Source organism: Paenarthrobacter sp. NPDC090522, from assembly GCF_044769225.1.
Taxonomy (GTDB): Bacteria; Actinomycetota; Actinomycetes; order Actinomycetales; family Micrococcaceae; genus Arthrobacter.
In genome coordinates this window covers 68,535-299,220 of record NZ_JBIVXL010000002.1, presented here as the reverse complement: position 1 = coordinate 299,220, position 230,686 = coordinate 68,535, and the positions used below count along the sequence as shown (strand labels likewise).

The following is a 230,686-nucleotide window of genomic DNA, read 5'->3' as shown; positions in this document are numbered from 1 at the left end:
TGCAGCGAGTTCGCCCCGCCGCCGGGGGACCAGCGTGACGGTCATCCGTCGTCGCTCGCCCGCCGGAACCACCAGGTTCTGGACGGCGTTGACAGCGCCGGCGGAGGGTTGCCATGCATCACGGACCAGCGCGCGGAGCTTTCGGTGACCTGGGTTGGTGATAACCACCACGGATTCCACGTGGTTCTCCAGGGTGACGTTCGCCGGTTGTATACGCTCGAGCGTGGTTTTGGCGGGGGAAGCTGCCAAGGCCACGTCAACAACGACGAGCAGGAGCAGGGCTGCGATGACCACCAGCACCGTTGACCAGGCCGGGAACAACACAAGGGGGGCCAACGCAGCGAAGGCAAGAAGGACGAAGCGACCCGTTACGGCCATTCGGCACTCCTTGGTGGCACCACAGCGGGCTTGCGCCGGGCCGGAAGCCGGATCACCGCGGAACCGGAACGGAAGCCAGGATGCTGCCCAGGACGTCGTCCACGTTGATTCCGTCCATCTGGGCCTCGGGGCGCAGGCCCACACGGTGCCGGAGGCATGGGAGGGACAGTGCCTTGACGTCGTCCGGAGTCACGAACGAACGCCCGGACAACCAGGCCCACGCTTTTGAGGTGTTGAGCAAAGCGGTGGCCCCGCGAGGGGAAACGCCGAGCTGGAACGAGGGGGCAGACCGCGTTGCCCGGACCACATCCACGATGTAGGCAAGGACTTCCGGTGCAGCGGAAACCTGGGCCACAGCGTGGCGTGCCTGCGAGAGTTCAGCGACGCCGGCAACAGGCCGCACGCCCGCGGCGGCGAGGTTCCGGGGATCGAAACCTGCGGCGTGGCGGCGAATCACCTCGATCTCTTCGGCCCTGCCAGGCAAAGGCATGGTGAGCTTCAGGAGGAAACGGTCCAGTTGGGCCTCGGGCAACGGATACGTGCCCTCGTACTCCACAGGGTTCTGGGTTGCTGCCACAATGAAGGGTTCAGGAAGGGGCCGCGACTCACCGTCAACGGAGACCTGCCGCTCCTCCATCGCTTCCAGCAGCGAGGCCTGGGTCTTGGGCGGCGTCCGGTTGATCTCATCAGCCAGCAGGATATTGGTAAAGACAGGACCTTCCCGGAAAGAGAATTCCGAGGAATGGGCGTCATAGACCAAGGAACCTGTGACGTCGCCAGGCATGAGGTCCGGGGTGAACTGCACACGCTTGGTATCCAGGCTCAAGGCGGTGGACAATGCCCGCACCAGCAGCGTCTTCGCTACACCCGGGACTCCTTCAAGGAGGACATGGCCGCCACACAACAGGGCGATGAGCATTCCCGTCACCGTGGGATCCTGGCCCACCACGGCCTTGCCTACCTCGTTCCTGACGTTCAGGAGCGACTGCCGGGCCGGGTCTCCGGCGCCACTGGCCGCCGCGTGGCCACCGTGATGATTGGCGGACGCGGCATCCCTTCCAGTGTGGCCGGCTTCCGGCGCCGCAGTGCCGGAGTATCGCTCGGCGCTTTCCGTGTAGCTGCCTGGCTGGTTGCTCATTGGGCTGTCGCCTCCCGTTCGATTCGTTCCATGTGTTGTGCCCATTGCACAAGGTGTCCTTCAGTTTGGGGCTCTGCGTCGAGCAAGGTGAAACGAAGCTCCGGAACGGGTCTTCCGAAGCGTCGCTCCAGAGCCTCAACGACGGCTTCGGGTGTGGCTTCGGCACCGAGGTTGAAGTGCCTGGCCAACCTCCACAGTGTCCCGGCCCGGATATTGTCCGCGGCCCGCTGCACGGCCCGGGAGTCCTGGTAGAGCCGCGCCCGGCCTTCCGCGGTTTCAGCCGCTTTCACCACCACGGGCAGCGGCTCGTGGACCAGGGGCCCCAGCCGGCGTCCCCGCCAGGCGATGGCCAGTACCGCCACGAGGGCAAGCCAGGGACCCCCGACTGCCAGCCACGGCGGCGCCAAATCATTGAGGGTGGGGGTGGAAGCGTCGGATTCCAGGTCGGCGACGCCAGGCAGGTACCAGACAACGTGACCAGTGGTGCCCAGCGTGCGGAGCGAGAGCGCGGCGTGGCCCTCCTCGGCGAGGTGTGCGTTGTTCAGCAGGTCCTTGCTTCCGAGCACCACCACCTTGCCCGTGGCGGAGGCTGCGTAGAGTCCGGGACCCCCGGCCTTGGTGGTGTAGCACGTGACCGGGCCCGTGTAGACAGTGCCCTTGGCGGCAACGTTGCCGGCCGCTGTGGCATCGGCCTGCCTGCAGGAGGGAGCCAGCACGCCGCTCGAATCGGGAACCACGCCGCTGGCCTGGATCTGGGCATCGAGACCGCGCACGGACCCCAGCCGTGGTGACACCGCAACCACCTTGGCGGCGTCTGAGTCCCGCAACTCCGTGAGCTGTTCCCGGCCCAGGAAACCCCGCGGGTCGTAGACCAGCACAGTGGACTCCGGGTTGTCCTCAACGGCGTCCAACGTTGTGGCAAGGGAGTCGGTGCTGGTGACGCGAACTCCGTGCTGGCCCAGGAGTTCGGCCAAGGCCATGGCGCCTTCCGGTCCAGGGTTGTTGGCCGACAAAGGCCGCGAGTCCGCTGTGGGCGCTTGACGCTGCACCACGAGGAACGTCACCAGCGCGGCAAAAAGGACAGCGAGCGCCACCCACTTCGCGTTCTTCCGCAACCACTTGCCTTGGATGGTGCCGGACCTCCCGGTGGTGGGGACTTTCGGCGACGGCGCGTTGGCGGACGTCTCGGTGAGCGTCATCGCGGCACAGCCAATCCACTGCCGGCAGGCCCAGCGTAGGTGGGGGACATGCCCTGCATGTCCGCGTCCAGTTGCCGAAGGGCCTCGAAGTCCTGCTCCCGCGCCGCTTGGTCGCCATACAGGACTGCGTCAAAAACGCTTGCGGCGTCGGCCAGGCTATGGCGGATGGCTGCGAATGCCCCGCCCAGGTGGGCGGCAGCTTCATCGGCAGTCCTGCCTGCCCGCGACTCGAGGACGTCGCGTTCTTCCGCCGAGCGCACCAGGGCGCGGAATTGATCGACGACGGCGGCCCGCCAGTTGCCGTCCCTTGCGGCAGTTGCGGCGCGTTGCCTGTACGCGGACGAGCCAACGACCGGCTCATTGCCGAACACCCCGGAAGCGGGCGCCTTGCGGTGTGCGTTCAAGCGTGGACGGACCAACATAACGGCCACCACAATGAGCACCACGGCGAGGGTGATGATGAGGGGGACGGCCACACCATTCCCACCCGGGGTGCCGTCGCCTCCCAGGGAGTTGAGCCAGTCAAGGAAGTCGCGCCATGCTTGGTCCAGCCAGCTGGGACGCGCTTCTGCATACTTGCTCTTGCTGAGCTCTTCTGCAGCCCATCGCCGGGCTTCGTCCCGGTCCGGCGCCACGGGCGGTTCTTGCGTGACGGCCAGCGTCAGGAGTCCGGTCATACCGGAGGCCGTGGCCCATAGGGGGCATCCGGCGCCGGTGAACCGGGAACCGGCCACGAACCACTGTGTGGGGGCCATTGCGTACCGGCATGACGGGCCAGCGGCTCACCCGGTACGCCGTCAGGGTCCGCGCCAGTCTCCATCAAGCGCATCAGTTCCACATCCAGGCCCTCGCGCCGCATCCGGAGATCCACATAGATCAGCGCGGTGACCGACGTCTGGAAGGCGAAGGTCACCGATCCGACAAGGACCGCGATGATGGTGGAAATGATGGTGGCCACCAGGAAACCCGAACTCGTGGAGGAAGCATCCGGGTGTGGGGAGAACACCGTTCCAACGCCTTCGGTTGCCAGGTTCACCGGGATCTGGACCACGTTGCCAATGACACCGACCATGATGGCCACCACAAGGGTGATGCCGAAGATGCGCCACCAACTGTTCTTGGTCAATCGCCATGACCGCAGCAGGCCGTCATAGACGCCCACCCGTTCCACCACGATGGCGGCAGGAGCGAACATCAGCTTCAAGCCAATCCAGACGAACAGGACCAGTGCGCCGATCCACAACGGGATAACCAAGGCGATTCCTGCAGGTCCCATGGCCATCACCAGGAGCACGGCTACTCCCACCACTGCGGCAACAGCCAAGAGGCCTACAAAGGTAAGAAGTGCCGCCACGCCTAGCAGCGGCCAGATGCGCCGCGCCGCAAGTTTCCACATCTGACGGAAGCCGGTCCGCCGGTTCAACACTGAGCGCAGGACCGGCACGGCGAAGACTCCTTGCAATACCGAGCCGAGGAGGGCGGCGAGGATGGCAACGCCAATAATGGCGGCAATGAAGCCGATGACCGGGCCCAGGAAGTCATCGAGGTCTGCGCGCCGGTTCACGGATTGCAGGGACTCCATGGCCGGCAGCACTGCCACGGTCAGGACGCCGGTAAGGATCCCGCTGGCTGCCTGCACAATCAGGGCCGAGCCCACCATCGACGCGGCATTCCGGCGGATGGTCTGGAAGGCACCGTCAAGGAACTCGCCGAACTGCAGGGGCCTCAGGGGAATGACCCCGGGTTTGGGCGGAGCGACGTACAGTGGCTGGCCGTAAGGCTGGCCAGGGTGCTGACCGTATGGCTGGCCGTGCTGTGGACCGTACGGCGGGGTCTGTCCGCCGGGCATTCCATTGGGTGCCTGGCCCTGCCAGGGACCGTGCCCGGGAGGCATCGGCCACTGCGGTTGACCGCCCCATTGCGGTTGGCTTCCCCACCCCGCCTGCCCGCCCGCCTGCGGCGGCTGGCCATGCTCTGGTTGTGTCACGAGTTCCTCCCCATGAGGCCCCGACCGCCGACCATCGACGTCCCCCAAACGGACCTGGAACCCAGCCTATAATCCCTTTGCCATCACTCCTAGCATTCGCATGATTCCCCGCCGGAACGAGGTGTTCCGGCCAGTGCAGTACGGTGGAAGTGCTCCTGGGGGACGCCATGCCGTGCGCCCCCGCCAACAGGACAAAGGGTTGTCGATAAGGGAACATATAACTATGAAGGCACGCATTCTGGTAGTAGACGACGACGAAGCGCTCGCAGAAATGATTGGCATCGTCCTGCGAAATGACGGCTTCGAGCCCGTATTCTGCGCAGACGGCGGCCAAGCCCTTGACGTCTTCCGTTCGTCCAAGCCGGACCTTGTCCTCCTCGACCTCATGCTTCCCGGTTCGGACGGAATCGAAGTGTGCCGTCAGATCCGTGGCGAGTCGGATGTTCCCATCGTGATGCTCACCGCGAAGTCTGACACATCGGATGTTGTCCGTGGTTTGGAATCGGGCGCAGACGACTACGTGCCCAAACCCTTCAAGCCTGCTGAGCTCGTTGCCCGCGTCCGTGCCCGCCTTCGTCCGGGAGAGCAGAAGGCGCCGGAGACCTTGCGCATCGCCGACGTCACGATTGACGTCGCGGGCCACTTGGTAACCCGTGGTGGGGAGCGCATCTCGCTGACCCCTCTCGAATTCGACCTTCTGGTGGCCCTGGCCCGTAAACCGTGGCAGGTCTTCACCCGGGAGTTGCTCCTTGAACAGGTGTGGGGATACCGGCACGCTGCCGACACCCGATTGGTGAATGTCCATGTCCAGCGTTTGCGTTCCAAGATCGAGCGTGATCCGGAAGCGCCCGAGGTCGTCTTGACGGTGCGTGGTGTCGGATATAAAGCAGGTTCCTGACTCACCCGCCGGCGAGGCCGAAAAGGCCGGGGCCAAGCGCGGACCCTCAGCTCCGGATACCACCGGTGCACCTTTGGCGAGCCCTGGGGAAACGCCTGGAGAACCAACGGTCCCCGGCTCCCGCCGCAGCCGTGGAACCGTGAAATGGTTGGCCGGCAGGGCCAGGATCTGGACGCGGCGTGGACTGATCCTGGTACTTCGGGTATCCCGTCTCGTGGCGATCGGCATACGCCAGATCCGGCCGGGAGTCCGGTTCCTGTGGCGGTCGCTGTTGCGGCGCTGGCGTCGGTCCCTCGAATTCAGGACAGTGCTTACCACACTGCTGCTGGCCGTCACGTCCTTCGCGATCGTTGGTGCCTACCTCTCCAACCAGATCGCCAACAACCTCTTCCAGGAGCGCCTGGCCCAGGCGGAATCGGAATCGCGCTACAACGTCAAACAGGTCCAGGACACGTTCGACGGCGCGCAGGTCACGGACCAGTCAAGCGTCATCACCTTGGTTTACGACACCCTGACGGCAGTCGAGGGCCGGGGCTCCGTTATTCAACGGCGGTACGTTTTCGAAGCAGTTCCCGAGCAAACCAAGCCACGCAACCGGTGGGTGGAGTCCCGGGCGTCCGACCAACTGACCGTGCGGGTTATTCCCCCCGAACTGCGGAAGGCCGTCCAGGACGGCGGTAAGCAGCAGTTCTGGGCATCGATGGAGTTTCCCGTGGGGAACGAGGACCGGCCGGGCATTGCCGTGGGAAACAAGGTCACCTTCAACGGGACCATGTATGAGCTCTATTTGATCTACGACCTCAACACCGCCCAGAAAACCCTGGACGAAATCCAGAACGTCCTCTGGGCCGGCGGTGCCGCGTTGGTCCTCATGATTGGTGCCATCGCCTGGTACGTGACGCGAAATGTCGTGAGCCCTGTCAGCCACGCTGCAGTAGTGTCGGAAAAATTGGCGGCAGGACAACTCCAGGAACGCATGGTGGTCAAGGGCGAGGACGAGGTGGCACGCCTTGGAGCCTCGTTCAACCACATGGCCGCAAGCCTGCAGGAGCAGATTACACAGCTGGCCACGTTGTCCCAGATGCAGCAGAGATTTGTTTCCGACGTCTCCCACGAACTCCGGACGCCACTGACCACTGTCCGCATGGCGGCAGAAGTCCTTTTCGATGCCCGCGAAGATTTCGACCCCATGAACAAGAGGTCGGCGGAACTGCTGTACAACCAGGTGGAGAGGTTCCAGTCACTGCTGTCCGATTTGCTGGAGATTTCCCGCTTCGACGCAGGGGCGGCCATCCTGGATGCCGAGCCGCAGGATATTTTCCAGGTCCTGGGACACGTCATGGAGGGCGCCGCGCCGGTGGCAGCCGAGTATGGCTCCGACGTCCGCCTGAACGCCAGGGACAAGGCCATCGTCGTGGAAATGGACTCCCGCCGGATCGACCGTATTCTCCGCAATCTCCTGCTCAACGCTTTGGAACACGGTGAAGGCCGGCCGGTCCACATCTCGGTTGCGGCCAACCAGGATGCCGTTGCCGTGGCTGTCCGTGACCACGGAATCGGGATGAGCCAGGCCGAGGCCGCCCGCGTCTTCGACCGGTTCTGGCGGGCGGATCCAGCCCGTGCCCGAACCACCGGCGGCAGCGGCCTGGGGCTCTCGATCGCGGCGGAGGACACCAAACTCCACAACGGCTGGTTGCAGGCCTGGGGACGCAAGGGGGCCGGTTCCAACTTCCGGCTGACGCTGCCCCTTCGCCAAGGCGGAACCATCCTCAAATCGCCGCTCCAGTTGGAGCCGGCGGACATAGACCTCCCGGACACCGGCATCGAGCACCAGTTGCTCGTCCTGGATCCTGGCCCGGGGTCGGACACCTCCGGAACACACGGCTACTCCGCCGATCCTGAGCTCCCGCCCAGCACGCCGGGAGGCAAGGAATGAGTGCTGCAAAGTCCCTCCGGCGGGCAGCCATTGCGGTGATGGCGGTCTTGGTGGTCCTCCTGGCGTCCTGCGCCCAGATTCCGCGGTCCGGGCCCGTGGGCAAGAGCAAGGACGAGAGCGCCGGAAATTCGAACGCCCCGGTTTTCTTCCCGGCCGCGCCGCGGGCCGGTGCCAGCCCGGAAGCCGTGATCGAGGACTTCTACATGGCCGGCAGCGGTTATGAAGACGACTACCCTGTGGCACGGCAGTACCTGACGCAGGCGCAGTCCGTGACCTGGAAGCCGGACAAGCGGGCTTTGGTGTTCCGTGAAGCCCAGGTGGTCAAAACCGCGGTCGAAAACGAATACGTCTACGAACTCGACCTCGCCTATTCCGTGGATGCCGACGGCATCGCCACCCAGTACCCGCCGGGGACCAAGGAATCCATACCTGTCACGCTCGACCAGGTGGAGGGGGAGTGGCGCATCTCCAAAGTGCCCGATGGCACGGCCATCCCCGAGGAGACCTTCAAAGTGATCTACGGGGCGTATCCCATCTACTTCTATGACCCCACGTTCACCTATGCGGTGCCCGACTACCGCTGGTTCATCAAGAAGAAGACCGTCAAGTCGATGACCAGCGCTTTGCTGGCCGGTCCGGCACCCTACCTGCGCGGCGCCGTCGTGAGTGCCTTCCCGTCGGGAATCAAACTCGCACGGGAATCGGTTCCCGTGGTTTCCGGTGCTGCCCAGGTGGACTTGTCCGCCAAGGAGCTCTTCGATGCCTCGGCCGAAGACCGGCAGCGCATGCAGAACCAGCTGGCGCTGACGTTCAGGAGCCAGCCGGATGTCATTAACGTCCAGCTCCGCGCGGACCAGGATTTGGTACGGGTGGACGACGACGGTTCGGTCCTGCCGCCGGTGGTGGACAAGAGTGTTCCGGCGCGGCAGATCGCCGTCAACAACGGAGACCTGGTCCGCTACGAGAACAACAGGGTCTCGCCCCTTCCTGACATCCAATCGGTGGCGGGGCTGGGACCCCATTCGCCGGCGGAGTCACCCGTTTCGCAAACGGCGGCCTTCCTCAATGGAGACCGGACAACCCTCTACTCGATCGAGCCAGGCCAACCGGCACGTCAGCTGACAACACGGAGTACCCTCACCGGTCCATCGTTCAGTCCACAGGATTGGGTGTGGACGTCGGGTCCCGGGGCCAACGGGGCTACCGAAATCGTGGCGTTCAAACCGACGGGCGTAGCGCCGGGGATGGCCATCCCTTCCACCACGATCACACCTGCCTGGCTTTCCGGACGGACCGTCAAGGAATTCAGGGTTTCACGCGAGGGCGCCAGGGCGCTGATCATTTCGGTGGCCAACGGCAAGACGGCGGTCCAAGTCGCCGGCATCGTCCGGAACCCCGATGGGACGCCCAAGGACCTTACGGCTCCGGTTACCCTCTTCACCAATTCGTCTCCGGACCAAGGGGCATGGGTCAACGGGTCCACGGTGGTGGTGATGGCGGCGTCAGCGACGGGAACGGTTGTACCCGAACTGCTTTCGCTCGCCTCGGGGGATCCGCAGCAACTGGCGCCGTGGGACGGGCTCACCAGCCTGAGCGCCGGAAACGGTTCTGAGCAGATCTATGGCCAGTCGGCGGCCGGGGTCTTCCAACGCGTCGGCAACGGTTGGGAACTGCAGCTGAAGGGTCCGACGGAACCCGCCTTCCCGGGCTAAGCGCTTGTTTTCCACATAGTGGCCGGGCGTCGGTGCCGGGTTTGTCCTGCGCAGGCAAGCTTGGAGCATGTCCTCCCAACGCCTTCGCCCATGGAACTCCGGCGTTGACGTGCACAACCGCCGGACGGCAAGGGTGGATCCGGACCTTGAAGGAAGGCTCCCCGTCATGGCGGCCAGGCGGGGTTCCCATGCCCGCCCGGTTGCCCGTATGGTCTCGGCGTTCCAGCTGGGCCTCTGCGAGGTCCTCAACGTCCTGGTTCCGGTGGAATGCGTTTGCTGCGGGGTCGAAGACACCGTGCTGTGCGGCGTTTGCTCCAAGCGCATCCGGTTGCTGTGCAGGAATCCATTCCGCGCCGAGCAGGAATCGCCCTTCCTGATGGAGCTCGACGGAACCGCGAAACTCGGAGTGGTTGCTGCGGGGCCATACCGCGACGAGCTTGCCGTGGCCATTCTGTCGTTCAAGCAGGCCGGTCAGGGACGCATGGCTGCGGTCTTGGGACCTTGCCTGGGCAGGGCGGTCAAAGCTGCCGTCGGCCGGGAGCAGGGGCTCATCCTGATTCCGGTGCCCAGCAGCGGAAAAGCGTTCCGCAAGCGTGGATTCAGTCCCGTCAGCGTCCTGCTGGCCGCGGTGCGGCGTCGACGTCTCCTGGAGAATTGCCCCACGTGGGATGCCCTGCGAAAGAAGGGCGTCGTTCCACGTTCTGGATTCCAGCTGCATGAGGCCACTTTGCTCGTCGCCAAGGCCATGGATGCGGTTGCAGGCCAGGCCACGCGGCAAAGCACCGGTGGCCAGAAAGGACTCGGACGTGGGGAACGGGCGCGGCGGGTGGCCGGATCCATGGTTGTGAAGCCGGGCTTCCGGTCCAAAGTCCGTGGGCGGAAGTGCATCATTGTTGACGATGTCCTGACCACAGGGGCGACGCTGGCTGAAGCAAACAGGGCCTTGCAAGCGGCAGGGGCGACAGTTTGCGGTGCCATTGTCCTGGCGGCCACGAGGCCACCAGCCTACGCCTCTTTCGCTGCTGGAGACGAGCCCTCCACAGTGAAGAAGACGCAAACAAAAAATAAGTGGCCAAAGGATGAATAACTCGTGCCGATGAACTAACGTCGATTATGGGTACCAAGAACAGATGTACCTGTCGATAGCGGCTCGGAAAGGGGCTCGACTGTCCGTCAGACCGGCCCCAAACAGAGTCGTTGTCGTGTCACCTGAGTTATTTGGAGGGCACCATGGAGTTCATGATCAGCGGACGAAACCTGACCGTTTCCGATCGCTTTCGCGAATACGCCGGCGAGAAAATCTCAAAGATTGAGTCGCTTGGGGATAAAGTCCAGCGGGTAGACGCCAAGGTTTCCAAGGAAACCAACCCGCGCCAGATACCTGGCCAGCTCACCGTTGAAGTGACCGTCCTGGGCCGCGGCCCCGTTATCCGCGCAGAGGCCACAGCCGCTGACAAATTTGCTGCCTTCGATCTCGCCTACAACAAACTCCTTGAGCGGCTGCGTCGTGCCAAGGACAGGAAGAAGGTGCACCACGGGCGGCACACGCCCAAGGCAGTCCGGGAAGCAACGGCATCCCTTGAGCCCGCCAGCGCCAGTGAGCCGATCTACGCCGAAGCAGGCAACCACCAGGCTCCCGTGCTGCAGGCCGAAGAAGCGTCGCCGTACGACATCGAGAACGACATTCCGGCCGGCGACTCACCGGTCCTCATCCGGCGGAAGGTCTTCCCCGCAGCGTCACTGACTCTCGACGACGCCGTGGACAACATGGAACTCGTGGGACACAACTTCTACCTGTTCCTGGACAAGGAAACCAACGCACCATCCGTGGTTTACCGGCGAAGCGGCTGGACCTATGGTGTGATTACCCTTGACTCAACGTGCGAACCCGGCGAGGACGCTGTTGAGGAAAAGATCCACGCTTACCGTTCCGATGATCAGGCGGCCACAGCCAAGTAGGGCACAGCCGCCTCCATGAAAGGACTTCAATGACCGCTTCGCTGAGCCTGTCCCAGGCACGGCGGATGGCATTGGCAGCCCAAGGATTAGCAAAAGCCCGGCCCACCGGACCTGTCACAAGACGGGCGGTGGGCCGGACTTTTGCCCAACTTCACTTGGTCCAAATCGACTCAGTCAACGTTCTGGCGAGGAGCCACTACCTGCCTTTCTTCTCCAGGCTGGGCAGCTATGACCCCGCAATCCTGGAGGCCATGGCGGGGCGACCACCCCGAAAGATGATGGAGTACTGGGCGCACGAGGCCAGCTTCATCAGGCCGGCGCATTTCCGGGACCTGCTGCTGTGGCAGAAACGCGCCTGGGTTGGCGCCCACCGCATGGACCCGGCTATCCGAGGGGACATGGAGGCACGGATCATGGCCGTACTGGCAGCAAGCCGGCCAATGACGGCCGCTGAGTTGACCGCCACCTTGGGACATGACGAGGAGCCGGGACGGGATAACTGGGGTTGGAACTGGAACGTCGTCAAACGGGTGCTTGAACACCTGTTTGAGGAAGGGCGCATCTCGGCCGCGTCCAGGACCACCCAATTCGAACGGCGCTACACGCTGACGTCAAGGGTGTACCCCGGGGAACCTGCCGCGTCCACGGACCTGGAAGAATCCATGGACCGGTTGATCGAGGCCGCAGCCCAGGCCCACGGAATCGGGACAGTGCGGTGTTTCGCGGACTACTTCCGGACGCCCGTGAAAGCCGGTGCGGCGTCCGTCCAGCGGCTGGTCGAGGCGGGACGCCTGGAGAAAGTATCGGTGCAGGGCTGGGCACGGGATACCTACCGGCATGTCGAAGCGAGGGTCCCGCGCAAGGCCGAGGGCCGGGCCTTGTTGAGTCCTTTCGACTCCCTGGTATTTGAGCGGCGCCGCCTCGAGGAACTGTTCGGGTTCCATTACCGCATTGAGATCTACACTCCGGCGGCCAAACGACGCTTCGGCTACTACGTCCTGCCGTTCCTGCTTCGAGAGGAAATGGTTGCCAGGGTGGACCTTAAAGCGGACAGGGCTACCGGACGCCTCATGGTCCGTTCGGCGTTCGGCGAGCCGGGCGCCCCGGCGGACACCGCCGTCGAGCTTTCTGCCGAACTCAACCTCATGGCCGAATGGTTGGGACTGCAGGACATCGTGGTGGAGCCCGTTGGCGACCTTGCCGCCGGGCTCGCCGACGCGGTGTCCGCAAGGCCTTCCCGGCTGGTCGCCGCAGACAATCCGCTGACAGGGAAAACCGACAACGTGGCCTTGGTCTCTCCCGTAGACTGAAACAGCCAGAATTCGGCAGCATGAGACTGGGAGCAATTTCACGTGGCATCACTAATCGAAAAACTTCTCCGTACGGGTGATAAAAAAACCCTCAAGCAACTGCGGAACTATGCCGATTCCATCAATGCCCTTGAAGAGTCGTTCAAGACGTTCTCCGATGCCGAACTCCGCGAGGAAACCGATCGCCTGCGCTCCAGGCATGAAGACGGCGAGGCCCTGAACGACCTCCTCCCCGAAGCGTTTGCCGCCGTCCGCGAGGCGTCGTCGCGCACCCTGGGAATGCGGCACTTCGACGTCCAGCTCATGGGTGGCGCCGCGTTGCACCTGGGCAACATCGCTGAGATGAAAACCGGTGAGGGTAAAACGCTCGTGGCCACCGCGCCCGCTTACCTGAACGCACTCACTGGCAAGGGCGTGCACGTTGTCACCGTGAACGACTACCTCGCGGAATACCAGTCCGAACTCATGGGACGTGTCTACCGCTTCCTGGGACTTAGCAGCGGCTGCATCCTGGCCAACCAGGACCCCGCTGTTCGCCGCGCGCAGTACGCCGCGGACATCACGTACGGTACCAACAACGAATTCGGCTTCGACTACCTGCGCGACAACATGGCGTGGGACTCAAGTGAACTCGTCCAGCGTGGCCACAATTTCGCAATCGTGGATGAAGTGGACTCGATCCTGATCGACGAGGCCCGTACACCGCTGATCATCTCCGGTCCGGCCCAAGGGGACACCAACCGCTGGTACAGCGAGTTCGCCAAGGTGGTCCTGCGCCTCCAGCCAGAGGTGGACTACGAGGTGGACGAAAAGAAGCGCACCGTTGGCGTCCTGGAAGCCGGCATCGAGAAGGTGGAAGATTACCTGGGCATCCAGAACCTCTACGAGTCCGCCAACACTCCGCTGATTGGGTTCCTCAACAACGCCATCAAGGCAAAGGAACTCTTCAAGCGGGACAAGGACTATGTCATCCTCGACGGCGAGGTCCTGATCGTTGACGAACACACAGGCCGTATCCTGGCTGGACGCCGCTACAACGAGGGCATGCACCAGGCCATCGAGGCCAAGGAAAACGTTGAGATCAAGGCCGAAAACCAGACCCTGGCCACGGTCACGCTGCAGAACTACTTCCGAATGTACTCGAAGCTTTCCGGCATGACCGGTACGGCCGAGACAGAGGCGGCCGAGTTCATGAGCACCTACAAGCTGGGTGTGGTGCCTATTCCCACCAACCGTGACATGCAGCGCATCGACCAGTCGGACCTCGTGTACAAGAACGAGATCGTCAAGTTCGACGCCGTGGTCAAGGACATCGCGGAGCGGCACGAAAACGGCCAGCCGGTCCTGGTAGGCACCACCAGCGTCGAAAAGAGCGAATACCTCTCCAAGCTGCTGGCCAAGGAGGGCATTCGCCATGAGGTCCTCAATGCGAAAAACCACGCGCGGGAAGCCTCCATTGTGGCGCAGGCGGGTCGCAAGGGCGCCGTCACCGTGGCGACCAACATGGCCGGCCGCGGTACTGACATCATGCTGGGCGGCAACGCGGAATTCACCGCCATCGCCGAACTGGCCAAACGGGGCCTCGACCCGGAGGAAAACTCGGAAGCCTACGAGGCCGCCTGGCCTGAGGCGCTGTCTGCCGCCAAGCAGGCTGTCAAGGACGAGCACGAGGAAGTCCTGGACCTCGGAGGCCTGTACGTCCTGGGCACGGAACGCCATGAGTCCCGGCGCATCGACAACCAGCTGCGTGGACGCTCCGGCCGGCAGGGCGACCCCGGCGAGTCCCGCTTCTACCTCTCCCTCACGGACGACCTCATGCGGTTGTTCAACTCCGGCGCCGCTGAGAGGCTGATGAACAGTTCGGTTCCGGACGACGTCGCGTTGGAGTCCAAACTGGTGTCCCGTGCCATTGCGTCGGCCCAGGGCCAGGTGGAAGCCCGCAATGCTGAACAGCGCAAGAACGTCCTCAAATACGACGATGTCCTGAACCGCCAGCGTGAGGCAATCTACGGGGACCGCCGCAGGATCCTTGAAGGTGACGACCTGCACGAGAAGGTCCAGTATTTCCTGGAAGACACCATCAATTCCCTCATCGACGCTGCCACAGCAGAGGGAACGGGCGACGATTGGGACTTCAACCAGCTGTGGTCCAACCTGAAGACGCTGTACCCGGCAACGGTCACTGCACAGGAAATCATTGAGGAGGCCGGTGGCAAGTCAAAGGTCACGCCTGAGTTCCTTCGTGAGGAGATCCTTTCTGACGCACGGCTGGTCTATCAGGGACGCGAAGAGACCATCGGCGCCGAGAGCATGCGTGAGCTGGAACGTCGCGTGGTGCTTTCCGTGTTGGGCCGCAAATGGCAGGAACACCTCTACGAGATGGATTACCTCAAGGAGGGCATCGGCTTGAGGGCGATGGCACAGCGCGATCCGTTGGTGGAGTACCAGCGCGAGGGCTTCACCATGTTCCAAGCCATGATGGAAGCCATCCGCGAGGAGAGCATTGGATTCCTGTACAACCTGGAGGTGGAAGTTACCCCGGCCGAAGACGTCGTTGTGGCGGACGACACGGCTGCAGGCGCCCACACGGAACACCACGATCCTCAGATCCGCGCGGCTGGACTGCAAGCGCCCGAACGCCCCGCGCAGCTGCAGTACACCGCTCCCGGTGAAGACGGGGCTACCCAGACCCGCATCGAAGCCAGGTCCTCCGGGCGTTCTGGAAATCCTGCCAAGGCAGCTGCCCAGGAGCAGCGAAAGCCTGCCAGGAAGAAGCGCCGGTAACTGTTTACCAACTGCTTGCGTGAAAAGCAGAAGGCCCGTGACCGTCCACGTTGGACGGTCACGGGCCTTCCTTTTTATCCCCCACGCGTAGCTCAGCCGATCTCCAGCGCTGTAACCTGCCAAGTACCGGCGGAGAGTTCCAGCCTCATGGCTATGGCCCGGCACCGGAGATCCTCTGCAACCACGATTGTGGCCTCGTGGATCTCGTCCGATATGTGGCAAACACGGACGGAACGGACCATTGGACTGAGGTGGACCCGTTGCTGTGCCCGAGACCGGACGACGAAGTCCCTTGTCAGGCCAGCCCTGTGCTGGAGCGCCAGATAGCAGTCGGCGTCCAGGAATCGTGCGAGTTGTTGCACAGGCCGGGTGCCGGCCAGGACTTCGACCGCTGCTTGTGCGATGCTGCGTGCCACCAGGCGGACATCGACATTCGCCGCACCGGCGCCCTGCGTGGCGGGCGTTCGTGTCGGTGTCGGGACATCCGTGGGACGGCGAGCCGTGGTTGCAGTCATGGTCAATCCTCAGGAGTAGGCATTCAGAGCCCGGCGTGGGGATTGCCTGGCTCAAGTGGTTTCTTCTGGGATTGGCTTTGGGTGAGTGAACGGTGTCCCTGAGCGGACAGTCTTCAGCTGATGATGGTGGTTCAGTCCATTGGCGGTGGCTGCAGCACTTGACCCGGATGGAGGACGGCGGGATCATCGCCGATGGTGGACCGGTTGGCTGCATACCAGCGCGGCCACTCCCTTGCGACGTCCACGTCAGTGGCCAACGGTCCGGAGCGGCGGGCCGCGATTGTCCAGAGGGTATCGCCATCCTTGACAACGACGCCTGCCTTCCCGGGAGTGCCTGAAGCGTCCCGGGAAGCCGAGCGGCTCAGGAGCCCGGGTTCGACAACTGGCGGACGTGGCATCCACTGCGGGGCGGTCTGACCTCCGGAACATTGCCATTCGGCCGCCCCGTGTGCTGTTGTCCTTGAGGAGCCGGGCTGCCAGCCTGGATCCGGTGGTGTGGCGGAGTGCGCTGCTGCCACGCCCAGCAGGTTGACGCTCAGCAAAGCAAACGTGAGGCGCAGCATGAACCCCGGGCTGTACTTCGCTACGACCCTGGCCCTGGATCTCCGACCCGACCTTTGCAATGCTGCGGCCAGGAAAGCGAGCACGAAGGTCAAGAGCCACCAGGCAACAATGACCAGGCCGAGGACGTTGGCCGTGAAGCCGAGAAGCTGTTCGACGTCGAGGGCTGGCGGTCCGCCGGCATGGCCCCGGTCCGTCAGGAACTGCCCCGCAAGTACCAGGAGGACGCCCAAGGCGAGAATCGTCCCGGCGACAGCAACGTCGTTCCGTTGTGGAGCTTTATCCCGGCCCATTCCGTCCCTGCCCGCATCATGCGTTTTGATGTTGTTTGATAAATTTAGGCCATTCTTGGCATGTTTAGCGCGGTTTGTCCAATCGTCATCTCAGGCTTTGGACGTCGCCTTGGTGCAGTCCTGTTGTAGAGCCTACTCTGGACAGATGAGATGGGACTCTCTATTTGAGGACTTGGAAGCACAATTTTCCGGGGAACGCACGCGGGTGCAGGAAGCGGAAATCTCGGAACGTGCCCGCGTTGAAGTGGCACAGATCGCCCTCGGAGACCGGCTGCGGGGTGCCATTGGCCACGAACTGGTGCTGGTACTTCACGGTGGCGGGCGCATCGCCGGAGTCCTCAGCCACGTGGGCAAGGACTGGTTGCTCATGTCCCAGGGCGCCCGGCAATGGCTGCTGCCTTGGTGGTCCGTCAGCTTTCTCGAAGGCTTGGGTCGGTTGGTCCGGAAGCCGTCTCCGGGTGTCGGAGGAAGCCTGGGTATGGCGGGTGCCCTCAGGGGCTTGGCCAGGAACCGGGCCGGGGTTGCCGTGCACGTAGCTTCGGCGGGGCAGGCCGGCCGCGTCTTCGAGGGTGTCATCGACAGGGTGGGGCCAGACCATCTTGATGTGGCCGTGACCAGGGGCGAGGCGCGGCGGGCAGGGGCTGTGGTCTCGGTTGTCACCGTGCCTTTTACGGCTTTGGCGGCGGTCTGTTCCCTGGGTGGACAGGATTACTAGGGCTGCCTTCCAGCTGTCAGGCAGCCCCGCGCCGTGAGTGGCTAAGCGCTTTTGGTCCTGGATCTTTCGATCATCCGGCTGGCTTCGGCGTATCGCTCCTCAATGTATTGCTCGAGCATCTTCTCTTCGATGCGCCATTGGCCGCGGCCTCCCACTTGGATGGCCTTCAATTCTCCGCTGCGCACCAGCGCATACGCCTGGGGTGAGTTGATCTGCAATTGTTCGGCGACATCCGCCAGGGTCAAGAAACGGGGCATGGGTATATTTTGCCACTGGCTGGCCAATTTGGTGCACTTATCCACAGTTTCGCGCACTTTGCAGCCATTGGCTTTGGCGCTCCCGATCGGCCCGGCAAGAATAGATAGGCCCGACGACATCCTGCATGAGCTGACTGGGGGAGCGCCACGAATGGACCAAAACAACACGAGTTCCGGTGGAAGGCTGAAGAAGCCCTCGTGGAAAGATCCGCGCCTTCTCATTGGACTCCTGCTGGTTCTCGTGTCGGTATCGGGCGTCATTGCGGTTGTCGGTTCGGCGGACAAGACCACACCGATGTTTTCCGCCAGGGAACCAATCGCCGTGGGCCAGCAGATCACCCGTGATGACCTCAAGGTGGTCAACGTGCGCCTGGACGAGGTGGAACCGGAGTACATGGCCGTGGCGGATGGATTGACGGAAGGCAAGGTAGCGCTTCAGCGGATAGAGAAAGACCAACTCGTTCCGCGCCGGAGCCTTGGGCAAACGGAGTCCCTCAACCGCAAGCCGGTAGCCATTTCCGTGGAGGAGCCGCTGCCTGTGCAGGTGGTCGCGGGGGCCCGGGTGGACGTCTGGGTGGCGATGCCGGGTTCCAAGCGGGCTTACGACCAGCCAACCCTGTTGCTGCCTGGGGCCGAGATATCGCAGGTAACGCCGGGCTCTACTACTCTGGGCGGTTCAAAGGCCACTGTTGTGCTGGTGCTCGTGACGGACCAGCAGATGCCGGCGTTGCTCGGGGCCCAGGCCAATGCTGCCAAGGTGTCGGTGGTCTGGAACCCCTCCGGCGTAGGCCGATGAGTATTGCAGTTGTCACTTTCGGCCAGGCGACCGAAGCCCTGGTGGGCGGACTTGAACGCTTGCACGGACCGGTCACGGTTGTCAGGCGTTGCTCCGAATTGGCTGAGCTCCTGGCGGCCTGCCAGAGCGGGCTGGCCCAGGCGGCCGTGTTGTCGGAAAGCTCGGGCGATCTGACTGCTTCCTTGGTGGCCCGGCTGGATATTGTCGGGGTTTCCCTTGTTGCCCTGACTGACGATCCGACCGAGGCCGCGCGCCTGCAATCCTTTGGCGTCACTCCGGCCGCGGTGGGTATCGGACCCAGCGAGTTGGCCGGGAAGATATCCGAAGCCGTGGAGATGCACCGGGAGCGGGGCTGGCAGAAGTCCGTCATGGATGCGGGATTCGCCGAACTGTCTGTCCACTCGTCGGATCCGGTGGAGCCGGCCCCTCCGGAGGATACGCCGGAGCCTGGTCGCGTCATCGCGGTGTGGGGGCCTGCGGGAGCGCCGGGGCGGACCACGGTTGCCGTCAACATCGCTGCCGAACTTGCTGCTGCAGGAGACACCGTGATCCTGATGGATGCTGACAGCTACGGAGCCAGCGCCGCAGCAATGCTTGGCCTGCTCGACGAATCGGCAGGACTTGCCCAGGCCTGTCGATTGGCGGACCAGGGAGTCCTGGATGGGGCCGCCTTTGATCGCGCGGCCACCCATGTGAACACCTCGGCCGGGAGCTTCCGGATCCTCAGTGGCATTACCCGCTCGGACCGCTGGACGGAACTGAGGGCCCCGGCCTTGTCCGTAGTCCTTGAACGGGCAAGGCACGCGGCAAGCGTGGTGGTGGTGGACGTGGGATTCTGCCTTGAAGCCGACGAGGAGTTGAGCTTTGACACGATGGCTCCACGCAGGAATGGAGCGACCCTCCGGTGCCTGGAATTGGCCGACGAGGTGATAGCTGTTGGTGCGGCCGACGCTGTTGGCGTCCCCAGGCTGGTCCGTGGCCTTGCCGATCTGGAGATTGCCGCTCCGCACGTCTCACCGAGGATTGTCCTGAACAAAGTCCGGCAGGCATCCGTGGGGAGGTCGCCCCGACGTCAATTGGCTGAGGCGTGGCAGCGCTTTGGGCCGCTGCGAAGCATAGAGGCATACCTCCCGGCGGACTTTCCGGCCTGTGATGCTGCCATGCTCTCCGGGACTGTCCTGCTGGAGTCTGCTCCCGGTTCCGCCCTGAGATTGGCCATCGCCGGATTGGTCTGTGCACCCAACCAGCAAAATCGCGAATCTGCTGGACGATCTACCAGAGCTATGCGCCTGCTTAAGCGCTAGGCTCACCATGTGGGCTGCAGAGTCGCAGCAATCGACAGGTAATGGAGGCGTTTGTAGATGTCGTCAGGGTCCAGCGTGGAGGATCGGTCCGATGCAGCAGTTGTCCGGGAGGGGTTCTTCGGTGACTACTACGAGCACCTCGCCGAAGATGACTCCCGGGGTTACTCCCCGGAACTGCTGATTGCCCGGGCCAACAAGCATAAGAAGATCGCGGAGTCCCGCCGGCCCGGCAGTCCGATTGTCGAAGTGGACAGCGAAGCCGACCGAAGTGTCGTCTACATCGTGACCGACGACATGCCCTTCCTTGTGGACTCGGTCAACGCCGAACTGGTACGTCAGAACTGCGCCATCCGCCTGGTGATGCACCCCCTCTTCGTGGTGACGCGCGACCGCGTGTCCGGCGCCTTGAGCAAGGTCTCACGGGTTCCGTCCAACATTGGTATTTCCAGTGGCGACACGGCCGCCCTGCCCAGCGTTGCCCACCTGCTTGGCGACGGTGACAACGCTTCCCACATGGAGTCGTGGATTGCAGTGGAAGTTGACCGCGTCAGCGACGATGCCCGCGGTGAGCTGGTTGCCGGACTGGTGAGGGTCCTGGGAGACGTCAGGGCCGCCGTCGAGGATTGGCCCAAGATGCGGAGCAAGGCCCGTGAGTTGGCTGAAGCGTTGGGGACGGTCTCCCATCCCGAGCAAATCGCGGAACTCCGGCAGGCGCAGGACCTGCTGCGGTGGTTGGACAACGGGAACTTCACCTTCCTCGGCTACCGGGAATATGACCTCATTGATGACAATGGCGAGGATGTCCTGGAACTTCGCGAAGACAGCGGCCTTGGCCTGCTCCGCGCGGGCGACAACACCCGTCAAATCCAACACCTGACCGATGCCGGCCGCAAACGGGCACGTGAAAAGCGTGCCCTGGTCATCACCAAGGCAAACTCGCGGTCAACTGTTCATCGCCCGGCCTACCTTGACTACATTGGCGTTAAGAGCTTTGATGCCGCGGGCAACGTGAACGGCGAACGCCGGTTCATTGGTTTGTTCGCCACCAGTGCCTACACCGGATCTGTCCGAAGCATCCCTATTGTCCGGGACAAGGTGGACGCCGTGCTTCGCAATGCCGGGTTCCCTACCGATTCGCACTCGGGCAAAGACCTCCTGGGCATCCTGGAAACGTACCCCCGCGACGAGTTGTTCCAAATCGAGATCCCCGACCTCGCGGCGACCGCCACGGGAATCCAGAGGCTCCAGGAACGGCGCCGGACCAAGCTCTTCCTCCGGCCGGACATCTACGGTCGGTTCATGTCCGCCGTCGTGTACCTCCCACGTGACAGGTACACCACCAGCGTTCGGCTCAGGATCGAGCAGGAGCTTCGGGAGACTTTCCACGCAGAAAGCATCGACTACGAGGCCAGGATTACGGAATCAGCCCTCGCCCGCGTGTTCTTCCGAATCCGGCTGCCCCGCACCGCTGAACTCGCCGACGTCAACGTCCAGGAGCTGGAGCACAGGCTGATGCGTGCATCCCGTTCCTGGAGCGAGGGCATTGCCGAGGTCCTCCGGGAAAACCGGCCCGGCGACGATGCTGAGGTGTTGTCAACATTGTGGGCCGAAGCTTTCCCGGCGGGTTACCGCGTGGACTACGAGGTGGAAGACGCTCTTGAGGATATTGAGCGTTTCGAAAACTATGGAGCCCAGGCCGAACGTACGGGCGGGGCTGACGCCGGGATCCGTCCGGGTGTGCACGTCTACCTCCCGGAAGGGGCAGGGGAGTCCCTGGAGGAAGACGCCCGGGTAAAGCTCTACCTCATGGAGCCCAAGAGCCTGAGCCAGATACTTCCGTACTTCCACAACCTGGGCTTGGAAGTCCTGGACGAGCGTCCGTTTGAGATCGAAACCGCCGACCACCGCGACTTCTTCCTTTACGACCTAGGTTTGAAGTACCCCTCGGGGATCGATCCGCTCGCAACTGGTGACCTCCTTGCTGATTCCTTCGGTGCTGCCGTGACGGGCTCTGTCGAATCGGACAACTTTGACCGGCTGGTGCTTCGCGAAGGCATTCACTGGCGGCAGGTGACAGTGCTGCGTGCCTACGCCAAATACATGCGGCAGATGGGCAACACCAACTCGTTTGGGTTCATCGCCGACACGCTCTTGGCCAATCCGGACGTTGCCCGCGGGTTGATGGCGTTGTTCGCGGCCCGGTTCGACCCGACGGTGGAAGACGGGCAGCGCCCCGCCCGGCAGGCCGCCGCCCGCTTGGCGCTCACCGAGGCAATCGACCAAGTCGCCACGCTTGACGCCGACCGGGTGCTGCGCACGTTCGTCAACCTGATCGAATCGACGCTGCGGACCAACTACTTCCAGGACAAGGGGTACCTGAGCTTCAAGCTCGATCCCACCACTATTGATGGGCTGCCCTTCCCGCGTCCGATGTACGAGATCTGGGTCTACTCACCCCGTGTCGAGGGCGTCCACCTTCGTTTTGGCAAGGTGGCCCGTGGCGGCCTGCGCTGGTCGGACCGCCGGGAGGACTTCCGCACCGAAATCCTGGGCCTCGTCAAGGCGCAGACCGTGAAGAACGCAGTGATTGTCCCGACAGGAGCGAAGGGCGGATTCTTCGCCAAGAAGCTGCCGAACCCGGCCGTCGACCGTTCGGCCTGGATGGCTGAGGGCATCGAAAGCTACAAGACGTTCATCCGTGGGCTGCTGGACATTACAGACAACCTGGTGACTTCCTCCGACGGCGAGCGGCTTGTCCCGCCGTCGGACGTTGTCCGTCACGACGGCGACGATTCCTACCTGGTGGTCGCGGCGGACAAGGGAACGGCAACGTTCTCCGACACAGCCAACGGGCTGGCCGCCGAATACGGTTTCTGGCTTGGTGACGCTTTTGCGTCCGGCGGTTCAGTGGGTTACGACCACAAGGCCATGGGCATCACTGCCCGTGGCGCGTGGGAATCCGTCAAGCGACACTTCAGCGAACTCGACCTCGATACCCAGACCGAAGAATTCACTGTGGTGGGCGTCGGCGACATGTCAGGCGATGTCTTCGGCAACGGCATGCTGTTGTCGCGCCATATCAGGCTCGTGGCTGCCTTCGATCACCGGCACATCTTCCTCGACCCTGCACCTGACGCAGCCTCCTCGTTTACTGAGCGGCAGCGCTTGTTCGAACTGCCGCGCTCGTCATGGGATGACTACGACCGCTCGCTCATCAGCGAGGGCGGCGGTGTCTACGCGCGCCAGGCCAAGACCATCCCCGTCTCCGGGCAGGTCCGCCAGGCGCTGGGATTGCCTGAAGGCACCACCCAACTCAGCCCGCCGGAGTTGCTCCGGGCGATCCTCCTGGCGCCGGCAGACCTGCTGTACAACGGCGGGATCGGCACCTACGTCAAGGCCAGCACGGAAACCAATGCCGTGGTGGGCGACAAGGCCAACGACTCCATCCGCGTGGACGGCAAGGACCTGCGGGTCAAGGTTGTCGGCGAGGGCGGAAACCTTGGCCTGACCCAGCGAGGCCGCATCGAGGCCGCCTTGCAGGGCGTCATCCTCAACACCGATGCGATCGACAACTCAGCCGGAGTGGACTGCTCGGACCACGAGGTCAACATCAAGATCTTCGTGGACCGCATGGTTTCGGCCGGCAAGCTGGACGCGTCCGAACGGGCTGCGTTCCTGGCCGACATGACTGACGAGGTGGGACGCCTGGTCCTGCAGGACAACATCGACCAGAACATCCTGTTGCTCAACGACCGGACCCGTGTTGCCGAATGGAGCCCCAGCTATGAACGACTCATGGACTGGCTCGAGAAGTCGGCCGACCTCAAACGCGACCTTGAGGCACTGCCGTCCACCGAGACGCTGCGGCAGCGGCTCGAACAAGGCCAAGGACTGACGTCGCCGGAGTTGTCCGTCCTGGCGGCCTACGCCAAGATCGAACTCGGAGCGGCGCTCCGCGACAGCAACCTCGCGGATGATCCTTGGTTCAAGGACACCATCCGCTCGTACTTCCCCAAGCAGCTTCGCGACAAATTCGACGCCGAACTGGACACCCACCCGCTGCGTCGGGAGATCATCGCAACGGTGGTGGCGAACGACATCATCAACCTGGGCGGCATTACCTTCGCTTTCCGGGCCATCGAGGAGACCTCGGCCAACGAGGTGGCTGTTGCCAAGGCGTTCGTGGCCTTGCGTGAGATCTACGACCTCGATTCGATGATTGACGAACTGAATGCCCTCCCGGCCTCGTTCCCCACTGAGCACTGGAGCGAAGTCCACCTGGACATCCGGCGCCTCCTGGACCGCGCCGTCCGCTGGGTACTGGGCCAGAGCATCGCTTCGCAGCCGATTGCCGAGGTGGTGGAATCCTTCAAACCGATGATGGCACCGTTGCGCGGCCGATTGCTTGACTACCTGCGCGGTGAGGACAAGGAACGCATTTCCGGTTGGCTGGACAAGGCCCGTGGCTGGGAACTTCCGGATCACCTGGCACACAGGTGGGCGGAGCTCTTCGAAAGCTATGCGCTTTTGGACATCGCACGGATTGCACAGGCCCGCGACACCAGCGTCGAGGACGTGTCACAGGTCTACTACACCGTGTTCAACCGGTTCCACGCTGATTCGCTGCTGGAACGCATCAGCGCATTGCCCCGTGATGACCGGTGGCAGGCGTTGGCCCGCGCTGCCTTGCGCGATGACCTCTACTCCACCGTGGCGGATATGACGACGTCGGTCCTTGAGTCGAGCGACGCGGGAACCGCCGCCGAGGATCGCCTCAAGGCGTGGGAAGGACAGAACGCCGAGCAACTCGGACGCGCGAAGACCATGTTCGACGAGGTGAATGCCCTCGAAGCCGACGACATGGCCTCACTGTCGGTAGCATTAAGGCTCTTGAGGTCAATCGTCCGACGCTAGCGTGGTGCCCGCGTCGTAACTGGAGGTGCAGTGGCAATCTTTACGGACCCCATCAGGGAACATGCTGATTTCGGGCCGGGAGATGCTGAATGGCTGCACCTCCTGGTCGGCGACTGGCAAATGGTCGCCGACTTGGCGTTCGCGGACCTCGCTTTGTGGTTTCCGCATCCCGAGCTCGGTTACATAGCCCTCGCCCACGTCCGTCCGTCGACATCCCACACGGTGTTCCACGCGGACTTCGTTGGCGAGGGCATCCGCTCCGACCTGCGTCCCTTGGTGGACAAGGCTTGGAACAGCCGCTCGATCGAGCGCTCCAGCGAAACAAGCTGGAGCAGCGAAATGGCCTTGCGTGTTGAGGCCGTTCCGATGGTCCGCAACGGCCGGACCCTCGCTGTAGTGACCTCGCACATGGATTTGTCGAGTTCCCGTATGCCGTCGCGGCTTGAACTGACGTATCGCCAGTGCGCCTATGACCTCCTCCGCATGGGAACCCTTGGGCTCTGGCCGGACTTCGCGTCGCCAACGGGTTCCCGCCGCGGCGCTCCGCGTGTGGGTGACGGCTTGATTCGGCTCGATGCCGACGGCGTGGTGCAGTACGCGAGCCCTAATGGAGTCTCCGCTTTCCGCCGGCTTGGCGAAGTGGAATCCCTCGAGGGCAGGTCACTGGCCGAGGTCACGGCCGGGCTGCTGAAGGACCGCCGGATGGTCGATGAGACGCTGCCTTTGGTGGTCACCGGACGCATGCCCTGGCGCAGCGAAATTGAGTCCCGCGGCGTCAGCCTCTCACTGAGGGCCATTCCCTTGCGGGACGAACAGCATCGCTTTGGCGCCCTGGTCTTGTGCCGCGACGTCTCGGAACTTCGGCGGCGGGAAATGGAGCTGGTGACCAAGGACGCCACGATCCGCGAAATCCATCACCGGGTGAAGAACAACCTCCAGACGGTGGCGGCACTCCTCCGGATGCAATCCCGACGCATGGTCAGCGACGAGGCAAAGCAGGGTTTGGAGCAAGCGATGCGCCGCGTGGCGACCATTGCGCTGGTTCACGAGACGCTGTCCCAGGGGTTGACGCAGAGTGTGGACTTCGATGAACTCATTGGACGCCAATTCAGGCTCTCGGCGGAGGTCGCGTCGCCATCGCAACACGTCCGCACCGAAAGGTCAGGGATGTTCGGTGAGCTGCCCAGCGACTTCGCCACACCCCTGGCCCTGGTGATCAACGAGTTGGTGACCAACGCCGTCGAGCATGGCTTGGAAGGGCGGACCGGGACTGTTTGGCTGTTGGCCGACCGCGCGGCGGGCGACGGAAACGACGAATTCCTGACCGTAACCGTCGCCGACGACGGCGTGGGGCTTCCGGATGGACAGTACGCCGAAGGCCTGGGTCTCCAGATCGTGCGGACGCTCGTGACAAGCGAACTGGGGGGAACCATCCAATGGAGCCCGCGTGACGGTGGGGGTACCGCCGTCGACATCGTCCTCAACCTGGCCCGCGGCTAAGCCGGGTGTCGATGCTTAAGCCGAAAGACCGCGGACCAGATTGGTCCGCGGTCTTTCGCTTTGTGTGTCGCGCGCCTAGGAAGCTCGACGTGCGCGGGCTGCGCGGCGCTTGAGGGCGCGTCGCTCGTCCTCGCTCATGCCGCCCCAGACGCCGGCATCCTGGCCGGACTCAAGGGCCCACTGCAAGCAGGTGTCCACAACGGGGCAGCGGCGGCAAACACTTTTGGCTTCTTCTATCTGGAGAAGTGCAGGTCCCGTGTTTCCGACTGGGAAGAAGAGCTCCGGGTCCTTGTCGAGGCAGGCTGCGCGATTACGCCAATCCATGCTGATCAGTCACTCCATTCGTGTGAGAACTAGGTGAGAGCCTCTTGTGAAAACATTCACGAGAGGCCCCAAAGGAAAGGGGCCCGCACGGGCCCCCTTGGTCATCTGAGTCAAGCGTTTCATGTTAACGCCTTGTAAACAAGGGGTTTTAGTTGGTGAAATGCCCGGAATCCGTGAGCGATGCATCACATCAGCTGCCAGTGCCCTCACTGCTCAATGACTATCTCGGGTAGTGTGCCAGTGTGTCAAGACCTCCCGCCAACCCTGCCCAGCCATCCTCAGGCCACGATGGAAACGACGATTCAACCCGCCTTCCGGCCACGGCGAAATCCGCTGGTCCAGAACAGGACCGGGCCGGCCGGCCGACAGGCATCGTGGTCATCTCCATAGTCGTGGTGCTTGAGGCACTTGCCCTCCTGGGAGCTGCGGCTTGGTATGCCTTTGAACTGCTGAGTGGTGCGCCCGTCCTTACCTTCTGGGGGGCTGTCTTCACTTTGGGGCTGCTGCTGGCGTTCTCAGCCTGGTTGTTCGCGGTGGGACACTTCCTCTTCCGCGGGTACAGGTGGACCAGGGCAGCTGCGCTGGTTGCGCAGCTGTTCGTCCTGACCATTGGATTCCCGACGATGTCCGGCGGGTTGATCCTTCCTGGCCTGGCCATGATTGTTCCGGCACTTGCCGCGCTGGTGTTCCTGTTCCAGCGTCCAGTGATTTCCTACGCGTCACGGACCGGTGGTTCGCAGGGCGCCATTTAGCACTGCCGGCTCTGGTCGAAGACCGCTTGGAAGGGCACCAGTTCCTTGCCGCTGATCCGCAGACCGCGGCCGGGGATGGCCTGGCCATCCACGGGCAATCGGACGCCGAGGATATCGGCGTCCAGGGGAGACCCGGGTGCCAGGACAATCCCCATGCGGCTGGCTTGCACGTCGTCAATAAGGGGTAACTTACGGTGCAAAGCCGGGCTTGTGGTTGCGGTCATGATGATGCCGCGCGTCTTTCCCACGAGGCTGGCCAGTGCTTGGCGTGCCTCCGGATCCAGTGTGTCCGCGTCGTCAACCAGCAACAGGCACTCCGGATCGCAACTTCCGGACAGGAAACCCAAGGCTGCCTTGGCCCAGAACGGTCCGGGTTGTTCTCCTGGCCCGGGGCGGATCCACTGAGCGCGGGGGTTGAGGGCCTGAAGCGTGTTGAGGATGGATGTCTTTCCTGAGCCGGGTGTGCCGAGCACAAGGCTCAGGCCCTGCGGCCTGAGGGGCAGTGCCACCGGAACTGCCTCGTCTCCGCCCAGCCCGATCCAGAGGTTCGGCGAATCAAGGGAAGCAGCGCCGCGAACCCTGAGCTCAAACAGTTCCCGATCGAGCCGGCGTGGAAGGGCCCGGATGCGGAACGGTGGTTCTGATGTGCTGGTCCGTCGTTGAAATGGCTCTGTGGGTCCCGCCGGAGCGTCGCGGAATTGGGCGGTGGAGGGTTCACCATGCGCGATGGTACCGAAGACCACGGCCCTTCCCGGGACCGGCTGTGTCTCCGGGAGCCGGGGCCAATGAAACCGTGATTCGTCTGTTGATGCCGTGGGAAAGAAAGCACGGTTTGGAATGGCGGCAAAGAAGCGTGAGCCGAGCAGTTCGCGCTCGCCACAGACCAACACGGTAACGCCGAGCGCTGTGCCATCCCTGACGATATCGCGGAAAAGGTCTTCCGCCCCGGCCCACTGGCTGGCCCTGAAGGCGGCTTGCCACGCGCACCAGCCCGCCACAACAAGGACCAAGGGCGACTGTTGCCTCTTGGAATGCGCGGAACTGCGTCGTTCGGCCATCTCTTGGGACAGCCGCTCCAGGACCCGTACTGCCAACGGCAGTTCGTGGAGGCCGGCGGCAGCGCCAAACTGGCGTGACTCTCCGGCCGGCCCGAGCATGCCAACGGCGTCGAGGATGTAGAGATGGGGACTGCCCGGGTGGGTTTCAAGAGCGGCTGTTACTGCCTGAAAGCTCTGGTGCATGCCGCTGGCTCCACTGCCGATCATGGCCAGATGGCCTTCGGACTGCGGTGCCCATTGAAGGATCTGAACCGTCTGGCATTCAGGCCTGTCCAACAGGCCGAGATCGACCAGCAGCGCGGAGTCCTGGGGCAACGACGCGTCGCCCTGGCTTTCCGGACCACGCGGTGGGGCAAGTGCAGACAAGTCCGTGTCCCAGGGAATGCCGGACGGGAGCGGAACATGTATGGGAGGGCGCGGGGTACCCCCGCCATGAGCTTGCCATGCCGTCCCTATGGCGGACACCACCGTGGCAAGGCCAGTGCGCGCGGCCTGGCCAGGTCCATCAGGACGTGCCGAGGGTAGGTGTCCCGTGTTCAGGGCGTTGCGCGCAGACTTCACCAATGACGCGTCGCCGGCAGTGCCGGGGGAGTCCCCTCCGCTGACATCCAGGCAGGCTGATTGGAATTCCTCCGGGGCTCCGGACGCCCGGACCAGGAAGGCGCGGCCTGGGATACGGACGGGGATGGCCGCTGCGGCCTTGGAATTGATGATGTCCATGGATTCGCCGTCAGACTGGACGCGAAGTGCGATGCTGGACGTTACGTTTGCGCGGATATCGGAGGTCAAGGCGCCTTGGGGTCTCTGCGTGGCCATGACCAGGTGGATGCCCAACGACCGGCCGATCGTGGCGATGCGCATAAGTTCGCTCAGGGCCGCAGGGGCCTCGTCCACCAGCATCCGGAATTCGTCGACAACGAGCATCAGGTGGGGGATGGGCAAGGCATCCGCGTGCTGCGAGCGCAGGTACCCGGCAAGATCCGCAGCTCCGGCTGCGGACAGGCGTTCCTCGCGGTACCTGATTTCAGCCCGCAGGGAAGTCAACGCCCGCTCCAGCTCATAACTGGCGAGGTCCGTGAAGATGCCGACGCAGTGTGGCAGTGATGTCAATGGCCCCAGCCCTGAGCCGCCCTTGAAGTCGATGAAAATGAAGACGACGTGCTCCGGAGTGTATTTGAGCGCCAATGAGGCTACGAGTGTCCGAAGCAATTCCGACTTGCCGGAGCCCGTGGTACCGGCGATCAACAGATGCGGTCCGTCAACGTGGAAGTCGAACGTCAGGGGACGGTGCGCGTCCCTGCCGAGGATTGCCTCCAGGTTCTTGTTCCGGCTTTCCGATGTCCAGCGCCGGATCACGCTCCGGGGCCTCGTTGATGCAAGTTCTTCGAGTGAACACTGTGCGGGTATGACGGGGTTTTGCCCGGTGGTTTCCCGCGCTTCCCTGCCTGCGAGATGCCGGCATGCCCGATCGAAAGTGAGTTCCGAAACCAAATCGGGAACGAATGGCAGCGCCGTTCCACCGGCCTTGATTCTGGCTGACACACCGGAGGCATCGAGTTGGACGACGTTGCCTGGTTCATCGTCCGCCCCGCTGGCATGGATGATGAGCTGCCAGGAGGCAGCTTTCGCCGCAGAGATCAGGGCCTCGTAGTCGTCGAACAGAGGGAAGGGGTCCAGGATGATCAGTTTCCCGGCACGCCTGCCCTCAAACCCGCGGAGGGCGTTCAATGCCGAGGAATTGTCTGAGACTAGAACAAATCCGTCCAGGAACCGGGCGGACAAGGGTAGCCGGTGGGCTTTGCCGAGCAGGATCGCGGGGATGCCCGAGGCCAGGGGAAAGCTGGCCAGTTGCACCACCATGAAGCGGACCAGACCGTCTATGTGGCGGCGTGGTCCAAGGAGGGTCACTGTTGATAGGGACGGATCCAACGTCACGGGAGCGGCTTCAAGTGCGGGCGGACTGAAAGAGGGGTCCTGCGGTACCACCCGGACGTTGGACAGCACCCTTCCCACACCAAGCCGGAGCCAGACGGGGACGTCCAAGGTGCCGAGGCAAGGGTCTGCCACGCCGGTCTCCGGCGCGGAGGAGGATACGGCAAGGGGAAAGGGGGTAACTTTCCAGCCGGGGCCTTCTCCCACCTGGCCAGCAGCGATGCTGATCTCTCCCGCGGAGGGCGAGCACCGCCGTCGTCGATCTGCGTCTTCGCGGACGGCCCGCTCCAGGGCTGTCCGGAATTCCTGGTGCCCCTTCCTGCCCGCGATAGCCGGAACCAGCAGACTGGCAGCGGAGATGGCCGTAAAGCCGAGGAACATCCACATGCCGGTTGCCACTGCGAGCCCCACTCCAACAAAGAGGGGGAGCAAGGCGCCGATGGCAGTCGCCCAACGGTTTCGCGGGGGAGTCTTTCGGTTGACATCGAGCGGTTCCTGCACGGATCTGCCGGCTTCGGGCGGTAGGCCCGGGCTGCCCCCGGTGGACGCGTGGATCGAGAATTCCGAGTTGCCGCAGCGCACCTTCGACGATGAAGTTAAAACGGAGCGGCGGGCACGCCTACCGTCTACATGTACTAAGCCGGACGTCTCCTTCAGACGGAGCGCGGTTGCCGAAACTTCCAACAGGGCATGATCACGCGACATACCAGGATCCGGGAGCGAGACATCGCACCTTCCCCGGCCGATGGCGTACCGTCCACGCTCCAGGACGAACACGGCACCGGCGTCCGGCCCCGAGTGCGCCAGCAGCATCAACGCCGACGCCTGAGCCATATCTGCTTGGGCACCTGTCCCACGCTTGCTGACAGCGCCGTCCACCAACACCGAGCCATTCACCAACGGGGGCTTTCCCACTGTCAACGTCGCCACGTCCACTCCCGCAACGGAGATCACGCCGGCGTCGCGCGCCACTGTCAGCAGATTCTGCAGCCGGTCACCCGGGGTGCCGTCGGCGACATCGATGGAAAGCTCCTCGGACTGCGATTGAAACGCCGCTGCAGGGCCGCGAACAAGAGTGCACTCAAGGGGCATCGGCTGTTCCTTTCGATTGCGCCGGGGAGGGAGCGGGACCTTTGCCTTCGACGCTACGCAGGCAATGCCCTTGTATTCCCGTACTGGGAGCGGCTATGTGGACAACTTTGCTGTGTCTTGCCGCGCAAAGCCGGCTTGACGCGGGTGCATGGTGTCTCGGCTAAGATGAAACTCGTTGTCGCGTGTGCTCAATGAGGAAGGACCTTCACCGGTGATAGTGGTTGCAGAGAGCGCCGATGTTTCAGACGAGGCCGTAATTGGTGAGGGATCCAAGATCTGGCACCTCGCACAAGTCCGCGAAAAGGCCGAATTGGGCACCAATTGCATTGTCGGTCGCGGTGCCTATATCGGCACCGGAGTAAAAATGGGAGACAACTGCAAGGTCCAGAATTACGCGCTCGTTTATGAGCCCGCCGAGCTTGAAGCCGGCGTCTTCATTGGTCCGGCCGTGGTCTTGACGAACGATACCTACCCCCGTGCAGTTGGCCCCGACGGGAGCCTGAAGAGTGCCCACGATTGGGAACCTGTGGGGGTGACCATCCGCGAGGGTGCGTCCATCGGCGCCCGCGCTGTCTGCGTGGCACCGGTAACCATCGGCCGGTGGGCCACCGTTGCCGCGGGAGCAGTCGTGGCCAAGGACGTGCCCGACTTTGCCTTGATGGTTGGCGTTCCCGCGAAGCGGCATGGTTGGGTTGGCAAGGCAGGTTTCCCGTTGAAGCGCAGTGGTGAGCACTGGGTATGTCCAGAAACGGGCGCCACATATGTTGAACAGAACGAGACTCTTCGAGAGGTAGAGGCATGAGCCCCGAATTCATTCCCCCCGCCAAGCCCATCATCGGCGACGACGAGGCAAAAGCCGTCACGGCTGTCATGGCCACCGGGCAGCTCGCCCAGGGCACCGAGGTTGCGGCGTTCGAGCAGGAGTTTTCCCAGGTCCTCCTGGATGGCCGGGCAGCAGTTGCCGTCAACTCGGGCACCTCGGGGCTCCACCTTGGCCTGCTTGCTGCCGGCATTGGTCCGGGCGACGAAGTGATCGTTCCCTCCTTTACTTTCGCGGCCACTGCGAACTCCGTCGCTCTCACGGGAGCAACACCCGTTTTCGCGGACGTCGATCCCGATTACTACACGCTTGACCCTGCTTCGGTTGAGTCCAGGATCACTGACCGCACCGCGGCTATCATGCCGGTCCACCTCTATGGACACCCCTTCGATGTCGACGCGATCGGCGCTTTGGCTGCCAAGCACGGCGTCAAGGTTTTCGAGGACGCAGCACAGGCCCACGGGGCGGCTGTCAACGGCCGCAAGGTTGGTACCTTCGGTGACTTCGCCATGTTCAGCCTCTACCCGACGAAGAACATGACCTCCGGCGAGGGTGGCATGGTGAGCACCGGTTTGGCCGACGTCGAACGACGCCTCCGCCTCCTCCGGAACCAGGGCATGGAGCGCCAGTACGAAAACGAACTGGTTGGCTTCAACTGCCGCATGACCAACATCCATGCGGCAATCGGGCGCGTCCAGCTGACCAAGGTGGAAGCCTGGACCAAGACCCGTCAGGAAAACGCAGCCTTCTTCGACGCCAACATCGAAGGCGTTGTGACCCCGAAGGTCGCTGAAGGCTACGAGCACGTGTACCACCAGTACACCATCCGCATTGCTGACGACCGGGACGGCTTCGCCAAGGCGCTGCGCGAGGAGTACCAGGTGGGCTGCGGTGTCTACTACCCGATCCCCAACCACCAGCTCGCCCCGTTCCGGACATCGGACGATCTCCCCGTCACCGAGGAAGCCGCCACCCACGTGCTGTCGATTCCGGTCCACCCTTCGCTGAGCCAGGATGACCTCGAGCGCATCGTCGCGGCGGTCAATGCTGTTGCGAAGGCAGGTAGCTAGTGGCGAACCTTCGCGCGGGGCTCATCGGGCTGGGCATGATGGGCCGCCATCACGCCCGCGTTATTCGGGAGCTCGAAGGCGTTGACCTCGTTGCCGTGGCGGATTCATTTGGTGATCCGCACAATGTTGCCGATGGCCTCACCGTATACAACACGGTGGAGGAGCTCATTGCGCAGGGGATCGACATGGCAGTTGCAGCCGTTCCCACCATTCTGCACGAGGAAGTGGCGCTCCAGTTGGCTGACGCGGGCATCCACTGCCTGGTGGAGAAACCCATTGCGAACGACTCCGAGTCGGGCCGGCGCATTGCCGAGGCGTTCGAGTCCAAGGGCCTCATTGGCGCAGTGGGTCACATCGAACGCTTCAACCCCTCCCTGCAGAGCCTCCGCGACAGGCTGGGAAACGGAGACCTCGGCGAGGTCTACCAGATCAGCACCCGTCGCCAGGGACCGTTCCCGGCACGCATCGCGGACGTTGGCGTGGTCAAGGATCTTGCCACGCACGATATCGACCTCACCGCCTGGCTTGCCCAGAGCAACTTCGTCAACGTTGTGGCCCACACGACCTCCCGGAGCGGCCGCGAGCACGAGGACATGGTTACCGCCATCGGCCACCTCAAGAGCGGCGTCGTCACCAACCACATCGTGAACTGGTTGTCGCCCATGAAGGAGCGCACCACGGTGGTCCTCGGCGAGCGTGGAGCCTTCATCGCAGACACCATCTCGGCAGACCTCACGTTTGTGGAGAATGGGACCTTCCAGACTGACTGGGATTCCATCGCGGCATTCCGCGGTGTCTCCGAGGGATCGTCCACGCGCTTCGCCCTGGCCAAGCGGGAGCCCCTCAAGATGGAACACGAGGCTTTCCGCGACGCCGTGCTTGGCAAGTCGCTGAATATTGTCACCATGGCCGAAGGACTGGAAACCCTGCGGGTTGCGGAGGCCGTCCTGGACTCGGCAAAGTCGGGTTCCGTCATCGCTCTTTGAGCTGCCAACCCGGCTGAGGGTTGTGGGGGAGGCTGGCTTTTGCCAGCCTCCCTTTGCTGTTCAGGGACCTCCCAGGTCCCTGCCCGGCAGTCCCCCGGATACGGGGAACCCGCGTCTCGTCGGGTAGCCTTGACCAGTAGACGTGGGCACTTCTGTGCCCGCACGCCAATACACAGGAGAGTTTGTGAACGCTGATCTCGTCGTCGTCGGCTCGGGTTTCTTTGGCCTGACCATTGCAGAACGCGCCGCTACCGAGTTGGGGCTGAAGGTCGCGGTGCTTGATCGCCGCCACCATATTGGAGGAAACGCCTACAGCGAGAATGAAGAGAAGACGGGAATCGAGGTCCACCGCTACGGCGCGCACCTCTTCCACACGTCCAACGAACGTGTTTGGGACTACGTGAACAACTTCACCAAGTTCACCAGCTACCAGCACAAGGTGTACACCAGCCATAAGGGCGAGGTGTACCCCATGCCCATCAACCTGGGCACCATCAACCAGTTCTTCCGTTCCGCGATGAGCCCGGCGGAGGCCCGTGCCCTGATCAACGAACAGGCCGGCGAGCTTGCCGGAACGGACCCGCAGAACCTCAACGACAAAGGCATCCAGCTTATTGGGCGACCGCTGTATGAGGCATTCATCAAGCACTACACGGGCAAGCAGTGGCAGACGGATCCCAAGGACCTGCCCGCAGAGATCATCTCCCGGCTCCCCGTCCGCTACAACTACGACAACCGGTACTTCAACGACACCTACGAGGGCCTTCCGGTTGACGGCTACACGGCATGGATCGAGCGGATGGCGGACCACCCGAACATCGAGGTCATCCTGAACACCGATTTCTTCGACGACGGCGAATTTGGCCGCTCCTCCGTCCTGGGCCAGGTTCCGGTCATCTATACGGGACCCGTGGACCGGTACTTCGACTACGCGGAGGGCGATTTGTCCTGGCGGACCATCGACCTTGAAGAAGAAGTTCTTCCCATTGAGGACTTCCAGGGCTGCGCCGTCATGAACTATCCGGACGAAGATGCCTCCTTCACCCGCATCCACGAGTTCCGTCACTTCCACCCCGAGCGGGACTACACGAAGGACGCCACAGTCATCATGCGGGAATTCTCGCGCTTTGCGGAGAAGGGCGACGAACCCTACTACCCCGTGAACACTTCCGATGACCGCAGCAAGCTGCTTGCCTACCGCGACCTGGCACGCGGCGAGAAGTCGGTGCTGTTCGGCGGCCGGCTCGGAACCTACAAATACCTGGACATGCACATGGCCATTGGCTCTGCGCTGTCCATGTTCGACAACAAGATCAAGCCGCACTTCACGGGCGGCGCCAAGCTGGAAAGCGGTGGAGTGGACGCATGACCGCCACGACTAACGAAAGTCAGGAGACTTCCATGACCGTTGCCCAAGCCGAGGCCGGCGACCAGGACCTTCGGATCGTCCAGCGCGTGGTCTTCCCCGCCAACCGGGACCTCGACACACTGCCTCTGTACGTTGACCCCGACACGAACAAGGTCCGCAAACAGGACGAGAACGGCACAGCGGTCATCCAGGCCGTCGGCATGGCCCGCAAGCTTCACCCGGAAGACATCCTGGACCGTGGCTCCGTTCAGGTCCGGAGGGGCGAGCGACTCTCCTTTGGCTCGTACTTCAATGCTTTCCCGGCCAGCTACTGGCGCAAATGGACCATTGCCACCAAGACGGTCCTGCACATCGAAACCGAAGGCGAAGGCACGGTCATCGTCTATCGCTCCAACGCCAGGGGAGCCTCGCAGCGCGTGGACTCCATCCTGGTGGAGGGCCAGGCGTCCAACGACGTTGAACTGACCCTGGCGCCCTTCGGAGACGGCGGCTGGTACTGGTTCGACCTGATCGCCGGCGGCGACGGAATGACGCTGAAGACTGCCCACTGGGCCGTTCCGTCCGAGGGCCGTCCGCAGGGCAAGGTGACCCTTGGTGTCACCACCTTCAACCGTGCGGACTACTGCCTCGAGACCATCAAGTCGATCGACGCCGACGCCGGACTCCGCCAGATCCTGGCCGAGCTGATCATCGTGGACCAGGGCAACAAGAAAGTCGCCGACGAGGACGGGTTTGATGCCGTAGCAGCCTCCATGGGAGACCAGCTGCGCATCATCAACCAGGGAAACCTCGGCGGTTCCGGCGGTTTCGCCCGGAACATGTACGAGACCCTGGTCACCGACAAGAGCGACTACGTCATGTTGCTCGACGACGACATCGAACTGGAAACCGAGGGCGTACTCCGTGCAGTTGCCTTCGCCGACCTCTGCCGCAAGCCAACGATCGTTGGCGGCCACATGTTCGACATGTACAACAAGTCGGTGCTCCACGCCTACGCCGAAGTCGTCAACTTCTACCGGTTCCTCTGGGGTCCGGTCGAGGGCCTTGGCAACCACGACTTCTCGGCTGAGGGGCTGCGTTCCACGCCGCTCCTGCACCGTCGCTGGGATGCAGACTACAACGGCTGGTGGATGTGCCTGATTCCGAAGGCGGTCATTGAGAAGATCGGCCTTTCGCTGCCCGTCTTCATCAAGTGGGACGATGCTGAGTACTCCCTGCGTGCCCGTGCCGCCGGGTTCCCGACAGTCACCCTTCCCGGTGCAGCCGTTTGGCACGTTTCCTGGGCTGACAAGGACGACTCCGTGGACTGGCAGGCCTACTACCACGAGCGCAACCGCCTCATCGCGACGCTCCTGCATTCCCCGTTCCCCAAGGGCGGACGCATCTTCCGGGAAAGCCTGAACACCGATATCAAGCACCTCGTGTCCATGCAGTATTACCCGGAGCAAGCGCGCATCATGGCCCTCAAGGACGTCCTTGAGGGACCGGGCAAGCTCCACGAGCAGTTGCCCACAACCATGCCCAAGCTCCGGGCCATGCGCGAGGACTTCGTCGACTCACAGGTTAAGACCGATCCGGGAGCGTTCCCGGAGGTGTTCCGGAAGCGTCCCCCGAAGAAGCCCCAGACGTACAAGCAGCCGGGTGCCCTGGGCCTCCTTCCGTGGGCAGTTAAGACTGTCCTGAAGCAGACCATCGCACCGGTCCGCGAATCGGCCGGAACCAACCCCGAAGCCCACGTGGCGCACCAGGACGGCAAATGGTGGAGCCTTGCGCACCTTGACAGTGCCGTCGTGTCGAACGCTGACGGCACGGGTGCTTCCTGGTACCGGCGTGATCCGAAGCTTGTCCGCCGCATGCTTGTGGAAAGCGCCCAACTCCACGCTCAGCTCTTCTCGAACTGGGAGGCCCTGCGCGCAGAGTACCGCGAGGCCTTGCATGAGATCACTTCGATGGATTCATGGCGCGAAACCTTCGACGCTTCGGAGCCCAAACAGTAGCGATGGCCGAGTCGACTGATACATATGCTGTTCCCGGGGTTGGTGCCGGGCTGCTGGATGTCTTCCGGCGCCGGTATCTCCTCAAACTGATCGTCCGCAAGGAACTGCGGGTCCGCTACCGGGGTTCCGTGCTGGGACTGGCCTGGTCCTACGTCAAACCCCTGGTCCAGTACTTGGTCCTGTTCCTGGCCCTGGGCATTGTCCTTCGGGTGGGGGACCAGATCCCCAACTACGCCCTGTACATGTTCTCGGGTGTGATCGTGGTGAATTTCTTCACCGAAGCGTTCTCCAACGCCACGCGTTCCATTGTGTGGAATGCCGCCTTGGTGAAGAAGATCTACCTCCCGCGGGAACTGTTCCCGGTGGCTTCGGTCTGGGTTGCCGCGGTGCACTTCCTGCCGCAGCTGGTGGTCCTGTTGGCGGCAGCGCTGCTCAACGGGTGGCACCCGGACGCCCTCCAGCTTTTCGGAGCGTTGCTCGGCTTCATCATCGTCGCCGTCACGGCCACCGGCCTGGGGCTGCTCGCCGGTGCCATCAACGTGTTTTTCCGTGATGCCGAGAACATCGTGGACATGCTCATGATGGTTGTTACCTGGACGTCCCCGGTCCTTTATGACTGGACCATGATCCGCCGCCTTGCTCCCGATTGGGCGCTGACGATCTACCAGCTGAACCCGGTGACCGTTGCCGTGGAATTGTTCCACTGGGCCTTTTGGTACCCGACCGTCACGAAGCCGGTTGAATTGCCGCCGCATCTCCTCATGACTGGTTTCGCCGGGCTGGGGATGGCCGCTGTGTTCCTTATCATTGGCCAGCTGGTGTTCCGCCGGCTTGAGGGCCACTTTGCGCAGGAGGTCTGAGTGGGCGCCGCAATCATTGTCAAGAACCTGAAGAAGACCTTCAACCTCCGCCATTCACACTCCTTGAAGGAGACGCTGGTTTGGCTGGTCAAGGGTCGCAAGGGCGAGCTGACCAAGAAATTCGACGCCCTGCATGACGTGAGCTTCGAGATCCAGCCGGGCGAGACGGTTGCTTTGCTGGGCTTCAACGGCTCGGGCAAGTCAACGTTGCTGAAGCTGATTTCGGGCGTGATCCTGCCGGACAAAGGGACGGTCCGTACCAAGGGCCGGGTTGCCGGCCTGATCGAAGTTGGCGCCGGGTTCCACCCGGATCTCTCGGGACGCGAGAACGTCTTCCTGAATGCTGCGATCCTTGGGATGACCGAGGAAGAAATCAATGCGAAATTCGACGAGATCGTCGCATTTTCGGAGATCGAGCAGTTCATCGACACGGAAGTGAAGTTCTACTCTTCGGGCATGTTCCTGCGCCTGGCCTTTGCCGTGGCGGTGCACACCCAGCCGGATATCTTCCTTGTGGACGAGATCCTTGCGGTGGGCGACGAACCGTTCCAGCGCAAATGCCTGGCGAAAATCAAGCAATTGTCCGATGAGGGCCGCACCCTTGTGGTGGTCAGCCACGACCTGGACATGATCGCCCGCATTTGTGACAGGGGAGTAGTCCTTTCGTCCGGTACCGTGCAATTCGAAGGTCCAGCAGACCAAGCCGTGGCTTGGTTGAGGGAACGCAACTAGTCCGGCCTCCAACTGCATAAGTCGTCTGTCACCGGATGGCTGGTGGAAGCATCTAAGAAAGGCGACCGTAGGAATGGCTATCGGCCCTCTGCTGTTGTGTGTACTCCTGATCGTTGTGCTGTGGTGGGGTCCCGGCTGGCTGCTCGGGGAGGCACTGGGAGTCCGTCGGACCATCTTGCCGGTGGTTGCGCCGTTGTTGGGAATGGGTGCCCTGACGGTCATCGGCGTCATGGGCCATGGGCTTGGCATGAGCTGGCAACTGCTGCCTGTCGCTGGCGTGCTGGTGATTCTGGCCGGAGTTCTTTTGGCCTTGCGCCTGACGCTGCAGCATCGGTTCCCCGCCAGGTTCGGGTTGCCGGTCCCGGCCGGTCCCGGAATTTTCGGCAAGCACCACATTTCGGGAGCTTGGTGGATCCTGCTTGCCGGCCTGGTGGCCGGCGGGGCTGTGGCGGCAGTGTCCTGGACTGTTGGTACCGAGGGGCTCCTTGGCATCAACCAGGACTGGGACATTCCCTGGCACGCCAACATGATCCGCTTGATCTCGGTCAACCATGAGTGGGATCCGGGCATCGCGGGTAACTTTGCCTACTACGACACGTCCATTGCCGATGCGCCGATCCGCAGCTATCCCATAGCGTTCCATGCTTTGCTGTCCCTGGTATGGCCCCTGACCGGCGTGAGCATCCCTGTTTTCCTGAACGTCTTCGTTTTGGTCATGATGGCGGTCCAGTTGCCGCTGAGCACCATGGCCTTGACCATGGTGGTAACGCGCCGTCCGATTGCCGTTGCCGCTGCGGGAGCCGTGTCCGGTTGGTTTACGGTCTATCCCTACGACCTCCTGTGGCGTGGTCCACTGATTCCGTTCTTCGCCGGCATGCTGCTGGTGGGTCCCTTCGCTTTCCTTGCCATCAAAGGGGCACTGGAGGGCCGGAAGTTCTGGATCCCCGGGATCGCCTTCGGTGCCGTGGGCCTGATTGCCGTCCACCCCTCCCTTGCATTCGTCGTCCTGCCGTTGCTGGTCTTTTGGTTCCTTTCGGCAGCGATCAGGCGAAGGGGCCGGATCGTTGGCATCACGGTCTACCTGGCAGTTGCCGGAGTGCTCGCCGTCGTGCTTGGCCTGCCGATCATCCAGCAGATGCTCAAGGAGTCCGAGCGCGTCTCCAAGATGATGTGGGCGCCGGATACCGACCGCAACGGGGCCATCCAGAACATTATCTTCCTGCACCATGGATCCATTGCCATGCCGATCCTCACCGTCCTGGTGGCCTTGGGCTGCCTGGCCGTGGTGCTCCGTATCCGCATGTGGTGGTATTTCGGGCCGGTCCTGGCGTTCGCTTTCCTTTCGGTTTACACCATGGGCAGTGAGAGTCCCCGGTTCCTTAACCTGACGGCCCCCTTCTACGATGACCAGTGGCGGATCTTCGGTATCCTCGTGATGCTGCTGGTGCCGTTGGCGGGTCTGGGCGTTGCCCAGGCCGCCGAGACAGTCGAATGGCTGGCAGGCAGGATCCGTGCGCGGCGGTCGTCGCCGTCGGAGGACGGCAGTGACGCTCGACGGCGGCCCAGTCGCCTGGTGACGGTGGCGGCGGCGTTCGTCGTGCTGCTGGCCGCAGGAATCGGGGCCACGCCGTACTTCAAGCAGAACGCCGAGCGGATCAACATCAACACCAAAGTGGATGGCGCCACGCTGAGTGCTGCGGAGGTGGACCTCCTCAGCAAAATGGACCAGTACGTCCCGCAGGACGCCACCGTACTCAACGATTCGTGTGACGGTTCTGTGTGGATGTACGCGCTGGGCAACCGCATGCCCATGATCCGGCACTTCGAGGTCCTTCCCACCAACAGGCAGCTTCTGGTCCTGCAAAAACTTCCGGAACTGGCCACTGATGCCCAAGCGCGTGCGGCCGCTTCCGAGCTCGGCATCGAGTGGGTTTACGTCGCTGACGGACGCATCCGCGCCTGGGATGAACCGAAGCCCGGCCTGACCCAGCCGGATTCCATCCCGTACCTGAAGCTGGTCACGCGCGAAGGCAACGCCGCGCTCTACCAGATCGACTGGTCCCAGTTGCCCGGCGGCAAGGAAGCCTTTGACGCCGACGCCAAGGACAGGGTCCAGCTTGACGGCGTGCCGGGCATCCTCGAAAACCGGAACCCTGACGGCATCGCCCCGCTCGGAAGGATTTGCTGACCATGAAGGCATTCATCGCTAAGTTCCTGGCGTCGAGCCTTTTCAGGTTCCTTTTGATCGGCGGCCTGAGTTTCCTGGTTGACCTGGGACTGCTCGCATTGTGTTTCCAGGTCTTTGGCTGGCCGCTCTGGCTCGCCACGGGCGCCGGATTCTGGGGGAGCTTCTTCTTCAATTACTTCCTTCAGCGGCATTTCGCTTTCGGCGGCGGAGGCACGGCCATTGGCGGCGTGCTCCGTTATTCGGGGCTCCTGGTTTTCAACACCCTGGCGGTCATGGGAATCGTGGAGCTCTTCCAGTTCCTGGGCGCGGGCTACGTTGCCGGTAAAGTGGTGGCGACCGCGGTGACCATGGCCTGGAACTACTTCATTTACAAGCACTGGGTCTTCCCGCAGAAGAAGCACGCGAAGGACACCAGCCACAAGACCGATGGCGCGACAGACACCGACGCGCCACCACAGAACCTCACACCAAAGAGCAGCGAAGGATAAGCGATGTATCGAGGCGTTCGAATTGCCGCGGTAGTACCGGCCTACAAAGAAGAGAACCATATCGCGCAGGTCATCCAGACCATGCCGGAGTTTGTCGATCACATCGTCATCGTCGATGACTGCAGCCCCGACGACACCTCCGGCGCTGCCCGGCGCGCCGACGACGGCAGGGTCACCCTGATCCGTCACGAAGTCAATCAGGGAGTCGGCGGTGCTGTCCTGACCGCGCACAAGGCTGCAATGGAGCTCGGTGCCGACATCAATGTGGTCATGGCCGGTGACGCCCAGATGGACCCGGAGTACCTTCCCCAGTTGCTTGATCCCGTGGTGGACGGTTACGGTTTCGCGAAGGCCAACAGGTTCTTCTCCGGTGAATCCTTCGCAGGAATGCCCGGCTACCGGATCTTCGGCAACATCGTCTTGTCCTTCATGACCAAGCTTGCCTCCGGTTACTGGCACATCTTCGATCCCCAGAACGGTTACACCGCGATCCGGACAGAGGTTCTTCGCCGCCTGCCGATGAACAAGGTGGCGGCCCGTTACAGCTTCGAGAACGACCTCCTGATCCACTTGAACATCCTGGATGTGCCGATCGTCGACGTTCCGATTCCGGCTGTTTACGGAAACGAAGTCTCCAGCATCAAGCTGCGCAAGGTCATTCCGGAACTGTTGGCCATGTTGTTCGGTGGCTTCTGGCGCCGGGTCTGGTGGAAATACATGGTGTGGTCCTTCTCCGCCGTGGCCTTGCTCCTGATCGCCGGACTCGTCCTGATCGTCATGGGGCTCGGCGTTGGTGCCTGGGTCCTCGCTGCCAGTGTCGGGTCGCCGACGGCGGGGTCGGTGATGCTTGCTGTGGTGCCCTTTGTGCTGGGTGTTCAGATGCTGCTGGTCTCGCTCCAGCTGGACATCCAGGCCAGCCCTGACAGGCCAACCATGCATCCCATGAAGGAACGTGCCTGATAACGCACCAAAAACGGCCCGGACGCAGTGACTGCGTCCGGGCCGTTTTCTTATGAGCCACAGGGCAGGTAGCCCCGTCCTGCCCTATGTGGCTCTGGTCAGGGGAGCGATGTGAAGCCTCCCCATCCCCATCCGACCTGGCTGCGGGACAGCCAGCCGGACGTTCCATTGCCCGGATAGAGGAACAGGTTGCCACCGGCGTCCCGGGCCAGGACGTCGTTCTTTCCGTCCCCGTTGAAATCACCGGGGCCCAGGATGGCAGTCATCGAGGACCAGCCACTGCCCACTTGCACCCTGCTGAGCCAGCCGCCGGTACCGTTGCCCGGGTACAGCCAGAGGATGCCGGAGGTGTCCCTGGCCAGCACATCTGTTTTCCCGTCACCGTTGAAGTCGCCCGTGCTCAGGATGGCGTTCATGGCGTTCCAGCCCGAGCCGACTTGTGTCACAGTGCCGAAGCCGCCAGTCCCGTTCCCGCGGTAGAGCCAGAGGGCGCCGGCGGAGTCCCGTGCGAGGAGGTCTGCTTTGCCGTCGCCGCTGAAGTCGCCCGGCGCCAGGATGAGCGTCATGGCGTTCCAGCCTGTTCCGGCCTGGATCCGCGGTTGGAGTCCACCGGCACCGTTTCCGGGGTACAGCCAGAGGACACCGTTGGCGTCCCGGGCCAAGACGTCGCTGCGGCCATCACCGTTGAAGTCCTTGGTGGGAACGATCGCGGTGAGCGAGTTCCACCCCGTTCCGAGGGACTTCTGGGTCAACCATCCGCCGGCCCCGTTGCCCGGGTAGAGCCAGAGCGTGCCGCCGTTATCGCGGGCAATCACATCGTTCTTGGCGTCCCCGGTGTAGTCCTTCCAGGTGTTGGCCGGTGGCGCTGCAACCGTGTACGACTGGCTGACGATTGCCGAACTGTTGTTGGCCGGATCCACCGCAAAGTACTTCAGCGTCATGGCCGTCGTCAGCGTGATCGGCGCGGAGTACTTGTTCGCAGCCGTAGCAGTCGGGGTGGTGCCATTGGTGGTGAAGTAGATGCTGGAGCCGGCTTCATTGGCCGTCAGCGTGATCTGCTGGTTCGCGGGGTAACTCCCCGCGGCCGGATTGGCTGTGACCACCGGTGGCGTTGTATCCAGCACTGTGTAGGTGGTGGACTGGACAGCTGAGGTGTTGCCGTAGGCGTCCACGGCGAGGGATTTCACGGTAGTGTTTCCCGTCAGCGCGAACGGCGCGGCGTACGCCTTGGTGCTTCCAGCGGCTGCCGTACCAGGCGTGGTGCCGTCGGTGGTGTAGAAGATGCTGCCGGCCTCGCTGGATGTCATCGTCACGAGTTGGCCGGAGGGATAGCCGCCGGCCGCCGGGGACACCGTCAGCACAGGGGCGGTGTTGTCCACCGTGTAGGCCTGCGTGGCGACGGCTGAGGAGTTGCCGGCCGTGTCCTTGGCGAAGTACTTCAGGGACATGGTCTGCAATGGCAGGGGTGCCGAGTACACGGAGCTTGTCGCGGTGGGGGTGCTTCCATCAGTGGTGTAGTAGATGGTTGCGGCCTCATTGACGGACAACGTCACGGTCTTGTTGGGACCATAGGTGCCGCCCGCTGGATTGACCGAAACCACCGGGGCCGTGGTGTCCGCAGCGGACACCGTGACCGTCCGGGTGGCAGTGGACGTATTTCCCGCTGCGTCCCTGGCCTCCACCGTGAACGTTGCCGTTCCATTGGGCAAGTTGGTGTACGCCTTGGGCGACGTGCATTCAGTGAAGGCATTGTTGCCGAGCTTGCAGCGGTAGCCTGCGATGTCGCTTGACGTCGACGTAAAGACGAACGACGGCGAGGCGCCCACCGTTGCTCCCTGCGCCGGTGAGGTGATGCTCACCTGGGGGGCGGTCAGGTCTGCCGTCACTGTCACCGAGGCGACGGTGCTGACGTTTCCGGCCATGTCTGTTGCCCGGACCCGGACCACATGCTGGCCTGCCGTGGCAAGGTTCAGTGTCTGCGCATTGGTGCAGGCCGTAAACGCGGTAGTGGAATCAATGGAGCAGGAAAGTACGGAGTCCGGATCCGACGTCACCCCCAGAACTGGAGAGCCGTTGACCGTTGACCCGTCGGCCGGTGCGGTGATGACCGGCGCCTTCGGAGCCGTCAGGTCGATGGTGAAGGAACGGGAAACCGGAACGCCGGATGGTGCCGCCCTGACGGAGAAGGTGTAAGCACCTGCCGCCAACGCGGTGGCGGGCGTAAAGCTTCCGTTGGTGCAGCCGGTCCAAACCGGTGCGGCCGTGCTCAGTTGCAGGCTGCAGTCGAGGGCGCCGCCCGGAGGCGTCGACGCCACAGTGAAGGTGGGCGTGGAGTCATTGGTGAAAGCGGGGTTGGCGGCCTGGGTGCCGTTTGCCGCCGTCGGGCCGCTGACGATGGACGGCACGATGCCGCCGAGGCTCTGCAGCCTGCCCTGTCCGCTCGGCTTGGCCGGGTCCAGTTGTCCGGGATCGTCCATGACCAGGACCTTGCCGTCCCGCATGGTGATTCCGCCGACCTTGCTGAAGCCAAGCGCCCACTGGTTGTCCACTGAGTCGTTGCTCAGGTCGATCCGGGAAATGGTGTCCTTGCCGGCACCGGCAATGCCGGTGCCGCCGCCGGTTCCGGTGTAGAGCACCAGTGGCGTCTGCCAGTCGTAGTAGATGGCCGTGGGCTTACCGACGTTGTACAGGGCTGAAGGTACGTAGTTGGTCAAGACGCCGTCGTCCGGTGCAGTGAAGACCGTCAGGCCCGATGTTTCCGCGACATACACTACGACGTTGCCGCCGCTGTTGCGGTGCGTTGCCGCGATCCCCAGCGAGCTGGAATTGACCGAGGCAATGGACTCGATGCTGGGGTGGAGCGCCGTTGGATCGACGATCTTGACGATGGACCTGGCATTGGCAAAGGACAAGTAGATGTTGCCGTCAGGGCCGTCGCTGGCAGCGTTCGGCCGGAGGTCACCGTCGAAAATGGTCAGCTGGCTCTCGTAGTTGAAGACGCTGCTCCCTGCGTTCCACACGGCACGGTATACCTCGGAACTTCCGACGGCGGCATCCGGAATGAACGCGATTTCGTCACCGCTGCCCGGGTTGCCCGGCGTTGGATCGATGATTGCCGGGGTGCCGGCGAGGGCGGGTCCAGTCTTATGGCCGGTAAGGGTTCCGCCGAGGCACGTGCTGGTTTCGAGGCCGCCATTGGTTGCACCGGACGTCTCGGTGACACGGCAGAAGCCGGCCCTGGAATCGGATACCCAGATCCGGCCCTTCGGGTCGACAACTGCGCCGGCAGCCTTGGTCAGGCCGACGGCCACGGTTTGGCGGGCCTGGTCAGCTGCGGCGGGACCAGCCGACAGCATTCCCGTCAGTGCCGCCGTGGCAAGGCTTGCGGCCGCAATGACGGCGGTCGTTTTGCGTCGCCGCAGCCGTTCACCCTTGGTGCCCAGGGCAGGATGGCGGGAGGTTTCATGAGAGGTTCTTGAGCGACCGGAGAGGGCAAGGCATGCCAAACCAAGCTGAAGAACACTGCGATTGCGCGTGTCCACCGAGGGATCCCCACTTCATTCGGATGCTCCCCAGCTCCGCATGCATTGGTTATTCGCCCCACGCCGTTTCCGGCTGCGTCTTAGTACATCTTCCCCCAATTTTCACATTTGTCACTAGTGGGTTTTTTTCGGCACCGTACCCGAACCCCGTCCGCCGGCCTTGACCACATCTTGTCTTGACCGCCGTTTGCGTGCCACGGACGATTGAGGTGGAGGTAGCGATGCGCAGAATGATCCCTTTGGCAGTGTTCCTGGTGATGCTCGTGGGCGGATGCACCGCCCCTGCGCCGCAGCCTTCTGCCAGTTCCGGCCCGTCAGCTTCCACGGGCGGCACCGTGACCGCGGCACCCAGCCCATCGCCGTCGTCCGTTCCGTTGAGTGACCCACCCAGCCAAGGTGACGTCGGCCCCGGTGACGACGAACCCGGGCGGTACTCCTTCCGTTGCACCAGCCTGGACGCATCGCCGGAGGTGCAACTGTCCAGCCTTGCCGAGGTCTGGGCCGCAACCAACTACACCCGCATGGGTTCCTGCGAAGTCGGCTACGAGGGCCAGCAGCCGTTCGAAGCGACACCCCGAGAAGCCGAAGCGGTTTCTGCCGCCGGCCAGCAGGACGCGGGAGACGGTGGATTGGCCGTCATGTTGGACATCCTCCGGCTGTGCACCAGGATCAGCGACGAGGCGGGGCCGGACGGGTTTGCAGGAAGTGCCCGGGCAACCCTCCTTGCTGCGGCCCTGTACTGCCCCGACGCCCCGCAGGGCAAGATCCTCGCCGGCTGGGCCAACGGGACGCGCGTCGGCGATGGTACCCATGCCGTTGGGGAACAGATGGAGCCGGGCAGCTACCAGCTGGTCAAGCAAGGGACCTCCACCGACGGATGCGCCTGGTCGGTCGCGGCGCCAGGCGGAAGCGTCGTAGCCAGCGGTGGCCTTCCCGAGGCCGCCAAAACGGTGGACCTGGCGGCCGGCCAAAACTTTACTAGTGACAAATGCGGAATTTGGGGGAAGATGTACTAAGACGCAGCCGGAAACGGCGTGGGGCGAATAACCAATGCATGCGGAGCTGGGGAGCATCCGAATGAAGTGGGGATCCCTCGGTGGACATGCGCAGGCGCAGTGTTCTTCAGCTTGGTGTGGCAACAATTGCCCTGGCCGGTTGCTCAGGAACCAAAGTAGAAACGTCCCAAACCTCCGCCCTTGACGTGGCGCCGGCCGTCGCGAAGGACGACCATGTGGCCAGGGAAAAGCCCGAGCCGTTGGTGAGGTACCAATTCACGTGCCTGTCCGCAGACGGCAGCCTCATTGGCAAGTTCTCAAGCCTGGAAGAGGTGTGGGCATCCACCCGCTACATGCACATCACGGACTGCCAGGTGGCCTATGTCGGTTCGGGGCCGCACGTGCTGACATCCGAAGAGACCGCCGCCGTCAACGCAGCGGTGGCCGCGGGAGCCCCGGGTGGACAGGCCTCCGCGCTCTGCCTCCGGATCATCCGTGCCTCTACCCGCACCGATCCGCGGAACCTGGCCGCCTCCCTGGCCGCCTATGGCGTTCCCGTGGTGAAGGGGGCGTTGACCCTGGCGCCCTCGGCGCCACAGGCGGCCATTTTTACGAGGTGGCTGAAGACCGCCGTGGTTTCCTAGCAATTATTCCTGGTGCACAAACAATGGCGCGGACCCTTTCGGGTCCGCGCCATTGCCGCTGCCTGAATTCTAGGCCAGCAGTGAATTCATGGCATTGATCAGCGTGGTTTCCACCCCATTTGCGCCGGCCTTGAAATGGGCAATGTGGCCATAGACGGTCATGGAGCCGCCAGCAATTCCCGGATAATCCGGCTCCCAGCCACCCTCGTAGCTGCCCAGGGGCATTGATGGCGGAAAGAATTCATTGCTGGGAATGTAGCAGCAGGACTCGTTGGCATATCCACCAACAATGATTCCGTTGGTCCCTCCGTTCCTGTTGCGGAAGTAGGCGGCATAGCCGCTCACAAGTTCGCCACCGATCATGGCGATCTTCAATTGGGGACTGCCGTTGAACTTCCAGACCTGGAAGGGGGACGGCACGGATGTGGCGTAGCTGTTGCTGTCGATCCGCCCGATCATCACCTGTGCATGCCGTTGGTACCACTGCGGCTGCCCGTTAGGGTTCGGAAGGCGTGAGACGTAGGCTGCCCGCACGGCTGCGAGGTTTGCCGCCGTTGGAGTGATGTCCAGTGGCAATTGGACCTCTTGGTACCTGGTGACCATGGGGCCGGCCAAGGCACGGCCTGCGGACTGCATATTGTTGTTGACCGTGGCTCCCAGTGCATCGCCATGCTGGTCCCGCAGTTCCCAACTGCGGACGCCGCCGGGATCCTGGTCGCCGGCGGGTCCCTGGATGAACATCGCGAAGCAATTCGGATTGCGGTTCTCGATATAGTTGCAGGCGCCGGCGGCGAAGTCCCCGTCGAAAAGCGTCCGCAACCCCGCGCTGATGGGGTGGCAGCCATAGCTGAAGATCACGGCTGCCGGGGTGCCGTTACCCCGCCTGGCTACCAGGATCGGCACTGCCGTCTCGGTATACGGCAGGCCCACGCGGTTGGCCGAGAAATTCTGGGTGGAGACCTTGTAGTCGAAGGTCACGGCTGTCTCGTCAGCGTCCAGGGCTTCCTGGGCGAGATTCACGATGGTGTCCTCAAGGTCCGCGCTGTAGGACCGGACCAAGCCCAGGTCCGCGAGCCCATAGGCCATGAAAGGATGCAACGTGTCGATCAAGGCAGGGCCGTTGTGGGTGTGCGTGGCCTGGATGAGGATGTCACTGGTGGACCAGTCCGCGAGATCAAGGATCCGGTCCCTGATGCGTTGGTGCATGGCCCGCGGCAAGGCCAGTACATCCAGGCTGATGATGATGTGGGGACTGGCGTCTTCCCAGATGAGGATGGCCCGGGCGTAGAGGGGCTCGAACGGGGAACTGCTGGTGGCTTCGCGCCCGCCATCGGTAGTCCCATATCCCGCCATATACGGATTGGTGCTCAGGGACGGCGTAATGTCAGCGATGGCAGTTCCAACTCTAAACGCCATAAAAGATCACTCCTTGATTGCGCGCTGCGGGACGTTCTTCGTTTGCCCCCAAACAAAGTCCGTTTCCCGAATGCGCTGAACAGCCAATACGTGAGACCACCTTCATTAGAACATGTGATGGAGGAAATTAGGCCGGTTGAGGCCGGATTAATATCGCGTGCGGCCACCGTCTTGTAGGACAAACGCACGAGGGCCCGTCCACGCGGAGAATTACCGTGGACGGGCCCTTCATGACGTGCCGCCGGGTGGTTACCTGGCCGCGGGGGTGAGGATCGTCAGGCCGTTCCATCCGGTTCCGACCCTTGACGGGGTACCCCAGGTGCTGTTGGAACCAACCGGGTAATAGCGGAGCTCGCCGCCAGTGGTGCGGCCCATGATCCCGGTGGACCCTGCCCCGGCAAAACTGCGTATCGCACCGAAACTGGAAATGACATCCCAGCCTGTGCCCACCACGCGCGGGGTTTCGGCGATGAAATTGCCGGTTCCGTTACTTCGGTACAGTCTGAGGTCACCCGTGGTGGTCTTGGCCACGAGGTCGGCGTTCGAATCCTTGTCGAAGTCCATTTGGGCGATGTCCAGTCCGGACCAACCGACGCCGATGGAGACTCCGGTGGAAACCGTCTTGCCACTGGGGTTGGCGAAGTAGTAAAGGCGGCCGGTGGCGTCATAGCCCACGATGGCCGGATTCGCATCGGCCTTTTTCCATGTGCCGACCGTCAATGTCCAGTTCTTCCAGTTGCTTCCAAGGGAGATGGGGGCGCCAAAACCGCTGCCGTTCCTGCCCGGGTAGACGTTGAGGCGTCCGTCGGACCACTGGGCCACAATGTCCAGCGCGCCGTCGCCGTTCCAGTCGGTAACGAAGCCTGCTTGCAGCCCGGCCCACCCGGTTCCCAGGAGGTCCTGGGGCAGCAGTGCAGTTGTTCCCGTTCCGGGGTAGCGGTAAAGGTTGGCGTCCGGGCGGACGGCCAGGATGTCCTCTTCATCGATGCCCAGCGTGGTCTCCACATCGAGGGGTGCCCCGCTGATGAGGCTGGCGTCGTTCCATCCGAGGCCAATAAGGCTGCGGTTGCCCCAGGAACCGGACATGGCCGGATAGTAGTAGAGGTCGCCGTTGGCTGCCCGTGCCTGGAGGCCCTGGGAAGCTGCGCCGCTGAAGTTGATGGCGGAGCTGACCGCGCTCATGCCGGACCATCCGGTACCGATGGTCCTCGCGGGCTCGTTGATGAAGCTGCCCACACCATTGGACCTGTAGAGGCGCAACGTCCCGTCTGCGGTTCGTGTGACCAAGTCCTGGTTGCCGTCGCCGTCGAAGTCGATCTGGTTCAGCTGGTGCCCGCTGAACCCGGTGCCGATCCTGACACCGCTGCCCAGGGCCCCGCCGCCGGAATTCGGATACCGGTAAAGGTTGCCAAGGTAGTCCTGCCCGATCACGCCGGGATACGGATCCTTCGAGTTCCACCAGCCGACGGTGAGGGACATTTCCTGCCAGCCGGAACCCACTTGGATGGGGGCGTAGAAACCCCCGCCGGGAGCGCCCCTGAACACTTTCAACGTGCCGTCGGACCATTGCGAAAGGATGTCCTGGACGCCGTCCTGGTTCCAGTCGACCACGTAGGCCGCCTTCGCTCCGGACCAGCCCGAACCTATGGTGACCGGGCCGGTGATCCTGCCGCTGCCATCTGCCGGGAAATTGTCGAGCCTGCCCGCCGCGCTGGTGGTGAGGATGTCGGCGCCGGACTTGATGGATGGATTTGAGGGGTAGGAAACGCCGCGGGCGAAGGTCCGCAGCTGGTCATAGCTGCCGTTGAAGATGTTCGAGTCGCCCTGGAAGGGGCCCGTGCTGCTGTACTGCCACATGGTGTAGTTGCCCCAGCTTGCCGGCATGGTGCCGGGGGAGTTGGTGGGGTTGGACCAGTAGGAGGCGATCCATAGGGGGTAGCTGCCGAAGGTCGTGTTCCCGACGCAGGTATTCCACCAGTCGGTGGTGCTGTAGATGACGGGGAAGCGTCCTGTCAGGGCCTTGACCGTGTTGCCGAAGTCTGCGGCCCATTGACCCAGCTGGGCCTTGGACATGTCGTAGCACGTGTTGCCGAAGTAGAAGCCGTTGATGGTTCGGCCGGCGTAGGGGTTGTATTCGATGTCCAGCACAGGAGGCAGCGTGTAGCCGTCAGCTGTCCATCCACCACCGTTGGCAACGAAATAGCGTGCCTGGTCCGCGCCGGAAGACCAATTGGGGATTGCAAAATGGTAGGCGCCGCGGACCATGCCCACGTTGCGGGAGCCGTTGTACTGCTGCGCGTAGTTTTCGTTGACGTAGTAATTGCCCTCCGAGGCCTTGACGTACGCCCAACGGGAACCTTGGTTCCACTGGCTTTGCCAGTCCACGTTGCCTTGGTGGGCGCTGACGTCCTGCCCCTGGACGCCCACTGTCGGCTGCCAGTGGCCGGGATCGGGAGCCATGGGCACCACGCTGCCAACGCCGCGCGCTCCAGCGGGGCCTGCAGTTCCGGCTTGCTGCTTCGAAGAAGCAACACGTGGCGACCGTTGGCCCATTTCGGCACCGCCGGCCGGAATGGCCGCCCTCATGGCGGCCTTCAGGGCCTCCGCATCCGGGGCTGCGCCAGGCTTCGCGCGCTCGGCCAAGGGAGTGGGCGCGGTATCGGAAGAAGGTGGCGCAGCTGCCGGGCTCCCGGCCGTTGAAGGTTCGACGGCGGTATTCGCGGCGGGCGAGTTACCCGCCGGCGTCTTCGCGGACTGCGGGGCGTCCACGGTCGGCGACGAACCGATGGGAGGATACTCCGCCTTCGGAACTGTCGGTTGCCCACTCACCGATGGCGGAACCGGGCGCGGGCCGGAGTCGTCAGCCCAGGCCGGCGTCACCAGGAAGGTACCGGCCGCGAGGGCAAGTGAAAGGGCAAACCCCGCTTTGGCCAGGGGAATGCGACGGATCGACCGTACTGGGTTGCTTGTCATATCCACATTTCCGGCCCTGTGCCGCGGCTCAGCGGCGCATGGTGATGGCTTGCGGACAAGCTCCGGGGCGGGCGCCTGCGCATGAGACCAAAGGCCAGCTCCTAACGGGCATTACCCTAACACCTTCGAAACTGGAGTGACTAGTGGTGCTGGAGCTGCCAAAGGGGTAAATGATGCGGACTTATCCACAGCTTCCACCGGGCTGCTTGGAAGGGCGGTCGTGCTCGCCTAGCGTAAGTAACTCGAGATGCGCCTCTCGTTTACAGGTTATTGGGCTATTGGGGGACTGATGGAAGCACTGCGGATCGTCGAGGGAGAGGTCCGTGAGCTCATCAGGCGAAGCGGTCTGGATCCTTTGGACAAGGGGTCGGATATACGGCAACTGGTCGATGCGGCAGTTCGCGACTACGACGACAGGTCCCTCCTGGGATCGTTGCCTCCGCTTGGCCCATTGGAAGAGGCGCGTCGGCACGTTTTTGACGCCGTCGCTGGATTCGGCCCCTTACAGCCATTGCTTGACGATCCCGGCATCGAGGAAATCTGGATTAATGCACCCAGCCAGATCTTCGTGGCCCGCAACGGTGAGTCCGAACTGACAGCCATCACCTTGAACGGTCAACAGATCAGCGATCTGGTGGAGCGCATGCTCAAGAGCTCCGGGCGCAGGCTGGATTTGTCCACCCCCTTTGTCGACGCCTCCCTGCCCGACGGGTCCCGCCTGCACGTGGCCATTCCGGATGTCACACGAGAGCATTGGGCCGTCAATATCCGGAAGTTCATTGCACGGGCCAGCAAGTTGGACCATTTAGTGGATATGGGAAGCCTGACGCCACAATCGGCGAGGTTCCTTTCCGCAGCGGTGGCCAGCGGGCTGAACATCCTTGTCTCCGGGGCAACCCAAGCAGGAAAGACGACGCTCTTGAACTGCTTGGCTGCGGCCATCGGTTCCCGGGAACGGGTCATCACTGTGGAAGAGATCTTCGAGCTGCAGTTGCCGCTGAGGGATGTAGTGGGGCTGCAGTGCCGGCAGCCTAACCTCGAAGGGGAGGGTGAAATACCCATGAGGCGGCTGGTCAAGGAGGCCTTGCGCATGCGGCCGGACCGGCTGGTGGTGGGGGAAGTCCGGGAAGCCGAAAGCCTGGACATGCTCATTGCCTTGAACTCGGGACTCCCTGGCATGTGCACTGTGCACGCGAACTCCGCCCATGATGCCGTGACCAAGATCTGTACCCTGCCACTCCTTGCGGGAGCAAACATCTCCAATGCCTTTGTTGTGCCCACCGTCGCTTCGTGCCTTGACCTCGTAGTGCATTGCAGCCGGCATTCCACCGGCCGCAGGCAGGTAACTGAAATCCTGGCCCTTGGCCGCCGGGTGGAGAACGGCGTGATCGAATCGTCGCCGGTGTTCCAGATGGCCGAGGGCCGGTTGGTGCCCAACGGCACCTCGTTGCCCGCCATCGACAAGTTCGCGCGCTCGGGATTCGACGTCGCGGCCCTGCTGGAATTGAACTGATGGCTCCCTTGCTGGGTGCTGTGGGTGGCGTAGGGATGTTCCTGGTGTGGTGGTCTGCCTGGGAGAAGCCCGACACGCAGGCGCGTCGAAACCACGTTCCGCGGAAGCTGGAACTCCTGCTGCTCTCCGCGGGAATCGAAAAGGTTTCCAGTGCTGGCCTGCTGTTTTGTTGCGCGGGCGTTGGCCTGGCGGCGTTCCTGGTCTTCTTCCTGGTCACGGGATCGCTGCCCGTATCCGCCTGCTTCAGTGTCTTTGGTGCCTGGCTGCCCCTGGCTGTTGTCCGCAGGCGGGCGCGGAGACGACGCGCTGTGCTGCGGCAGTTGTGGCCGGATGTTGTGGACCACCTTCGTTCGGCTATCCGCGCAGGACTTTCCCTTCCTGATGCCTTGATCCAGCTTGGCACCAAGGGCCCGGAAGAACTGCGCCACGTCTTCACGGACTTCGGCTCCGACTACAGATCCGGTGGACGGTTCGATGCTGCTTTGACCACTGTCAAAGCGAGACTGGCGGATCCCGTTGCTGACCGCATCATCGAAGCCCTGCGGATGACACGCGAGGTTGGCGGATCCGACCTCGGCCGCATGCTGGGAACCCTGGCCGACTTCCTCAGGGAAAGTGCCCGGACCCGCAATGAATTGGAAGCGCGGCAGTCCTGGACCGTCAACGGGGCAAGGCTGGCGGTGGCTGCGCCATGGATAGTCCTGGTGGTCATGGCCGGAAGGCCTGAAGCCATGCTCGCGTACAACACGGCGACCGGGGCCATGGTCCTCCTGGGCGGCCTTGTTGTTTCCGCAGTCTGCTATACCGCCATGATGCGTATTGGTGCCCTTCCCGAGGACGAAAGGGTGCTCGGATGAACGCTTCCACAACCACCGCTGTCCTCCTGGGCCTGCTGTTGGGAACCGGAGCATGGTTGGTGGTTGCCCGACTGCCATTCATGCGCCCTATGACGTTTTCGGACAGGGTGGAACCGCAGCTTAGGACGGTCAACCTCGAATCGAGATTACTTCGGGCCACGACCACCGCTGGTAGCCCCTTTGGTGCGCTGGAGCGGATTCTTCGCCCCGTGATCGGCGATGGATTGGCTTTCGTCAGCCGTTTCAACCCGGGTGGGGCTGCCTTGGCCAAGCGGTTGGCGCGGGCTGGTTCCGCAAAGTCCGTTCTGGATTTCAGGGCCGAACAGCTGGTGTGGGCGGCCGCGGGATTCATAGTCGCACTGATCGGTGTTGCTGTGAACGCTGCCGCAGGCCGATTCAATCCGGTGGGTGGCGTCGCCTTGATCTGGGGAGCCGCCCTGGGCGGCTACTTGCTCCGGGACCACGTGTTGGGCCAGGCCATCAAACGGCGCGATGCAGCACTGTTGTCCCAGTTCCCCGGCCTTGCAGAACTCATGGCGCTCGCGGTGGCCGCAGGGGAGAGCGCCGCAGGGGCGTTGGACAGGATCTGCCGCACCTCACGGGGCGCCCTGGCGGAGGAGTTTGCCGCCGTCCTGGCGGATACCCGTGCGGGCAAACCACTGGCTGAGGCACTCCAGGCACTTTCTGCCCGGACGGACCTTCCTCCGCTGGTCAGGTTCGTGGATGGTTTGGTGGTGGCGGTAGAGCGCGGTACGCCCTTGGCAGACGTGCTGAGGGCGCAGGCAGCTGATGTCCGGGACGCCGCAAAACGCGAGCTCATGGAATCGGCGGGCCGCAAGGAAATCGGAATGATGGTCCCTCTTGTCTTCGGCATTCTGCCCCTGACAGTCATCTTTGCTGCCTTCCCGGCAGTCACGGCTTTGGACTTGAGTTTCTAGGGAGCGCTGCCCACAAACAGCGGACACGACAGTTTTCATTTCACTCACAACCATGAAGAATCGGGGATCCCTTGACCACCCACTTTTCCACCCGCGCCGCAGGAACCTCCGGCACGCGGAAGCTCTCCGCCTGGGCCATGGCACTTGTGCTGCGGGCCACCCCTATGGACGACGAAACCGAGCGGGGCGACGTGCCCGGGTGGGTAATGATCACCTTAATGTCCGCGATCCTCGTGGCGGGTCTCCTTGCCATCGCATCGCCTGCCTTGGAAAACCTCTTCAACCAGGCGATGTCCAAGGTGGGCAACTAGTGCCGGAAAGCTGCGCGAAAGCCGGAACGGGAGTCCACAGAAGGGAGGTCACGCGGGGACCCGCCGACCAGAGCTCGGCGGGCGAGCGCGGGGCTGCCGTGGTGGACTTCGTCCTGGTGGGTTCGGTGATGACGGCCCTGTTCGTTGCCGTGGTCCAACTGATGCTGGTCCTCCACGTTCGCAACACGCTCATTGACGCTGCTGCTTCCGGCGCCCGCTACGGGGCCATGGCAGACCGTACGGCGGCCGACGCCGAGGAGAGGACCACCGAACTGATCACCGGTGTCCTCAACGAACGGTTCGCGGAGGACATCACGACGGCAGTGGTCGAAGCAGGGGGCATCCGAACCCTGGAAGTGAGGGTCACTGCGCCGCTGCCCGTGGTTGGACTCCTGGGCGCCGGAGGCTCGTTGAAAGTGGTCGGGCATGCCGTGGTGCCTTGAGGCCGAACGGGGAAACGCCTCCGTGGAATTCATACTTCTTGGGCTGTTGCTCATGGTTCCGCTCATCTACTTCGTCGTGACCATCGGCCAGATCCAAGGGGGAATGTTTGCCGTGGTTGGAGCGGCCGACCAGGCCGCGAAAGCCTACGTGCAACAGGCCGAACCCGGCGCGGCCCGGGCTGCAGCCGAGCAAGCCGCCCTGGTTGCGGCGAAGGACTACGGCTTCCTGCCGGACGCCGTTGCCTTGGATGTCTCATGCGATCGTCACGACTGCCTGTCCGCGGGTGCCGCTGTTACGGTCTCCATCCAGGTCACTGTTCCGTTGCCCATGGCGCCTTTTGGGGATGCCTTACACCTGGATGCCGCCCGCCTTCATGCTTCAGCAACCCAAAAAGTCGGGCGTTTCCGTTGAGCTCGGTACCGGCTTTGAACGAGGCAGCGCCTGCCTGCAGAAGCCTCTCTTTCCGCAAAGAACGCGAAGTAGGGCAGATCACGGTCCTGACGATCGGATTCATCCTGCTGGCGTTGCTCCTTGCGAGCGTTGTCATGGCCGTTTCCGCCGTTTACGTGGAACATCAACGGCTGCTCTCGATGGCCGATGGTGCCGCGCTCGCGGCGGCGGACACGTTCAGGCCCGAAGACATCGGCGCCCAGGAGGTGCCGGGTGCATTCCTGGTGGACGAACGCGTGGTGGCCGCGGCAGGGGCGTACCTGATCGACATCGACGCCTATGCCAGCCATGATCGGCTGTCCGTTGCGCCGGGAACCGGCAGCCTTGCCGGCGGTACCGCGGTGGTGGTTCTCACCGCCGTCGCGCATCCTCCGGTGGTCAGTTTTCTTCTGCCGGAGGGAATACGCGTTGAGGCGCGGTCCACGTCGAGGTCCCGCCTGACGCAATAGCGGCGCCCAACCGGGTGAGCGGCGCCGATAGCGTACGCTGGAAAGATCATGGCTGAGATCGACTTTCCCGCAGAAATCCGTGCGCTTCGCGCTACCTACAGTTCCATCGAGAACGTCAGTGATGTCGATGCCTTGAAGGCCGAGATCGCCGAGCTGAGCGAACAGGCCGGAGCACCGGACCTGTGGGACGACCCCGCTTCCGCGCAGGTGGTCACGTCCCGGTTGTCGCACCGGCAGTCGGAACTTGAACGCCTCACCAAGCTCTCTGCACGGATTGATGACGTGGAGGTGCTGGTTGAACTCGGCCAGGACGAAGGCGACGAAGCCTCCTTGGCGGAAGCCGCAAAGGAACTGGCCTCGATCGGCAAGGCCTTGGCGGACCTCGAAGTGGTCACCCTGCTCTCCGGTGAGTATGACGAACGCGAAGCCGTGGTGACCATCCGGGCCGGCGCGGGTGGCGTCGATGCCGCAGACTTCGCGGAAATGCTGCTCCGCATGTACCTTCGGTGGGCCGAACGCCACGGCTATCCCACCACGGTGATGGATACGTCCTATGCCGAAGAGGCCGGGCTGAAGTCCGCCACCTTTGAAGTCAAGGCTCCGTATGCCTTCGGGACGCTCAGCGTGGAGGCAGGAACACACCGCCTGGTCAGGATCAGTCCGTTCGACAACCAAGGCCGGCGCCAGACGTCGTTCGCGGCGGTGGAAGTCATCCCGCTGATCGAGCAGACCGACTCCATCGAGATCCCGGACAACGAGATCCGCGTGGATGTCTTCAGGTCCTCCGGGCCGGGCGGGCAATCCGTTAACACCACGGACTCCGCCGTCCGGCTGACGCACATTCCCACGGGGATCGTGGTGTCCATGCAGAACGAAAAGTCGCAGCTGCAGAACCGGGCAGCCGCGCTCCGCGTCCTTCAATCCCGGCTCCTGTTGCTGAAGAAGGAGCAGGAAGATGCAGAAAAGAAGGCGCTGGCGGGAGACGTCAAGGCATCATGGGGCGACCAGATGCGTTCGTACGTGCTCAATCCCTACCAGATGGTCAAGGATTTGCGAACCGAGCACGAAGTAGGCAACACCTCAGCAGTGCTCGACGGGGATATCGACGACTTCATCGACGCCGGGATCCGCTGGCGGACCAGCAACCGCAACGCCGCCGACTAAGCACAGGTTCCGGGGTTGGCCCCGTTTTGGCGACACGCCCCCTAAAGCCCCGAAATCACCGTGGGGTCGTGCGTATAGTCGGAAGGCCGGTGCTCTCACTTCCCCCACCGAAAGCCCGCGCTCCGGCTGTTGGACTGGGCCAATCAGTCATGTCCGGCGGGGTCAAAAGGGCCATGATCAGATTTGAGAATGTCACCAAGGTCTATGAGCAGAATGCCCGACCGGCGCTCGACTCTGTGAGCCTTGAGATAAACCGCGGCGAATTCACCTTCCTGGTGGGGGCGTCGGGATCCGGCAAATCCACTTTCCTTCGCCTGATCCTTAAAGAGGACAAGGCCTCCTCGGGTTCCGTCTATGTCGCCGGCCAGAACGTGGCCAACATTTCCAGTTGGCGCGTGCCCAAACTGCGGCGCGGCATTGGTGTGGTTTTCCAGGACTTCCGCTTGCTGCCCCAGAAGAATGTCTTCGCCAACGTGGCGTTCGCCATGCAGGTGATCGGCAAAAGCCGGTCCATCATCAGGGAAACCGTTCCCGAGGTCCTGAAGACGGTGGGCTTGGAAGGCAAGGAACGACGGATGCCACATGAACTGTCCGGCGGTGAGCAGCAGCGTGTGGCGATCGCCCGGGCAGTGGTGAACCGTCCGGGAATCCTCCTGGCGGACGAACCGACCGGAAACCTGGACCCGATCACTTCCATGGGCATCATGGGTGTCCTGGACAAGATCAACCAGAATGGGACCACTGTGGTCATGGCAACCCACGACGACGACATCGTTAATGAGATGCGTCGCCGCGTTGTGGAACTCAAGGACGGCAAAGTGATCCGGGACGAAGCCAAGGCGCTGTATACCTCGATGATTCCCGTGGTGGGTGAATCGCGACGCCTGCGCGATGCCAGCGACGAGGAAATCACCCGCGCCCAGGGGGCCCAGCTGTGAGGTTCCTGTTTATCCTGGGGGAAATCGGCAGCGGCCTGCGCCGAAACCTGTCCATGGTGATCTCCGTGGTGCTGGTGACGTTCGTGTCGCTGACGTTCGTGGGTGCTGCCGGCATGCTCCAGATGCAAATCAACCAGATGAAGGGCTACTGGTACGACAAGGTCCAGGTGGCCGTCTTCCTGTGCAACGATGGCTCAACCACAGTGGGCTGCGCATCGGGTCCGGCTACGAAGGAACAACAGGCCAACATTCAGGCCATGCTGGAATCGCCGGCGGTCAAGCAGTACATCAACGACTTCCAATTCGAATCCCAGGCAGAGGCCTACAAACACTTCAAGGAGCAGTTCTCCAATTCGCCGATCGTTGACTCGGTATCCGAGGACCAACTGCCTGCCTCCTTCCGGATCAACATGAAGAACCCGGAGAAGTACCAGATCATCAGCGAAACGTTCTCTTCGCAGCCGGGCGTGGAAACGGTCAGCGACCAGCGCCAGGTCCTTGAAAGAATCTTCTCCTGGATGAACGGCGCTTCCGTGGTGGCCGTGGGCATCGCCGCCGTGATGATCTTCTGCGCCGTGCTTCTGATAACCACCACCATCCGGCTCTCCGCCTTCAGCCGTCGTCGCGAGACGGGCATCATGCGGTTGGTCGGGGCGTCGAAGGCGGTCATCCAGCTGCCGTTTATCCTCGAAGGCGTCATTGCCGCCGTGGTCGGTGCGTTGCTGGCCTCTGCGACGTTGTGGCTCATGGCCCATTTCTGGCTCAACGGTGATCTTTCCAGGCAGTTCCTCAACACGCCTTTCATCTCTTCCACCCAGGTCCTGGTGATCGCTCCCGTGCTCATCGCCCTGGGCGGTGGCCTGGCCGGGATATCCTCGTTGTTAACCCTCCGCCGCTACTTGAAGGTTTAGTATGGCCAACGGACGGAACAGCACAGACGATGCCGGTGAATGCAAAGGACTCATGATGACCACGTTGGACCGGATTTCACTTCGTCGGCACCTGGCAGGCGGAAAAGCCCGGATTCTCGGCGCAGTCCTGGCCGTGGGCCTGGCTGCCAGCATCCTTTCAGGTGCTCCTGCGGCCCAGGCCGACAACCTGGACGACCAGCAGGCAGCGCTTGAGGCGGAGGCTGCACGGGTCCAGGCATCCCTCGAGTTCGTGGACGCCAAGATCGCCAAGGCAGCTGCTGACCTGGTGGTCTACCAGGGGCGGCTTCCCGGTGCCCAGCAGGCGCTGCTGGAGGCACAGGGCCGGGTCGCGAGCGCGGTCAAGGAAGTTGAAGCCCTGGCGGCAAGGGTGGAGCTGGCCCAGCAGAACAAGGCGAAGATCACCGAGCAGCTGGAAAGCGACAAGCAGAAGATCACCGATACCAAGAAATTGATCGGCCAGATCGCGTCGCAGGCCTACAAGTCCGGCGGCGTCCCCACCAACATCGCGCTGTTGTTCGGCTCGAACGAGTCCGGCAGCCTTACTGAGTCCATGGACCTCGCCGACCAGGCCATGCGGAGCCAGAACGCCGCCATGACCAAGCTGACGCAGCAGAACGCCACCAACGTGAACTCCCAGGCGCGCCTTGCGGCTGTCGAGGCCGAGATCCAGGACCTCAAGGCGAAAGCGGACGAGGCCTTGAACCGGGAGAAGGCGGCCCGCGATGAAGCCGCCAGCAAAAAGGCCGAGGTGGATAAACTCATTGAGGACACCACCCGGCTGAACGGGCAGCTTCAAGCCGCCAAGCCCGGAATTGAAGCCGACTTGGCCCGCGTGAAGTCGGAACAGGATTCGGTCGCGGCGGAGATCGCTGAGCGAGACCGCAAACTCCGCGAAGCATGGGAAGCGGAACAGCGCAGGCTCGCTGCCGAGGCGGCAGCCGCCGCGGCCGCTGCCGCAGCTGCGCAAGGCAAGCCTGCACCGCCGGAAACCCCGTTCGTCCCGCCGGTGGGCTCGCCGTCGTCCTTTGGCCTGCGGCACCCCTTCGCCAGTTACGTTCCCATCACCTCAGGATTCGGATGGCGTGCGACGCCGCCCGGAACCATCGATTTCTACGGCACCGGTGGCTACATGCACACGGGTATCGACTTTGGAGCGCCTTGTGGAACTCCGGTCTACGCTGCTGCGGCCGGTGAAGTCTTCAACTCCGGGTGGAACTCGGCGGACGGCGGCGGCTGGCGCGTCAAGCTGTCCCACGGTGTGGTGCAAGGCAACTCATTGACCACCATCTACTACCACAACAGCAGCATCGTGGTGGCGAACGGACAACGGGTCTCACAGGGCCAGCTCATTGCCTACTCGGGAAGCACGGGTAACTCCACTGGTTGCCACGCCCACTTTGAGACGTGGCTCAATGGAGTTGCCGTGGACCCCATGACGCTGCTGTAAAGGCTTTCCCCGTCAGCGAAACTGTTTCCCCATGGCGCGGGGCCTTGCTGGCCCTGGCGTACACTAAGGGAAATCCGCATCAAACAAGGAGTTCTACCGTGCCCAAGGAAAGTGGCCGTAAGGTAGTGGCCACCAATCGGAAGGCCCGGCATAACTACCATGTCCTGGATACCTACGAGGCAGGCATTGCCCTGATGGGTACCGAGGTGAAGTCCCTCCGGGAGGGGCACGCCTCGATGGTGGATGGGTTCTGTACGTTCTACAACGACGAATTGTGGATGGAAGGTATCCACATCCCCGAGTACAACCAGGGGAGCTGGACCAACCACGCCGCCCGCCGCCGTCGTAAGCTCTTGCTGCACCGCGAGGAACTGGACAAAATCTCGCACAAAATCCGTGAGTCCGGATTCACCGTGGTGCCTTTGCAACTGTACTTCCTTGACGGCCGCGCGAAAGTGGAGATCGCCATAGCCCGCGGTAAGAAGGATTACGACAAGCGCCAGACGCTGCGTGAGCAGCAGGACAAACGCGAGTCGTTGCGGGAACTACGGGAGCGCAACAGGCGCTGACCGGTCACGGCGTGTCCAGGGAATGAACGTTCCGGTAGATGCGTTATGATGGATAGTCCGGCGGAGCTTGGTGAGGCCGCCGGTTTGGTAACAAAATACGGGGATGATCGGTTTCGACGATGTTAGTCGCGACAGGTGAAGCGGGCCGAGGATGCAGAATTATCTCGTAAACGCTGTCTGCAAACCAATAAGTGCCGAATCTAAGCGCACTGACTTCGCTCTCGCTGCCTAAGCAGTAAGACAGTCCGTCAGCCCGAGGTTGCTATCGCCCCGGTTCCTGGCGTCATTTAGATAGCCACTGCTGTTTGCCTTTGTCATTGGGGTAAACGGGACTTTTAGATGACTGGGCCCGGATCAGCCACCTGTTTGCAGGATGGCTGGGGCCGAGAAAATCCGACGCAAACTGCGCCCGGAGAAGCCCTGACAACACGACATCGGACGGGGGTTCAATTCCCCCCATCTCCACCTGCGAAAGCCCTCGGACATTGTCCGGGGGCTTTTTGCTGCCATGCCCCAGGCGGCGGGCCGGGAAGCCCCGTTCACCCACGGCGTATCCAAACGTGGACTACCAGTCCCTTCCTGCTGGTTGTAGTGGATAAGCACGGTGGGTGGCAGGAGGCATGTGATGGGCACCGAGCCGGAAGAACTCTTCCCGGAGGAGCAGCAGGACGATGACCGGATCCTTGGCGCCTACTCGGAGACGGTGGTCCGTGTAGCGGACACCGTCACGCCCCACGTTGCCGCCATTGAGATGACCAGCAAGAGCCGCACCGGCCGGGTGCGGATGGGCAGTGGCTCGGCCGTGGTTTTCACTGACGATGGCTACATGCTGACGAACGCCCACGTGGTGGCCGGGATCCAATCCGGCAGGGCTGTGTTTGCCAACGGAAAGCACAGCGACGTCGAACTGGTGGGAGCTGATCCGTTGTCCGACCTGGCCGTTGTGCGTGGGCTGAAGGCAACGCCGCCGCCAGCGGCGCTGGGCAACGCGGACTCCCTGAGGGTGGGCCAGTTGGTGATTGCGGTTGGCAACCCCCTGGGCCTGGCGGGCTCGGTGACTGCGGGCGTGGTGAGCGGCCTTGGCCGTTCCATCCCTGTCCGTGCGGGAGAACACCGGCGGCTGATCGAGGATGTGATCCAGACGGACGCTGCCTTGAATCCCGGCAATTCCGGAGGTGCCTTGGCGGATACAAGGGGTCGGATCGTGGGGATCAACACCGCGGTTGCGGGATTGGGGCTGGGGCTCGCGGTACCCATTAACGCGACGACGCGGCGCATCATCGCCTCCTTGCTAAAGGACGGGCGGGTGCGGCGGGCCTACCTCGGATTGGTCAGTACGCCCATTCCGCTCGATGCCAGTGCAGTGGTCCGCACAGGCCAAAAGGAAGGCCTTCGCGTAGTGGAGGTCATGGCAGGCTCTCCGGCCGAGCAGTCCGGGCTGGAACCGGGGGACCTGGTGCTTCAGGCGCAAGGCCGGGCGGTATCGAGCGCCGAGAGCCTCCAGAAACTGCTCTTCGCCGATGCTATCGGCCAGCCCTTCCCGTTGACAGTGCTTCGCGACGGCAGGGTGGTCCAGCTCCTCGCGATCCCGTCCGAGATGGGGGAGTTCGGCTAACGGTCCTCGCGGACGTCCACGACGCCGACAAAGCGGCTGCCGATGCCCTCGTATTCGCTCCGGACATCACCCAGGAACAGTTCCGGAAGTTCGGAGTTCCGGTGGTGCCCGCAGTAGACGAAGGAGAAGTCGGGCCACCACTTCTTGGGCCGGGCGGCCTCGGAAAAACCACAGACAGCGCAGGTGAGCTGTACCCAGACCGGACGCTTCCCGGTTCGGTTGGCACGGGACTGCACCAGCCATGGCGGCGGGTTGTCCTGGAGATCCCGGAGGCCTGCCTCGGGCAAGCGCGACGGGATGCCGTGGCGCTGGGCCATTTCCATGGAGATATCGAGGGCAACGGCCACATCACGTCTGCTGATCACCACTCAACGATACGGCAAGCGTAGGCTGTGCTCATGACTGAACCGGAGGCCATACAGCCGAGCACGCCCCTGCAGAAGAAGGTGCTGCTGGTGGCTATTGTGGCTTCCTTCATCGCCATCCTCGACGGTTTCGTGGTCAATCTCGCTTTGCCGGCCATCGGGCGTGAACTGGGCGGCGGGCTGGTGATCCAGCAGTGGGTGGTGGATGCGTACCTCCTCACCCTGGGTGCCCTCATCCTGGTGGCCGGTTCCCTGTCCGACCATTTTGGCCGCGCCCGGATCCTGCAGTGGGGCCTGGCTGGTTTTGCACTGACCTCGGTGATGTGTGGACTTGCCTGGAACGGCGAGGTGTTGGTGGTCTCCCGGGCATTGCAGGGCATTGCCGGGGCACTGCTGGTGCCCAGCTCCCTTGCCATGATCGTCACGTCTTTTTCCGGTCCGGCGCAGTCCAAGGCAATCGGCCAGTGGTCCGGGTGGACCAGTGCCGCGGCGATCGTGGCACCGTTGATCGGTGGAGTGTCTGTAGACCTCTTGTCCTGGCGGGTGATCTTCTTTATCAACGTGGTTCCGGCCGCCGCAATCTGGCCTATGTTGGCTGGCCTGCGGGCATCGGACGCGGCCCGGGACAAGAGCAAGAGGATCGACTACCCGGGCGCCTTGCTGGCCATGATCGGCTTAGGCGGCCCGGTCTTCGCGTTCATCGAACAGGGCAGGCTGGGGTGGACCAGCCCCTTCGTGTGGGTTCCGTTGCTGCTGGGCGGTGTGGCTTTGGGGTTCTTCCTGTTCCACGAGGGCAGGACCTCCGAGCCCATGCTTCCCCTGGGGCTCTTCGCCATCCGGAACTTTGGCTGGGGCAATCTCGCTACCTTGGCCATCTACGGAGGCATTTCGCTGGGCTTCTTTGTCCTGGGCATCTACCTGCAACAGGTGGGCGGCATGGGTGCTACGGCGGCGGGAATCGCGTTGCTGCCGGGGACGGTGATCCTGATGCTCGCCGCTTCCTACTTTGGCGGCCTTGCCGGAAAGTATGGTCCGCGGTGGTTCATGACCGCGGGACCCCTGTTGTGCGGGACAGGTTTCCTGATGTCCTTATCCGTCCAGGAGCCACTCAATTACTGGACACAGGTGTTCCCCGGCCAAGTGGTCTTCGGGCTGGGGCTTGCGACGCTCGTGGCCCCGCTCACCGCTGCCATCCTGGGTGCCGTTCCACCTGAAGAGGCGGGGATCGGTTCCGCGGTCAACAACGCAGTAGCCCGCATCGCCGGCTTGATCTGCATCGCCTTCGCCGGCTTGATCGTGGGCCCGGTCTTTACCCGGGATGGCCTGTACAACGCGTTGCTGGTCACGGCGGGACTGTTCGTCCTGGGGGCGGTGGCGTCCGCCGTCGGAATCCGCAACCCGGAGCGCGATGAGGCAGGTGCCGCTGTTCCGGACCAAACGTCCGACGACGGCGGGCCGCTGGGGGCGGCGTCCTGACCTGGGGCGGTGCCCGGCTCAGACGTCAGCGAGGACGCAGCCTTCGTGCACCTCGGTGCTCTGCACCCACAAGGCCGAAGTAATTTCATCGGCGAGGTCGAAGTCGCGCCGCTGGGCACCGCTGCCGATCCTTACCACCAGGGCGCCACCGAAGGGCTTGCGGCCTACAATCTCGATGCGGGCGTCCAAGGCAATGTCTTCGGCGGCCAGATAGCGGAGCAGGTCAGGGTTTTCGTCGCTGATGCGCGTGATGCGGCCCGCGTGTCCCTGGTCCAGTTCGATCATGCGGTAGGCGTGCGGTAGCTCCACGGAGCCATCGGATGAGGGAATGGGGTCTCCGTGCGGGTCCCGGACAGGGTGGCCCAGCTTGGCGGACATGCGTTCAATGAAGGTGTCAGAGACTGCGTGTTCCAACATTTCCGCTTCGTCGTGGACCTCGTCCCAGCGGTAGCCGAGTTCCTCCACAAGGTACGTCTCGATGAGCCGGTGCCTCCGCACCATGGCCAAGGCCAGTCGCATGCCGTCGGGCGTCAGGCGGATGGCGCTGTAGGGCTGGTGGTCCACCAGGCCCTGGTCCTTGAGCTTGCGCACCATTTCGGACACCGAGGAATTGGCTACGCCCAGCCGTTGGGCCAGCTGGGAGGACGTGATGGGCTTGTCCTGCCACTCAGTGAAGGAGTAGATGACCTTGACGTAGTCCTCGATCGAGGAGGAGGGCGTACTGGTCTTCACGTTCCAAGCCTACCGTGGGAGGGCGGCTCAGGCCTTGCGGGCCCGCCACGTCTGCGTCACGTACGGCAGGGCCAGGGTTTGGCCAGGGGCGTGGCCGAGGTGTTCGTAGAGGTACCACTCCAGGTTTCCCATGACCTTGGCACGGGTAGCCTCGTTTGCTCGAAGGTAATAGCTGCGCGACTTGGTCAATTCCATGATGTCCCCGGGGGACACAGCATCCTCCCAATGGGTGACATGGCATTCCAAGCCGGTGAACTCCGGACCGATGGCCGGCCGGAAACCCGGTTTGTGTACGTCGCCGGCATGCATGATGCGTGAAAGGCGGTGCACCCAGGGGACGGAAGTATCCAATTGGTTCCAGATCAGGCCCAGGACGCCATGCGGACGGAGCACCCTGGCGATTTCCGTGCTGGCTTTGTCGGGATCGCACCAATGCCAGGCCTGGGCAACACTGACGACGTCGAAAGCTGAGTCCGCCAGTCCGCTCGCCTCGGCGGTGCCCTCCAACGCATGGACCTGCGGGCACGACAGGCGGAGTTGCGCCAGCATGTCCGTGGAAGGATCGACGGCGGTAACCTCAAGACCTCGGTCCACGAGCAGCGTGGTGAATTTTCCCGTGCCCGCGCCGATGTCGGCCGCGGACTTCGCGCCGGCAGGAAGAAGCCAATCCACGGAGTCTGCAGGGTAGCCGGGACGCACCACATGGTAGTGCTCGCCGCCATCCTGGAAGCTCTGCCCCAGTTCCTTGCGCCGGACCGCGTGCAGCTTGGGACCGCTGGGTTGATGCGAACCCTTGGAAGGGTCTTGGGACCGCATGGTGTGTACAGACTCCTCTACCGCGAACGCCGGAAGTACCCTACGAATTTACAGCAAGGCAGGGCTGGCCGGGTCACGGCAAAGTGCGGTCAGTCCACGGTGCAGGGAGCAGCGCCTGCGGTACCGGGCGTGTTGGGGGCCCATTCGGGATAGCTGCGGTGGTCGTTCGCCGGAACCCAGCGGCCCTCGTCCACCACGTAGTCCCAGCCCAGCCCGGTGCCCTTCAGTTCCTGGATTCCCTTAAGCAGCCGGGCGGCGTCCTCCAGCCGGGAACCCACGCCGAAGCTGGCGCGCAGGGAACCGGACGGCAGGCCCAGGCGCTTGAGGAGCGGGTGTGCGCAGAAACGACCATCGCGAAGGCCCACTCCGTGTTCCGCGGACAGGTAGGCGGCTACCAGACCGGCGTCGAATCCCTCCACCGAGAAGTTGACCACACCGATGGTGTCCGTGGAATCACTGAAGATCTGGTGGACGGTGACCCCCTCGATGGCCTGCAGGCCCTCCACAAGGTAGGAGCGGATGGCGGCCTCGTGGTCGTGCCAGGCCTGCTGGTCAAGGCCGGCCAGGACCTGCGTGGCGCGGGCCAGGGTGGCGGCGCCAAGGACGTTGGGGGATCCGCCTTCATGGCGGGCCGGACCTGTCGCCCAGCTGACGGAGTCGAGGCGGGCTTCACGGACTGCGCCACCGCCGGCAAGGTGCGGCGTTCCGGCGTCGAGCCAATCGGGGCGGCCTACCACTACGCCGGCACCGAAGGGTGCATACAGCTTGTGGCCGGAGAAGACCACGTAGTCGACGTCCGCTTCGGCGATGTTGATCCGGCGGTGCGGGGCGAGCTGGGCAGCGTCCACCACGATGCGGGCACCGAATTCGTGGGCAAGGGAGGCCAGTTCCGCGATGGGCAGGATTTCACCTGTCACGTTGGAGGCGCCGGTGACCGCGAGCAGGGAGACTCCGCCTTGGGCCAGTTCGTGGCGCAGGTTGGCGAGGGTCGCAGCAAGCGTGGAAGCGGCTACGACGCTGCGGTGCGGTACGCCCTGCCACGGCAGCAGGTTGGCGTGGTGTTCGATGTCCAGGTACAGGACTTCGCCGGTTGGCGTACCGTCGATCTGCGGAAGGCAGCCGGCCAGCAGGTTGAGGGAGTCGGTGGTGTTACGGGTGAAGATGACGGAGTCATCGGGGCGCCCGCCCACGAAGTCGCGCACGATCTCGCGGGAGTTTTCATAGACGGACGTGCTGATTTGGGACGCGAATCCGGCTCCGCGGTGCACGCTCGCGTAGTACGGCAGGACCTCGTTCAGGTACGCGGACACGATGGTCAGCGCCGGCGCGGAAGCTCCGTAGTCGAGGTTGGCGTAGCGGACGTGGCCGCCCTGGATCAGGGGCGCCTGCAGTTCGGCGCCAGTCACGGCGGCAAGGGGCCTGGCGGCCGCGGCTTCCTGCGTGGCAGTGGGAAGGACGGTGGATTCGAACGTAACAGTGCTCATGGGACCTCACTCAAGAGGGACCCCCTTGCGGGGGATCCGCGCTTGCCGTATCCGTTCCGGACCGGCCTGGTCGTCACCCGGGGCACCCCACCGCGAATGGAGGGTTGCCGGCCAGCAAACCGGGGTTTAGCGCTGGCACTCGTGACCTGTAGTAGACATTAAGGCACCCCGCATGCCGGATACAAAGCCGTCCACTTTGTTAAGCGCATTGTTACGCAGGATGCGGAAAGGGCGGATTTGGCGAATAAAGTGCGGCGGACACCTCCCAGGGGAGGTGTCCGCCGTCGAAAATTCAGAGGAGATCGTCGATTCCCGGATTGAGGCGTTTCAGGACCTCGGAGTGCAGGATCGAGTTGGTTGCCAGTGCGTTGCCGCCGAAGGGGCCATCCTCACCTTCAAGGGAAGTGAACCGGCCGCCCGCCTCCGTGACGATCGGCACGAGGGCCGCCATGTCATAGAGGTTCAGTTCGGGCTCGCAGGCGATGTCAACGGCGCCTTCTGCCACCAGGCAGTAGGACCAGAAGTCCCCGTAGGCGCGCGTACGCCAAATGTCCTCGGTGAGGCCGAGGAACTCGTCAAGGTTCCCGCGCTCCTTCCAGCCGGACAGGCTCGAGTAGGACATGGACGCATCCGCGAGCGTGGAAACGTTGGAAACCTTCAGCCGGGTGGCCGAGGCCAACGAGCGGCCCATGTAGGCGCCCATGCTTTTGGCCGCCCACCAGCGCTTGCCCAAGGCTGGTGCGCTGACCACGCCCACCACGGGTTCGCCTTCGTCGATCAGGGCGATGAGGGTTGCCCACACGGGGACGCCCCTGACGAAATTCTTGGTGCCGTCGATGGGGTCGATGACCCAGCGCCGTGAACCGTGGCCGCTGCTTCCGAATTCCTCACCGAGGACGGCATCACGGGGGCGTGAACGCGACAACTGTCCGCGGATGGCTTCCTCAGCGGCCTTGTCCGCATCCGTGACCGGCGTCAGGTCGGGTTTGGTTTCGATCTGCAGGTCCAGGGCCTTGAACCGGTCCATGGTCTGGGCGTCCACGGAATCGGCCAGGACGTGGGCCAATCGCAAGTCATCGTTGTAGCTGGAAACGGGTTGGGTCATGCCACCAAACTATCGTGAATCCTCCACGCCCCGGGGGAGGTGAGGCTCCGACCCTCAGTTGACGGTGCCCAATTCCTTGGTTTCCTTGGCCTCCAGGCGGGGGTCGGCACCGAGCAGGCGCCTGAGCGAAGCCAGGCGGGCCACGCCGGAAGGGCCGGCATTGCCTTGGTTGACCCACTCATCCAGCCCGCAGTTCACTGCACTCGCGTCATGTTTGCAGCCACGGTCACAGGCTTCCGTGCCGGGCTCCAGGTCGGGGAAGGAATGCAGGATGCGGCCGGCATCAACGTGGGCAAGGCCGAATGAACGGATGCCCGGGGTGTCGATGATCCAACTGCCGGAAGGAGCGTCCGCCAGTTTGAGGGCCAGGGCGGAGGAGGAAGTGTGGCGTCCGCGCCCGGTGACGGCATTGACCCCACCGGTCGCCCGTTCGGCTCCTGTGAGGGCATTGACCATGGTGGATTTGCCCACGCCGGAGTGTCCCAGCATGACGGTTACCTTGCCGTCGAGGTGGGAACGCAGGCGGGAGACGGCGTCGCTGTCCAAACGGGCGGAGAGCCCGTCGTCTGAACGTGCATCGATGCCGGAGGCCTGCGAATCCGCCGTGCGGCTGATGATGACCGGAAAGTCGAGGCTGAGGTAATTGGCCAGCAGTTCGGCAGGATCCTTGACATCCGCCTTGGTGACGAGGAGCAGCGGCTCGATGCCGGCGTCGTAGGCTGCTACCAGTGCGCGGTCGATGAAGCCGGTGCGAGGCTCCGGGTTCGCTGCAGCCACAACCACCACCAATTGGTCCGCGTTGGCCACCACGACGCGCTCGATGGGATCGGTGTCGTCCGCGCTGCGGCGCAGGAGCGTCCGGCGTTCCTCGACGCGGACCAGCCGCGCGAGCGTGTCCGGGCCACCGGAAACATCACCCACGAGTGCCACGAAATCACCCGGGACCACCGGGTTCCGGCGCAGTTCGCGGGCACGTGCGGCAATGACCACCCGCTCATTGTCGGTGTCCTCACCAACCACTGCGGTATATCGGCCGCGGTCCACCGTGATGATCCTGCCGATCACGGCGTCGTCATGGCTGGGCCGATCCTTGGTGCGGGGGCGGGAACCCTTCTTGTTGGGCCGGATCCGTACGTCCGATTCGTCCCAGGAGCGTGCGTCGCGGCCCATGGTCAGCTCGTGGCCCCGCCCGATGAAGCCTCAGCCGGGGTCCGGCCGAGCATCGCTGCCCACATCTGCGGAAACTCCGGCATGGTCTTCGACGTTGTTGCGATGTCCTCCACTTGAACGCCCTCAACGGCGAGGCCCAGGATGGCCCCGGCCGTGGCCATGCGGTGGTCCGCATAGCTGTGGACTACACCGCCATGAAGGGCGGCCGGGTGGATGATGAGGCCGTCGGCCGTCTCTTCGGCGTTTCCGCCGAGTCGGTTGATTTCGGCCACCAGTGCGGCAAGGCGGTCTGTCTCATGGCCCCGGAGGTGCGCAATGCCGGTGAGGCGGGAGCGGCCCGTGGCCAGCGCGCACAATGCGGCGACGGTAGGGGCGAGCTCGCTGGTTTCGTCGAAATCGGCGCCCAGGATCTCGGGTCCGCCCTTGACCGTCAGGGTTCCGTTCTCCAGCGACACCTCAGCGCCCATGGATGCCAGGATGCTCCGCCACAGGTCACCCACCTGGGTGGTCTCGAGGGGCCAGTTGGGGATCCGGACGGTGCCGCGCGTGGCAAGTGCTGCCGCGAGGAACGGACCGGCGTTCGACAGGTCCTGTTCGATGCGCTGGTCGAAGGCCCTGATGGGACCGGGGGCCACGCGCCAGTGGTTGGGGACGGAATCGTCCACCTGGACACCGACGCTGCGCAGGACTGCGACCGTCATGTTGATGTGGTCCAGGCTGGGCACCGGCTTGCCGACGTGCTCCAGGTGCAGCCCCTCCGTGAAGCGGGCGCCAACAAGCAACAGGGCCGAGACGAACTGGGAGGAAGCGCTGGCGTCAATGACCAGGTGCCCGCCGCGGACTTCGCCCGAGCCCTCCACCGCGAACGGAAGGGCCGACGGCGTCCTGCCGCCTTCGCTGCGGACGGGCACGCCGAGTGCGACCAAAGCCTCGATGATGGTTCCCATGGGGCGTTTGCGGGCGTGGGGGTCGCCGTCGAACACCGTGACGCCGGCGCGCAGGGCCGCCAGGGGTGGGACGAAGCGCATGACCGTTCCCGCGAGTCCACAGTCGATCGCTGTTTCGCCGCCCGCGACGGACGGATCCATCGGTGTGATGTCCAGGTCCGGGCCGTAATCGCCGTCGCCGGGTACTTCGGTGACCGTCGCGCCGAGCTGGCGCAAGGCCTGGATCATCAGCACGGAGTCCCGGGAATGGAGTGGTGCCCGCAGGCGGGAGGGTCCGTCGGCCAACGCAGCCAGGACCAGGAATCGGTTGGTCAGTGATTTGGATCCCGGTACCGTCACCGTGGCATCCACCGGAACCGTGGCATAGGGTGCTGGCCACAGGGGGAGGGGTGTGCCGTTCTTCGGGCCGGCGTTTGCTGCGGTGGTACCTGTCATGCTTCCTTATGCTCCAACTGCGTTATCTACGGCCTTGCGAACTGCTTTGTCTGCGCGCTTGATCTGCTTGCCCGTTGCTTTGCGGGCGTCCGTGGCGAGGTGTTCGGCGCGCCATGCCAGGCTGGGGCGTCCCTCGGTGTCAACCGATGCCAGCAGCACGCCGCCCGTGAGGGAGATGTTCTTCAAAAGCTGGGCCCGGCGCGCGCCGCGGGCTTCCTTGGTGCTGATGTCTGCCGAACGCCACTCGACATAGGTGTTCAGTGCGGACGTCACGGCCAGGACGGTGGCTGCGAAACGTGAGAGCTTACCCAAGCCGAGCAGGGCGCCGGCGCCAAGCTGCGCGCCGCCGATCACCCGCGCGAGGACCTTCTCATCAGCCGGGAACGGCAGGGACTCGGAGGCACGGCGCAGGACCGGCGAGAGTTGCCGGGCAGTATCGTCCGCGTTCTTGAGCTTGTCCAAACCTGCGATGACAAAGCTGGACGCGAGCATGGGCCGCGCGAGAAAACGGATTACTGACATGTCTTGCCTCCTGGATGGCTTGCCACAAAAGTCACTGAGCGTTGTGTTCAAGGGGTGCAGTCTGCTCTAGTCTTGCACCTTTGCGGAATAATTACCCACCGGGACCCGTTGTGAACATCAGGCGCGGTGAAGACCGGGCTGCGGCATGGTGTTTGCCGCTTCGCGAACGGAGTTGGTTTTTTGACCCTGGTTGAGGACCGTCTGGATTTACTGGGCGCCCGGGTACCGGCGCAGCCGGATTCCCTGAAGCTGACAGTAGACTTGGCTTCGATGAGCACCATTGAACCGGCCGCAACGGCCATGGACCAGGCAGCCGGCGGGCTGGACGACGCCGGGGCGGCAGCCGACGTCGATCCTGCCAAGGAGACACCCGAACAGCGGCGGGCGCGCTTTGAGCGCGACGCCATGCAGTACGTAGACCAGTTGTACTCGGCGGCCATGCGCATGGCGCGGAACCCGTCCGATGCCGAAGACCTGGTCCAGGAGGCCTATACCAAGGCATTCTCGGCGTTCCATCAGTACAAGCCGGGTACCAACCTCAAGGCCTGGCTGTACCGGATCCTGACGAACACCTACATCAACCTCTATCGGAAGCGCCAGCGCGAGCCGCTGCAGTCCAACTCGGACACGATCGAGGACTGGCAGTTGGCCAAAGCGGAGTCCCATACCTCGTCCGGACTCCGTTCAGCTGAAGCCGAAGCCCTGGACCATCTCCCGGATTCGGATGTGAAGAACGCGTTGCAGGCCATTCCGGAGGAGTTCCGCTTGGCCGTGTATTTCGCGGACGTCGAGGGGTACGCCTACAAGCAGATATCCGAAATCATGAACACCCCCATCGGTACCGTGATGTCGCGCCTTCACCGCGGCAGGAAGATGCTGCGGGACATGCTGGCGGACTATGCCGCCGAACGGGGCTTCAGTGCCCAGACAGAAGACCAGGCCTCGGCCGGTAGCAACAATCAGGAGAAAGAGAAATGAGCGACTGCCAGGGATTGGGCGATTGCGACGATACGCGGATGCAGCGTATTTATGAGTACCTCGACGGCGCCTTGACCCGCGAGGACCTCAGCGAGATCAAGCAGCACTTGGACGGTTGCGAGGAATGCTCCGAGCAGTACGACCTCGAGTGCCTCATCCGCACCATGGTCAAGCGCTCCTGCACCGAATCGGCGCCGGAAAACCTCAAGAACTCCATTCTGGACAGGATCCATTCGATCAAGCCGGTGGACGCTTGAGTTTGGCCCCTTGATGCTGGTTGGACCTTGAACGCCAAGGGCCCCGGAAACCTGATGGTTTCCGGGGCCCTTGCGGTTAAGCCTTGACGCTAAGCCTGTGCTTAGGTGTTGGGGCGCTTGCCGTGGTTCGCGCCGCCGCGCTTACGGTCACGACGCTTACGTGCACGCTTGCTCATAGCTGGCCTCCTTCAATGATTGATACTCAATAAAGCTGCCCTCCAGTTTCGCACATCCGGGCATGGGCTAGCGAACCGGGACGGTGCTGGTCAGCCGTGCAGCGAATTTCGGATGGAGATCCGGGCCTGGTCCAGCACGGTGCGCACTGTTTCCAAGGTCACGGGGGAGAGCGGGTGCGAAGCGCCGTGCTTCCTGAGCTCCACGCGGACATCGTCCCTGAATGATTGCACCATGAGCTCGGCTTCCTTGAGGATGCGCTGGCCCTCGGGTGAGTATCCGGAGGGCCGGCCCGGCGCCGAGGTGGCCGTCCTGGCGTTGGTCCGCGCAGCTTCGGCCGTCGCCGCCAGGTCCGCCCGCAGGCCCTGCATGTTGCTTCGGATATCTGCCCGCAGATCGTCGGCGAGTCGCCTGACGGAGGCCGAGATGGTGTCTTCCACATCGGCCAGTTCCTGGCGCCGGCGGTCAAGCTCCGCGCGGCCGGCGTCGGTGATCAGGTACTTCGTGCGCCTGCCTTCGGTCTCGGTAGCCACCAGCCCTTCCTCTTCGAGTTTGGCCAGCCGGGGATAGATGGTTCCGGCGCTCGGGGAGTAGGTGCCGCCAAAGCGGTCGCCAAGGGCCTTGATGAGTTCATAGCCGTGCTTGGGCGCTGCCTCCAGCAAGGCAAGAAGGTACAGGCGGAGTGCTCCGTGGGCAAAGACCGGGGGCATCAGAGCCCCGCTTCGCCGGGGAACGGGTGCTCGCCCTCCGCTGCCGGTGCGGTGGCGTGCATGACGAACGTCTTGCCCGAGACCGTGTTGGTGCGCAACAACATGAGCTTCTCGTCGGGGCCCACGATCGTGTGGACATTGCTGCCTGGCTGGGCATAGAGCTGATCATCGATGACAACCGATCCGCTGGCCGATTTCGCCACCACATCGAGGCCTACGTCGTGGGGCAAGCGGATGGTGAGGTCGCCGGAGACAGAATTGGCGCCGAAATCGCTGGTGTAGTCCTGCAGGTCGAAGCTGAGGTCGCCGCTGACAGTCGTGGCGCGCACGTTCGAAAACCTGCCCGAGGCGGTTACTTCGCCGGAGACGCTCTTGGCGGTCAGGACGCCGTCGTGGTTGCGGGCGATGACCTCGCCGCTGACTGTATTGACGTGCAGTTCGCCGCTGGTGCCGTCGGCCATGACGGATCCCGAGACGGTGTTCAGCCGCACGCGGCCGCTGATGCCGGAGACCAGGCCGTCGCCGCTCACCGTCCCCGCCTCGACGTCGACGCCGGGTGGAAGCGCGATCCCGACGATCACCGAATTGGTGCTCGTGTTGTTCACCGTGCCCATCAGGTTGCGGAACCAGCCCTGCGGTCCCTGCAGTTGATGGCGGACTTCGAGCCGGCCGTTGACCAGCGTGACCGTCAAGGGGTCGCCACTGATCTCGCTCACCTCGATCCGGACAAAGGGCTCGTCGTGGGTCACCACGTCGAAACGGCCCTTCACGATTCCCAGTTTGAGTGAGCGGACATCGTCCACGTCGATGGTTTGCGGGCCCGTCACGGTCCAAAGCTCGTCTGACATGATCCCTCCAGAGATGCGATATATCGCGTTGATAGAAACACGATATATCGCGAATCCCGGGTTGGCAACAGTCACGTGGCTTCAAGCGGCCGGTTTGCGGACCCTGGCGTGTTCGACGCCGTGGTTATTCAGGTTGGGCGATGTTAAGCCATTGGAACCAGCCCCGGTGAAGTACCAGCCACGCAATCAGCCCGTAGCCGGCCTGTCCCGGCGTGCCCCCATTGGCTGCGAGGTCCGTCCTCCACTGCTCGTGGTTGAGCAGCGGGGAGAAAGTGTCAACATAATGGTGGTTACGCCTGGTTGTGACATCGGCGAAGGCGGTGTTGAGCTCGGCCAGCCGTTTGTTGCGGGCAGGATCCAGGGTGGGCGGCGGGCCCACGACAAAAACCTCCACACCGCTGTGCGAGGCCCCGTCAAGGATGTTCGCCAGGTTCAACCGGCTCCGGGCGGTGGACAGGCCGAACTCCAGATCACGCCCGGACAAACCGATGACCAGGCGATTCTCGTGCGTATCGCTGAAGCGCCGGCCGGCCTCGTCCTGCCACCGTGCCGCCAGGCCCTCGGTGCCTTCCATGGGGCAGGGGAGCGAAAAGCATTCCACCGAGACGGATTCCTGCGGTGTACGGGCCAGCACCCGGCCCAGCCAGCCCAAGGCACGGGGATCGCCTAGTCCGGCCAGCAGTTCATCTCCTACAGCCGCGATGCGCAGCTTCCTGTCTTCCACGGTTACCTCTTCACACTCGTTACGGTCCATGCTCGGCTTATGCGGTCAGCGCCGGTTAGCGAACCGGGTATCTGTCCCATTAAACAGAAAATGCCCGGCCCGCGGCGCGTGACAGCGCCCCGGGCCGGGCAGATTTCCTTACTTGCGTTCGAACGCCTGCTTGATCAGGGTGTCCTGTTCGGCGGCGTGGCGCTTCATGGAACCAGCCGCGGTGGAAGCAGAAGCCGGGCGCGATACCAGGCGGACCTTGCGGTCCAGCTCGGGCGCCAGGTTGAGGCCCATGAACGGCCACGGACCCTGGTTGGCCGGCTCATCCTGTGCCCACACGATGTCCGCGTTGGGGTACTTGGCAAGCTCTGCCTCGATCTCGGCCTTGGGCAGCGGGTAAAGCTGCTCAACGCGGATGATCGCGGTGGAGGTATCGCCGGACTTCTGCCGGTTGGACAGGAGGTCGTAGTACAGGCGGCCGGAGACCAGGATGACGCGGTCAACGTTGGCAGCCTGGACTTCGTTCTCGCCGATCACCGGCTTGAAGCCGCCGGTGGTGAAATCCTCGACGGCGGAAGCGGCGCCCTTGAGGCGGAGCAGCTGCTTCGGCGTGAAGATGATCAACGGCTTGCGCGGGCGGCTGTAGGCCTGGCGGCGCAGCAGGTGGAAGTGCGAGGCCGCCGTGGTCGGGTTGGCCACGATCATGTTGTCCTCGGCGCACAGCTGCAGGAAGCGCTCGATGCGTGCCGACGAATGGTCGGGTCCCTGGCCTTCGTAGCCGTGCGGCAGCATCAGGACCAAGGAGGAACGCTGGCCCCATTTCTGCTCGGCCGAGGAGATGAACTCATCGATGATGGTCTGCGCACCGTTGACGAAGTCGCCGAACTGCGCTTCCCACAGGACCAGGGCATCCGGGCGCTCTACCGAGTAGCCGTATTCGAAGCCCATGGCTGCATATTCGGACAGCAGGGAGTCGTAGATCCAAAGCTTGGCCTGGTTGTCCGAGAGGTTGCCCAAAGGGAGCCACTCGTTGCCGTTGGCGCGGTCGTGGAATACCGCGTGGCGCTGCACGAATGTACCGCGGCGGGAGTCCTGGCCGGCGAGGCGGACGGGGACGCCCTCCATGATGAGCGAGCCAAAGGCTGCGATTTCGCCGAAGCCCCAGTCGATGCCGCCCTCTCGGGACATCTGCTCGCGCTTCTCAAGGAGCTGCTTGAGCTTGGAGTGGACCGTGAAGCCGTCCGGGATTTCCAGATGGGCCTTGCCGATGCGGGCGAGGGTGTCGGTGGAAATCGCCGTGGAGGCAGGCGAGTTGGTGCCGAAGTCGGCCTGCTGCGCGATGGGGCGCTCGATGTCCGAGACCGCCGCGGAATCCGCGGTGATGATCGGGATCGGGGAGGTCTGGGCGGCATGCGTCTCCGCGAACACGCGCTCCAGGCGCTCCTGGTAGTCGCGGAGCAACTGCTCTGCTTCTTCCTCGGTGATATCGCCACGGCCGATCAGCGATTCGGTGTACAGCTTGCGGACGGAGCGCTTGGCTTCGATCAGGTTGTACATCAGCGGCTGGGTCATTGAGGGGTCGTCGCCCTCGTTGTGGCCACGGCGGCGGTAGCACACCATGTCGATGACAACATCCTTGTGGAAACGCTGGCGGAACTGGTACGCCAACTGGGCCACGCGGACCACGGCCTCGGGGTCGTCGCCGTTCACGTGGAACACCGGCGCCTGGATCATCTTGGCGACGTCCGTGGAGTACGTGGACGAGCGTGAGGAGGACGGAGCCGTGGTGAAGCCAACCTGGTTGTTGACGATGACGTGGATGGTGCCACCGGTACGGTAGCCACGCAGCTGGGACAGGTTCAGCGTTTCGGCTACCACGCCCTGGCCGGCGAACGCGGCGTCACCGTGGACCATGATGGGCAGCACGGGGAACGATTCGCCCTGGTCCAGGCGGTCCTGCTTGGCGCGGACGATGCCCTCGAGTACGGAGTCGACGGCTTCCAGGTGGGACGGGTTGGCGGCGAGGTAGACCTTGGTCTGCTTGCCGTTGTCCGAGGTGAACGTGCCTTCGGTACCCAGGTGGTACTTGACGTCACCCGAACCCTGCACGGAGCGCGGGTCCTGGGTGCCTTCGAACTCGCGGAACACCTGGGCGTAGGTCTTGCCCGCGATGTTGGTGAGGACGTTGAGGCGGCCACGGTGGGCCATGCCGATGGCGACTTCGTCCAGTCCGTCGTCGGCTGCGTCCGAAATGACTGCGTCCAGCAGCGGAATCAGCGACTCGCCACCTTCAAGGGAGAAGCGCTTCTGGCCCACGAACTTGGTCTGCAGGAAGGTCTCGAAGGCTTCTGCGGCGTTGAGCTTGGACACAATGCGCAGCTGCTCTTCGCGGCTGGGCTTGGAGTAGGGGTGCTCCAGCTCATCCTGGAACCACTTGCGCTCGGCAGGCTCCTGGATGTGCATGTATTCGATGCCCGTGGTGCGGCAGTACGCGTCGCGGAGGACGCCGAGGATGTCGCGGAACTTCAGCTGCGGCTTGCCACCGAAACCGCCCGTGGGCCATTCGCGGTCGAGGTCCCAGAGGGTCAGGCCGTAGGTGAGGACGTCCAGGTCCGGGTGCTTACGCTGCACGTACTCCAGGGGATCGGTGTCAGCCATCAGGTGGCCGCGCACGCGGTAGGAGTGGATGAGCTGCTGGATGCGGGCGACCTTGTTGATCTCGTCGGCCGGGTCGACCTGGAGGTCCGGGCTCCAACGCACGGGCTCGTACGGGATGCGCAGGGCTTCGAAGATCTCGTCGTAGAAGTTCTGCGCGCCCAGCAGGAGCTGGTGCACGAGCTTGAGGAATTCGCCGCTGCCGGCACCCTGGATGACGCGGTGGTCGTAGGTGGACGTCAGCGTCAGGATCTTGCTGATGGCGTTCTGGGCGATGATCTTCTCGCTGGCACCCTGGAACTCGGCGGGGTAGTCAAGGGCGCCGACGCCGATGATGGCTGCCTGGCCCTTGGACAGGCGCGGCACGGAGTGGACGGTGCCGATGCCGCCGGGGTTGGTCAGGGAGACTGTGGTGCCGGCGTGGTCGTCGGCCGTCAGCTTGCCGTTGCGGGCGCGCTTGATGAGGTCCTCGTAGGTGTGCCAGAACTCCGCGAAGTCCATGGTCTCGGCCTTCTTGATGTTGGGAACCATCAGGAGGCGGGTGCCATCAGGCTTGGGCATGTCGATGGCGATGCCGAAGTTGACGTGGGCGGGCTGGACGGCGCTGGGCTTGCCGTCGATCTCGTCGTAGTACACGTTCATGGACGGGAACTGGGAAAGTGCCCGGACTACGGCGTAGCCAATGATGTGCGTGAAGGAGACCTTGCCGCCGCGGGCACGGGCAAGGTTGGAGTTGATGACCACGCGGTTGTCGATCAGCAGCTTGGCTGGAACGGCGCGCACGCTGGTAGCGGTGGGAACCTCGAGGCTGGTGACCATGTTGGACGCAATGGCCTTCGCCGGTCCGCGAAGGACGGAAACGACGTCTTCCTCGGGTGCGGTGGGCGCCTTGGTGCTCTTGGGGAGCTGGGCCGGAATGGGCTGTGCTGCGTTGCCGCCGGAGGGCTTCTTTGCCCCGTCCCGGGCAACCGTGGCAGGTTCCTTCTTTGCCGGCGCGGGAGCTGCGGCAGCGGCGGGGGCTGCCGCCGGTGCGGCCGGGGGAGCGGCCGGCGCCGGTGCCGGAGCCGCTGCAGCCGGGGCTACAACCGGAAGTACTTGGGTGGGGGGATTGGCAGCTGCTGGGGCTGCGGAGGTTCCGTTGGAAGAAGTGCCGTCACCGGTGTCAAAGGATTCGAAGAGCGGCCACCACTTGGCGTCGACCGAATTCTTGTCCTGCTGATACCGCTCGTACAGTTCGTCAACGAGCCACTCGTTTCCGCCAAATTCCTCTGGTAGACGGTGGCTGGGCTGCTCTGGCACTTGAAATACGCCTCTTCCATGAGTGTTGATTTCCCGCTGGCCACGTTGCTTTTCCACAACAATGCGCCAGGGTCCGGGTCCCGCGAACTCAGACCCCTGTCAGTCTAGTTAGGATCGTTGGTTAACTGCCAATAGTGGTGACCTAAATCATGTTGCGGCTTCCGGCGGAGGATTTCAGGCCGTCACCAACCCCTGAAAATGAGTAAGGTACGGTCAGGTCGGCCTGTAAACTGGAATCCTTATGGACAGTAAATCCAGGTGCCGGCCTGGGTACTGCTGGGGGAGCCTGAAGGGCAACTCTCCACAGCGTGCCCCGCGAGCCGGCAACACCCGTTCACATGCCCATCACCCGCCGGCCCTCCATGCCGGTGGTCCGGCAGGTTCCAGGCCTGCGGGACCGGACCAGCCTCCGCCGGCCCACCGCCGCCGACGCCAGGCGGGCGCCCCAACCCACGCCCCGGCCCTGGGAGGGATCCGCTAAGTGGAATGGCTCCTCCTCCTCGCCGGCTTTGCCCTGATCCTGGGCACCGGTTTCTTTGTTGCCGTTGAGTTTTCCCTGGTTGCTTTGGACCAGGCCAGCGTCCAGCGCGCGGTGGACAACGGCGACCAGGCCGCGGCGCCCTTGCTCAAGTGCCTCAAGTCCCTCTCCACGCAACTTTCCAGTTGCCAGCTGGGCATCACCCTCACAACGCTCCTGACGGGTTTCGTTATGGAACCCTCGGTTGGCCAGCTGCTGTCCGGCCCGCTGGGGCTGCTGGGGCTGGCTCCCGAGGTGGCCCGTTCCGTGGCATTGGTGGTGGCCATGATGCTGGCAACCCTGCTGTCCATGCTCTTGGGTGAACTTGTGCCGAAGAACATGGCGATCGCCCTCGCCTTCCCCCTGGGCAAGCGCCTTGCCCGCCCCCAGCTGGTCTTCACCGCCGTCTTCAAACCTGCGATCGTGGTCCTCAATGGGTTCTCGAACAAGGTCCTGAACCTCTTTGGGCTTGAGGCCAAGGAGGAAATTTCCGGTGCCCGTACCCCGGCGGAGCTCGCCTCCCTGGTGCGGCGTTCGGCTGAATTGGGAACCCTGGACGCTGGAACTGCCAACTTCGTGGCCCGCACGTTGAACTTCTCCGGCAGGACCGCGGCCGACGTGATGACGCCCCGCATCCGCATGGAAACCATCGATGCCGACCAGCCTGTCACCGATATCCTCGATGCCGCCCGCCGCACCGGCTATTCACGTTTTCCCGTGATCGGCGACTCCGCGGATGATATCCGTGGAGTGGTCCATGTGAAGAAGGCTGTTGCCGTACCGTCCGACCGCAGGGCCAAGCTGGAAGCCGGAGCGATCATGACTGAAGTCCTCCGCGTGCCCGAGACGATCCACCTGGACTCGCTCCTGGCAGAACTGCGCGAAGGAAACCTGCAACTCGCCGTCGTCCTGGATGAATATGGCGGTACTGCGGGCATTGCCACGCTCGAGGACCTTGTGGAGGAGATCGTGGGCGAGGTGTCCGACGAACACGACAAGGTCCGCCCGGGACTGCTTCAGAGCGCGTCCGGGGATTGGTACTTCCCTGGCCTCCTGCGGCCGGACGAAGTTTCGGAGCAGATTCCCGGCCTGACTGTCCCTGATGAGGCAGCCTATGAAACCGTTGGCGGTTACGTCATGAGCAAGCTGGGCCGCATCGCCAAGACAGGCGACGTGGTGGACGCCGGCGGGGGGACATTGACGGTTACCAGGATGGATGGCCGCAGGATCGACAGGATCTGCTTCCACCACATCGAGGAGCCGGAAGAGGCCTCAGACGATGGCCGCGCACAGTCCCACGGGGCGGGGACCCTGTGAGCGACTGGGCAGGCCTGGTATGGCTGGTGATCCTCCTGGTTGGCAATGCCTTCTTTGTCGGTGCTGAGTTCGCGGTCATGTCCGCGCGGCGCAGCCAGATAGAACCCTTGGCGGAGGCGGGGTCCAAGCGCGCGCAAACCACCCTGGTGGCCATGGAAAACGTGTCCTTGATGCTTGCCTGCGCGCAGTTGGGCATCACGGTGTGTTCGCTCCTGATCCTGCAGGTTGCGGAACCGGCAATCCACCACCTGCTGGCTGAGCCACTTGAGCTGGTGGGTGTCCCGGTGGAGTTGGCCGACGTGATTGCGTTTGCCATCGCCCTCCTGTTTGTCACGTTCCTCCACGTGACGTTTGGCGAGATGGTGCCCAAGAACATCTCCGTATCCGTGGCGGACAAGGCGGCATTGCTGCTGGCGCCGCCGCTGGTGTTCATTGCCCGGGTAGTCAAACCCATCATCTGGACGCTGAACTGGTTGGCAAACCACATCCTGCGGCTCATGAGGATCGAACCGAAGGATGAGGTTTCATCCTCTTTCACCTTGGAAGAGGTGCAGTCGATCGTGCAGGAGTCCACCAGGCACGGCCTGGTGGATGACGAGGCCGGGTTGCTAACGGGTGCGTTGGAGTTCTCTGAACACACGGCCTCGCACATCATGGTGCCCCTGGACAAGTTGGTCGTCCTCAAGACGGCGGCCACTCCGGTGGAGGTGGAGAAGGCGGTCAGCCGCACCGGCTTCTCACGGTTCCCCATGGTGGACGACGACGGCGAACTCGCCGGATACCTGCACGTCAAGGACATCCTTTCCATCCCGGATGAAGGGCGCCGGCACCCCATCGCCGAAGGGCGCATCCGTTCTTTGGCCAACCTGTCCCCGGATGACGAGATTGAACGGGCCATGTCCGTGATGCAGCGGACGGGTTCACACCTGGCGCGTGTGGTGGGACCGGGTGGGAATACCCAGGGGGTGCTCTTCCTTGAAGATGTCATTGAGCAACTTGTGGGCGAAATCCGCGACGCCACCCAGGCCACCGGAATCCGCCGCTTGGGCGGTGGCGCACAGCAGTCGTAGCGGAGGGATCGCGTCAGGCGATCTGTGGAAAGCGAGGCCGACCGTTGGCCCTAAATAGGAATGATTCCTATTTAGGGCTACACTGGAGTCATCCACTTGTTGTGTTTGATTCTCATTTTGAGTAGATCCGAGGTTTTCGTGCGTCGTAACGCCGCCCGCCTGTCCATGGTCGCCGTGGCCGCTGCTGCTGCCCTGTCCTTGTCCTCCTGCGCCGGCAATGCCGGGGCGGGTTCGCCGTCGTCGTCCGGAGCGATCGAGGTGGTGACCTCCACCAATGTCTACGGGGACATCGTCAAGGCGATCGGCGGGGACAAAGTCAACGTCAATGCCATCATCACCAAGACCAGCCAGGACCCCCATTCCTACGAGGCAAACGCCCAGGACAAACTGGTGATCTCCAAGGCCAGGCTTGTGGTGGAGAACGGGGGAGGCTACGACGACTTCCTCCACAAGATCGCCGATGACACCAACATTGGCCATGACAACATGATCAGCGCTGTGGAGGTATCCGGGCTGGCTCCAGAGGAAGCCGGCCACAGCGAGGAGGCACACTCCGACGGAGCCCACAGCCACAGCCATGGGGAATTCAACGAGCACGTCTGGTACAGCCTGGACTCCATGGGCAAGCTGGCGGATGCCGTGGCGGCAAAGCTTGGGGCCCTGGACAGCGGATCGGCGGCCACGTTCAAGAGCAACGCGGACTCCCTTAAAGGCAAGCTGGCCGAACTGACCGGAAAGCTCGAAGCCCTCAAGGCAAGCAACCAGGACGCGCCCGTGGCCATCACCGAACCGGTTCCCCTCTACCTCCTTGAGGCCGCCGGACTGGTGAACAAGACGCCGGAAGCCTACAGCGCCGCCGTCGAGGAAGGCACGGATGTCCCCGCCTCCGTCCTGAAGGAAACCACCGACCTCGTCCCGGGGGTCAGGCTGCTGGCGTACAACGAGCAGACGGAGGGTCCGCAGACCGAGGCCGTCAAGAAGGCGGCGGAGGCTGCCGGCGTGCCGGTAGTGAACTTTACTGAGACGCTGCCTGAGGGCAAGGACTACGTTCAGTGGATGGCCGGCAACGTCGATGCCATCTCGGGAGCACTGGCCAAGCAGTAGGCCCCGACAACCTGCGCCGCCTTGCCGCGGAGGCCCCGCAAGCGTCCTAAGATAATCAGGATGGCTGCGGGGCCCACGCTTGCCATCACCTGCCCCGCGGACCATCGCGGCACCCAACTACCACGGCCCAGCGCCGTGCACGGATCGAGGACACCTTTTGACACCGGTAGTGAGCCTCCGCGGAGCGAGCCTGAAGTTCGGCAAGAGGACACTCTGGCAGGACCTTGACCTCGACATCCATCCGGGGGAGTTCTTCGCCGTGCTCGGGCCCAACGGCAGCGGCAAGACCAGCTTCCTCAAGGTCCTCCTGGGGCTCCAGGAATTGCACTCCGGAACCGTGGCCCTCGGTGGCCAGCCGGTGGAACGCGGAAGCAGGCGCATTGGCTACATTCCGCAGCAGAAGTCGTTTGCGCCGGACACGCCCCTTCGTGCCAGGGACCTGGTGGGTCTGGGGATCGACGGACACCGCTGGGGTCTCAGGTTGGCTTCGCGTGCCGTCAACAAGCGCGTGGATGAACTGCTGGAGCTGGTGGGCGCCGCGGATTACGCCAAGGTTCCGGTGGGCCAATTGTCCGGCGGCGAACAGCAAAGGCTCCGGGTTGCCCAGTCCTTGGCCACCGAACCGCAGGTCCTGCTCTGCGACGAGCCCCTGTTGTCATTGGACCTGCACCATCAGCAGGCCGTCAGTTCGCTTATCAACGAGCAATGCCATTCCCGCAACAGCGCCGTGGTGTTCGTGACGCATGAGATCAACCCTGTCATCGACTACGTGGACCGTGTGCTTTACCTCGCCGGCGGCCGGTTCCGGGTGGGGACCCCGCAGGAAGTGATGACCACCGAAGTCCTCTCGGATCTGTACAACAGCCATGTGGAGGTCATCCACGCCAACGGAAGGATCGTCGTCGTGGGACTTCCCGACGCCACCACGCACTTCCATGACGATGCCCACGCGGCTTCCGGGGAGGAGTTCTGATGGACTGGGGAAGCGTCCTGCAGACGATCTTCAATTTCGAGAACTACGGCGAGTTGCTGGTCCTGGTGCAGAACTCCATCTGGGCCGGCGCCGTCCTGGGCCTGCTGGGCGGGCTGGTAGGCACCTTTGTGATGAAACGGGACCTTGCCTTTGCCGTGCATGGCATCTCCGAGCTCTCCTTTGCCGGTGCCGCGTTCGCCCTGCTCATTGGTGCCGACATCATTTTCGGCTCGCTCATTGGTTCCGTGGCCGCGGCCGTCCTCCTGGGCTTCATGGGAGTCAGGGCGCGGGACAAGAACTCGATCATCGGCGTCATCATGCCCTTCGGACTGGGCCTGGGGATCCTCTTCCTGGCCCTCTACGAAGGACGCGCGGCCAACAAGTTTGGCTTGCTGACCGGACAGATCGTGTCCGTGGATACTGTCCAGCTGCAGGTCCTCGCCGGGACGGCCGTGGTGGTGATGCTTGCCATGGCCGCCATCTGGCGCCCCTTGAGTTTCGCGAGCGTGGATCCGGACATGGCCGAGGCCCGGGGCGTGCCGGTGCGTGGTATCGCCATCGGCTTCATGGTGCTCCTGGGTGTGAGCGTGGCACTGTCCATCCAGATCGTGGGCGCACTCCTGGTGCTCGCGCTCCTGATTACTCCGGCGGCGGCGGCCCTCCGGGTGACGACGTCACCGCGGTTGGTGGTGTTGTTGAGCGTCGCGTTCGCCATCACAGCCACGGTGGGCGGAATTCTCCTGGCACTCGGCAGCCGCATCCCCATCAGCCCCTACGTCACCACGTTGTCCTTCCTGATCTACGTGGTGTGCCGGGTGATCGGCCGGGTCCGGGCCAAGCGGGGACTCAACGGACGCGTGTCGCGGGACCAGCCGGCGAGGGCGCTCTAAAGCTTGCCTTCGGCCTTCCGGGCGGTGCACTCCGGGCACAGTCCAAAAATCTCCACGGTGTGGGCCACTTCCGTGAAACCGTGCTCGGCAGCCGTGCGGGCGGCCCAGGTTTCGACGGCGGGCGCCTCGACCTCCACGGCTTTGCCACAGTTGCGGCACAGCAGATGGTGGTGGTGCCCGGTGACGGCGCAACGCCGGTAGACGGCCTCGCCATCACCGTTGCGCAGGACGTCGATCAAGCCGTCGTCAGCGAGGGACTGCAGAATGCGGTAGGCCGTTGCCAGCGAAACCGAGATGCCCTTGTTCTGCAGGAGGCGATACAGCTCCTGCGTGCTGACGAAGTCGTCCAGTTCATCCAACGCAGCGCTGACCGCCAGGCGTTGCTTGGTGACGCGCTGTTCCTTGACGCCGCCGGAAGCAGGCGCAGAAGAACCACTCGTGGCGGACTGGGTGCCGTGGGGCATTGTGGAAGGCTCCGTTTCCTGGGGTGCTGGCGAGTCCCAATTTTACCAGCCGGGCTGCTTGGAAACCCTTTGCGGCGGACCATAGGCTGAGACCATGAAGCTCACCAAGTACACGCATGCCTGTGTCCGCCTGGAAAAGGACAACCACGTCCTGGTCATTGATCCGGGGACGTTTTCCGAATCGAAGGAAGCCTTGGAGGGGGCGCAGGCAGTACTTATCACCCATGAGCACGGCGACCATATAGACCAGCCTGCGGTCCTTGAGGCCATGGAAGCCAACGGCGGACTGGAGCTGTATGCCCCGGCAGGGGTGGCCAACACGGTGAAGAAGGCCGCGGAGGAGGCGTCGGCCGGAAACGTGGCAGACCGCATCCATGCCGTCGATCCCGGCTCGGCCTTCGAAGCGGCTGGATTCGACATCAGAACCTTTGGTGGGCAGCACGCGTTGATCCACGCCCAGATTCCGGTGGTCTCCAACATCGGCTACCTCGTGGACGGCAACGTGTTCCATCCGGGCGATTCCTTCGTGGTACCGGACGGAATCGATGTCAAGACACTCTTGCTACCCATCCATGCGCCGTGGTCCAAGGTGGGCGAAGTGGTGGACTTCGTGATCGCGGTCCGTGCGCCGCAGGCATTCCCCGTCCACGATGCCTTGCTCAACGACCTGGGCCGCGGCCTGGTTGAGGGCCATGTGACGCGCATCGGTGCGCGGTACGGAACCACGTACGCATCACTGGCTGCGCGCGAGAGCGTCGAGGTCTAGGACCCGGAGTTCCAGAGCCCGGTCTCGTGGAACCTGTCCAGGACGGTTTCGAACGCGGTCGGGTCCAGCCCCTTGCCGGCCAGCCATCCGGCGTCGTAATAGCTGCCCGCGTAGCGGTCGCCCGCGTCGCACATCAGCGAGACGATGCTGCCCGTCCTGCCTTCGGCCACCATCTCCGCAACCAGCTGCCAGACGCCCCACAGATTGGTGCCCGTGGACGGCCCCGCGTGCAGGCCGGTGAGTTTCTTCAGGTGCCGCATGGCGGCAACGGAGGCAGCGTCCGGGACCTGGATCATGTGGTCGATGACCGCGGGGACGAAGCTGGGCTCGGCCCTGGGGCGGCCGATGCCTTCGATGCGGGAGGGCAGGCCCGTAGCGGTTCCCGCCGTTCCGTCCCGCCAGGCCGGGTAAAAAGCTGAGTTCTCCGGATCCACCACGGCCAGCCGGGTGCTGTGCCGGTTGTAGCGCAGGTACCGGCCAATGGTGGCGCTGGTCCCGCCGGTCCCGGCGCCCACCACGATCCATTCCGGAACAGGGTGGCGTTCCAGGGCCAGCTGCTCGAAGATCGATTCTGCGATGTTGTTGTTGCCTCGCCAGTCCGTGGCCCGTTCGGCGAAGGTGAACTGGTCCATGTAGTAGCCGCCGGACGTCCGGGCGGTCTGTTCGGCAACCGCGTAGACCTCCGAGGCATGGTCAACCAACAGGCAGGCACCGCCGAACTCCTCGATCAAGGCGATCTTTTCGGCACTGGTGCTCTTGGTCATGACGGCGATGAAGGGCAGGCCGATCAGCCGGGCGAAATAGGCTTCGGAGACGGCGGTGCTGCCGCTGGACGCCTCCACGATGGTGGTGCCTTCGGTGATCCAGCCGTTAACCAGGCCGTAGAGGAAAAGGGACCGTGCCAGGCGGTGCTTGAGGCTGCCGGAGCGGTGGGTCGATTCGTCCTTGAGGTAAAGGTCCACGCCCCAGTGTTCGGGCAATGGAACCGCGTAGAGGTGCGTGTCCGCCGATCGGTTGTTCTCGGCCTCGATCTTGCGGATGGCCTCGTGGGCCCAGGCCCTGTCCTGAATGCACGAATTGCTCACCGGTCAAGCCTACCGGCGGTTCCAGCCCCGCCCGCCGGACTAGGCTGGAACCGGACATCAGCAGGGAACTGCATATCGAAGGAGAATGATGGCGATCCTGATCGACGCAGCCGGGCTGCAACACCGCCTCGAGGCGGGCGAGCGTACTGTGCTCCTGGACGTGCGGTGGGTCCTGGGCCGGACTGACGGACACAGCGAATACGTGGCCGGGCACGTGCCGGGTGCGGTTTTCGTGGATCTTCCCACCGAGCTCGCCGACCACGCGCAACCGTCCCTGGGCAGGCACCCGTTGCCCTCCGTGGCACGCTTCCAGGAGGCCGCGCGGCGTTGGGGCATCAATGACGGCGACACCGTGGTTGCTTACGACAACAGCGGCAGCATGGCGGCCGCCCGGGTCTGGTGGATGCTCCGAAACGCAGGGGTCTCCTCGGTGTACCTGCTCGACGGCGGCCTGGCCGCCTGGCGTGCGGCAGGGAACCGCGTGGAGGCAGGCGAGGTGACTCCCGACGTCGGGCAGGTCACCCTGGGTGACGGAGCAATGGCGACGATCAGCGAAGGCGAGGCTGCCCGATGGCACGGTGGCCGCTTGCTGCTCGATGCCCGTGCGGGGGAGCGGTACCGGGGCGAGGTGGAACCGATCGACCCGCGGGCCGGACACATACCGGGCGCCGTGAGTGCGCCAACCACGGCCAACGTGACCGCCGAGGGCGCGTTCCTGCCCGCCGTGGAACTCAGGGAGCGATTCGAGGAGTTGGGCGTCGGAGCGTCATCCGAGGTAGCTGTCTACTGTGGTTCGGGTGTCACGGCCGCACACCAGATTGCTGCCTTGGAAATCGCCGGCTTCGAGGCTGCGTTGTTCCCGGGATCGTTTTCGCAATGGTCGAACAACGACGCGAATCCCGTCGCGGTGGGTGACCAACCCTTCGAAGCGGAACGCCTCGACGGTCCGAGTGGTACCGGCAGTGCTGCCGGGAGTAGCGTCAAAGCATGACCCCCGGACGCCCTGTGCCCCCGCCCCTTGGAAGAACAATCACCCCTGAAGCATCGCCGTCGTTCGCCGGATCCCTGCTCGCTGCTGCCTATGGTGCCACATCGCCGGAAAGCGGATTGGTGCCGCTGACCGTTTCCCGGCGGGCGCCCAAGGAAGACGACGTGGAGATCGCGATCGAATTCTGCGGGCTCTGCCACTCCGATGTCCATGCCACCCGAGGCGAGTGGCGCATCCCCCCGTACCCCTTGGTGCCAGGCCACGAAATCGTGGGACGGATTACCCGGGTCGGTTCCGCGGTGCAGGATTTTGCGCCAGGCGACCGTGTGGGCGTTGGCTGCATGGTGGACTCCTGCCGCGAATGCGACAGTTGCCTCGAAGGCCTGGAACAGTACTGCGAGCGGGGAAATGTTGGCACGTACGGGGCCAAGGATCCCCGCAACGGCGATGCCGTTACCCAAGGCGGTTACTCGTCCTCGGTGGTGGTGGACCGCCGGTTCGTCCTGCGCATTCCGGAAGGCCTGGACCCGGCGGCCGCAGCGCCGCTCCTGTGCGCCGGAATCACCACCTACTCCCCGTTGCGCTACTTCGACGTCGAGGAAGGCGACGCAGTGGGCGTCGTTGGACTCGGCGGGCTCGGGCACATGGCCGTCAAGATCGCCAAGGCCATGGGTGCCGATGTCACGGTCTTCACCACTTCCGCTGCCAAGTTTGAGGCAGCGCGTGAGCTTGGTGCCAACCATGTGGTGCTGTCCACGGATTCCGAAGCAATGGAAGCCGCCAACAGGAGCATCGACGTGATCATCGATACCGTTGCCGCACCCCACGACCTTAACCCGTACTTCAAGACGCTCCGCCTGGACGGTGCGCTCTTCCAACTGGGCCTGCCCGCGGAGGAGATGCCGCCAGTGAGCCCGGGGCTCTTGATCCGGCGCCGTTTGGCCTATGCCGGCTCCTTGATCGGCGGCATCGCGGAGACCCAGGAAATGCTGGACTTCTGTGCCGCGCATTCGGTGGCCAGCGATATTGAAATCGTCGGAGCCGATCAACTGAACCAGGCCTACGACCGCATGGTGGCGGGCGACGTGAAATACCGGTTCGTGCTGGACACTTCAACACTCCAGGAACCTTCGGAAAGGGCAGACGCATGAGCACGCTGTTTACAAGGATCATCAACGGGGAGATTCCCGGCCGCTTCGTGTGGAAGGACGCGGAGGTGGTGGCGTTCCTGACCATCGCGCCCATCACGTCCGGGCATACCCTGGTGGTTCCACGCGAAGAAGTGGATTCATGGACCCATGCCAGCCCCGAACTGCTGGGCAAGGTCATGGACGTCGCCCAGAAGATCGGCAAGGTACAGGAAGACGTGTTCCAGGCCAAGCGTGTTGGTGTCCTCATGGAGGGCTTCGAAGTGGACCACCTTCACGTCCACGTGTGGCCGGCCTATTCGACGGCAGACTTCGAGGTGCACAACGTGGACCACAATCCTGACCCGGCCATCATGGACGCCACGGCCGTGAAGCTGCGCGCGGCACTTCGCTCCGCCGGTCACGGAGACGTGGTTCCGGAGGACTGATCCCGTACCTCTTAACCCGGTGGTGCTTTTTCGGCGCCACCGGGTTCTTTTTCAGGAGCAGGCCCGCCGGTCAGTCCCCGACGGCCGTCAGGCCGGTGCGAGGGCCTGGTTGAGGACGGTCCGGATGCGCTTTTCGGACACGGAATAGGCTGTCCCAAGCTCCACCGCGAACAGGCTCACCCTGAGTTCTTCGATCATCCAGCGCACCCGGGTTAAATCAGGGCCGATCCTGCGTCCCGGCAGGAGCGCGGAGACGGCGTCGTCGTAATCGTCTTCCAGGCCCTGGATCGCCGCCATGCTGAGGCCATCGCGTTGGACGTTGCCGGGCAGCTTTTCGAGGCGCTTTTCCATGGCCTGCAGGTAGCGCGGCACTTGGCTCAACTGGGCGTAGCCCGTCTGTGCCACGAACCCGGGAAAGACCAATTGCTCCAACTGGCTCTTCATGTCGTTCAAGGCACTGATCAGGGCGAGGCTGGTACTGCCCTTCAGCTGCTTCTGGATCCGGCGCGTGCTGGCCAGGATGCGCTCGACGACGGCAGTCACGGTGAAGACCGTATCGATCAGTTCCGCACGGACAGCCTCGTACAACGCATCGAACGCTCCCTTGTCCCAAGGAAGGTCCTGGGGCGTCAGCTTGTCGATGGCGGCCAGGGCACAATCGGCGATCAGGGCATTGACCGAGCCGTGCGGATTCTGGCTGAAGGTCAGCTTCTCCGTGTTGCTCAGGTGTTCCAGGACATACCGGTCCGGCGAAGGAATGCGGAGGGCCAGAAGCCGGATTACTCCGCCACGCATGGCGGCTTCCTGCTCCTGCCGCGTCTGGAATACCCGCAACGAAACGGATGATCCTTCGTCCACCAACGCGGGGAAGCCCGTGACGGCATGGCCCTTGACGGTTCTGGTGACCTGGCGTTCCACCGGGCCGAAATCCCAGGAAGTGATGCCGTCGCGCTCGGCAACGGCGCCGTTGGCCGGAGTGTTCGAAGCCGCGGGCGCCGGTTGGGAACCCTTGCCAGCAGGGCGGGCCGGACCCTTGTTCGAGGCCCGGGTGGTGGCCGGCGTCGCTCCGAGCGACTCTGCAATGGCGCGACGGGTGGCCGGGGCCAGGGCTTCCTGGAGGCCCGCGAGGTCCTTGCCTTCGCCCAGGACCTTGCCGCGGCTGTCCACCACTTTGAAACTCACCCGCAAATGCTGGGGGACTGCCTCCCAATTCCACGAACCCGGCGGAATGATGTGCCCCTTCAGCCGGCGCAGGACCAACTCGAGGGAAGCCTCCAGTTCATCCGTGGCAGGGTCGAAGTCCGCTTCAAGGGCAGCGGTAGCCTGCCGCGCGACGTCCGGGGCCGGAACAAAGTTCTTCCGGACCTGCTTGGGCAAGGACTTGATCAAGGCGGTGACCAGGTCCACCCTCTGGCCCGGGATCTGCCACCGGAAAGGAGCATCCTCCATCTGGTTCAGGAAAAGCACGGGTACTTCTGCCGTGACGCCATCCGAGGGGTTGGGCGCCGAACCAGGCGCCACCGGGTGGAACTCGTAGCTCAGCGGAAGCTCGAATCCCTTGTGCACCCAGACCTTGGGGTAGGCCGAGTCATCCAGGTCATCGGCGTCCTCGGTCATCAGGAAGGATTCATCGAAGTCCAACAACGTGGCGTCGGACTGGCGGGCTTCCTTCCACCACTTGTCGAAGTGCCGCTCGGACACCACATCCTTGCCCACGCGGGCATCGTAGAACTCGAAGAGCGTTTGGTCGTCCACCAGGATGTCCCGGCGCCGCATGCGGGTCTCCAGTTCCTCGACTTCCTGGAGGAGGGAGCGGTTCCGGTGGAAGAACTTGTGGTGGGTGCGCCACTCACCCTCCACCAGTGCATGCCGGATGAACAACTCCCGTGACAATTCGGGGTCGATCCTGCCGTAGTTGACGCGGCGGTTGGGAATGATCGGCACCCCGTACAGGGTGACTTTCTCGTGCGCCAGCACTGCACCCTGGCGCGATGACCAGTGCGGTTCACTGTAAGAGCGCTTGACCAGGTCCGGGGCCACTTGCTCGGCCCACAACGGATCAAACTTCGCAGCCACGCGGGCCCAGAGCCGGCTGGTCTCCACCAGTTCCGCGGCCATGACGAAGGCAGGAGACTTCTTGAACAGCGCCGAGCCGGGGAAGATCGCGAAACGGCTGCCGCGTGCGCCGGCGTACTCGCGCTTGCGTTCGTCGTAGATGCCGATGTGGCTCAACAGGCCGGACAGGAGGCTGATGTGGATGCCGTCGTGGTGCCCCACGGGATCGGCGACCCGGGTGTTGTCCAAGGTTATGCCGAGTGGCTTGGCCAATTGCCGAAGCTGGGTGAAAAGGTCCTGCCATTCCCGGATCCGGAGGTAGTTGATGAACTCCGTGCGGCATAAGCGCCGGAACTGCGTGGCGGACAACTCGCGCTGTTTTTCCTGCACGTAGTTCCACAAATTGAGGTACCCGGTGAAGTCGGAGTTTTCATCGCGGAAGCGGGCGTGCTTTTCCGAGGCAAGCTGCTGCTTGTCCGTGGGTCGTTCGCGGGGATCCTGGATGGTCAGTGCCGCGGCAAGGATCATGACCTCGCGGACACAACCGCGCTTCCCGGCCTCCACGATCATGCGGCCGAGCCTGGGGTCCACAGGCAGCTGCGCGAGTTTCTGCCCGACGGCGGTCAGCCCACTGCCGCTGCCGCCTTGGCTGCCACGGCGGTGACCGCCCCGGCCCGTGGCCGGCTGATCCTGGGCGTCTTGTTGCCGGGGCGCGCTCAAGGCGCCGAGTTCGCGGAGGAGGGTGACGCCGTCGTTAATGGCACGCGAGTCCGGCGGCTCCACGAACGGGAAGTTTTCCACGTCCTTGGGACCTCGGGCGACGCCCATGGCGGTCATTTGCAGGATGACGGCCGCGAGGTTGGTCCGCAGGATTTCCGGGTCCGTGAATTGCGGTCGTGACTCGAAGTCCTCCTCCGAGTAGAGGCGGATGGCAATGCCCTCGGAGACGCGTCCGCAGCGTCCGGAGCGCTGGTTGGCCGAGGCCTGCGAGACCCGCTCGATAGGCAGCCGCTGGACCTTGGTCCGGTGCGAATACCGCGAAATGCGGGCCGTTCCGGTGTCCACCACGTACTTGATGCCCGGAACGGTCAGGGAGGTTTCCGCAACGTTGGTGGCCAGGATGATGCGACGCTTGCCGCCCGGGTTGAACACCCGGTGCTGTTCCTGCAGGCTCAAGCGTGCATACAGCGGGAGGACCTCCGTGCCTGCCAGGCGGCGATTGCCTTGGATCCGGCTGTTGAGCGCCTCGGCGGCATCGCGGATCTCGCGTTCGCCGGAGAAGAAGACAAGGATGTTGCCGGGCGCCTCCTTGGCAAGCTCATCCACTGCGTCGCAGACGGCGTCCAGGGGATCCCGGTCCTCTTCGAGTTCGTCGTCGGTGTCATCGTCGTCACCGCTTGGCTGGGAGAGCGGGCGGTAGCGGATTTCCACGGGATAGGTCCGGCCCGAGACCTCGATGATCGGAGCCGGCGAGTCCTCGGTGCCGAAATGCTTGGCGAAGCGTTCGGGGTCGATGGTGGCCGAAGTGATGATGACCTTCAGGTCCGGGCGCTGGGGGAGAATCCGCTTCAGGTATCCGAGGATGAAGTCGATATTAAGGCTGCGCTCGTGGGCTTCGTCAATGATGATGGTGCTGTATTTGCGCAGCAGTTTGTCCCGCTGGATTTCGGCCAGCAGGATGCCGTCGGTCATGAGCTTGACCTTGGTAGCCGCGCTGACCTCGCCGGTGAAGCGGACCTGGAACCCGACTTCCGCGCCGATGTCCACGCCGAGTTCGGAGGCGATCCGTTCCGCTACCGTCCGGGCAGCGAGCCGCCGCGGCTGGGTGTGGCCGATCAGTCCCTTGTCGCCCAGTCCGAGTTCCAGGCACATCTTGGGAATTTGGGTTGTCTTCCCCGAGCCGGTCTCGCCGGCGATGATGGTCACCTGGTTCGCGGCGATGGCCGCCATCAAATCCTCGCGGCGCTCGGAGACGGGGAGCTCGGCGGGGTAGGAAATATGAAGTGTCATGGTTGATGCCAGTCTACTGCGGGGCACCAGGCGGGAACGGCGGCGCCGTCACATCCCCGCTGCCGCGACAAGCCGGCGGGACAGGTCCAGGGCAAAGGACTTGAACTCCGCCGGCCCGATGATTTCAAAATCCATGTCCAGGGCGGCCAGGTGCGCCGCCGGTGCGGCGAGGTTGTCCCAACCGGCCCGGAGAATGGTCGACTGCGGTCCCTCCGCGGTGAGGGACGCGTGCGGGCCCACGACGGCGGCAACGTCGGTGAGTGGGGCACGCAGCCGCACGACGACGTCGAAGCGGTACGGAGACCGCGTGATCGACTGCTGGACGTAGGCTGCCAAGTCCTCGGCGGGAAGGGGCCGTGGTTCGTACTTCTTTCGTTCCGTGGGCAACGACGCCATCCGGTCAGCGCGGAAAATCCGCCAGTCGCCCCGATCCACGTCCCAGGCCACCAAGTACCAGCGCCTGCCTGTGTCCACCAGGCGATAGGGCTCAACCAGGCGCCGCGCCGAATCGCCGTCGGATTTCACGTAGTCGAACGTGATGTAACGGCGATCGGAAATGGCTGCGGAGAGTGCCGTAAGTTGCTGGGGGTCCACGGATGCGGCGTTGCTGGGCAGCGTGGTTACGGCGGCCTTCAACATGGCGAACTTCGGGCGCAACCGTGCGGGCAGCACCTGTTCAAGCTTCGCCAGCGCGCGGACGGAGGCTTCGCCGATGCCTGCCACCGGTCCCGCGGCAACAGAGTTCAGCCCCAGTGCTACGGCCAGGGCCTCGTTGTCGTCCAGGAGCAGGGGTGGAAGCTGGGCGCCGGCACCCAACTGGTAGCCACCTGTGATGCCGGGGGAAGCGTGGATGGGGTAGCCAAGGTTGCGGAGTTTGTCGATGTCCCGCCGCACGGTCCGTTCAGTGACGCCCATGCGGTCCGCCAGTGCGGCGCCGGTCCATTCCCGGCGGACCTGGAGCAGGGACAGCAACTGGAGTAGCCGGGCGGAGGTTTGGATCATGGAGGAGAATCTAGCCCACGCGTCGGCGTGCCGCACAGGGCAGGGGAGGCGTAGAAGGACGCCCGTCAGTTCAAGGAGTCCTGCAGTAACTCCGTGAACGTACGGGCGTCGGATGGATGGGACAGGGAGGGGATGATTGGCAGCGTTCCGGGGCCGGCCGCTCAGTAGATCCGCGGGTTCCAGTAGGGGCTGCTGGGGGCCTCGAAGGCGCTCCACGGTTCCTTGGAGGAGATGGGCGGGTTGTGTCCGCGGCCGTCCTTCAGGAGGGCAGCGATGGTGGCTGAAACGGCGGTGATGAGGACGATGAAGAGGATGATTCCGAAGATTTCCATGCCTCCATCCTTCTCTTGCAGGCACTGGGAAAACAGTGGCAGAAATGACCCAAATGAACAATTTTCTGCCACAATAGAGAGATGTTGACATCAGTAGCCGTGATAGTGGTTCCCGACTTCTCCATCTTCGAGTTCGGCACTGCCTTTGAGGTTTTCGGCATTGACAGATCGGACAGGGGAGCCGGTGTTCCCGCCTTCGACTTCCGCGTGTGTGCGCCCGAACCCGGCGATGTCCGGATGAAGTCGGGGCTCTCCCTCCACGTCAATCGTGGCCTGGAGGCAACGGCGGACGCTGACTTGGTGATCATGGCGCCCTTTGGCAGGGACCAGGAAGTGCCGGAGTCTGTCTATGCGGCTCTCCGCGCTGCCCACGAGCGCGGGGCCTGGGTGATGTCCATCTGCTCGGGAGCCTATGCCTTGGCGCGTGCCGGCCTTCTGGAAGGGCGCCGCTGCACCACCCACTGGCATTACTCCCAGGACCTCGCCAGCCGGTACCCCGGAGTGATCGTGGACGAAAATGTCCTCTACGTCCAGGACGGCACCATCATCACCAGCGCCGGAACCGCCGCCGGCATCGACGCGTGCCTGCACCTGGTCCGGGTGGAGTTGGGGGCCAACGTGGCCGCAGCCATTGCACGCGACATGGTGGTGCCCCCGCACCGCGACGGCGGACAGGCCCAATTCATCGACAGGCCCATGCCTACCTGCGGTTCGGCGCCGATGGAGGCACTCCTGCGCTGGATGGTGGAGCATTTGGACCAAGAGCACAGCGTGAACGATCTTGCTGCCAGGCTCCACATGTCCCCGCGCACCTTCGCCCGACGCTTCCGCGCGGAAACGGGCGCAACGCCGGCCGCGTGGTTGAACTCCCAACGGGTTCTCCGCGCACAGGAACTGCTGGAAACCACGGAACTGAACATCGACGAGATTGCGCGTGAGGCCGGCTTTGGGCATTCGGTGCTGTTGCGCCACCATTTCACCAAAGTGCTGGATACGAGCCCCCAGAGCTACCGCAGGGCCTTCCGGGGGCAGTTGGCCGAGGCAATCTAGCGGCTGTCCGAGCTGGCGGCTGTCCGAGGCGGCGGGGACTAGCGCCGACCGCCCACGCGCCCACGCGTTTCGGCGCCCTCGGCCTTGGCGCATTCCACGAGGTCCTGCCACGGTCCGGTCACGGCCCTTTCGGGCAGGGTAGCCCGGCGTTGCCCTGCCCGGATGGAGTACATGAAACGGTCGGGTTCGTTCAACGCGCGGGCCTGGCTTTTGGCTTCCTCCCAAGGGCAGGCCTCCACCATGGGCAGCCAGCGCTCTTTTTGGTCGGCGGACACGGCCTCCACGCTCCAGACACGGGTCATGGCGGCGACGCCCCCGCTGCGTTGGACGGTGATCTTCATGTCCGGCTGCTTTCCCGTTAACTGGCCTGAGGCAGCCAGTCCGGGGCGGGACTGCAGGAAGTGTGCAGTCCCGCCGGCTGGCCTAAACCTTCACCTTCACAGTGTCCCACGCCTTTCGGACGGCGTCATGCTCTACCGAACCGGCGCCGAACAGCTCCTCCGCCGTGGACAGTGTGGTCCTGGCGAACTTGCCGAACGTGCAAGCAGGGGGCAGGGAGCCGCTGGTCAGCGTTCCGTACCAAATCTGGCCCGGGGCGCCCCAGGCGTTGCCGCCGAGCTCGGCTGCCACCAAGTAGAAGGCACGGTTGGGGATTCCGGAGTTGATGTGCACCCCGCCGTTGTCGGCGCTGGTGCGGACGTAGGTGTCCATGGAGTCGGGCTGCGGGTCCTTGCCCAACACGTCGTCGTCATAAGCGGTGCCGGGAGCTTTCATGGACCGCAGTGCAGCCCCCTGGACTTTCTCGGTGAACAGTCCTTCGCCGATCAGCCATGACGCTTGCGCGGTGGTCTCCTGCTTCAGGTACTGCTCCACCAGCACGCCGAAGACGTCGGACATGGACTCGTTCAGCGCGCCGGCCTGGTTGCGGTAGGCGAGTCCGGCAGTGAACTGCGTGACCCCGTGGGCGAGTTCGTGGCCAATGACGCTGACCGACTTGGTGAACCGCTGGAACACTTCACCGTCGCCGTCCCCGAAGACCATCTGCCGGCCGTCCCAGAACGCGTTGTCATAGAGATTGCCGTAGTGGACGGTGGCGTCCAACGGCAAGCCGGCGCCGTCGATCGAATCGCGGCCGAAGATGTCCGCGTAGAGGCGGTGGGTGCTGCCCAGGCCGTCATATGCTTCGTCCGCGGCGACATCGCCCGTGGCAGCAGCGCCTTCCTTGCGTACCAGCCTGCCGGGCAGGTTCTCCGACGTGTCGGCGTCGTAGATGGTCCGCTTCGGTGGCCCGGGCTGGGCCTGCCGGGCGCTCGGCGGTGCGGACGGTGCAGGAGCCGAGCGTACGGCCTGCAGTTCCTTGATATGCAGCAAGGACTCTTTGGCAGCCCTTGCGACGGCCCAGAGCCGCGGCTCACTCCGGGCGGCAAGCTTGCGCAGCATGTATGGCGGAACGATTGAACAAAACACGGCAACCCCTTTGGCTGGAAACGTCTGGCGGGCAACTTGTATCCAGCCTAGGATCGGGGGCCGACATTATGGCCGCGGGCCTCCGGCAAGCCTCGAACTGATAGCCCTGCCTTGCGTTGCCGGGCTGTGCAGCGGGCTCCGGCAGAACGCCCGTGCGGGCATGAAAATACCCCGCCAGCTTGGCTGGCGGGGTATTCACTGTGCCCTCGATAGGATTCGAACCTACGGCCTTCTGCTCCGGAGGCAGACGCTCTATCCCCTGAGCTACGAGGGCAACCGGGGTTCCCTCCGTTGCCGGTGGGACGTCCTAGAGCTTAGCAGTCCACGCGGTGCAAAGGAAAACCGGGCGCCACCTCGGCAAACACGCGGCGGACCTGAACGTCTCAGTACCCGGCGAACGAGTCCACATGCACCTTCCGTGCCCCGGCCCCGCGCGCGGCTGCCCGCAGTGAATCCACGCTCGCCGGAGACCCGGAGACGTACACCTCTCGATCCCTGACATCCGGAACCAGCTCGGCAAGGCGCGTCGCATCGATCCTTGGGCTGCCGGCGTCGTGCATGAACCCCGGAGGAGTGGAACCGTCCGCCAACCGGGCAATCACGTGGGCACCCGAGGCCTCCAGTTGTTCGCAGGCAGCCAGCTCTTCCCGGCTCTTTGCGAGGTACAACACCACAGCGTCCCTGGACGCCTCGGACGCAAGATGGGACAGGAAAGGCGTGATCCCGATGCCGGCGGCTATCAACAGGACCGGCCTGCCGGCGTCGTGGGGCAGCAGGAAGTCGCCGCCCACGGCCGTGCCGGCCACCCGGTCTCCCGGCTTCAACGCAAGCAGCGATTTCTTCGCCGAGGAGAGCGGTTCGGCAGTTCCCACTCCAAAGGTCACCTCCGGCGAGCCAGGGGCGCTGGTGATGCTGAATACCCTGCGCCGTCCTTTGCCGTCCGAACCCGAGTGGGGGAGGTTGAGTTCCATGAACTGCCCGGCCGCAAACCGTACCGGCCGACGTGGTTCGAAACGGAACTCCGTGGTTCCAGGAGTGAGCTTCCTCGAGTCCTTGAACGTCAGTTCCACGCCACCGCGCTGGCCGAGGAAGAACGCCAACGCGTTGCCCACCAGCAGGGCCAGTTCGGGGGAGTTGGCAACGAAGCCCAGGTTGTACGGAACAGCAAAGATAAGGCCCACGACGGCGGCAAGCGCCAGTTGCTGCCACCGGCGCGGAGGCAGGGTCAGCGGTTCCGAAAGCATGAAGCCCACGAAGAACAGCAGGGGGCGTTGCGCCAGCGGCTGCCACAGGGCCTGGCCTGCCGTCATGCCGCGGCTGATCAGTTCAGTGAAGATGATGCCCGTGGCCATCACCAGGAAAACCGAGGCCATCAGGAGTTTGCGCGTCCGGTAAAGCACGACGAACACTCCCGGAACCAGCAGCCACAACATGGCCGGAGTGGCCGCCCACCACGTTGCGATGTTGAGCCCGGTCAAACCGGTGATGAAGGCCCCGGCAGCAGCAGGGTTGAAGATGTGCCGGCCCCGGAAGGCCAAGGCATACTTCGATGCACTGGCGAGCACACAGGCCAAGGCAACACCGAGCATGTCCATGGCGCCGAACGCCGGCCAGAACAGGAAGTAGAGCAACAACCCGGTGATGAGCGAGGATTCTGAATGCGGCCGCGTGCGGAACAGCGGCGCCAACAAGCGGTTGGAGGCGTACGTCAGTCCCAGGCACAAGGCCAGGTGCACCAGCATTTCGGGAATGCCGAACGTCAACCAGCCCAGGACATTCAGCACCAGGCTGTACACCACCAGGATCCCCAGGACCCAGAGGATCAGGCGGTACATGGTGAAGCGGCCCAGCCACGTGTCCAGTCGCGACTTAACGGCAATCATGAGAACAGTCTCCCCTCAAAGCCGCCAGAGAACGTGGCGGCACCATTCGAAAAAACCCGGAGCCAGGAAAAGTCGAACACGGTTTCCAGCGTTTTCGGTTCAACCATGAAAAGTGCCGTCGCCAAGGCATCGGCCGCCAGGGCATTCTCCGCCATGGTCCAGGTGGCAACCGTGGTTTGGATGGGTTGCCCGGTGGTCGCATCCAGGACGTGGTGCAGGCCATCGCCCCACGCGCGCCTGTTGGCGGCAGAGGCACACAATGCGGCATTGTCCAGCTCCACTATTCCAATGGCCTGCTTGGGGTTGTAGGGATGTTCCAGCGCCACGGTCACTGCTTGGCTGCCGGAATGCAGCATGTCCCCGCTGCCATCCACCAGGAAATCCGTGTGGCCGGCCTCGCGCAGCAAGCCGCCCAACAAATCCACGAGTTGTCCCTTCCCGGCTGCGCCTATGTCCAGCACCACTGCATCACTGGCCGTGATGGTGGTGCCGTCCCAGTCAAGGACGTCCTCCCAACGCGGCGCGGGCTCGGGCGTTCCCGAGGGAACCAGCGTGTACGCCGCGTCGTAGCCCAAACGGTTCAGGCTGCTGCCCACGAGGGGCGTCATGGCACCCCGGCTGAGCCGGTACAGATCGGCGTAAACCCGGTGCAACGCCCCGGCATGCCGGGGCATCGTGATGGTTCCTGGTGCCTTGGCCAGTGCGGCGACGAGGGAGTCCGGCCTGAACCGCGAATACGTATGGTCGTAATCAGCGACCGTGCCGAGCAGTTCCTTCCGTACCTCCGGAGCGAGCTGTTCCGGCGTCGAAACGTCCCAGTGGGTACCGATGCCATCAAAGCCGAAGGTGCTCCAGCCCGGGTGCGGCATGGCTGCTACTTGGCCTGGGACTTGATCTGCTGGACGGCGTCGTTGAAGCCGCCCGAGGTCAGCGAGGAGCCGGCCACCTTGGACACATTGAGTTCATCGATGTCCTTGCCCACGATCTGGGCGGCGATGCCGCTGGCGAACTCGCCCTGGAACTTCCTGGTGTTCGGGTTGGACGGGTGCGTGGTGATGTTGACGGCCGAAACCTTGTCCCCGGCGAGGGTCAGTTCGACGCCGACTGTTTCCTGGCCGTTCGGAGACGTATAGGTTCCGTCGGCGCTGTACGTGCCGTCCTTGTAGGTGGAGCCGGTGGTGGTGCCGCTGGACGCAGCCGACGACGCGCTGGGGCTGGTGGTGGATTCCTGGCCGCCGTTCTGGCTGGCAGGGGTCTGCGAGGGGGCCTGCGTGGTGGGCGCGCACGCTGCAGCCGTACCAATAATGGAGAGGCCTGCGAAGCCGGCGTAGAGGGTCTTGCGGAGTGGCGTAGTCATGGTTCTGCTCGTTTCAACTGGACAAGATTCGTCTGGACAAGATTCAACTGCTGGGATGGGGCTGGGTTCGGTTTGATCGTTGATGACTTCATGGCCACCTCTTACGTCTTCAACAACGTCGGATTCAGCGTAATGGTTCACCCTGTGCCGGCAGGCGTCCTTTCCTGTGTCCCCGCTGTGGGCAGGTTACCCACATACGGCCGTCCAAATTCCGCGTCTTTGCGGGCCCCCGGTAGGCTAGATGCGTGACTCCCGAAGAACTCTCCACTGCCATATCCACCTGCCTTAAGGACGCCGTAGCCGCCGGTGAAATTGCCCTGGCGGAATCTGCCCTTCCCAACGACGTCCGAGTGGAACGACCCAAGAACAGGGATCACGGAGACTGGGCCACCAACATCGCCCTGCAACTGGCCAAGCAGGCAGGCACCAATCCGCGGGAATTCGCCGGAATCCTCAGCAACCGCCTGCAGGAAATACCTGGAGTGACCGGCGTGGAAATCGCAGGTCCCGGCTTCCTCAACATCACGGTGGATGCCGCTGCCGCCGGGGTGCTCGCCAAGGTGATCGTGGAAGCCGGTCCGTCCTACGGAACCAACCAGGCGCTCGCAGGCCACATCATCAACATGGAATTCGTGTCCGCCAACCCCACCGGCCCGCTGCACATCGGGCATACGCGCTGGGCTGCCCTGGGTGACGCGATCGCACGGGTGCTGCGTGCTTCCGGCGCAGACGTCACAGCCGAGTACTACATCAACGACGCCGGTTCGCAGATGAACGTCTTCGCCAATTCCGTGCTGTCGCGGCTCCACGGCCGCGGGGTACCCGAGGGTGGTTACCCCGGGGAATACATCATGGAACTGGGTGACGAAGTCCTGAAGGCCCACCCGGACATCCGTGAATTGACCGACGAGGCCGCGCTTCCGGTGATCCGCGCCGCTGCCTACGAGGCCCAAATGGTGGACATCAAGAACACGCTGGGCGAGTTCGGCGTGGACTTCGACGTCTTCTTCTCGGAAAAGGAACTGCACGACGCCGGCGCGATCGAGGCTGCCGTGGCCCGCCTTCGGGAGCAGGGCCACGTGTTCGACGACGGCGGTGCGGTGTGGCTGCGCACCACAGATTTCGGTGATGACAAGGACCGGGTCATGATCCGTGCCAACGGAGAACCGACGTACTTCGCCGCAGATGCCGCCTACTACCTTTCAAAGAAGGACCGCGGCTTCATCGAGAAGATCTACCTCCTCGGCGCCGACCACCACGGCTACATCAACCGCCTCAAGGCCATTGCAGCCTGTGCGGGTGACGATCCCGAGGTGAACATCGAGGTCCTCATTGGCCAGTTGGTTTCCGTCAACGGTGCCAAACTGTCCAAGCGGGCCGGCAACATCATTGAGCTCAAGGACCTCATTTCCTGGCTGGGCAAGGATGCCGTGCGCTACTCCCTGGCACGCTTCCCCGCCGATTCGCCGCTGACGTTGGACCCGGAGCTGCTCAAGAAGAACAGCAACGAGAACCCGGTGTTTTACGTCCAGTACGCCCACGCGCGCTCACGCGGCACGGCCCGTAACGCGGCCGAGGCCGGCGTGGACCGCTCCGTCTTTGACGCGGCATTGCTGGATCACGCCACCGAGAATGAGCTGCTCTCCTATCTGGGCAGCTACCCGTCGATCGTGGCGAAGGCGGCCGAACTGCGCGAACCGCACCGTGTGGCACGCCACCTGGAGGTCATTGCCGGCGCTTACCACCGCTGGTACGACGCCTGCCGTGTGTCGCCGCAAGGCGATGAACCGGTCCAGGACGTCAACCGCACGCGCTTGTGGCTCAATGACGCCACCAGCCAGGTTTTGGCCAACGGACTTGAACTGCTGGGCGTTTCGGCGCCGGAACGGATGTAGGAACCATGACTGAACACTCCTCCCCGCTCGCCCCCGGGTGGCTCGCAGTACCGGAAAACCTCAATGCCCTGCAGGAACCCCTGTGGGCTGCAGGGGTTGAACGGAACCACGCTGGCGAGGTCACCATCGATGGCCTGTCCGTCAGCGAACTCAAGGCGCAGTTCGGCACCCCGCTGTTCGTCATGAGTGAATCGGACTTCCGGTCACGTGCCCGGGCGTTCAAAGACGCTTTCGACGCCGCCTTCGCCGACATTTGCGGGGGAGTGGACGTCTACTACGCCGGAAAGTCCTTCCTTTGCACCTCCGTGGCCAGCTGGGTTACCGACGAGGGCCTGCGCCTGGACACCTGCTCGGGCGGAGAGTTGGCCGTCGCAGCGCGTGCCGGGGTGCCGGGCGGCAACCTGAGCCTGCACGGCAACAACAAGTCCGATGCCGAAATCAACAGGGCCCTGGACATGAAGCTTGGCCGCATTGTGGTGGACAGCCTCGACGAGCTGGAACGCGTGGCCAAGATCGCGTCCAGCCGGGGCGAAACCGCCAAGGTCATGCTCCGCCTGACGCCCGGCGTGCACGCCCACACCCACGAGTTCATTGCCACCGCCCATGAGGACCAGAAATTCGGGCTGTCCATGGCCGGTGATTCAACTGAGGAAGCGGGCCTGTCCGCAGCCGAGGAGGCCGTGGCAGCAGCAACCTCGTACGCAAGCATTGAACTTCTGGGCCTGCACTGCCACATTGGATCCCAGATTTTCGAGCCCGATGGCTTCGCCCTCGCAGCCAGGAAGCTCCTTGCTTTCCAGGCGGCCATGCAGTCCAAATACGCCATCGTCATGCCTGAGCTCGATCTCGGCGGCGGCTACGGAATTGCCTACACGCCGGTGGACACTCCCCGCCCCGCAGCGGAAATCGCGGAGGCGATGGCCGCCGTCGTACGTTCCACCTGCTCGGAACTTGGTATCGAGGCCCCGCGCATCTCCATCGAACCCGGCCGGGCGATCGTGGGCAGCACCACGTTCACTCTGTACGAAGTGGGAACCCTTAAGACGCTTCGCGTGGATGCCGAAACGGGGCATGAAGGCCAGGAGAACGTTACGTATCCCCGCCGCTATGTGTCGGTGGACGGTGGCATGAGCGACAACGCCCGTCCGGTGCTTTACGACGCGGATTATTCGGCCGTTTTGGCTTCCCGCGGCTCCGAGGCGGCTGCGCAGCTGTCCCGCGTAGTGGGCAAACATTGCGAGAGCGGCGACATAGTTGTTAGAGATGTATATCTGCCCGCGGATGTGGCAGCCGGTGATTTGCTCGCAGTACCGGGTACCGGCGCCTACTGCTGGGCCCTCTCCAGCAACTACAACTACCTGGCCCGGCCCGGCGTTGTCGCTGTAAGCGACGGAGCCGCCAGGCTCATTGTCCGCGGGGAAACCGAAGAAGATCTCTTGAACCGCGACATGGGAGTGGCGAATGTCTGAAGTGCGAAACCTGAAGGTGGCCCTGCTGGGCTGTGGCAACGTTGGGGCCCAGGTCGCGCGGATTCTGATTGACGACGCCGACGCCCTCGCCGCCCGCAGTGGTGCCCGCCTGGAACTGTCCGGTATTGCCGTGCGCACCATCGACGCGCCCCGTGATGTGGAACTTCCACGCGAACTCTTCACCACCGACGCCGAGACCTTGGTCAAGGACGCCGACCTGGTGATCGAACTCATGGGTGGCATTGAGCCTGCCCGTTCCCTGATCCTCACGGCCATCCAGAACGGCGCCTGCGTTGTCACCGGCAACAAGGCCCTCCTGGCGCAGGACGGTCCCACGCTCTACGAAGAGGCGGACAAGGCCGGCGTGCAGTTGTCCTACGAAGCCGCTGTAGCCGGGGCCATCCCCATCCTGCGGCCCATCCGCGACAGCCTTTCCGGCGACCGCATCACGCGTGTGCTGGGCATCGTCAATGGCACCACCAACTTCATCCTGGACCAGATGGACAGCACGGGTGCCCAGTTCGCCGACGCCTTGGCCGAGGCCCAGCGCCTTGGCTACGCCGAGGCTGATCCCACCGCCGATGTCGAGGGCCACGACGCCGCTGCCAAGGCCGCAATCCTGGCTTCCCTGTCCTTCCACACCCGCTTCTCGCTGGATGACGTCTACTGCGAAGGCATCACCAAGGTCAGCGCCGAGGACATCGCGTCTGCCAAGGAAGCCGGTTTCGTCATCAAACTCCTGGCCATCGCGGAGAAGATCGAGGCCTCGGACAACGGCAGCGGCATCTCGGTTCGTGTCCACCCCACCCTGTTGCCGCGCGAGCACCCGCTCGCTGCAGTCCGTGGCGCGTTCAATGCCGTCTTCATCGAGGCCGAGAACGCCGGTGAGCTGATGTTCTATGGCCAGGGCGCAGGCGGAACTCCCACGGCTTCTGCCGTCCTGGGCGACCTCGTCTCCGCCGCGCGCCGGTTGGTCCTTGGCGGGCCGGGCCGCACCGAAACCACCACGGGCCATGTTCCGGCGCTCCCGGTTGATGCCTCGAACACGAGCTACTACATCGGCCTGGACGTCGCCGACCAAGCCGGTGTCCTGGCACGCATCGCCCACATTTTCGCGGAGAACGGTGTCTCCATCGAAATCATGCGACAGACGATCCACCGGGATTCCGCATCCAAGGTTGAGTCGGCTGAGCTGAAAATCGTGACGCACCGGGCATCCGAAGCTGCACTCGCAGCAACCGTCGAGGCCATGAAGGGCCTTGACGTCATCAATTCTGTGACATCCGTACTGCGGGTAGAAGGGGTCTAAGTGGCTCACCAATGGCGCGGAGTAATCCGCGAATACGCTGATCGTTTGCCGGTAACGGAAGCCACAAAGGTCATCACCCTCGGCGAGGGCGGCACTCCTCTTGTCCACGCACAGAAGCTTTCTGAGCTGACGGGCTCCCAGGTGTACCTCAAGGTCGAAGGCATGAACCCGACCGGTTCCTTCAAGGACCGCGGCATGACCATGGCAATGACGGCCGCCGTGGAGGCCGGAGCCAAAGCGGTTGTTTGCGCATCCACGGGCAACACCTCCGCCTCCGCTGCGGCCTACGCCACGGCCGCCGGCCTCAAGTGCGCCGTGCTGGTGCCCGAAGGCAAGATCTCCATGGGCAAGCTGAGCCAGGCCATCGCCCACGGCGCCACGCTGCTGCAGGTGGACGGCAACTTTGACGACTGCCTGGACATCGCCCGCAAGCTCGGCGAGTCCTACCCCGTGTTCCTGGTGAACTCCGTGAACCCGGCCCGTATCCAGGGCCAGAAGACGGGTGCGTTCGAGGTAGTGGACTCCTTGGGCGACGCCCCGGACATCCACGTGCTGCCGGTCGGCAACGCCGGAAACATCAGCGCCTACTGGAAGGGCTACAAGGAGTACTCTGCCCCCTTCGAGACAGCCAATGGCACGCTGCCTGCGGTTTCCACCAAGACTCCGGTCATGTGGGGCTTCCAGGCTGCCGGGGCTGCGCCGTTTGTTGCCGGCCACCCCATTACGGAACCGGACACCATTGCCACGGCCATCCGCATCGGCAACCCGGCTTCGTGGGAGACTGCCGTGGCAGCCCGGGACGAATCCGGCGGACTGATTGAAGCCGTGACGGACGAGGAAATCCTTGCCGCGCACCGCTGGCTTTCTTCCAAGGAAGGCGTCTTCGTCGAACCTGGTTCAGCGGCCGGCGTCGCAGGCTTGATCAAGAAGCACGCCGCGGGCGATGTGCCCACCGGGAAGACCATTGTCATCACGGTTACCGGCCACGGCCTCAAGGACCCGCAGTGGGCCCTCCGCACCGAGGACGGCAGCGATGTCCAGCCGGTCAAGGTGCCGAACGACGTCGTCACCGTTGCAGCAGAACTGGGACTGGAAGAAAAGTAAGAGTGGAAACAACGCAGCCCACCGCGACTGATCGTGCGCTCGTCGCGGCAGGCCAGCGGCTGACCGTCAAGGTCCCCGGAACGAGTGCCAACCTGGGTCCCGGCTATGACAGCCTCGGCTTGGCCCTGTCCATTTACGACACCTTGACGGTGGAAACCCTGTCCACCGGAGAGCTCGAATTCGAGCTCTCCGGTGAGGGGGCCGATACTTTGCCTCGCGACGCGTCGCACCTGGTGGTACGCGCCATCGACCTGGCCCTGGCACGCCTCGGGTACGTCCGCGGCGGCCTGAGGATCATCGCTGACAACGTGAATCCGCACGGCCGGGGCCTGGGATCGTCTGCTTCGGCAGTTGTTGCCGCAGTAACCGCCGCAAACGGGCTGGTTCCCGAAGAGGCCCGCAAGGACCGCGACTGGATCCTGCAGCTGACCAGTGAAATCGAAGGGCACCCGGACAACGTCGCACCCGCGATATTCGGCGGACTGGCGCTGTCATGGCAGGACAGCGAGCAGTACAGCAGCACCCGCGCGGACGTCGCGCCATCGGTGGTTCCCGTGGTGGCCGTTCCGGACTATGAGCTCTCCACCGAGACGGCCCGTGGCCTCCTGCCGGCCTCCGTCGGCCACCACGCCGCTGCCATGAACTCGGGCCGGGCCGCACTGCTGGTCCACGCCCTGACCACACAACCGGCGTTGTTGCTGCCGGGCACCGAGGACTACCTGCACCAGAGCTACCGCGCCGAGGCCATGCGCCCCAGCGCCAACCTGATCGCGTCCTTGCGTGCGGCAGGTTTTGCCGCGGTGGTTTCGGGCGCAGGACCCACCGTCATGGTGCTGGCCAATGGCCCGGCTGAGGCCGATGCCGTCACCGAACACATCACCGGATTCACGGTGGCCAACACACCCGAGGTTGCCTGGCGTGTGATGACGCTGGCTGTGGACGTTGAAGGTGCTAGAGTGGAAGTGCACCGGCGGTAAAGCCGCGGGCAGTTCCCTGATTTTGGATCTCGGTGGTTTCGCCGTACCTTTCGTCAACTGTGCCAACGTCTGGCGGTGCCGTCTCCTTCCGGCCTGTCTCAGGTGCCGCAGAACTCTCTCTGTTTCCTGAAAATTCAGTCGGCTGTCCGGGCAACTGGATCCAGTGAAGACGATCAGTATCCGGCCCTGTTGGCCACAATCCATCAGGCACGGCCAAAATCAACGGTTGCAGATCTGAACTGCAGCCTAGAACAAATCATCGCGTCCGGCTCTTGTTCCGGGCGCCGTCGAGGGGGAAGGATCCTTCGTGACAGAAACCACTGAGCTGGCTTCAGCTGTGGACACCACATCTTCTGCTGCCGAGTCGTCAACGGCAGCAACCACCAAGAGCAGCGGCCTTGCCGGCCTTAAGCTCGCCCAGCTCCAGGCTCTTGCCAGCCAGCTGGGCATCTCCGGGGGATCCCGTATGCGCAAGGGGGACCTGGTCAACGCCATTTCCGCCCACCGTGCCGGTACATCCACGGCAAAGGCGCCCACCAAGGCTGCTGCCGCAAAGTCGGCCGCACCCAAGGAAACCCCTGCCGCCGAAGCAAAGCCGGCTGACAGCAACGCTCCTGCAACCGAGGCCGCTCCGGAAGCAGCGGCCCAGGAGGCACCCCGCCGTGGCCGTGGCCGCAGCCGTCGTGCCACCAGCGACGGCGTCGTGGCCGCAGCAGAAGCTGCTGCAGCTACCGCCGAGGCCGCTTCTGCTCCCGCCGCTGAGGCTCCGGCAGCGCCTGAAGCAGCTGAAGCCGGAACCGAGCGCCGCCAGCCGCGGACGCGCAACCGCCGTCGTAATGACGCTCCCGCAGCCGAGACTGCAGAGGCACCCGCTGCCGAGCAGCCGGCACCGGACTCCCGCGGCACCGAGCAGCGCAGCACCGAGCAGCGTGCCACCGAACAGCGCGGAACCGAACAGCGCGAAGCCCGCACCGAACAGCCCCAGCGCGAAACCCGCGGTGAGCGTTCCGAGCAGCGCGAACAGGCCGAGAGCGGTGACCAGCAGCGTGAACGCCGTGACAATTCCCGCAACCGCCGCGAGGACAGTAACGACGCCGAAGACGGCGGCAACCGCCGGAGTCGCCGCAACCGTCGCGACCGCAATGACCAGAACGACCGGAACGATCGCGGTGATCGTCGGGGAGGGCAGGACAACCGGGACGGCAACAGCCGCAGTGACCGCTTCCGCGACCGCAACGAGCGTCGCCGCGGACGTGCGCAGGGACCCGATGTGGACGACGTCGAGGTTACCGATGACGACGTCCTTCTGCCCGTAGCCGGCATCCTGGACGTGTTGGAGAACTACGCATTCATCCGGACGTCGGGCTACCTCCCGGGTGCCAACGATGTCTACGTCTCCCTGGCGCAGGTCAAGAAGTACAACCTCCGCAAGGGCGACGCCGTTGTAGGTGCCATCCGTGCGCCGCGTGACGGTGAAGACCGCAACCAGCAGTCCTCCCGCCAAAAGTTCAACGCCCTTGTCCGCGTCACCTCGGTCAACGGCAAGACGCCTGAAGAACTGAAGGACCGCGTCGAGTTCGCAAAGCTCGTCCCGCTGTACCCGTCCGAGCGCCTGCGCCTGGAAACGGACCCCAAGAAGATCGGCCCCCGCGTCATCGACCTCGTGGCCCCGATCGGCAAGGGCCAGCGTGGCTTGATCGTCTCCCCGCCGAAGGCCGGTAAGACGCTCATCCTGCAGTCCATCGCGAACGCGATCACCACCAACAACCCTGAGGTCCACCTCATGATGGTGCTGGTTGACGAACGTCCCGAAGAAGTCACGGACATGCAGCGGACCGTCAAGGGCGAGGTCATTGCCTCTACCTTCGACCGTCCCGCCGACGACCACACCACGGTTGCCGAACTGTCGATCGAACGCGCCAAGCGCCTGGTGGAAATGGGCATGGACGTGGTGGTCCTCCTCGACTCCATGACCCGCCTGGGCCGTGCCTACAACCTGGCGGCACCGGCTTCCGGCCGTATCCTGTCCGGTGGTGTGGACTCCGCAGCCCTGTACCCGCCCAAGCGCTTCTTCGGTGCTGCCCGCAACATCGAAAACGGCGGCTCGCTCACCATCCTGGCCACCGCGCTCGTCGAGACCGGTTCCAAGATGGACGAGGTCATCTTCGAAGAGTTCAAGGGCACGGGCAACATGGAACTTCGCCTGTCCCGCCAATTGGCGGACAAGCGCATCTTCCCGGCCGTGGACGTCAACGCTTCGGGCACGCGCCGCGAAGAGAACCTGCTCTCGGCTGAAGAAGTCAAGATCATGTGGAAGCTGCGCCGCGTCCTCTCCGGCCTGGAGCAGCAGCAGAGCCTCGAGCTGCTGACCAACAAGATCCGGGAAACGCAAAGCAACGTCGAGTTCCTCATGCAGGTCCAGAAGACGACGCTTGGAGCAAAGTCGGACAACGACAAATAGCTGCTCTGGTGAGCCGCTGATTCTGCTGCCCCCGCCCCTACGCGTGGTGGCAAAGTCCTTTCGGACTTTGCCACCACGCTCCGGCAGGCCCTAAGAGAGATGACGAGGGCCCCGACCTGAGCTTGCGAAGGTTGGGAGTCATCGAACGCACTCCCGGGGCAGCAGAGTCAGCGGCTCGTTCCGCTTTCGGCCCGCCTTCGCGGGTTGGCAAAATGCTCGACGACGGCACGGGTCTCCTGAAGGATCAATGCGGGCTCCAGCCCTGTGTCATTGGCCCGACGCCGCAGTAATTAGACTTGTACGAGTCGAAAGAGGTTTGAAAAATGTTTGAGTCCGTCCAGGGATTGCTTGATGAGCACGCTGCCATCCAGGCACAGTTGAGCGATCCTGCTGTTTACGCCGACCAGTCCGTAGCCCGTAAGTTGGGGCGGCGTTCTGCCCAGCTCCAGGGCATCGTGGAGGCGTACAACAAGTGGCGCGGGCTCAACGATGACATGGAAGCCGCCAAGGAGATGGCTGCCGAGGATCCGGACTTCGCTGCCGAAGTGGAGCAGCTCGAGGAACAGATTCCCGCGGCGCAGGAGCGGCTGCGGCGGCTCCTCATTCCGCGTGACCCGGATGACGCCCGCAACGTGATCCTTGAAGTCAAGGGCGGTGAAGGCGGCGACGAGGCTGCCCTGTTCGCCGGCGACCTGCTGCGCATGTACATGCGCTACGCGGAATCCCGCGGCTGGAAGACGGAAATGATCTCTGCCACCGAGTCCGACCTGGGCGGGTACAAGGACGTTTCCGTCGCCATCAAGGGCAACTCGAACGATCCCGCCGAAGGCGTCTTTGCCCGTTTGAAGTTCGAAGGTGGTGTGCACCGCGTGCAGCGTGTTCCCGTGACCGAATCGCAGGGACGCATCCACACCTCTGCCGCCGGCGTCCTGGTGCTGCCGGAAGTCGATGAACCCGAAGAACTTGAGATCAACCAGAGCGACCTCAAGATCGACGTGTACCGTTCCTCGGGTCCTGGCGGTCAGTCCGTGAACACCACCGACTCCGCGGTCCGCATCACCCACCTGCCCACAGGCATCGTCGTGGCCATGCAGAACGAGAAGTCGCAGCTGCAGAACCGTGAAGCCGGCATGCGCGTCCTGCGGGCAAGGCTCCTTGCGCACCAGCAGGAGCAGATCGACGCAGCGAACTCCGAGCAGCGCAAGTCGCAGATCCGCACCATGGACCGCTCCGAGCGCATCCGCACGTACAACTTCCCGGAAAACCGCATCGCGGACCACCGCACCGGCTACAAGGCGTACAACCTGGACGCCGTGATGAACGGTGACCTGGAACCGGTCATCCAGTCGGCGATCGAAATGGATGAGCAATCGCGGCTTGACGCCATCGGCGAGTAAAGCCGGTAGCACAAGCCATGCCGTTCTACCCTGGCCAGAGCCTCGCGGACGCCGTCCGTGAGGCCACGGCTGTTTTGTCCGACGCCGGCGTTCCCACCCCGAGGGTCGACGCCGAGCTCCTCGCCGACCACCTCCTGAACGTGGGCCTTGGACGCTTGCGTGCGTTGCTGCTTGGCGATTCGCCGGCACCGGAGGGTTACGCCGCCTTGGTGGCCGAGCGTGCCGGACGCGTGCCGCTGCAGCACATTACCGGCGTCGCCTACTTCCGTCACCTGGAGTTGCGCGTGGGACCGGGTGTCTTTATTCCCCGGCCCGAAACCGAATCCGTGGTGCAGTTGGTGATCGACCGGCTGGCAGGGGTGTCCGCCCCCAAAGTGGTGGACCTCGGAACGGGATCGGGCGCAATCGCCGGTTCGATCGCGCATGAGATCCCGGGGGCCGACGTCTACGCCGTTGAATTCAGTGCCTTGGCCCACGCCTGGGCTGCCGGCAACCTGGAACCTTTGGGTGTGACCTTGGTGGCGGGCGATCTCCGGGATGCGTTGCCCGAGCACGACGGAACCTTTGACGCCGTCGTTTCCAACCCGCCGTACATTCCGGCCGAAGCCATCCCCAACGAACCCGAAGTCGCCCTGCACGATCCCCCCGAAGCGTTGTACGGCGGGGGAGCCGACGGGATGGAACTTCCGACGGCGGCAGCCGCCTCTGCAGCCCGCCTCCTGAAGCCCGGGGGCTACTTTGTGATGGAACACGCGGAAGTCCAGGCGGCATGGATCGCCGGCATGCTGCGGCGCGCCGGCCACTGGCAGGAAATTACGACGCACTTTGACCTCAATGGCAAGGAACGTGCCACGAGCGCAGTGCTGGCAAAGACCGCTCCCAACGAGTGAAAGAATAGCGCTGTGACCACAACCTACAATTGCACTTCCGATGACCAGCGGGCTGAAGGGCTGCAGCACGCGCAGCGTGCCATCAGCGAAAAGAAGTGCATCGTGATGCCTACGGACACCGTCTATGGCATCGCGGCAGACGCCTTCTCTCCGCTCGCGGTGACCATGCTGCTGGCATCGAAGGGCCGCAGCCGCCAAATGCCTCCTCCTGTCCTGATCCCTCGGATCAACGCCTTGGATGGACTGGCCACCGATGTTCCGGCTGATGCCCGGGCCCTGGCACAGGCTTTTTGGCCGGGTGGCCTGACGCTCATCCTCCATGCGCAGCCTTCGCTGGACTGGGACCTCGGAGATACGAAGGGCACCGTGGCCCTGCGTATGCCCGATGACGAGCTCGCCCTGGAACTGCTTGGCCTCACCGGTCCGCTCGCCGTCTCCTCGGCCAACCGCACTGGCCAGGAAGCCGCGCAAACCGCTTCCGAAGCACGCCTGCAATTGGCGGAATCGGTGGAGGTGTACCTTGAGGGTGGCTTCCGGCCGGTCCAAGGCACGGCCGCCGTCCCTTCGACGATCGTGGACGCGACCTCCACCCCCTTCAAGGTGGTGCGCCAAGGAGCCATTTCCCTGGACCGCTTGCGGGACATAGTGCCCTCCGTGTTGGGCGTGGGCGAAGTGGGGGCTCCGGAAGCATCCGGGGACCAGAACGAGGCCGACGCCGGGGGCGTCACCGATGCGGCGTCCGAAAGTGTCGCCGAAACATCATCCGCCAGCGTTGCGGAAACACCGTCCGAAAGCGTTGCGGAAACACCGTCCGAAAGCGACCTTGGGGCTCCCTCGGAAACCACGCCCACAACGGCTGCGGCTGACGGGGAAACAGGACCATCGTCCGGGGCCGCGCGCGAAGCCATCCCCGAATGATTCCCGAACGCCAGCGCGTCCCCGTCCTTGACGTCGACGCCACTCCGCTGCGCGCCGACGGGGTGGTTGCAGCGCTCGGACGCCTCATCGCCGATGGCAAAACCAGCACCGTCCTGGGGCACAACCTGCACAGCGTCACATTGTTCCATTCCCGTCCGGACTTCCGTGGGCTCTATGACAACAGCGAGATTGTGCTTCTGGATGGTGCTCCGGTAGCCATGCTGTGGGGCCTTGCCCACAGGGAGCAGTTGAAACCCCTGGGCCAGGGAACCATGGCTTTCCGGATGGGATCCATGGACTGGATTCCGGAATTGGGCGGCGTGGCAGGACTGGAACGCGTGGCAGTGATCGGCGCCGGACGTGACGCCAATACCAAGGCAGTCGCCAAGCTCCGCACGATCATCCCGGGTGCTACGGTGGACGGCATGCCCGGCGAAGGCTGGGACGGAACACTTGAGGACGCCGTGGTTGACTGGCTCGCGTCCTATCGCCCCCAACTGGTTTTGCTGGGCCTCGGCATGCCGTTGCAGGAAATGGTCTTGCAACGGAGGATCCAGCAGCTGCCACCTGCCGTCTATTGCGCTGTGGGTGGAGCGATCGAACAAGTTGCCGGTGTCCAGAAGCTTGCACCCCGCTGGCTGGGACGGCTGGGCCTCGAATGGGCCTGGCGCCTGGTGCTGCACCCGGGCCGGGTGGCCTACAGAGTATTCGTTGAACCGTGGAAGCTGGCGGGCCTTTTGATCCGCAGGCGTTTCCAGCCATCCCAGACCAAAGGGAAGTAATGTCAAAACCCGTGGTGGTCGCCGTCGTGGTGACCTACAACCGGCGCGAACTCCTTGAGACAACCTTGGCGGGCATCGCCGCCGGCACGCAGGTGCCGGACGCCGTCGTCGTTGTGGACAATGCCTCCACCGACGGAACTGCCGACTTCCTGCGCAGTTACGCGGGTCCGGTGCCTACCGATGTAGTCACCTTGAACACCAACGTGGGCGGCGCCGGTGGGTTTGTGGTGGGGATGGAACGCGCCGTTTTGGACCATGGCGCCCACCATGTGTGGATCATGGACGATGACACCGAGCCGCAACCCGGTGCCCTCCGTGAAGCCCTGGAGGTGTCCGAGGGCTACGCCCGGCAAACGGGGGAGACTCCGGCCTTCATTGCCAGCCGGGTGGTGTGGACCGATGGCCGCGACCATCCGATGAACCGCATGCGGCCGAGGATCGGTGCCGCTGAATCGGCGCGGGTTGCGGCCACGCGGGTAGGTGCGACCCAGATCCGCAGTGCCTCGTTTGTCTCCGTGCTGGTTCATGCGGAGGAGATCAGGCGCCACGGTTTGCCGATTGCCGACTATTTCATCTGGAATGACGACCTCGAGTTCACGGCCCGGGTATCCCGGCGCGGTGTGGCGCTGACAACCGACGCGTCCGTCGCCAACCACCACACGAAGGTATTCGGCGACGCCGGCGCGGATCCCGGTCCCCGCTTCTATTACGAGGTCCGCAACAAACTGTGGGTCTACACGCGGTCCAACGCTCTGGCCCCGTGGGAGAAGATTCTTTTCACTGGTGCATCGCTGCGGAATTGGACGCGGACCATTGCGTCCTCATCCAACCGGAAAGTCCTGGTGGCAGGGTTCCTCAAGGGCCTGCGCGACAGCTACAGGCCGCCGCGGTCCAATGAAAAAGTCCTGGAGGGGATCTACGCCCTGCGGGACGTCACGGGCCCGCAAAAGTAGCGGGAACGCAGCAACAGGACGGCCAAAAGCAGGCCTGCCGGCGGCTGCGTCGCGCCGCTGGTCACGGCGGTTGGCATTAGTATCGTGACAAGAGTCCACAGAAAACCAGCAACATTCGGCACGGCCGGTGCAGGCATGGCGACGGAGTAGTTCCATTTATCCACAGACAGCGTTCCACACACCAAGCTGCCCCGAACCATTCGACTTTTCAGCGGCCACCGCGCTGCGTTCCGGAGCCGCATCATGATCATGTATCTGCTGATGGCGCTCACGGCTGCCGTGGTGTCCTATGCGGGAACATGGGGTGCCCGGGTCCTGGGCAACAAGCTCCGGCTCTACCGCCCCATCCGCAGCAGGGACATGCACTCGTCCCTGATTTCCAAGCTTGGGGGCCTTGGCATCTTCGCGGGCTTTTTCGTTGCGCTCGTGGTGGCCAGCAACTCGTTCTTCGTCAAGGACATCTTCAGGCATAACGATGCCCCGTGGGGGATTCTTGCCGGCGCCGTGGTGATCGTCGCGGTGGGCGTGGCGGACGACATCCTGGACATCCGGTGGTGGATCAAGCTCCTCGGCCAGGCCGGAGCTGCCTTCATCGTGGCGATCTGGGGCGTCCGGATGTCTGTGGTTCCCTTCATCCCCGAGCCGATCTTCATCCAGTCCGAGCTGGTCCAGATCGTCCTCACGGCAGGGTTGATCGTCACCACCATGAACGCGGTGAACTTCATCGACGGCCTGGACGGCTTGGCTGCCGGCGTGGCGACCATCGGCGGGGGAGCGTTCTTCCTGACGGCGTACTGGGTGCACCGGAACAATCCCTCAACGGACAACTCGGACCTGGCTACGCTCCTGATGGCCATCCTGGTGGGTGGCTGCATCGGGTTCCTGCCGCACAACTGGTTTCCCGCCAAGATTTTCATGGGTGATTCCGGGGCCATGCTGATTGGCCTCCTCATGGCCGCGGCCGGCGTCGTGGCCACCGGACAGATTGGTTCCGGCCTCTACGACCGCGCCAACGGTATTCCCACCATCATTCCGATCCTCCTGCCCTTTGCCGTTTTGTCGCTGCCGCTGCTCGACTTCGGCATGGCCGTGGTCCGCAGGACCGCACGTGGACAGTCGCCGTGGTCAGCGGACCGCGGGCACCTCCACCACAAGCTCGTTGACCTCGGGTACTCGCACCGCACCGCCGTCGTGATGCTGTACGTGTGGACCTGCATCCTTGCCTTTGGCGGCGTCGCGTTCGCTGTCTTTCCCTGGCAGATCGTCCTGATCGTGGATGTTGCCGCGGCCCTGGTGATGGCAGCTGTCACAGCCTGGCCTTACTTCACCCGAAACACGGCGCAACAGGGGGAGTAGCCGGAAGCCCCCGGTTAGGGTCACAGTTCTATCTCGTGTAGAATTTTTGGTGCGGACAGTCACTCGCCCGTAACCCCCACTTTGAGAATATGGCTCCCCTGCCACGAGGATTGGTATCCCCATGACATCCAACGCCGAAACCGGACGTCCGTCCGGCAAACGTGGTGTTGGGGTATTCGGGAGCGTGTCATCTTTGTGGTTGAGGCTGCTCCTGCTTAGTACCTCCGTCGCGGCTATCGCCGCTGCGGTCACTTCGGTGATCTCCGCCGCGCTCGACGGCGGACCGGCTTCGCTTTCGACGGCGGCCGGCGCCCTGCTGGTCATGCTCTTCTTTGCCATCAGCCTGCTGATTGGCCATTTCGTCGGCCGGAACAATCCTTCCGGGGCTATCGGTCTCTTTGTTGCGACGTATTTCGTCAAAGTCGTCGGGTTCGCAGTCGTGCTTTTTGCGCTCGGCAGGCCTGACTGGCTCAACGGCCGGTGGTTCCTGATCGGCGCCGTGGTCAGCGTCGTGGCTTGGCAGGCAGCCGAACTCTACGGTTTCAGCAAAGCCCGCCTCCAGATCTTCAACGATCCTGCGGACCGGAAGGGGGGCCCTGGTGGCACTGCGTAAGCGCAAGTCTTCTCCGGCAACTCCCGCTTCCGGATCCACCCACGCAGCCGATGATGCCGAAGTCCGGAATGACGGCGGATACAACGCCGGCCTCGCGGTCTTCAGCTACATCATTGGCGGGATCATTGTCTGGAGTTTGATAGGCTGGGGACTGGATAATCTGTGGGGGACCCGCTGGATTGTGCTCCTTGGCGCTCTGCTGGGAGCCGCAGGAGGGTTCTATCTTTCCCTTATGCACGGCCTCACCAAGCAAAGCACTTCTGCCGGAGAGAACAACGCAGACAGCGGCCCGTCCAAGGACGGGGACAGTAATGCCAAATAATTTCACATGGAATGGGGATGCGATGAACGTGTCCGCGTTCCGCCCAATGCCCAATGATGGACACAGCAGAGAGGAAACGCGTTGATCGCGCTTGCGCTCCCAGCCCAGGATTCGGGGTCCTTCACCCCACCCGGAATCGAAGAAATGCACCTGCCGGCAATCCTGCCCTGGGGTGCTGCGGACGGCTTCTCCAAGCAAATGCTGCTGGTGATCCTGTCGGTCGTCATTATCGCCGCCTTCTTTGTGGCCGCCGCCCGGAAGCAGCAGTTGGTTCCCGGCAAGCTGCAGTTCGCCGGCGAGATGGCCTACGGCTTTGTCCGTAACAGCATCGCCAAGGACATCATCGGGGGCAAGGACTTCATCAAGTACGTCCCCCTGCTGTTCAGCCTGTTCTTCTTCATCCTGGTGAACAACATCTACGGCGCCATTCCGGTGATCCAGCTCCCGAGCTTCTCCCACGTGGGCGGCGCCTACGTGCTGGCAGGCATCGTGTACTTCACCTGGATCATCATCGGCATCAAGAAGAACGGCTTGAAGTACTTCAAGCTCGCAACCGTTCCCTCCGGTGTTCCGTGGTACATCCTCCCGATCGTCGTTCCGATCGAAATCATTTCCAACTTCCTGGTCCGCCCGGTAACGCACAGCCTCCGTCTGTTTGCGACCATGCTGGCCGGCCACTTGATCGTCATGCTCGCCGGGTCCGGCATTGAGTTCCTGGTCATGCAGGAGAACGTCCTGCTCAAGGGAACCTCCGTCCTGGTGCTGGTCGGCGCCATCGCCATGTACATGCTCGAAGCCCTGATCATGGCGCTGCAGGCTTACGTGTTCACGCTGCTGACCGCGATCTACATCGAAGGCGCCCTGCACGCCGACAGCCACTAAGGCACCCACACTTCCCCTGTAGGGGATTGAAGTAAACCAAACAACCTGCCACATGGGTGGCATCTTGAAAGGAAAAAAATGGAAGGCAATCTCAACCTCGTAGGTTACGGTCTGTCCGCAATCGGCGGTGGTATCGGTGTTGGTCTCGTGTTCGCGGCTTACATCAACGGTGTTGCTCGTCAGCCGGAAGCTCAGCGCGTGCTGCAGCCGATCGCGTTCCTTGGTCTGGCCCTGACCGAAGCTCTTGCCATCCTCGGCCTCGTCTTCGCTTTCGTTCTCTAGTTACAACTTCAGAACACAGCGAATTCCGCAACCGAGTAGATAGGACGGGTGAAACATGAATCAGCTGATCATCTCAGCCGCCACTGAAGGGGCAAACCCGCTCGTTCCCAACGTTTGGGAAATGGGCGTTGTCCTGGTCGGCTTTGCTGTCCTCCTGTTCATCGTGGTCAAGTTTGTTGTCCCGATGTTCGAGAAGACGTTCGCAGAGCGCGCCGAAGCAATTGAAGGTGGCATTGCGAAGGCCGAACAGGCCCAGGCAGAAGCTTCTGCAGCTCTTGAAGAGTACAAGCAGCAGCTCACCGATGCCCGTGCCGAGGCCAACCGCATCCGCGAAGAAGCACGTGCCGAAGGCGCCCAGATCCTCGCGGACCTGAAGGCCAAGGCAGCTGCCGAGTCTGCACGCATCACCGAGCAGGCACACGCCGCCATCGAGTCCGAGCGCCAGGCAGCTGTTGTCTCGCTCCGCTCCGAGGTTGGCACGCTTGCTACCACGCTGGCAGGCCGCATCGTCGGCGAAGCACTCAACGACGACGAGCGTTCGGCACGCGTCGTGGATCGCTTCCTGGCTGATCTGGAGACCCAGAACGCAGGTGCAGCTAAGTAATGGCAGGAATATCGAGCGAATCGCTGACCACAGCACTGGCAGACCTGGAAGCCAAGCTTCCTTTGGCCTCGCTGCAGTTGGCAAAGGACCTCTTCGGAATCCTGGGAACGGTGGACAGCTCGGCTGGCTTGCGCCGCGCCCTGACTGACCCTTCCCGCAGCGGGGACGAGAAGTCGGCGCTGGTCAAGCAGCTGGTTGGCGGAAAAGTCTCCGCTGATGCTGCTGAGATTGCAGGCGGACTGGCCAGCTCGCGCTGGGCATCCGCACGCGATATCGGCGATGCACTCGAGACGCTTGCCGCCACGGTCGTCATTGCGGTAGCTGAAAACAAGTCGGCCGTTTCTGCCTCCGGTATTACGGGGCTGGAAGAGCTGGAAAACGATCTGTTTGCCTTCAACCAGGTTGTCGCTTCCAGCCACGAAGTACAGCGGGCTTTGTCTGAGCCGCAGGCATCGGGTGCCGCCAAGACTGCCCTTGCCGAGAAGCTTGTTCCTGGCATCAGCGAGGAAGCCAAGGTTCTTATTGGCCAGGCAGTTTCGGAGCCGCGCGGTGTCAAGCCGAGCAAGCTCGTCGAATCCTTCGCCAAGCTTGCAGCCAAGCGCCAGCAGCGCTGGATTGCAACTGTCAGCGTTACCCGTCCGTTGACGGAAACGCAGGCCAGCCGACTGCAGGCCGGGCTCAACGCCCTCTACGGCCGCGAACTGAAGGTCAACATCACTGTTGATCCTGCACTGATCGGTGGAGTCCGTGTCCAGGTAGGCGACGAAGTGCTTGACGCTTCGGTCATCGCCCGCTTGACCGAACTCCGCCGTCAGCTCGCTGGCTAGTGAAGACAAAGCACAACTAACTGATATAAACCCGGTCATCGTGAGCAACGATGATCACGAAAACAGGAGAGCAGGGACTGCAGATGGCCGAATTGACCATCAACGCCGACGACGTCCGTAATGCGTTGAACGAGTTCGCGGCGTCCTACGAACCCGGTAACGCAGAGCGCGTAGAGGTTGGTCGCGTGACCACCGCAAGTGACGGCATCGCCCGTGTTGAGGGTCTTCCCTCGGTCATGGCGAACGAGCTGCTTCGCTTCGAAGATGGCACGCTGGGCCTCGCCCAGAACCTTGACGTCCGCGAAATCGGTGTCATTATCCTCGGTGACTTCACCGGAATCGAAGAAGGCCAGGAAGTTCACCGCACCGGTGAGATCCTGTCCGTGCCCGTTGGCGACGCCTTCCTGGGCCGCGTGGTTGACCCCTTGGGCCAGCCGATCGACGACCTCGGCGAGATCAAGGCCGAGGCCACCCGTGCACTGGAACTCCAGGCTCCGGGCGTGACCGAGCGCAAGTCCGTTCACGAACCCATGCAGACCGGCCTCAAGGCCATCGACGCCATGATTCCGATCGGCCGTGGCCAGCGTCAGCTGATCATTGGCGACCGCCAGACCGGCAAGACCGCCATCGCGGTTGACACCATCATCAACCAGAAGGCCAACTGGGCTTCGGGCGATGTCAGCAAGCAGGTTCGTTGCGTTTACGTTGGTGTTGGCCAGAAGGCTTCCACCATCGCAGCCGTCCGTCAGACCCTCGAGGACCACGGTGCACTGGAGTACACCACCATCGTGGCTTCCCCGGCTTCGGACCCCGCCGGCTTCAAGTACCTCGCACCGTACGCAGGCTCGGCCATCGGCCAGCACTGGATGTACGGCGGCAAGCACGTCCTGGTGATCTTCGACGACCTGTCCAAGCAGGCCGAAGCCTACCGCGCCGTGTCCCTGCTGCTCCGCCGCCCGCCGGGACGTGAAGCATACCCGGGTGACGTCTTCTACTTGCACTCCCGTCTCCTGGAGCGTTGTGCAAAGCTCTCCGACGAGCTCGGTGCGGGTTCCATGACCGGTCTGCCGATTGTCGAGACCAAGGCAAACGACGTTTCCGCCTACATCCCCACCAACGTGATCTCCATTACCGATGGCCAGATCTTCCTCCAGTCGGATCTCTTCAACGCCAACCAGCGTCCTGCTGTTGACGTTGGTGTGTCCGTCTCCCGCGTTGGTGGCGCTGCACAGGTCAAGTCCATGAAGAAGGTCTCCGGTACCTTGAAGCTGGACCTGGCCCAGTACCGCGACATGCAGGCTTTCGCCATGTTCGCCTCGGACCTGGACGCTGCTTCCCGCCAGCAGCTGACCCGTGGTGCTCGCCTTATGGAGCTCTTGAAGCAGGGCCAGTACTCGCCGTTCCCGGTTGAGAACCAGGTTGTTTCCATCTGGGCCGGTACCAACGGCTACCTGGACGACGTTCCGGTTGAGGACATCAGCCGCTTCGAGTCCGAGTTCCTGGAGCACCTGAAGCACCAGTCCTCCATCCTGACCACGCTGGCCCAGACCAACGTCCTGGATGACGACACCGCCGCAGCGCTGAAGGAAGCAGTCGTTTCCTTCAAGAAGGGCTTCTTCGGAGAGGGCGACAACCGACTGGTTGGTGCCGGACACGAAGAGCACGAAGCGATCTCGGGCGGCGACGTCGACCAGGAAAAGATCGTCAAGCAGAAGCGCTAGTTTCGATGACCTGCTCTGCCGGGGTCCGCAAGGGCCCCGGCAGGGCGGTACGTCGGGAACTTAGGAAAGGATAAGTATGGGAGCCCAGATTCGGGTCTACCGTCAGAAGATCAGCTCGACGACGTCGATGCGCAAGATCTTCAAGGCGATGGAACTGATCGCTACCTCGCGCATCGGTAAGGCCCGCGCCCGCGTAGCAGCTTCACTGCCTTACGCGAACGCCATTACCCGTGCCGTTTCTGCTGTCGCGACCCAGAGCGAAATCGACCACCCGCTGACCACCGAGCCGGAGCAGATCCGCCGCGCCGCCGTCCTGATCATCACCTCGGACCGTGGCCTTGCAGGATCGTACTCCGCAAGCGTGCTCAAGCAGGTCGAAGGCCTCACCGAGCTTCTTCGCGCAGAAGGCAAGGAAGTCAAGTCGTACCTGGTTGGCCGTAAGGCCCAGGCGTACTTCGAATTCCGTAACCGTGACTACTCCCGTGTTTGGACGGGTGGTACGGATGCTCCGGAATTTGGAACGGCCCAGGAAATCGGTGCTGCACTTCTCGAAGACTTCGCCACTGACTACGCCGAGGGTGGCGTGGACGAGATCCACGTCGTCTACACGCGCTTCAAGTCGATGGTGACGCAGGAGCCGACGGTTATCCGTTTGCTTCCGCTCGAGGTCGTCGAAGAGGAAGCAGCCTCGGAGTCCGAGCTGTTGCCGCTGTACGAATTTGAGCCGGAAACGGAGCAGGTCCTCGACGCCCTGCTCCCGCGTTACATCGAGTCCCGTATCTTCGCAGCCATGCTGCAGGCAGCAGCTTCCGAGCTCGCCGCCCGCCAGCGGGCCATGAAGTCGGCCGGTGACAACGCAACGGAACTCATCAAGAAGTACACGCGCCTTCGCAACACGGCCCGCCAGGCCGAGATTACGCAGGAGCTTTCCGAGATCGTGGCCGGCGCCGACGCCCTCGCGTCCTAGCCGGTACGGATCCGGCTCGAAGCCGCACCTGCACCAAACAGATAAACTTAACCCCACGCCATCTACTGAGTGAAGTGAGAGAGATGACTGCCACTGCTACCGAACACGTAGCAACGGCCGGTGCCACCGGCCGCATTGCCCGTGTTATTGGTCCGGTTGTCGACGTCGAATTCCCGGCTGACGCAATCCCCGAGATCTACAACGCTCTGACCACTGAGGTCACCCTCAACGGCCAGACCAAGACCATCACGTTCGAGACCTCCCAGCACCTGGGTGACAACCTCGTTCGCGCCATCTCCCTGCAGGCAACCGACGGCCTGGTCCGCGGTACCACCGTGCAGGACTCCGGCGCTCCGATCTCCGTGCCCGTCGGCGACGGCGTCAAGGGCCACATCTTCAACGTCCTCGGTAAGCCGCTTGACGTTGACGAGTCGGAGATCAAGGCTGACGCCTACTGGCCGATCCACCGCAAGGCCCCGAGCTTTGCGTCCCTTGAGGGCTCCACGGAGATGCTCGAGACCGGTATCAAGGTCATCGACCTCCTGACCCCCTACATCAAGGGTGGAAAGATTGGTCTGTTCGGTGGCGCCGGTGTTGGCAAGACCGTTCTGATCCAGGAAATGATCACCCGTGTTGCCCGTAACTTCGGTGGTACCTCGGTATTCGCCGGCGTTGGCGAGCGTACGCGTGAAGGCAACGACCTCTGGGTTGAAATGGAAGAGGCAGGCGTCCTCAAGGACACCGCCCTTGTATTCGGCCAGATGGATGAGCCGCCGGGAACGCGTCTGCGCGTGGCACTGTCCGCACTGACCATGGCGGAGTACTTCCGCGATGTCCAGAACCAGGACGTGCTGCTCTTCATCGACAACATCTTCCGCTTCACGCAGGCAGGTTCCGAAGTTTCCACGCTGCTCGGCCGCATGCCGTCCGCCGTGGGCTACCAGCCGAACCTTGCTGACGAGATGGGCCTCCTCCAGGAGCGCATCACCTCCACCAAGGGCCACTCGATCACCTCGATGCAGGCAATTTACGTGCCTGCTGACGACTACACCGACCCGGCTCCGGCAACCACGTTCGCCCACCTCGACGCGACCACGGAACTTTCCCGTGAAATCGCCTCGCGTGGTCTGTACCCGGCTGTTGATCCGCTGACGTCCACCTCCCGTATCCTGGACCCCCAGTACATCGGCAAGGACCACTACAACACGGCTGTCCGTGTGAAGCAGATCCTGCAGAAGAACAAGGAACTCCAGGACATCATCGCCATCCTCGGTGTTGACGAACTGTCCGAAGAGGACAAGATCGTCGTGTCGCGTGCACGTCGTATCCAGCAGTTCCTGTCCCAGAACACCTACACCGCCAAGCAGTTCACCGGCGTCGAAGGCTCCACCGTCTCCATCAAGGACACGGTTGAAGGCTTCACCGCCATCTGCGATGGCGAGCTGGACCACATCGCAGAGCAGGCGTTCTTCAACGTCGGTGGCCTGGATGACGTCGAGCGCAACTGGGCCAAGATCCAGGAACAGACCAAGTAGTATGGCTGAGCTTGAGGTTGAGATTGTCGCAGCGGACCACTTCGTGTGGTCCGGAGCGGCCAAGATGGTGAAGGCCCGCACCAGCGATGGTGAAATCGGAATCCTGCCGGGCCACTCGCCCCTCCTGGCCATCCTGGCCGAGGGCGAGCTGGCAATCCAGCCGGTTTCCGGTGACCGCATTGCGGTAGTGGTGGACGGCGGATTCTTCTCCGTCGACAACGACCGCGTGGTCATTGTTGCTGACAACGCCCAATTGGGCGAAGCGGCTACAGCGGGGATCCGATAGCACGACCTTGATGGACGATTCCCTTATTCCGTTCATCGCCCTGGCAACGGCGTTTGCGTTGCTGATTTTTACACTGTGCCTTTTTGGGGTGCGCCGCTTCAATCTGCGGCGCGCCCTGGGCACGGTAGACGCCTCCATTTGCATGGCTGGAAACAGCTGGCAGATGGGGGTTTGTCGTTATCAGGACAATGAACTTGAGTGGTTCCGCTTGATGTCCCTCAGCGTGATACCCAAATACCGTTTCAAACGCAGTTCCCTGGAACTCCTTGGACGGCGTAAACCCACCGAGGACGAGCTCGTCCGGGTCCAACCCGGCGTGGTGGTTGTTGAGCTTCAATACGAAGGCAAAACACTCATGCTGGCCATGAAGTTCGAAGCCTACGCCGGGCTTTCATCCTGGCTTGAAGCCGGGCCGGTCATCGGTGTTGGAACCTGGCGTTAGGCGTCATGGATTTCCTGTCCGACGTCAGCCTCGTTGACGGGCCGTTCTTCTGGTTCTCCCTTGTCTGTGGAGTGGTTGGCGCATCCTGGTTGCTTTGGCGACGCAGGCGCTGGTGGCCGTTGGTGGTGGTTGCTTCCATTGCGTTGGCTGCCGGCGTGGTGGCATTGACGCACTGGCTGCTCATCGACGTGATGGCCACGTTCTCTGAGAACCTGCCTTTCGAGACGTTGGTGTGGTCCACCGCTGCGGTGGCTGCACTTCTTCTTTGCGTTGCCCGGTTTCCCCGCGCTGCCTGGAAGGGCCGCTCCGCGAGCATCGCCGCAATGCTGGGTGTTGTCCTGCTGTCCGTGGTCCAGGTCAACTCCTACTTTGGCCTCAACAACACCGTGGCCGACCTCCTGGGCACGGCCGTAGCGCGTATCCAGCCGTTGGAAGCAGGACTGCAACGTGCTCCGGACAGTAAGCCCGGCCCGTCGCCGTCCGCCTGGAAGGCGCCCGAAACCATGCCCCGCGGCGGTACGCTGCGCCGGGCGGACATTCCCGGTACTGTTTCCGGCTTTACCGCGCGGGAAGCGTATGTCTATCTCCCGCCGGCGTACCTCACCGAAAACCGCCCCAGCCTTCCCGTGCTCATCCTGTTCTCGGGTCAACCCGGCGGTCCTGCCGATTGGCTCACGGGCGGGCAGCTCCGCTCGCAGCTGGACAAATTCGCCGAAGCACATGACGGTATTGCACCCGTCACCGTGGTGGTAGATCCCAACGGCTCGGCCAATGCAAACACCATGTGCATGGACAGCAGGATCGCTCCCGCGGACGCCTATCTCTCCCAGGATGTCCCCACGTGGATCAGCAAGACCCTGGCTGTCTCCACAGACCACCGGCAATGGGCCGTTGGAGGGTTTTCCTTTGGGGGAACGTGCGCGGTCCAGATGGGGACCACCCACCCGGAGCTGTTCCCTTCCGTGATTGGGTTCTCGGCCGAGCAGGAGCCTGCCCTCGCCAAGGACAGGAACAAGACGATCGCTGACTCGTTCGACGGCGACGTAGCGGCTTTCGAGTCAAGGACCCCTTTGGTCCTGATGCACCAGAGGCAGTATCCGGGCAGTGGCATGTACTTGACGGCCGGGGCTACGGACAATGAGTTCATCGCTTACATGCACACTTTGGCAGACGCTGCCCGGTCTGCGGGTTTCACGGTTGAGGACCACGTCATAGACCACTCCGGACACTCGTGGGACTCGGTGGTTCGCGGCATGCCCGGCGCCCTGGACTTCTTGTCGGCCAGATGGGGGTTGCCGCAGTGAGTCTCGCCCTGAAGGGTTTCATCCAGCCGGCCATGCGGCAGGCGGGGCGGCATTTGCGGGCTACGCCCTTGACGCTGGCCGTCGTCGGAGTGTTCGTCCTTGTCTCAATCGTTTCCGGAAGCATCGTCGCCGGTCCGCCCGAGTCCTGGCTGCCCGTTGCTGGTGTGACGCTGCGCGGACTGCGTGCCGGCGAATGGTGGTCCATCTGGACGTCCCTCTTTTTCACCACCAACGTGCCTGCCTTTGTCGTCGTTGTGCTGATGATCCTTTTCCTCCTGGGCCTGGCGGAGCGGCATTTCGGGTTCCTGAAAACGTCCCTGGTACTTATCGCCTGCCAGTTCGCGTGCGTCACGGCCTTCTTCCTGGTGACCCAAATAGCGCGGTATGCGGACGATGGCTGGATCTCCCGCATGGTGGACACCCGGCTCATCGGTCCCTACGGCGCCTTGCTGGCCACGGCCCTGGCTGCCAGCGCCAAGCTGCCAACGCTTTGGCAGCGGAGGTTCCGCACGGTGGCGTTGTCCATCACCTTGCTGCTGGTGCTTTTTGTTGGACACCCTGAGACGCTCATGGGCTTGTTGGGCGCCCTGATCGGGTTGGCGGCGGCGTGGTGGATGCAAAGCAACCAGGGACATCTCCACTTGCACAGGTCTACGGGCCGCGAGGTGCGGAACCTCCTGTCGCTGACCATGGCCATCTTTGCCGTAGGCCCCATCCTTACTGCCGTAGCCAAGAGCCCATCGGGGCCGCTTGCCTTGCTTCGCGATGTGATCCTCAACCCCCTGCCTACGCTCAGCCAGTTGGAGGGGAACTGCGGAGGGACTATCGATGTGGCGTGCCTGGAACTGGGCCGGCAGGGCTACACGGGGCCCTTCGGCCTGGCACTGGCCGTGGTTCCCGTGGTGCTGTTGCTCATCTGCGTTGACGGGATGCGCCGTGGACGCCGGCTGGCCCTGGGCATCGCTATCGGCGTCCAGGTTGTGGTGGTGGCCTTGTCCACGCTCTATCTCGGCCTGTTCGCAGGCATGCCGCAACTGCCGGGCCGTCCGCGGGTGGGCATGATGAACTCGGCTGTGGCGCACCTGATCCCACTGGTCATGGTTCCTCTGATACTGGCGATCCTCCTCTTCGCGTACCGGGGGCATTTCCGGGTTGAGTCTTCGACGCGGATGCGTCGCAGGGTTTTCTGGTTTGTCGGCCTCAGCGGTGTCGCCCTCGCGCTGGCTTACACCATTGTGTGGCTGGCCTCCGGTGGCATGGCGCGCGACGGCGGCCTGCTGGGTTTGGGTACCGAACTCGCCCGCCAATACCTGCCGGTTCCTTTGCCCGGCGTTTACCGCAAGGTATTCGCCGAGCGCGATGCCCTCGAAGTGTTCCTTTTCTCCTACTCCGGCACCGCCTTTTGGCTGGTGGCCCTCATCGGCGTCTGGGTGCTGCTGGTCCGCGGACACCACGCCGGTGGCCTTGACCACCAGTCCCGGGAACATGCCCGTTCGCTGGTAAAAGCCGGCGGCGACTCCTTGTCCTGGATGGCGTTGTGGGAACCCAACAAGTACTGGTTCACTTCGCAGGGGACCGGGGGAGTGGCCTACCAACAGCATGGCCACGTTGCGCTGACGTTGGCCGGACCCATTGGTGCGGCGGAGGGGCACCGGGCCACTGCCCTGGGTTTCCTGCAGCACTGTTCGCGCAACGCCCTGATCCCCTGCCTGTATTCGTGTACGGACGAGTTGTGGCCGGAGCTGCAGGCAAGGGGTTTCCGGAGGGTTGCCGTTGCGCAGGAAACCCGGCTCAGGATCCGTGGCCTGGAATTCCGTGGCAAGGAGTGGCAGAACGTCCGGACTGCCCTCAACAGGGCCAACAAGATGGGCATTACCGCCGTGTGGGGTGCCTTCGGAGAACTGCCGCACTCCTTGCGGGCAAAGGTGGGTGAGGTTTCCGAGGAATGGGCAGCGCAGAAACGCGTCCCCGAAATGGGTTTCACCTTGGGCGGCATGGATGAGCTTGAGGACCCGGATGTCCTGTGCTGCGTTGCAGTCGACGAAGCCGGCACGGTCTACGGTGTCACCAGTTGGTTGCCGGTCTACGACAACGGCACAGTTGTCAGTTGGACCCTGGACTTCATGAGGCGCAGTGGTGACGCATTCCCAGGAGTGATGGAGTTCCTGATCGCCTCGGCCGTGCTGCATCTGCGCGAGTCAGTGGAAATGATCTCGTTGTCCGGTTCACCGCTGGCCAGGGACAAGGATGAGCCGGACCAAAGGCCGGAGGGCCTGGCAGGAATTCTGGACCTCGTGGGGCAGGCCTTGGAACCGGTTTATGGCTTCCGTTCCCTGGCCTCCTTTAAATCGCGCTTCCAGCCCGACTACAGAACGCTGTACATGTATTACCAGGATCCCCTGCACCTTCCGGCAATGGGCCGGGCCTTGAGCCGCGCTTACCTCCCTGGTTTATCGGTCAGGCATTCCGCCCGGTTGTTGCGTACCTTGGTTGGTTGAATTGTCAACGCTCCATTCGGGGAGTCTTTTCGCAATTCTTCACCGTTAGTAACAGGGTTGTCAGAAATATCAGACATTTCCGTCCGCAATGAATGGCGCTTAAACAGCTTGGCCCCGGCTAAATGCCGGGGCCAAGCTGTTGGTGAATCTGCCAAGGGCAGGTTCAACGGATCAAACTAGACGACGGTGACGCCGGTAGCCTGGGGACCCTTGGCGCCCTGGCCGATCTCGAACTGAACGCGTTGGTTCTCATCGAGGGTCTTGAAGCCGCCGGTCTGGATCTCCGAGTAGTGAACGAAGACGTCGCCATCCGAGTCGTCCGGGGTGATGAAGCCGAAGCCCTTTTCAGCGTTGAACCACTTGACGGTTCCGAGTGCCATGTATTTCTCCTCAATATGGAACATCAGTCCGATACACCGCGTACCGGCTTTGTTACTCCGCGAGAAGATCCGGATTCCCTCCGGGCTGGCCCGGTTGGTTTCGCAGGAGCCTCACGCTCGCAACTCGTCTTGCGAGCATGAAAACCACCTACACAAAGACTGCTACAACACTTTCATGCGCGGTGCCGGAGGTCAACGGTCTTTTTGGTAATTCGGGAAAATTTTCGGTTAAAAGCCGGTTACGACGCCCAAAGGAATTCCACTTGGACCTTAGGCCTATGACAACCATTCACCATTTCGCATGACGCCTGTGAGTCCCAGTTCCTGGTCCGCGGTCACGACGTCCGCCCGAAGACCCCGGCGCAACCCTCCAACTTCATCCGAGAGGCCCAGGACGCCGGCCGGAACCGCCGTGGCCGAACAAATGGCGTCGGGAAGGTCGACGCCGGCCGAGACAGTCTTGCGGACCACGTCCAGCAGGGTGGCGGTGCCGCCGGCGATGGAACCGGTGGCATCAAGGGTGGCTACGCCCTTGCTGACGGTTACCGGGGAGGGGCCCAGCATGTAGTGGCCGTCGGAGAGTCCGGCGGCCGCCATGGAATCGGTGACCAAAACGATGTTGTTTGCCCCCACAAGCTGGAAGACCGTGGCCACGGTGCTCGGATCGAGGTGGGTATCGTCGGCGATCAGCTCCACCACAGCCTTGCCGGCCTGGGCGGTCCGCAAACAGGCGGCCACCGGCCCGGGCGCACGGTGGTGCAGGGGAGGCATCCCATTGAAAAGGTGCGTCACGGTCGGGAGCGAGCTGACGCCGTCGAACCCTGCCGACTCCAGCCCCTCACGTGCGGCGGCCAACGACGCTGCCGCCGTGGCGTCGTCGCAATCCGTGTGCCCCAAGGAGGGAGTTACCCCGTGGGACGTCATCAAATCCACCAGGGCGGCAGCACCCGGAAGCTCGGGTGCGTACGTCATGGTGGCAAGCTTGCCTTCCGCAGCCGCAACGAGCTCGTCCATGAGGTCCAGGTCAGGTTCCAGCAAGTAGTCAGGGTTTTGTGCGCCACACCGTGCGTGGGAGAGGAACGGGCCTTCCAGGTGGATTCCTGCGACCAGGCCTTCGTCGGCCAGCTTCACGTACAGTTCGATGCCGCGAAGCAAATCCTCCCGTGGTGCCGTGACCATGCTGGCCAGCAAAGTGGTGGTACCGGATCGGTGCAGGAAGTCCACGGCCTTGCGGGCCGAAGATTCCTCCCCGCCGGGGAAATCGCCGCCGTTGCCGCCGTGGCAGTGCACGTCCACCAGGCCGGGGAGGATGTAGTGGCCGGCCGGGACGCCATGCCGGATGGCGCTCTGGAAACCGGGAAAGTCTTCGGGGACGAAGGCCGAGGCCTGCCCGGCGTAGGCGATCCGGTCACCCTCAATGGCCAGCAGACCGTCTTCCACCACCGTTCCGTCGGTGACGAGCGTTCCCAGGAGGATCTGGTGGCTGGGCGCGGAAGGACGGACAGAAGAGTCTGCGGCAGTCATGGTTCTGATTCTAGTGGCCTGCCGCACACGCCCCGGGTACGGGGTCAGAAGAGTCGTGACTCGCTGTCATCCACGCCCCGCATTGCGTCATAATCCAGGGTCACGCAGTCGATGCCGCGGTCATTGGCCAGTACCTTGGCCTGCGGCTTGATCTGCTGCGCTGCGAAAATCCCCCGGACCGGTGCCAGGAGGGGATCGCGGTTGAGGAGTTCCAGATACCGCGTCAGTTGCTCCACGCCATCGATGTCGCCCCGCCGCTTGAGCTCAACGGCAACGGTTGCCCCGTTGGCATCCCGGGCGAGGATGTCCACGGGCCCGATCGCCGTGAAGTATTCGCGGCGGATGAGGGAGTAGCCGGTTCCCAGGGTCTCGATCTGTTCGGCGAGCAGCCGCTGCAGATCGGCCTCCACACCGTCCTTGATCAGTCCCGGATCGATGCCGAGCTCGTGGGACGTGTCATGGAGTTGCTCGTAGATGTTGATGATGAGACGGTCGTCCGTCTTGGCGGACTGGACCGTCCATTGCTCCACGACGCCCTCTTCCACGTCTGTCTCCTCGGGAGAGGTGACACGCAGCGTGGCCGGCGGACTCATCCAGTTCAGGGGCTTGTAGGAGCCACCGTCCGAATGCACCAGCACCGAGCCGTCCGCTTTGACCAGGAGGAGCCGTGTGGCGAGCGGGAGGTGGGCCTTGAGGCGGCCAACATAATCAACAGAACAACGGGCTATGACGAGTCGCACCCGCCCAACATTACCGCGTGGAGACCTGGGGCTGGGGCAGAATGGACTCATGCCCCGCTCCAACCGTCCCCGCAGAAACGCGTCCGCAGCGAGTTCCAACAAGTGGGCCGAGGCGGTCCCGGAGCTGGACCTGGAACGGTCCCGTGCCGGAATCGCCCGTCGGGAGAGCGCCCCGGACGGGGACTGGATGGTCCGCACCATGACCGCCCGGAAAGCGGAGAAGCAGTACATTTGCCCGGGGTGTTCCACGGCCATCATGCCTGGCATCGCCCACTTGGTGGTGTGGTCTGACAGCCACCTTTTCGGCGAGGCCGCGGGGCTGGCCGAACGCCGCCACTGGCACACCAACTGCTGGACATCGCGGACGTACCGTTACCGCTGAGTCGCTTAGGCTTGAAGGCATGACTTTCGATCCCGCCACGCTCGTTTTTGTGCCCCAGGACGCTCCGTCGGAGATCCGGGCCTCCACTGTGTTGCCTGCCCGTCGCGAAAACGTGGAGTTCACCACGGAGGACGGCAAGGTGCTGGTGGGCGAGTTGGCCCTTCCGGAGTCCGGTGATGTGGCGGCGACGCTCATCATGCTCCACCCACTGCCCACCCACGGCGGATTCATGGATTCACACGTCTACCGCAAGGCTTCCTACCGGCTGCCGGCGCTGGCCGGGGTGGCAGTGCTGCGATTCAATACCCGCGGGACTGAGTCGCCGCGCGGAACCAGCGAGGGCAGGTTCGAGGAAGGCATCGGCGAGCGTTACGACGTCGAGGCAGCAGTCCGGTTCGCCGTGGACCGCGGCTTGCCCAACCGGTGGCTGGTGGGCTGGTCCTTCGGCACCGAACTGGCGCTCATGTACGGGGCCGTTGAACCCGTTGTCTCGCAAGTGGAGGGAGCGGTCCTCCTCTCGCCGCCGCTGCACCGTGCCACCGACGTGCACCTGAAGGAGTGGGCTGCCTCCGGCAAACCGTTGACCGTGCTCGTCCCCGAGCACGACGACTACCTTCAGCCGGCCGAGGCAGCCGCCCGCTTCAGCCTGGTCCCGCAGGCCCGGCTGGTGGGGGTGGATGGCGCCAAGCACTTGTGGGTTGGCGAAAAATACGCCGCGCGGGTCCTGGATGAAATCGTCGACGACGTCACGGAAGCGGGAGCCGGCGTGGACGGCCTGCCGCGCGTCTGGGCGGGGCCGGTCGCCAACGGCTAGTCCGGTCGCCAACGGCTAGTCCGGTCGCCAATGGCTTGGCCGGCCGCCAGCGGCTAGTCCGGCCGCCAACGGCTAGTGCCGGTCCTGGCGGACGATAAACACTTCCTTGATCAGCAGCATGATGGCCGCTGCCGTGGGAATGGCGATGAGTGCTCCGAGGACACCCAGAAGGCTGCCGCCCGCGATCACGGAAATTACCGCCACCGCGCCCGGTACGGCCACTGCCCTCTGCATGATGCGCGGCGAAATGAAGTACGCCTCGAACTGCAGGTAGGCGAAGTAGGCGATCGCGTAGATGAGGGCTGTCTGCCAGCCTGCGGTGAGGGCCACCAGGATCACGACGATGGCTGCGATCATGCCACCCACCAGGGGGATGAAGGCGAGCAGGGCCACCACGAAGGCGAGCAGGACGCTGAACGGCACGCCCAGGATGGTCATGACGATGAAGGCGAAGACCGCGTTCAGGAGTGCAACGCAGGCCTGGCCGATCACGTAATTGCCTACCGAATCCGTAATGGCCTCGGAGAGTGCCTCGACGCGGGGCCGGCGCGAACGCGGCGCCAAGCGGTAAGCCCATTTCTTCATGGAGGGCAGGGCCGCCAGGAAGTAAAGGCTGAGTACCAGCACGATCAGTGTGCCGAACAGTCCGTTGGCCACCGAGGAGCCGAAGCCAACCACTCCGCCGAAGATGCCTCCGACGGCCTCGGAGTTCTGCCCGAACTTGTCCAGCTCCTGGGTAATCCGGTCCCGGAGGCCGAACTGGCTGTCCACGTTCCGGAAGAAATCGGAATTGAGGAAGTCCCGGATCCAGTCAGGAGCTTGCCGCACGATGTCCGTGACCTGGTTGACGATGGTGGGGATCAGCGTGGCGAAGAAGCCCGCCACGGCCAGGACCAGGACGGATACCGAAATCAGGATGCCCGCCGGTCGGGGGATTTTCCGGGACTCAAGCCAACGAACCACGGGGTCCAGGCCGAGGGCGATGAACAGTGCGGTCAGGATCCACAGCAGGAGCTGGCTGGTATTGCTGGCGATGTAGAACACCAGCAGGGCGACCCCCACTCCGGCGGTGCCCATGAAACCAACGTACAGAGGGTGCTGCGAAGACATTCTGGGGCCCGGTGATCCGAAGTCGTGGTCCTCGTCACCGGAGGCGCTCTTGACGGCCACGTCCGACTCGTCCTCAGGCGGCATTTCGAAGCGGACGCGCGTCCTGGCGCCGGGAATGGGTTGCCGAAGGCGCCTGGCCACAGCTGCGAGCCGCCCGGTGCGTACCGGAACCGTCACGGAGGTCCCGTCGGACGGGGCATCCACCGCGGGCGAGCCGGACTCGTCGTTGGTGCTGGGTTCCAAGTGGTCTTTCACGCGGTTTTGCTGCCTTCTGGTTGTTCTCGCACTGTCTCTACCGGGATGTGACACTCTGGATACAGGTGGTTTTCGCCCCCAATAGCATGATCATCGCCACACTATCAGCACCCCGTCATGGCCCTTTGGCGGCACCACGGCGGGGTTTCAGGCGTGTCATGGCCGGTCGGCCGATCTGACTCTTTGATAACAAAACGGTTACCCTTGAAGTTCAACGACCGCTGATGATAGGTGATCCTGTGCGTTTGAAGACTGCAGCCTTGCTGGTGCTGCTGGGCCTGCTGACGATGCTGGCCGGCATTGGCCAGCTGACTTTCTGGGCCCCCGCCGAGACCGTGACGGCCTCGGTGCCCAGCGACACTAAAGCTGCCCCGTTGACGGTGATCGACCAGAAGTTGATCGCCCTCCACGAGGGGCCGGTGAAGATCAAGATCCAGGGCGAAGGCAACTTCGTCGTCGCCACGGGACGCCCGGACGACGTCGACGCCTGGGTAGGCAAGACTGCCCACAATACCCTCACCGGCGTTTCCCAGGACCAGAAGGCGCTGGAGGTTTCCACCACTGACGGTGAGGCAACCGCGCCGAGTCCGGCCGGTTCCGACCTCTGGGTCAACACCGAAGACGGCAGCGGCGAGCTGGACTACACGTGGAACCCGCCCGCCAGTGGCGAGTGGTCCCTGCTGGTAGCCAGCGACGGAACCAAGCCGGCGCCGTCGTCGATCTCCATGACGTTCCCCAACAGCGCAACCACGCCGTGGGCCATTCCGCTCATTGTGCTGGGCATCATCATCATCCTGGTTGGCGCAGCCCTGCCGTTCGTCGCCAAGGCACTCGGCAACCGCCGCAAGGACGGCGGCGATGAGGGTCCGAAGGGTGGCGGAGAAACCTCTGCCCTGCCTGTGCAGCCGTCCGCCGGCGACGCCGGTCGACGCGCCCCCGGCGCCGAGGGTTCAACCTTGCGTATCTCCGCCATCGCCGCAGCCTTGGTTGCCGCGTTGGTTGGTGGCACCGCGGTCGCGGCCCAGGCCAGCCCGGCGCCGGAGTCCAACAGCGGCAACCCGAGCCCGTCCGAGTCCGCGGAGAAGGGCGGAACGCCGGTACTCCTCGAGTCCCAGCTGCAGCGTGTCCTGGAGCAGGTAGCCAGCACCGTGGATGCCGCAGACGCGGCCAAGGACGCCGCGAAGCTCGCGCCGCGCGTGGACAAGATGGAACTGCAGGTCCGTACCGCCAACTACAAGATCCGGACTGCCGTCTCTGCTTACGATGCCCGGATGCCGGTGCGAGCCACCAAGCTGCAAAGCAGCGTGATCAGCACCAAGCGTGACTGGCCGCGCACGGTGTTCGCCCTGACCCAGGGTGACGGCAACGTGGTCCCGCAGGTCCTGACGCTGGTCCAGCTCTCGCCGCGTGAGAACTACAAGCTGTGGGGCACCGCTCCGCTGCAGCCGGGCACCAACTTCCCGTCCTTCCCGGTTCCCCGTGACGGCACGGCCCCCGTGGCCGCGGACGACAAGAACGGCTTGGCCTACAGTGGCAACGAAGCGTTGAGCATCCTCGGCGAAATGCTCACCACACCGGATTCCCCGAACCGCAGCAAGCTCGCCGATGGCCAGTCCTCGCCTTACATCGCCGGCGCCCTGGCCTACCAGGCGGACACCGTCAAGAACGGCACCAGCGCCAACTTCAAGTTTGCGCACACCCCGGTGACCAACCAGACCGTGGTGCTGCACACTGCCGACGGTGGTGCGCTGGTGGTTGGCCGCCTCGATTTCGCCTTCGAGGGAACGCCCAAGGCCTCCGGTGACAAGCTGATCCTTGAAGACGATTCGGCTGTGTTTGCCGGTGGCAAGGAAACCACCACGGGCATGTCGCTCAACTTTGCCGAATCCGTGGCGGTCTACATCCCGCCGGCAGGTTCCTCTGATCCCATGAAGCTCGTGGCCGCTACCCGCGGACTGGTCGGCGCCAGCTTCAAGTAGGGCGTGGCCCTGGCAGGGCAGCGGCTAGAGTGGACGGTATGAGTTCGCCCGGATACCGACCCACTCCAGCCGCTGCCAGCCAGCTCAACCTTCGCGGCGCCGTCGACCTCTCGTCGTTGCGCCGCCCTCCGGCTCCGCCGCAGTCGCCACCGGCCGCGCCGGCTGGTGATCCGGCAGCCTCCGGTAGCCCGGAAGCGGGCAGCCCTTCGCTGCGCGTGGATGCTACGGAAAGCAACTTCCAGGACCTCGTCCAATTGTCGGCGCAGATTCCGGTCCTTTTCCTTCTCTGGTCCCGCTATGCAGCCGAGTCTCCGGGCGTCCTTGATGCTGCACAGCGGGTTGTTGAGGGCTTCGGTGGCCGCCTCGTCCTGGCCGCCGCCGACGTCGACTCGTTCCCGCAACTGGCCCAGGCCTTCCAGGTCCAGGCCGTGCCCACGGCCGTCGCCGTGGTCAAGGGCCAACCAGTGCCCCTCTTCCAAGGCCCTGCCGACGACGCGCAGATCCGCAGCCTCGTGGAGGAACTCCTCCAGGTGGCCGCTGCCAACGGAGTGACCGGAAGCATCGGCGACGCTCCGCAGGACGGCGACGCCGAACCGGCCCCGCTGCCCCCGCTTCACCAGGCAGCGATTGACGCCATCGAGTCCGGTGACTACGCCGCGGCCGCGGCCGCGTACAAGCAAGCCCTCCTGGAGCAGCCGGCTGACGCCGATGCCAAGGCAGGATTGGCGCAGGTGGAACTGATGGCCCGGCTGGAAAAACTTTCCGCACCGGAGGCCGACAGCCTGCGGCAGTTGGCTGCGCAGGAACCGGACAATGTGGAGGCCCAGCTCGGCGTGGCTGACTTGGATGTCTCCGGAGGGCACATCGAAGACGGCTTCAACCGCATCATTTCCTTCATTGGACGGAACTTCGGCCCGGAACGGGAAGCGGCCCGGGTGCGGCTCCTTGAATTGTTCGAGGTAGTGGGCACGTCCGACGAGCGTGTTGCCAAGGCCCGTCAGGGGCTCGCGAGGGTCCTCTTCTAGTGCCGTCAGCGCTGTTCAGCCCGCTTCAGCTGCGTTCGCTGACCATTCCGCACAGGGGCTGGGTGTCGCCGATGTGCCAATACAGCTGCCTCCCGGAGACCGGCGAGGGCGTGCCCAACGACTGGCATCTGATGCACCTGGGATCCTTCGCCGCCGGTGGTGCAGCCCTCATCATGACCGAGGCAGCCGCTGTTAATGCCGCCGGACGGATCAGCCCGCGGGACGCCGGCATGTATTCGGAGGCGCAGGCAGCCGGTTGGGAGCGCATGGTGGATTTTGTCCACCGCCATGGTGCGGTGGACTGCAGGATCGGTGCGCAGCTGGCCCACGCCGGACGCAAGGCATCCACCTACTGGCCGTTCTCCGGGCAGTCGGGTTCAGTTCCGGAGTCCGACGGCGGATGGCAGACCGTGGGGCCCAGCACGTCACCCTTTGACGGTTATGCCTCCCCGGTGGCCATGTCCGAAACGGAGATCCTCGCGGTGATCCAGGACTTCGCGGCGGCTGCAGGACGGGCTGTTGCGGCAGGCTTTGACGTCGTGGAGATCCACGGCGCCCACGGCTATCTGTTGCACCAGTTCCAAAGCCCGTTGATTAACACCCGCACGGACAATTGGGGCGGTGATGAAGCCGGACGCAACCGCCTCATGCTGGAAGTCGTGGATGCAGTGCGCAACGCCATTCCGGATTCCATGCCGCTGCTGCTGCGCATTTCCGCTTCCGACTGGGCGGACGGGGGAGTGGACGTTGAGGCATCGGTAAGGCTCGCGCGCGCTGCGGCGGAGCGGGGCGTGGACCTGGTGGACGTCTCGAGCGGCGGTGCCGTGGCCCACCAGGCGATCCAGGCGGCGCCTGGCTACCAGGCCGGTTTCGCCGAGCGGGTCAAGCACGACGCCGGTGTCCCCACCGGAGCTGTCGGCCTCCTGACCAGCCCGGCCCAGGCCGAGGACATTGTGGCCAATGGCCGTGCCGATGCCGTGTTCATGGCTCGGGCAGCCCTGCGCGATCCGCACTGGTGGCTCCGGGCGGCGTACGAACTGGGCCACGATATTCCCTGGGTCCCGCAGTACGAGCGGGCCGTGCCACGCCACGGCTTCTAGGGACCGCCGCGGGCGTGCCCCGGCAACGCTAGGCTGTTGCCATGACGGAACCAGACCATCAGGCCAACCCCCAGTCATCCCACCTGCCCCAGGTGCCTGTTCCGCCGGCACAACCACCGGAACCAGCGAACGGCCAGGCCATCCCGGCTTTGGCCATCCGGGGACTCGCCAAGCGTTTTGGTGAGAAAATCGCCGTCGACGGCGTGAGCCTGGATGTGCCGGCCGGTTCGTTCTACGGAATGGTTGGCCCGAACGGCGCCGGCAAGACCACCACGCTGTCCATGGCGACAGGTTTGCTGAGGCCGGACTTCGGAACCGCCACCGTGCACGGCGTGGACGTGTGGGCCCGTCCCCTCGAAGCAAAGAAACTGATGGGCGTGCTGCCCGATGGCGTTCGCTTGTTCGACAGGCTTACCGGAGAGCAACTGGTCACGTATGCCGGACTGCTCCGTGGGATGGACCGCGACGTGGTCCTGTCCCGGGTCTCGGAGTTGCTGGAGGCTTTCGACCTCCAGGCTGACGCGGGCTCGTTGGTAGTCGACTACTCAGCCGGCATGACCAAGAAGATTGCCCTGGCATCAGCGCTGATCCACGCGCCGCGCCTCCTGGTGCTGGACGAGCCGTTCGAGTCTGTGGATCCTGTTTCCGCGGCAAATATCCGGGGGATCCTCGAGGGCTACGTTTCTTCCGGGGGAACGGTGATTGTCTCCAGCCATGTCATGGACCTGGTACAACGCATGTGCAGCCACGTGGCCGTTGTGGCGGGCGGACGCGTCCTGGCTGCCGGTTCCGTGGATGAGGTCCGGGCGGGATCCACGCTCGAAGAGCGCTTTGTGCAGTTGGTGGGCGGCGGCCACCGGACAGAGGGGCTCGAATGGTTGCGCACCTTCTAAGGTTGAAGTGGCGACTGCTCCTCAACGGCTTCAAACGCAGTCCGTGGCAGTTGGTGGGCATTGGCCTGGGGCTGCTTTATGCACTCGGCATGCTCACCATGCTGGTGGGTGGGTTGGTGGCGCTCCGCTGGGCCGACCCCGGAATCGCGCATACGGTGGTGGTGCTGGGCGGGGCGGCAACCATCATCGGATGGGGGGTCATACCCCTGGTTGCCTCGGCGGGGGACATGACGCTCGATCCTGCGCGGTTCACGACGTTCGCGATCCCGCCCCGGCAACTCTTGGCCGGCCTGGCACTGGCCGGCTTCATCGGGATTCCGGGATTGGCAACCTTGCTGGCCGCCTTGGGAACGGTTGGCACGTGGTGGCGGAGTGTTCCCACGGCGACCGGTGCCTTGGTGGGGGCAGTCCTTGGTGCCATGACCTGTGTGGTGTTGTCCAAGGTTGTGACCACCGCGACGGCGGGCCTGGCTTCCTCGCGTCGATTCAAGGACGTCAGCAGCATCGTGGTGTTTGTCCCCTTGGTACTCCTGGGGCCGATCATGGTGGGCATCGTTGACGGCATCCGGGGCAGCGCCGACTATCTTCCGGTACTGGCCCGGACAGTTTCCTGGACCCCTCTTGGAGCTGCGTGGTCGCTCGGCGGCGAACTGGACGCGGGCAATCCGGGCGCTGCCGGCCTCAAGGCCCTCATCGCCGTGGCCACGATCGGCTTCCTCCTGTGGTGCTGGCACGTCCTGTTGCAGCGCGCCCTGGTGACGCCCGCGTACTCGGGCGGTCCAACCCGGAAGGGCGGCAAGCTGGGCTTGTTCGGTGTGCTGCCCGGAACTCCGGCCGGAGCCGTTGCCGCCAGGGCATTGATCTACTGGCTGAAGGATCCCCGGTACGCGGGCTCCTTGGTGATCATTCCGCTCATGCCGGTGATCCTCTTCTTCGCCGGCAACCAAAACGGCGGCCAGGGGTTGCTGATGATCCTTGGCCCACTGACCGCGTTCATGATGGCTTGGTCGATCTCGGCTGACGTCTCCTATGACAACACAGCCTTCGCCCTTCATCTCGCCTCCGGTGTCCGCGGCGTGGACGATCGCTTGGGCCGCGCGATGGCTTGCCTGGCGATTTCCTTGCCCGTGGTGTTGGTGTTCACTGCCGGCCCACTCTTCATCACGGGGGACTGGGCGTGGCTGCCGAACCTGCTGGGCCTCTCGCTGGGAACGTTGTTCACGGGGCTGGGTCTGTCCTCCGTCATTTCCGCCCGCTACAACATTGCCGTTCCGTTGCCTGGGGACAGCCCGTTCAAGAAACCGCCAGGAAACGTTGCCCAGACGCTCGCTGTCCAGGCCGTGGGCATGGGACTCCTGGCGCTCCTGCTCCTGCCCGAACTGGCCCTGGTGGTTGTGCAAATGGTCAGCGGCGGACCTGAAGCAGGCTGGATCAACCTCGTGGTGGGTCCATTGCTCGGTGCCGTGCTCCTGGTGGTGGGTGTTCGCCTGGGCGGAAAGTGGCTGGACGCCCGTGGCCCCGAGCTGTTCGCCCAGCTGAGCGTGAATAAATAACGACGTAACACCCACACCTGGTTGTGGGACATGGGATATCCTCGACTTAAACAAGCACCATCATCGTAGAAAGGCCGTGACAATGGAAGTTGTCATCCTCCCGGGCACCAAGCAGATCGGCGCCCTGGCTGCCGACGCCATCGAGGCGCTCGTCCGGCGCAAACCGAATGCCGTACTTGGATTGGCTACGGGGTCCTCGCCCTTGCCGATCTACGACGAACTGGCACGTCGCTACGAGGCAGGTGGACTGGACTTCAGCGAAGCGCACGGCTTTGCCTTGGACGAGTACGTTGGCTTGGCAGCGGACCATCCGGAGTCGTACCGCGAGGTGATCCGGCGGGAATTCACCAACAGGGTCAACATCAAGCCGGAAAATGTCCATGGTCCGGACGGGGCTGCGGCGGACCTGGAAGCCGCATGCCAGGCCTACGAGGACGCGATCAGGGGCGTCGGCGGCGTGGACCTCCAGATCCTGGGCGTGGGCACCGACGGGCACATCGGCTTCAATGAGCCTGGATCCTCGCTGGCTTCGCGCACGCGCATCAAGACGTTGATCGAGCAGACGCGCAAGGACAACGCCAGGTTCTTTGACAGCATCGACGACGTTCCCCACCACGTGGTGACGCAGGGCCTGGGCACCATCATGGACGCCAAGCACGTGATCCTGGTGGCCACAGGTGCGCAGAAGGCCCAGGCGGTCCGGGATTTCGTGGAAGGACCCGTGGCCGCCATCTGTGCGGCATCGGTGCTCCAGATGCACCCGCATGCCACCATCCTGGTGGACGAAGCGGCCGCTTCCTCACTGAAGTTGGCCGACTATTACCGCCACACGTACGACAACAAGCCGGAGTGGCAAGGCCTCTAGACGGTAGGATGGATGCCATGACTACGCTTCCTCCGGATCCATTCGAAAACGACCCCATGCGCGAGCTTTCCGGAGCCGGAACGTCCACGGCCACCATTGAGCGCGAGGAAACGCGCCAGGAAGTGGAGCCCGGCGACCGCGAGCGGTTTGCGCACTATGTCCGCAAGGAAAAGATCATGGAATCGGCAATGACCGGCGAGCCCGTCATTGCTTTGTGCGGAAAAGTCTGGACCCCGGGAAGGGATCCGCAGAAGTTCCCGGTTTGCCCGGAATGCAAGGAGATCTACGATGGCCTCCGTCCGGGGAACGACGGCGGGAACGGCGACGGCCCGGGCAACTCCAAGTAGTGAGTGGGAAGACTGCACAGGCCCACATGACGGAAACACTTTTTGGTGGCCCCTCCCTGCCTCCGGCGTACCCGGAGCGGGCGGCCTGGGGAACTGCTCCCAAGCTCCGTGCCTGGCAGCAGGAGGCCCTTGACCTCTACATGAGCCGTGGTCCCAAGGACTTCCTGGCGGTAGCCACCCCGGGAGCCGGAAAGACCACTTTTGCCCTCCGGATCGCCACCACCCTCCTGGACAGCGGCGTGGTCAACAGGGTCACCATCGTTGCGCCCACGGACCACTTGAAGCGCCAGTGGGCGGACGCCGCGGCGCGCGTGGGCATCGCGATCGACCCCAACTTCAAGAACTCCGACGGACAGCACGGCCGCGGCTTCGTCGGCGTCGCGGTGACGTATGCCCAAGTAGCGAGCAAGCCGATGCTGCACCGCGCCAAGACGGAAGCGGCCCGGACTTTGGTGATCCTTGATGAGATCCACCACGGTGGCGAGGCGCTGTCCTGGGGTGATGGCCTTCGCGAGGCCTTCGACCCGGCAGCGCGCCGCTTGTCACTCACGGGTACCCCGTTCCGCTCGGACACCTCGCCGATTCCGTTCGTCGAGTACGCCGAGGACCGGGACGGCATCCGACGCTCCAAAGCCGACTACACGTACGGCTACGGCAACGCGCTCCGAGACCACGTGGTGCGGCCGGTGCTCTTCATGGCCTATTCGGGCCAGATGCGCTGGCGGACCAGCGCAGGCGATGAGATGGCGGCTTCCCTGGGGGAAGCCGCAGTCACGAAGGACATCACGTCCCAGGCATGGCGGACGGCGCTCAATCCGGCCGGCGAATGGATTCCGGCGGTCCTGGCGGCCGCGGACAAGCGCCTGAGCGAAGTGCGTCGCACTGTCCCGGATGCCGGCGCGCTGGTTATCGCAACCGACCACGAGGACGCCCGGGCCTACGCCGGCCAGCTGAAGAAGATCACCGGGGAATCGCCCACGGTGATCCTCTCGGACGACTCGAAGGCTTCCAGCAAGATCGAGGAATTCTCGGCCGGGGATAAGCGCTGGATGGTGGCTGTCCGCATGGTTTCCGAAGGTGTGGACGTCCCCCGGCTCTCTGTGGGTGTGTACGCAACATCGACGTCCACTCCGTTGTTCTTCGCCCAGGCCGTGGGGCGCTTTGTGCGTGCCCGCAAAAGGGGAGAGACGGCGTCGGTCTTCCTGCCGTCGGTTCCACCGCTCATGGGCCTGGCAAACACCATGGAAGCCGAACGCGACCACGCCCTGGACCGCCCCGAGAAGGACGACGACGGGCTGTTCAGCCCCGAAGAGAACCTCATGGCCGAGGCGAACCGCGAGGACAAAGCCTCGGACGAGCTCACCAAAGGCAAGTTCGAAGCCTTGGATTCCCAGGCTTCCTTTGACCGCGTCCTGTTCGACGGCGGCGAGTTCGGCACGGGAGCCGACATCGGTTCCGATGACGAGCTCGACTTCCTGGGTATTCCGGGTTTGCTGGACGCCGAACAGGTGGGAACGCTGCTGCGGCAACGGCAGCATGAACAGCAGTCCCGCAAGAAGCGCCAGGCTCCCGCCGCGGAGTCGGCTCCGGCCATTCCGGACCACCGCATGCTGATGGACCTGCGCAACGAGCTGGCCAAGAATGTCTCGGCCTGGTCTGCGCGGACGGGGACACCACACGGAGTGGTGCATACCAAGCTCCGTGAAGTGTGTGGCGGCCCGGCCGTGGCGCAGGCTAACGAAGAGCAGCTCCAAGCGCGCTTGCGCAAGCTTCAGGATTGGTTCATCGGCCGCAAGTGACCGGTGGCAAACGAAGGGCGCCGCATCAGCGGCGCCCTTCGTCGTCAGTCGGGTTGTCCTGCAGCCCGGATGTACTAGCCGCGTTCCACTTCGACGCCGGCCGATTCCATGTCATCGAAGGCCTCATCGAGGTCGTCCGATATGCCCGCCGTCAATTCGGCGATCACCGTGGTGGCATAGCCTGCCTGCACTGCGTCAAGGGCGGTTGCCTTGACGCAGTAGTCGGTGGCGAGGCCCACCACCACTACTTCTTCGACGTCGTGGCTTTGCAGCCAGTCGTCGAGGCCGATCGCGTCCTCGTCGAGGACTTCCGTCACCGTGGCGCCTGCCTTCAGGTCGCCGGAAGGAACGTCGTCCTCCGGTGCCAGCACGCCTTCGAACCCGGAATAGGCGGCCGTGTACTGTCCCTTCCGGAAGTATGCCTCGATGTATTCGGGGTCCAGGTCCTGGTGCAGTTCGGCGCCCTTGGTCCGTGCCCTGCAGTGCGGCGGCCACGAGTCCACCATGTCCGGCTCGTCCGAGAAGTGGCTGCCCGGTTCGATGTGCCAGTCCTGTGTCGCCACCACGTGGTCGAAATGCTGCTGGTTGGCGTCGAGGTACTCGCTGATGGCGCCGGCCACGGCTGCCCCACCTTCGACGGCGAGTGTTCCGCCTTCGCAGAAGTCGTTCTGGACGTCGACGATGATCAGGGCCTTGGCCATCAGTTCTCCTCGTAGATGGTAGGGATCGCTGCTTCTCCGCGTTGCAGGCGGTTCACGACGGCGGGCAGCTCGGCCATGCTGGCGGCGTGGCGTTCCTTGGCGCGGATGACGCCTTCCGGGCCGGTCCAGCCGGGCAGGAGTTCGCCGTTCTTGATGAATTGCTGGAGGAGGGAGCGGTCGTTCCCGTCGTCCTCGGGCCGGTGGCCGATTCCCACTACCTCGTGGGTGGCCCTGCCTCGTTCGTTGAGCTTGCGCAGGGCGTATTTGCGTCCGCCCACGCTGGCCTTGTTCTTGGCCGCCTTGGCCACCGAAATGAACTCACCGGAATCGTTGGTCCGGCTCACCAGCTTGTAGACCATGCTGGCAGTAGGCGCGCCGGAACCGGTGACCAGCGAGGTGCCCACCCCATAGGAATCCACCGGGGCCGACTGCAGGGCAGCGATGGCGAACTCGTCGAGGTCCGAGGTCACCACGATCCGGGTGTCCACATTGCCGAGGTCATCGAGCAGTTGGCGTACCCACTGCGCCTGGGCGATGAGGTCGCCGGAGTCCAGGCGGACCGCGCCGAGCTTGTTGCCGGCGAGCTCGACGGCGGTGCGCACCGCGGTTTCGACGTCGTACGTATCCACCAGCAGCGAGGTCTCGGGTCCGAACGCGGCAATCTGTGCCTCGAAGGCCTCCCGTTCAGTGTCGTGGAGGAGGGTGAAGGAATGGGCAGCCGTGCCCACCGTCTTGATGCCGTAGCGGCGGCCGGCCTCAAGGTTGGAGGTGCTGGCAAAGCCGGCGATGACGGCGGCGCGGGCGGCCGCCGTCGCCGATTCCTCCTGGGTGCGCCGGGAGCCCATCTCGATGCACGGGCGGTTCCCGGCCGCGGACGTCATCCTCGAGGCGGCGGAGGCAATGGCGCTGTCGTGGTTCAGGACGGACAGGATGTACGTCTCAAGGATGCAGGCCTCGGCGAAGGTGGACTCGACAATGAGGATGGGGGAGTTGGGGAAGTAGGCATCGCCTTCGGCATAACCCCAGATGTCGCCGTTGAACTTGTAGTTGGCGAGGTAGTCAAGGGTTTCCTGGTTGACCACCTTGTTCCGCGCCAGGTAGTCCAGCTCGGCTTCGCCGAACGTGAAGTCGGCGATTCCCTCCAGCAGGCGGCCCGTCCCGCCCACCACGCCGTAGCGGCGCCCATCCGGCAACCTCCGGGCGAAGGCCTCGAACACGGAACGGCGGTGCGCGGCGCCCGAATGCAGGGCGGCTTGCAGCATGGTCAGTTCATAGTGGTCTGTATACAAGGAAGTTGCGGGGTGATCCCAAGACGTGGCTCTACTCACGAATTCACTCTAGTGCGAGCCGCCCTAGAATGGACAGATGACCCCTAGCGTTGCGTTTGGCACGGACATCGATGAACGGACGGAAGCTGCAGAGCTGACCTCCACCGATGTCCTGACCGCCCCGGACATCCCCTGGAACCTTGTGATCTGGAACGATCCCGTCAACCTGATGAGCTACGTCAGCTATGTGTTCCAGAGCTATTTTGGCTACTCCGAGTCCAAAGCGCACAAGCTGATGTTGGAGGTCCACCGGAAGGGCCGGTCCATCGTGGCGCACGGAAGCAAGGAGCAGGTGGAGCAGCACGCCGTGGCCATGCACGGCTTCGGGCTCTGGGCAACGGTGGAAAAGGCCGCGAGCGGCAACCAGACTCCCGGAAAGGGCGGCCGCCAGAGTGGCTAAGGCATTCAAGTACGGACTCAAGGGAATCAGCGGCTACCTGGAACCGGCGGAGCGGGACCTGCTGCGGGGGCTGCTGGCCGACGTCATCTCCATGCTTGACTCCGATGCCCGGGAGGACGAGGACCCGCTGGCGGCGATGATCGGCTTGGACATGGACGTGAAGCAGCCCACGGACCGCGCGCTTCTGCGGTTGCTGCCCAACGTCATGAAGGACGACGACGCCGGCTCGCTGGAGTTCCGGCAGCTCACCGAACGCTCTGTCCGGGAAAGCAAAATCGGCGCCTTGCGCGCAACGGCCATGGGGCTGGACAAGGACGAGCTGGTCCTCACGTCCGAGGACGCCAACCGATGGGCGATGGCCCTGAACGACGTTCGGCTGGTGCTTTCGGAACGCCTGGACATCCGAGACGAAGCCGATGCCGACCATATCCACAGCATGCAGGACTGGAGCCAGGCGGAGGACGTGGAAAGCTATCTCGCGCTGGTGTACAACTTCACCACGTGGCTGCAGGAGTCCCTGGTGCAGTCCATCATGGCGGCCCGGCAGGCGGCGAAATCCTGATCCGGCCGTCCGCAGTTGCCCCGCACCGTGTGACAAATCAGACACGATGGGGGAGACGCAGCTAATGGCCGCAACCCAAGGGAAGCCTTATTCTCGAATAATCATGACAACAGCCACGGCCAACTCAACAGGCGTCTCCAATGAGCTTATGGGCGCGCGTCCGATTGGGGTCTTCGATTCCGGCGTGGGGGGCCTCACTGTTGCCCGGTCCATCATCGACCAACTCCCCAACGAGTCCATCCTCTACGTGGGTGACACCGCCAACGGCCCCTACGGACCCCTCCCGATCGCCGAAGTGCGGGCCAACGCGCTGGGCGTCATGGACGAATTGGTTGATTCGGGCGTCAAGCTCCTCACCATCGCGTGCAACTCGGCCTCAGCGGCCGTGTTGCGGGACGCCCGCGAACGCTACACTGCCCGGTACGGCATTCCCGTGATCGAAGTGATCCAGCCTGCCGTCCGCCGCGCTGTGTCCGCCACAAGGTCCGGCCGCATCGGCGTCATTGGAACCTCGGCAACGGTTGGATCGCGTGCCTACGAGGACACGTTTGCCGCGGCTCCGGACCTCGCCATCACGTCCGTGGCCTGCCCCGCCTTCGTGAACTTCGTCGAAGCCGGCATTACCACCGGGCCGGACCTCTTGGCCGCGGCCAACGACTACCTGGAACCGCTCAAGCATGCGGGTGTGGACACCGTGGTGCTGGGCTGCACCCACTACCCGCTGCTCACCGGGGTCATCTCCTTCGTCATGGGCGAGGACGTCACGCTGGTGTCCAGTGCCGAAGAAACTGCCAAGGACGTTTACCGCGCCTTGGCCAACGGGGGCATCCAGCGCACGGATACGTCGGCCCCCAGCCACGAGTTCATCGCCACCGGCGACGCCGCACAGTTTGAAACCCTCGCCCGCCGCTTCCTGGGGCCGGAAGTCCTGTCCGTGAAGCACGTGGACCACGTTTCGGCACAGTATCCCACCGGCAGCCTCGCCCGGATCACCCCGGAGATGCTGGCGGCCGCCCGTGCCGGCGGAGGCCTTTCCCGCCGTTCCTATTTCGTCCAGCCGGAGGCCGGCACGCGGTCAGATGCGGAGCGTGGCCTGTGAAGCTGACCATCGTGGGCTGTACTGGCTCTTTTCCCGGTCCCGGCTCCCCGGCGTCGTGCTATCTGGTGACCGCGCACGATGGTGAGCGCGAGTGGAAGATCGTGATGGACCTCGGCAGCGGCGCCCTCGGGGCCATCCAGCGCTATACGGACCTTGAAGACATCGACGCGATCTTCCTCACGCACCTGCACCCGGACCATTGCATGGACCTGTGCGGCCTCCACGTTGCTGTCCGCTGGAAGCCCGGCGGGTGGGGCCGCGACCGGCTCCCGGTGTGGGGTCCCGCGGCAACGGCGGACAGGATGGCCACCGCCTACGGGCTGGACCTGGATCCGGGCATGCACGAGGAATTCGACTTCACCAACTGGGCGGAGCAGAAGCCCGTCACCGTGGGTCCGTTCACGGTGACCCCATATGGCGTCAACCACCCGGTCGAAGAGGCCTACGCCTTGCGCGTCGAGGCCACAGAGCCCGGCAAGGACGGCACACCCGTGACCCGCGTCCTGACCTACTCCGGTGACACGGACTCGTGCCAAGGACTCGAAGACGCCGCCCAGGGTGCCGACCTGTTCCTGTGTGAAGCAGCTTTCGAGGAAGGCCGCGACGACGCCATCAAGGACGTTCACCTGACCGGCAAGCGCGCGGGCGAGGCGGCCACCAATGCGGGAGCCAAACGGCTGCTCCTGACGCACATCCCGGTATGGACCTCGCAGACCAAGGTGATGTCCGAGGCGAAGCCCGTCTTCGCCGGCGACGTGGCCGTGGCGGTCGCCGGAGTCCACTACACGATTTAGCCCGGGGACGGACAAGCGGTGTTCCTCGATAAGCTGGGGGCATGACTTCAGAAGCAACCGCAACACCCGTGATCCGCGCCGACGGCCGCACCCCCGATCAACTGAGGCCCATCAGCATCACCCGCGGCTGGTCCAAGCAGGCCGAAGGGTCGGCCCTCATCGAGTTCGGCAACACCCGGGTCCTGTGCACCGCTTCCCTGACCGAGGGCGTTCCCCGCTGGCTCAAAGGCGAAGGCCGAGGCTGGGTCACAGCCGAGTACGCCATGCTGCCCCGCGCCACCAACACCCGCTCCGACCGCGAATCCGTCAAGGGCAAGATCGGCGGACGCACGCATGAGATTTCCCGACTGATCGGCCGTTCGCTGCGTTCCATCATCGACACCAAAGCACTCGGCGAGAACACGATCGTCCTGGACTGCGACGTGCTGCAGGCCGACGGCGGTACGCGCACCGCTGCCATCACCGGAGCCTACGTGGCGCTCGCCGAGGCGATCCGCTTCGCCCGGGAGAACAAGCTGATTTCCCGTAATGCGGAGCCGCTGGTGGATACCATCGCCGCGGTTTCCGTTGGCATCATTGACGGCGTTCCCATGCTGGACCTGCCGTACGTCGAGGACGTGCGGGCGGAGACGGACATGAACGTGGTGGTGACGGGTTCGGGCAAGTTCGTGGAGGTCCAGGGCACGGCCGAAGGCGCTCCCTTCGACCGCGACGAACTCAACGCGCTGCTGGATTTGGCGCTCCTCGGCACGGGCCAATTGGCAGCCATCCAGCGCGAGACACTGGCGGAGGCTCCGTGAGCGGCGGCGCTGCCGGCGTGACACCTCGCCTGGTTCTCGCTACGCACAACAAAGGCAAGTTGAAGGAGCTTCGGGAACTGCTCCGCGGCCAGGTTCCAGGGCTCGACGTCGACACCCAGGTGGTGGACGCTGCTGCGGCAGGTGCCCCGGATGTTGCGGAGACCGGAGTGACGTTCGCCGAGAACTCGCTCCTGAAGGCACGCGCCGTTGCGGAGGCAACCGGGCTGATTGCGATTGCAGATGATTCCGGACTGGCCGTGGACGTCCTTGGTGGTGCTCCCGGCATCTTTTCCGCCCGGTGGTCCGGACGGCATGGCGATGACGAGGCGAACCTGCAGTTGTTGCTGGCGCAGCTTTCCGATGTTCCGGACGCCTCGCGCGGAGCTGCCTTCGTGTGTGCTGCTGCCTTGGCCATTCCCGGCGACGGCGGCATTGCACGGGAAACGGTGGAGTACGGCGAGCTTGAAGGAACCCTGTTGCGCGAGCCGCGCGGTGAAGGCGGCTTCGGGTACGACCCCATCCTGCAGCCCAAGGGCATGGACCGCAGCTGCGCCGAGCTCAGCTTCGAGGAAAAGAACGCGATCAGCCACCGCGGCCAGGCCTTCCGAGCCTTGCTCCCGGCAGTCGTCGCGGCTCTCTCCGAGGCCGCTGCCTAGGGCCGGACAAGCAGACAAGGAAAAGGCGCCCCACGTGATCACGCGGGGGGCGCCTTTTCCTTGCCTGGATAAGCGGGAACTCAGTGTTCGCCGTGCTTTTCCGTTTCATGTTCGTCGATGAATTCTTCCACCGGGTCCGTGCCCTGGGCGGCTGCTTTCCGCTTGGCTGCCATGCCGCGCAGCACCTCGATGCCCACCGGGACCACGGAGATCAGGACGATCACAATGAAGATGATGTCCAGGTTGTCCCGGACCCACGGAACGCGGTCGCCCAGGAGGTAGCCCAGGAGCGTCACGCCGCCACCCCAGAGGACGGCCCCAATGACGTTGAAGAGGAAGAACTTCCGCTTGTCCATCTGCGCCACGCCGACAATCACGGGGACAAACGTGCGGATGATGGGCACGAAGCGGGCCAGGATCAGGGCCTTGCCTCCGTGCTTCTCGAAGAAAGCGTGGGCACTTTCAACGTTTTCCTTCTTGAAGAGCTTGGAATCGGGCCTGTTGAAGATGGCCGGGCCGGCCTTCGAGCCGATGAGATAGCCCGTCTGGTTGCCGATGATGGCCGCAATGATGATGAGTCCTGCGAGGCCCCAGACGTTGAACTTGATGGTGTCCGTGGCCACGAGGAGTCCGGCCGTGAAAAGCATGGAGTCGCCCGGCAGGAAGAAGCCCACCAACAGGCCTGTTTCGGCAAAGACGATGCCGCAGACCAGCAGGACCACCCACGGCGCCAAGGCGGGGTCGGCGAGGAAGATCTGGGGGTTCAGCCAGTCAGGCAGGAACGAGGCCATGGGCGGCCGCACCGGTCCCGCGCCCCCAAAGGTGGATACGGCAAAGTCGCTCATCGCAGAAAGGATCACCCGTTAAGCCTACTGGACCGCCGCCGTCGGAAATCCTGGGAAAAACCTTGACGCGCTGTTGATTGCTTGTATGGTTAGTTACATGAGTAATGAACCAGTGAGGCGGTGGTGCTCATGATCGACGACAGCAAGCCGATCTTCATGCAGATCGCCGAGCTCATCGAGAACGGCATCGTGGACGGCAGCATGCCTGAGGAGTCACAGGTGCCTTCCACCAACGAGTTCGCCGCTTTCCACCGGATCAACCCGGCTACCGCGGCCAAAGGGGTAAATGTCCTGGTGGATTCCGGGATTCTCTACAAACGCAGGGGGATAGGCATGTTTGTTGCCACCGGAGCGCGCGCCCACGTGGTGGCCCGCCGCACCGAGGAATTTTTTGAGCAGTACGTCAGGCCGCTGACGGCGGAGGCCCGAAAGCTGGGTATCTCCGCGCAGCAGCTCAACAGCATGATCGAACGCGGCGTGGACCTCGCTCCTGACGCCGGAACCGACAAGGAAAGGAGCGCGGCCCTGTGAACGAGATCGTCGTCGAGGCCCGTAACCTGAACAAGCGCTACAAAGACCTCAACGCCCTGGACAACGTGGACCTGAAACTGACGTCCAATCGCATCTACGGCCTGCTGGGCCGCAATGGCGCCGGCAAGACCACCCTGATGTCCATCCTGACTGCCCAGGCTTTCGCCACCTCCGGAGAAGCCCTGGTGTTCGGTGCCAGTGCCTACGAGAACGATGCCGTCCTTTCCCGGCTCTGCTTCATCCGGGAGTCGCAGAAGTACCCTGACGACTTCCAGCCGCGGCATGCCTTTCGCTCGGCGGCGCTGTTCTACAAGAACTGGGACCAGGACTTTGCCGACCGCCTGGCCGAAGATTTCCAACTGCCCGTCAAGCGGCGCATCAAGAAGCTGTCCCGTGGCCAGTTGTCCGCCGTAGGGGTCATCATCGGCCTTGCCTCGCGCGCGGAACTGACGTTCTTCGACGAACCCTACCTGGGGCTCGACGCCGTGGCGCGGCAACTCTTTTACGACCGCCTCGTGGAGGACTACGCGGAGTATCCGCGCACCATCATCCTGTCCTCCCACCTGATCGATGAGGTGGCCAATCTTCTGGAACACGTCGTGGTGATCGACCGTGGCCGGATCATCATGGACGCTGACGCCGAGGACATCCGCGGCTCTGCGGTCACCGTGTCGGGTTCCGCGGACAAGGTTGATTCCTTCCTTGCCGGACGCCGGATCCTCCACCGCGAGACCCTCGGTTCCCTGGCCTCGGTCACGGTGGACGAAGCATTGGATGCACGCGAACGGGCAGAAGCCCAGGAGCTCGGGCTGGAACTGGCGCCGGTCTCCTTGCAGCAACTGGTGGTCCGGAAGACCATGGCCGGCGCAGGCCTATCCGGCGCCGTGCCCAGCACCACAGATTTCGCCGATGGCAGCATGGAGGCAACACGATGAGCCGGGCAATTGCAGTGGCCAGGATGCAACTGATCAACAAATGGACGTTCATCGGGTGGCCCTTGACCATCCTGGCCGCCTCGTTCCTGATGTCGTTGGCGATCTTTGCCCTGATTCCCGTCAATGAGGGCAAGTATGGGGGTGGCAGCCAGGCACCGATGTGGTACTTCCTGGTTCTTGGGATCCAGAGCCTGACGTTGGTGTTCCCGTTCTCCCAAGGCCTGAGCATCAGCCGGCGCGCGTTCTACCTCGGCTCCCTCGGCCTGTTCTCGCTCATAGCCCTTGGTATGACCGGCCTCTACCTACTGGGCGGGGTGATCGAGAAAGCCACCAACGGCTGGGGCGTCTACGGATTCTTCTTCTCGATTCCGTGGGTCACCGACGGGCCCTGGTACTCAACGGCTGCGTTCTTCTTCGTGGTGATGATGTTCATGTTCATCGTCGGCTTCTGGTTCGCCACGATCTTCAAGCGCTGGGGAACCACAGGCGTGCTGGTGTCCACCTTGGGCTCGGTGGTGGTCCTGATCGGCATCGGCGCACTCTCCACCGTCCTTGAATGGTGGGGGAGCATCGGCGGATGGTTCGTGCAGCAGACGCCCCTGAGTATCAGCGGCTGGGCAGCGCTCCTGTGCGTCGCGCTCGCAGCGGGTTCCTACTCGACGCTGCGGCACGCCACGCCCTGACCTCCTGGCGTCCGAAGGCCAACTACGTAGCGTTCATCACAGTCAGGGCTGGAAGGGCCGCCCCGCCGGGTTACACGGCAAGGGGCGGCTCTTTCCGCCTGTACCCTTGACCAGTGGCATTGGACTTTACGGCGATCGACTTTGAAACAGCCAACGGCTTCAGGGGGTCGCCGTGCTCGGTGGGACTGAGCAAAGTCCGCGGTGGAGTGGTGGTGGAAGAGGCCTCCTGGCTCATGCGTCCCCCGGAAAACCACGACCACTTCGAATTCCACAACACCCGCATCCACGGCATCCGTGCCGAGGATGTTGCCGGCAAACCGCGGTTCGGTGAGCTGTTTCCGGAAATCGGTGCGTTCATTGGGAACGATGTCCTGGCCGCCCACAACGCTGCCTTCGATCTGGGTGTCATCCGTTCCGGGCTGGAAGTTTCCGGCCTCCCGGGACCGGCATACGAGTATGTCTGCACGGTCATGTTGTCACGTCGCTGCTACTCGCTGGTGTCCAACTCGCTGCCCTACGCCGCCGAAGAGGCCGGTGTACCGCTGGTCAACCACCACGACGCCACGGAAGACGCCCGGGCCTGCGCGGGAATCCTGATCGATATTGCCCGGCGCAACAATGCCAACAGCATCGCCGAACTGTATCTGTCCCTGGGATTGGCCGTGCCCAGGCAGCCAGCGTTCGATCCGTCCAAGAGCCTGTCCAAGGCCACCGTGGCCGCCCTTGCAGCCAAGGTGGCGACGCCAGGCTCCAGCCCGGCAGAGCGGGCCCTGGCAGGCGCCGCTGCCCGGAGCTGGTCGGCCTGGCCCGAGGAAGGCCCCAACCCGCTTCCCAATCCCAGCGCCGAGCCGGGACACCCGCTGTTCGGCCAGACCGTGGTGTTCACCGGCGACCTCGCCATGACCCGTCCCGAGGCCAAATCGCGGGCCGCGGACATGGGTGCCCGTCCCGAAAGCCGGGTAACCGCCCGCACCACGGTCCTGGTGGTGGGCGATGGATTCGACGCCGGCGACCTGCGGGCGGGGCGGCTGACCGGCAAGGCCAAGCGGGTGCTGGAACTGCACGCCAAGGGCCAGCAGATCGAAGTGGTCTCCGAAGGCGAATTCCTCCAGATGGTGGGCGGCCGCTAGCACCCTGCGGGTCATAGTGCGCAACAATGCTTCCGGCTGCGCCAAGCCCGCTCCTAGCCTTGGGGCATGACCAAGGAACAGTCCACGGGCATCAACTGGCGGTCCGTCTTCGCCTTCCCGAACCCTGTGAACGAGTATGCAGCCCGTATTACCGCCGGGCTGGTGGTGGTGCTCGCGGTGGTGACCTTGCTCACCGGCTCGGGCCTGGGACTGGTGGCTTTGGCCATCGGCTTTTGGCTTCGCGTGCTTTTCGGCCCCAGGATTTCCCCTTTCGCCCTGCTGTCCGTCAAGGTCCTGGCTCCGCGCATCGGCCATGCCAAGCTCGTGGCGGGTCCACCCAAGCGTTTCGCCCAAGGCATGGGCGCCGCGTTGACGAGTGCCGCCGTCGTGCTTTTCTTCACTGGCCTTCCGCTGGGAGCCTGGATCCTGCTGGGGTTGCTGATCGTGGCGGCATCGCTGGAATCGTTCCTGGGGTTTTGCCTGGGTTGCGTGATTTTCGGCTTCCTGCAGAACCGCGGCTTGATCCCCGAGGACGTGTGCGAGGCGTGCAACAACATCAGCCTCCGCCAGCCACAGGGCAGCATCAGCCGGTAGTCACCGCCAGCAGCCGTTCGGCCATGCCGCGGATGACGTCCGGCGCCTCAAGGGAATCAAGCCACTCCGGTGGGAGGCACTCTTCGCCGTAGAGGGCACCAAGGATATTGCCCGCGATGGAACCCGTGGAGTCGCTGTCGCCGCTGTGGTTGATGGCCACGGCAATGGCGGCACGGAAATGTTCGACCGGCGTGCGGCCTGCGGTTAAGAGCACCGAGTAAAGCCCGACGGCGAGGGCTTCTTCGGCGACCCAGCCCTCACCCAGCGCCGTGGTCAACTCTTCGGGACCGAGGGTGGTGCCTTCGGCGGACAGCCGCAGTGCTTCGGTGATCCGCCCGCCCAACTCGGGAGCCGTCGCCGGGAGGGCGTCGACGTACTCCAACGCCGCCGTGGTGGCCGTGCGCACACTGCTGCCGGCCACGATGTGGTGGATCAGGAGGCTGAACGCGGCAGCCCCCAACCGGGCTGCAGGGTGCCCGTGGGTCAGGGAGGCAGCGTCCATGCTGAGCTTGGCCACGGCCTCGGGAGAGATGTGCGGGATCAAGCCGAAGGGGGCTGAACGCATCACTGTGCCACAGCCCTTGGAATCGGCGTTGACCGGCCTGGCTGCCGTTCCCATTTCCCCGGAAGCGAGGCCACTCAGGCAGGCGTTGCCGGGTGCCCGGCGGTGCTTCAGGACTTCCTGTCCATCGATCCACCGGGGTTGGGGGACCGGCGCGGCCGGGGAGGCCGCAACGTCCTGGGTGGCCAGCCAGCGCAGGTACGCCAGCCAGAGGCACGCGATCTCGTCGGCGGCCACGCCGTCGTTGGCCCATTCGAGCGCTTCCACCAGGCCATCCACGGTGTAGAGGGTCATTTGGGTGTCGTCCGAAAAGTGGCTGCCGCCGTCGAGCTGGTTAAAAGAGGTGAGGCCCGCATCGCCGAACCTGGCGCGGATGGCGTGTATGGCGTCGAACTCCACGGCGTATCCGAGGGAATCGCCCAAAGCGCCTCCCAACAAGGTGGCGTGGACGCGGGATTCGAAGGAGGGGGCTTCAACACTCATGCCAGTAACTTACCGTGCCCGCCAAGCGCCGCTGATATGGTGGGGAAGCTGTGCAGGCCTAGGGAAGCTGGAGAAAGAACGTGCGTGAACCCGCTTGGCGACGGACCGGCAAAACGCCTGACTACAGATTCTCCCTTGCCAACGAGCGCACGTTCCTTGCCTGGATCAGGACCTCCCTGGCCCTGCTCGCCGGCGCCGTGGCGATCGACCAGCTTGCCCCGAACATTGCCCCGCAGCCCGTCCGCCTGGTCCTCTGCGTGGTGTTGTCCGTCATCGGTGCCGGGCTCGCCATCCTTTCCTACCGCCGCTGGGGCCAGATGGAAGCGGCCATGCGCAACGACCAGGCGCTGCCGTTCTCACGCGTGATGCTTTTCATGACGATCGTGGTTGCCGTGGCCGCCTTCGCCTTTGCCGTCTTGATCCTGGTTGCCCGGTGATTGCTGCTGCTCCCAGGGTGAAGTGGTGAGCCTGGAAACCCGCGATCCGGGCCTGCAGCCGGAACGTACCACCCTGGCGTGGCGCCGAACGCTCATTTCGCTGGTGGTGGTGGACCTGTTCATCTGGCGCCGGTGGTTGTCCGCGGCGCCGGGTCCGCATGTTCCTGGAGTCCCGGGGCTTGATTACGAGGGTATTTGTGCGCTGATGGCCGCCGCTGCGACCATCGTCTGGGGGTGTGCGGTGTGGATCCGCTCACGGGAGTTGCACGCCGGCAACACCGCCCCGCCCGCGTGGTTGATGCTGCTCAGTACCGCCGCCGTGGTGGGACTCGGCGCTTCGGCCATCGCGGCCATCGCCTTGGGCGGGTAGGCTCAAAACGGCGCCATGGCCCGGACCACCCAGCCGGGATCCAGCATCTCCCCAGACTTCATTGGCAAGATACTCAAGGTTTTTGCCCCCAACCGTAAGGAATCCTTCGCCATGTCCTCCTCCGTCCCGGCCCCCGCAGAGCATTCACCCGGATTGATTGCCCGGCTGGGTGCAGAAGCCCTGGGAAGCCTGTTCCTGGTGCTCGTGGCGGCCGGCGTAAAGATCTTCCTGAACCCGCAGTCCGGGCCCATGCCGGCCAGCTTGGCTACGGGCCTCGCGGTCGCAGCCGCGATGATTGCCTTCGGTTATGTTTCGGGCGGGCATTTCAACCCCGCCATCACCTTGGGAAACCTCATCGCCGGACGCATCCGCGCCGTCGCGGCCCTTGCCTATGTGGTGGCCCAGGTGGTGGGAGCCGTGATCGGTGCCGCACTGGTCTACTTCGTGGTGTTGGCTACCCCCGTCCTGTCCGATCCCCGGGCGGCCCTTGGAACGGTTGCCGCAGGCTTCGGCGAGCACTCCGCTGCGCAGACGCAGTTGGCGGGCGTGCTGCTGGTGGAGGTCATCGGTTCGGCTCTCCTGGTGGGCGTTTTCCTGGGCGCCACCGCAGGACGCCGGGCGGTTCCGGCGCTTGCCCCGTTCGCCGTGGGCCTCGCCACTGCCGTGTTGCTGCAGTTCGGCGAGGTTGTAGGCAACCTCCCGTTCAACCCGGCCCGCGCCACCGGCCAGGCGTTCTTCAGCCCGTCCTGGGCCCTTGAGGGCCTGTGGCTCTTCTGGGTGGCCCCGCTGCTCGGTGCCGCGCTTGCAGGCTTCGTCTTCCGTGGCTTCAGTGACGCCGCCGCAACCAAGCCGGCCGTGGATGAGGCACCGGAGGCGCAAGACGGTGACGATGACCTGGGCGTCGAGGAACCTGCAACTCCCGTGGCTGCGCCCTCTGACGTTCCGGCCAAGCCGGCAGGCGCGTCGCAGTGCACGGACGACGCCCGCGATTTCTTCGACGGCAGGAAAGGCCACTAACAGGACGGGTTCGACGGCGGGCGGCCAGCCTTCGCTTTATTGTCGGTGCCCACCGTTAGCTTGAAAATATGCGGTTACTTCATACCTCGGACTGGCACCTCGGGCGGTCCTTCCACGGCGTCGGCATGCTTGAGTCCCAGCGCAGCTTCGTGGACCAACTGGTGGCCTGTGTGGCGGCGGAGTCAGTGGACGTCGTATTGATTGCCGGTGACGTCTACGATCGCGCCTTGCCCGGGCTTGATGTGGTGACCTTGTTGGACGAAGCCTTGGTCCGGATCACGGAGGCCGGCGCCAGCGTGGTGCTGACCAGCGGCAACCATGACTCCGCCATCCGGCTCGGTTTCGCTTCCCGTTTGCTGGAACGCGGGGGAGTGCATTTGAGGACACGCATCGAGGACCTGGACACTCCAGTGGTGCTGCCCGGCGGTCCAGGCGGAGAAGGGGAGGGGATCGTCGCCCTGTACGGCATCCCGTATCTCGAGCCGCGACTGGTGGCCGAACGCCTCGGCGTTGAAGATGCCAACCACTTCGACGTCACCAAGGCTGCAACGGACCGGATCCGCCAGGATGTTGCGCGGCGTCGGAAGGCCGGCCCCGTGTTTCCTGTGGTTCTGGCGCACACCTTTGCCAGCGGGGGCATTACCTCGGACAGTGAACGGGACCTCAGCATCGGTGGTCTCGGAGCCGTGCCGTTGGACCTGTTCGAGGACTTTGGGTACACCGCGCTGGGCCATTTGCACGGCCGGCAGGAGCTGGCGCCGCATGTGCGCTACTCGGGCTCTCCGTTGGCGTATTCGTTTTCCGAGGCCAGGCACCGGAAGGGCGCCTGGCTTGTTGACGTGGATGCAGGTGGCCTTGTGGATGTCCGGGAGGTGGTCTGGGACGCTCCACGGACCCTGGCCGTCCTTCGCGGAACGCTGGCCGAACTGCTCGAATCGCCGGACCACCAGTGGGCCGAAGAGGCGTTCTGCCAGATCACCCTGACCGACGCCAAGCGTCCGGTCCAGGCCATGGAGCAGCTCCGCGCACGCTTCCCGGACACGCTGGTCCTGGCCTTCGATCCCCAGGGCGTGGAGGCAACTGCCGAGGTCACCTACAGCAGCCGTTTGGCCGCTGCGGAGGACGATCTTGGCGTCTGCTGCGGTTTCCTGGAGCACGTCCGCGGACACGGTCCCGGGACCGTCGAGGACGCGGCCTTGCGGGAAGCGCTTGAAGCGGTGCGAGTGGGGGAGGCAGAACTGTGAGAATCCACCGCCTGGAGATTGAAGCCTTCGGACCATTCGCCGAACCCCAGCGCATCGATTTCGATCATTTGGGTGCCCAAGGACTGTTCCTGCTCAACGGCGCCACAGGTGCGGGCAAGACCAGCATTCTGGATGCCGTTTGCTTCGCCCTGTACGGTGCGGTGCCCGGCGCCCGCCAGGAAGGCAAGCGGCTCCGTAGCGATCACGCTGCTCCGGCGGCGGAGCCACGGGTAGTCTGCGAGTTCACCGCACGTGGGCGTCGGTTCGAAGTAACCCGTTCGCCCTCGTGGGACCGGCCCAGCGCGCGCGGCCGCAACGGCTACACGACGCAACAGGCGAAGACCCTCCTCCGGGAGCGCACAGGCGGAGCGTGGCAGGAAAAGTCCTCACGCAATGATGAAGTGGGCGCCGAGCTCTCCGACGTACTGGGTATGGACAGGGAACAGTTCACCCGGGTAGTGATGCTTCCCCAAGGGGACTTCGCTGCTTTCCTCCGTTCCAAGGCCTCGGACCGCCTGGACCTGCTGCAAAAGCTTTTTGGCACGGAGCGTTTCGAAGCCGTCGAAAAGCAGCTTGCCCGCATGGCTGCCGAGGCTGCCAAAGCCGTTGAGGATAATACGGCGGACTTGAAACTGCTGCTCGGCAGGGCCGCCGCCGAACGCGAAGCGCTTGGTTTGGAGCAGGACGTCCCGGAAGGAACCGGTGCCGCAGCGTCCCCGGCGGATTCCCTGGCTGACACCTCTCCCGAGGCATGGCTCGGTGCCCTCGGCACCAAAGCCGCCGCAGAACGGGACCGCCGCGAGCTCCAAGCCGACGCAGCCGAGGCCCATGCGGCCCGATTAACGGAGAAGCTCCACGAGGACCAGGACAAGGCCCGGCGCCACGGAAGGCTGGCCGCGGCCATGCAACGACGCGTCTTGCTCGAGCTTGCAGCGCCCAGGGCGCTGGAAGACAAGGAACGACTCGGCAGGCACCGCCGGGCTGCAGTCCTCAAGGGTCAGCTCGACGCTGCGGAAAACGCCGACCGCGCCTGCCTGGCGGCCGGCGCCAGGTGCGATGAAATCCATGGACTGCTCCAGGAAGCGGGCCTCGCCGAGGAAATCCCCGAGGTCGCCCTCGAATCGACCAAGACCACCATTGCCCTGGTGGAGGCCCGAGTGTCCGATGAACAGCGCATGGAGGCCATCGCCGGAAGGATAGAAGCCAAACACGCCGAACGGACCACGTCCGACGCCGCGGCCGCACAAGCGCAGGAAGCGCTGAAGGCCCTGGCGATCCAGGAGTCCGCGGTTCTTGCGGACATCGCCCGGCTGGAGCCCGTGGCCGCGAAGGCCGGTGACGCGGACCGCGCGGCCGCTGCTGCCATGGAAGTGCTGGACGTGGTGGACCGCTATGCCCGGGCAACAGCGGAACGTGATGCTGCCGAAGGACGGCACGCCCAAGCACGGACGGTATCGCAGGATCTCCGTCAAGGATGGCTGGACCTCCGGGAGGCCCGGCTGGCCAACGCAGCGGGCGAACTCGCCGCAGCCCTGGTGGACGGGGAGGCCTGCGCGGTGTGCGGCAGCGCGGAACACCCCCATCCTGCCTCGGCTGCGCAGTCAGCCCTGTCCCTCGCCCAGGACGAGGACGAGTCCCGCAAACGCTTCGAGGCCAGCGAGAAGGTCCTTGCCCGGCTGGCCTCCGAGTTGTCTTCCACTGAGCAGGAGCTTGCCGCATTGGCCGCCCGGGGTGGAGCCGTGGATGCCGCTGAAGCAGCATCCCTTGCCCAGTCGGCTAAGGCAGAGGCATCAGCCACGCGGGACGCTGCCCAGCAGTTGGAGTCCCTGAAGGGCCGGCTGGAGCAGTTGCACCGCCGGGCGGATGCGCACCGCGAAGAACATGGCTCATCAGTGGCAGCCGCTGAGCAGGCTGCCTCGCTTGCCGGGCTCCTCCAGGAACAGCACACCGCCATCCAGACTGAATTGGCGGGCCTCAAACAAGGCTTTCCGAGCCTGCAGGCCCGGCTTGAGGCCCTTACGGAACAACGGAGCCTCCTGCAGTCAGCGGTGGCCGCCGGGCAGGAAGTGGAACAGGCACAGCGCGCCAGCGCCGACGCCCTCGCCGTCCTGGACAAGGCTTTGCCCGAGGCCGGGTTCGGCTCAGCGGACGACGCCCGGCGGGAACTGCTCACGCCATCCGACGTCCTTGCCCTCGAAACGGCGCTCTCCGATTTCGAGAATGAAACCGCCCGCCTGGAGGAATTGTTCGCGGCAGAAGACCTTGTCCTGGCAGGCAAGGAGGCGAGTATTGGCGAATTGCCCCAAGCGGAGGCGGAGCTTGCCGGTGCTGCCCGGGAAGCCGCGGAGGCGGCCACCACCGCCAGGGAGCTTGCCTTGTCAGCCCGGCTCGCGGGGAAGGCTGTGCAGACCCTCGGACGGATCAGGGACGAGTACCGGCAACTGACCCTCACCGGACAGGAGCCCCGTGAACGCGCCCGCCTGCTGGCGGGCTTGGCGGACACGCTGCGTGGCGCCGGGGAGAATACCTACCGCATGAGCTTGAACAGCTACGTGCTGGCCGCCCGCCTGGAGCAAGTGGCCCTTGCGGCATCGGAGCGCCTGGTGACCATGAGCGATGGCCGGTACACCCTCCACCACACCGATGCCAGGGCCGCCCGCAACCAAAAGTCCGGGCTGGGCTTGGAAGTGGTGGACGAATGGACCGGCCAACGACGCGATACGTCCACGTTGTCCGGGGGCGAATCCTTCATGGCTTCCCTGTCCCTGGCACTGGGTCTGGCCGATGTGGTGCAGCAGGAAGCCGGGGGAGTGGACATTGAGACGCTCTTCGTGGACGAGGGCTTCGGAAGCCTGGACGAGCAGGCACTGGAGCAGGTGATGGATGCGCTGGAGGGACTGCGTGACGGCGGCAGGGTGGTGGGCCTGGTCAGCCACGTCGCGGACATGAAGCAGCGGATCACCAGCCAACTCCACGTAGTCAAAGGCCGGCACGGCTCCACCGTGAAGATCGTCGAGGCCATGCCCGTCTGAGGCAGTATCCGATAGACTTGATTCGTTACACCGGGTCGCGCGCATCGGGAGGAGGGACGATGCGCAAACTTTAGCGAACCCGGAATGATGGAAAAATCTTCTTTGGCCTCCCAGCCGATGCCCGCTCCACACACCACGCCCACACCACGGCCTTCCCGCTTGCCCGGCCGTTTCGCCCGGCTGCCCGAGCTCGCGGGCCCCGGTTTCCTGCCGCTTGGCCTCTTTGCGAGGCTGCCCCTGGCGATGCTGACGGTGGGTACCCTGACGCTGGTCACGGCGGTGAGCCACTCCTATGCCATTGGCGGCATGGCTGCGGGAGCGGTGGGGATTGGCTCCGCCATAGGAGCCCCCGTGCTGGGTACCCTCGCTGACCGGGCAGGCCAGCGAACCGTGTTGCTTGTTGCCGCCGTGATCAACACCCTGGCGGTTGCAGGACTCCTGGGAGCCGCCTACCTCACTCCCGCCTACGCCTCACCGATGGATGCCCTGGCTGTGCTGGTGACGGCCTTCCTTGCCGGTGCGAGCTGTCCCCAGGTGGGTCCCATGGCACGTGTGCGGTGGATGGCCCTCACGACGCGCAACCTCGCCGCGCCGGTTACCGGCCACCGAAGCGTCGCTGCCAACCGCGCGGATCTGGACACCGCCCTGTCCTATGAAGGAACCGCCGACGAAATCACCTTTGTCCTGGGGCCGGCGCTCGTGGGTCTCCTCGCGAGCTTGGTGGCTCCGTGGTTGCCGCTGGCACTTGCGGCCATCATGACCATCACCCTGGTCCCGGCGTTTGCCGTCCACCCCAGCCACCAAGCCGTGGTCCCGCACCCACGGAAGCCGGGTTCCGGCGTCGTAAGTTCCGAACGGCAGAACCGAGGCCGGCGGGCCACGGCCGTGGTGGCGGTTCCGGTGCTGGCCATGGTGTGCATGGGCACGTTCTTCGGGGCAACCCAGAACGGTTTGAGCGCCTTCGGGGCGGAGTTTGCCACGGCGGAGGTCGCCGGACTCCTGTATGCCGTGATGGGTCTAAGTTCCGCCGTGGCCGCGTTGTCCGTGGCCTTCTGGCCGCAGCGTTTCGGACTCCCCGCGCGGTGGGTGGCTGCCGCGTTGGCGATGTCTGCGCTGTCAGTCCTGCTGCTTCTGCCCGCGGGAATGTGGTCGATGGTCGTGGTGCTGCTGGTGCTCGGCCTTCCGGTGGGGCCGGTAATGGTGACCGTCTTCAGCATTGGTGGACTGGTTGCGCCGCACGGCCGCATGGCCACGGTGATGACGGCCCTTGCGAGCGGCATCGTGGCCGGAACAGCCTTGGGCGCCTACCTGGGTGGGCAGTTGGCCCAGGACCAGGGACCGGGGGGAGCGTTCCTCGTGTCCATGGCCGCGGCACTGGGGTTGCTGGTGCTGGGGCTGGTGACGTGGCTGGTCTTGCGCCGCAAGAGCGCAGCCTGACTCAGCTGTAGTCCAGGCCGGCCGCCAACGACCGGGCCATGAGTTCCACCAGCCGCAGCGATCGGTCCTCATCGGGGTCCGCCAGGTGTTGCATGCTGATGCCGTCGATGCCTGAGATGAACAACCGGGTGACGTCTTCCAGGTTGTGGGGGAGCGGCTCGCCGGACGCCTGCGCTGCGTTGCTGAACAGTTCCAGGGTGGAGTTGACCCAGCCGTCATACATTGAACGGTTCATGAGCAGTGCCTGGGGCTGGTCCACGGCCTCTACGCGGTACCGCCTGAGGAGCAATTCGAAGGTAGTCACCTGCTCGTGCGGGTTTTCCAGCATGCGGCTCCAGATGCGCCTGGCATGGGCGGCGATCATGGGGCGCAGTCCCAGGCCGGGGTCTGCCACGGGTTCCAGGGCCTTGGCGTAGTCCCTGCTCAGGAAGTTGTAGACCTCTTCGAGGAGTTCGTCCTTGTTGCGGAAGCAATAGTGGAGCGCTGCCAGTGGGGCATCTGCCTCACTGGCAATCCGCCGCGTGGTCGCTGACGCGAGCCCGTCCTGGGCGATGACCCGTGCCGCTGCCTCCACGAACTGCAGTCGCCGTTCCTCGGCGGGAACCCTGGCCATGCTCGGCCCCTCTCCTCATGTTCTGACCGGTCATGCCAACAGCCGGTCCCATCGATCCTAGGCGGTGTCCGCCCGGGCCCGCTTTCGGCGCCGCCGGGGAGGGTGGAAATGACCTCCAAAAGAAACTTTAGCCGAAAACCTAGTCAAATGACCTAGTCAAGCGACATACTTCTTTCAGGAACGTTGCCTGCATCACATTTCGTGGCTGCAGAAACCTGAGGAGACCCGATGCAAGAATTCGCCGATCTGGTGATCATCAATGCGGAGGTCCACACCATGGACCCCAGCGATCCCGGAAGCCTGACCGACTCTGTTGCCGTCAGAAACGGCCTGGTGGCCGCGCTGGGACGCGAAGACGTCGATGCCATGACCGGTCCTGGCACGGTGACGGTCGATGCTGCCGGCGGAGCAGTGATTCCCGGCATCAACGACGCACACCTCCACTTCGTCTCCGCGGCCATGGCCTCCTATGGTTACGTCCGCCTGGACGCAGCGGCGGCACCCGACTGGTCCGCCGTCGTCAAGGTCATCGAGTCTGCACCCGTGGGTGCCGACGGCTGGATCCGCGCCCACGGGTGGGATGAAGTGGCGCTGGGACCCGCCGTCGGGCAGTTGCTTGAATCCCGGCCCGGGACGCCCGTGGTGGCGTTCGACCAAACCGGCCACCAACTGCTGGCCAACCGCGAAGCGATGCAGCTGGCGGGAGTCACCGCCGCCACTGCGGACGTCGACGGCGGCGTGGTGGTTCGCGGGCGGGACGGTACCCCCACCGGACTGTTTCAGGACGGGGCCATGGAACTCATCTCCCGCGCCCTGCCACCTGTTCCCGAGGAAACCCTCCGGCCCGCGTTGCTGCGCCTGCAGGAACACCTGCACTCCCTGGGCATTACGTCCCTCACGGATCCCGGACTCGGTCCCGCCAGTGCCGGACTCATGGACGGGGCCGGCTCGACGGCGGCCCTCGGCTTGCTGGGCGACCTCGCCGGGGAGGACCTGCTCACTTTGCGGATCAACGTCCTCATGCTGTTCGCGGGGACGGGCGGTGCTACCGCCCACGCGGTGGAAGAGGGCCTGGGCAGCGGCCTGGCCGATGCCTACTCGGCCAGGGGAATCGACCCCCGCCAGTTGCGGATAGCCGGCGTCAAAGTCTTCGCCGACGGTATTCCGCGCAGCGGCACGGCCTGGATGACAGAACCCTACGGAAAGGCCTGCACCCACGGACGCCTGGTGATCCAGGGAGGCACTGACGCCGAGAGGGTGGCCGAACTCCACCGGATCCTGCGGCTGATCGACACGGCAGGCCTTCAAGCCGGTATCCATGCCACGGGCGACGCCGCTACCGGCGCCGCAGTGGAAGCCATCCTCGCTGCAGGAAACCGTGCCGGGGGTGCCAGGCACTACGTCATCCACGGGTCCTTCAGCGACTCCGGCGTCCTCTCCACCATGGCGGACAACGGCATTGGCTACAGCACCAACCCGCTGATCCGATCCGAGGCGGGGGACATCATGCGCACCGTCCTGGGCGAGGAACGCTTTACCCGCCACCAACCCCTCCGCTCTGCCCTCCATGCCGGCGTGCAGTTCAACCTGGCCTCGGATGCGCCCGTGACCAGCCCCGACTGGCGGCGCACCATCGTGGCCGCCGTTCGAAGGGGAACGGCGTCCACCCCCGGCGATCCTGCCGACCCCGAACGGATCACCGGACTGCAGGCCCTTGCCTCCATGACCGGCAAAGCGGCCTGGCAGGACCACGCAGAACATTTCAAAGGCTCGCTGTTGCCGGGAATGGCGGCAGACCTTTGCCTCTTGTCCCGTCCCTGGCCGGAGGACGAGGAGATCGAAGCGCTCCTCCACTCCGGGACCAGGCTCACCGTGGCGGGCGGGCGCATCGTTCACCAGTCCACCACTGCAGACACCGGTTCTGAGCAATTCTCCAGTTTTTCCAACCGTTCGTAACCCAAGGAGCATCCCCATGAAACGCACTCTTCCGTTGGCTTTGGCCGCCCTGCTCTCCATGTCCCTGGCTGCCTGTGGCACCTCGTCCGGTCCGTCGGCAACCGCTGCGGCCGATGGCACTACCACGCTCAAGGTGGGGACCATCGGCATTGGTTCCGACGCCGGGATCAAGCTCGCCATCGACAAGGGCTACTTCAAGGAACAGGGGCTCAACGTGGAGCTCTCTGTCATTGCCAACCCACCCGCCGGCATCGCTGCTGCCCAAAGCGGCCAGCTCGACCTCACCTACACGCCGTCAATCCCGATGCTCAACGCCCTGAGCCAGAATGTGCCCCTCAAGGTGGTGGCTGCCGCCGATGGATACAAGGACGGAGCCAGCGAGGGCGCCGAGCTGAACCGGGTGGATGACACCGGTCTCCTGGTCCAGAAGGCCTCCGGCATTTCCCGGCCCAAGGACCTGGAAGGCAAGAACGTCAGCGTTCCGGCCCGCAAGGCGCAGCTTGAGGTCACGGTCAGCAAGCTCATCAAGGACGACGGCGGCGACCCCGCCAAAGTGAACTGGATGGTCCTTGATCCTTCCTCCGCGCTTCAGTCCCTGAACTCCGGCCGGGTTGACGCAGCCTCGCTCGTGGCGCCCTTTACGTCCAAAGCCGTCTCCGAGGGCAACCGCCTCCTGGCATCGCCCGGCGTCAAGTTCTTCGAGGAAGGGGCAATCGGCCTCTGGGTTTCCGGGGCGAACACCGTCAAGGGCAAGCAAAAAGCCCTGGAAGGCTTCAAGGCCGCCATCTACAAGGCCAACGCCTACGCCAACGGCCACACGGACGAAGCCCAGCAGCTCAGCGCAGAGATCACCAAGACTCCCTTGGACGTGGTGAAGTCCGGTGCCGTCAACTACTGGCCGGAAGAGGTCCGTATGGAGGACATCGAGCGTGCCAACACCAACCTTGCCGACCTCGGCTTCCTCAGCGCCCCGGTAAAGCTGCCGGGCGACCTCATCTTTGGTAAGTAGGTCCGGCGTGGCAACGGGAGACTCACCATGAAAACGTCAATGCGCCCCTTGGCCTACAGCGCGGCCGGTATTGCCGCAGCGTTGGTTGTGTGGCAAGTCCTGGCAACGGCCAAGGTGGCGGGCAGCGCTTTGCCGCAGGCCACAACGGTCTTCGGAATGCTGGCAGGGATACTCGGCACGGGAACTTTCTGGTCCGCCCTTGGATCAACAGTGGGGATAGCACTCTTCGCCTTGGCTGTTTCAGCCGTAGCGGGGGTAGTCCTCGGACTGCTCGTGGGCAGTTTCGAGACCATCCGCTACGCCACCCTGGCGGTCCTTGAGTTCCTCAAGCCCGTGCCACCGATCGTTGTCCTGCCGCTGGCTGTGCTGGTCCTGGGTCCCACAGCCCAAATGTCCCTGTTCCTGGTGGTGTTCGGCTGCTTCCTGCCGATCGTCATGCAGACCGTCGATGGGGTGCAGGGCACCGATCCGGTGGCCCGCGATACTGCCCGCAGCTACGGAATGTCCGGAACCGAAATTCTTTTCCGCGTGGTCCTGCCCAGCGCCTTGCCCTATATAGGAACGGCCATGCGCGTGGCGGCTCCCGCAGCCCTGGTGGTCACGGTGGTCGCAGGGCTTCTTGGCGGCGGCCCGGGACTGGGCCAGAGCATCTACCAGGCCCAGGCCGCCGGGGACTACGCCACGTTGTACGCGCTGGTGATCGTCCTGGGCATCCTCGGCTTGTTGTTCCAAGGTGCCACCAGGCTGGCGGAACGCCGGGTCCTGCACTGGCATGAGTCCTACCGGGAAGTGGTGCCCTGATGAAATCCCTGACGCTTCGAAACTGGTTGATCGGAGCGGGCACTCCGGTGCTCCTGCTGCTGGCATGGTGGTTCTTGTCGGCCGGCTCAATCGACCCGTTCTTTCCGCCCCTGCAGGACATCCTGGTGCGGTTCCAGCAATTGTGGCTCTTCGACCACTTCCAGTCGGATGTCCTGCTGAGCCTGGGCAACCTCTTTATCGGTTTCCTGATTGCAGCCGCAGGCGGGGTTGCCTTGGGATTTGCCACGGCGCTGGTCCCGCAGGTGCGCTGGATGGTGGATCCCCTCATCCACTTCCTCCGGGGCATCCCGCCCGTCGCCCTGGTACCGATTTTCATTTCGCTGATCGGCTTCGGTACCCAGATGCGCGTCACCAGCATCGCGTTGGCCGCACTGTTCCCCACCATGATCGCCACTGTGGACGGCATCCGTGGAGTGGGGAGCGACCTGAAGGATGTGGCCCGCGTCTACAGGTTGACCCGCAAGGAACGGCTGGTCAACGTCCTCCTGCCCGCAGCCGCGCCGCAGATCTTCTCCGGACTCCAGGTGAGCCTGCAAGTGGCGTTCATCGTCATGATCGCCAGTGAAATGCTGGGCAGCTCCCAAGGCATCGGTGCCATGACCCTCCTCGCCCAGCAAAGCTTCATGACCGCCGATATGTGGGCCGGAATCCTGCTCCTCGGCGTTATCGGGTTCCTGGTCAATGTGGTGTTTGCGCTCATCAAGCGCCGGGTCCTGTCCTGGTACATCGGTTCCCGGGCCATGGCGCGTGCCGCATGAGCAACCGGCCGTCACTTACGCTTCCCCTCCAGAACAGAAAGTCAGCCATGCAGCAGCAACCAGAAGCCACCCGGCAGCCAGAAGCCAGCCAGCAGCAGAATGCTTCTGCTGTACCGCGGCTGGATGTTTCCCACCTCGCCAAAACCTACGGCAGCGGCGAGAAGGCCCGCACGGTCATCGAAGACCTCACCTTCACGGTGGATGCCGGCGAGATCGTCTGCATCGTCGGTCCCTCGGGCGTCGGCAAAACAACGCTGCTCAAGTGCCTGGCCGGCCTGCACCCTGCCAGCAGCGGCCGCGCCGCCATCGACGGGCGGACCATTGACGGACCACCGCCGGAGATGGCACTGGTGTTCCAGGACTACAACCGCTCGCTGATGCCATGGTTGACCGTCCGCAAGAACATCGTGCTGCCGCTGAAGCACCTCAAATTGCCCGCAGCGGAACTGAAGGAGCGCTGCGACAGTGCGCTGGCCGCCGTCGGGCTTTCCCATGCCTACAACCAGTACCCGTGGCAGCTGTCCGGTGGCATGCAGCAGCGCGTGGCGATTGCCAGGGCCCTGGCTTACCGCCCGGAAATCCTCATCATGGATGAACCATTCGCTTCGGTTGACGCGCAAACCAGGTTCGACCTGGAAGACCTGTGCCTGAAGATCCGGCGCGACTTCGGGATGACCATCCTGGTGGTCACACACGACATCGACGAGGCCGTGTACTTGGCCGACCGCGTAGTGGTCCTCGGATCCCGTCCGGCGCGGGTGCATAAAATTGTCGACGTCGACCTGCCGGCTCCGCGGGACCAGATCACCACGCGCTCGCTGCCGGCGTTTGCCCAGCAGCGCACCGAGGTGCTGTCCATGATCAAGAGGCCCGCATGAGCGCCGCCACACCCGAGGGAACGCGGCGCCGCCCCAACGTGCTGTTCTTCATCGCGGACCAGCTCAGGGCGGACCACCTCGGCTTCGGCGGAAACGGCACGGTCCGAACGCCCAACCTTGATGCGCTCGCAGCCAAGAGCATGGTGTTCACCCATGCCACAGTGGCCAACCCCACGTGCATGCCCAACCGGGCCAGCCTCATGACCGGGCGCTGGCCATCGGCCCACGGAACCCGCTGCAACGGCATTACCCTGGACCCCCTGACACAAACTGTGCCGGGGTCCCTGGCCTCTGGCGGATACCGGACCATCGGCGTCGGCAAACTGCACCACCAGAACATGGGCTGGGAGTTTGAACCGCACCAGGCGGAGGAAATCCGCCGGACGGATCCATTGCTCCTGGACAAGGCGGTGGGCGACGCCCACACCCGCAACATGGCGCCGGGCTGGGACCACTGGGAGAACCGCGCAGCCCATGATGAGCGCTTCATCGCGCTGCCCGCCGACTACTACGGATATCAGCATGTTGACCTGGTGATCGGCCATGGCGACCGTCCGGGTGGCCATTACGTGCACTGGGCCCGCGAGCGTGGTGTGGACCCGGAGACTCTGGGCGGGCCGGAACAGTCCGCCAGCACGTTCACCGGCTGGGACCAGGTGTACCAAACGGCCATCCCGGCCGAAGCCCATCCCACAAGCTACGTCAGCGAGAAGGCCATTGAGCACCTCAAGGACGCTGCCGGCCAGGACCAGCCCTTCTTCATGTTCGTTTCCTTTCCGGACCCGCACCACCCGTTCTCTCCGCCGGCGGGGTACTCGGACCTGTACGATCCCGACGACGTGCCGTTGCCCTTGGGCTTCGATCAGGACCACGCGCGCTCACCGGACCATGTCCGGACCATGATCGAACACCGGGGCACGCCGAATCCCGATCCCACCATGACCTGGGCCGCCACTGCCGAACAATACAGGCACGCCGCGGCTGCCCAGTACGGCCTGATCACCATGATGGACGAGCACATTGGCCGGATCCTGGACGAACTCGAACGGCAGGGCCTGGCGGAGGACACGGTCATCGTCTTCACGAGCGACCACGGCGATCTGTTCGGCGACCACGGGCTGATGCTGAAGCACTTTGTCCACTACCGGGCAGTGACCAATGTTCCCCTGGTGGTGCACGTTCCAGGAGGTGCCGCCGGCCGCACGGACGCCCTGGTTTCCAGTACGGACCTTGCACCCACCCTGCTCGAACTCGCGGGGTCAACGGGCTTTCGGGGGATTCAGGGCAGGTCCCTGGTGCCCTTGCTGGACGGCAGCCTCCACTGGCACCGGAACGCTGTGCTGGTGGAAGAAGAGCAGCCCTTCGGCCTGGAGGGATTGCCGGGCCCCGTGCGGATGCGGACAGTGATCACCGAACAGGGCCGCCTCACGCGCTACTTCGGCACGGACGTGGTGGAACTCTACGATCACCATTCCGATCCCGGTGAGCTGGTGAACCTCGCCGGTGATCCTTCCGCTGCGGAGTTGGAGGCCCGGCTGCTGAAAATCATGGTGGAGGAGATGGCGGCACTGGCCGATGAGGGGACGGCGCCTACCGCAGCTGCCTAGCGGGAAACCGCCGGAAAGGTTCGACGGCGGTGGCGGAACCTCAGTGGCTGCTGCGGTAGCCGGTGGGGGAGTTCCCGAAAGCGGCCCGGAAGATCCGGCTGAAGTGGGCTGCATCGGTGAACCCCCACCGCGCTGCGATGGCGGTCACGGCCCGGTCTGCCAGCACCGGGTCCAGCAGGTCCCTCCGGCAGCGTTCCAGGCGCCGCTGCCGGATGGAGGCAGCAACGGTGGTCCCGATTTCCTGGAACAGGTCATGCAGGTGCCGCGTGGAGATGTAGTGGGCCGCAGCGATGGTTCCAGGGGAAAGCTCCGGGTCGCCGAGGTTGGCTTCGATGTAGTCGTGGATCCTGCCGAGCAGGAGCAGGTGCGGATCGCGGCCCGTTTCGATCAGGTGGTCCAACTCGCCATTGAAGAGGGTGGTCACCAGGTCAAGGGCGTTGTGGACCAGGCGAAGTCCGTTGGTCCCGGACAGTGCCTCGAGATTGTCGGCCAAGCGGACCAGGAAGGGGCTGATCAGCTCGCCCAGGCCTTCGTCGCCGGGGATCCGCAAGGCGGTCACATGGCCCATGGCTTCGGCCGGCAGGTCCAGCAGCACATGCGGGAACATCAGCACCAACGTGCGGAAGTCGTCGTCGAACGTTAATTGGTACGGGCGGGAGGTGTCGTAGATGGAAAGGTCGCCCGGGTTGAGCACGGCCTCGCGCTCATCCTGGACCAAACGGCCGGTACCGGCGAGTTGGATGCTGAGCTTGAAGTAGCGTCCGGTGGAACCGGCGATCAGTTCGGGGGTCCGCAGGACGGTGTGGGGTCCGGCAGTGACCTCCACGACGGAGATCTGGCCAAGGACCCTGGCGCGCATGGCTCCATGGAACGTGGCCCCGCGCGGTCCCTTGGCCAGCAAGGGCACAAAGGAGGCCGAAATGGCCCGGCTCCATTCCTGGAACGAATCCGCGACGATGGTTTGCACGGTAGCTGGCCCGGTATCAGCCGCGACGGTCATCAAGCTCCCTTTCAATGGCCCGCCGTGCCGCTGGGTACCGGCAAGGGATGCCGCAGACCGGACGTGAGCTTGCCCACGATTCTACACCGCGGCCCTGCGCCACCGCGGCGTGCGTGGACAGACAACCACCTTGCCGTGTGAGACAAGTCACGCAGTGCCTGTCCGGTGGAAGATTGCGGAATGACCCACACCTACCGCGCCATCTCCCGCGGTATCGAGGCAGGAGCACACTTATGAGCGTGGACAATCCCGTGAAAGGCCGGACCGCCGGGTCCGTCACCACCAAGAGGCGTCTGGGCGTTCCGGCCGTGACGTTCATGATCATCGCGGCCTCGGCGCCGCTCACCGTCCTGGCCGGTGGCGTGACCACCACGTTCGCGGTAACGGGCGTCACCGGCGTGCCGTTGTCCTTCCTCATCCTCGGCGGGATCCTGGCCCTCTTCGCCGTGGGGTACGCCGCCATGAGCCGCTACGTCACCAATGCCGGGGCCTTCTACGCCTATATTGCCCAAGGCATCTCCCGGCCTGCCGGAGTAGGCGCCTCGCTCGTGGCGCTGATGGCCTACAACCTGATGCAGGTGGGCATTTATGGGCTCTTCGGCTTCACGGTGTCCTCGTTGCTCTCCGCGCGGCTGGGCGTCAGCGTTCCGTGGTGGATTCCCGTGCTCGTCTGCATCGCCATTGTGGGCTGGCTTGGAGTCAACCGCGTGGACCTGTCTGCGAAGGTCCTGGGCATCCTCGTGGCACTCGAATTCCTGGTGGTCATTGTCTACGACATCATGAGCCTGGCAGTGGCGCCCGAAGGTGTTAGCGCCGCGACGTTCACTCCGGAGAGCCTCTTCGTTCCGGGAATCGGAGCGGTGCTTTCCTTCGGCATTGCGGCGTTCATGGGCTTCGAATCGGCGGCCATCTACGGCGAGGAATCCAAGGACCCCAAGCGCACCGTTGCCCGCGCCACGTTTGCCGCCGTCGCCATCATTGCCCTCTTCTACGCCGTGTCCGCGTGGGCCATGACCGTAGGCGCGGGGCCGTCTGCCGTGATTGAGACCGCCACTGCCAACGGACCGGACATGATCTTCTCCTTCCTGGGCGCCAATGGTGGCGTCCTCCTCAGCGACATCGCGCAGGTCCTCTTCGTCACGAGCCTTTTCGCCGCCCTGGTCAGCTTCCACAACGCCGTCGCCCGCTACTTCTTCTCCCTGGGCCGCGAGCAGGTTATTCCCACAGCCCTCGCTGCGGTCCGTCCCGGCAGTGGAGCGCCCTTTGCCGGTTCGCTGGCCCAGACACTGATCGCCGTCGTCGTGACCGTTGCGTTCGCCATCGCCGGGAGCGGTTCCGAACTCGGGGAACTGTACCCCGTGCTCACCATGTTCACCTGGTTGACCAACAGCGGAGCGATGGGACTGGTGCTGCTTATGACGGTCGTCTCCCTCGCCGTGATTGGCTTCTTCCGCAAGGAATCACACGGCGCCAGCCTGTGGGTCCGCGTGGTGGCACCGACACTCGGGTTCGTCCTTCTGGCGGTGGTGTTCGTGCTGATCCTGGCCAACTTCAACGTCCTTCTGGGACAAACGGAGTCCACGGCGGCCACCTTTGTCCTGCCGCTGGTGGTGCTGCTCCCGGGTGTGGTTGGCATTATCTGGGGCTTGCGGCTGCGGCGCTCGCGGCCGGCGCTCTATGCTCGGATCGGCCACGGTTCGGAGAGCTGAAAACGCAGCCCGGAAAGCTGAAAACGCAGCAAAAAGGCGTCCCGGCAGATTCCGCCGGGACGCCTTCTGCTTTTAGAGCGCGGGGTTCAGCCCGGGGCTGTGGTGGCTGACGCTGACCAGCCGGCCATGGGCGCCGAACGTGAAGTGGACGGGTGCCACTCCGGACTCGTCCCAGCCGAAGAGGCTCCCGTGGGAGCGGATGGCGTTGACATCGCGGTGATCGGCGATGGTCACCGATCCGCACGGAATCACCTTCTCGCGCCACGTGAAGACGAAGATGCCCGGCCTGACCTGGAAGACGGTGTTGGAGTCGGTGTCCGCCAGGCCGCGTTCGGGACCCGCCAGGCACTGCCACGTGTACCAGGTGGGGCTGAGGTACACGTGTTCGTAGGCGTGAACCGGGCTGTAGACCCATTCCACGCGGCGGCCGATCAGGCCGGTGCTTTCCTGGATCGGTTCGCCGCCGGTCGAGTAACCCTCAAGGACGCCGGCCCGGAAATCGTGCTCCACCGCAGTGGTACCGGGAGTTGCTTGCCCCAGCAGGGCGCCGATGTAGAGGGCCCGGCCGTTGGCCAGGTCCAGGATGAGGGACACCGCCAGCCCTGTTTCCACGCTGCTGTGCCACTGTGCGTAATAGAGCTGTTCGGCCACAAGGAAGGCTTCGTACTGCGCAGTGCCGGCTTGTCCTGCGGCTGCCCAGTTCACCTCTTCGTCGTCGAAGCTGAACGTCATGGGACCGCCGTCGCCGTTGACGGTGAAGTGGCGGCCTGCAAGGTCCTGGACTGTCGGTGCCTTATTGGCGTCGAAGCCAGGGGCCAGGCCGTCCAGCGGCAGCCAGTTGGACGTGTCAAGGAGATTCACGCTCATGGGGTTCCTTCCGAAACTCTGTAAGGGCAGGCCAAACGGTCCTGTCCTCTTATGAGTATTCGAAATCCTTTGGGCCGCGGTCTTGTGTGCTGGGGCACACTCCTTGGCCTGGAGGGAATGACTTCAGGCGAGCTGGCTTTCGATCCGCGCAGCGCTTGCCGCGAGTGCCTGCCCCACCTGGTCCGCGTCCTGGTCCATCCGGATATAGACGACGGCGATCGCGGCCGGCCGTCCGCCGGGAACGTGGATGGGGGCGGCCAGCGAGGACAACCCGGCAATGACTTCGTCGTGGCTGGTGGCGTAGCCGACGCGCTTGGCCTCGTGTGCTTCAGCCCGGTACGGCAGGCCTGGTCCTACCTGCTGCCAGCGCTCCTCGGTCATGGTCGACTGGATGGCGATGCCCGGCGCGCCGGTGCTGATGGGGTGGCGGGTTCCGGGGTGTTGGGCGAGTGCCGCGCCGGATTGGCGGGGTTCCACCGTGACCAGGGTGACGCATTCCTGGTGGTCCCACACGGCAACGAAGGCTGTCATGTGCAGCGTGTTGGCCAGTTGCGTGAGTTCGGGGAGGGCTGCGGCCTGCAGGTTGCGCGACACGCCGCGGGCCAGGACAGCGAGTCCGGCCCCGGGCTGCACCCGGCCGGAGTCGTCACGGAACACGAGCGAGTGGTCCTCCAGGGTGCGAAGGATGCGGTAAGCGATGGAGCGGTGCACGCCCAGTGCTTCGGCGAGTTCGGCAATGGTCAGGGGGCGATCGGCGGCCGCCAGGATCTCCAGTGCGCGGATTCCCCGCGAGAGGGTTTGCGACGGCGGAGCCTGGGTAGGTGCCTCCGTCGGTCCTTTGACGTCGCTGCGGGAACTCATGCCACCAATCCTATGTCCCGGAAGCCCTGTGCTTTCGGTCACAGTATGTAGTACAGTTTCCTAACTGACCGTTCTGTCGGTTAATGCAATTCACGCGCCGACGAGTCACTCACACCCACTGGAGTTCCAATGACCGCAACTTCCTCTGTCGACTCCCTGTCAGGTCCCAGCAGTAAGCGCGAAGAGCGCCGCGTCCTGGCCGGGACCCTGGTAGGAACCACCATCGAGTGGTACGACTTCTTCATCTTTGCCCAGCTCACGGCCACCCTGTTGTCGCCGCTGTTCCTGACGCCGCTGGAGAAGTCCAACCCCGGAGTCGCGCAGATCCTCTCCTTCGCTACCATCGGGATCAGTTTCCTTTTCCGCCCCCTCGGGGCAACCATTGCCGGTCACTTGGGTGACAGGGTGGGACGCAAGGCCGTCCTGGTCATGACGTTGGTGATGATGGGTGCTGCGACAGCCCTCATCGGCTTGCTGCCTACGTACGAAACCATCGGCTTGTGGGCTCCCGTGCTCCTGATCTTCCTGCGCGTCGTCCAGGGGTTCTCCGCCGGTGGTGAATGGGGCGGCGCGGCCCTGATGGCCGTGGAGCACGCACCGATCACCAAGCGCGGGCTGTTCGGAGCCTACCCGCAGATTGGCGTACCGATCGGCATGATCCTCGCTACCGGGCTGCTGTTCTTCCTCCAGTCCGGCATGTCCAAGGAAGACTTCGCTGCTTGGGGCTGGCGCGTCCCGTTCCTGCTCTCTGTGGTGCTGATCGTGGTGGGCTACCTTATCCGGCGCGCGGTCGGCGAAAGCCCGGTGTTCAAGGAGATCGCCCAGCGCAAGGCCGAAAGCAAGGCTCCCCTCGGTGAGCTCTTCCGCCACAACACCAAGGAAGTCGTCCTCGCGGCCCTGATCTTCATCGCCAACAACGCCGCGGGCTACCTGCTGATCGCGTTCTTCATCTCCTACGCCACCAAGGCCTTGAAGATGCCCACCCCGCAGATCCTCCTCGCCACCACCATCGCCTCCTTCGGTTGGCTCATCTTCACCATGGTGGGCGGTTGGCTTTCGGACAAGATCGGCCGCGTCAAGACGTTCCTGCTGGGCTATGCCCTGGTGTTTGCCTGGATGATTCCGCTGTTCGCGCTCATCGACAGCAAGGACATCGTGCTCTACGGCCTGGCCCTCTTTGTCCTGACCATCGGCCTGGGACTGTCCTACGGTCCCATGTCCGCCATGTACGCCGAGATGTTCCCGCCGCAGGTCCGGTACTCCGGCATCTCCATCGGCTACGCCCTCGGCGCGATCCTCGGCGGTGCTTTCGCCCCGACCATCGCGCAGGCGCTCCTTGACCAGACCAAGTGGTCCGGCTCGGTAGGCATCTACATCATGGCCCTCTGCGTCATCTCCGCCGTAGGAGTGATCCTGGCCAAGGAAACCAAGGGCCGTCCGCTCGGCTTCAGCACGCACCACTAGCCGAAACCAGCAACAAGGGGCGCAGTCGACACACCGGCTGCGCCCCTTCCTGCGTTGCTAGGAATGCCCTTCCGTGCCCTTCAGCAATTCCATGACATCCTCGTCCGTCAATTGCTCGAAGTGCCGGTAAAAGGCGCCCACGGCGTGGAACTTGCCCGGGATGTGCAGACTGAACACGGCGTCGCACACCCGGGACAGCGACGTTGATGCTTCGAGGGATGCGACAGGGACTGCGGCGACGACGGCGGCGGCACCTGCCGCGCGGACGGATTCGACGGCGGCCCGCATGGTGGCTCCCGTGGCCAGGCCGTCGTCCACCAGGATGACGCTCTTGCCACGCAGATGGTGGTTGATGCCTGGGTATCCTGCGGCACGACGACTGAGTTCAGCGCGTTCGGCGGCCTCCACCGCATCGAGGGCGGACTCGGCCATGCCTCGGGCAAGCAGCAGTGACTTCAGTTGCCTGTTGACGATCCGGACAACGTCCCCCTGGCACCAGGCGAGGGCTCCAAAGGCCGTCTCATCCCGTCCGGGGATGCCGAGCTTCCGCACCAGGACGGCGCCAAAGGGCAAATACAGTTCTGCTGCTGCCGCCGCGGCGATGGGTACGCCGCCGCGGGCCAGGCCCAGCACCACGGTGTCCGGCCGTTCCCTGAACTGGGGGAGTCCCTGGGCCAGGCGTTGCCCGGCCTCAGCCCGGTCCCTGAAACGCATGCCCATTTGCTCCCATTCCCATGTTGTCCGGCGCTGGTTCAAGCCTACAGTTCATCCTTGCCCGGGGATTGTCACACTGGAAGCATGGCCTTGTGAACAAGCCCATCGGTTATTGGATCAAGCGGCTCGATGCCGCCCTTGAAGTGCAGTTGGACAGTACGCTTGCGCGGGTCAAGCTGAGCCGGCGCCAGTGGCAAACGCTCAACGCCCTGTCCGAGACGACCATGAAGCCGGACGAACTGCACGAGGTCCTGAGCCCGTTCTGGGGCACGGACGTCCGGTTGCGGGAACGGGAGCTCGCCTCGCTGGTTGGCCGGGGGCTGATCACCATGATCGATGACAGGCTTACCCTCAGCGATCGCGGCCGGGAGACCTTCCATCAAGCCCAACGCCTGGTGGAGGAGGCGCGCCTGGATTTGTCCATGGGCATCGGTATTGACGAATACGCCATGGCCGTCAGTGTCCTGGAGCGGATGAGCCTGAACGCTGAGCGGCTGGCCCGGTAGGCCTGTCAGCCAAGACCGCTCAGGCCCCCAGGAACCGGACGGCGGCTTCCTTGAACGCGCGGCTGGTGATGACGTTGGTGTGGGTCCGGCCCGGAACCACCAGGGTTTCCACTGCGGCGCCGCGATTCCCCGCCAGTTCTGCCAGTTGAGGCATACTGGCCGCGCGCTCGTCCTTTTCGCCGGCAACCAACAGGAGCGGGATGTGGGGTGCGGCTTCTGCCGGGTCGAACGGTTCTCCCTTGATGGCTTCGATGAGGGACAACATGGCGAAGAGGTCGTTGCTGGGCAGGAGCCGGGCCATTTTCAGCAGCCCATCTGTGGACTGGTCTGCAATTGGTGTGCCGTCGGCCAGGTACCGCTGGGCCGCCGGGAGGTCGAAAGCGGCGAGCGGGTCGGCGGCGCTGGGCCCGCCCAGCACCACACGGTGCACCAGGTCCGGCTGCGTGGCGGCGAATTCCCACGCCAACCGCGAACCCAGCGAGTATCCGATGATGTCCAAACCGCTGGCAGGGTTCCCGTCCCGCAGCGGCCGCGCTCCGGCGTCGAACACTATCTGGAGCAGGTCGGCACGGATCCGGCTGGGCGTGTACGAGTCCAGGTCTTCGGGGGAGTGGCTGCGGCCGTGGCCGGGCAGATCAACGGTGATGACCCGACGGCCCGCTTCCTGGAGGGTGGTGATCCAGCCGCTGTCGCCCCAGTTCAGCTTGCTGGAGGAGGAGAATCCGTGGATCAACAGCACGGGGCGCAACCCGGCATCCGTGGCAGGTTCGTGGACTTCGACGAACAATTCGGGATCAGTGCCTTCAACGGTGTGCCGCTGTTCCACTGTGTGCCTGCCGGTCATCATGTCAGTCCTCATCGAGTACGGCGCTCAGGCGGACCCGGCGCTTGGGTGCTTCGTCCTTCGGAACAGTGCCCACGATCCCGGCGGTGTCATCCGGTACCTCGAACACGATCAGCGGCTCGCCGACGTTGATGGTCCCACCCGGCTCGCCGTGAATACGCACCACTTTACCCGCCTGGGGGCTGGGCAACTCGAGGGCTGACTTGCTGGTTTCCACCTCCACCAGGGGTTGGTTCCGTTCCACCTGCTGGCCCGGCTCCACGAGCCATTCCAGGACGGTTGCTTCGATGAGGCCTTCACCGAGGTCGGGGAGGGGGAAGGAAATTTCAGCCACGGCGGTACTCCAGTACACGTTGGATCCCATAGAGGATGCGGTCGATGGTGGGCAGGTATTCGTCCTCCAGGTCGCCGGAGGGGTAGGGCACGTCGAAGCCGGTGATGCGCTCCACGGGCGCCTTCAGGCTGTTGAAGCATTGCTGCGTGATGAGTTGGGCGACTTCGGCGCCCAGGCCCGAGGTCAGCGGCGCTTCATGGACGACGACGGCGCGACGCGTCTTCGCAACGGAGGTAGCCAGTGCTTCGGCATCGATGGGTTTGAGCCAGCGCAGGTCCAGGACTTCGACGTCGATGCCGTCTTCGGCGGTCAGTTCGGCCACCTGCAGGCAACGTACCACCATGGCGCCCCAGGCCACGAGCGTCACGTGCCGTCCCCTCCGCGCTACGCGTGCCCCGGTAAGGCTGCCGCCGTCGTTCGCTTCTTCAGCGGGAACCGCTGTGGCGACGTCGACTGGTCCTTTCTGCCAGTAGCGGGACTTCGGTTCCATGAAGATCACCGGGTCCGGCCGGGAAGCGGCGTACTTGAGCAGGTGGTAGGCGTCGTGCGGGGTGGAGGGCGATACAACCTTGAGGCCGGGCACGTGGGCGAACAAGGCCTCGAGGCTTTCCCCGTGGTGCTCGGGAGCGCGGATGCCGCCGAAGCTGGGAACGCGCAGGGTGATGGGCATGGGCAGCGTGCCGCGGCTGCGGTAGTTCATCCGGGCAATCTGGCAGACGATCTGGTTGATGGCTGGGTAGGCGAAACCGTCGAACTGCACCTCGGGGATGGGGTGGAAGCCGGCCATGGCCAAGCCGACGGACATTCCGAGGATGCCGGACTCGGCCAAGGGGGTGTCGAACACGCGGTCTTCGCCGTGCTTGGCCTGGAGGCCGTCGGTGATCCGGAAGACGCCGCCCAGTTTGCCGCAGTCTTCGCCGAAGATGACGGCCTTCGGATCTTCCGCGAGGACGTCGTCCAAGGCCCGGTTGAGGGCCTGCTGCATGGACAAGTGCTCAACACGGGTTTTGGTTTCCATGAGCGTCTCAGACATGGTCGGACTCCTTCCGCCACGCGGTGGCCTGGGATTGCAGGGCGGGGGTGGGTTCCTGGAAGACCAGGCTGAACATTTCAGCGCCGGGACGGGGTCCGAGGGATTCGATGCCGGCTCGGATGGCCTCTTCTTCTTCCTCTGCCTGGCGCTGGGCCACGTCGAAGAAGGACTGGTCTGCCACGCCGTCGGCCAGCAGTTGCTGCCGGAAGCGTGCAAGCGGGTCTTCCCCGGCATCCAGCCGTTCCTCGTCCAGCGTGCGGTAGCGGCCGGGATCGTCAGCCGTGGAGTGCGGACCGCGGCGGTAGGTTATGGCTTCGATCACCACAGGGCCGTTGCCCGCGCGGCAGTGGGCCAAGGCCGAACGGGTGGCCTCGTGGACCGCCACCACGTCGTTCCCGTCCACCTGCACTGCGGGCATGCCGTATCCGGCAGCGCGTGCGGCCACGGAACCACCGGCAACCTGACGCTCCGTTGGCACGGATATGGCCCAGCCGTTGTTCTGGATGAAGAACACCACCGGGGCCTTCATGACTGCGGCAAAGTTCATGGCCTCGTGGACGTCGCCCTGGGAGGATGCCCCGTCGCCGAAGTAGGTCAGCGCCACTCCGGATTCTCCGGACAGGGTCTGGCCGTGGGCCCAGCCAACGGCATGGAGGACGGAACCGGCCACGACGGCTTGGATGGGCGCGAAGCGCGATTCGAGCGGGTTGTACATTCCGCCGTGCCACGTCGCTTTGTGGGTGGACATGTAGCCCACCATGTCCAACCCCATGGCACGGGCAACGCCCATCTCGCGGTACGTGGGGAAGACGAAGTCCCGGGAGCGGTCCACGGCGTAGCCGCTGCCAACCTGGGCGGCTTCCTGGCCCAGTTCCGGCGCATACCCGGGGATGATTCCCTGGCGTTGCCAGGCGACGGCAGCGGTATCCAGATGGCGGACAGCGGCCATGAGCGTGTACAGCTCCCGCAACTGCTGGTGCGTGAGCGGTGCCTCGTCTCCTTCGACGGCGGCAAGCACTGGTGTGGTTGTCATGGCTGTGACACTAGTCACCGGAACGATGGGTGCGCAATCAGCTATGTTTTGGTCAAACAGTTTGTACAAAATGGCTACAAAAAGAGGCTCTTTGCAGGACAAACTGCAAAGAGCCTCTTTTATTTGCTGGACAAGTGGCTACTCGACGGAATGACCCACCCGGCCCGCTTTGGCGCGGGCGTTGAGGAAGCAGCCGAGCGCGATCACGAGGATCAACACCGCGGTGCCGAACAGTTGGCCGGCGCTCTCCGGATTGGCGAAGCCAACGGCGAAGATGATGCCCAGGAGGACGAGACCAAGGATGGTCAGCGCCGGGAAGCCCTTCATGCGAAGGGGAAGTTCCGTGCCGTCTCGGTCTGCCCGGCGGCGAAGAATGAGCTGGGAAACCAGCGCGGTACCCCAGACCACCAGGCACGTGGAGCCCACCAGGTTCAGGAGGGCCGGCAGAACCTTGTCCGGGAACAGCAGTTCCAGCACCGTGGCGACGAAGCCGAAGGCAACCGAAATCCCGACGGCGGCAACCGGCACCTTGGAGCCGTTGATCCGCGAGAGGAAGCGCGGCGCCTCGCCGCGCTCGGAGAGCGAAAACACCATGCGGGAAGCGCCGTACAGGTTGGCGTTCAGTGCGGACAGCAGGGCAACAACCGCAACGAGGGTGATGGCTGCGCCGGCGCCGGGGATGCCCGCGAGGTCCAGGACGCCCGCAAAGGGAGACTTCAGGCCTTCGGATCCCACTGGCAGGATCGCTGCGATAACGAAAACCGAACCGATGTAGAAAACCAGGATCCGCCACACGACGGTCCGGATGGCCTTGCCGACACTGTGCGCGGGGTTCTGCGTTTCGGCTGCGGCGACGCTGACGATTTCAGTCCCGCCGAAGGCGAAGATGACCACGAAGAGCGCTGCTGCGATGCCGCCAATGCCGTTGGGTGCGAAGTCACCGAAAGCCGAGAGGCCCGGCGAGGTGACGTTCGGCAGCCAACCGAAGAGGAGCGCTGCGCCAATGAGCAGGAAGATGACGATTGCGGCCACTTTAAGGATGGCGAACCAGAACTCGAACTCACCGAAATTGCGCACGCCCACCAGGTTGATGCCGGTGAAGACCACCATGAACACCAGCGCGAGGATCCAGACCGGGATGACCGGCCAGACGGAGAAGAGGAGTCCCGCGGCCCCGAGGGCTTCGGCCGCAATCACCACCACCAACTGCAGCCACCACAGCCAACCGATGGTGCCGCCGGCGGTCTTGCCCATGGCCTTCTCGGCGTAGACGGAGAAGGCACCGCTGTTCGGGTTGGCTGCCGCCATCTCGCCAAGGGCCCACATCACCAGGATGATCAGGGTCCCGGCCACGAGATAGGAAACCAGGACCGCCGGACCGGCCGCTTGGACACCTGCGCCCGATCCGAGGAAAAGTCCTGCTCCAATCGCGCTGCCCAGGCCCATCATGGTGAGCTGGCGTGGCTTCAGGGAGTGGCCGAGGCCGGATTTCGATGCAGGAGCCGCGATGGACTTCGTTGTCATACGTGTCTACCTTCTATGGATTTCATGCGGGTGTTGGCGTGCCTGCTTTGTGGGCTGGGCGCGCGGGGCGTCGACGACGCAGCAAGAGCCGTGGAATAATTCTCGCAGTTTGTAAGATACATCACTTTTTGCTGTGGCGATGTGATGGGTAAGGCTCCCCGGGGACAGGAACTTTGATGCTGGTCGATGCTCTTGATGCAAAAATTGTACGTTTCTTCACGGATTCGCCGCGATCCTCCGTCCTGGAGGCGTCGCGGGTCCTGAAGGTGGCACGGGCAACGGTGCAATCCCGCATTGACCGCATGATCGAGAACGGCGTCATCGGTTCGTGGGTGCCGCAGCCGGACCCGGCAAACTTCGGATTCCCGGTGGTGGCGTTTTGCTCGGTCACCATTACGCAGGAGATCGGCCATGACGCCATCATCGAAGGCCTCAGTGCCATCCCGGAGATCATCGAAGTCCATACCGTCACCGGTAACTCGGATCTCATGGTGCGGATCGCCGCGCGCTCCAATCCGGATATGCAGCGGGTCCTCGACGCCATGATCGCCACCAAATCCGTGGTCAGGTGTTCCTCGGTGATCGTGCTGAACAGCCACATCCAGGGACGCACCCTCCCGCTCATGGAGTCTGCTGCGAAGCCTGTGTGACGAAAAGCATTTTGCCGTTCGCCCTTCGAGTCGTACCATTAGTTCTAGTCAATCTGACTTTAACTAATCCGGAACAGAAGGTTCCAGCGGCGACGAAGCGAGGTGAAGCCGTGAACGTCAACTCAGCCAACGTCGCCGAGCGGCGGCTCGCACCGCCGTCGTTGGCCATATCCACGGTGATCTTCGCCCTCAGGCCCAGCGAAAAGACAGGCCGCCCGACGCTGTGGCTGCCGTTGGTGCGGCGGATCCGCGAGCCGTACAAGGACCAGTGGGCCCTGCCCGGCGGACCGTTGGCCCATGACGAATCCCTCCAGGATGCCGCGTCCCGCAACCTCCGCGACACCACCGGCCTGGTGCCCGAGTACCTAGAGCAGCTGTACGCCTTTGGGGGCTTGCACCGCTCGCCCAGCCAGCGCGTGGTCTCGATCGTTTACTGGGCCCTGGTGCAGCCCACCCAGGCCGCGCTCGCCGACGAATCGGAGAACGTGAAATGGTTCCGGGCGGACCGATTGGGGGAACTCGCCTTCGACCACAATGCGATTGTGGACTACGCCCTGTGGCGTCTCCGCAACAAAATGGCCTACGGTTCCATCGCCTACCACCTGCTGGGCGAATTCTTCACGCTGGCGCAGGTCCGCGAGGTCTACGAGGCCGTCCTGGACCGCCAGCTTGATCCGGCGAACTTCCGCCGGCAAATCAAAGCCACACCGGACATCGAAGAAACCGGTGAATACCTGCAAGGCGGAAAACACCGTCCGCCACGCCTCTACCGCTTCACCGGCACGCCCGGCCTCGGGCCAGATAACAGGAGTACACCATGAGCAGCGTCAACACTGCCGTCCAGCTGATCACGCGCGAAGAAGCCGAGAACGGCCTGTCCCGCGCGGGCGCAACCTGCAGCCCGGCCCTTGCCAAGGGCCCCTGGGAGTACGACCTCGCCGAGTCCCTCGCGGGCATGCCCGCCTACGGTCCGGGCGCCTCCAGCAGTGATGTCGCCCCCAAGACAACGCCGCGACAGGGGCAGCTTCCCGAGGAGTACAAGCGGGCCTCAGAGGCTGAACTCGACCAGCGAATCCGCGCGGCCAAGGAGGCCCTGGGGGAGCGCGCCGTGATCCTGGGACACTTCTACCAGCGCGACGAAGTGGTCCAGTACGCGGACTTCGTGGGCGACTCCTTCCAGCTCGCCAACGCCGCCCTCACCAAACCTGACGCCGAAGCCATCATCTTCTGCGGCGTGCACTTCATGGCAGAGACCGCGGACATCCTCTCCACGCCCGAACAGGCAGTCATCCTGCCCAACCTCGCAGCAGGTTGCTCCATGGCGGACATGGCCGACGAGGATTCCGTGGAGGAATGCTGGGAACAACTCGAGGAAATCTTCGGCACGGAAACCGATGCCGATGGACGCGTGCCGGTCATTCCCGTCACCTACATGAACTCCTCTGCCGCCCTCAAGGCCTTCTGCGGACGCAACGGCGGGATCGTCTGCACGTCCTCGAACGCCAAGGTGGTGCTGGAATGGGCGTTCGAACGTGGCCAGCGCGTCCTGTTTTTCCCCGACCAGCACCTGGGCCGGAACACCGCGAAGGCCCTGGGCGTGCCGCTGGAGCAGATGCCCATGTGGAACCCCCGCAAGGAACTGGGCGGTAACGACGAACAGACCCTGCTGGATTCCCGCGTGATCCTCTGGCACGGATTCTGCTCAGTCCACAAGCGCTTCAACGTGGGCCAGATCGAGAAGGCGCGCCAGGATTACCCGGGCGTCAACGTGATCGTGCACCCCGAGTGCCCCATGGAAGTAGTGGACGCGGCAGACTCCGCAGGGTCCACCGACTTCATCAAGAAGGCCATCGCGGCCGCCACCGAACCCACCACGTTCGCTATCGGCACCGAGATCAACATGGTGAACCGGCTGGCAGCGGAAAACCCGCAGCACACCATCTTCTGCCTGGACCCCGTTATTTGCCCGTGCTCCACGATGTACCGCATCCACCCCGGCTACCTCGCCTGGGTGCTTGAGGAACTCGTGGCAGGACGCATCGTCAACCGCATCACCGTGGACGACACCGTGCAGGACAACGCCAAGGTTGCGCTGGAGCGCATGTTGGCCGCCAAGCCCGCCTAAACATGCTGCCTTCAGCAAGGCACAGGAACACCGGTTCACCGGACTAGCCGAATCGAGCCCCACATGATCTCGACACCCCGAACGTCGAGCCTCTCCGGCCCCTCCGCTCCACGGCGACTGGTTGTCGTTGGCAGTGGTATTGCGGGTCTGTACGCCGCGCTGCTCGCTGCCGAGGCGGGGACCGACGTCGTCCTGCTCACCAAAGGCGCCCTGGAGGACAGCAACACCTGGTTCGCCCAGGGCGGCATCTCCGCCGTCCTGGACGAACCCGCTCCGGGAGACACCGTGGCGGCCCACATCGCCGATACGCTCAAGGCCGGCGCGGGTCACTGTGACCCGGAAGCGGTCCGGGTATTGTGCACCGAGGCACGGCTGGACATGGCCGGCCTGGTGCGCTTCGGTGTGAGTTTCGACCTGGACGACGACGGCGACCCCGCCCTGGGGCTCGAAGCCGCCCATTCCGCACCGCGCATCCTGCACGCCGGCGGCGACGCCACCGGTGCCCGGGTAGCGGACGCACTCATCCGCACCGTGCTTGCGTTCCAAGCCGAGGGCAGGCTGACGGTGAAAGGCCACGCGCAGGTCACGGCGCTGCTCACCGATGAAGGTGCATCCGGGCGCACGGTTACGGGCCTCAGTTACCTTCGCAACGGGCGGGAATCGAGGCTCATGGCCGACGCCGTGCTCCTTGCCACCGGGGGCGCAGGGCAACTCTTCTCCCAGACCACCAATCCCTCCGTAGCCACCGCCGACGGGTTGGCCTTGGCCTGGCGTGCGGGTGCTGCGGTGACCGACCTGGAATTTTTCCAGTTCCACCCCACCTGCATGGTTCCTCCTGCCGGAACCCGGGCAGGCGCCGATCCGCTGTTGATTTCCGAAGCAGTCCGCGGCGAAGGTGCCGTCCTGGTGGACGTCCATGGCCAACGGTTCATGGGCGACTACCACCCCGATGCGGAGCTTGCTCCGCGGGACGTCGTGTCGCGCAGCATCGCCCTCCACCTGGCGGCCCTCGGAGATCCCAACGGACACGTCTTCCTCGATGCCACCGTGGTGGAGAAAGCGCGCGGCGCCGGCTTCCTGGAGAAGCGCTTCCCCACTATCAGCCAACGGACCCGCCAGGCCGGCATCGACTGGACCAAGGAGCGCGTTCCCGTGGCACCTGCGGCGCATTACTGGATGGGCGGGGTGGTGACGGACCTGTTCGGCCGCACTACTGTTCCGGGGCTGTACGCTGCGGGTGAGGTTGCTTGTACCGGCGTGCAAGGGGCTAATCGTTTGGCCAGCAACTCTTTGCTTGAGGGGCTCGTGTTTGCGCGGCGCGCCGTGGGCGTATTCGTGGGGGCCTTCCGTGGGGAGGCTGACGCGATCCCTCTGCGTGCTAACTCGGCCGCGGGCGGCCTCGCTTTTACGCACGCTGCCGGGACCCCGCCAGCCGACGACGGCAGGTCACCCAAACCAGCGACTACGGCGCTTTCGGGGCCTCCAGCACCGCTGGATGGCGCCGGGAACAACACCAGCGCCCCTGTCTCCTGGCAGTTCGAGTCGGTCCCCGGGCCTGGGCCGATTGAGGCTTCGTTTGCCGGCGGTGAGCCGTTTTCGAGGGGTGTGTTGCGGCGGTTGATGACCGCGCAAGCCGGCGTGCTTCGCAGCGGCGCCTTGCTCCGGGAAGCCTCGGTGCAGCTTGCGGCCTGGGCTGAGGAGGTTCTGCCTTTGGGTGGGGCTGGGTCCTTGGTGGTGCGCGAGCACGAGGATGCCAACCTGCTGTTGGCGGCGCAATTGCTGGTGCATGCCGCGCGGGAGCGCCGGGGCTCCCTTGGAGCGCACTACCGCAGCGACAGCGTGAGCGAACCAGCCGCCGTCGACGATTCTGACAAGCGTTACACCATGAGCCGGAAAGCGAGCCTCGTCCATGACTAACCTGACCCTCCCCGCCGCAGCCGTGCGGGACATCCTTGAGCGTGCCTTCGGCGAAGATGCGCCCAACGGGGACATCACCTCGCAAGTGCTGATCCCCGCAGATGCCAGTGCCACCGCAGTGCTCAATGCCCGTGTGGCCGGTGTGCTCAGCGGCGGCACGGTCTTCCGGGACGCCATGAAGCTCATCGACCCTGATATCGATGTCCAGTTGCTGCTCGCCGACGGTGAAGCGTTCGACGCCGGTGCGCACCTCGCCCGGGTCAGCGGCAGTGCCCGTTCGGTCCTGTTGGCAGAACGCGTGGGGCTCAACCTGGTCCAGCGCATGAGCGCCATCGCCACCAAGACCGCAGAGTTCGTCCGGCTCGTTGAAGGCACCCGCGCAAGGATCACCGATACCCGCAAGACCACCCCCGGACTCCGCGTGCTGGAACGCTACGCCGTGCGATGCGGCGGGGGAGCGAACCACCGCTACAGCCTCTCCGACGCCGTCCTGGCCAAGGACAACCACCTGGCGGTCATGACCGGTGGAGACTCCACCAAGCTCACCGGGTTGCTGCTGGCGGCCAAGGAACAGCTGGGACACACCACCCACTTCGAAGTGGAAGTAGACAGGGCTGAGCAGATTGAGCCTGTCCTGGCGGCGGGAGTGGACACTATCATGCTGGACAACTTCACCACTGAGGAGCTTCGCGCCGGCGTGAAGCAGGTGGACGGGCGGGCTATCGTCGAGGCCAGCGGCAACGTCAACCTCGCCACCGTGGCCGAAATCGCAGCGACCGGAGTGGACGTTATCTCCGTGGGTGCCCTCACACACAGTGTCGCTGCCCTCGACCTCGGCCTTGACGTCGAACTCGAACTGAACCTTCCGTGATTTTCCTCGATGCCGCTGCCACCACCCCCGTCCGCCGCGAGGTACTCGAAGCCATGTGGCCGTACCTCAGCGGCGACTTCGGCAACCCCTCCAGCCACCACAGCCTGGGTGAAGCAGCGGCGACGGCGCTCGCAGCCGCCCGCTCCGCCGTCGCCAAGGTCCTGAACTGCCGCGCCGGCGAGGTGACCTTCACCTCGGGCGGGACCGAAGCGGACAACCTGGCCGTCAAAGGCATCGCGTTGGCCCGGCAGGCTGCCGATCCGGCGGTGAACCGGGTGGCGATCAGCGGCGTCGAGCATCCGGCGGTCGAGGAATCGGCCCGCTACCTTGAACGCGTCCATGGGTTTGCCGTGGATGTCATTCCGGTGGACGGCGACGGGTTGGTTACCGTGGATGCCCTGAAGAGCGTGCTGCGCCCGGAGACGGCCTTGGTCAGCATCATGTACGCCAACAACGAGGTCGGCACGGTGCAACCCGTGGCCGAACTTGCGGCCGCGGCCCACGAACTCGGCGTCCCGTTCCACACCGATGCCGTCCAGGCGGCAGGATGGCTGCCCCTGGACGTGAAAGGGCTTGGCGTGGACGCGCTGAGCATGTCCGGGCACAAACTCGGTGCGCCCAAGGGCTCAGGAGTGCTCTTCACCAAGGGCAGACTGCGTCTTGAGCCGCTGGTCCATGGTGGCGGGCAGGAACGCGGGCGGCGCTCGGGAACCGAAAACGTGGCAGGGGCCGTTGCGCTGTCCACGGCGCTGACGTTGGCCAGTGCAGAACAAGACGATGCTGCCTTGCGGGTCTCCGGTTTGCGCGACCGGTTCATCGCGGCAGTCCTGGCCACCGTTCCGGATGCCGTCCTGACCGGGCACCCCACCAAGCGACTGCCGTCCGTAGCGTCCTTCTGCTTCCCCGGTACCAGCGGCGAGTCGGTGCTTTTGGAACTCGAACGGCTTGGGGTGGTGTGCTCCAGCGGTTCAGCCTGTGCCGCCGGTTCGGATGCGCCATCGCCTGTGTTGCTGGCCCTGGGACTCGACGCCGAGACAGCCCAGACAGCCGTCCGTTTCAGCGTCACGTCCGCCATTACCCCGGCCGAGCTGGAGCAGGCAGCGGAAGCCGTGGAAACCGCCGTCGGGCGTGTCCGGAAGCTCGCCCAAACCTGAGCCGCTGCTACCTGTCCGCTGCTACACGTGGCGGGCGCGGCGGAAGATCCAATGCCGCAGGAGCGTGAATCGCACTGCTGTGGCAACAAACCCTGACAGCGTGGTGGTCCAGAGTTCCTCGCTGACCGTGGCCTCAGGCCGGAACAGGTGCAGGACGCCCAAACTGCCACCGGTGATGAACAGCGCAATGACAATCACGATCACGCCGTTCAGGTGGTCCTGTGCACGTTTCTTGCCACCGGTGATCTTGAAGGTCAGCCGGCGGTTCAGTGCGGTGTTCATGAGCGACGTCAGGATCAAGGCCACGGCGTTGGCGAGCTGGGGATCGATCCACGGACGGAGCAGGGCGTAGATGCCCAGTGAGCTCGCCGTGCACATGATTCCCACGCCCGTGAAGCGGATGAGCTGACGGACAACCGGGTACTTGAAGAGGCCGCGGTGGCGTTTGCGGGGCGGTTTGGCCGGGGGAGACGGGCGCAGTCCAGTGGCGTCCGCGGCTGTCTCCATGGCTTAAGCCTGACACATTAAGCCGGCTGGTTCTCCCACGTGGCCTCTATCACCGGGTTGCGCAGCTCGCCGATGCCCTCCACCCGGCACGACACGACGTCCCCGGGCAGGATCCGCGCGCACTCAGCGGGAAAGCCGGTGAGAACCAGGTCGCCGGGGTGCAGGGTCATGAAGGACGTCAGGTAGGCCATGATTTCGTCCACCTTCCACCCAAGGTCCGCCGTGCTCGCGGCCTGAAGCTCCTTGCCGTTGTGGACGATCCGGATCGCGAGGTTTGAATCATCCAGATCGGTGACGATCCATGGTCCGGCCGGGGTGAAGGTGTCCTGGCTCTTGGCGCTGATCCAGAGTTCATCGGTTTTCTGGAGGTCGCGGGCGGAGACGTCGTTACCAATGGTGTACCCCAGGACGGCCGACCTCGCCGTCTCGAGGGTCAGGCCCCGCGCTATCCGGCTGACAACGATGGTCAGCTCGGCCTCCGGGTCCACATAGCCCACGGTGGAACTGAGCTGGATGGCCTCATCCGGTCCGATCACGCTCGTGGCCGCCTTGTGGAAGGCCTGGGGTGGCAGGTCGCGTCCGGGCTGGCCCGTATTGTGGGCCATGCCGAACACGTTGGCCGGGACCGAGGGAGCCAGGAAGGTGAAGAGGTCCTGGTGCACCACCGTGCCGGTTTCCCAGCCGGGCCGGGCCGGGCTGGGCGCGTTGGCGCGTGATCCGGGGAACGGGGTTTCGATGAGCGTCCACTGCTGTCCGGCGTCCGAATCGAAGTCCTTGTCATTGTTGGACGCGAAGAACTGTTCATCCGGCGTCTGGGGTTCAAGGGGCCGAATGCGGGCGATGCGGCGGGGAAGCGAGGAGGTCATGAAGACATCCTACGTCCTCCCATGCAATGGCAGGGCCGTTTTACGCCCCACGTCGCAGCCTGGGCACAGAGTGCGGGCCCCACAACGACTCGTGCGGGTCTCAGGAGAGCGGGGCCGATCCAAAAGCGACGCTGAATCGGTTGCACCAAAGGACCACCGATGTCAGCCCGGCCACATCGGTTCCGGCAGGAATGTCGTAATTGTGGTTTCCGTGCGTGGCCTTGACCGGACCGAGGTCCACAGAGCGGCCTGAGCGGTACTTGAACCAATCGCCGCCCGCCTCCAGGCTGCTCAACCACACCTTGACATCCGGCCCGTCGCTGCTGGCCAGATTTTCCAGGCGGAGCACGTGGCTGCCATCCGGGAGCTTCAGCAACCGGGCAGCGCCCGTGGTCTCGTGTTCCTGGGATTGGAACGTGCCCGAGCTGACGATCATCGGTCCGCTTGGCGTGGGCGTTCCCGTCGGGACAGCAGAAGCAGGCGTCACCGGCGATGAGCTCGCGGCCACCGGGGCGGCCGGGAGTGCTTCGTCCAGGCTGCTGCTGGTGAAGAGCCGCCACGGCTGGAACAGTGCTGCCCCCACCACTATGGCCACGGCCACGGCAGCTCCCGCCAGGGCAGTGGCTGTCTTGTGTGCCCGGACAAGACTCCGGAATCTGGTCATGGTTCAAGGCTAGGCTGCGGGCAACGGCCCTGGGGGCGCCATTGCTTACGGTAGTGTGACGCGGTTCCCGTGCGGCAGGCAGGTTGAGCACAGTACACGGGCTTAGAATCCGTTCCATGCGTCTGGCGATCATTGGTGCGGTCCTGCTGGTTGCCGGTGGCATTGCCGCGGCAACGGGAATTCTGCCATGGGACCAAGTGGGCGTGCTCGTGGACCGGGTGGCTCCCATCATGGGGTTTGTTGCCGCGATGACCGTTGTCACGGAACTGGCCAGCGAGGCCGGTGTTTTCCAATGGATCGCAGGCAGGCTCCGGCACTGGGGCCGTGGTCGGAGCTACGCCTTATGGCTGCTCCTGGCCGTGCTCGCCATCCTGAGCACCATCTTCCTGTCCATCGACACCACGGCCGTGCTGCTGACACCGGTGGTCGTGACGGTCACCAGGCGGACCGGACTCCCGGTCCTGCCGTTTGCCTTGGCCACCGTGTGGCTGGCGAACACGGCGAGCCTGCTGTTGCCGGTGTCCAACCTGACAAACCTCCTTGCACAGCACAACCTGGGTGGCATCAGCCCTGCCGGCTTCGCCGCACTCATGTGGGCGCCTTCGCTGGCAGCCATCGTGGTGCCGCTGGCCTTCATTGCCATCGTGTTCCGTCGGGACCTGCGGCGCACCTATGCGCGGGTTCCCGTGAACAAGATCAAGCCCGACGCCGGGACCTCCCGGCAGCCGACGGACCGGGTGCTGCTGCTTGCGTCGGCCATCGTCCTGGCGCTGCTGCTTCCCGCCTTGGTTTCGGGGCTTCCGCTCTGGCTCTCAGCGACAGCGGCCGCCGCTGTACTGCTCGTGATGTTTGCCATCCGGCGTCGCCGGTCACTCACCATCCAGCTGGTGCCGTGGTCCTTGCTCCTGTTTGCCGCGGGCCTGTTCCTGGTGGTGGAAGCCACTCGCTACCTTGGCTTGCCTGCGCTCATCGGACAGTTTTCCGGCCAGGGAGAAGGCTTCGTGGAACTGCTCAGGCTGGCCGCCACGGGAGCCTTGGGGTCCAACATCGTGAACAACCTCCCTGCCTACCTGCTGGCTGAGCCTCTGGCCGGGTCCCCGTTGCGGACGGGTGCACTGCTCATCGGCGTCAATGCCGGGCCCCTCATCACGCCGTGGGCTTCCCTGGCCACCTTGTTGTGGCACGACCGCCTCACCAAGATGAATGTCCTCATCAGCTGGCGTGGCTACGCGTTGTTCGGCTTGATCGTGGCGCCGTTGACGGTTGTGGCAGCTGTGGCACTCCTGGCGCTCGCCGTTGGTGCGGCACAGGTCTTCGGTGCGGCACAATGAACCATGCTCAGTCTTGAGGACCTGGACAATATTGTGGCCAACGGCGGGACGGTAGTGGACTCCGCCGGAGTGAAGATTGGTTCGGTGGAACAGATTTTCCTGAGTGGCGAGTCGGGCGACCCGGCCTTCGTCACGGTTCGGACGGGTTTCTTCGGCCTCTCAGAATCGTTCGCGCCGTTGGCCGGTGCCGAGGTTGAGGACTCCACCATCAAACTGGCCGTGGTCAAGGACCAGGTGGAAAAGGGACCCAGGATCGACAACGACCGGGGAGTCATCACTGAAGGCCAGGAAAAGGAACTCTACGAGTACTTTGCCTTGGTTGGATCGGGCCAGGATGCCACGGCGTCGACGTCCGGGACATCAGGCGCTGACGGCGGACCTGCAGCCGCGCCGGAGGTCGACAAGGACGGTTCGGAATCGGCCGATCGCCTGCCCGTACAGCCGCAAGGACACCCTGCGCCGCCACCCCTGCGCCACCAGGTTCCGCCGCCGCATCTGCGCAAGCACGTGCCGGGTGCTGTTCCACCACCCCCACCGGTGCCCGGCCCGCCGCGACCACCGCATGGACATGGTGGACCTCCCGGTCCACCGCCGCCTCCGCCGGACCACGGACCGCTGCACGAGCACTAAGCGGGTACGTAAAGCTCCCCGACGGGGATCTCAGAGGCGAGCCGGTTGGCCGGGCCCGCGAGTGGACAAGCCCACGCTTCGTTGTAGGCGCACGAGGGGTTGTAGGCGAAGTTGAAGTCCACAACGAACTCCTGTTCTTCGCCGCTGCGGCGGACTCCGTGGAAGGCTCCCTTGATGGTGTCCAGGAGGTACCGCCCCGCTCCGTAGCTCCCACCGTCCTTCCCTGCAGTGGCGTCCCGGAAAGGTACGAAGATTCCGCCGCCGTAGCTGCGCAGGCGCCAAGCGGCCAGGGAACCGAGTCCCGGAAGCTCGAAAGTGCCGATACGGACGAAAGGAACAACACCGTCCGTCCCCGTAGACACGTTCATTTCCTGTCCTTCGCCCTCCGGCGACAACGGAACGTATAAACGGAAGGCGGGATCGTAGTCGGCGGTCCGCAGCCCGGAGAAGGAGGCTTTGACGTCATCCGTCAGCGCCGAGGCCGGGTGCGTGGCGAACATGCGGTCCCGCTCCTGCCGCCAGTAGTTGTGGGCGTCGAAGGGGTCGTGCGCCGCCAACTGCCGCACATGGTGGTACAGCGCGAAGGTCCGCAGGCGCCAGTCGGCGACGTCCACTGCGGACAGGGTGGGGATGTCGTCGTCGAACTCGGAAAATTCGTCGGTACTTTCGGGAGCCATGTCCACAGCCTAGTCCTGTGCGTGTCGCGGGACCTGCGCCGGATAGGCTTTCCCCATGGAGGGCATGACAAAACCCATCACCGTCGCCGGCCGGATCGCCGCCCTGGCCGCCGCCGTCGTGGTCCTTGTGGCCGGGACGACAGCCTGCACGGCCCAGAACAAGGGTCCCCAGGTTTCGGACACCGCCACGGCGCGGCCCAACAGCTCGGAGTCCGGTACCGTGCCCGCGTCGCCGTCGGGCGAAAGCACGACGCCGGCACCGCCTTCCGGAGGCAGCCTGCCGTCCACGGCTCCCGGCGGTTCCGAGTCGCCGGAGGCCGTACCCACGGCATTGTCCTGGAAGACCTACACCGATCCGGCGAAAAGCGTCAGCTTCGAGGTACCCCAGGAGTGGATCGTGCAATCTGTGGCTCCGGATGCAGGTTCCCTTCCCGGTGCTTTGAAGGTGGAGGTGAAGGATGCCGCCGGAAAGTACGTGGCAACCCTGCAAACAGGTCTGCCCGCCGCTGCTCCCGCGGATTGCCCCGTGGGGCAGGCCAAACCGTATGTAGTGATCAGCAGCGTTCCCCTCGATGTGCCGCACTCCGGGGGTGTCGGCACGATCGAACCCCGCGTGGTGTTCAGGGTCATCCAGGGGTACAAGTTCTTCGGCTCGTTCGGCATCACCAATGTGGTGGCCGGCGCGGATGGTCAGTCCTGCGAGCTTCGTAACCGCGTGCAGGGTCCTGCCGGCAAGGGGGATATTGCTTTTGGGGACGTCACCGCGCTGCACGCGTTCGCCGTGGATGAGAAGGTGGCGCCCGCCAAGTCCTTCGACACCTTGGACCTGGCCGCAAAGTATGTGGCGCATGGTGCCGAATTCGCGAACGTCCAGCGGATGCTACTGTCTCTGAAGGTCAATCTGTAGTCCTGCTGTTGGCCGATACACGCACGGCGGCATGGGGTGTCCCGCCGCAACCATCCCGGAGATCAATGGAACGCAACGTAGCTGCCAAGCTCGTTTTCAAGACCGTCGCGAACACCAAGGTTGCCATGGCCATTGCCGTGGCCCGCAACCCCGGCTACGAATCCCTGAGCGAAACGCTCTCCATCACCAGCGACGGCAATGATGTCCCGTTCGCCGAGCTCGCGGACCATCACGGCGGACGCTTCCAGTACATGGAGTTCGCGGAGCCGAGCGAAGTCACCGTGGACTACCAGGCCACCGTGGTGGGCAGGGGGGAACCCGATGCCTCCGGGCCGATGGAACTGATCCGCTATGTCCGCCCGAGCCGGTACGCGGAGTCGGACAGGCTGCTTCCTACCTCCTATGCCGAGTTTGGCGGCCTGCACGGGACGGAACTCCTCTCAGCCGTGCGCAACTGGGTCCACGGGGAGCTGCGCTACGTCAGCGGCTCGTCGCGTGGCACGGACGGTGCGGTGGAGACGCTCCTGCACCGCCGCGGCGTGTGCCGCGACTTCGCGCACCTGGCCATCGCCCTCCTGCGGTCCAAGGACGTGCCCGCGCGCCTGGCGGCCGTGTACGCCCCGGGCCTGAGTCCCATGGATTTCCACGCCGTTGCCGAGGCCTACATCGATGGCGGCTGGCAGGTCATCGATCCCACCGGGCTGGCGCCGCGCGAAGCCATGCTGCGGATTACGGCCGGAAGGGACTCCTCGGACACGGCGTTCCTGTCCACGGTTGGGGGCAGCCTCTCCCTCAAGACGCTGAAGGTCAGTGCAGAGGTTAACGGCGAACTGCCCGGGGAAGACCCTGGGCAGCACGTCACCTTGGGCTGACTACTTCCCGCCTGCCACAGGATGGCCGGCCACGGACGCCCGCAGCTTCTCCGTCAGGCGGAGGAGCTCCCGCTGTTCCTCGGCAGTCAAGGCCGGGGCCACCAGGTGGGCAATGTCCCGCACGTGCTCGCGGCCGATGGTTTTTTGCAACTCCCTGCCCGCTTCGGTGAGGGAGAGCAGGACTCCCCGGCCGTCGTCGGGCGCTGCTGTCCGCTCCACCAGGCCGCGCTTCTCCAGCCGGTCGATTAGCCGGCTGAGGCTGGATTGGCTCAAGAGGACCTTGTCGTTGATCTCGTTCTGGCGCAGCTGGCCCGAAGGGCAGCGCGAGAGGGTGAACAGGACGTCGTACTCCTTGACGGGCAGCGCCTTGAAGGCAGGACCCGATTGCAGCTTGCGCATCACCGCCACCTGGGAGCGGAACAAGGACTCCCAGGTTTCGGCGGCGAGGCGGACGGCCGAAGAAGCAGTGGCTGTTGGGCCGGACATCAGGATTCCCGTCCCGCGGTTCCGGCCTCGGCGGATTCGCTGACGCTGGCCTCCAAGGCGGCGGCCACTCGCGAGGCGTGGGTTGGAGCGTCGGGCACATGTGCCGGCTTCGAGTCAGCGTACTCCTTGCGCAGCACCGGAAGGACTTCCTCGCCAAAGAGGTCCAGTTGCTCCAGGACCGTCTTCAGCGGAAGACCGGCGTGGTCGATCAGGAACAGCTGCCGCTGGTAGTCGCCGAAGAATTCCCGGAACGTGAGGGTCTTCTCGATCACTTCCTGCGGGCTGCCCACGGTCAGGGGCGTCTGCGAGGTGAAGTCCTCCAATGACGGACCGTGGCCGTAGACCGGTGCGTTGTCGAAGTACGGGCGGAATTCCTTCACGGCGTCCTGCGAGTTCTTCCTCATGAAGAACTGGCCACCCAACCCGACAATCGCCTGGTCTGCCTTGCCGTGGCCGTAGTGTTCGTAGCGCTCACGGTAGAGGCCAATCAGCTGCTGGTAGTGCTCCTTGGGCCAGAAGATGTTGTTGGCGAAGAAACCGTCGCCGTAGTAGGCGGCCACTTCGGCGATCTGCGGCGTGCGGATGGAACCGTGCCACACGAAGGGGGCCACGCCGTCGAGCGGACGCGGGGTGGACGTGAAGTTCTGCAGCGGCGTGCGGAACTTGCCGGACCAGTTGACCGTGTCCTCGTCCCACAGCTTGCGGAGCAGGCTGTAGTTCTCGATCGCAAGCTCGATCCCGTCCTGGATGTTCTTGCCGAACCAAGGGTAGACCGGGGCGGTGTTGCCGCGGCCAAGGACCAGGTCCACCCTGCCATCGGACAGGTGCTGCAGCATGGCGAAGTCCTCGGCGATCTTCACGGGATCATTGGTGGTGATCAGCGTGGTTGCCGTGGAGAGCGTAATCCGCTCGGTCTGTGCTGCGATGTAGGCCAGCGTGGTGGTGGGGGAGGAGGAGAAGAACGGCCGGTTGTGGTGCTCGCCGATGGCGTAGACATCCATGCCGATTTCTTCGACCTTCTTGGCGATGGCCATGGAGGCCTTGATGCGCTCGTTCTCCGTGGGCGTGCGGCCCGTGGTGGGGTCTGTGGTGATGTCGCTGACGCTGAAAACGCCGATCTGCATGATGTGCCTTTCTCCCTGCCCGAAGTCCCGGGCCCTGCTCAACAGTGTACCTGAAACTAGATGCATTTGCATCTATCACTGCCTGTAACAGGACAGGGCCGGGAAATGTTCCCGGCCCTGTCCTGTTGTTGCCTGCTTGGAGAATGCGGCTATTCCGCGGGGTTGTGGGCGGCCCGCCTGCCGGTGACCCGCGGTACGGCACCCGTGGTCCAGTCGCCGAAGTCGCCGTCTCCGCCGTTGCCCTTTGCCGGTTCAGGCTTCTGGTGGAGGGCTTTCTGGAGCTCCTTCTTCTCCCGGCGGCCTTCCACCAGTTTGTAGAGGACCGGCACCAGAACCAGCGTCAGCGCCGTGGACGAGACCAGGCCGCCGATCACCACAATGGCCAACGGCTGTGAAATGAACCCCCCGCCGCCCGTCAGGCCCAGGGCCATGGGAGTCAGGGCAAACACCGTGGCCAGGGCGGTCATGAGGATGGGACGCAGGCGCTGCCGGGCACCGTGGGTGATGGCGTCCGCGACGCTCATCCCCGGCCTTCCATCGTGCGGTTTCCGGTATTGGTTAATGAGGTCGATCAGCACGATGGCGTTGGTCACCACGATCCCCACCAGCATCAGCATGCCGATCAGCGAGGGGAGGCCCAGCGGAACGCCCGTCAACAGCAGGAGCCCCACGGCCCCTGTTGCGGCGAAGGGCACCGAGACCAGCAGGATCAGGGGCTGGATGAGCGACTTGAAGGCCGCCACCATAATGACGTAGACAATCGCGATTGCCGCCAGGAGGGCCAGGCCCAGCTGCCTGAACGACTCGGCCTGCTGCGTCGTGGCCCCGCCGATGGCGGCCGTGACGCCGGCCGGCAGCTGTACGGAGGCCAGTCGCTCCTGCACCGCGGCGCTGACGCTGCCCAGGTTGGAGCCCGACGGCGTCACGGTCACCTTCGCGGTGCGCTGGCCGTTGCTGCTGGTGATGGACACCGGAGTGTCCACCTGCTCGACGGCGGCAATGAAGTCGAGCGCCACCGGACCCCGCACCGTGGGCAGCTGGAGCGCCTTGACCGCGGCAATGCTCGTGAAGCGGGTGCCCTTGCCGATCTGGACCGGGAAATCGTTGGTGCTGATCCGGACCGTACCGGCCGGAAGGGGGCTGACCGTCGAGGCGAGGAAGGCTCCCACCTGTTCCTCGGTCAGTCCTGCGGCCACGGTTTTGGCCCGGTCCACCCGGACCTGGACCACGGGTTGGCTGGCTGCGAGGTTGGTGGAGACTTCCGTACTCCCCGGCACCCCGTCCATTGCTTTCACCATCGCGTCGCTGGCTGTTTGCAGATCGGCGGAATTGGCCGCCTTGATGGTGATGTCCACCGTGGAGGACGTGCCGAAGCCACCCTGCTGGGAGCCAACGGTGATCTTGCCCGCTGCATCGGCCAGCTTGGCCCGGACGTCGTCCTGGAGCTTCTTCTGGTTGGCCTTCTCGTCGGTGACGATGGTGAAGGTCGAATTCGAAGCGCCGGTGGATGTCAGGGCCGCAAAGCCTGTTTGGGCGTTGCCGGAGGTCACCTGGACGTCCTTGATGCCCTCCGTGCCCCGCAGGATGTCCTCCACTTTGCCGGCTTCCTGGCTGGTCGCCTCAAGGCTGGTGCCGGCCGGGAGGACCTGGCGCACCGTCATGCTGTTCTCTCCGGACCGGCCCAGCAGGTCCGTGGCCAGCAGGGGAGACGCCGCGGCGGTGGCCACGAGGATCAGGACGGCGGCGGTAAGGGTGATGACCGGGTGCTTCTGCGTCTTGGCAAGTATGGGCAGGTACCCACGCTGGAGTCGGGTCCGCTGCTCGGCTTCCCTGGCCTGCTCGGCAGTGGTGGCGGTTGGCTCCGCGGCTTCCCGGGCCGGCGCAGCGAGGAACCAATAGGCGAGCACGGGAACGATCGTCAGCGAAACGAGCAGGGAGGACAGCAGGGCGATGGTGACCGTCAAGGCAAACGGCCGGAACAGTTCGCCGGCGAGATCGCCCACGAAGGCGATGGGCAGGAAGACCGCCACAGTGGTGAGGGTGGAGGCGGTAATTGCGCCGGCGACTTCCCGGATGGAGGTGACGATCGCCGTCAGCTTGGGCTCGCCGTAGCTCAAGTGCCGCTTGATGTTCTCAATGACCACGATCGAGTCGTCCACCACGCGGCCAATCGCAATGGTCAACGCACCCAGCGTCAGGATGTTCAACGAGTAGCCCGTGGCCGAGATCCCGATGAAGGTGATCAGGAGGGACAGCGGGATGGAAACGGCAGTGACCAAGGTGGACCGGACCGACATCAGGAACACCAGGATCACGGCCACGGCAAAGCCCAGGCCCAGGAGACCCTCTGTGGTGAGGTCCTTGATGGACTTTTCGATGAACGGCGCTTGGTCGAAGACCGGGGTGAAGACCGCGTTGTTGCCGAGCTCGTCCTGCATCGGGCCGATGGCGTCGCGAACGGCATGCGAGATGGCGACAGTATCGCCTTCGGGTTTCTTGGTGACGGACAATGCAAGGGTCGGTTTGCCGTTGGTCCGCGTGATGGACGTGGCTGCGTCGTCCTCGATGCTGACATCGGCCACTGCCCCAATGGTTGCTGCGCCCTTGGCTCCTGTCAGCGGAAGGCCCTTGATGACGTCCAGCGAGTCGACGGGGCTGCCGAGCTGGAGGGAGAGCGTCTTGCCCTGGTCCTCGATGGTGCCCACCGGAACCAGTGCGCCGTTGTTCTTCAAAGCAGCGCTGATGGACTGGACGGAGGCCCCGGAGCTTGCCAGGTCCGCGGGCCGCGGTTGGACCAGGATGTGCTGCGTGGCGCCGCCCGTCACGTCGGCGCCACGGACGCCGTCGATCTTTTGGAGGCGCGGAACACTCAGGCGCTGGAGGTCGGCGTTCAGCTCGCTCAAGGGCTTGTCCGAGGACACCGCCAGGAAAACGATGGGGAAATCGCTGATGTTCCCGGCAATGGACTGGGGTTCGACGTCGGCGGGCAGCACGCGCTTGGCGTTGGAGATGGCCCGGTCGATCTGGTTCCTGGCCCTGTCCAGGTTGGACCCATAGGTGAACACCATGGTGATCTGCGAAACGCCGTTGCGCGAGGTGGAAGTGGTGGACTCGAGCCCCTCCACGCTGTTCAGCGCCGTTTCGAGGGGCCGGCTGAGTTGCTTGTCCACCACTTCCGGGGACGCGCCCGGCATGGAGGTGACCACGGTGATCTGGGGGAACTCAATGGATGGGATGAGCTCCTGCTTGAGCGAACCCATGGTGATCACGCCGAACACCGCCGCAAAGACGGTGATCAGCGCGATCAGGGCCCGGTTTCCCAGGGACAGCGTGGCCAGGCGGAACATTGCATTGTCTCCTGAGGTCTACGGAAGTGTTCGGCTGACGGGAACCGGCCGCAGCCCCTGGATACTAGCTCTGGAGCGCGGGTGCGGTGTCCAATTGCAGGGAACGCGCAGTGCTGGCTTCGAGTTCCGCGGCAAGCTCCGGGTTCTCGTTGAGCTTGACGCCGTAGCCCGGCATCATGTCCTTGAGCTTGGACTGCCAGCCCTTGAAGTTCTTCGGGAAGGACTTCTGCAGCAGTTCGATCATGATCGGCACGGCAGTGGAGGCTCCCGGGGAAGCGCCAAGCAAGGCACCGATCGAGCCATCGCGGGAAGCGATCACCTCGGTGCCGAACTGCAGGATGCCACCCTTTTGCGGGTGCTTCTTGATGATCTGTACGCGCTGTCCGGCGGTAATGAGTTCCCAGTCGCCACCGGCGGCCTCGGGGTAGTACTCGCGCAGGGATTCCACCTTGGCTTCGTGGCGCTTGGCCACTTCCTTGATGAGATAGGCCGTGAGGTCCATGTTGTCCTTGGCCACTGCCAGCATGGGAATGATGTTTCCAGGGCGGATGGACAAGGGAAGGTCCAGGTAGCTGGAGGTCTTCAGGAAGTTGGTGGAGAAGCCTGCGTAGGGGCCGAAGAGGAGCGAACGCTTGCCGTCCACGAAGCGGGTATCCAGGTGGGGGACGGACATGGGCGGAGCCCCCACGGAAGCCTGGCCATAGACCTTGGCGCTGTGCTGGGACGTGATGGCCTCATCGGTGCAACGGAAGAACTGTCCGGAGACGGGGAAGCCGCCGTAGCCCTTGCTCTCCGGAATGCCGGAGGCCTGCAGCAAGTGGAGGGCGCCGCCGCCCGCCCCGACGAAGACGAACTTGGCATGGATCCTGCCGTGCTCGCCGGACTTTGCGTGCTTGAGGGACAGGTCCCAGCCGCCGCCGGCGGCGCGGTTGATGTTGGTCACGTCATGGCCGTAGTTGACCTCTGCACCGCTGCTGCGCAGGTAGCTGGTCAGCTCGCGGGTCAGGGCGCCAAAATCGACGTCGGTGCCTTCAGCTGCGCGCGTTGCAGCGACCCGCTGCTTGCGGTCGCGGCCCTTGACGATCAACGGTGCCCACTTGGCGATCTGCGCCTGGTCCTCGGTGTATTCCATGCTCCGGAACAGGGTGTTGGGCTTGAGGGCCTCATAGCGGGTCTTGAGGAAGTTCGCGTGGTCGTCGCCAATGACGAAGCTCATGTGCGGAACGGTGTTGATGAAGCCCTTGGGGGAGCCGATCACGTTGCTGTCCACCAGGTGGGACCAGAACTGGCGCGAAAGCTGGAACTGCTCGTTGATGTGGATGGCCTTGGCGGGGTCCACCGAGCCGTCCTTGGCCGCGGGGGAGTAGTTGAGCTCACACAGCGCGGCATGGCCGGTACCGGCGTTGTTCCAGGGGCCGGAGCTTTCCAGCCCGGCTTCGTCGAGGCGTTCGAACAGGGAGATGGTCCAGGTGGGTTCAAGCTGCTTGATGAACGCACCCAGGGTGGCACTCATGATTCCGCCGCCAATAAGGACGACGTCGGCATGTTGAGTCTTGGAAATGAAGGTCACAATCAATCTCCGATAGCGGCGGCACTGGCTGTCACAGAATATCCCCGTGCGCACCCAATACTGAAATTGCCGGGAATCGTCAAGGCTTTAAGCGGACGTTTGTGAAAACTTCGTTCAAGACCGGGGATGCAGGGTAGCTTTCCACCTTGTTGGAGAGCGCCAGGGCGGAGATCGGGAAGGCTATCGGCACGGCAGGTACGGACGCTGCGATCTCTGCGTTGATGGACTGGTACTCGGTGTTCCTGGCGTCACCGTTGGGAAGCGCGCGGGCACGTTCGATCTTGTGGAACACCTCCGCGTCCGAGTAGCCGAACTCGGGCCGCGCCTCGCCGAACAGTGGTCCCAGGAAGTTGTCGGCATCCGCATACGAGCCGTTCCAGCCCAACAGGTGCAAAGCGTGGTCACCAGGGGACTGGACCTTTTGCAGGTAGCCGTCCTCCCAGTTGATGGGAACGGGCTTGACATTGATCCCTACGGCGACCAGCTGGCGGCTGATCTCCGCGTAGACCTTCTCCGGCGTCGGGAGGTAGGCGCGCGTGGCGTTGAGGGGGTAGTAGAACTTGAGTTCTTCGCCGTTATAGCCGGCCTTCTTCAGGAGTTCCTTGGCCTTGTCCGGGTTGTAGCCCAGCGACGGAGCGTTGTTATTGAAGCCACTGAGCTTCGGGGGTACGAACTGGGAAGCTTGGGCCGTGTTGTCGATGAAGAAGCGGCGGATCAGCGTTTCCTTGTCGATGGACATCTCAATGGCCTGCCGCACCTCAAGCTTGTCCAGCGGGGCCACGGCCTGGTTGATGCCCAGGTACATCACGGAAAAGGGATCACGCTGGATGATCTGGACGCCCTTCTTAACCAGTTGGTCGAAGGTGCCGGACGTCACGAGGTCGTAGGCATCGATCTTGCCGTCCAGCAAGGCCTGCTGCCTCGTTTCGGCGCGGTCATAAGGAATGAAGTTGATCGTGGCGATCTGGCCCCTGTTGCCCCAATAGGACTCATTGCTGGTCAAGGTGACCTTCTGCTCGTCCCATGCACTGAACGTGTACGGGCCGGTGCCAACCGGGTGGGTGGCGTAGGCGGAGATCGCCTGGCCGTTCCGTGTCGTGTCCAGGACGTTGGCCTTCTGGGCTTCCAGCGCCTTGGGGGAGGAGATCGCGAAGGCGGGAAGTGTCAAAGCCTGCAGGAAACCCGTGAAAGGACGTGTCAGGTTGATCTGCACCTTGGTGGGCGCAACAACTTTGCAGTCCTTGAAGATTGAGAACACCGGCTCATCCGAGTAGGCCTTGAAGACGCCCTGGAAGGAGATTCCCGGTGCTTGCTTGCGGAGGTCCGCGGAGAAGGTGAACCAACGGTTGAAATTGGCGCAAACCGCCGTCGCGTCGAAGGGCGTGCCGTCGTGGAACGCGACCTTTTCGCGCAGCGTGAAGTCATAGCTCAGCCCGTTGTTGCTGTCCTTCCATTCCGTGGCAAGCAGCGGAGTGGTCTGCCCGGTGGAGCCGTCCACGCCGACGAGGCCTTCGAGGACCTGCCGGGTCACCCTGTAGGCCTCGGAATCGGACGTCATGGCGGGATCCAGTCCCAGCGGCATGGAAGCCGTGCCAAAGTTGAAGGTAGCGGTGGGGGCTGCCGGGGCTGAACTTCCCGTGGAAGAAGACGGCGGGGGCCCGGGAGTTCCCGTGCAGGCGGCCAATCCAAGGGCCAGGATGACGGCACCGCACTGCTTGCCCAGTCGCCGTATCTTGCTGCTTGCCACTCTTGTCCCCTCAAGCCGGTTGGAAGTGGTCCTGACCGGCTTCGGCCAGACCGCATTCCAGTGTAATTGAACGTCCTGTGAGCCACCGGTCCACGAAGAAGGCACCCCCGGCAAGTGCCGGGGGTGCCACTGTGCGCAAGGGGGGACTTGAACCCCCACGCCCGAAGGCACAGGAACCTAAATCCTGCGTGTCTGCCAATTTCACCACTCGCGCTGGGTGGCCATGACCAACCCGGGGAAGGCCATGGCGGTGTATCGGGCTACAGTCTACCCGCTACTTATCGAGCTTGAGGTCCCGGCGCAGCTTGGCAACGTGGCCGGTTGCCCGGACGTTGTACTGGGCCAGTTCCACTTTCCCCTGGGGATCGATCACCACGGTGGACCGGATGAGGCCCATGTAGGTCTTGCCGTAGTTCTTCTTCTCTCCCCAGGCTGCGTACGCGTCGGCGACAGCGTGGTCCTCGTCGGAGAGCAGTGGAAAGGTCAGTTGTTCTTCCGTGGCGAACTTGGCCAGGGCTGCGGGGGAGTCGGGTGAGATTCCGAGGACCTCGTAGCCTGCACCCTTGAGCGATGCCAGCGAGTCCCGGAAGTCGCACGCCTGTTTGGTACATCCGGGTGTGGAGGCCGCCGGATAGAAGTAGACGATTGTTTTCTTGCCTCGAAAGTCCGAGAGGCTGATCCTGCTGCCGTCTTTGTCAGTCAGTGTGAAGTCCGGGGCTGGGTCCCCGGGAATGAGTCGTTCCGCCACAATTTGCTCCTAGATAACGTTCGCGATTCCCCAGTTTAGTGTGCGGAAGCCACGGCACCGGGTGCCCGCCGCATATACTGGCGGCATGCCTGATATGGAGAGATGGCCCACGACGCGACTGCTTTCGACCGCTGCGCGGCTCGTGGAAATCTCGTGGAACGAAAAATTAAAAGCTATTGGACTGACCCATGCAGGCGTTATTGCCATGCAGGTACTCGCGGTCAAAGGCCCTATCACCCAGGCCGCCCTGGCCGAAGTAGCTCGCGTGAAGGCCCAGACCATGGGAACCACCCTGGCGCGGCTCGAACTCCACGGGCATGTGACCCGGCACCGTAGCGACTCGGACCGTCGCAGCCATGTGGTCACGTTGACCGAGGCCGGAAGGGAAGCCCTCTCGGAAGCCGTGAAGCTCGAGCAGGACGTGCTGGCCCCGGTGGCCGTGGATACTGCCAGGCTCCGTGACGAACTGCGGATCGTTGTGCGCGGACTCATTGGAGCCCCCATCAAAGAAGAACCTACTGACGACATCAACCTCTAGGCGGTTCCTGGCTTCGGCCAGGAGCGCTTTGGGCATAAAGAAAAGGCTTCGACCGTCCATGACGGTCGAAGCCTTTTCTTTTTGGTGCACCCCCCGGGACTCGAACCCGGAACCCATTGATTAAGAGTCAATTGCTCTGCCAGTTGAGCTAGAGGTGCAGCTGTTGTTTCGGTTTCTTCGAGGAATTGTTTTCCTCGTTGACCGCCGCAACGACAGACAACTCTACACTACTTTTTCGGCGGTGATGACCACTTTGTACAAACAGTGACGGACCGCACAGTCTTCCATTCCCAGGATCCAAAGTGGACAGCAAAAAGCCCCGAAGTGAAATTCACTTCGGGGCTTTTTCTTTGGTGCACCCCCCGGGACTCGAACCCGGAACCCATTGATTAAGAGTCAATTGCTCTGCCAGTTGAGCTAGAGGTGCAACTGTTGATTTCGATCGGCCTTGGGGCTTTTAGTTCCTTGGCGATCTCCGCAACGACAAGTAACTCTACACGACTTCCCCGGAACTGTGAAATCGTCCGTGGGATTGCATGGCTGGTCAGGGCTGAGGCTCCAAAACCAGCACGAAGTCAGGGTTTCTGTTGTTGCTCAGCACCCAAAGGGAGCCGTCAGGGGCCTTCGCCACATCCCTGAGCCGTCCATATTCCGCTGTGAAGAAAGCCACAGGAGTGCCTGCGGTTTCACCGTTGAGCGGGACCGCCCATAAGCGCTGTCCGCGAAGCGCACCGGTGTAGGCCACACCGTCGATGATTTCCAGGCCACTCGGTGACGCATCCGCCGTCGACGGCCACACCGCCTTGGCATCCAGGAAGCCGCTCCTCCCGGGCGCCCCGGTGACGGTGGGCCAGCCGTAGTTGCCGCCGGGGGTGACCAGGTTCAGTTCGTCGTCCACGTCAGGGCCGAACTCGCTGGCCCAGAGCCGTCCGTCAGCGTCCCAGGCGAGTCCTTGGACGTTCCGGTGCCCGTAGCTGTACACGGGGTTGTCGCCGAACGGGTTGCCCGGGGCCGGGTTGCCATCGGGGGTCAGCCGCAGGATCTTGCCGCCCAGGGCCTTGATGTCCTGCGGTTGGTCCCGGCGCTGCGAGTCTCCCGTGCCAACGTAGAGGAATCCGTCGGGGCCGAAACGGATCCGGCCCCCGTTGTGCGTGGAGGCCTTGGGAATTCCGGAGAAGACAACGTCCGGTTCGCCGAGCATGAGGCGGCCGCCGGCGTCGCGGGCCATTTTCATCCGGGCGATGCGGTTATCCGCTGCCGAAGTGAAGTAGGCGTACAGCCACCGGTCGGAGGCGAAGTCCGGGGACACGGCAAGTCCCAGCAAACCGCCTTCTCCGCCGGGTTCGACGCCGGGGACCTCGCCGATGGTTGTGGCCCGGCCGTCGCGGATTTCCTTGAGGAGGGTCGTATCGCGTTCGGATATGACGGCTGCACCGTCCGGGAGGAACACCACCGACCACGGAAGCTGCAGCCCGACGTCGAGCCTTTCCTTGAGCTGCGGGCTGGCAGGCGTAGCTTCCGACGACGAGGAGTCCGACGTTCCACTGCCCGTCGACGCCGTACCGCCTTGTTGTTGCGTACCACCGGGTGTCGCGGCAGTTCCGGGAGACGATGGACTGCCCGTGCAGGCGGCCAGGACCGGCATCAGGGAGCAAGCCACAGCCAGCGCACGCACCTTCAGGGAGAGGCGTGGGGCAGGCGTCGCCTTGGTCCGGTTCATCTCGGGTGCCGGGCAGGGTTCATGGTCCGCCGTCCGGCTAGTGCCGGTTGCGCCGCGGCGCGCGGAACCCGGCCGCTTCGGCGTGGGCCGCCGATTCGAACCAGACGTCGGCAGGAGCTTCGGCGTAGCTGGCGGCATCTTCGTCGTGGTAAGTCATGGTGGTGGCATCGCCCTTGACGGGGTACCCCTCCGGGCCGGTTCCATCCGCGGCCGCGCCCGCCGAGCCGGCGCCGTAGGGATGGTCTGCGGCCAGGTGTCCTGATGGGGAAGAAGGCGGTTGGTCGGACTCTTCCGCAGCCGCCGTTTCCGCCCCGGGAAGGGTGGGGGAGTGGGGATCGGTGTATTCGTGGTGGTGGACCGGAGTCCCGGCCGCGTCGGTCCAGGAGGACTCCCATTCGGCCTTGTCTGCTGCATCCTTGCCGGCTGCATCCTCGCCGGCTGGGTCCTTGCCCGTGGCATCATCGGCGCGTGCGACGTCGTCCGCGGTAGGTCCTGACTGCCAATCGTCGACGTCTCCGGCGTCCGCTGTTTCCACCGTGGCATGGGTGTCCACCACCGGTTCGTCCACTACAGGCTCATCGAGCACCGGAGTTTCCACCACAGGTTCGTTCGGCACGGTCTGACCGGTTTCCGGCGTGGAATCGACCGTGGCAGCCCCGGAGGGCCCGGCTGGGACTGCATCCGTCCCCGTCCCGGGAGCTGCTGTAGACGCCGAATCCGGTTCTTCCTCCGCGACGGGTTCGGTGGGTCCACTGCCCTCGGCGGCAGCCTTCCCAAGATTGGTGACGCCCGCAATGCCTGCGACGCCGGAGACAGCGGCTGCGGTGTCAGGGATGGAGGAAACATTGCTGGGTTCCATCGCGGCCGGCGGGGTTGTCCCGGGCTGCCCCGGGGTTCCGGTTCCGGAGCCGTTCGCGGCAGGCGCCGAATTCCTTGCGTTGTTCCGGCTTGTAAGCCACCAAACAATGGCGACAACCAGCACAATGACAATGACCCAAATCAACCAATCCATGGTGATGCCCTTCTGCTTCCGGGGTTTGCAGCGTTCCAGTGAGTCGTGATTCCGACGTTACGTGGCTGCCTATTGACTGTCCAGCACTTCGGGTGTCAGGGGGATTACCGGAAATATTCCTCTTTTTGCGTTTTTCCTGGCTTGGGCCGGTTCCCGGGAGGGCGTGGACACATAGACTTTGGGGCATGAGTGAGACCAGCCAGATTGCAGATACCGCGCCGGACATCAAACCCCGCAGCCGGGTTGTTACTGACGGCATTCACGCCGCTCCCGCACGCGGAATGTTCCGCGCCGTGGGCATGGGCGACGACGATTTCGAAAAGCCCCAAATCGGCGTCGCCAGTTCCTGGAACGAAATCACCCCTTGCAACCTCTCCCTGAACCGGCTTGCCCAGGGCGCCAAGGAAGGCGTCCACGCCGGTGGCGGGTTCCCCATGCAATTCGGCACCATCTCCGTCTCGGATGGTATTTCCATGGGACACGAGGGCATGCACTTTTCCCTCGTGTCCCGTGAAGTCATTGCCGATTCTGTGGAAACCGTCATGCAGGCCGAACGGATTGACGGTTCGGTGCTCCTTGCAGGCTGTGACAAGTCGCTGCCAGGCATGCTGATGGCCGCGGCCCGCCTGGACCTTGCCAGCGTCTTCCTTTACGCAGGTTCGATCATGCCCGGCTGGGTCAAGTTGGAGGACGGTTCCGAGAAGGAAGTCACCCTTATTGATGCCTTCGAAGCCGTGGGAGCCTGTGCAGCGGGAAAGATGAGCCGCGAGGACCTCACCCGCATCGAGAAAGCCATTTGTCCCGGGGAGGGGGCGTGTGGCGGCATGTATACGGCCAACACCATGGCGTGCATCGGTGAGGCCCTTGGCATGTCACTCCCCGGGTCCGCGGCGCCTCCTTCGGCAGACCGCCGTCGTGACGAGTTCGCGCGCAAGTCCGGCGAGGCCGTGGTCAACCTGCTCCGCCGTGGCATCACCGCGCGCGACATCATGACCAAGGAAGCTTTCGAGAACGCCATCGCCGTGACCATGGCCTTCGGCGGCTCTACCAACGCCGTCCTTCACCTGTTGGCCATCGCCCGTGAAGCCAACGTGGAGTTGACCCTGGCCGACTTCAACAGGATCGGGGACAAGATCCCGCACCTGGGCGACCTCAAGCCCTTCGGCCGGTACGTCATGACCGATGTGGACAGGATTGGCGGCGTGCCGGTCATCATGAAGGCACTGCTCGACGCCGGCTTGCTGCACGGCGACTGCCTCACCGTGACGGGCAAGATCCTCGCAGAGAACCTTGCGTCCATCAATCCGCCGGACCTCGACGGCAAGATCATCCGTGCCCTGGACAACCCCATCCACAAGACCGGCGGCATCACCATCCTCCACGGTTCCATGGCTCCCGAGGGTGCGGTGGTGAAGACTGCAGGCTTCGATGCGGATGTCTTCGAAGGGACCGCCCGCGTCTTCGAACGTGAGCAAGGCGCCCTGGATGCTTTGGACAACGGGGAGATCCACAAGGGTGACGTGGTGGTGATCCGCTATGAGGGACCCAAGGGTGGTCCGGGCATGCGCGAGATGCTCGCGATCACCGGAGCGATCAAGGGTGCAGGCCTGGGCAAGGATGTTCTGCTCCTCACCGACGGCCGCTTCTCCGGTGGTACAACCGGCTTGTGCATCGGACACGTCGCGCCGGAAGCGGTGGACGGCGGTCCCATTGCCTTCGTGAAGGACGGCGACCGCATCCGCGTGGACATCGCCGCCAGGTCCTTCGACCTCTTGGTGGACGAGGCCGAGCTTGAGGCCCGCAAGGTGGGCTGGGAGCCGCTGCCGGCGAAGTTCACCAAGGGCGTCCTCGCCAAGTACGCCAAGCTGGTGCACAGCGCCTCCACTGGCGCCTACTGCGGCTAGCGGCAAGCCCGGACTCCGCCCGTCCAGCCGTGGCGGAGTCCGGCACTTGGACACCGTTGTCCAAATAGTGGGATACGATGGTGCTCGATTGACACGTATCTCACTTAGAGGGAACACTGAACGCATGATCTCATTCGTTACCGTCGGCGTCGTCGTCCTTACCAAGCGCGTGGCTTAGCCCGACTGGTAACGAACTGTCACGCGCAAACCCCTCGAAGAGCCGGAAGGCTGAGGGGTTTTTTTATTCCCAAAGACCCATCAAAGATCCACTAAGGAAGAGTCCGATGAGCAAAGGATCGCCGATCAGCCCCTCGCTGATGGCTGCAAAGTCCACTGGAGCCCCCAAAGCTCCGGAAAAGGTCGACCGTACGGCTGACACCGTCGTCGACGCTGCTGCACCTCTCTCTCCTGTACTTGGGCCGAACAACGTTGTACCCCCAACGGTGATGACCGGCTCGCAAGCAATTGTCCGTTCGCTCGAAGAACTCGGCGTGGACGATATTTTCGGTTTGCCCGGTGGCGCGATCCTGCCCACCTACGACCCCTTGATGGCCTCCAGGATGAATCACATCCTGGTCCGTCACGAACAGGGAGCCGGCCACGCCGCGCAAGGCTACGCCATGGTTACCGGACGGGTTGGTGTTTGCATCGCCACCTCGGGCCCCGGTGCCACCAACCTCGTCACCGCCATCATGGATGCCCACATGGACTCCGTGCCGATGGTGGCCATCACCGGCCAGGTGGCCAGTGGTGTCATTGGCACCGATGCCTTCCAGGAAGCCGACATTGTGGGCATCACCATGCCCATCACCAAGCATTCGTTCCTGGTGACGGACCCCAACGACATCCCCCACGTCATGGCTGAGGCATTCCACCTCGCCTCAACTGGCCGTCCGGGTCCAGTGCTGGTGGACATCGCCAAGGACGCCCAGGTTGGCCAGATGACCTTCTCCTGGCCGCCGAAGATCGACCTGCCCGGCTACCGCCCCGTGGTGCGCGGCCACAACAAGCAGGTGCGTGAAGCGGCCAAGCTGATTGCTGCCTCCAGCAAGCCTGTCCTTTACGTGGGCGGCGGCGTGGTCAAGGGCCATGCTTCGGCCGAACTCATGGAGCTCGCGCTGGCCACCGGTGCCCCTGTGGTCACTACCCTGATGGCCCGGGGCGCCTTCCCGGACTCGCATCCGCAGCACGTGGGCATGCCCGGCATGCACGGTTCCGTTTCCGCTGTCACTGCGCTGCAGCAGGCAGACCTCCTGATTACCCTGGGGGCACGCTTCGATGACCGCGTGACGGGCGTGCTGAAGACGTTCGCTCCCTTCGCCAAGGTGATCCACGCTGACATCGACCCCGCCGAAATCTCCAAGAACCGCACCGCGGATGTCCCGATCGTTGGCTCGGTCAAGGAAATCATTCCGGAACTGACCGAGGCCGTGAAGGCCCAGTTCGAGCAGGGCGGCACCCCGGACCTGGACTCGTGGTGGGCGTTCCTGAACAACCTGCGTGAAACGTACCCCTTGGGCTGGACCGAGCCCGAAGACGGCCTGAGCGCACCCCAGCGGGTGCTCAAGCGCATCGGCGAACTCACCGGACCTGAGGGCATCTACGTTGCCGGCGTGGGGCAGCACCAGATGTGGGCAGCCCAGTTCATCAACTACGAACGCCCGCATGCCTGGCTGAACTCCGGCGGCGCAGGAACCATGGGATACTCGGTTCCGGCAGCCATGGGTGCCAAGGTGGGCGAGCCGGACCGTGTGGTCTGGGCCATCGACGGCGACGGCTGCTTCCAGATGACCAACCAGGAATTGGCCACGTGCGCCATCAACAACATTCCCATCAAGGTTGCCATCATCAACAACTCTTCGCTGGGCATGGTCCGCCAATGGCAGACACTGTTCTACGAAGGCCGCTACTCCAACACGGACCTGAACACCGGCCACGACACCATCCGCATCCCGGACTTCGTCAAGCTGGCAGACGCCTACGGCTGCGCCGCACTTCGATGCGAGCGTGACGAGGACATCGACGCCACCATCCAGAAGGCCCTCGAAATCAACGACCGCCCCGTGGTCATCGACTTCGTGGTGAGCCCCAACTCGATGGTGTGGCCCATGGTGCCCGCCGGCGTCAGCAATGACCAGATCCAGGTTGCCCGCAACATGACCCCGGAATGGGAAGAGGAGGACTAGGCATGACCCGCCACACACTGTCCGTTCTGGTAGAAGACAAGCCCGGCGTTTTGACCCGCGTGGCCAGCCTCTTCGCCCGGCGTGCATTCAACATCAACTCCCTGGCTGTGGGACCCACCGAGGTACCCGGCATGTCCCGCATGACGGTTGTCGTCGACGCCGACGGCGACCTGATCGAGCAGGTCACCAAGCAGCTCAACAAGTTGGTCAACGTGATCAAGATTGTTGAACTGACTTCCGAATCTTCCGTACAGCGCGACCACATCCTGGTCAAGGTACGTGCGGATGCCGCGACACGTCTGCAGGTTACCCAGGCTGCAGACCTGTTCCGCGCCGCTGTTGTCGACGTGTCCACAGACTCGTTGGTGATTGAGGCAACCGGTACCCCGGAGAAGCTCGCAGCGCTGCTTTCAGTGCTGGAGCCGTTCGGCATCCGTGAAATTGTGCAGTCCGGCACCTTGGCCGTTGGACGGGGATCCCGCTCCATGAGTGACAGGGCGCTCCGCTCCGCGTGAGCAGTGCCCCGTACCGCAGCACCACATCAATATCGAGAAATCCACTCAAGAGGAGTTACGCAAGTGACTGAAATGTTCTACGACGACGACGCAGACCTGTCGATCATCCAGGGTCGCAAAGTTGCCATTGTCGGCTACGGCTCCCAGGGCCACGCCCACGCGCTGAACCTGCGCGATTCCGGCGTCGAGGTTGTCATCGCGCTGAAGGACGGCTCGAAGTCGACCGCCAAGGCACAGGACGCCGGCTTTACCGTCAAGAACGTCGCCGACGCCGCCGAATGGGCCGACGTCATCATGATCCTCGCGCCGGACCAGCACCAGCGTTCGATCTTCAACGACTCCATCAAGGACAAGCTGACCGAAGGCAAGGCACTCGCCTTCGCCCACGGCTTCAACATCCGCTTCGGCTACATCGAGGCTCCGGCCGGCGTTGACGTCATCCTGATCGCTCCGAAGGCTCCGGGCCACACGGTCCGCCGCGAATTCGAAGCCGGCCGTGGCATCCCGGACATCATCGCCGTGGAACAGGACGCTTCCGGTTCCGCCTGGGACCTGGCCAAGTCCTACGCCAAGGCCATCGGCGGCACCCGCGCCGGTGTCATCAAGACCACCTTCACCGAAGAGACCGAAACGGACCTCTTCGGCGAGCAGTCCGTCCTGTGCGGTGGCGTTTCCCAGCTCATCCAGTACGGCTTCGAAACCCTCACCGACGCCGGCTACCAGCCGCAGATCGCCTACTTCGAGGTACTCCACGAGCTCAAGCTCATCGTGGACCTCATGTGGGAGGGCGGCATCGCCAAGCAGCGCTGGAGCGTCTCCGACACCGCCGAGTACGGTGACTACGTTTCCGGCCCGCGCGTCATCACCCCCGAGGTGAAGGAAAACATGAAGGCTGTCCTGGCTGACATCCAGTCCGGTGCCTTCGCCAAGCGCTTCATCGACGACCAGGACAACGGCGCCGCAGAGTTCAAGGCACTGCGTGCCAAGGCAGAGCAGCACCCGATCGAGGAAGTTGGCCGCGAGCTCCGCTCGCTCTTCTCCTGGCAGCAGCAGGACGAGGACTACGTCGAAGGCTCGGCTGCACGCTGATTCTTCCCCCGCAATGCCCGTCCGGCTTCTACATACCGGGCGGGCATTGCCCGTTCTACCCGCCCTCCGGCTCCCAACGGTGGGCTGTGAACTTCTTCACAACCGGCCCGGCCTGCCCGTAACATCCCCAACCGGGCACCGGCTTAGCGGCCCTGATTCGATATTCTGGGCAGGTCCCGGCGTCGTGCCCGGGCCACGCATCCGCTCCTTGTCCAGTACTGTTCCCAAGTTGTCCAAAGTAAGGTGCCACCCCGTGTCAGCCACCAAACCCGTCGTCCTCCTCGCCGAGGAACTTTCGCCCGCCACAGTCGAGGCATTGGGCCCGGATTTCGAGATCCGCCAGACCGACGGCGCCGACCGCTCCCAGTTGCTGTCCGCCATTGCCGACGTCGACGCCATCCTGGTCCGTTCGGCCACCCAGGTTGATGCCGAAGCGATCGCCGCCGCGAAGAACCTCAAGGTCATCGCACGTGCCGGCGTGGGGCTGGACAACGTGGACATCAAGTCCGCCACCCAGGCCGGTGTCATGGTGGTCAACGCTCCCACGTCCAACATCGTTTCCGCCGCTGAACTGACGGTGGGCCACATCCTGAGCCTGGCCCGCCACATCCCGCAGGCAAGCTCCGCCCTGAAGAACGGCGAATGGAAGCGTTCCAAGTACACGGGCATCGAACTGTTCGAGAAGAAGATCGGCATCATTGGCCTGGGCCGCATCGGTGCCCTCGTGGCTGCCCGCCTTCAGGGCTTCGACACCGAGATCCTCGCCTACGACCCCTACATCACGGCTGCCCGTGCGGCGCAGTTGGGCGTCAAGCTGGTCACCCTGGACGAGCTCCTGACCAACGCGGACTTCATCACCATCCACATGCCCAAGACGCCTGAGACGGTAGGCATGCTGGGCGCTGACGCCTTCCGCAAGATGAAGGAATCCGCGTATGTGATCAACGTGGCACGTGGTGGCCTGGTTGACGAGGAAGCCCTCTACACCGCCTTGAAGGAAGGCCAGATTGCCGGCGCCGGTGTGGACGTCTTCGTCAAGGAGCCCAGTACGGACCTGCCCTTCTTCGAACTCGACAACGTCGTGGTGACCCCGCACCTTGGTGCCTCCACGGACGAAGCCCAGGAGAAGGCCGGCGTCTCGGTGGCCAAGTCGGTCCGCCTCGCCCTGGCCGGTGAACTGGTGCCGGACGCCGTCAACGTGGCCGGCGGCGTCATTGCCAGCGACATCCGACCGGGCATCCCGCTGATCGAAAAGCTCGGCCGGATCTTCACCGCCCTGACACACGCATCCCTGACCCAGATCGACGTCGAGGTTGCCGGTGAAATCGCCGCCCTGGACGTCAAGGTCCTGGAACTGGCTGCCCTCAAGGGTGTGTTCGCCGATGTTGTCACCGAGCAGGTTTCCTACGTCAACGCCCCCGTCATCGCCGAGCAGCGCGGCATCAACACCCGCCTGATCACCACGCCGGACGCCGAAGACTACCGCAACGTCCTGACCATCCGTGGCGCCCTCAGCGACGGTTCCCAGATCTCCGTGGCCGGTACCCTGACCGGGCCCAAGCAGGTGGAGAAGCTGGTAGGCGTCAACGGGTACGACGTCGAAATCCCCATCAGCGAGCACCTGGTGGTTGTTGCCTACGCTGACCGCCCGGGCGTCATCGGCACCATAGGCCACATCCTCGGCATGAACAACATCAACATCGGCGGCATGCAGGTTGCCCGCCAGACCGAAGGTGGCCAGGTCCTGGCGCTCCTGACCATCGACAGCTCGGTCCCGCAGCAGGTGCTGGAGGCCATCAAGGCAGGCATCGGAGCGGACATGGTCCGCGAAGTGGACCTGGAGGACTAGGGGTCATCCTCAAAGCTGATTTTGGCGTGGTGGAGACACACTTCTGACACGCTTGCGTGGCCGGTCTGCTTACAATGGCTGGGTCCGGGATTCGGACCCGGCAGCAGGCCGGCCACTACTTTTTGCACATACAGCCCGGGATTCCTTTGTGTTTTCGAGGGGTCAGGGTCCATGTGTGCGCGCCCGCAATCAAGGTCTCAGGGAGCCCAATGAACGCCGTCCAAAGGTTCATCAGAAGCCGTGTGCTGCTGCTGACCGCGGCCATTTTGATCGTCGCGATGTGCTTGTCCGTCCTCGTCCAGAGCCAGTCGCAGGCGGCCCTGAACCGGACCGTGGACGAGAACTCGCGCGGTCTGTACGACATCCTGGTCCAGGCGAAGCCTGACCAGGCCAAGGACGGCGAGGGTGGTGCGCTGATCCAGCCGGAAATCGCCAACGGCCAGGGCGGTATCAGCTTCGACCAGCTGGACAAGATCCGTGCCATGGGCCAAACGTCCGTGGCTGCCCCGATCAGCCTGGTGTCCCGTGTGTCGCAGAACCTTGAAGCGCCGCGCCTGAATGCCATGGACTACCTCGGCTACAACGCCGGGCTCGCCGGAGCCGTGACGGCAGGCGATCCGTCCGCCATGGATTCCAGCAAATGGCCTGCCGCTGAGTCGGTGTTGTCGGACACCCCCAAGAAGTACCGCTTGACGGCCACGGCCACGAGCTCCGACGGCGTCAACCAACAGACGTTGTTCAAGACCAGCGCCGAGGGCACCCTGGGCAAGGGCCGCCTGGTGCAGGAACAGGCCGCAGGCGGCTCCAACGTCCGGATCTCCGGACCCGACGGCGAAACAGGCATCAAGTTCCCGGCCCCGGCCCTTGGTTCGGAGCACAACCTCTTCAACCTCTCCGTGGCCCTCCCGTTGGCACCTGAGGTGACCGAGTCCGTCGTCGCGGTTGACCCCGCTTCGGAGCGGGCCCTCCTGGGCTCCGCGGGCGATTTCCTGGCGCCGCTGGAGAAGGCTCCGCCGGCGGATGCCCGCAACGCCGGGGCGATCGGCCGGCACTTCGAAAGCCTGTTCACCACGGGCCTGAGCATGCAGCAGCTGGAGGAAGGCCCTGACTTCCTCGGCGTGAAGCTCAAGTACTGGGCTCCGCTCATGACGCAGTACCAGCAGGCAAAGCGCGACGGTCTCCTGACGGACGATTCCCAGGCCATCCCGCTGATTGTCCGCTCCGGTACGTCCCTGGACCTGCAGTACTCGGTCAAGATCGAGGAAATCGATTCGTCCGGCAAGGTAGTCAAGGACGTCGGTACGGTTTCCCGCTCCCTGGACAAGGACTACCTGCCGTTCGTTTCCAAGGCACCCTTCGCCCTGGAATGGCCCGGCTCCACCGACCACAGCCAGCTGCTGGGCAGCACGGCCTCCTTCGGCCAGGGCCTTTACGATCCGGCTACCTGGAGTACGGCTTTCGCCGCCGCGCCGAAGTACAAGGACGGCGACCAGGCCGCCAACGGTGCCTCGGACAAGTCAGCGACGCCGGGGGACTGGGTCACGGTCAACCGCCTGCCCGAGAAGTCGTCGTTCGGGGCCGCCGTGGACCAGACCCAGCGCAAGCCCGTTGACGAACGCTCCTACCGGGAAGACCTCGCCACGGGCAAGAAGCCGGCTACCCCGATGCCCATGGTGTACGGAACCTTCAACCCCGCGGACGTCCAGGCAGCGGCGGGCGATGTCAACAAGCTTCCGCTCGGCGGCTACGATCCCGCGCCCATGACCCTGAGCAAGGATGCCCAGGGCAAGGATGTGGACAGCACGCAGCTGAAGCCTTCCCTGAGCGCCACGGGCCTGGTGAGCCAGTCCGCCGGTGCCATCACGGACTACTACGGCCTGGCCGCAGCCCGCGGCTACGACTCCAACGCCAACGTCATCGACGCCATCCGCGTCCGTGCCAATGCAACGGGCAACTGGAAGCAGGCGCAGCCGGAGGTTGAGAAGCTCGCTGCCCAGATCCGTGAGCTCGGACTCGAAGCCACCGTGGTTGCAGGCTCGGCGCGTGAAGACGCCAACATCTTCGTCCCCGGCTACAGCAAGGACGACTCCGGCAAGGAATCGGCGCTGGGCACCGTCCAGCAGTCGTGGGTCCGCCAGGATGCAGCAGACGCCGTGTCCGGCTCCCTGACGGGTACCAACGTCACCCTCCTCTTCCTGACTCTGCTCGGCGCCACGCTTCTCACGGGCGCATCGACGGTCAGCTACATCCGGCAGCGCCGGAGCGAAGCCGGCATCCTCCGGGCCATGGGCTGGACGCAGAAACGCATCCGGTCCTGGGTCCTTGAGGAATTCGCCGTGGGCGCGGCTGCCTTGGCTGCGGCCGGCATCATCCTGAGCCTGCTCAGCTGGAACCTCGCCACCGTCATCGTCTCGATCACCATGTTGATCATCTATGCGGGCGCTGCGTTCCTCGCCGCCCAGCAACTGCGCCACCGCGTTGTAGTGGACCAGGAACCCCAGCACGACGAACGCCTCGTCACCGTGGATTCGCCGCTGACGTTCGCCAACAGGCAGCTGACCACCAACCGGTTCAACTCGATCTCGCTGGCCGTGGCCGTGGGCGTCTTCGGTGCCGCCGTGGGTGCGCTGATCGCCTTGCTGATCGATATTCCCCGCGCCGCCGGCGCCAGCGCACTCAGCGGCCTGGCGGCAGCGAGCGTGGCCCTGCCCAGTGTGATCCTGGCCGTGTTCGGTGTGCTCGTGGGCCTGCTGCTGACCTTGGTCACCGGCCGGTTCGAGCTCCACGCCAAGCGTGAGTACCTCGGTACCCTGCGTGCCATGGGCTGGAACCCGGACATGCTGGGCCAGGTCCGCTTCTTCGAAAACGCCCTCGTGGGCACCGTGGCCCTTCCCCTTGGCGTCCTTGGCGCCCTGGGACTGGGTCTGCTCCTTGCTCCCTACGCGGCTCTGTGGGCCGGGCTGGCCGGTCTGCTGGCCGTAATTTGCTGGATTCCGATTGCAACGAAAGTAGTCAAATGACTGAGACTCCCAACCCCGAGCTGACGGCGACCCCGGAATCCACGGACGAGTCGCTGCAGACCCGCGCCAACACGATCGTGAAGGCCGCCGACCACGCCACTCCACTGGAGCTGAGCCGTGTCACCATCCACTACGGTGGCGACAAGGGCGGGGCCGAGGAAGTGGATGTCGTCGATGACTTCAACCTCACGCTGCACGCCGGTGAGATGCACTGCATCGCCGGCCGAAGCGGCTCCGGCAAGACCAGCATCCTGACCGTGAGCGCCGGACTGACGCTCCCGACGTCGGGCAAGGTCTTTTGGGAAGGCACGTCCCTGGAAGCGATGGGCGACGACGAAATCGCCGACCGCCGTCGGGCACTCATCGGCTATGTGGACCAGGGCGGTGCCCTGATCGACGGCATGAGCGCGCTGGAGAACGTCCTGCTGCCCGCCGTTCCGGACGGCGAAGTAGAGCAGCGCACCGAGATGGCCAAGGACCTCCTGGACCTGGTGGGCCTGGGTCGCCGCATGCGCCACCGCCCGGCCCAGCTCTCCGGCGGTGAGCGCCAGCGCGTGGCCATTGCCCGTGCGCTGATCCTCGGCACCCGCGTCCTGGTGGTGGACGAGCCCACGGCAAGCCTGGACCGCGCCGCCGCCAACCGCATCATCGGTATCCTCAAGGACACCACCAGCGACGGCATCGCGGTACTCGTGGCGTCACACGACCATGAACTGGTCCGGCTCAGCGATACGCTGACCGAGCTTAACTAGCTTCTCAACACCGAAAATAAAGGTAACTTCTTAGAGTGACGTCTGCAGAGAAATCCCCGTTCTACATCACCACGGCCATCAGCTACCCCAACGGCGTGCCGCACATCGGACATGCCTACGAGGTCATCGCCACTGATGCCATGGCGCGCTTCAAGCGCCTCGACGGCCATGAGGTGTTCTTCATGACCGGCACCGATGAGCACGGGCTCAAGATGCAGCAATCCGCCGAGAAGGAAGGCCTCACCGCCAAGGAACTGGCCGACCGGAACTCCGCTGCCTTCAAGCAGATGAGCAAGGACCTGGGCATCTCCCACGACCGCTTCATCCGGACCACGGACCCGGACCACTATGAGGCGTCGCAGGCCATCTGGAAGAAGATGGAAGCCAACGGCGATATCTACCTCTCCAAGTACGAGGGCTGGTACTCCGTCCGCGACGAAGCGTATTACGTCGAGGACGACACCGTCGTGAAGGAAGACGGCCTGCGCTACTCCAAGGAAACCGACACCCTGGTGACGTGGACGGCGGAGGAGAGCTACTTCTTCCGGCTGTCCGCCTACCAGGAAAAGCTTCTGGCGTTGTACGAGGAACAGCCCGAGTTCGGGGCACCGCAGTCGCGATTCAATGAGGTCATCAGCTTCGTCAAGCGTGGTCTTGAGGACTTGTCCATCAGCCGCACCACGTTCGACTGGGGCGTTCCGGTTCCGGGCGACGAGAAGCATGTCATGTATGTCTGGGTGGATGCACTCACCAACTACCTGACCGGTGCAGGCTACCCGGACGTGGACTCCGAATCCTTCAAGAAGTTCTGGCCGGCGGATGTCCACGTGATCGGCAAGGACATCTCCCGTTTCCATGCCATCTACTGGCCCGCGTTCCTCATGAGTGCCGGGCTTGAGTTGCCCAAGCGCGTCATGATCCACGGCTTCCTGACCAACAATGGCGTCAAGATGTCCAAGTCGCTTGGCAACGTGGTGGCACCGCAGGACTTCGTGACGCAATACGGGCTGGACCAGTGCCGTTTCTTCTTCCTTCGCGAAGTCCCGTTCGGCGCCGATGGCAGCTACAACCATGAGGCAATCGTGGGCCGCATGAACTCGGACCTCGCCAACAACTTCGGCAACCTGGCCCAGCGTTCGCTGTCCATGGTGGCCAAGAACTGCGAAGGCAAGGTCCCTGTTCCCGGCGAATTCACGGCCGAGGACCAGGCACTCCTTGCCAAGGCGGGCGCGCTGCTCGAAACTGCCCGTGGCGCCTTCGAGAAGCAGGAATTCAGCCGTGCACTCGAGGCAATCTGGACGGTGCTGGGCGATACCAACGCCTACTTTGCCGAGCAGGCGCCGTGGGTGCTGCGTAAGACGGACCTGGAGCGCATGAACACGGTCCTGTACGTCACCTTGGAAGTTGTCCGGATCGTGGCGATCCTCGCCCAACCGGTCATGCCGTCGTCGTCCGCCAAGCTTCTTGGGGTACTTGGCCAGCCGGAAGGCGAGGCGCGCCAGTTCGCTGCCATCGCCACGCCGATCGTTGCCGGCACGGAGCTTCCGGCTCCCGCCCCGGTCTTCCCGCGCTACGAGGAACCCGCCGAGGCCTGACGGACCCTCTCTCACCAAACCGCCCAAAAACGCCAACGCTCTCTCACTTCCAGCCGGTCCGGCCGGCGGAAGTGAGAGAGCGTTTGGCTTTAAGGGTTGTTGGGTGAGAGAGCGTCAGGCGGTGGCGAGGCCCTCAACCGGCGACAACCGCGCAGCGCGGCGGGCAGGAACCACCGAGGCCAACAGGCCTGCGATGACTGCCACTCCGAACACTGCCGCGAGTTGGAGCCACGGCACCGTCGGAACCACGTCCGCCATGCCGCCAAGGGTGGCTTGTGCCCCCAGCCAGCCATACACACAGCCCAAGCCGGCGCCGAGGACAGCTGCCACGCCGGCCACAAGGACTGCTTCGATGGCGAGCATTCCACGGAGCTGCCCCTTGGTCAGGCCGAGCGCCCGGAGCAGCGAATTCTCGCGGGTTCGTTCCAGGACGGAGAGGGACAGGGTGTTGGCCACGCCGATCAAGGCAATCACTACCGCGATGCCGAGCAGCCCCGTGACCACCAGCAGCAGGACATCGATGATGCTGTTGAACGTAGCCCGCTCGATCGCCGCGCCGCTGACCGTCCGCTCAGGGACTCCCAAGGCAGCCGCGATTTCCTTTTGCAGGGCCTGCACGCGATCACCGGACACGGCATCGTCCACCTTCACCCAGACCATGCCGGGTGTGTCCGGCAACGATCCGGAAGTGATGCTGCCGCTTGCCACGAAGGCCGGGACATGGCGGGTCTTCAGCACCTTGGCGTCGAGCGTTACCGGACCGGCCGCCGTCGTGATGTTCGCCGGGCCTTCGCGCGAATCCTCAGGCAGGTACACCGTCCCAGGAGCAGGACGCAGCTTGTCGTCCCGAAGCACGGCGGAAGCATCCGCGCCGCTGATGGCGTAGAGGGTGGTGCCGCCGTCGGGCGTAGATGCGTCGGCGAGCTGGCCCACCGCCGGGAGGAGGACGGCTGCGCGCACCCCCTCCAGGGACGCGATCCGCTTGACTGCCTGCACGGGGTCGATGTTACCGGGGCCCGACACAGCAGTTGGAGCGGCCAGGTCCACGGGATAGGTTTTCGCCAACGTGCTGTTGAAGGCCTGACGTGACGTGGCGGCGCCGGTCATCATGAGGGAAACCAAGGTGACGCCAATCAGCAGGGCAGCGGCGGTCGCCGATGTCCGGGCCGGGTTGCGCGTTGCGTTGACCGCGGCGAGCTTGCCGGGGACTCCCGCCGGGGCAGCCAAACGGCCTGCCCAAGCCACAACCGTCGGGATGAAGAGCGTGGCACAGAGCAGGATGCCCACGAAGGACACGGCGCCACCCAGCAGTGCCACCGGGAGGGAGACCTTCACGCTGCCGAAGACCAGCACGGCAGCCCCTCCGAGCACAGCCACCACACCAAGGACAAGGCGTACCTTGCCGCGCCGGTTGCGGACGGTGGCGTCGTCTGCGGGGCGAAGGGCGGCAAGAGGCGCGACGGCGGTTGCCGCCTTCGCGGGCACCAGCGCGGCCATGACTGTCAGCAGGGTTCCGGCCAGCAGCCCCGCAATGACGGCCGACGGCGGGACGGCCAACGTGGCGAAGGACTGCTCAGGTTGCGTCCTGGCCCAAGCGACCAGCCCGGACATCAAACCGACGGCCGCAGCCACGCCCAGAACCGAGAAGGCAAAACCGACCACCAGCGCCTCCACCATGACGGAGCCCCGGATTTGTGCGCGTCCGGCACCGAGGCATCGCAGCAACGCCAACTCCCGGGTGCGCTGAGCCACCAGCACCGAGAAAGTATTCGCCACCACCAAGGTGGACACCAAAATCGCGACCCCCGCGAAGGCCAGCAGGACAATGGTCAGCTGGTCCTGGCCCGCGCTGAGCATCGCCACCGTGGCCGTGACCTTTTCCTGGGCGGTCTGTAACACCGGCCCATCAGCACCGGCGGCCTCCATGCGGTGCGTGATGTAGTCCTTCGCCGCGGACACATCTTCGCCCGGTTTGAGGGTGAACTGCAGGCCGCTGAAACCGGCGCCACTGTCCTGGACGGCGTTCAGCACCGAAGGCCCGGCAATCAGTTGTGCCGCGGAAGCGGAGAAGGGATCGTTCGTGGACTGCACCAGGCCAGTAACGGTCACCTTGGCGTTCTTGACTGGACCACTGCCATGCAGTTCCAAGGTGCTGCCCGGGGCGAGGCCCAGGTGCTGGGCGGTCTTGACATCAATCACTACGTCGAAGGGCTTGGACGGCATGGATCCGGACGAAATCACGGCCCCCTCCAGGGAAGTCGGTGCCGCATTTCGAAGCCGCCCGAACTGTTCCCCGCCACCGGCCTCGAACGTCACGTAGCTTGATCGCTCCGCGTAACTGTCCTGCACTGCGGGGGAGGAAGCCGCAGCCTCCACGGCCGCCTGGCTGAACGGCTCACCGTTCTTGGACGTAGCCACCAGGTCTGCGTGGCGGTAAGCCTCGCCGATGCTGGCCCCGAGCGATGCGTTGGTGCTCGCGCCCACCATGAGCGTGGCGGCCAGGAACATGACGGACAGCATCACGGCCAGGCCAATGGCCACGAACCTGCGGTAATGAGTCGTCAATTGGGATATGGCAACGCGCAGCATGCCTACGCCCCCAGCTTTCCAAGGGCGGTCAGCACCGAGTCCGGGGTGGGCTGGTGGATTTCGCCCACCAAGCCGCCGTCGCTCATCAGGACCACGCGGTCGGCGTAGCTCGCGGCGACGGGATCGTGCGTCACCATGATGATGCTCTGGCCCATTTCCTGGCTGCTCCGGCGCAGGAGCGCCAGCACTTCACCACCGGCTTTGGAATCGAGGTTGCCGGTGGGTTCGTCGCCGAAGACGACGTCGGGGCGCGTCAGCAGCGCCCGTGCCACCGCAACCCTTTGCTGTTGGCCGCCGGACAACTCATGGGGGCGGTGCTTCAGCCTGTCCTTCAGCCCCAGGGTGGTGACCACGGTATCCAGCCACCCGGCGTCGGCCGTTGTTCCGGCCAGCGCAAGCGGCAAGGTGATGTTCTGTTCGGCCGTCAGCGTGGGCACCAGATTGAACGCCTGGAAGACGAAGCCAATGCGTTCCCTCCGCAGTGCGGTCAGTTCCTTGTCACTGAGTCCCGTCAGTTCAGTGCCGCCAAGGAGGATGCGGCCACTGTCAGCAGTGTCCAATCCGGCCAGGCAGTGCATCAGGGTGGACTTGCCCGAACCGGACGGTCCCATGATCGCAGTGAACTTGCCGGCCTCGAAACGCACCGAGACGTTGTCCAGGGCCATCACCCGGGTATCGCCGCGACCGTAGCTCTTGGTCAGTGAACGGGCCTCGACGGCGGGACGCGCGGGCTCGGCGCCGGAGGGTTGGTCTGGAAACGACGGGTGCGGTGCGGACGTGAAAGTTGTCATGCTTTCACGCTATTTCCCGCGGCTGGTTCCCGGATCAGGCCTAGGGCCCACTGTCCGAGGTGCCCGCTCATACCGTGGTCGGAGGCCGGGGAGCACGGAACTCATCCCTGCTACGTGCCGGGGGCCACCACACCGGTCTCGTAGGCGATGACCACGATCTGCACGCGGTCCCGGGCGCCGAGCTTGGCCAGGATGTGCCCCACATGTGTCTTGACCGTTGCCTCGGAAAGGAAGAGTCCTGCAGCGATCTCCGGATTGGACTGGCCCTGGGCGATCAGCAGGAACACTTCGCGCTCGCGGGCCGTCAGGGTCTCCACTGCGGCCGCGTGCCCGCTCTGTTCCGGAGTCTGCGTCCGCAGCAACGGAGCAACGTGGTCCAGCAAACGGCGGGTAGTGGAAGGCGCGATCACGGCGTCACCGCGGTACACCGTCCGGATTGCCTCCAGGAGTTCTTCGGGGGGTGCGTCCTTCAGCAGGAACCCGCTGGCGCCGGCGCGGATCGCGGCCAAGGCGTATTCGTCCAGGTCGAAGGTGGTCAGGACCACGATCTTCACGTCAGCCCGCTGTGAGCCGTTGGGCTGCGTGGCAGCCTGTTCCAGGATGCGGCGTGTAGCTTCGATGCCGTCCATTCCGGGCATGCGGACATCCATGAGGACGACGTCGGCAGCAGTGGCGCTGAGCGCCTGGATGGCCTCGATGCCATTGCCGGCTTCAGCCACCACTTCAAGGTCCGGCTGGGAGTTGATGAGCATGCCAAAGCCCGAGCGGACCAGGTGCTGGTCGTCGACGAGGGCCACCCGGATGGGCACGGTGGGTTCGGACATGGTCAGGCCTCCGAATAGGGGATGAATGCAGATACGCGGAATCCGCCGCCCTGTTCGGGGCCTGCGGACAAGGAACCATCGTAGAGCGCAATCCGTTCGCCCATGCCGCGCAGGCCGTTTCCGCCGCCTGCTGCCGGAGGATCGGCGGCTGCGCCGCGCCCATCGTCCACCACGTCCACCTGAAGGCCGCGGCCTTGCCAGGCCAGGGTGACACTCGCCTTCGCGGTGGGGCCGCCGTGCTTGATGACGTTGGTGAGGGCTTCCTGGATGGTGCGGTACGCCGTGAGTTCCGCTCCCGCCGGCATGGCCCGCCGGGGGACGCCTTGCTCTTCGAAGGCGACCTGCAGGGTGGCGGCCCTGAAGCCCAGGAGGAGTTCGTCCAGGTCGGCCAGCCGTGGCTGCGGACGGGTGGGGGAGTCGTCGTCGTTTCGCAGGACGCCGAGAAGCCTCCTCATTTCGCTGAGGGAGTCGCGGCCGGTTGCCGCGATGGTAGCCAGTGCCTCGGTGGCAAGTTCCGGTTTGGCCGCCGCTGCGTACCGGGCACCATCGGCCTGGGTGATGATGACCGAGAGCGAGTGTGCCACGATGTCGTGCATCTCGCGCGCTATGTGTGACCGTTCGTCCGCCGCGGCGAGTTGGCGTTCCTGTTGCTGTTCGATTTCCAGCCGCCGGGTTCGGTCTTCGAGGGCCTGGAGTTGGAGGCGACGGACCCTGGTCAGGTCACCGAGGGTCCAGCTGACCAGTACCAGCATCCAGATGAGGACCGTGTACAAGGCGCCGATGGTGAGGCCCAGGATTCCGGACTCGGCAGAACCGGCGTACTCGCGTGTAGTGAGCATCACACCGCCCAGTATGCCCAGGAGCAGCACCGTGCGGCTTGCCCACACCGGTCCGTACGCGGCGGTGGCGTAGATGATGAGTGGCACGGCGATCTGGCCGGCCACCGGTTCGGCACCAGCCGCCCATTGGACCAAGCACACCAAAACCACGACGGCGGCAGCCGGCACAGGGCGGGTCCGTCGCCAGGCGAGGGGCAACAGGAGGCCGCAGGACAGGACGAAGAGGAAGGGCCGTCCGGCCAGCAGGTAGACCGGGCCGAAGAGCAGAAGGAGGATGACGGTTGCCGTCAGGTCAACCTTGAACCGGTTTATCCGGAACCATTCGTAAATTGCGTGCCTTCTGTCCACGCTACGACTCTATGGGGCCGTGGCGGGTGTTCACATCATGCCGTGGTCGGAGCTTTCGGTGGAATGTTCAACAAGTGAGACGATTTTGACCAGCATGTGGATTCTCCGGCTAGATGGACGTATGAGCGCATCGTCCATCAATCTCGCTGTCATCCCCGGCGACGGCATTGGCCCAGAGGTCATCGCCGAAGCCGTCAAGGTCCTGGAGAAGGCTGTAGCCGCAGAAGGCGTCACCCTGGAGCAGACCCACTACAAGCTGGGTGCCCAGCACTGGCTCGAGACCGGCGAGACCCTTCCGGACGAGGTCTTGGCGGACCTGAAGACGCGCGATGCCATCCTTTTCGGCGCCGTTGGCGCAGCCCCGGGTGACACCCGGATCCCCTCGGGCATCATCGAACGCGAGATGCTCCTCAAGCTGCGTTTCAGCCTGGACCACTACGTCAACCTTCGCCCCTCCCGCCTCTACGGAACCGTCGGCAGCCCGCTGGCCAATCCCGGCAACATCGACTTCATCGTGGTGCGCGAAGGAACCGAAGGCCCCTACGTTGGCAACGGCGGCACTCTCCGCGGCGGAACCCCGCACGAGGTAGCCACCGAAGTTTCACTCAATACTGCCCATGGCGTGGAGCGCGTTGTCCGCGATGCCTTCCGCCGCGCCAGCGAGCGTCCGCGCAAGCATGTCACCTTGGTGCACAAGCACAACGTCCTGGTCTTCGCGGGCCACCTCTGGAAGCGCACCGTCGAGGCCGTGGCCACGGAATTCCCCGAGGTCACCCACGACTACCTGCACATCGATGCCGCCACGATCTTCCTGGTCACCGAGCCGGCGCGCTTCGACGTCATTGTCACCGACAACCTCTTCGGTGACATCCTGACCGACCTCGCAGCTGCCGTCACCGGCGGTATCGGGCTCGCGGCATCAGGAAACATCAACATGGACCGCACCGCACCGTCCATGTTCGAACCAGTCCATGGCTCCGCCCCGGACATCGCAGGCCAGCAGAAGGCGGACCCCACTGCTGCGATCCTGTCTGCAGTGCTGTTGCTGGACCACCTTGGCTACACCTCGGCGGCCCGCAAGATCGAAGCGGCAGTTGTTGCCGACGTCGAAAGCCGCACCGGCGAACCGCGCAGCACCGCTGCGATCGGCGACGCCATTGCGGCCGCACTTTAGGCCCATTACTCAGGCGTAAGCTTGTCTTGAATTATTTACCTGCTTCCTTGGTCCATCGCTGAACCATCTCCTCTTCCAGGGGCCGTGGTTCGCACTGCCAGGTAGCTGACTGTGGAGGAAACATGACTCAGACTGCCCATGGCGTCGAATTCAGCCAGCAGCTTTCGGCCAACCCGAAGTCTGTTGAGGAGCGTGCAGCCGTCCTGGCGAACCCGGGATTTGGCGACTACTTCACCGACCACACCGCCGTCGTCGATTACAAGGTCGACGCCGAAGGCAAGGGCGGATGGCAGAATGCCCGCGTAGAGCCGTATGGTCCCATTACGCTCGACCCCTCGGCCGCGGTGCTGCACTATGGCCAGGAAATTTTCGAGGGCCTCAAGGCATACCGCCACGCTGACGGTTCCGTCTGGACGTTCCGCCCGGAAGCCAATGCTGCCCGGCTCAACAAGTCCGCCCGTCGCCTGGCCCTTCCGGAACTGCCGGAGGAATACTTCCTGGGCGCCATCCGCGAACTGGTACAGGCCGACAAGGAATGGGTTCCCTCCGGTGACGGTGAAGCCCTGTACTTGCGTCCGTTCATGATCGCCACCGAGGCTTTCCTGGGTGTCCGTGCCGCCCGTGAAGTGTCCTTCCGCGTCATCGCCTCGCCGGCCGGGAACTACTTCGGCGGGGAACTCAAGCCGGTGTCCATCTGGATCTCCCGCGAGTACGCCCGGGCCGGCCGCGGTGGCACCGGTGCGGCCAAGTGCGGTGGCAACTATGCCGCCTCGCTGATCGCGCAGCAGGAAGCAGAGGCCAACGGCTGCAAGCAGGTACTCTTCCTGGACCACTTCAACGACGATGCCGTGGAAGAACTCGGCGGCATGAACGTCTTCTTCGTGTTCAAGGACGGCTCGCTGGCCACGCCGGCCCTGAGCGGAACCATTCTGGAAGGCGTCACCCGGTCCTCCGTGATCCAGGTGGCCAAGGACATGGGCCGCGAGGTATCCGAGCGCAAGATCACCCTGGACGAGTGGCGTGACGGCGTTGCTTCGGGCGACATCACCGAGGTCTTCGCGTGCGGTACCGCTGCCGTGATCACGCCGATCGGCGTGCTGAAGGACGCCACGGAATTCATCGGCTCCGAGGACGCCAAAGCAGGCGACACCACCATGGCCATCCGCGAGCAGCTCCTGGGAATCCAGACCGGAACGGTCGAGGACCGCCACGGCTGGCTGACCCGCCTGGTCTAGATCCCCAAAAAGTACGACGGTCCAAAGCACGACGACGGTCCCCGCCTTGAGTGACAAGGCGGGGACCGTCGTCGTCCACCCTCTCTCATCGAGTCGCCTGTTTTGTGGGACCCTCTCTCATCGAGTCGCCTGTTTTGTGGGACGCTCTCTCATCGAGTCGCCTGTTTTGTGGGACGCTCTCTCATCGAGTCGCCTGTTTTGTGGGACGC

General features: G+C 64.1%; 203 protein-coding genes, 4 tRNA genes, 1 other RNA gene and 1 riboswitch (1 of these 209 running past the window's edge). Of the genes, 134 read left to right on the top strand and 74 right to left on the bottom strand.

Annotated features, from left to right (window positions below):
* The 5 genes in view from ACIQT2_RS03455 to ACIQT2_RS03435 are tightly spaced (at most 52 nt apart) and all read right to left on the bottom strand, a layout consistent with a single transcriptional unit that may run on beyond the window.
* On the bottom strand, positions 1-378 hold the beginning of the coding sequence (locus ACIQT2_RS03455) for a DUF58 domain-containing protein (protein ID WP_402943601.1). The gene continues 915 nt to the left of window position 1, outside the view; only the first 378 of its 1,293 coding nucleotides appear in the window; its start codon is at positions 376-378; its stop codon lies beyond the left edge, outside the window.
* Positions 379-430: 52 nt separating this feature from the next.
* Positions 431-1,516 carry an AAA family ATPase gene (locus tag ACIQT2_RS03450; protein WP_402943598.1) on the bottom strand — a complete coding sequence of 362 codons (1,086 nt, stop codon included), beginning with the start codon at positions 1,514-1,516 and terminating at the stop codon, positions 431-433.
* Positions 1,513-2,715, bottom strand: coding sequence for a DUF4350 domain-containing protein (locus ACIQT2_RS03445; protein WP_402943595.1), 1,203 nt, complete (start codon positions 2,713-2,715; stop codon positions 1,513-1,515). The genes ACIQT2_RS03450 and ACIQT2_RS03445 overlap by 4 nt, the downstream gene beginning before the upstream one ends.
* Positions 2,712-3,392: a DUF4129 domain-containing protein gene (locus ACIQT2_RS03440; protein ID WP_402943592.1), complete on the bottom strand. Its 681-nt coding sequence runs from the start codon at positions 3,390-3,392 to the stop codon at positions 2,712-2,714. Before ACIQT2_RS03440 ends, ACIQT2_RS03445 begins: the two co-directional genes overlap by 4 nt.
* Positions 3,389-4,702, bottom strand: a complete 1,314-nt coding sequence (locus ACIQT2_RS03435) for a glycerophosphoryl diester phosphodiesterase membrane domain-containing protein (RefSeq protein WP_402943589.1) — start codon at positions 4,700-4,702, stop codon at positions 3,389-3,391. Before ACIQT2_RS03435 ends, ACIQT2_RS03440 begins: the two co-directional genes overlap by 4 nt.
* 223 nt (positions 4,703-4,925) lie before the next feature.
* Between ACIQT2_RS03435 and mtrA the strand changes: the two genes are divergently transcribed.
* The 7 genes from mtrA (at position 4,926) to secA (ending at position 15,301) form a co-directional block, all read left to right on the top strand.
* Positions 4,926-5,600, top strand: coding sequence for an MtrAB system response regulator MtrA (mtrA, locus tag ACIQT2_RS03430; RefSeq protein WP_347107889.1), 675 nt, complete (start codon positions 4,926-4,928; stop codon positions 5,598-5,600).
* A 139-nt stretch (positions 5,601-5,739) separates the two neighbouring features.
* Positions 5,740-7,536 carry an MtrAB system histidine kinase MtrB gene (gene mtrB, locus ACIQT2_RS03425; protein ID WP_402943777.1) on the top strand — a complete coding sequence of 599 codons (1,797 nt, stop codon included), beginning with the start codon at positions 5,740-5,742 and terminating at the stop codon, positions 7,534-7,536.
* Entirely contained in the window at positions 7,533-9,248 is a 1,716-nt protein-coding gene (locus tag ACIQT2_RS03420; RefSeq protein ID WP_400329854.1) for an LpqB family beta-propeller domain-containing protein, read from the top strand. Before mtrB ends, ACIQT2_RS03420 begins: the two co-directional genes overlap by 4 nt.
* 67 nt (positions 9,249-9,315) lie before the next feature.
* Complete coding sequence (locus tag ACIQT2_RS03415; RefSeq protein ID WP_402943585.1) at positions 9,316-10,335, top strand: ComF family protein; 1,020 nt, start codon at positions 9,316-9,318, stop codon at positions 10,333-10,335.
* Positions 10,336-10,478: 143 nt separating this feature from the next.
* The gene (gene hpf / locus ACIQT2_RS03410; protein WP_400329859.1) at positions 10,479-11,207 is read left to right on the top strand and encodes a ribosome hibernation-promoting factor, HPF/YfiA family; all 729 of its coding nucleotides are present in this window, start codon (positions 10,479-10,481) and stop codon (positions 11,205-11,207) included.
* Positions 11,208-11,236: 29 nt separating this feature from the next.
* Entirely contained in the window at positions 11,237-12,517 is a 1,281-nt protein-coding gene (locus ACIQT2_RS03405) for a winged helix-turn-helix domain-containing protein (RefSeq protein ID WP_402943582.1), read from the top strand.
* A 42-nt stretch (positions 12,518-12,559) separates the two neighbouring features.
* Entirely contained in the window at positions 12,560-15,301 is a 2,742-nt protein-coding gene (gene secA / locus ACIQT2_RS03400) for a preprotein translocase subunit SecA (protein ID WP_402943579.1), read from the top strand.
* A gap of 92 nt (positions 15,302-15,393) precedes the next feature.
* On the opposite strand, the gene ACIQT2_RS03395 is transcribed toward secA, so the two are convergent.
* Both ACIQT2_RS03395 and ACIQT2_RS03390 read right to left on the bottom strand, forming a co-directional pair.
* Positions 15,394-15,816 carry an Rv3235 family protein gene (locus ACIQT2_RS03395; protein ID WP_402943576.1) on the bottom strand — a complete coding sequence of 141 codons (423 nt, stop codon included), beginning with the start codon at positions 15,814-15,816 and terminating at the stop codon, positions 15,394-15,396.
* A 131-nt stretch (positions 15,817-15,947) separates the two neighbouring features.
* The gene (locus tag ACIQT2_RS03390; protein WP_402943573.1) at positions 15,948-16,670 is read right to left on the bottom strand and encodes a LysM peptidoglycan-binding domain-containing protein; all 723 of its coding nucleotides are present in this window, start codon (positions 16,668-16,670) and stop codon (positions 15,948-15,950) included.
* Between the two features lie 172 nt (positions 16,671-16,842).
* Between ACIQT2_RS03390 and ACIQT2_RS03385 the strand changes: the two genes are divergently transcribed.
* Entirely contained in the window at positions 16,843-17,385 is a 543-nt protein-coding gene (locus tag ACIQT2_RS03385; protein ID WP_402943570.1) for a hypothetical protein, read from the top strand.
* Positions 17,386-17,426: 41 nt separating this feature from the next.
* Here ACIQT2_RS03385 and ACIQT2_RS03380 read toward each other — a convergent pair whose 3' ends face one another.
* Positions 17,427-17,642: a helix-turn-helix domain-containing protein gene (locus ACIQT2_RS03380; RefSeq protein WP_387435750.1), complete on the bottom strand. Its 216-nt coding sequence runs from the start codon at positions 17,640-17,642 to the stop codon at positions 17,427-17,429.
* Positions 17,643-17,793: 151 nt separating this feature from the next.
* Between ACIQT2_RS03380 and ACIQT2_RS03375 the strand changes: the two genes are divergently transcribed.
* The 4 genes from ACIQT2_RS03375 to ACIQT2_RS03360 are packed head-to-tail and all read left to right on the top strand — an operon-like array spanning position 17,794 to position 26,156.
* Positions 17,794-18,438, top strand: a complete 645-nt coding sequence (locus ACIQT2_RS03375; RefSeq protein ID WP_402943567.1) for an SAF domain-containing protein — start codon at positions 17,794-17,796, stop codon at positions 18,436-18,438.
* Positions 18,435-19,742 (top strand): CpaE family protein, encoded by a 1,308-nt coding sequence (locus ACIQT2_RS03370; RefSeq protein WP_402943564.1) that lies wholly within the window; start codon positions 18,435-18,437, stop codon positions 19,740-19,742. Before ACIQT2_RS03375 ends, ACIQT2_RS03370 begins: the two co-directional genes overlap by 4 nt.
* 57 nt (positions 19,743-19,799) lie before the next feature.
* Positions 19,800-24,656 carry an NAD-glutamate dehydrogenase gene (locus ACIQT2_RS03365; protein WP_402943561.1) on the top strand — a complete coding sequence of 1,619 codons (4,857 nt, stop codon included), beginning with the start codon at positions 19,800-19,802 and terminating at the stop codon, positions 24,654-24,656.
* A 30-nt stretch (positions 24,657-24,686) separates the two neighbouring features.
* Positions 24,687-26,156 carry a sensor histidine kinase gene (locus ACIQT2_RS03360; RefSeq protein ID WP_400329891.1) on the top strand — a complete coding sequence of 490 codons (1,470 nt, stop codon included), beginning with the start codon at positions 24,687-24,689 and terminating at the stop codon, positions 26,154-26,156.
* Between the two features lie 75 nt (positions 26,157-26,231).
* On the opposite strand, the gene ACIQT2_RS03355 is transcribed toward ACIQT2_RS03360, so the two are convergent.
* A complete protein-coding gene (locus ACIQT2_RS03355; RefSeq protein ID WP_003804966.1) occupies positions 26,232-26,480 on the bottom strand; it encodes a WhiB family transcriptional regulator in 249 nt (82 codons plus the stop codon).
* 242 nt (positions 26,481-26,722) lie between these two features.
* Here ACIQT2_RS03355 and ACIQT2_RS03350 point away from each other — a divergent pair, with 242 nt between their 5' ends.
* Complete coding sequence (locus tag ACIQT2_RS03350; protein ID WP_402943558.1) at positions 26,723-27,232, top strand: hypothetical protein; 510 nt, start codon at positions 26,723-26,725, stop codon at positions 27,230-27,232.
* Here the strand turns inward: ACIQT2_RS03350 and ACIQT2_RS03345 are convergent.
* Complete coding sequence (locus ACIQT2_RS03345; protein ID WP_402943555.1) at positions 27,229-31,314, bottom strand: FtsK/SpoIIIE domain-containing protein; 4,086 nt, start codon at positions 31,312-31,314, stop codon at positions 27,229-27,231. The two genes, ACIQT2_RS03350 and ACIQT2_RS03345, sit on opposite strands and share 4 nt — an antisense overlap.
* Positions 31,315-31,498: 184 nt before the next feature.
* On the opposite strand from ACIQT2_RS03345, the gene ACIQT2_RS03340 reads away from it, so the two are divergent.
* The 10 genes from ACIQT2_RS03340 to ACIQT2_RS03295 all read left to right on the top strand — a co-directional run bounded on the left by ACIQT2_RS03340 (position 31,499) and on the right by ACIQT2_RS03295 (position 42,784).
* The gene (locus ACIQT2_RS03340) at positions 31,499-32,116 is read left to right on the top strand and encodes an acyltransferase (RefSeq protein ID WP_400329897.1); all 618 of its coding nucleotides are present in this window, start codon (positions 31,499-31,501) and stop codon (positions 32,114-32,116) included.
* Positions 32,113-33,204 carry a DegT/DnrJ/EryC1/StrS family aminotransferase gene (locus ACIQT2_RS03335; protein ID WP_400329899.1) on the top strand — a complete coding sequence of 364 codons (1,092 nt, stop codon included), beginning with the start codon at positions 32,113-32,115 and terminating at the stop codon, positions 33,202-33,204. The genes ACIQT2_RS03340 and ACIQT2_RS03335 overlap by 4 nt, the downstream gene beginning before the upstream one ends.
* Complete coding sequence (locus tag ACIQT2_RS03330) at positions 33,204-34,190, top strand: Gfo/Idh/MocA family oxidoreductase (protein WP_400329902.1); 987 nt, start codon at positions 33,204-33,206, stop codon at positions 34,188-34,190. The genes ACIQT2_RS03335 and ACIQT2_RS03330 overlap by 1 nt, the downstream gene beginning before the upstream one ends.
* Positions 34,191-34,374: 184 nt before the next feature.
* Entirely contained in the window at positions 34,375-35,559 is a 1,185-nt protein-coding gene (gene glf / locus ACIQT2_RS03325) for a UDP-galactopyranose mutase (protein ID WP_400269810.1), read from the top strand.
* Entirely contained in the window at positions 35,556-37,556 is a 2,001-nt protein-coding gene (locus tag ACIQT2_RS03320; RefSeq protein WP_402943551.1) for a glycosyltransferase, read from the top strand. Before glf ends, ACIQT2_RS03320 begins: the two co-directional genes overlap by 4 nt.
* Positions 37,517-38,416, top strand: a complete 900-nt coding sequence (locus tag ACIQT2_RS03315) for an ABC transporter permease (protein ID WP_402943548.1) — start codon at positions 37,517-37,519, stop codon at positions 38,414-38,416. The genes ACIQT2_RS03320 and ACIQT2_RS03315 overlap by 40 nt, the downstream gene beginning before the upstream one ends.
* Positions 38,417-39,148, top strand: a complete 732-nt coding sequence (locus ACIQT2_RS03310) for an ABC transporter ATP-binding protein (protein ID WP_397322323.1) — start codon at positions 38,417-38,419, stop codon at positions 39,146-39,148.
* 73 nt (positions 39,149-39,221) lie between these two features.
* Entirely contained in the window at positions 39,222-41,336 is a 2,115-nt protein-coding gene (locus ACIQT2_RS03305; protein ID WP_402943545.1) for a DUF6541 family protein, read from the top strand.
* A gap of 2 nt (positions 41,337-41,338) precedes the next feature.
* Positions 41,339-41,824 carry a GtrA family protein gene (locus ACIQT2_RS03300; RefSeq protein WP_402943543.1) on the top strand — a complete coding sequence of 162 codons (486 nt, stop codon included), beginning with the start codon at positions 41,339-41,341 and terminating at the stop codon, positions 41,822-41,824.
* 3 nt (positions 41,825-41,827) lie between these two features.
* Positions 41,828-42,784, top strand: a complete 957-nt coding sequence (locus ACIQT2_RS03295) for a glycosyltransferase family 2 protein (protein WP_397322327.1) — start codon at positions 41,828-41,830, stop codon at positions 42,782-42,784.
* A 98-nt stretch (positions 42,785-42,882) separates the two neighbouring features.
* On the opposite strand, the gene ACIQT2_RS03290 is transcribed toward ACIQT2_RS03295, so the two are convergent.
* On the bottom strand, positions 42,883-46,326 hold the full coding sequence (locus ACIQT2_RS03290; protein WP_402943539.1) for a chitobiase/beta-hexosaminidase C-terminal domain-containing protein: 3,444 nt from the start codon (positions 46,324-46,326) through the stop codon (positions 42,883-42,885).
* A 221-nt stretch (positions 46,327-46,547) separates the two neighbouring features.
* On the opposite strand from ACIQT2_RS03290, the gene ACIQT2_RS03285 reads away from it, so the two are divergent.
* Positions 46,548-47,342 carry a hypothetical protein gene (locus ACIQT2_RS03285; protein WP_402943536.1) on the top strand — a complete coding sequence of 265 codons (795 nt, stop codon included), beginning with the start codon at positions 46,548-46,550 and terminating at the stop codon, positions 47,340-47,342.
* A gap of 116 nt (positions 47,343-47,458) precedes the next feature.
* On the top strand, positions 47,459-47,965 hold the full coding sequence (locus ACIQT2_RS03280; protein WP_402943534.1) for a hypothetical protein: 507 nt from the start codon (positions 47,459-47,461) through the stop codon (positions 47,963-47,965).
* A 69-nt stretch (positions 47,966-48,034) separates the two neighbouring features.
* Here ACIQT2_RS03280 and ACIQT2_RS03275 read toward each other — a convergent pair whose 3' ends face one another.
* Together ACIQT2_RS03275 and ACIQT2_RS03270 are read right to left on the bottom strand one after the other, a co-directional pair.
* The gene (locus tag ACIQT2_RS03275) at positions 48,035-49,381 is read right to left on the bottom strand and encodes a hypothetical protein (RefSeq protein ID WP_402943532.1); all 1,347 of its coding nucleotides are present in this window, start codon (positions 49,379-49,381) and stop codon (positions 48,035-48,037) included.
* A 249-nt stretch (positions 49,382-49,630) separates the two neighbouring features.
* A complete protein-coding gene (locus tag ACIQT2_RS03270; protein WP_402943529.1) occupies positions 49,631-52,354 on the bottom strand; it encodes a GH25 family lysozyme in 2,724 nt (907 codons plus the stop codon).
* 289 nt (positions 52,355-52,643) lie between these two features.
* On the opposite strand from ACIQT2_RS03270, the gene ACIQT2_RS03265 reads away from it, so the two are divergent.
* From ACIQT2_RS03265 to ACIQT2_RS03200, 14 genes are all read left to right on the top strand, one after another.
* Positions 52,644-53,867, top strand: a complete 1,224-nt coding sequence (locus tag ACIQT2_RS03265) for a CpaF family protein (protein WP_402943526.1) — start codon at positions 52,644-52,646, stop codon at positions 53,865-53,867.
* Complete coding sequence (locus ACIQT2_RS03260) at positions 53,867-54,724, top strand: type II secretion system F family protein (protein WP_402943523.1); 858 nt, start codon at positions 53,867-53,869, stop codon at positions 54,722-54,724. Before ACIQT2_RS03265 ends, ACIQT2_RS03260 begins: the two co-directional genes overlap by 1 nt.
* Positions 54,721-55,662 (top strand): type II secretion system F family protein, encoded by a 942-nt coding sequence (locus ACIQT2_RS03255; protein WP_402943521.1) that lies wholly within the window; start codon positions 54,721-54,723, stop codon positions 55,660-55,662. Before ACIQT2_RS03260 ends, ACIQT2_RS03255 begins: the two co-directional genes overlap by 4 nt.
* Positions 55,663-55,733: 71 nt before the next feature.
* Entirely contained in the window at positions 55,734-55,973 is a 240-nt protein-coding gene (locus ACIQT2_RS03250; RefSeq protein WP_402943782.1) for a hypothetical protein, read from the top strand.
* 98 nt (positions 55,974-56,071) lie between these two features.
* Positions 56,072-56,416: a TadE/TadG family type IV pilus assembly protein gene (locus ACIQT2_RS03245; protein WP_402943774.1), complete on the top strand. Its 345-nt coding sequence runs from the start codon at positions 56,072-56,074 to the stop codon at positions 56,414-56,416.
* 22 nt (positions 56,417-56,438) lie between these two features.
* Positions 56,439-56,828 carry a hypothetical protein gene (locus ACIQT2_RS03240; protein ID WP_402943518.1) on the top strand — a complete coding sequence of 130 codons (390 nt, stop codon included), beginning with the start codon at positions 56,439-56,441 and terminating at the stop codon, positions 56,826-56,828.
* Positions 56,825-57,316, top strand: a complete 492-nt coding sequence (locus tag ACIQT2_RS03235; protein ID WP_402943516.1) for a pilus assembly protein TadG-related protein — start codon at positions 56,825-56,827, stop codon at positions 57,314-57,316. Before ACIQT2_RS03240 ends, ACIQT2_RS03235 begins: the two co-directional genes overlap by 4 nt.
* Positions 57,317-57,364: 48 nt before the next feature.
* Positions 57,365-58,480 (top strand): peptide chain release factor 2, encoded by a 1,116-nt coding sequence (gene prfB, locus ACIQT2_RS03230; protein WP_402943513.1) that lies wholly within the window; start codon positions 57,365-57,367, stop codon positions 58,478-58,480.
* 173 nt (positions 58,481-58,653) lie between these two features.
* The gene (gene ftsE / locus ACIQT2_RS03225) at positions 58,654-59,418 is read left to right on the top strand and encodes a cell division ATP-binding protein FtsE (protein WP_400330108.1); all 765 of its coding nucleotides are present in this window, start codon (positions 58,654-58,656) and stop codon (positions 59,416-59,418) included.
* The gene (gene ftsX / locus ACIQT2_RS03220) at positions 59,415-60,329 is read left to right on the top strand and encodes a permease-like cell division protein FtsX (protein ID WP_400330111.1); all 915 of its coding nucleotides are present in this window, start codon (positions 59,415-59,417) and stop codon (positions 60,327-60,329) included. Before ftsE ends, ftsX begins: the two co-directional genes overlap by 4 nt.
* A 55-nt stretch (positions 60,330-60,384) precedes the next feature.
* The gene (locus ACIQT2_RS03215) at positions 60,385-61,797 is read left to right on the top strand and encodes a peptidoglycan DD-metalloendopeptidase family protein (protein WP_400330608.1); all 1,413 of its coding nucleotides are present in this window, start codon (positions 60,385-60,387) and stop codon (positions 61,795-61,797) included.
* Between the two features lie 98 nt (positions 61,798-61,895).
* The gene (gene smpB / locus ACIQT2_RS03210) at positions 61,896-62,366 is read left to right on the top strand and encodes an SsrA-binding protein SmpB (RefSeq protein ID WP_364158310.1); all 471 of its coding nucleotides are present in this window, start codon (positions 61,896-61,898) and stop codon (positions 62,364-62,366) included.
* A gap of 99 nt (positions 62,367-62,465) precedes the next feature.
* Positions 62,466-62,834: a transfer-messenger RNA gene (ssrA, locus tag ACIQT2_RS03205) on the top strand.
* A 157-nt stretch (positions 62,835-62,991) separates the two neighbouring features.
* Positions 62,992-63,981, top strand: a complete 990-nt coding sequence (locus ACIQT2_RS03200) for a S1C family serine protease (protein ID WP_402943509.1) — start codon at positions 62,992-62,994, stop codon at positions 63,979-63,981.
* Here ACIQT2_RS03200 and ACIQT2_RS03195 read toward each other — a convergent pair.
* On the bottom strand, positions 63,978-64,304 hold the full coding sequence (locus ACIQT2_RS03195) for a hypothetical protein (RefSeq protein ID WP_400330611.1): 327 nt from the start codon (positions 64,302-64,304) through the stop codon (positions 63,978-63,980). The genes ACIQT2_RS03200 and ACIQT2_RS03195 overlap by 4 nt on opposite strands.
* Positions 64,305-64,379: 75 nt before the next feature.
* Here ACIQT2_RS03195 and ACIQT2_RS03190 point away from each other — a divergent pair, with 75 nt between their 5' ends.
* A complete protein-coding gene (locus tag ACIQT2_RS03190) occupies positions 64,380-65,822 on the top strand; it encodes an MFS transporter (protein WP_402943506.1) in 1,443 nt (480 codons plus the stop codon).
* Positions 65,823-65,840: 18 nt separating this feature from the next.
* Here the strand turns inward: ACIQT2_RS03190 and ACIQT2_RS03185 are convergent, their stop codons facing one another.
* The 7 genes from ACIQT2_RS03185 to ACIQT2_RS03155 form a co-directional block, all read right to left on the bottom strand.
* Complete coding sequence (locus ACIQT2_RS03185) at positions 65,841-66,554, bottom strand: metal-dependent transcriptional regulator (protein WP_400330119.1); 714 nt, start codon at positions 66,552-66,554, stop codon at positions 65,841-65,843.
* Positions 66,555-66,581: 27 nt separating this feature from the next.
* A complete protein-coding gene (locus ACIQT2_RS03180; protein ID WP_402943503.1) occupies positions 66,582-67,370 on the bottom strand; it encodes a class I SAM-dependent methyltransferase in 789 nt (262 codons plus the stop codon).
* An 89-nt stretch (positions 67,371-67,459) separates the two neighbouring features.
* Positions 67,460-68,854 (bottom strand): aminotransferase class V-fold PLP-dependent enzyme, encoded by a 1,395-nt coding sequence (locus ACIQT2_RS03175; protein WP_402943500.1) that lies wholly within the window; start codon positions 68,852-68,854, stop codon positions 67,460-67,462.
* Positions 68,855-68,887: 33 nt separating this feature from the next.
* Positions 68,888-69,001, bottom strand: a riboswitch (SAM riboswitch).
* 145 nt (positions 69,002-69,146) lie between these two features.
* A complete protein-coding gene (hisN, locus tag ACIQT2_RS03170; protein WP_397322351.1) occupies positions 69,147-69,959 on the bottom strand; it encodes a histidinol-phosphatase in 813 nt (270 codons plus the stop codon).
* 54 nt (positions 69,960-70,013) lie between these two features.
* Positions 70,014-71,129: a ribosome small subunit-dependent GTPase A gene (locus ACIQT2_RS03165; protein WP_402943497.1), complete on the bottom strand. Its 1,116-nt coding sequence runs from the start codon at positions 71,127-71,129 to the stop codon at positions 70,014-70,016.
* Between the two features lie 2 nt (positions 71,130-71,131).
* Entirely contained in the window at positions 71,132-72,511 is a 1,380-nt protein-coding gene (gene aroA / locus ACIQT2_RS03160) for a 3-phosphoshikimate 1-carboxyvinyltransferase (RefSeq protein ID WP_402943494.1), read from the bottom strand.
* A 6-nt stretch (positions 72,512-72,517) separates the two neighbouring features.
* Positions 72,518-73,033 (bottom strand): DoxX family membrane protein, encoded by a 516-nt coding sequence (locus ACIQT2_RS03155; protein WP_397322354.1) that lies wholly within the window; start codon positions 73,031-73,033, stop codon positions 72,518-72,520.
* 180 nt (positions 73,034-73,213) lie between these two features.
* On the opposite strand from ACIQT2_RS03155, the gene ACIQT2_RS03150 reads away from it, so the two are divergent.
* Positions 73,214-74,011, top strand: a complete 798-nt coding sequence (locus ACIQT2_RS03150) for a sigma-70 family RNA polymerase sigma factor (RefSeq protein WP_402943492.1) — start codon at positions 73,214-73,216, stop codon at positions 74,009-74,011.
* Positions 74,008-74,268: a mycothiol system anti-sigma-R factor gene (gene rsrA / locus ACIQT2_RS03145; protein WP_400269838.1), complete on the top strand. Its 261-nt coding sequence runs from the start codon at positions 74,008-74,010 to the stop codon at positions 74,266-74,268. Before ACIQT2_RS03150 ends, rsrA begins: the two co-directional genes overlap by 4 nt.
* Before the next feature lie 101 nt (positions 74,269-74,369).
* Here the strand turns inward: rsrA and ACIQT2_RS03140 are convergent, their stop codons facing one another.
* The 5 genes from ACIQT2_RS03140 to ACIQT2_RS03120 form a co-directional block, all read right to left on the bottom strand.
* Positions 74,370-74,444, bottom strand: coding sequence for a 50S ribosomal protein bL37 (locus ACIQT2_RS03140; protein WP_369299106.1), 75 nt, complete (start codon positions 74,442-74,444; stop codon positions 74,370-74,372).
* A gap of 90 nt (positions 74,445-74,534) precedes the next feature.
* Positions 74,535-75,152, bottom strand: a complete 618-nt coding sequence (locus tag ACIQT2_RS03135; RefSeq protein WP_400330137.1) for a PadR family transcriptional regulator — start codon at positions 75,150-75,152, stop codon at positions 74,535-74,537.
* Positions 75,152-76,000: a DUF4097 family beta strand repeat-containing protein gene (locus tag ACIQT2_RS03130; protein WP_400330139.1), complete on the bottom strand. Its 849-nt coding sequence runs from the start codon at positions 75,998-76,000 to the stop codon at positions 75,152-75,154. Before ACIQT2_RS03130 ends, ACIQT2_RS03135 begins: the two co-directional genes overlap by 1 nt.
* Positions 76,001-76,124: 124 nt before the next feature.
* Entirely contained in the window at positions 76,125-76,724 is a 600-nt protein-coding gene (locus tag ACIQT2_RS03125) for a GDSL-type esterase/lipase family protein (protein ID WP_400330614.1), read from the bottom strand.
* Between the two features lie 138 nt (positions 76,725-76,862).
* Complete coding sequence (locus ACIQT2_RS03120) at positions 76,863-80,666, bottom strand: multifunctional oxoglutarate decarboxylase/oxoglutarate dehydrogenase thiamine pyrophosphate-binding subunit/dihydrolipoyllysine-residue succinyltransferase subunit (RefSeq protein WP_397322360.1); 3,804 nt, start codon at positions 80,664-80,666, stop codon at positions 76,863-76,865.
* Between the two features lie 481 nt (positions 80,667-81,147).
* Between ACIQT2_RS03120 and ACIQT2_RS03115 the strand changes: the two genes are divergently transcribed.
* The 5 genes from ACIQT2_RS03115 to ACIQT2_RS03095 all read left to right on the top strand — a co-directional run bounded on the left by ACIQT2_RS03115 (position 81,148) and on the right by ACIQT2_RS03095 (position 86,537).
* Complete coding sequence (locus ACIQT2_RS03115; protein WP_400330142.1) at positions 81,148-82,500, top strand: hemolysin family protein; 1,353 nt, start codon at positions 81,148-81,150, stop codon at positions 82,498-82,500.
* Complete coding sequence (locus ACIQT2_RS03110; RefSeq protein ID WP_400330145.1) at positions 82,497-83,570, top strand: hemolysin family protein; 1,074 nt, start codon at positions 82,497-82,499, stop codon at positions 83,568-83,570. Before ACIQT2_RS03115 ends, ACIQT2_RS03110 begins: the two co-directional genes overlap by 4 nt.
* A 105-nt stretch (positions 83,571-83,675) precedes the next feature.
* Positions 83,676-84,674: a metal ABC transporter solute-binding protein, Zn/Mn family gene (locus ACIQT2_RS03105; RefSeq protein WP_402943485.1), complete on the top strand. Its 999-nt coding sequence runs from the start codon at positions 83,676-83,678 to the stop codon at positions 84,672-84,674.
* Between the two features lie 169 nt (positions 84,675-84,843).
* On the top strand, positions 84,844-85,647 hold the full coding sequence (locus tag ACIQT2_RS03100) for a metal ABC transporter ATP-binding protein (protein ID WP_400330150.1): 804 nt from the start codon (positions 84,844-84,846) through the stop codon (positions 85,645-85,647).
* Positions 85,647-86,537: a metal ABC transporter permease gene (locus ACIQT2_RS03095; RefSeq protein ID WP_402943482.1), complete on the top strand. Its 891-nt coding sequence runs from the start codon at positions 85,647-85,649 to the stop codon at positions 86,535-86,537. The genes ACIQT2_RS03100 and ACIQT2_RS03095 overlap by 1 nt, the downstream gene beginning before the upstream one ends.
* Here ACIQT2_RS03095 and ACIQT2_RS03090 read toward each other — a convergent pair.
* Positions 86,534-87,001 carry a Fur family transcriptional regulator gene (locus ACIQT2_RS03090; RefSeq protein WP_400330154.1) on the bottom strand — a complete coding sequence of 156 codons (468 nt, stop codon included), beginning with the start codon at positions 86,999-87,001 and terminating at the stop codon, positions 86,534-86,536. The genes ACIQT2_RS03095 and ACIQT2_RS03090 overlap by 4 nt on opposite strands.
* 94 nt (positions 87,002-87,095) lie before the next feature.
* On the opposite strand from ACIQT2_RS03090, the gene ACIQT2_RS03085 reads away from it, so the two are divergent.
* The gene (locus tag ACIQT2_RS03085; protein WP_402943480.1) at positions 87,096-87,767 is read left to right on the top strand and encodes an MBL fold metallo-hydrolase; all 672 of its coding nucleotides are present in this window, start codon (positions 87,096-87,098) and stop codon (positions 87,765-87,767) included.
* Here the strand turns inward: ACIQT2_RS03085 and ACIQT2_RS03080 are convergent.
* Positions 87,764-88,852: a PLP-dependent cysteine synthase family protein gene (locus ACIQT2_RS03080; protein WP_402943477.1), complete on the bottom strand. Its 1,089-nt coding sequence runs from the start codon at positions 88,850-88,852 to the stop codon at positions 87,764-87,766. The two genes, ACIQT2_RS03085 and ACIQT2_RS03080, sit on opposite strands and share 4 nt — an antisense overlap.
* An 88-nt stretch (positions 88,853-88,940) precedes the next feature.
* Here ACIQT2_RS03080 and ACIQT2_RS03075 point away from each other — a divergent pair, with 88 nt between their 5' ends.
* From ACIQT2_RS03075 to ACIQT2_RS03065, 3 genes are read left to right on the top strand one after another with little or no spacing between them, the layout of a single operon-like run.
* A complete protein-coding gene (locus ACIQT2_RS03075) occupies positions 88,941-89,843 on the top strand; it encodes a sulfurtransferase (protein WP_402943474.1) in 903 nt (300 codons plus the stop codon).
* Positions 89,840-90,991, top strand: a complete 1,152-nt coding sequence (locus ACIQT2_RS03070; protein ID WP_400330161.1) for an NAD(P)-dependent alcohol dehydrogenase — start codon at positions 89,840-89,842, stop codon at positions 90,989-90,991. Before ACIQT2_RS03075 ends, ACIQT2_RS03070 begins: the two co-directional genes overlap by 4 nt.
* Entirely contained in the window at positions 90,988-91,416 is a 429-nt protein-coding gene (locus tag ACIQT2_RS03065) for an HIT family protein (protein WP_402943471.1), read from the top strand. The genes ACIQT2_RS03070 and ACIQT2_RS03065 overlap by 4 nt, the downstream gene beginning before the upstream one ends.
* 87 nt (positions 91,417-91,503) lie before the next feature.
* Here ACIQT2_RS03065 and hrpA read toward each other — a convergent pair whose 3' ends face one another.
* The 3 genes from hrpA to ACIQT2_RS03050 all read right to left on the bottom strand — a co-directional run bounded on the left by hrpA (position 91,504) and on the right by ACIQT2_RS03050 (position 96,815).
* A complete protein-coding gene (gene hrpA / locus ACIQT2_RS03060; protein ID WP_402943469.1) occupies positions 91,504-95,481 on the bottom strand; it encodes an ATP-dependent RNA helicase HrpA in 3,978 nt (1,325 codons plus the stop codon).
* A gap of 48 nt (positions 95,482-95,529) precedes the next feature.
* Entirely contained in the window at positions 95,530-96,483 is a 954-nt protein-coding gene (locus ACIQT2_RS03055) for a helix-turn-helix transcriptional regulator (protein ID WP_400330167.1), read from the bottom strand.
* 161 nt (positions 96,484-96,644) lie between these two features.
* Positions 96,645-96,815 carry a hypothetical protein gene (locus tag ACIQT2_RS03050; protein ID WP_397322377.1) on the bottom strand — a complete coding sequence of 57 codons (171 nt, stop codon included), beginning with the start codon at positions 96,813-96,815 and terminating at the stop codon, positions 96,645-96,647.
* An 81-nt stretch (positions 96,816-96,896) separates the two neighbouring features.
* Between ACIQT2_RS03050 and ACIQT2_RS03045 the strand changes: the two genes are divergently transcribed.
* Positions 96,897-97,865 (top strand): GlxA family transcriptional regulator, encoded by a 969-nt coding sequence (locus ACIQT2_RS03045; RefSeq protein ID WP_400330170.1) that lies wholly within the window; start codon positions 96,897-96,899, stop codon positions 97,863-97,865.
* Between the two features lie 38 nt (positions 97,866-97,903).
* Here the strand turns inward: ACIQT2_RS03045 and ACIQT2_RS03040 are convergent, their stop codons facing one another.
* From ACIQT2_RS03040 to ACIQT2_RS03015, 6 genes are all read right to left on the bottom strand, one after another.
* The gene (locus ACIQT2_RS03040; RefSeq protein ID WP_402943464.1) at positions 97,904-98,206 is read right to left on the bottom strand and encodes a protealysin inhibitor emfourin; all 303 of its coding nucleotides are present in this window, start codon (positions 98,204-98,206) and stop codon (positions 97,904-97,906) included.
* 82 nt (positions 98,207-98,288) lie between these two features.
* Positions 98,289-99,305, bottom strand: coding sequence for a M4 family metallopeptidase (locus ACIQT2_RS03035; RefSeq protein ID WP_402943772.1), 1,017 nt, complete (start codon positions 99,303-99,305; stop codon positions 98,289-98,291).
* Between the two features lie 228 nt (positions 99,306-99,533).
* A tRNA-Arg gene (locus ACIQT2_RS03030) sits at positions 99,534-99,606 on the bottom strand.
* 109 nt (positions 99,607-99,715) lie between these two features.
* Positions 99,716-101,215, bottom strand: coding sequence for an FAD-dependent oxidoreductase (locus ACIQT2_RS03025; RefSeq protein WP_402943461.1), 1,500 nt, complete (start codon positions 101,213-101,215; stop codon positions 99,716-99,718).
* Entirely contained in the window at positions 101,212-102,084 is an 873-nt protein-coding gene (locus tag ACIQT2_RS03020) for an FAD:protein FMN transferase (RefSeq protein WP_402943458.1), read from the bottom strand. Before ACIQT2_RS03020 ends, ACIQT2_RS03025 begins: the two co-directional genes overlap by 4 nt.
* Positions 102,085-102,089: 5 nt before the next feature.
* The gene (locus ACIQT2_RS03015; RefSeq protein WP_400330182.1) at positions 102,090-102,572 is read right to left on the bottom strand and encodes a hypothetical protein; all 483 of its coding nucleotides are present in this window, start codon (positions 102,570-102,572) and stop codon (positions 102,090-102,092) included.
* A 245-nt stretch (positions 102,573-102,817) separates the two neighbouring features.
* Between ACIQT2_RS03015 and argS the strand changes: the two genes are divergently transcribed.
* The 25 genes from argS (at position 102,818) to ACIQT2_RS02890 (ending at position 130,366) form a co-directional block, all read left to right on the top strand.
* Positions 102,818-104,467 (top strand): arginine--tRNA ligase, encoded by a 1,650-nt coding sequence (argS, locus tag ACIQT2_RS03010; protein ID WP_402943455.1) that lies wholly within the window; start codon positions 102,818-102,820, stop codon positions 104,465-104,467.
* Between the two features lie 5 nt (positions 104,468-104,472).
* Positions 104,473-105,936 (top strand): diaminopimelate decarboxylase, encoded by a 1,464-nt coding sequence (gene lysA, locus ACIQT2_RS03005; protein ID WP_402943452.1) that lies wholly within the window; start codon positions 104,473-104,475, stop codon positions 105,934-105,936.
* Complete coding sequence (locus ACIQT2_RS03000; RefSeq protein WP_400330190.1) at positions 105,929-107,245, top strand: homoserine dehydrogenase; 1,317 nt, start codon at positions 105,929-105,931, stop codon at positions 107,243-107,245. Before lysA ends, ACIQT2_RS03000 begins: the two co-directional genes overlap by 8 nt.
* Positions 107,246-108,349 (top strand): threonine synthase, encoded by a 1,104-nt coding sequence (thrC, locus tag ACIQT2_RS02995; RefSeq protein ID WP_402943450.1) that lies wholly within the window; start codon positions 107,246-107,248, stop codon positions 108,347-108,349. It begins immediately after the preceding gene.
* 2 nt (positions 108,350-108,351) lie between these two features.
* Entirely contained in the window at positions 108,352-109,326 is a 975-nt protein-coding gene (gene thrB / locus ACIQT2_RS02990) for a homoserine kinase (RefSeq protein ID WP_400330195.1), read from the top strand.
* Positions 109,327-109,633: 307 nt separating this feature from the next.
* Positions 109,634-111,787, top strand: a complete 2,154-nt coding sequence (gene rho, locus ACIQT2_RS02985) for a transcription termination factor Rho (RefSeq protein ID WP_402943447.1) — start codon at positions 109,634-109,636, stop codon at positions 111,785-111,787.
* A 323-nt stretch (positions 111,788-112,110) separates the two neighbouring features.
* Positions 112,111-113,184 carry a peptide chain release factor 1 gene (gene prfA, locus ACIQT2_RS02980; RefSeq protein ID WP_400268983.1) on the top strand — a complete coding sequence of 358 codons (1,074 nt, stop codon included), beginning with the start codon at positions 112,111-112,113 and terminating at the stop codon, positions 113,182-113,184.
* Positions 113,185-113,201: 17 nt separating this feature from the next.
* Entirely contained in the window at positions 113,202-114,074 is an 873-nt protein-coding gene (gene prmC, locus ACIQT2_RS02975; protein ID WP_402943444.1) for a peptide chain release factor N(5)-glutamine methyltransferase, read from the top strand.
* 12 nt (positions 114,075-114,086) lie between these two features.
* Positions 114,087-114,992, top strand: a complete 906-nt coding sequence (locus tag ACIQT2_RS02970; RefSeq protein WP_402943441.1) for an L-threonylcarbamoyladenylate synthase — start codon at positions 114,087-114,089, stop codon at positions 114,990-114,992.
* The gene (locus ACIQT2_RS02965) at positions 114,989-115,774 is read left to right on the top strand and encodes a WecB/TagA/CpsF family glycosyltransferase (protein ID WP_402943438.1); all 786 of its coding nucleotides are present in this window, start codon (positions 114,989-114,991) and stop codon (positions 115,772-115,774) included. Before ACIQT2_RS02970 ends, ACIQT2_RS02965 begins: the two co-directional genes overlap by 4 nt.
* Positions 115,774-116,727: a glycosyltransferase gene (locus tag ACIQT2_RS02960; protein WP_402943435.1), complete on the top strand. Its 954-nt coding sequence runs from the start codon at positions 115,774-115,776 to the stop codon at positions 116,725-116,727. Before ACIQT2_RS02965 ends, ACIQT2_RS02960 begins: the two co-directional genes overlap by 1 nt.
* A 243-nt stretch (positions 116,728-116,970) precedes the next feature.
* Positions 116,971-118,083, top strand: coding sequence for an MraY family glycosyltransferase (locus tag ACIQT2_RS02955; RefSeq protein WP_402943432.1), 1,113 nt, complete (start codon positions 116,971-116,973; stop codon positions 118,081-118,083).
* Positions 118,084-118,204: 121 nt separating this feature from the next.
* Positions 118,205-118,696 carry a hypothetical protein gene (locus ACIQT2_RS02950; protein WP_402943429.1) on the top strand — a complete coding sequence of 164 codons (492 nt, stop codon included), beginning with the start codon at positions 118,205-118,207 and terminating at the stop codon, positions 118,694-118,696.
* Entirely contained in the window at positions 118,683-119,018 is a 336-nt protein-coding gene (locus tag ACIQT2_RS02945) for a hypothetical protein (RefSeq protein ID WP_402943426.1), read from the top strand. Before ACIQT2_RS02950 ends, ACIQT2_RS02945 begins: the two co-directional genes overlap by 14 nt.
* An 81-nt stretch (positions 119,019-119,099) precedes the next feature.
* Positions 119,100-119,900 (top strand): F0F1 ATP synthase subunit A, encoded by an 801-nt coding sequence (gene atpB / locus ACIQT2_RS02940; RefSeq protein ID WP_397322406.1) that lies wholly within the window; start codon positions 119,100-119,102, stop codon positions 119,898-119,900.
* 78 nt (positions 119,901-119,978) lie between these two features.
* Entirely contained in the window at positions 119,979-120,182 is a 204-nt protein-coding gene (atpE, locus tag ACIQT2_RS02935) for an ATP synthase F0 subunit C (RefSeq protein ID WP_009356484.1), read from the top strand.
* Positions 120,183-120,237: 55 nt separating this feature from the next.
* A complete protein-coding gene (locus tag ACIQT2_RS02930) occupies positions 120,238-120,786 on the top strand; it encodes a F0F1 ATP synthase subunit B (protein ID WP_387435864.1) in 549 nt (182 codons plus the stop codon).
* Positions 120,786-121,613, top strand: a complete 828-nt coding sequence (locus ACIQT2_RS02925) for a F0F1 ATP synthase subunit delta (protein WP_397322408.1) — start codon at positions 120,786-120,788, stop codon at positions 121,611-121,613. Before ACIQT2_RS02930 ends, ACIQT2_RS02925 begins: the two co-directional genes overlap by 1 nt.
* An 83-nt stretch (positions 121,614-121,696) precedes the next feature.
* Complete coding sequence (gene atpA, locus ACIQT2_RS02920) at positions 121,697-123,334, top strand: F0F1 ATP synthase subunit alpha (protein ID WP_397322526.1); 1,638 nt, start codon at positions 121,697-121,699, stop codon at positions 123,332-123,334.
* A gap of 76 nt (positions 123,335-123,410) precedes the next feature.
* Positions 123,411-124,301: a F0F1 ATP synthase subunit gamma gene (locus ACIQT2_RS02915; protein ID WP_402943422.1), complete on the top strand. Its 891-nt coding sequence runs from the start codon at positions 123,411-123,413 to the stop codon at positions 124,299-124,301.
* A gap of 83 nt (positions 124,302-124,384) precedes the next feature.
* Positions 124,385-125,836 (top strand): F0F1 ATP synthase subunit beta, encoded by a 1,452-nt coding sequence (atpD, locus tag ACIQT2_RS02910; protein ID WP_264962128.1) that lies wholly within the window; start codon positions 124,385-124,387, stop codon positions 125,834-125,836.
* Position 125,837: 1 nt separating this feature from the next.
* Positions 125,838-126,122, top strand: a complete 285-nt coding sequence (locus ACIQT2_RS02905; protein ID WP_216923952.1) for a F0F1 ATP synthase subunit epsilon — start codon at positions 125,838-125,840, stop codon at positions 126,120-126,122.
* Between the two features lie 10 nt (positions 126,123-126,132).
* Positions 126,133-126,564, top strand: coding sequence for a DUF2550 domain-containing protein (locus ACIQT2_RS02900; RefSeq protein ID WP_402943419.1), 432 nt, complete (start codon positions 126,133-126,135; stop codon positions 126,562-126,564).
* A gap of 5 nt (positions 126,565-126,569) precedes the next feature.
* A complete protein-coding gene (locus ACIQT2_RS02895) occupies positions 126,570-127,868 on the top strand; it encodes an alpha/beta hydrolase (protein WP_402943416.1) in 1,299 nt (432 codons plus the stop codon).
* Positions 127,850-130,366, top strand: a complete 2,517-nt coding sequence (locus tag ACIQT2_RS02890) for a bifunctional lysylphosphatidylglycerol flippase/synthetase MprF (protein ID WP_402943413.1) — start codon at positions 127,850-127,852, stop codon at positions 130,364-130,366. The genes ACIQT2_RS02895 and ACIQT2_RS02890 overlap by 19 nt, the downstream gene beginning before the upstream one ends.
* 176 nt (positions 130,367-130,542) lie before the next feature.
* On the opposite strand, the gene ACIQT2_RS02885 is transcribed toward ACIQT2_RS02890, so the two are convergent.
* The 3 genes from ACIQT2_RS02885 to nucS all read right to left on the bottom strand — a co-directional run bounded on the left by ACIQT2_RS02885 (position 130,543) and on the right by nucS (position 133,010).
* Complete coding sequence (locus ACIQT2_RS02885; RefSeq protein ID WP_018776337.1) at positions 130,543-130,746, bottom strand: cold-shock protein; 204 nt, start codon at positions 130,744-130,746, stop codon at positions 130,543-130,545.
* A 276-nt stretch (positions 130,747-131,022) separates the two neighbouring features.
* The gene (locus ACIQT2_RS02880; RefSeq protein ID WP_402943410.1) at positions 131,023-132,270 is read right to left on the bottom strand and encodes an N-acetylglucosamine-6-phosphate deacetylase; all 1,248 of its coding nucleotides are present in this window, start codon (positions 132,268-132,270) and stop codon (positions 131,023-131,025) included.
* 44 nt (positions 132,271-132,314) lie between these two features.
* The gene (nucS, locus tag ACIQT2_RS02875) at positions 132,315-133,010 is read right to left on the bottom strand and encodes an endonuclease NucS (RefSeq protein WP_400330231.1); all 696 of its coding nucleotides are present in this window, start codon (positions 133,008-133,010) and stop codon (positions 132,315-132,317) included.
* 49 nt (positions 133,011-133,059) lie between these two features.
* On the opposite strand from nucS, the gene ACIQT2_RS02870 reads away from it, so the two are divergent.
* Both ACIQT2_RS02870 and ACIQT2_RS02865 read left to right on the top strand, forming a co-directional pair.
* Entirely contained in the window at positions 133,060-133,392 is a 333-nt protein-coding gene (locus ACIQT2_RS02870) for an ATP/GTP-binding protein (RefSeq protein ID WP_402943407.1), read from the top strand.
* 19 nt (positions 133,393-133,411) lie between these two features.
* Positions 133,412-134,206, top strand: a complete 795-nt coding sequence (locus ACIQT2_RS02865; protein WP_402943404.1) for an alpha/beta hydrolase — start codon at positions 133,412-133,414, stop codon at positions 134,204-134,206.
* 72 nt (positions 134,207-134,278) lie between these two features.
* Here the strand turns inward: ACIQT2_RS02865 and ACIQT2_RS02860 are convergent, their stop codons facing one another.
* Positions 134,279-135,571: an AI-2E family transporter gene (locus tag ACIQT2_RS02860; RefSeq protein WP_402943402.1), complete on the bottom strand. Its 1,293-nt coding sequence runs from the start codon at positions 135,569-135,571 to the stop codon at positions 134,279-134,281.
* A gap of 224 nt (positions 135,572-135,795) precedes the next feature.
* On the opposite strand from ACIQT2_RS02860, the gene ACIQT2_RS02855 reads away from it, so the two are divergent.
* The 8 genes from ACIQT2_RS02855 (at position 135,796) to ACIQT2_RS02820 (ending at position 145,132) form a co-directional block, all read left to right on the top strand.
* The gene (locus ACIQT2_RS02855) at positions 135,796-137,550 is read left to right on the top strand and encodes a hypothetical protein (protein WP_402943399.1); all 1,755 of its coding nucleotides are present in this window, start codon (positions 135,796-135,798) and stop codon (positions 137,548-137,550) included.
* A gap of 38 nt (positions 137,551-137,588) precedes the next feature.
* On the top strand, positions 137,589-138,575 hold the full coding sequence (locus tag ACIQT2_RS02850) for a co-chaperone YbbN (RefSeq protein ID WP_400330241.1): 987 nt from the start codon (positions 137,589-137,591) through the stop codon (positions 138,573-138,575).
* Positions 138,575-139,675, top strand: coding sequence for an NADH:flavin oxidoreductase/NADH oxidase (locus ACIQT2_RS02845; protein ID WP_400330243.1), 1,101 nt, complete (start codon positions 138,575-138,577; stop codon positions 139,673-139,675). Before ACIQT2_RS02850 ends, ACIQT2_RS02845 begins: the two co-directional genes overlap by 1 nt.
* Before the next feature lie 41 nt (positions 139,676-139,716).
* Positions 139,717-140,568, top strand: a complete 852-nt coding sequence (locus tag ACIQT2_RS02840) for an ABC transporter ATP-binding protein (RefSeq protein ID WP_402943395.1) — start codon at positions 139,717-139,719, stop codon at positions 140,566-140,568.
* Complete coding sequence (locus tag ACIQT2_RS02835; RefSeq protein WP_402943392.1) at positions 140,550-142,121, top strand: transporter; 1,572 nt, start codon at positions 140,550-140,552, stop codon at positions 142,119-142,121. The genes ACIQT2_RS02840 and ACIQT2_RS02835 overlap by 19 nt, the downstream gene beginning before the upstream one ends.
* Before the next feature lie 82 nt (positions 142,122-142,203).
* Positions 142,204-142,986 (top strand): glucosamine-6-phosphate deaminase, encoded by a 783-nt coding sequence (nagB, locus tag ACIQT2_RS02830; protein ID WP_402943768.1) that lies wholly within the window; start codon positions 142,204-142,206, stop codon positions 142,984-142,986.
* Positions 142,987-142,994: 8 nt separating this feature from the next.
* Positions 142,995-143,333, top strand: a complete 339-nt coding sequence (locus tag ACIQT2_RS02825) for a DUF3039 domain-containing protein (protein ID WP_387435896.1) — start codon at positions 142,995-142,997, stop codon at positions 143,331-143,333.
* Between the two features lie 26 nt (positions 143,334-143,359).
* On the top strand, positions 143,360-145,132 hold the full coding sequence (locus ACIQT2_RS02820) for a DEAD/DEAH box helicase (RefSeq protein WP_397322431.1): 1,773 nt from the start codon (positions 143,360-143,362) through the stop codon (positions 145,130-145,132).
* A gap of 74 nt (positions 145,133-145,206) precedes the next feature.
* On the opposite strand, the gene ACIQT2_RS02815 is transcribed toward ACIQT2_RS02820, so the two are convergent.
* Together ACIQT2_RS02815 and ACIQT2_RS02810 are read right to left on the bottom strand one after the other, a co-directional pair.
* The gene (locus ACIQT2_RS02815; protein ID WP_402943387.1) at positions 145,207-145,833 is read right to left on the bottom strand and encodes an isochorismatase family protein; all 627 of its coding nucleotides are present in this window, start codon (positions 145,831-145,833) and stop codon (positions 145,207-145,209) included.
* On the bottom strand, positions 145,833-147,161 hold the full coding sequence (locus ACIQT2_RS02810; RefSeq protein WP_400330254.1) for a nicotinate phosphoribosyltransferase: 1,329 nt from the start codon (positions 147,159-147,161) through the stop codon (positions 145,833-145,835). The genes ACIQT2_RS02815 and ACIQT2_RS02810 overlap by 1 nt, the downstream gene beginning before the upstream one ends.
* Before the next feature lie 37 nt (positions 147,162-147,198).
* Between ACIQT2_RS02810 and clpS the strand changes: the two genes are divergently transcribed.
* From clpS to rdgB, 6 genes are all read left to right on the top strand, one after another.
* The gene (clpS, locus tag ACIQT2_RS02805; RefSeq protein WP_400330257.1) at positions 147,199-147,561 is read left to right on the top strand and encodes an ATP-dependent Clp protease adapter ClpS; all 363 of its coding nucleotides are present in this window, start codon (positions 147,199-147,201) and stop codon (positions 147,559-147,561) included.
* Entirely contained in the window at positions 147,554-148,123 is a 570-nt protein-coding gene (locus tag ACIQT2_RS02800) for a DUF2017 domain-containing protein (protein ID WP_402943383.1), read from the top strand. Before clpS ends, ACIQT2_RS02800 begins: the two co-directional genes overlap by 8 nt.
* Positions 148,124-148,226: 103 nt before the next feature.
* Positions 148,227-149,222: a glutamate racemase gene (gene murI / locus ACIQT2_RS02795; protein ID WP_400330262.1), complete on the top strand. Its 996-nt coding sequence runs from the start codon at positions 148,227-148,229 to the stop codon at positions 149,220-149,222.
* Entirely contained in the window at positions 149,219-150,016 is a 798-nt protein-coding gene (locus ACIQT2_RS02790) for an MBL fold metallo-hydrolase (RefSeq protein WP_402943380.1), read from the top strand. Before murI ends, ACIQT2_RS02790 begins: the two co-directional genes overlap by 4 nt.
* Positions 150,017-150,057: 41 nt before the next feature.
* Positions 150,058-150,816: a ribonuclease PH gene (rph, locus tag ACIQT2_RS02785; protein WP_400330267.1), complete on the top strand. Its 759-nt coding sequence runs from the start codon at positions 150,058-150,060 to the stop codon at positions 150,814-150,816.
* Positions 150,813-151,472: an RdgB/HAM1 family non-canonical purine NTP pyrophosphatase gene (gene rdgB, locus ACIQT2_RS02780; protein WP_402943376.1), complete on the top strand. Its 660-nt coding sequence runs from the start codon at positions 150,813-150,815 to the stop codon at positions 151,470-151,472. Before rph ends, rdgB begins: the two co-directional genes overlap by 4 nt.
* A gap of 80 nt (positions 151,473-151,552) precedes the next feature.
* Here rdgB and ACIQT2_RS02775 read toward each other — a convergent pair whose 3' ends face one another.
* A complete protein-coding gene (locus ACIQT2_RS02775) occupies positions 151,553-152,317 on the bottom strand; it encodes a DedA family protein (RefSeq protein ID WP_400330623.1) in 765 nt (254 codons plus the stop codon).
* 129 nt (positions 152,318-152,446) lie between these two features.
* Here ACIQT2_RS02775 and ACIQT2_RS02770 point away from each other — a divergent pair, with 129 nt between their 5' ends.
* From ACIQT2_RS02770 to ACIQT2_RS02750, 5 genes are all read left to right on the top strand, one after another.
* Positions 152,447-152,848, top strand: a complete 402-nt coding sequence (locus ACIQT2_RS02770; RefSeq protein ID WP_402943373.1) for a GntR family transcriptional regulator — start codon at positions 152,447-152,449, stop codon at positions 152,846-152,848.
* The gene (locus ACIQT2_RS02765; protein ID WP_402943371.1) at positions 152,845-153,783 is read left to right on the top strand and encodes an ABC transporter ATP-binding protein; all 939 of its coding nucleotides are present in this window, start codon (positions 152,845-152,847) and stop codon (positions 153,781-153,783) included. The genes ACIQT2_RS02770 and ACIQT2_RS02765 overlap by 4 nt, the downstream gene beginning before the upstream one ends.
* Positions 153,780-154,466, top strand: coding sequence for a hypothetical protein (locus ACIQT2_RS02760; RefSeq protein ID WP_402943368.1), 687 nt, complete (start codon positions 153,780-153,782; stop codon positions 154,464-154,466). The genes ACIQT2_RS02765 and ACIQT2_RS02760 overlap by 4 nt, the downstream gene beginning before the upstream one ends.
* Positions 154,467-154,579: 113 nt before the next feature.
* The gene (locus ACIQT2_RS02755) at positions 154,580-155,596 is read left to right on the top strand and encodes an exonuclease domain-containing protein (RefSeq protein WP_402943365.1); all 1,017 of its coding nucleotides are present in this window, start codon (positions 154,580-154,582) and stop codon (positions 155,594-155,596) included.
* 66 nt (positions 155,597-155,662) lie between these two features.
* Positions 155,663-156,190: a DUF4395 domain-containing protein gene (locus tag ACIQT2_RS02750; protein ID WP_402943362.1), complete on the top strand. Its 528-nt coding sequence runs from the start codon at positions 155,663-155,665 to the stop codon at positions 156,188-156,190.
* On the opposite strand, the gene ACIQT2_RS02745 is transcribed toward ACIQT2_RS02750, so the two are convergent.
* Positions 156,180-157,235, bottom strand: coding sequence for an ADP-ribosylglycohydrolase family protein (locus ACIQT2_RS02745; RefSeq protein WP_402943359.1), 1,056 nt, complete (start codon positions 157,233-157,235; stop codon positions 156,180-156,182). The two genes, ACIQT2_RS02750 and ACIQT2_RS02745, sit on opposite strands and share 11 nt — an antisense overlap.
* Positions 157,236-157,315: 80 nt before the next feature.
* Between ACIQT2_RS02745 and ACIQT2_RS02740 the strand changes: the two genes are divergently transcribed.
* The 6 genes from ACIQT2_RS02740 (at position 157,316) to ACIQT2_RS02715 (ending at position 164,772) form a co-directional block, all read left to right on the top strand.
* Positions 157,316-157,672 (top strand): YidH family protein, encoded by a 357-nt coding sequence (locus tag ACIQT2_RS02740; protein WP_400330286.1) that lies wholly within the window; start codon positions 157,316-157,318, stop codon positions 157,670-157,672.
* Positions 157,673-157,697: 25 nt separating this feature from the next.
* Positions 157,698-158,042 (top strand): DUF202 domain-containing protein, encoded by a 345-nt coding sequence (locus ACIQT2_RS02735; RefSeq protein WP_397322448.1) that lies wholly within the window; start codon positions 157,698-157,700, stop codon positions 158,040-158,042.
* A gap of 111 nt (positions 158,043-158,153) precedes the next feature.
* Complete coding sequence (locus tag ACIQT2_RS02730) at positions 158,154-159,059, top strand: MIP/aquaporin family protein (protein ID WP_402943766.1); 906 nt, start codon at positions 158,154-158,156, stop codon at positions 159,057-159,059.
* A gap of 68 nt (positions 159,060-159,127) precedes the next feature.
* The gene (locus ACIQT2_RS02725) at positions 159,128-160,303 is read left to right on the top strand and encodes an exonuclease SbcCD subunit D (protein ID WP_402943357.1); all 1,176 of its coding nucleotides are present in this window, start codon (positions 159,128-159,130) and stop codon (positions 160,301-160,303) included.
* The gene (locus tag ACIQT2_RS02720; RefSeq protein WP_402943354.1) at positions 160,300-163,335 is read left to right on the top strand and encodes an AAA family ATPase; all 3,036 of its coding nucleotides are present in this window, start codon (positions 160,300-160,302) and stop codon (positions 163,333-163,335) included. Before ACIQT2_RS02725 ends, ACIQT2_RS02720 begins: the two co-directional genes overlap by 4 nt.
* Before the next feature lie 87 nt (positions 163,336-163,422).
* A complete protein-coding gene (locus tag ACIQT2_RS02715) occupies positions 163,423-164,772 on the top strand; it encodes an MFS transporter (RefSeq protein ID WP_402943764.1) in 1,350 nt (449 codons plus the stop codon).
* Position 164,773: 1 nt separating this feature from the next.
* Here ACIQT2_RS02715 and ACIQT2_RS02710 read toward each other — a convergent pair whose 3' ends face one another.
* Complete coding sequence (locus ACIQT2_RS02710; RefSeq protein ID WP_402943351.1) at positions 164,774-165,385, bottom strand: TetR/AcrR family transcriptional regulator; 612 nt, start codon at positions 165,383-165,385, stop codon at positions 164,774-164,776.
* A 228-nt stretch (positions 165,386-165,613) separates the two neighbouring features.
* On the opposite strand from ACIQT2_RS02710, the gene ACIQT2_RS02705 reads away from it, so the two are divergent.
* The 6 genes from ACIQT2_RS02705 to ACIQT2_RS02680 are packed head-to-tail and all read left to right on the top strand — an operon-like array spanning position 165,614 to position 172,415.
* Positions 165,614-167,341 (top strand): amidohydrolase, encoded by a 1,728-nt coding sequence (locus ACIQT2_RS02705; protein WP_402943349.1) that lies wholly within the window; start codon positions 165,614-165,616, stop codon positions 167,339-167,341.
* A 16-nt stretch (positions 167,342-167,357) separates the two neighbouring features.
* A complete protein-coding gene (locus tag ACIQT2_RS02700) occupies positions 167,358-168,350 on the top strand; it encodes an ABC transporter substrate-binding protein (RefSeq protein ID WP_400330298.1) in 993 nt (330 codons plus the stop codon).
* Between the two features lie 27 nt (positions 168,351-168,377).
* On the top strand, positions 168,378-169,151 hold the full coding sequence (locus ACIQT2_RS02695) for an ABC transporter permease (RefSeq protein ID WP_402943346.1): 774 nt from the start codon (positions 168,378-168,380) through the stop codon (positions 169,149-169,151).
* Positions 169,151-169,930: an ABC transporter permease gene (locus ACIQT2_RS02690; protein ID WP_400330302.1), complete on the top strand. Its 780-nt coding sequence runs from the start codon at positions 169,151-169,153 to the stop codon at positions 169,928-169,930. The genes ACIQT2_RS02695 and ACIQT2_RS02690 overlap by 1 nt, the downstream gene beginning before the upstream one ends.
* Positions 169,931-169,977: 47 nt before the next feature.
* Positions 169,978-170,808 (top strand): ABC transporter ATP-binding protein, encoded by an 831-nt coding sequence (locus ACIQT2_RS02685; RefSeq protein WP_402943343.1) that lies wholly within the window; start codon positions 169,978-169,980, stop codon positions 170,806-170,808.
* Positions 170,805-172,415, top strand: coding sequence for a sulfatase (locus tag ACIQT2_RS02680; RefSeq protein ID WP_402943341.1), 1,611 nt, complete (start codon positions 170,805-170,807; stop codon positions 172,413-172,415). The genes ACIQT2_RS02685 and ACIQT2_RS02680 overlap by 4 nt, the downstream gene beginning before the upstream one ends.
* 40 nt (positions 172,416-172,455) lie before the next feature.
* Here the strand turns inward: ACIQT2_RS02680 and ACIQT2_RS02675 are convergent, their stop codons facing one another.
* A complete protein-coding gene (locus ACIQT2_RS02675; RefSeq protein WP_400330308.1) occupies positions 172,456-173,415 on the bottom strand; it encodes a helix-turn-helix domain-containing protein in 960 nt (319 codons plus the stop codon).
* A 233-nt stretch (positions 173,416-173,648) separates the two neighbouring features.
* Between ACIQT2_RS02675 and ACIQT2_RS02670 the strand changes: the two genes are divergently transcribed.
* Positions 173,649-175,124: an APC family permease gene (locus ACIQT2_RS02670; RefSeq protein ID WP_402943339.1), complete on the top strand. Its 1,476-nt coding sequence runs from the start codon at positions 173,649-173,651 to the stop codon at positions 175,122-175,124.
* A 72-nt stretch (positions 175,125-175,196) separates the two neighbouring features.
* On the opposite strand, the gene ACIQT2_RS02665 is transcribed toward ACIQT2_RS02670, so the two are convergent.
* Both ACIQT2_RS02665 and ACIQT2_RS02660 read right to left on the bottom strand, forming a co-directional pair.
* Positions 175,197-175,991, bottom strand: coding sequence for a MoaF C-terminal domain-containing protein (locus ACIQT2_RS02665; RefSeq protein ID WP_402943336.1), 795 nt, complete (start codon positions 175,989-175,991; stop codon positions 175,197-175,199).
* A 123-nt stretch (positions 175,992-176,114) separates the two neighbouring features.
* Positions 176,115-176,852: an IclR family transcriptional regulator gene (locus tag ACIQT2_RS02660; protein ID WP_402943333.1), complete on the bottom strand. Its 738-nt coding sequence runs from the start codon at positions 176,850-176,852 to the stop codon at positions 176,115-176,117.
* A 129-nt stretch (positions 176,853-176,981) separates the two neighbouring features.
* Between ACIQT2_RS02660 and ACIQT2_RS02655 the strand changes: the two genes are divergently transcribed.
* Positions 176,982-178,316 carry an MFS transporter gene (locus ACIQT2_RS02655; RefSeq protein ID WP_397322464.1) on the top strand — a complete coding sequence of 445 codons (1,335 nt, stop codon included), beginning with the start codon at positions 176,982-176,984 and terminating at the stop codon, positions 178,314-178,316.
* A gap of 57 nt (positions 178,317-178,373) precedes the next feature.
* Here the strand turns inward: ACIQT2_RS02655 and ACIQT2_RS02650 are convergent, their stop codons facing one another.
* Positions 178,374-179,036: a phosphoribosyltransferase gene (locus ACIQT2_RS02650; protein WP_402943762.1), complete on the bottom strand. Its 663-nt coding sequence runs from the start codon at positions 179,034-179,036 to the stop codon at positions 178,374-178,376.
* 86 nt (positions 179,037-179,122) lie between these two features.
* On the opposite strand from ACIQT2_RS02650, the gene ACIQT2_RS02645 reads away from it, so the two are divergent.
* Positions 179,123-179,536 carry a MarR family transcriptional regulator gene (locus ACIQT2_RS02645; protein WP_400330318.1) on the top strand — a complete coding sequence of 138 codons (414 nt, stop codon included), beginning with the start codon at positions 179,123-179,125 and terminating at the stop codon, positions 179,534-179,536.
* A gap of 19 nt (positions 179,537-179,555) precedes the next feature.
* Here ACIQT2_RS02645 and ACIQT2_RS02640 read toward each other — a convergent pair whose 3' ends face one another.
* The 5 genes from ACIQT2_RS02640 to ACIQT2_RS02620 all read right to left on the bottom strand — a co-directional run bounded on the left by ACIQT2_RS02640 (position 179,556) and on the right by ACIQT2_RS02620 (position 184,304).
* The gene (locus ACIQT2_RS02640; RefSeq protein WP_402943329.1) at positions 179,556-180,383 is read right to left on the bottom strand and encodes an alpha/beta fold hydrolase; all 828 of its coding nucleotides are present in this window, start codon (positions 180,381-180,383) and stop codon (positions 179,556-179,558) included.
* A 1-nt stretch (position 180,384) separates the two neighbouring features.
* Positions 180,385-180,714: a biotin/lipoyl-containing protein gene (locus ACIQT2_RS02635; protein WP_400269037.1), complete on the bottom strand. Its 330-nt coding sequence runs from the start codon at positions 180,712-180,714 to the stop codon at positions 180,385-180,387.
* Positions 180,707-181,747 carry an alpha-ketoacid dehydrogenase subunit beta gene (locus tag ACIQT2_RS02630; protein WP_402943327.1) on the bottom strand — a complete coding sequence of 347 codons (1,041 nt, stop codon included), beginning with the start codon at positions 181,745-181,747 and terminating at the stop codon, positions 180,707-180,709. The genes ACIQT2_RS02635 and ACIQT2_RS02630 overlap by 8 nt, the downstream gene beginning before the upstream one ends.
* The gene (locus tag ACIQT2_RS02625) at positions 181,740-182,780 is read right to left on the bottom strand and encodes a thiamine pyrophosphate-dependent enzyme (protein WP_402943325.1); all 1,041 of its coding nucleotides are present in this window, start codon (positions 182,778-182,780) and stop codon (positions 181,740-181,742) included. The genes ACIQT2_RS02630 and ACIQT2_RS02625 overlap by 8 nt, the downstream gene beginning before the upstream one ends.
* A gap of 138 nt (positions 182,781-182,918) precedes the next feature.
* A complete protein-coding gene (locus ACIQT2_RS02620) occupies positions 182,919-184,304 on the bottom strand; it encodes an amino acid permease (RefSeq protein ID WP_402943322.1) in 1,386 nt (461 codons plus the stop codon).
* 176 nt (positions 184,305-184,480) lie between these two features.
* On the opposite strand from ACIQT2_RS02620, the gene ACIQT2_RS02615 reads away from it, so the two are divergent.
* From ACIQT2_RS02615 to ACIQT2_RS02590, 6 genes are all read left to right on the top strand, one after another.
* Positions 184,481-184,954 carry an Lrp/AsnC family transcriptional regulator gene (locus ACIQT2_RS02615; RefSeq protein WP_397322473.1) on the top strand — a complete coding sequence of 158 codons (474 nt, stop codon included), beginning with the start codon at positions 184,481-184,483 and terminating at the stop codon, positions 184,952-184,954.
* Positions 184,955-185,064: 110 nt separating this feature from the next.
* Positions 185,065-185,775 carry an NrtR DNA-binding winged helix domain-containing protein gene (locus tag ACIQT2_RS02610; protein ID WP_400330330.1) on the top strand — a complete coding sequence of 237 codons (711 nt, stop codon included), beginning with the start codon at positions 185,065-185,067 and terminating at the stop codon, positions 185,773-185,775.
* On the top strand, positions 185,772-187,079 hold the full coding sequence (nadA, locus tag ACIQT2_RS02605) for a quinolinate synthase NadA (protein WP_400330332.1): 1,308 nt from the start codon (positions 185,772-185,774) through the stop codon (positions 187,077-187,079). Before ACIQT2_RS02610 ends, nadA begins: the two co-directional genes overlap by 4 nt.
* A 63-nt stretch (positions 187,080-187,142) precedes the next feature.
* Positions 187,143-188,996 (top strand): L-aspartate oxidase, encoded by a 1,854-nt coding sequence (gene nadB / locus ACIQT2_RS02600; RefSeq protein ID WP_402943318.1) that lies wholly within the window; start codon positions 187,143-187,145, stop codon positions 188,994-188,996.
* On the top strand, positions 188,989-189,867 hold the full coding sequence (nadC, locus tag ACIQT2_RS02595; protein WP_402943315.1) for a carboxylating nicotinate-nucleotide diphosphorylase: 879 nt from the start codon (positions 188,989-188,991) through the stop codon (positions 189,865-189,867). Before nadB ends, nadC begins: the two co-directional genes overlap by 8 nt.
* A complete protein-coding gene (locus ACIQT2_RS02590) occupies positions 189,864-191,021 on the top strand; it encodes a cysteine desulfurase family protein (RefSeq protein WP_402943313.1) in 1,158 nt (385 codons plus the stop codon). The genes nadC and ACIQT2_RS02590 overlap by 4 nt, the downstream gene beginning before the upstream one ends.
* A gap of 21 nt (positions 191,022-191,042) precedes the next feature.
* On the opposite strand, the gene ACIQT2_RS02585 is transcribed toward ACIQT2_RS02590, so the two are convergent.
* The 3 genes from ACIQT2_RS02585 to ACIQT2_RS02575 form a co-directional block, all read right to left on the bottom strand.
* Entirely contained in the window at positions 191,043-191,528 is a 486-nt protein-coding gene (locus ACIQT2_RS02585) for a GtrA family protein (protein WP_402943311.1), read from the bottom strand.
* A gap of 17 nt (positions 191,529-191,545) precedes the next feature.
* Positions 191,546-192,394 (bottom strand): fumarylacetoacetate hydrolase family protein, encoded by an 849-nt coding sequence (locus ACIQT2_RS02580; protein WP_402943308.1) that lies wholly within the window; start codon positions 192,392-192,394, stop codon positions 191,546-191,548.
* Positions 192,395-192,494: 100 nt separating this feature from the next.
* The gene (locus tag ACIQT2_RS02575; protein ID WP_402943306.1) at positions 192,495-193,058 is read right to left on the bottom strand and encodes a DM13 domain-containing protein; all 564 of its coding nucleotides are present in this window, start codon (positions 193,056-193,058) and stop codon (positions 192,495-192,497) included.
* A gap of 116 nt (positions 193,059-193,174) precedes the next feature.
* Here ACIQT2_RS02575 and ACIQT2_RS02570 point away from each other — a divergent pair, with 116 nt between their 5' ends.
* Positions 193,175-194,389, top strand: coding sequence for an SLC13 family permease (locus ACIQT2_RS02570; RefSeq protein ID WP_402943303.1), 1,215 nt, complete (start codon positions 193,175-193,177; stop codon positions 194,387-194,389).
* A 3-nt stretch (positions 194,390-194,392) separates the two neighbouring features.
* A complete protein-coding gene (locus tag ACIQT2_RS02565) occupies positions 194,393-195,019 on the top strand; it encodes a PRC-barrel domain-containing protein (protein ID WP_402943300.1) in 627 nt (208 codons plus the stop codon).
* Here ACIQT2_RS02565 and ACIQT2_RS02560 read toward each other — a convergent pair.
* On the bottom strand, positions 195,016-195,696 hold the full coding sequence (locus ACIQT2_RS02560; RefSeq protein WP_400330356.1) for a DUF1684 domain-containing protein: 681 nt from the start codon (positions 195,694-195,696) through the stop codon (positions 195,016-195,018). The genes ACIQT2_RS02565 and ACIQT2_RS02560 overlap by 4 nt on opposite strands.
* 55 nt (positions 195,697-195,751) lie before the next feature.
* Between ACIQT2_RS02560 and ACIQT2_RS02555 the strand changes: the two genes are divergently transcribed.
* Both ACIQT2_RS02555 and ACIQT2_RS02550 read left to right on the top strand, forming a co-directional pair.
* Entirely contained in the window at positions 195,752-196,603 is an 852-nt protein-coding gene (locus tag ACIQT2_RS02555; RefSeq protein ID WP_402943297.1) for a hypothetical protein, read from the top strand.
* Positions 196,604-196,668: 65 nt separating this feature from the next.
* The gene (locus tag ACIQT2_RS02550; protein ID WP_402943294.1) at positions 196,669-197,475 is read left to right on the top strand and encodes a transglutaminase family protein; all 807 of its coding nucleotides are present in this window, start codon (positions 196,669-196,671) and stop codon (positions 197,473-197,475) included.
* On the opposite strand, the gene ACIQT2_RS02545 is transcribed toward ACIQT2_RS02550, so the two are convergent.
* The 7 genes from ACIQT2_RS02545 to bcp form a co-directional block, all read right to left on the bottom strand.
* Positions 197,476-197,961 (bottom strand): MarR family winged helix-turn-helix transcriptional regulator, encoded by a 486-nt coding sequence (locus ACIQT2_RS02545; RefSeq protein ID WP_402943290.1) that lies wholly within the window; start codon positions 197,959-197,961, stop codon positions 197,476-197,478. It abuts the gene before it with no gap.
* Positions 197,961-199,085 carry an LLM class flavin-dependent oxidoreductase gene (locus ACIQT2_RS02540; protein ID WP_402943287.1) on the bottom strand — a complete coding sequence of 375 codons (1,125 nt, stop codon included), beginning with the start codon at positions 199,083-199,085 and terminating at the stop codon, positions 197,961-197,963. Before ACIQT2_RS02540 ends, ACIQT2_RS02545 begins: the two co-directional genes overlap by 1 nt.
* A gap of 149 nt (positions 199,086-199,234) precedes the next feature.
* The gene (locus ACIQT2_RS02535; protein WP_402943284.1) at positions 199,235-202,432 is read right to left on the bottom strand and encodes an efflux RND transporter permease subunit; all 3,198 of its coding nucleotides are present in this window, start codon (positions 202,430-202,432) and stop codon (positions 199,235-199,237) included.
* Positions 202,433-202,496: 64 nt separating this feature from the next.
* Positions 202,497-204,002 (bottom strand): malate:quinone oxidoreductase, encoded by a 1,506-nt coding sequence (locus tag ACIQT2_RS02530; protein WP_402943281.1) that lies wholly within the window; start codon positions 204,000-204,002, stop codon positions 202,497-202,499.
* A 79-nt stretch (positions 204,003-204,081) separates the two neighbouring features.
* Entirely contained in the window at positions 204,082-205,749 is a 1,668-nt protein-coding gene (locus ACIQT2_RS02525) for an ABC transporter substrate-binding protein (RefSeq protein ID WP_400330373.1), read from the bottom strand.
* Between the two features lie 132 nt (positions 205,750-205,881).
* A tRNA-Leu gene (locus tag ACIQT2_RS02520) sits at positions 205,882-205,963 on the bottom strand.
* A 60-nt stretch (positions 205,964-206,023) separates the two neighbouring features.
* The gene (bcp, locus tag ACIQT2_RS02515) at positions 206,024-206,497 is read right to left on the bottom strand and encodes a thioredoxin-dependent thiol peroxidase (RefSeq protein WP_402943279.1); all 474 of its coding nucleotides are present in this window, start codon (positions 206,495-206,497) and stop codon (positions 206,024-206,026) included.
* Between the two features lie 85 nt (positions 206,498-206,582).
* On the opposite strand from bcp, the gene ACIQT2_RS02510 reads away from it, so the two are divergent.
* Positions 206,583-207,035: a MarR family winged helix-turn-helix transcriptional regulator gene (locus ACIQT2_RS02510; protein ID WP_400330379.1), complete on the top strand. Its 453-nt coding sequence runs from the start codon at positions 206,583-206,585 to the stop codon at positions 207,033-207,035.
* Between the two features lie 82 nt (positions 207,036-207,117).
* Here the strand turns inward: ACIQT2_RS02510 and ACIQT2_RS02505 are convergent.
* From ACIQT2_RS02505 to ACIQT2_RS02490, 4 genes are all read right to left on the bottom strand, one after another.
* A tRNA-Lys gene (locus ACIQT2_RS02505) sits at positions 207,118-207,193 on the bottom strand.
* 193 nt (positions 207,194-207,386) lie between these two features.
* Positions 207,387-207,462 (bottom strand) — tRNA-Lys (locus tag ACIQT2_RS02500).
* A gap of 117 nt (positions 207,463-207,579) precedes the next feature.
* Complete coding sequence (locus ACIQT2_RS02495; protein ID WP_402943276.1) at positions 207,580-208,755, bottom strand: PQQ-dependent sugar dehydrogenase; 1,176 nt, start codon at positions 208,753-208,755, stop codon at positions 207,580-207,582.
* 37 nt (positions 208,756-208,792) lie between these two features.
* Positions 208,793-209,767, bottom strand: coding sequence for a hypothetical protein (locus ACIQT2_RS02490; RefSeq protein ID WP_402943273.1), 975 nt, complete (start codon positions 209,765-209,767; stop codon positions 208,793-208,795).
* A 185-nt stretch (positions 209,768-209,952) separates the two neighbouring features.
* Between ACIQT2_RS02490 and ilvD the strand changes: the two genes are divergently transcribed.
* From ilvD to metG, 8 genes are all read left to right on the top strand, one after another.
* On the top strand, positions 209,953-211,671 hold the full coding sequence (gene ilvD / locus ACIQT2_RS02485; RefSeq protein ID WP_402943271.1) for a dihydroxy-acid dehydratase: 1,719 nt from the start codon (positions 209,953-209,955) through the stop codon (positions 211,669-211,671).
* Between the two features lie 284 nt (positions 211,672-211,955).
* Positions 211,956-213,857, top strand: a complete 1,902-nt coding sequence (locus tag ACIQT2_RS02480; RefSeq protein WP_400330389.1) for an acetolactate synthase large subunit — start codon at positions 211,956-211,958, stop codon at positions 213,855-213,857.
* A gap of 2 nt (positions 213,858-213,859) precedes the next feature.
* On the top strand, positions 213,860-214,372 hold the full coding sequence (ilvN, locus tag ACIQT2_RS02475) for an acetolactate synthase small subunit (protein WP_021470923.1): 513 nt from the start codon (positions 213,860-213,862) through the stop codon (positions 214,370-214,372).
* A gap of 63 nt (positions 214,373-214,435) precedes the next feature.
* Positions 214,436-215,461: a ketol-acid reductoisomerase gene (gene ilvC / locus ACIQT2_RS02470; protein WP_400330391.1), complete on the top strand. Its 1,026-nt coding sequence runs from the start codon at positions 214,436-214,438 to the stop codon at positions 215,459-215,461.
* 253 nt (positions 215,462-215,714) lie between these two features.
* A complete protein-coding gene (gene serA / locus ACIQT2_RS02465) occupies positions 215,715-217,310 on the top strand; it encodes a phosphoglycerate dehydrogenase (RefSeq protein ID WP_402943267.1) in 1,596 nt (531 codons plus the stop codon).
* Between the two features lie 209 nt (positions 217,311-217,519).
* On the top strand, positions 217,520-220,330 hold the full coding sequence (locus tag ACIQT2_RS02460) for an FtsX-like permease family protein (protein WP_400330394.1): 2,811 nt from the start codon (positions 217,520-217,522) through the stop codon (positions 220,328-220,330).
* Positions 220,327-221,082, top strand: coding sequence for an ABC transporter ATP-binding protein (locus ACIQT2_RS02455; RefSeq protein ID WP_397322510.1), 756 nt, complete (start codon positions 220,327-220,329; stop codon positions 221,080-221,082). Before ACIQT2_RS02460 ends, ACIQT2_RS02455 begins: the two co-directional genes overlap by 4 nt.
* Before the next feature lie 35 nt (positions 221,083-221,117).
* A complete protein-coding gene (metG, locus tag ACIQT2_RS02450) occupies positions 221,118-222,677 on the top strand; it encodes a methionine--tRNA ligase (RefSeq protein WP_402943262.1) in 1,560 nt (519 codons plus the stop codon).
* A gap of 114 nt (positions 222,678-222,791) precedes the next feature.
* Here metG and ACIQT2_RS02445 read toward each other — a convergent pair whose 3' ends face one another.
* From ACIQT2_RS02445 to ACIQT2_RS02430, 4 genes are all read right to left on the bottom strand, one after another.
* Positions 222,792-225,242 carry an ABC transporter permease gene (locus ACIQT2_RS02445; RefSeq protein WP_402943259.1) on the bottom strand — a complete coding sequence of 817 codons (2,451 nt, stop codon included), beginning with the start codon at positions 225,240-225,242 and terminating at the stop codon, positions 222,792-222,794.
* Between the two features lie 26 nt (positions 225,243-225,268).
* Positions 225,269-226,057, bottom strand: a complete 789-nt coding sequence (locus tag ACIQT2_RS02440; RefSeq protein ID WP_402943256.1) for an ABC transporter ATP-binding protein — start codon at positions 226,055-226,057, stop codon at positions 225,269-225,271.
* A 110-nt stretch (positions 226,058-226,167) separates the two neighbouring features.
* On the bottom strand, positions 226,168-226,881 hold the full coding sequence (locus ACIQT2_RS02435) for a response regulator (RefSeq protein WP_402943254.1): 714 nt from the start codon (positions 226,879-226,881) through the stop codon (positions 226,168-226,170).
* Positions 226,882-226,883: 2 nt separating this feature from the next.
* The gene (locus ACIQT2_RS02430; RefSeq protein WP_402943251.1) at positions 226,884-228,068 is read right to left on the bottom strand and encodes a sensor histidine kinase; all 1,185 of its coding nucleotides are present in this window, start codon (positions 228,066-228,068) and stop codon (positions 226,884-226,886) included.
* 121 nt (positions 228,069-228,189) lie between these two features.
* On the opposite strand from ACIQT2_RS02430, the gene ACIQT2_RS02425 reads away from it, so the two are divergent.
* Both ACIQT2_RS02425 and ACIQT2_RS02420 read left to right on the top strand, forming a co-directional pair.
* Positions 228,190-229,242, top strand: coding sequence for a 3-isopropylmalate dehydrogenase (locus tag ACIQT2_RS02425; RefSeq protein WP_402943249.1), 1,053 nt, complete (start codon positions 228,190-228,192; stop codon positions 229,240-229,242).
* A 122-nt stretch (positions 229,243-229,364) separates the two neighbouring features.
* Positions 229,365-230,477, top strand: coding sequence for a branched-chain amino acid aminotransferase (locus tag ACIQT2_RS02420; RefSeq protein WP_402943246.1), 1,113 nt, complete (start codon positions 229,365-229,367; stop codon positions 230,475-230,477).
* The last annotated feature ends 209 nt before the right edge of the window (positions 230,478-230,686 follow it).

What these genes read in the sequence shown, in the direction of transcription:
- ACIQT2_RS03450 (WP_402943598.1), bottom strand. Translation starts at nt 1,516, where the DNA reads ATGAGCAACCAGCCAGGCAGCTACACGGAAAGCGCCGAGCGATACTCC.
- ACIQT2_RS03445 (WP_402943595.1), bottom strand. Translation starts at nt 2,715, where the DNA reads ATGACGCTCACCGAGACGTCCGCCAACGCGCCGTCGCCGAAAGTCCCC.
- ACIQT2_RS03440 (WP_402943592.1), bottom strand. Translation starts at nt 3,392, where the DNA reads ATGACCGGACTCCTGACGCTGGCCGTCACGCAAGAACCGCCCGTGGCG.
- mtrA (WP_347107889.1), top strand. Translation starts at nt 4,926, where the DNA reads ATGAAGGCACGCATTCTGGTAGTAGACGACGACGAAGCGCTCGCAGAA.
- ACIQT2_RS03420 (WP_400329854.1), top strand. Translation starts at nt 7,533, where the DNA reads ATGAGTGCTGCAAAGTCCCTCCGGCGGGCAGCCATTGCGGTGATGGCG.
- ACIQT2_RS03415 (WP_402943585.1), top strand. Translation starts at nt 9,316, where the DNA reads ATGTCCTCCCAACGCCTTCGCCCATGGAACTCCGGCGTTGACGTGCAC.
- hpf (WP_400329859.1), top strand. Translation starts at nt 10,479, where the DNA reads ATGGAGTTCATGATCAGCGGACGAAACCTGACCGTTTCCGATCGCTTT.
- ACIQT2_RS03405 (WP_402943582.1), top strand. Translation starts at nt 11,237, where the DNA reads ATGACCGCTTCGCTGAGCCTGTCCCAGGCACGGCGGATGGCATTGGCA.
- ACIQT2_RS03395 (WP_402943576.1), bottom strand. Translation starts at nt 15,816, where the DNA reads ATGACTGCAACCACGGCTCGCCGTCCCACGGATGTCCCGACACCGACA.
- ACIQT2_RS03390 (WP_402943573.1), bottom strand. Translation starts at nt 16,670, where the DNA reads ATGGGCCGGGATAAAGCTCCACAACGGAACGACGTTGCTGTCGCCGGG.
- ACIQT2_RS03380 (WP_387435750.1), bottom strand. Translation starts at nt 17,642, where the DNA reads ATGCCCCGTTTCTTGACCCTGGCGGATGTCGCCGAACAATTGCAGATC.
- ACIQT2_RS03375 (WP_402943567.1), top strand. Translation starts at nt 17,794, where the DNA reads ATGGACCAAAACAACACGAGTTCCGGTGGAAGGCTGAAGAAGCCCTCG.
- ACIQT2_RS03370 (WP_402943564.1), top strand. Translation starts at nt 18,435, where the DNA reads ATGAGTATTGCAGTTGTCACTTTCGGCCAGGCGACCGAAGCCCTGGTG.
- ACIQT2_RS03365 (WP_402943561.1), top strand. Translation starts at nt 19,800, where the DNA reads ATGTCGTCAGGGTCCAGCGTGGAGGATCGGTCCGATGCAGCAGTTGTC.
- ACIQT2_RS03355 (WP_003804966.1), bottom strand. Translation starts at nt 26,480, where the DNA reads ATGGATTGGCGTAATCGCGCAGCCTGCCTCGACAAGGACCCGGAGCTC.
- ACIQT2_RS03345 (WP_402943555.1), bottom strand. Translation starts at nt 31,314, where the DNA reads ATGCCCCTTGAGTGCACTCTTGTTCGCGGCCCTGCAGCGGCGTTTCAA.
- ACIQT2_RS03335 (WP_400329899.1), top strand. Translation starts at nt 32,113, where the DNA reads ATGAGCCCCGAATTCATTCCCCCCGCCAAGCCCATCATCGGCGACGAC.
- ACIQT2_RS03320 (WP_402943551.1), top strand. Translation starts at nt 35,556, where the DNA reads ATGACCGCCACGACTAACGAAAGTCAGGAGACTTCCATGACCGTTGCC.
- ACIQT2_RS03315 (WP_402943548.1), top strand. Translation starts at nt 37,517, where the DNA reads ATGGCGCGAAACCTTCGACGCTTCGGAGCCCAAACAGTAGCGATGGCC.
- ACIQT2_RS03305 (WP_402943545.1), top strand. Translation starts at nt 39,222, where the DNA reads ATGGCTATCGGCCCTCTGCTGTTGTGTGTACTCCTGATCGTTGTGCTG.
- ACIQT2_RS03300 (WP_402943543.1), top strand. Translation starts at nt 41,339, where the DNA reads ATGAAGGCATTCATCGCTAAGTTCCTGGCGTCGAGCCTTTTCAGGTTC.
- ACIQT2_RS03295 (WP_397322327.1), top strand. Translation starts at nt 41,828, where the DNA reads ATGTATCGAGGCGTTCGAATTGCCGCGGTAGTACCGGCCTACAAAGAA.
- ACIQT2_RS03285 (WP_402943536.1), top strand. Translation starts at nt 46,548, where the DNA reads ATGCGCAGAATGATCCCTTTGGCAGTGTTCCTGGTGATGCTCGTGGGC.
- ACIQT2_RS03275 (WP_402943532.1), bottom strand. Translation starts at nt 49,381, where the DNA reads ATGGCGTTTAGAGTTGGAACTGCCATCGCTGACATTACGCCGTCCCTG.
- ACIQT2_RS03270 (WP_402943529.1), bottom strand. Translation starts at nt 52,354, where the DNA reads ATGACAAGCAACCCAGTACGGTCGATCCGTCGCATTCCCCTGGCCAAA.
- ACIQT2_RS03265 (WP_402943526.1), top strand. Translation starts at nt 52,644, where the DNA reads ATGGAAGCACTGCGGATCGTCGAGGGAGAGGTCCGTGAGCTCATCAGG.
- ACIQT2_RS03260 (WP_402943523.1), top strand. Translation starts at nt 53,867, where the DNA reads ATGGCTCCCTTGCTGGGTGCTGTGGGTGGCGTAGGGATGTTCCTGGTG.
- ACIQT2_RS03255 (WP_402943521.1), top strand. Translation starts at nt 54,721, where the DNA reads ATGAACGCTTCCACAACCACCGCTGTCCTCCTGGGCCTGCTGTTGGGA.
- prfB (WP_402943513.1), top strand. Translation starts at nt 57,365, where the DNA reads ATGGCTGAGATCGACTTTCCCGCAGAAATCCGTGCGCTTCGCGCTACC.
- ftsE (WP_400330108.1), top strand. Translation starts at nt 58,654, where the DNA reads ATGATCAGATTTGAGAATGTCACCAAGGTCTATGAGCAGAATGCCCGA.
- ACIQT2_RS03215 (WP_400330608.1), top strand. Translation starts at nt 60,385, where the DNA reads ATGACCACGTTGGACCGGATTTCACTTCGTCGGCACCTGGCAGGCGGA.
- ACIQT2_RS03200 (WP_402943509.1), top strand. Translation starts at nt 62,992, where the DNA reads ATGGGCACCGAGCCGGAAGAACTCTTCCCGGAGGAGCAGCAGGACGAT.
- ACIQT2_RS03195 (WP_400330611.1), bottom strand. Translation starts at nt 64,304, where the DNA reads ATGGAAATGGCCCAGCGCCACGGCATCCCGTCGCGCTTGCCCGAGGCA.
- ACIQT2_RS03190 (WP_402943506.1), top strand. Translation starts at nt 64,380, where the DNA reads ATGACTGAACCGGAGGCCATACAGCCGAGCACGCCCCTGCAGAAGAAG.
- ACIQT2_RS03180 (WP_402943503.1), bottom strand. Translation starts at nt 67,370, where the DNA reads ATGCGGTCCCAAGACCCTTCCAAGGGTTCGCATCAACCCAGCGGTCCC.
- ACIQT2_RS03175 (WP_402943500.1), bottom strand. Translation starts at nt 68,854, where the DNA reads ATGAGCACTGTTACGTTCGAATCCACCGTCCTTCCCACTGCCACGCAG.
- hisN (WP_397322351.1), bottom strand. Translation starts at nt 69,959, where the DNA reads ATGACCCAACCCGTTTCCAGCTACAACGATGACTTGCGATTGGCCCAC.
- ACIQT2_RS03165 (WP_402943497.1), bottom strand. Translation starts at nt 71,129, where the DNA reads ATGGGCCGCGACGCACGCTCCTGGGACGAATCGGACGTACGGATCCGG.
- aroA (WP_402943494.1), bottom strand. Translation starts at nt 72,511, where the DNA reads ATGACAGGTACCACCGCAGCAAACGCCGGCCCGAAGAACGGCACACCC.
- ACIQT2_RS03155 (WP_397322354.1), bottom strand. Translation starts at nt 73,033, where the DNA reads ATGTCAGTAATCCGTTTTCTCGCGCGGCCCATGCTCGCGTCCAGCTTT.
- rsrA (WP_400269838.1), top strand. Translation starts at nt 74,008, where the DNA reads ATGAGCGACTGCCAGGGATTGGGCGATTGCGACGATACGCGGATGCAG.
- ACIQT2_RS03135 (WP_400330137.1), bottom strand. Translation starts at nt 75,152, where the DNA reads ATGCCCCCGGTCTTTGCCCACGGAGCACTCCGCCTGTACCTTCTTGCC.
- ACIQT2_RS03130 (WP_400330139.1), bottom strand. Translation starts at nt 76,000, where the DNA reads ATGTCAGACGAGCTTTGGACCGTGACGGGCCCGCAAACCATCGACGTG.
- ACIQT2_RS03095 (WP_402943482.1), top strand. Translation starts at nt 85,647, where the DNA reads ATGGACTGGGGAAGCGTCCTGCAGACGATCTTCAATTTCGAGAACTAC.
- ACIQT2_RS03090 (WP_400330154.1), bottom strand. Translation starts at nt 87,001, where the DNA reads ATGCCCCACGGCACCCAGTCCGCCACGAGTGGTTCTTCTGCGCCTGCT.
- ACIQT2_RS03085 (WP_402943480.1), top strand. Translation starts at nt 87,096, where the DNA reads ATGAAGCTCACCAAGTACACGCATGCCTGTGTCCGCCTGGAAAAGGAC.
- ACIQT2_RS03075 (WP_402943474.1), top strand. Translation starts at nt 88,941, where the DNA reads ATGGCGATCCTGATCGACGCAGCCGGGCTGCAACACCGCCTCGAGGCG.
- ACIQT2_RS03070 (WP_400330161.1), top strand. Translation starts at nt 89,840, where the DNA reads ATGACCCCCGGACGCCCTGTGCCCCCGCCCCTTGGAAGAACAATCACC.
- ACIQT2_RS03065 (WP_402943471.1), top strand. Translation starts at nt 90,988, where the DNA reads ATGAGCACGCTGTTTACAAGGATCATCAACGGGGAGATTCCCGGCCGC.
- hrpA (WP_402943469.1), bottom strand. Translation starts at nt 95,481, where the DNA reads ATGACACTTCATATTTCCTACCCCGCCGAGCTCCCCGTCTCCGAGCGC.
- ACIQT2_RS03055 (WP_400330167.1), bottom strand. Translation starts at nt 96,483, where the DNA reads ATGATCCAAACCTCCGCCCGGCTACTCCAGTTGCTGTCCCTGCTCCAG.
- ACIQT2_RS03050 (WP_397322377.1), bottom strand. Translation starts at nt 96,815, where the DNA reads ATGGAAATCTTCGGAATCATCCTCTTCATCGTCCTCATCACCGCCGTT.
- ACIQT2_RS03045 (WP_400330170.1), top strand. Translation starts at nt 96,897, where the DNA reads ATGTTGACATCAGTAGCCGTGATAGTGGTTCCCGACTTCTCCATCTTC.
- ACIQT2_RS03040 (WP_402943464.1), bottom strand. Translation starts at nt 98,206, where the DNA reads ATGAAGATCACCGTCCAACGCAGCGGGGGCGTCGCCGCCATGACCCGT.
- ACIQT2_RS03035 (WP_402943772.1), bottom strand. Translation starts at nt 99,305, where the DNA reads ATGCTGCGCAAGCTTGCCGCCCGGAGTGAGCCGCGGCTCTGGGCCGTC.
- ACIQT2_RS03025 (WP_402943461.1), bottom strand. Translation starts at nt 101,215, where the DNA reads ATGATTGCCGTTAAGTCGCGACTGGACACGTGGCTGGGCCGCTTCACC.
- ACIQT2_RS03020 (WP_402943458.1), bottom strand. Translation starts at nt 102,084, where the DNA reads ATGCCGCACCCGGGCTGGAGCACCTTCGGCTTTGATGGCATCGGTACC.
- ACIQT2_RS03015 (WP_400330182.1), bottom strand. Translation starts at nt 102,572, where the DNA reads ATGACTACGCCACTCCGCAAGACCCTCTACGCCGGCTTCGCAGGCCTC.
- lysA (WP_402943452.1), top strand. Translation starts at nt 104,473, where the DNA reads ATGACTGAACACTCCTCCCCGCTCGCCCCCGGGTGGCTCGCAGTACCG.
- ACIQT2_RS03000 (WP_400330190.1), top strand. Translation starts at nt 105,929, where the DNA reads ATGTCTGAAGTGCGAAACCTGAAGGTGGCCCTGCTGGGCTGTGGCAAC.
- prfA (WP_400268983.1), top strand. Translation starts at nt 112,111, where the DNA reads ATGTTTGAGTCCGTCCAGGGATTGCTTGATGAGCACGCTGCCATCCAG.
- prmC (WP_402943444.1), top strand. Translation starts at nt 113,202, where the DNA reads ATGCCGTTCTACCCTGGCCAGAGCCTCGCGGACGCCGTCCGTGAGGCC.
- ACIQT2_RS02965 (WP_402943438.1), top strand. Translation starts at nt 114,989, where the DNA reads ATGATTCCCGAACGCCAGCGCGTCCCCGTCCTTGACGTCGACGCCACT.
- ACIQT2_RS02960 (WP_402943435.1), top strand. Translation starts at nt 115,774, where the DNA reads ATGTCAAAACCCGTGGTGGTCGCCGTCGTGGTGACCTACAACCGGCGC.
- ACIQT2_RS02955 (WP_402943432.1), top strand. Translation starts at nt 116,971, where the DNA reads ATGATCATGTATCTGCTGATGGCGCTCACGGCTGCCGTGGTGTCCTAT.
- ACIQT2_RS02950 (WP_402943429.1), top strand. Translation starts at nt 118,205, where the DNA reads ATGACATCCAACGCCGAAACCGGACGTCCGTCCGGCAAACGTGGTGTT.
- atpE (WP_009356484.1), top strand. Translation starts at nt 119,979, where the DNA reads ATGGAAGGCAATCTCAACCTCGTAGGTTACGGTCTGTCCGCAATCGGC.
- ACIQT2_RS02930 (WP_387435864.1), top strand. Translation starts at nt 120,238, where the DNA reads ATGAATCAGCTGATCATCTCAGCCGCCACTGAAGGGGCAAACCCGCTC.
- ACIQT2_RS02925 (WP_397322408.1), top strand. Translation starts at nt 120,786, where the DNA reads ATGGCAGGAATATCGAGCGAATCGCTGACCACAGCACTGGCAGACCTG.
- atpA (WP_397322526.1), top strand. Translation starts at nt 121,697, where the DNA reads ATGGCCGAATTGACCATCAACGCCGACGACGTCCGTAATGCGTTGAAC.
- ACIQT2_RS02915 (WP_402943422.1), top strand. Translation starts at nt 123,411, where the DNA reads ATGGGAGCCCAGATTCGGGTCTACCGTCAGAAGATCAGCTCGACGACG.
- atpD (WP_264962128.1), top strand. Translation starts at nt 124,385, where the DNA reads ATGACTGCCACTGCTACCGAACACGTAGCAACGGCCGGTGCCACCGGC.
- ACIQT2_RS02905 (WP_216923952.1), top strand. Translation starts at nt 125,838, where the DNA reads ATGGCTGAGCTTGAGGTTGAGATTGTCGCAGCGGACCACTTCGTGTGG.
- ACIQT2_RS02900 (WP_402943419.1), top strand. Translation starts at nt 126,133, where the DNA reads ATGGACGATTCCCTTATTCCGTTCATCGCCCTGGCAACGGCGTTTGCG.
- ACIQT2_RS02895 (WP_402943416.1), top strand. Translation starts at nt 126,570, where the DNA reads ATGGATTTCCTGTCCGACGTCAGCCTCGTTGACGGGCCGTTCTTCTGG.
- ACIQT2_RS02890 (WP_402943413.1), top strand. Translation starts at nt 127,850, where the DNA reads ATGGGGGTTGCCGCAGTGAGTCTCGCCCTGAAGGGTTTCATCCAGCCG.
- ACIQT2_RS02885 (WP_018776337.1), bottom strand. Translation starts at nt 130,746, where the DNA reads ATGGCACTCGGAACCGTCAAGTGGTTCAACGCTGAAAAGGGCTTCGGC.
- ACIQT2_RS02880 (WP_402943410.1), bottom strand. Translation starts at nt 132,270, where the DNA reads ATGACTGCCGCAGACTCTTCTGTCCGTCCTTCCGCGCCCAGCCACCAG.
- ACIQT2_RS02870 (WP_402943407.1), top strand. Translation starts at nt 133,060, where the DNA reads ATGCCCCGCTCCAACCGTCCCCGCAGAAACGCGTCCGCAGCGAGTTCC.
- ACIQT2_RS02865 (WP_402943404.1), top strand. Translation starts at nt 133,412, where the DNA reads ATGACTTTCGATCCCGCCACGCTCGTTTTTGTGCCCCAGGACGCTCCG.
- ACIQT2_RS02855 (WP_402943399.1), top strand. Translation starts at nt 135,796, where the DNA reads ATGATAGGTGATCCTGTGCGTTTGAAGACTGCAGCCTTGCTGGTGCTG.
- ACIQT2_RS02850 (WP_400330241.1), top strand. Translation starts at nt 137,589, where the DNA reads ATGAGTTCGCCCGGATACCGACCCACTCCAGCCGCTGCCAGCCAGCTC.
- ACIQT2_RS02840 (WP_402943395.1), top strand. Translation starts at nt 139,717, where the DNA reads ATGACGGAACCAGACCATCAGGCCAACCCCCAGTCATCCCACCTGCCC.
- ACIQT2_RS02835 (WP_402943392.1), top strand. Translation starts at nt 140,550, where the DNA reads ATGGTTGCGCACCTTCTAAGGTTGAAGTGGCGACTGCTCCTCAACGGC.
- nagB (WP_402943768.1), top strand. Translation starts at nt 142,204, where the DNA reads ATGGAAGTTGTCATCCTCCCGGGCACCAAGCAGATCGGCGCCCTGGCT.
- ACIQT2_RS02825 (WP_387435896.1), top strand. Translation starts at nt 142,995, where the DNA reads ATGGATGCCATGACTACGCTTCCTCCGGATCCATTCGAAAACGACCCC.
- ACIQT2_RS02820 (WP_397322431.1), top strand. Translation starts at nt 143,360, where the DNA reads ATGACGGAAACACTTTTTGGTGGCCCCTCCCTGCCTCCGGCGTACCCG.
- ACIQT2_RS02815 (WP_402943387.1), bottom strand. Translation starts at nt 145,833, where the DNA reads ATGGCCAAGGCCCTGATCATCGTCGACGTCCAGAACGACTTCTGCGAA.
- clpS (WP_400330257.1), top strand. Translation starts at nt 147,199, where the DNA reads ATGACCCCTAGCGTTGCGTTTGGCACGGACATCGATGAACGGACGGAA.
- murI (WP_400330262.1), top strand. Translation starts at nt 148,227, where the DNA reads ATGACAACAGCCACGGCCAACTCAACAGGCGTCTCCAATGAGCTTATG.
- rph (WP_400330267.1), top strand. Translation starts at nt 150,058, where the DNA reads ATGACTTCAGAAGCAACCGCAACACCCGTGATCCGCGCCGACGGCCGC.
- ACIQT2_RS02775 (WP_400330623.1), bottom strand. Translation starts at nt 152,317, where the DNA reads ATGAGCGACTTTGCCGTATCCACCTTTGGGGGCGCGGGACCGGTGCGG.
- ACIQT2_RS02770 (WP_402943373.1), top strand. Translation starts at nt 152,447, where the DNA reads ATGATCGACGACAGCAAGCCGATCTTCATGCAGATCGCCGAGCTCATC.
- ACIQT2_RS02760 (WP_402943368.1), top strand. Translation starts at nt 153,780, where the DNA reads ATGAGCCGGGCAATTGCAGTGGCCAGGATGCAACTGATCAACAAATGG.
- ACIQT2_RS02750 (WP_402943362.1), top strand. Translation starts at nt 155,663, where the DNA reads ATGACCAAGGAACAGTCCACGGGCATCAACTGGCGGTCCGTCTTCGCC.
- ACIQT2_RS02745 (WP_402943359.1), bottom strand. Translation starts at nt 157,235, where the DNA reads ATGAGTGTTGAAGCCCCCTCCTTCGAATCCCGCGTCCACGCCACCTTG.
- ACIQT2_RS02730 (WP_402943766.1), top strand. Translation starts at nt 158,154, where the DNA reads ATGTCCTCCTCCGTCCCGGCCCCCGCAGAGCATTCACCCGGATTGATT.
- ACIQT2_RS02725 (WP_402943357.1), top strand. Translation starts at nt 159,128, where the DNA reads ATGCGGTTACTTCATACCTCGGACTGGCACCTCGGGCGGTCCTTCCAC.
- ACIQT2_RS02715 (WP_402943764.1), top strand. Translation starts at nt 163,423, where the DNA reads ATGGAAAAATCTTCTTTGGCCTCCCAGCCGATGCCCGCTCCACACACC.
- ACIQT2_RS02710 (WP_402943351.1), bottom strand. Translation starts at nt 165,385, where the DNA reads ATGGCCAGGGTTCCCGCCGAGGAACGGCGACTGCAGTTCGTGGAGGCA.
- ACIQT2_RS02705 (WP_402943349.1), top strand. Translation starts at nt 165,614, where the DNA reads ATGCAAGAATTCGCCGATCTGGTGATCATCAATGCGGAGGTCCACACC.
- ACIQT2_RS02700 (WP_400330298.1), top strand. Translation starts at nt 167,358, where the DNA reads ATGAAACGCACTCTTCCGTTGGCTTTGGCCGCCCTGCTCTCCATGTCC.
- ACIQT2_RS02695 (WP_402943346.1), top strand. Translation starts at nt 168,378, where the DNA reads ATGAAAACGTCAATGCGCCCCTTGGCCTACAGCGCGGCCGGTATTGCC.
- ACIQT2_RS02690 (WP_400330302.1), top strand. Translation starts at nt 169,151, where the DNA reads ATGAAATCCCTGACGCTTCGAAACTGGTTGATCGGAGCGGGCACTCCG.
- ACIQT2_RS02685 (WP_402943343.1), top strand. Translation starts at nt 169,978, where the DNA reads ATGCAGCAGCAACCAGAAGCCACCCGGCAGCCAGAAGCCAGCCAGCAG.
- ACIQT2_RS02680 (WP_402943341.1), top strand. Translation starts at nt 170,805, where the DNA reads ATGAGCGCCGCCACACCCGAGGGAACGCGGCGCCGCCCCAACGTGCTG.
- ACIQT2_RS02675 (WP_400330308.1), bottom strand. Translation starts at nt 173,415, where the DNA reads ATGACCGTCGCGGCTGATACCGGGCCAGCTACCGTGCAAACCATCGTC.
- ACIQT2_RS02670 (WP_402943339.1), top strand. Translation starts at nt 173,649, where the DNA reads ATGAGCGTGGACAATCCCGTGAAAGGCCGGACCGCCGGGTCCGTCACC.
- ACIQT2_RS02665 (WP_402943336.1), bottom strand. Translation starts at nt 175,991, where the DNA reads ATGAGCGTGAATCTCCTTGACACGTCCAACTGGCTGCCGCTGGACGGC.
- ACIQT2_RS02660 (WP_402943333.1), bottom strand. Translation starts at nt 176,852, where the DNA reads ATGAGTTCCCGCAGCGACGTCAAAGGACCGACGGAGGCACCTACCCAG.
- ACIQT2_RS02655 (WP_397322464.1), top strand. Translation starts at nt 176,982, where the DNA reads ATGACCGCAACTTCCTCTGTCGACTCCCTGTCAGGTCCCAGCAGTAAG.
- ACIQT2_RS02650 (WP_402943762.1), bottom strand. Translation starts at nt 179,036, where the DNA reads ATGGGCATGCGTTTCAGGGACCGGGCTGAGGCCGGGCAACGCCTGGCC.
- ACIQT2_RS02640 (WP_402943329.1), bottom strand. Translation starts at nt 180,383, where the DNA reads ATGATGACCGGCAGGCACACAGTGGAACAGCGGCACACCGTTGAAGGC.
- ACIQT2_RS02630 (WP_402943327.1), bottom strand. Translation starts at nt 181,747, where the DNA reads ATGTCTGAGACGCTCATGGAAACCAAAACCCGTGTTGAGCACTTGTCC.
- ACIQT2_RS02625 (WP_402943325.1), bottom strand. Translation starts at nt 182,780, where the DNA reads ATGACAACCACACCAGTGCTTGCCGCCGTCGAAGGAGACGAGGCACCG.
- ACIQT2_RS02620 (WP_402943322.1), bottom strand. Translation starts at nt 184,304, where the DNA reads ATGACAACGAAGTCCATCGCGGCTCCTGCATCGAAATCCGGCCTCGGC.
- ACIQT2_RS02615 (WP_397322473.1), top strand. Translation starts at nt 184,481, where the DNA reads ATGCTGGTCGATGCTCTTGATGCAAAAATTGTACGTTTCTTCACGGAT.
- nadA (WP_400330332.1), top strand. Translation starts at nt 185,772, where the DNA reads ATGAGCAGCGTCAACACTGCCGTCCAGCTGATCACGCGCGAAGAAGCC.
- nadB (WP_402943318.1), top strand. Translation starts at nt 187,143, where the DNA reads ATGATCTCGACACCCCGAACGTCGAGCCTCTCCGGCCCCTCCGCTCCA.
- nadC (WP_402943315.1), top strand. Translation starts at nt 188,989, where the DNA reads ATGACTAACCTGACCCTCCCCGCCGCAGCCGTGCGGGACATCCTTGAG.
- ACIQT2_RS02585 (WP_402943311.1), bottom strand. Translation starts at nt 191,528, where the DNA reads ATGGAGACAGCCGCGGACGCCACTGGACTGCGCCCGTCTCCCCCGGCC.
- ACIQT2_RS02580 (WP_402943308.1), bottom strand. Translation starts at nt 192,394, where the DNA reads ATGACCTCCTCGCTTCCCCGCCGCATCGCCCGCATTCGGCCCCTTGAA.
- ACIQT2_RS02575 (WP_402943306.1), bottom strand. Translation starts at nt 193,058, where the DNA reads ATGACCAGATTCCGGAGTCTTGTCCGGGCACACAAGACAGCCACTGCC.
- ACIQT2_RS02570 (WP_402943303.1), top strand. Translation starts at nt 193,175, where the DNA reads ATGCGTCTGGCGATCATTGGTGCGGTCCTGCTGGTTGCCGGTGGCATT.
- ACIQT2_RS02565 (WP_402943300.1), top strand. Translation starts at nt 194,393, where the DNA reads ATGCTCAGTCTTGAGGACCTGGACAATATTGTGGCCAACGGCGGGACG.
- ACIQT2_RS02560 (WP_400330356.1), bottom strand. Translation starts at nt 195,696, where the DNA reads ATGGCTCCCGAAAGTACCGACGAATTTTCCGAGTTCGACGACGACATC.
- ACIQT2_RS02555 (WP_402943297.1), top strand. Translation starts at nt 195,752, where the DNA reads ATGGAGGGCATGACAAAACCCATCACCGTCGCCGGCCGGATCGCCGCC.
- ACIQT2_RS02550 (WP_402943294.1), top strand. Translation starts at nt 196,669, where the DNA reads ATGGAACGCAACGTAGCTGCCAAGCTCGTTTTCAAGACCGTCGCGAAC.
- ACIQT2_RS02545 (WP_402943290.1), bottom strand. Translation starts at nt 197,961, where the DNA reads ATGTCCGGCCCAACAGCCACTGCTTCTTCGGCCGTCCGCCTCGCCGCC.
- ACIQT2_RS02540 (WP_402943287.1), bottom strand. Translation starts at nt 199,085, where the DNA reads ATGCAGATCGGCGTTTTCAGCGTCAGCGACATCACCACAGACCCCACC.
- ACIQT2_RS02535 (WP_402943284.1), bottom strand. Translation starts at nt 202,432, where the DNA reads ATGTTCCGCCTGGCCACGCTGTCCCTGGGAAACCGGGCCCTGATCGCG.
- ACIQT2_RS02510 (WP_400330379.1), top strand. Translation starts at nt 206,583, where the DNA reads ATGCCTGATATGGAGAGATGGCCCACGACGCGACTGCTTTCGACCGCT.
- ACIQT2_RS02495 (WP_402943276.1), bottom strand. Translation starts at nt 208,755, where the DNA reads ATGAACCGGACCAAGGCGACGCCTGCCCCACGCCTCTCCCTGAAGGTG.
- ACIQT2_RS02490 (WP_402943273.1), bottom strand. Translation starts at nt 209,767, where the DNA reads ATGGATTGGTTGATTTGGGTCATTGTCATTGTGCTGGTTGTCGCCATT.
- ilvD (WP_402943271.1), top strand. Translation starts at nt 209,953, where the DNA reads ATGAGTGAGACCAGCCAGATTGCAGATACCGCGCCGGACATCAAACCC.
- ACIQT2_RS02480 (WP_400330389.1), top strand. Translation starts at nt 211,956, where the DNA reads ATGAGCAAAGGATCGCCGATCAGCCCCTCGCTGATGGCTGCAAAGTCC.
- ilvN (WP_021470923.1), top strand. Translation starts at nt 213,860, where the DNA reads ATGACCCGCCACACACTGTCCGTTCTGGTAGAAGACAAGCCCGGCGTT.
- ACIQT2_RS02460 (WP_400330394.1), top strand. Translation starts at nt 217,520, where the DNA reads ATGAACGCCGTCCAAAGGTTCATCAGAAGCCGTGTGCTGCTGCTGACC.
- ACIQT2_RS02455 (WP_397322510.1), top strand. Translation starts at nt 220,327, where the DNA reads ATGACTGAGACTCCCAACCCCGAGCTGACGGCGACCCCGGAATCCACG.
- ACIQT2_RS02440 (WP_402943256.1), bottom strand. Translation starts at nt 226,057, where the DNA reads ATGACAACTTTCACGTCCGCACCGCACCCGTCGTTTCCAGACCAACCC.
- ACIQT2_RS02435 (WP_402943254.1), bottom strand. Translation starts at nt 226,881, where the DNA reads ATGTCCGAACCCACCGTGCCCATCCGGGTGGCCCTCGTCGACGACCAG.
- ACIQT2_RS02425 (WP_402943249.1), top strand. Translation starts at nt 228,190, where the DNA reads ATGAGCGCATCGTCCATCAATCTCGCTGTCATCCCCGGCGACGGCATT.
- ACIQT2_RS02420 (WP_402943246.1), top strand. Translation starts at nt 229,365, where the DNA reads ATGACTCAGACTGCCCATGGCGTCGAATTCAGCCAGCAGCTTTCGGCC.